Source organism: Neobittarella massiliensis (ex Bilen et al. 2018) (assembly GCF_900289145.1).
Classification (GTDB): domain Bacteria; phylum Bacillota; class Clostridia; order Oscillospirales; family Ruminococcaceae; genus Neobittarella; species Neobittarella massiliensis.
Window position 1 is genome coordinate 227,553 of sequence record NZ_OKQO01000001.1, and the last position, 230,686, is coordinate 458,238.

Genomic DNA, 230,686 nt, shown 5'->3' on the forward strand with positions numbered 1-230,686 from the left:
TCTTCATCCTCGGCGGGACTGTAATTTTCCTGGCTCATGGATGTGCTCCCTTCAATTGCTGCCTTTATTGTACCCCGCTGCTGCCGGTCCAGTCAACAAATTTGACAAACAATTTGAAAAATCAGCGCTATACTGAAAACATGTGGGATATTCTTGTTGGGTATAGATATTGACACCGGGGCAAACACTGGTAAAACAAACAAAATGCATGGTCTGTTCACACAAAATTTGCTTGCATTTTTTATCTAAACGGGCTAGTATAAACTTACGCAGTTTAGGCCTTTTTGGCTGCTGCGGCCCGATTCGGCACCGCCTGTTTTAGGCGCGTATGCCAGGGAGGAACGTATATTGAAAAAGCGCGTACTGGCCCTGCTCCTGGCACTTGTATTGCTGCCGGCACTGGCAGGTTGCGGCAAACGGGGGCAGTCGGCAAACACAGAGAGTAAGGTGGAGAGCAACATGTTACAGTTTAAAACTCCTGAAGACAGCGCCCCGGTGGCAGTTATGCATACCAACAAGGGCGACGTGAGCTTGGTCCTGTTCCCCGAGCAGGCGCCCAAAACGGTCGAGAATTTTTTGACCCACGCCAAAAACGGCTACTATGACGGCATCATTTTTCACCGGGTCATCGAGGACTTTATGATCCAGGGCGGCGACCCCACCGGCACCGGCCGCGGCGGCGAGAGCATTTGGGGCCAGCCTTTTGCCGATGAGTTCAGTGCGGACCTGCGCAACTTCCGCGGGGCACTGTCGATGGCCAACGCCGGCCCCGGCACCAACGGCAGCCAGTTCTTCATCGTCACCTGTGCCGATGTGGGCGAGGATATGCTGGGACAGATGAAGGCAGTGGGCTGGCCGGACGAGGTGATCGACACCTATAAACAGGCTGGCGGCACCCCGTATTTAGACGGCAAGCACACAGTATTTGGCCAGGTGATAGACGGTATGGACGTGGTGGACGACATCTCGAAGACCCAGACCGGCGCCCAGGACAAGCCGGTGCACGACGTGGTGATCGAGTCGATCGATGTGACCACTTACGGCGAGGCAAAATAGCCGCCAGACAAAAAACTGTAGAGCAGGTGGGGAAGGGGTACACCCCGTCTTTCACCTGCTTTTTGTTTGCCTGCCAAGTGGGGCGGGCAGGCTAGTAGAGAGAAAAAGAGGAGGCGAGTCGACTTTGACCCGACACGATGAGCGGCCCAGCGCCGTGACTTACCAGCAGATAAAAGACAATCCTGATATCCGCACCTACATCGAGATGGCCGATAAGACGCTCTCGGCGCTGGGCTTTACCGAGCACTCGTTTGCCCATGTGACGCTCTGTGCCAAAAAGGCCGGCGACCTGTTGGAGCAGTTGGGCTATTCCTCGCGAGAGGTGGAACTGGCGCGTATCGCCGGTTTTATGCACGATATCGGCAACACCGTAAACCGGGTGGCTCATGCCCAGAGCGGGGCGATCATGGCGTTTCGCATTTTAGATAAGCTGGGCATGCCGCCGGCCGAGATCGCCACGGTGGTGGCGGCCATCGGCAACCACGACGAGGGGACGGCCCAGCCGGTGAACCCCGAATCGGCGGCGCTGATCTTGGCCGACAAGTCGGATGTGCGCCGCACCCGGGTACGGGGACAGCAAAAAAAGCGCCACTACGATATCCACGACCGGGTCAACTATGCCGTTACCAGCAGCGAGATGAAATTGAGCGAGGACAAGAAGAACCTGATCCTGAAGATCCAGCTGGACAGCTCGATATCGGATGTGATGGATTACTTCGAGATCTTTTTGGGGCGCATGAGCCTGTGCAAGCAGGCGGCCAAGTACCTGGGTCTGCGCTTCCATCTGGAGATAAACGGCGTGCCGTTCGTGCAGTGAACGGCGAGAACGCAAGAGCAGCGCCCCGCATTTTAAAAGCGGGGCGCTGCTTTTTTATGAGAGCCGGGCTGACATGAGCGGCCCTAAAACTGTGCCAGATCGGCCGGGGTAGGCATGGCCGGTATTGCGCCTTTGCGCTCGACACAGTAGGCTGCGGCCTTGGAGGCGTAAGTGAGCGCCTCGCGCAGCAGCTGGGGATCGATCTTTTGGATGGAGAAGTCGTGCTGCAGCAGAGCTGCTACGGCGTTGCCAAAAAAGCAGTCGCCGGCGCCGGTGCCATCTACCGCCCGGGCGGGGTGTGGGGGCACATCGATGCGACCCTCCTCCCAGTAGCAGCGGCTTCCTTTTTCCCCGTGGGATACCAGCAGCACCCGCGGGCCCATGGTCAGCAGCTTTTTGGCGCCGGGCTCGGTGTGCTCCTCGCCGGTGAGGTAGCAGAGCTCCTCACGCGAGAGCTTGGCGATATCGCAGTGGCGCAGGCCCTCCAGCATCGAGGCCCTGCACTGGGCCTCGCTTTCCCAGAGCAGCGGGCGCCAATTGGCGTCGTAGGTGACCAGCTTACCGCCCAGCTTGGCCCGGTGGGCCGCCGCCAGCGTGGCCTCTTTGCTCCAGGCGTTGGTCATGGTCAGCGAGCTGAAGTGCAGTGCCCGGGCGCGGTCGATGAGCGAGAAGTCCACCTCGTCTTTTTGCAACATCACGTCGGCGCCTTCTTTGCGGTAGAACGAGAAGTCGCGCTCGCCGTTGGGCTGCAGCTTGACGAATGCCAGCGTGGTCTTATGCGATCTCGAGAGGATGAGACCGCTGGTATCTACCGGCACCTGCTGAAGCGTCTCCTTTAAAAAATGGCCGAAAAAATCGTCGCCAACTTTGCCGATAAAAGCGCAGCGCAGGCCGTAGCGGGCCGCGGCTACCGCCATATTGGCGGCGCCGCCGCCGGGATTTTGCTCGTACAGCGGGTTTTGCTGGGGCGAGATCCCCGCCGGGGTAAAGTCGATGAGCAGCTCTCCCAGGCTCACCAGATCGAACATCTGCTCCAAATGGCTACCTCCCCTCAAAAACACGGCGTACATACGCCACCGATTCGGCGGTCTCGCGGTCTATTTGGGCCGGGCTCTTGCCCGCCGAGATGTCGCGCCAGACCTTGATATCCTGTCCGACCTGGCCGCCGGAGAGAATGAACGGTTCCATCACCACATTGCCGTCGTAGCCGATCTGGCGCAGAGCACTGCCGATTTCCTCCCACGGGATGCGGCCCTGGCCGGGCAGCTTGCGGTTACATTCGCCGATGTGGAAGTGGCCCAGCGCATCGCCGGCAGTGAGGATGGCCTCGGTAAAGCTGTCTTCCTCAATATTCATGTGGAAGGTGTCGAGCATCACCTTTACGTTGGGGCGGTCCACTTCTTTCACATAGGCCACCCCTTCGGCGGCACAGGTGAGCAGATAGCCCTCGAAGCGGTTGAGTACCTCCATGCCCAGCGTGATATCGAAGCCGGCGGCCATGTCGGCCAGCTGGCGGACACCATTTACGCTGCGCTGCCAGTCAGCCTGCTTGTCGATGGGCTTGGAAAAATCGACCGGCCAGTGGGAGTAAAGGCCGCCGCCGACGAAGTGGATGTCGGCGAGGGCCATCTTGGCAAATACCTGCCGGTAGAAATGCAGCCCGTTTTGCACCACCGACGGGTCGGGGGAGCTCAGGTCGTAGCATGGGGCCGGGCCGTACCCGGCGGTCAGCGTGATACCGGCCTCTTTGGCCAGCTGGCCCAGTTCGACCATCTCGCTGTCGGGCGTTTGGGGCAGCGTGGCACAGCTGATCTCGAGAATATCAAATCCCAGATCGCGTACTTTTTTTACATAGGGGCGAAATTCACCGCCCCACTGCTTTTCCCAAAATGCGTAGTAGATACCGTATTTCATGTATATCGCTCCTTTGTGGGGACATGCCCCAGTAGCAGATTTGAGTTGGCGTTTATCTTGCCCGGCGAACTGCCGGCCGCTAGCTGCCGGCAAAGGCAGCGGGGTCTTTTAAGATCTGGTCGGTGGCGGTGGCGGCGGCGCCGCTGAGTATCGCGTCGGGCAGTGCGGACAGCTCGACCTTTAAACAGGTATAGACCTGCGGCAGCAGGCGCTGCTGCAAGACGGCGCGCACCCGGCTGAGCAGCCGCTGGCCGCCCAGCGCCATAGTTTGGCCGATGATGATGCGCCCCGGGTCGTAGGCGCTGACCAGGTTTGCCAGCCCGTAGCCCATGTAGTCGGCGGCTGTATCTACCGCCTGTTGGGCCAGTATGTCGCCCTGCGCAGCGGCGCCGAATACAGCTTGTGGAGTGAGTGGCTGAACATCTTTTAGGCAGCTGGCGGCCCCGCGGCACAGCGCTTTTTGCACATCGGCCACCAGTGCCAGCGAGGAGCAGTAGCGCTCCAGACAGCCGCGGCTGCCACAGCTGCAGGGGCGGCCGTCATAATCGATGCTCATGTGGCCGATCTCGCCGGCTATCCCCTGACTGCCGACGAACACACCCTGCTGGGAGATGATGCCGGCGCCTATCCCTTCGCCGGCCAGGAAGTACAGCAGCACTTCGTCGGGTTTATGGCCGCCAAAGTACCACTCGGCCAGTGCCCCGGCTTTGGCATCGTGTTCTAAAAATACCGGCAGCGCAAACATCCGGGCAAAAGCGGCGTGCAGATCTACCTTTTCCCAGCCGGGGAAACCGGTCATCAGGCCGATCTTGCCCGCGCGGCGAAAGTAGGGGCCGGGCAGCGCTACCCCCACCGCCCGCACAGGGTAGAGAGACTTTAGTTTTTGGGCGGCTTTTTGTATGCTATGCAGGGCACGGTCAGGGCCGCGGCCGGGGTTTAGCGGGCCCTGGACCTGCTCGTAGAGCTGGCCGGAGATATCGAACACACCGGCGGCAAAAGAGGTGCGGGCCAGCTTGATGCCCAGCACCAAAAAGCGGTCGCTGCGCACCTGCAGACTGGTGGCCCGCCGCCCCCGCTGCGCAGACTGCCGGCCGCTCTCTTGCAGGATGTCCATCGCCAACAGGTCGGCCACGATCTTGGTGACGGTGGCCTGGGTGAGCCCGCTCATCTTGGCCAGTTGGGCGCGGCTGCAGCCGCTGTACTGGCGCACTAACCGCACCAGCAGTGCCCGGTTCTGCTGCTGGATATCGGTGGCGTTAGAGCCCAGTTTGGGCCTTTTTATGTCGGTACTGTCCAGAAAAGACCACCTCCCGCTCAAAGACGATACCTCTTTTGGAACGTTGCCGATACGGGGAAAAATGATCGAAGAGGCATATACTTAATTTGATTAAGTATATAGTAGCCGCTGAACTTTGCTTTGTCAATAGGTCTGAAAAATCTTTTTACACAGCGCGTATTTTGTGGAGAAAGCAGGTGGATGGGGCCATTCGACAGGACTTTCGTTGACGCTGGGGGGGAACACTGGTACAATAAATAAAAAGAGCGATTATTTTCTGCACGATTTCTACTACGATTCGTAAAAATAGATGCCCGCGCCCAGATCGACGACTTACATACCCCACGCGGCGGCCACACCGATATTGGGCCCGCGTTACAAATGCAGAGGAGCGCAAGACATTGGCGACAAAAAGAGAAAAGAATTATAAGATACTGGATATCGACCCCTACATAAAACCCTATGCGGGCGATATTCGCCTGCGCATGGACCTGTACGACCAAGCCAAAAAGCGGCTGCTGCAAAAGGGGCAGAGCCTGCGAGACTTTGCCAGCGGCAGCTTGTACTATGGCTTTCACCGCGCCAAAGGCGGGTGGACCTACCGGGAGTGGGCCCCCAACGCCACGGCCATGCACCTGATCGGTGACTTTAACGGCTGGGACCGCAGCGCCCACCCCATGACCCAGCTAGAGGACGGCGACTGGGAGCTGTTCGTGCCCGGAGAGATGCCTCACGGGAGCCTGGTGAAGGTACAGGTCACCGCGGACGGCCGGGATTTCGACCGTATCCCGCTGTATGCAAACCGGGTGGTACAGGACCCGACGACCGGCGCCTTTGACGCGGTCATCTGGGCGCCCAAGCGGGCCTACCGCTGGCACGATAAAGAGTTTTTGCGCAAGAAGACCACCCCGCCCCTGGTGTACGAGTGCCACATCGGCATGGCTACCGAGGAGGAAGGCATTGGTTCCTATGCCCAGTTCACCAAAAATATTTTGCCGCGCATACAAAAGGAGGGCTATAATACCATCCAGCTGATGGCCATTATGGAGCACCCCTATTACGGCTCGTTTGGTTACCAGGTGTCGAACTTTTTTGCCGCCTCCTCGAAATATGGGACCCCGGAGGAGCTCAAAAAACTGATCGATACCGCCCACAGCATGGGGATCACGGTGCTTTTAGATCTGATCCACTCCCATGCGGTGCGCAATACCAGTGAGGGGATCAACTGTTTTGACGGCACCGAGTACCAGTTCTTTCACGCCGGAGCCAAAGGCGATCACCCCGCCTGGGGCACCAAGCTGTTTGATTACGGCAAAGACCGGGTGCTGCACTTTTTGCTCTCGAACATCCGTTACTGGATGGAGGAATATCACTTTGACGGGTTCCGCTTTGACGGCGTGACCTCGATGCTGTATCACCACCACGGGCTGGGCGTGGCCTTTGACAGTTACGACAAGTATTTCAGCATGGATACCGATGTGGATGCGGTCACCTATCTGCAGCTGGCCAATCAGCTCATCCACGAGATAGACCCCGCTGCCCTGACGGTGGCCGAGGACATGAGTGGTATGCCCGGGACAGCCCTGCCGGTGCGAGACGGCGGCCTCGGCTTTGATTACCGGCTGTCGATGGGGGTGCCGGATTTTTGGATCAACACCCTGAAGACCCAGCGGGACGAGCAGTGGGATATGGGCAGGATGTGGTACGAGCTGACGACCCGCCGCCCCAAGGAAAAAAATATCGGCTACTGCGAGAGCCACGATCAGGCGCTGGTGGGCGACAAGACTATCATCTTCTGGCTGGCTGACCAGGAGATGTACTGGCACATGGATAAGGCCAGCCAGTCTATCGTCATCGATCGGGCCATAGCGCTGCACAAAATGATCCGGCTGGTGTCGTTTTCGCTGGCGGGCGAGGGATATCTCAACTTTATGGGCAACGAGTTCGGCCACCCCGAGTGGATCGACTTTCCCCGTGAGGGAAATAACTGGAGCTATAAATACGCCCGCCGCCAGTGGAGCTTGGCCGACAACGGTCTGCTGCGCTACGGTGATCTGCTGGCGTTTGACACGGCCATGCTCGGCACCCTGAGCGGGAACCGGATATTTGGCAGACCGGCACAGCTGTGCCTATTAGATCAGGACCGCAAACTGCTGTGCTACCAGAAGGGAAACTACCTGTTTATCTGTAATTTCCACCCCACGCAGGGGCAAAATGCCCAGTTCGACCTACCGGCAGCCGGTACCTATACCCAGGTGCTCTCTACCGACGACGTGAGATTTGGTGGCTTTGATGAGCTCTGCGGCCCAGCGCCACAGACAGCTACGCAGGGTGAAAACAATACTCTGCAATGGGTGCTGCCCCCCCGCACGGCGGTGGTACTGCGCAAAAAAGGTGGCCGCTAGTATCACACTTCGCATGTAGATATTATCATGCCGGCTGGCAGTCACCGGCGACACGTGCTGGCCAGCGGTGGTTTAAATGTTCTGTAATGTAAAAAGAGCTGTCCCCCGAGCGGGGACGGCTCTTTTTATGCTTGTGTGAGGTGGGTGGGGCAGATAAAGAAGATGGGCGCGTACAATCGATAAATGGACAGAGCAGCACACGGCAGCGGTTTACCGGCGGCGGAAAAAACGTTGTAAACTGCTTGACAACAATGGGGGTTGTGTTATACTAACTGTTGTTAGCTAAAACTAATTGCGGCATTTATTTTTTTTGACAGAGAGTTAGCTAAAAGCAACTTTTGTGGAAGAACAGAGGTCACCGGACTGCATCCTCACAGTGCAGAACGGTGCAAAATAAGGGGTGGCAGACCGGATATGATGATCAATAAGCGGCTGATACAGACAGTGGGCGAGAGCAAAAAGTACATAGCGGCAGGGGTTCTGTGGCAGTGGTGCAGCTTGCTGGCCAACGTGGGGATGATCTTTACCATCACCTGGTTTTTGCAGCGCCTATTTTTTGAGCAGGCGGTGCGCGGCGACTTTTTGCTGGTGGCGGTGGTGTGTGCGGCCAGCCTGCTGCTGCGCTATATCTGTACGCGCAAAGCCAGCGATATGAGCTACCTGTCGGCCAAAGCGGTAAAAAAGACGTTGCGCAGCCAAATATTCAAAAAACTGCTCCACCTGGGGCCCGCTTACAGCCAACAGGTGCCCACCTCAGAGGTGGTACAGATCACCGTGGAGGGCGTGGATCAGCTCGAGACCTACTTTGGCGCCTATCTGCCACAATTTTTTTACAGTATGTTGGCGCCGCTGACGCTGTTTGCCGTGCTGGCACCGATCAGTTTGCCGTCGGCTATTGCCCTGCTGGTGTGTGTGCCGCTGATACCGGTATCTATTGCGGCGGTGCAGACCTTTGCAAAAAAGCTGTTATCGCGGTACTGGAGCCAGTACACGACGTTGGGAGACACTTTTTTAGAGAACCTACAGGGGCTTACTACCTTGAAGATCTACCGGGCAGATGCCTATAAGAACCAGCAGATGAACGAGGAGGCAGAGAAGTTTCGCAAGATCACCATGCGCGTGTTGACTATGCAGCTGAACTCGATCACCGTGATGGACCTAGTGGCCTACGGCGGGGCAGCGCTGGGGGTCGTCCTCTCGGTCACTCGCTACCGGGCGGGAGCGGTATCGCTGGCCGGTTGTCTGGCGATCATCCTGCTGTCAGCCGACTTCTTTATCCCCATGCGCCAGTTGGGCAGCTTTTTTCACATCGCCATGAACGGAATGGCTGCCAGTGACAAGATCTTTCATCTGCTCGACCTGCCGCAGCCCCCGCCCAAACACAAGACAGTCGATCCGCGCCGCTGCACAGTTACCTGCCGGAAATTGTGCTATACCTATGCCGGCACCGAGCGGGAGGTGCTGCACCAGGTAGATATGGATATTCCCGCTAAGGGCTTGACGGCTGTCGTGGGTGACAGCGGGTGTGGGAAATCTACCATCGCCTCGATCTTGACCGGGCGCAGCAGCGGCTACAGCGGCAGCGCCTGCATCGACGGCGACGAGATAGCAGACCTCAATGCCGAGAGCCTGCTGCGCTCGGTCGTGTATGTGGGGCACGGAAGCTACCTGTTTGCCGGTACGGTGCGCGAGAACTTGCAGATGGCGGCCCCACAGGCGGAAGATGCACAGCTGTGGGCAGTGCTCGAGCGGGCCCACATCGCCGACTTTTTGCAAGCGGAGCAGGGGCTCGATACCGCGATCGCCGAGGGGGGCAGCAATTTTTCGGGTGGGCAGTGCCAGCGTTTGGCGCTGGCCAGAGCGCTGCTTTATGATGCCGCTGTATATATCTTTGACGAGGCGACCTCCAACGTCGATGTGGAGAGCGAAAACGATATTATGGAGCAGATCGTAAAACTGGCCGAAGAGAAGACGGTTATCCTCATCTCGCACCGATTGGCTGCGGTGGTGCCGGCGCAGAACATCTATGTGCTGCAGGCGGGACGGGTAGTGGAGAGCGGAACGCACCACCAGCTGCTGGAGAGACAGGGGCACTACCACGCCTTGTGGAGCGCACAGCAGGAACTGGAGATGTACGGAGAGGGGGGCATACAGTGAAAAAGAGAAGTTCGATCGCGATCGGGGCCCGGCTGATCGGGCTGGTAAGACCGCTGCTTGGCTACATGATAGCCGCTGTCACTATGGGGCTGGTGGGCCACCTGTGTGCCGCGCTCATCACCGTGTTGGGCGGCTATGCACTATTAGATGTAGCCGGGCTGAGCGTGCCGGTGGGTATGCATGCCGCCTTTTGGTGCTGCTGCATTTTTGCCGTGCTGCGGGGCGTGTTGCGTTATGGTGAGCAGGCCTGCAACCACTTCATCGCCTTTAAGCTGCTGGCGCTCATCCGCGACAAGGTATTTTTGGCGCTGCGGCGGCTGTGCCCCGCCAAGCTGGAGGGGCGGGACAAAGGCGATCTCATCGCGGTCATCACCGCTGATATCGAGCTGCTGGAGGTGTTTTACGCCCATACGATCTCGCCGATAGCCATCGCTCTGCTCATGTCGGTACTGTTTAGCGTGTTTATCGGGCTGTATCACTGGGTGTTGGGTGTGGCAGCGGCGGTGGCCTATCTGCTGGTGGGAGTATTGGTGCCGTTGTATATAGCCCGCCGCGGCGGGCGTGACGGCGCTGCATTTCGCACCCAGTCTGGGGCGCTGAGCAGTTACGTGCTGGGCAGCCTGCGGGGCTTGTCGGAGATCATGCAGTACGCCGCCGGCAGCCGCCGGCTTGAGCAGATGGAGGTCAAGACTGATGATCTGGCTCAGGTAGAGCAGCGCATGCGCCAAAATACCGGGCGCAACACAGCCCTCACCAACACGGTGATCCTGCTGGCTGATATCGGTATGCTGTTTTTGGCGGCTTGGCTGTATCAGACCGGCCGGCTGGGTTTTGACGGGGCGCTTATCGCCACGATCGCCCTGATGAGCTCTTTTGGGCCGGTCATTGCCTTGGCCAATCTGGGCAGCACGCTGCAAAATACCTTTGCCGCCGCCGACCGGGTACTGGATATCTTGGATGAGCAGCCGGTGGCCGAGGAGATAACTGGCCAGCCAAAGACCACGTTTTCTGGTGCGTCGGTACAGGACCTGACCTTTTCTTATGGAGACGAGACCATCTTGCAAAATATGTCACTGGCGCTGAGACCGGGCACGGTAACAGGTATCGTTGGGTGCAGCGGCAGCGGCAAATCTACACTGCTCAAACTGCTGATGCGCTTTTGGCCGGCGGCACCGGGCAGCGTGCAGGTCTCTGGCCGGGACATCGGGGCTGTCAATACCGCCGATCTGCGGCAGATGGAGAGCTATGTGACGCAACAGACCCACCTGTTTAGCGGCAGTATTGGTGACAACCTGCGCATCGCCCGGCTCGATGCCACCCAGCAGGAGATAGAGGAGGCCTGCAAAAGGGCCTCGGTACATGACTTTATTGCCGCTTTACCGCAGGGGTACGACACCCCGGTGGGGGAACTGGGCAGCGCGCTCTCTGGCGGGGAGCGACAGCGCATCGGGTTGGCCCGCGCCTTTTTACACGGCGCCCCACTTTTACTGCTGGATGAACCGACCAGCAATCTGGACAGCCTCAACGAGGCGGTGATCCTCAAGTCGCTGGCGCAGGAGCGCGGGCAGAAGACGGTAGTGCTGGTGTCGCACCGGCAGTCTACCATGCGCATCGCCGATACCGTGTACTCGGTGGAGAACGGGAGGATGAGCTGATGGCCGATACCACTACCAAACGACAGCGCGAAAAGGAGATGGTGGGGCAGATGATCGCGCTGTACTGCAAAAAGAAGCACCGCTGCCGGGAGGGGTTATGCCCTGCATGCACAGCGCTGCGCGACTACGCCTTTAGCCGCAGTGACCGCTGCCCCTTTATGGAGACCAAGACTTTTTGCTCGAACTGCAAGGTGCACTGCTATCAGCCGCAGATGCGCAAACAGATACGTCAGGTCATGCGCTTTTGCGGACCGCGGATGCTCTTTTACCACCCGGTGCTGGCCGTGCGGCACCTGGTGGAGAGCAGGCGGGAGAAAAAGAGAATGGAGGAGAGGTAATGCGCGTGAAGAAATTGCTGTTTTTACTGGTGGGTTTTTTGAGTTTGGCGGCCGGCACGATCGGTGTGGTGCTGCCGATATTGCCTACAGTGCCGTTTTACCTGCTCACGGTGTTCTGCTTTGCTCGCAGCTCTGAACGGCTGCATAGCTGGTTTGTGGCCACCGGCCTATACAAAAAACACCTGGAGCCGTTCGTGCAGAAACGAGGCATGACGCTGCGGACTAAATTTACCATTATGGGCTGCGCTTCACTGATGATGGGGATCGGTTTTTTGCTGATGCACCGCGTGCCGGTGGGTCGTATCGTGCTGGCGGCAGTGTGGATATTTCATATTTTTTATTTTTTGTTTGCCATCAAGACGCTGCCGGCCACGGGAGAGCGACAGGAAGCCTATCCCCACTGCTACCGGCTGAAGGTGCACGGGATGCACTGTGCGGACTGCGCAGACCGGCTGACCTGTGCGCTGGAGGAACATGAGAAGATTCGGGCCAAGGTGGACTACACCACCAAGACGGCTACCGTCTACACCAGGACACCGCTGCCCGACAGCACGCTTTCGCGGCTGGTGAGCAGGGCCGGATACCAGCTGACAGCAGTGGAAAAGACGGTGTAAAGGACGGCAAAACAGGCAGATCACAGAAAAAAAGAGGGACAAATTGCGGGGAAAACGCAGTTTGGCCCTCTTTTAGCAGTGTTTGGCAGGTAGACAGCGGCGTGCAGAGATCGGTATAATAAAGAGAGAGGCGGCAGACAGAGGGCCGTAAAAGAATTTGACCTACCCGGCACCAAGCGCGGTGTGTATTGAGCGGGTATAAGATAGGAGGTAAGCGCATGATCCATGCTGTGGGAGAAAAGATAGACCTGCCCGGCGGCCAGCAGATGCCCGGATTTGGCCTGGGCTGTTACAAGGCGCAGGGGGAGGAACTGGTGCAGGCCATACGCTGGGCGGCGCAGACGGGGTACCGCATGTTTGACACCGCCACCCGCTATTTGAATGAGGACCAGGTGGGGCGCGGCATACGCAGCTGCGGACTGGAGCGGGAACAGGTGTGTGTGGTGAGCAAGCTGTGGCCAACTAGCTTTGAGCGGCCGCAGGAGGGGCTGCGCTACAGCTTGAGACAGCTGGATATCGGCTATATCGACGGCTATCTGCTGCACTGGCCGGGCACTGATCGAGAGGCCCGCTTTCGCGCCTGGGAGACAGTACTGGAGGCGGTGGAGCACGGACAGGTGCGCTTTGCCGGGGTATCGAACTTTTTGCCGGAACAGATCGAGGAGCTCATTGAGAAATTTGGCGTGGTGCCAGCGGTGAACCAGGTGGAACTGCACCCCTGGTACCCCCAGTGGGAGACGCAGGTCTATTGCCGGCAGCGCGGTATAGCGCTGACCGCTTGGGGGCCTATTTTTCGCGGACACATCGATGAGGTACCGCTGATGCAGCAGCTGGCCGAGCGATACCACAAGTCGCCGGTACAGGTGACGCTGCGGTGGCACCTGCAAAAAGGGTTGGTGGTGATCCCCAAATCGACCAATCGGGAGCGCATAGCCGAGAATGCCGCCCTGTTTGACTTTGCACTGAGCGAGACGGATATGGCGGCTATTGACGCTTTGGCCTGTGGCCGCCATTTCGGCGGCGACCCGCGGCAGTACGACGGCAGTGACTTTTTGTTGCCGGTGCAGTGAGGTGAGTACTGGTGTGCTGGGGCGCTGATGTGTTGGGGTGCCGGCGCTCATGACCGGTAGCAGGCGACACAGGGGGCATATGCAGCCGTGTAACTGCGCACATCACTACATATGGATATGGATAAAAAGATGTCAGACCGCTGATGGTCTGGCATCTTTTTATTGGTAGTGCCGTGGGAGGGAAGTAGGGACGCAAAACTTTTGCGCAGCGAGCGGTGACAAAATATATATGGTTGATGGCGGTGCAAATTGTTAATAAACTGTTAAAACAGGCAAAAAATGAAGAAAAATTACAAGATCAAAAAAGATACTGGGAAGCTGGGGGCATTGGTGCTATAATTTGTCTAACATAGGACGATGATAGAGGTGGTATTTTGGAAAAAGTATTGATCCTGGTGATAGATGGCTGTGCGCCCGCTTACCTGACCGAGCAGACGGCCCCCAAACTATTTGCGCTGGCCCGGCAGCGGGGCTTTGTAAAGACGGTGCGGTGTGCGATGCCTTCGGTGACCAACGTGAACCACGCCTGTATTTTGTCGGGGCGGTGGCCGGCGGAGACCGGAGTGGTAGGCAATTACTACTATGACCTCAATACCGGCTGTGAGGGCTTTATCGAGGAGCGGGGCTATATGCGGGCACCGACCATTTTGCAGCGCTGCCAGCAGGCGGGGGGCAAAACAGCGCTGTTTACCGTAAAGGGAAAGGTACTGGGCGTGTACGGCGCGGGCGCCGACATTGGCCTGAGCGCACAGGACCCGGACCCCGTGCTGCTGCGGCGATACGGGCTGGACTGGCCGCCGACTATACAGAGTATAGAGGCGACGGACTGGATCGTACGGGCGGCTTGCCGCTGCATAGAGAGGGAGGACCCCGACCTGGTGTACTGCACCACCAACGACTATATATTTCACCACTTTGCCCCCGGCAGCGAGCCAGCGCGCGCCCAGATCACGGCAGTAGATGACTGCCTGGCCCAACTGGCGGCGAGCCAGCCGCACCGGCAGATATACATTACAGCCGACCACGGTATGAACCAGAAAAAGACGATCTTGAACTTTCAGGCCATGGCTGACCGGGCCGGGCTACGGACATATTGCCTGCCGCCGCTGAAAGACCGCTACATTGAAAACCACATCTACCAGGAGGGGGGCATGCTATACGTATTTTTAAAGGAACCGCTGCAGAGAGAGGTATTTTTGAATTTTGCCCAGAGCTGCCCGCAGGTGGAAGAGGTACTGACTGCCGCTCAGGCGGCGGCCCGCTACCACCTGCCACAGGACCAGATCGGCGACTATGTGCTGCTGGCCGGCAGAGATTGCGCTTTTGGCGAGGTGGAGGGAGAACTGCTGTACACCGAAGCGTCGCGGTCTCACGGTTCGGAATACGAGCGGGAGATACCGCTGCTCGCGCTGGGGGCGCCGCGGCCGGAAAAGGCATACCGCTACCACAAGGATATCGCTGCCTATCTGCAGTTTTAGTGAACAGACGACAGAGCGGTACAGGTGAGAGCAGGAGCGTGTAGCGTGAGAGCGGCCGCCAAACGAGATGGCTTGCTGGGGATGTATCCGCTGTGTGTATATTCTGCGCGGAGCGCCCGTGTACGGGTGCCGGTTTGAGTGCGCGGTGAGCTGAAGAGCTGGGGGCTGCGGGGATGGTCGTCTGGGCATAGGTGCGTTCCAGTGCGGCTTGGCACAGCCCAGACTAGCCCAGCATAACACAGCACACATAGGCGCAGTTCAGTGCGGGGTAACAGCTGGCCGGAGAGCGGATCTGGTGCATGGGCGACAGTAGGAGGGTCCTTTGAAAAAAGCAGGTGTAGGATGGACGGCGGACATACAGATCAGGGCAGTGCCAGCAGAGCCTTTAAGAAGGCGGGTGGCTGTATTGCTGTTGCGGTCCGCTGCTGAGGCGGTTTGCTTTTGCACCTCGGTGTGCTCACTGCCCGTGAATGGGCAGGCAGCGCCTGGGGGAAAATCTGGCCGACAGCCAGACGTCTGTCAGCCGGTCTTGGCACCACTTATTACGGCCTGTACGATACTTTGGATGCAGAAAAGTCTGATCTTTTTTGTTTAGCGCTTTCGTTCTGTACCGGGATGGAGCATAGCAAATTGGGCTCTGCTGAAATACCCGCGCATGAGTGTGTAAAAATGGAGGAACTGACGGGGAGATGGGCCAGTGCGGCAGAGATCGAACTTCTATTTTTGGGGATAGACCTGGAAGTGACCGCTCACATCGTGCGGATGTTCTATTTTGGCCGCGCCGAACAGCTTTCGTGTCCACTATACAGATTTATCTGTTACACCGTATGGCGGACGACTGAACTGCTATACGCTGGCAGGCGGATGGGGCACAGAAAGATTTGCGACTGGCTAGTATGGTGATGGCTTTTTGCTTGAACGACGAGAGAAAGCTGGTAGCAGAGGGCTTACTTACATAGAAAAGCAGGGGAAACGATGTCGGTTTTCCCTGCTTTTTGCCTTATATAGTACTATTGTGTTGATATTATACTAAATGTATAATATAGGGAATGAAACAAAAAGTCGATTGCGGCGACCTTAGAAAAAACTGCAGTGCACGGATAAGTGCGAATGCCGGTATGTGCGGACCAACGGTGGCGCTGTGTACATAGTGGTTGTCCGGAGGATACCTCTATATAATTGGCTGCAAATACATGCATACATAGGGCCCGACACTTATGATGATTTTGTACACAGTAGGCCACCAACAATGATGCGGTCAGGGCTGCATGAAAATGTTTGCGTGTGCCGCTCATTGTCAAGGGCTGTATACATATGGCGGTTTGATATGGGGCGCGCCGGTAGATCTGATCTTGAATATCTGTGCGTGGGGGCGAAGGATTAACGGTACCATACATATACGGTGGGGCGCCGACAGTTACATGGGCCAGGCCAAACGCAAATAGTCGCATAAGGGTGACGGGACTTTTAGCTTATAGCCGTGGGCGCCCAGCGGGGTGATGCTGACCATACCCACATGGTTGCTTTTGAATGCCTGCGCAGAGCTCACTATATAGCTGCACCTGTACAGTGGGGATGAGTGGTAGGTGGCATGTGGTATGTGGTATTTGGAATTTTATAGGTATCATGGAAAGTTCACCGCTTGCGACAGCGTGGGGACGGCAGGGATGTGTGCGCGCCTGTTCGCAAAGAGAGGTATGGGCAGACATGGGGCGCATTATGTACGGCTATGCGCGTGTGGTGGGATGTTGGAGGTCATACCTGTACAGCGGGTTTGGAATAGATGGTTGTGGTCTGTCGCCAATTGCTGTGTACACGGTGTGGGCGGTATTGGAGCTTTATGGGTAGTTGTGTATGTTTGCGAGAGGCTTGTTGCCTGCTGCTCGTAGCTGGGTGGGACGGCGGCTATATGTGCATGACTGTGTACAAAGGGAGGGGGAGGTGCCGGTCGCGCTATGCGTGGCTATGTGCGGATATGCGCGCACAGTGGGGTGCAGGTGGTGACACGTGTGGCCGGTTGAAAACAGGTGGATGGTTATGGATGGTTGCGGTCTGGTATAAATTGTCATGTACATGGTGTACGGGTGGCATTTAGAACTTTACAGGCGGTTGTAAGTAGTCGGGGCGAGGTTTATTGCCTATAGTTATATGTACCTAGGCAGGATACCGATGGCGATGTATGCGTGGCGGGCTGGGATAGGCGTGTGCGTATGGGTGAATACCAATGGGCGGGTATGCGGTGTGCGGCTGATATTGGTATGAGCAGGGGTGATTTGTGCGGCTACGTACGCAGGGATCGTTATAAATGCCTGTATCTGTACACGCACACAGGTGCAGTGGCGTTTTGGGGGTAAGATCTGTGTAACAGGTTGCAAAAGACCGGTGGGTGCGGATGAGTACGGCGTAACGGCGATATCTGGGCGCGGGGTGGGGCTTGGACCTACACAGGTAGTTGTGCATACTTGAGCAGGGCCTACTGTTTGCGGCTGTGTGAGAGCGGCGATTACACACACGTGGCTGTGGCTGTGTATAAAGGAGGACACGGGTAGGTGCAGGGCTTACTGCGTATGGCTGTGTGTACCCAGGCGGGGGACCGGTGGTGATGTATGCGTGGTGGGCTGCGGGTAGGCGTGTGCGGATGGGTGCGTGCCAATGGGTGGGTATGGGGCGTGCGGCTGATATTGGTATGAGCGGGGGTGATTATGCGGCTACATGCGCAGAGGGCCCATTATGAATGCCTGCATATACACAAGAGCGGTGGTGCTTTGTTTTAGGGGTAATATCTGTGCTGCAGGTTGTCAAAAGACCGGTGGGCACGGATGAGTACGGCATAACGGCGATATCTGTGCGCGGAGTGGGAGTTGTGCATACTCGAGCAGGGCCTACGGTTTGCGGCTGTGTATGTTCGGCGGAGGAGCTGGTAATTGTTTGAAATGTTTTGCAATACGGATGACCACCGATCGGGGCACGCGTACACGCGTACGGGAGTTTGTGGTCGATGACCGTGTACACAGTGGATTGCAGGAGAGCGGACGCTTTGTATACGGCGGGTGGCAGATAGAGAGGTCGCGGCCCAGTACCGACCACTGTATACAGCTGGTGTATAGCCTGCATGGAGACTGAGAGACACTTGTGTTGTGTAGAGACCAATTTTTATGGCTGTGTGTGTATGGAGCGGTTTTTCGGTGGCCGTATGATGCGTGCGGCCAGACGTGAATATATGGGGGAGATACATCGGCGATGTCTGTGGGGGCGACGGGCTTTGATATACTTATACGAGTAGTTGAGAGAGCCTGTTCGCGCGCATGCGTGAGGCCTATCGGTCGTGACCGCGCATTAGCGCATTAAAAACAGGCCTACATAGCTGTACGATGTAAGCCTGTGGGGTATATGTGCATGTTCAGCCTGCGAATAGGTGTATGGGCGTGTCCCGACCCGGCGCTGGTAGCTTTTGGCTTTGTGCGGTGGGCGGCTGGTCGCGGCCTTTGCAGCTGGCTATCGGTCATGTTATCTGGAGTTATGGGTTCACAGGGCGCCGTCGAGGAATTTTTGTGCGTTGGCGATGACTTTATCGGTGAGGCGCTGGGTGCACTGGATCGAGGCGCCAGAGCCCTGTGGGGTGTACAGCACGCCCCGTGTGCCCTGCAGCTGATCGGCGGCTGTGCCCATGCCGCAACCGTCGCAGAGATAGTAGTTATCAGGATCGGCGGCCAGCCAATTTTTGAGGGCCTCTATCTCGAAGGTGGGGCCCAGCGAGGTGTTGAGCAGGATCTTGCCCCCGCCAAAGTGGGAAAAAGCCTCGCTGTCGAGCAGGTGCAGGCCCCGGGGCAGATGGGTGGAGACGGCGTCGCAGGTCTTTAGCAGCTGGTGCAGCGGCAGGTAGGTGAGACCGCGCTCCTCCTGGCTGGGTTTGCGGGTGCGGCTGTAGTAGTAGAGCTCGCAGCCGAAATAGCGCAGTGCGTCGGCCAACAGGATACCCACGGTGCCCAGACCGATGATGCCCACCTTGAGACCGCCCAGCTCTCGCGGCCGGCCCTTATATAGCGGGCCGCCAAAACCGTGCAGCAGCTGGATGAGGGCGGAGAGCTCGTACTCGATGACACCGTTGTCGCCGTAGTCGAAGATACCGGTGACCGGGATGCCCAGCTCCTGGGCGGTGCGGATGTCGACGTTGGCGCTGTCGGGGCCGTACAGGCTGCAGCACATGCCGATATACTTGAGGTCTTTGGCTGCGCGGATGGCCCGGCCGCTGATGGGCGTCTTGTATGAGACCAGCAGACAGTCGGCGCCTTGCAGACGGTCGATGACCGTCTGCTCGTCGGGGAGGTCGCAGTAAAAGTCGGCCTGTTGGCTCATGGCCTGCAGGCGCTGGATGCCGTTTTGGTTGATGCCGGTCTGATCGACCGCCACCAGATGCCTGAATTTTTGCATGGACGCACACTCCTTTAAAAGTATACAGTGTACAGTGTACAGGACGGCGGTGGCGCCGCCGGGGGATGCGTACAGTATCATAACGGAAGCCCGCCCTGTACCCGGACAGGGCGGGCTGATCGTCTGGGGGAAATATGGGCTCTAGTAACCGGCGGTACCGGTGAGCGACTCGTCGTTTTCGATCCACTCGCTGGAGACATCGATGGTGCGGTAGACGTCGCGGGTGTCGCGGATGATGACAGTGTCGATGCCGGCGTTGATGATGAGCCGCTTGCACATGGAGCAGGAATTGGCGTTTTGCACGTAGGCGCCGGTGCGCGCGTCTTTGCCCACCAGGTACATGGTGGCGCCGATGGTCTTGGAGCGCTCGGCGGAGATGATGGCGTTGGCCTCGGCGTGGACGCTGCGGCACATCTCGTACCGCTCGCCGCGGGGGATCTGCAGCTTTTCGCGCAGACAGTAGCCCATGTCGCAGCAGTTTTTGCGGCCGCGGGGAGCCCCCACGTAACCGGTGGAGATGATCTCGTCGTTGGAGACGATGATAGCGCCGTAGTGGCGGCGCAGACAGGTGCTGCGGGAGAGTACGCTCTCGGCGATATCTAAATAGTAGTTGATCTTATCTCTTCTGGCAGACATTGCAGTGACACCTCTTTGCGGGAAAATTGGGGAGAGCGGCAAAAGAAAGTTTTCCGCTTTTCTCTTATCATAGTGCATCGACGGTTGTTTTTCAATTCCAAGTGGGTAAAAATTGTGACAAAGCAGCTAAAAAAGTGGTCGATGGGGTGCTTTTAGAGGGGAAAATAGATGATTTGTTTTGCCCCGACCAGCGCTTTTATGGTATACTGACAGCAAAGCGGGCGCTGTGCCCGCCACAAGGAGGGGACGACATTGACAGCTGAGCAGGAAAAGACGCTGGTACAAAAGGCGATCGAGGCCACCGCCGGAGCTTATGTGCCCTACAGCGGGTTTCGCGTGGGGGCCTGTGTGCTGGGCGAGGACGGGGAGTTCTACACCGGTTTTAATGTGGAGAACTCGTCTTACGGGGCCACCATCTGCGGGGAGCGCACCGCTATTTTGCACATGCTGGCCAGCGGGAAATCGCGCAAGATGCGGGCGTTGGCTATTGCCTCGACCATGGGGAAGGACCTGAGCTGCTGCGGCATCTGCCGCCAGTTTATGGTGGAATTCATCGAGTCGGGGGACATGCCCATCTACGCCAGCGACATGCAGGGCAATTTTGAAAAGACCACCTATGACGAGATCATGCCCAAGGCGTTTGCCTCGTTTAAAGCCACAGCCCAGGGGTAGACGCATATAGGGCCTGTATAGGGCCTATTGAGATTAGCAGGCCGGCCGGCAGCGCCGCGTTGCCCCCCAGTGGGGAGCGCCGCTGTGGCCCGGCGAGATAAAAGAGGAGGAGCGAGCGCTATGGCGATCAGCAGAGAACAGGAAGAGATACTGATAAAAAAATCGATCGAGGCGGCACCGGGTGCCTATGTGCCCTACAGCGACTTTCATGTGGGGGCCTGCGTGCTGGGCGAGGACGGCAATTTTTACACCGGCTTCAACATCGAGAACGTCTCGTACGGGGCGACCACCTGCGGCGAGCAGGCGGCGGTCATAAGCATGCTGACCAATTCTAGCTGCCGCAAAATAAAGGCGCTGGCGGTGGCGGCGGGCAACAGCTGCGACTCGATGCCGTGCGGGATCTGCCGCCAGTTTTTGTGTGAGTTCGTCGAGAGCCCGGAGGTGCCCATCTACTCGGTGGCGATGGACGGCCGCTATATGGTAAAGCCCTTTAGCGAGGTGATGCCGTACGCCTTTATGAACTTTGAGAAGGACGGCACCGACAAATAGATGGATGGTTTGTGGAAAATAGGGTCGATCAAGGATATTTTGGGGCGGCACGGTTTTACCTTTTCCAAGTCGCTGGGGCAGAACTTTTTAGTGAACCCCGCGGTGTGCCCGCGCATGGCCGACAGCTGCGGCGTGGATGCGCAGTCGGGCGTGATCGAGGTGGGGCCGGGCCTGGGCGTGCTGACCTGTGAGCTGGCCCGCCGAGCCCGGAAGGTGGTGGCCATTGAGCTGGACGAGCGGCTGCTGCCGGTGCTGGACGAGACGCTGGATGAGTTTGGCAATGTGCGGGTGATAAACGGCGATGTGCTGAAGCTGGACCTGCGCCAGATCATAGCCGACGAGTTTGGCGGTATGGACGTGTGCCTGTGCGCCAACCTGCCCTACTATATCACCTCGCAGGTGATCATGAGGCTGCTGGAGGAGCGGCTGCCGCTGCGCAGCATTACTGTGATGGTGCAAAAGGAGGCCGCCCAGCGGCTGTGCGCCCCCATGGGCAGCCGGGACTGCGGTGCGGTGACGGCGGCGGTACACTATTACAGCGAGCCGGAGATCCTCTTTAAGGTGTCGAAAGGCAGCTTTATGCCCGCCCCCAAGGTGGACTCGGCGGTGATACAGCTGCATGTGCGGCAGCAGACCCCCGACCTGGGCTGCGACGAGCGCCAGTTTTTTAAAGTGGTGCGGGCGGCGTTTGCCGGCCGCCGCAAGACGGCGATCAACAGTGTGAGCATGTCGCTGGGCATAGAGAAAGAGCGGGTGGCGGCTGCCTTTGCCACCGCCGGGATCGCCCCCACCAGCCGCGCCGAGCAGCTGCAGCTGCAGCAGTACGCGGCGCTGACGGCAGCGCTGTACGGCGGAAAATAATAGGAAATGACCGGAATAAAAGCCAGAAACTGACAGATAATCTGTTGGTTTTCTGGCTTTTTAATATCTGAATTGAAAATTGTAGAGAAATGTGGTAAAGTGTACATTGTCATTCTGTGCAGAACGTGTGTCTTTTTTGGCGTATATGCATAAAAAAACAGATCTGGTGCGTGCAGACCTGTAAAACTACGCCAGTGAAGCCGGGGCAGCGGGATGAACGGAAATGTACAGATTATAGGTCATACTGTGAAAAAGGAGAGGACGTAAGATGAAAAAAGTCGTTTCGATGATCCTGTGTGCAGTGCTGATGCTGGGCGTATTTGCCGGCTGCGGCGCGCAGAAACCGGAGGATGTCATCAAATCGGAGTTCAAGGCCATCAGCAGCCTGAAGGATGACGAGTACACCAAAGTGCTGGGCGACTCGCTGGGCCAGTCGGGCCTGGGCACCGACAATGAGGAGAAACTGGTAGAGGCGCTGCTAAAGAACCTGAGCTGCGAGACCGGCAAGTCTACCGTAAACGGCGATACCGCCACCGTCTCTTGCAAGATTACCAACGTGAACTTTGGCGAGGCCATCCAGCAGGGCTACCAGGATGCGCTGGCCAACGCGATCGCCAATATGGGGACCTTGTCGGAGGATGAGCTGACCCAGCAGACCAGTGACATTCTGGTCGACGCGCTGGTCAATGCCGACGCCAGCAACAAGATCACTCTGGATGTAAACATCGAGCTGAAGAAGGTCAGCGGCAAGTGGGAGATCCAGGAGAGCGACGAGCTGACCAACGCGATCGTGGGCGATATGATAAACGCCATGCAGGAGCTGCAGTAAGCGACAGCTGAAACTGTAGAGAAACGCAGCCGGGAGACCGGAACGCGCCCCCAATAGAAAAGACCCCCGGGAACAGGCACAGAGTCTGTTTTCGGGGGCCTTTTTTGCGCTTGGGCCTTTTGAGCGGGTCTGGGGGTACCGGGGGCACATGGGGCGCCAGTACCGAGGGCGCAGGCCACGGAGCTGCCGAGAAGACGGTGCTATTTGAAGGGGGCCGTAGCCGCTGCGGGAAAGACTGGCCGTATACCCGTACGGGTGGTGGGGCTTTGATAGAAACCTGCCGGTGGAAAAACTCTTTGCGCCGGGGCCGCAGGATCGGCCGGAGAGCGGTGATCTTTGGCGCGCAGACATTGGCGGTCGTGCCGGCGGTTCGACACATTGTTATATTGGTGTAGTGCTGTAGTGCTGTAGTAATGTTTTGGGGGCATACGGAGGCTATCTGCTGACAACGGCTGCCGGCGGCAGGCTGGATATACGCTCTATAATGGCGCCTAGTGCCCGGCCTGACGGCGCCCGGTGGGGAGATGCCGGCCGAGGAGACACTGAGGAGCAGCCGCCGGTTTGGCAGGAGCAGGACGAAGCGGCACCGATGGCGGGACAGGCAGAGTTGGGGGGCGGCAAAACACCGGCGGTGCGTTGCCCGGGCCGGGAGCGGCGTACAGCTGCTGTCTGAGAGCAGCGGGTGTTTGACCTCGGGGCGGCGAGTGGGCTCTGCGCTGAACATGCGCTCACGTGTTCATGTTCAGTACCCGGGTGGCACCGGTGGCAGAGCGGGAGCGCTGGTGTACTGGCGTGGTGGAGGTGATCACCTGGGCCATTGGGGCCCGCGCGGAATGGCAGAGACTCGCCGTCGCCGGGTTGGACCTGTCTGCTCGCGTGGGGGCTGTGCGAAGGCGTTTAGGCGCGGAGGAAGGTGGCGGCGTAGGCGGCCAAAAAGGCGGCGGCAGTGGGCAGCGAGCTGTCATCGAGGGCAAAGCGGGGGTTGTGGTGCACCCCGACGGTGCCGGGCTGACCGCTGTGGGCGCCGATGCGCAGGTAAAAGCCGGAAAAGGCAGACAGGAACTCGGCGAAGTCATCGGAGCCGGTATCGGGGTCGCCGGATGGGGCCAGAGGGATACCCAGCTGGGCGCAGAGCGCCTGCCCGGCAGCGGCCGCCTCGGGATCGTTATAGCAGGGGGGGAGCATGCCCTCGAAGTCCAGTGTGGCCCGGCAGCCGTGGGCGGCGGCGATACCGGTGGCGATCTCTTCCATCGAGCGGCGGATGACGTCGATATCGCCGGGCTTAAAGTAGCGCAGATTGCCGCTGACCACCGCCTGTTCGGGCACGATGTTGAAGGCGGTGCCGGCGTGGAAGGTGCAGGGATTTATGACGCACACGTCGAACGGGGCGTGCCGATTGACCGGGATGGCGGAAAACTCGCGCAGGATGTCGCTGGCTGGGCGGATGGGGTCGCGGCAGAGATCGGGCCGGGAGCCGTGGCCGCCGGTGCCCGAGACGGTGAGCGTCCACTGGGCGATGCCGGCCATCATGGGACCGGCGGGCAGCTGGATGTGGCCGCCCGGCAGCGAGCCGGAGACGTGGGCGGCGATGGCCTGATCTACGCCGCCGTTTTCTTTGAGGTAGTCGACGATCTGCCAGGCGCCGCCCTCGCTGACTTCCTCGGCGGTCTGAAAGCAGAGGTACACGCTGCCGCACAGCGACTTTTGGTTTTGCAGCAGCAGTTTGGCCACCCCCAGCAGGCAGGCGGCGTGGTAGTCGTGCCCGCAGGCGTGCATGACGCCCGGCACCTGGCTGGCGTAAGAGAGGCCGGTCTCTTCCTGCAGGGGCAGGGCGTCGATATCGGCGCGGATGGCCAGGCGGCGGCCGGGTAGCGGGCCGTCGAGCCGGGCGATCACGCTGCGGTTTTTGAGTACGACCGGCTCAAGGCCCATGTTTTGCAGCTCCTGCTGGATGTGGCGGCTGGTGGCCGCCTCCTGCAGCGAGAGCTCGGGGAATTGGTGGAACTGGCGGCGCCAGAGCACCATGTAGTCGCCCAGTTGTTGGGCCTGTTTTTGAATCTCGGTCATGGGGCAGTCCTCCTTGTGCCTTTGTGTGGAGCCGGCCGCACCGCAGGGGCCCATAGGGGAGCGGCGCGGTGGCAGGGTGGGGATGCAGCTGCTAAAAAAGCAGCTGATAGATAGCATAAAACCGCCTATCGTACGGGCAATAGGCGGTTTTACAGAAAGAGATCACATGGATTCGGGGGCGGTGATGCCCAACATGCGCAGTACGTTGGCCAGTACCTGCTTGGTGGCCAGGCACAGGTTCAGGCGGGCCTGCAGCAGGTCGTGGGCCTCGCCTTTGACGCGGCAGGCGTTATAGAACTTGTGGAACAGAGTGGCCGTCTCGAGGCAGTACTTGGTCATCTTGGAGGGGTCGAGAGCCTTGGCGCTCTGCTCGATACAGTCGGTGAGACCGGCGAGGTGGCGGATGAGTGCGCGCTCCTGCTCGGTAGAGAGCAGGGCCAGCTGCTCGGGGGTGCAGCTCTCGGCGGTGACGCCTTCGGCGGACAGCGCCTTGAGGATGCTGCAGATGCGGGCGTGGGCGTACTGGACGTAGTAGACCGGGTTCTCGGACGAGTTTTTGATGGCCAGGTCGAGGTCGAACTCGCAGTGGGTGTTGGGCTCGCGCTGGTTGAAGAAGAAGCGGGCGGCGTCGACGGGGATCTCGTCGAGCAGGTCTACCAGCGAGATGGCTTTGCCGGTGCGCTTGCTCATGCGGGCGACTTCGCCGCCGCGCATGAGGCGGACCATCTGCATGAGCACCACGTCGAGTTTGCTGCCGTCGAGGCCGACGGCGTCCATAGCGCCTTTGAGCCGGGCCACGTGGCCGTGGTGGTCTGCGCCCCAGACGTTGACCACCCAGTCGAAGCCGCGCTCGGCGAACTTGTTGTAGTGGTAGGCGATGTCGGCGGTAAAGTAGGTGGGCACCCCGTTGGCGCGCACCAGCACGTCGTCTTTTTCGGCGCCGTACTCGGTGGCTTTATACCAGATGGCGCCTTCTTTTTCGTAGGTGAGACCGCGCTCTTTCATCAGGTCGACGATCTTCTGTACGCTGCCATTTTGGTGCAGGACGCTCTCTTTGAACCACACGTCGTAGTGGATGCGGTATTTGGCCAGATCGTCTTTTAGTTTTTGGATGTTCAGCGGCAGCGCGTAATCGACCAGGGCATGGCTGCGCTCCTCGGGGGTGCAGTCGACCAGCTTGTCGCCGTACAGGTCGGCATACTCCCGGGCGCGCTGCTTGATATCCTCGCCCTGATAGCCGTCCTCGGGGAACTCGACGTTCTCCTCGCCTTTGTAGATCTGCAGGTAGCGGGCGGCCAGCGACTTGCCGAATTTTTCGATCTGGTTGCCGGCGTCGTTGATGTAGAACTCGCGGGTGACCTGGTAGCCGGCCCAGTCGAGCACGCTGGCCAGACAGTCGCCCAGCGCGCCGCCGCGGGCGTTGCCCAGATGCATGGGGCCGGTGGGGTTGGCCGAGACGAACTCGACCATGGCTTTTTGGCCCTGCCCCATGTCGCTGCGGCCATAGTGGTCGCCCTCCTGGCGGACGGCCAGCACCGACTGGGAGAACCAGCTGCCGTTTAAAAAGAAGTTGAGAAAGCCGGGACCGGCCACTTCGCACCGGTCGAAAAAGGTGCCGGACAGGTCGGCAGCCGCCACGATGGCGTCGGCGATCTGGCGGGGGGCGCGCTTAAAGGTGCGGGCGCCGACCATGGCGGCGTTGCAGGCGAAGTCGCCGTGGGCGGTATCGGCCGGGATCTCGACGGCGAAGTCGGGCAGGGGGGCCTCTGGCAGCGCGCCGTCGGCCATGGCTTTGGCCAGCGCGGCCGAGACGATCTGGGCCACTTGCAGTTTGGCCTGTTTAACGAGGTTAGACATGATGTACTTCTTTCCTTTCTGCTGGGGGGCGCGACGCGGCGGCCCGTGTACCTGTGCCGGGGCGCAGAGAGCGGCCCGGGAGCTGTTTGCTGCCGGTGGGCAGCGCAAGAACCGCGGCGCCGCCGACAGGCGGCCGTGGGGCGGCTCTTACACTTTTTGTGCTGCGCGGCGAGGACAGAGACTACCGGTAGGCAGTGGCTGGACCGGCCTGTGGCACAAAAAGAGGGTGGGTGGCGGCCCGCCGGGGCGGGCTAAGAGATACGCACCGAGATATCGATGCTGTTTTCGATCTCGTAGTCGCGATCTACGTCGATGGTGTAGGCAAAGGTGAGCTGGCCGCCCATCTCGGTGAGGCGGTTGCGGATGCGGCCGCCCACGATCTCGATATCCATGATGCCGTAGCCGGTATCGTAGCTGCAGGGGTTGCGGCGGCCGCTCTCGATGAGCAGGTGGGTGCGGCTCTTGCCGAAGCGCAGCATGGTGACTGCCTTTTGCCCGTCGACCTTTAGAGTGGTGGTGTCGCCGTCGAAGCCGGTGGCCTCGGTCTCGGTGTAGGAGAGGAAATACTTGCCGTCTTTTTGGTAGAAGTAGCCCTCGGTCACCAGCTCGGTGGTCTCGCTCTCGCCGTCGGCGGTGGAGGTCGCTTTTAGGGTGATGAGCGCGTCTTTTTTCAATACGCCACTCCTTCTCTTGGTCTGTTTTTCGGCGGGGGCGCCGCCTGGGGGCGGGCGCCGGGCCGGCTTTTTAGCTAACTGCTTTATTTTACCCTACTGCCTACAAAAAAACAAGCCCGAGCGGGCTTGTATCGGCCAAAAGTGGCGGTGTATCGGGGGGCTAGACGGCGCTTTCGGGGCTGTTTGCCGGCAGCATGACGGTGAAGCAGGTGCCCTGTGCGCTGCTGGCGGCATGGATGTTGCCACCGTGGGCGGTGACGATCTCTTTGGCGATGGCCAGGCCCAGCCCGGCGCCGCCGTTTTTGGTGCCGCGGGCGCTGTCGAGCCGGTAGAACTTTTCGAAGATGGAGTCGAGCTGGTCTTGGGGGATGATCTTCCCCTGATTGTAAAAGGAGACGAACACCTCGTCTTCCTGCTGCTTGGCGACGATGCGGATAGGGGTACCGGGGGCGCTGTAGGCAGCGGCGTTTTTGAGGATGTTGTTAAATACCCGGGCCAGCTTGTCGGGGTCGGCCTGGACGGTGAGTTCCGGCGGGGCCTCGACCTCCACCGTGTTGCGGGTGGCCGACAGGATGGGGTAGAACTCGTCGGCCATCTGCCGCAACATGTAACAGAGGTGCAGCGGCTCTCTGTAGAGGACGATGCTCTGGAGGTTAAAGCGGGTGATCTCGAAAAATTCGTCGATGAGCTGCTCGAGGCGGTAGGCCTTTTCGAGGGTGATGCCGATGTAGCGGGTGCGCTGCTCGGTGGGCAGGTCGGGCGCCTCCTGCAGCAAGTTGAGGTAGGCGATGACCGAGGTGAGCGGCGTTTTGATATCGTGGGCCAGGTAGACCACCAGGTCGTTTTTGCGCTGCTCGGCGGCGTGGGCCTCCCAGCTGCGGCGGTCGAGGGTGGTGCGGATATCGGTGATCTTTTTGGCAAAAGGCGCCAGACTGCTGTCGAGGGCTAAAGCGGTGGCTTCGGGCGCCAGCAGCGTATCCATCCCCATATAGATCTGCTGCAGATCGTCTTGCAGCGCAAACAGCTTGCGGCAGGCCCTGGACAGGGTGAAGATGACCAGCACGGCGATGATATAAAAGGGGAGGTTGCGCTCGGTAAATTTGTAAAAGGAGTAGTCGGTGCCCCAGACGCCGATGCGCAGGATGCCCCGGCAGACCATCCGCCAGATCCTGTATGCGGGGGTGTACAGCGGCATGCCCGGAGTCATGAGATAAAAGAGCAGCCCCACCCCGCCGGCGGTGAGCAGCGGCGGCCACAGGATAGAGGTGAGCTGCCGCACCCAGCGGCGCCAGTTGTAGCGTTTTTTTCTGGCCGTTTGCGGCCTGTTTTTACCCCTCAAGTTTATACCCCACTCCCCATACGGTCTTGATGTAGCGGGGGCGGTCTCCCGACTCGCCCATTTTTTCGCGCAGATGGCGGATGTGCACCATGACGGTGTTGTTGTCGCTGGTGTAGTAGCCCTCGCCCCAGACGGACAAGAACAGCTGCTCGGCACTGACCACTTTGCCCCGGTTTTGGCACAGGTGCCAGAGGATGGAGAACTCGGTGGGGGTGAGGGACAGCGGTTTTTCGTTTAGAAAGCACTGGTGGCTGTCGCGGTCGATGATGAGGCCGGAGACGCTGATGACCGAGCCGTCGGCGCCGGCTGTCTCGCCGCCGTAGGTGCGGTACCGGCGCAGCTGTGCCTTGACCCGGGCCACCAGCTCCAGCGGGCGAAAGGGCTTGGTGATGTAGTCGTCGGCCCCCAGCGACAGGCCGCTGATCTTGTCGGTCTCGTCGCCTTTGGCGGTGAGCATGATGACCGGGTAGTTGTGGCCCCCGTCGCGGATGGCCCGGCAGATGGAGAAGCCGTCGGCATCGGGCAGCATGACGTCCAGGATGGCCAGGTCGATGGACTGGCTGCCGATACAGGCGATGGCCTGCGCGGCGGTGTAGCACTTGTGGACTGCAAAACCCTCGTTTTTTAAGTAGAGGGCCACTACGTCGGCGATCTCCTGCTCGTCATCCACTACTAAAATATCAGTCTGCAACAAAAATCCTCCTCTTTTGGTATCCGCTCTCTATCATAGCACAGGCGGCTGCGCATTTGTTTAAGAAAACCTTAAAGTGCGGCGGCGGTGCCGACAGCAGCAAAAAGCGGGCCGGACGGCCATGAGGCGCCCGGCCCGCGGTGGGTGTTTGACTTGCCGGCCCGACCGGCCGCGGCGGTCGGGCCGGAGGTGGCGGTGCTTACAGGTCGTTTACGTCGACGGTCTGCACCTGGCCGCAGAAGGCGTCGCCCATGAAGATCGAGGCCACCGACTGAAAGTCGGACTGGTCGGTGATGTAGTAGGCGTCGGCGGGCTGGCCGTCGCCCCGGTAGGGGGCGGCCAGATGCTGCTCGTTTAGGATCTGGGCCACCTGGCGGGCGGTGTACACCCCGGGGTCGATCAGGGTGACCCCGTCGCCCAGCACCCGACTGATGACCGGAGCCAGGATGGGGAAATGGGTGCAGCCGAGGATGAGCGTGTCGACCCCTTTTTCGCGGATGAAGGAGAGGTAATCCTGCGCCACCAGCGTGGTGACCGGGTCGTTGGGCTGGATGTAACCGTTTTCGACCAGCGGCACGAACAGCGGGCAGGCGCGGGCCACGGCGGTGACCTTGGGGTCGCAGCGGTGGATGGCGCGGGCAAAGCTGCCGCTGTTTACGGTGGCGGTGGTGCCGATGATGCCCACCTTGCCCACCCGGGTGGCGGCGGCCGCAGCGGCGGCGGTGTGCTCGATGACGCCGCAGTAGGGCACCGGCAGCGCGCGGATGAAGCTGTCGTCGACGGTGGAACTGATGGTGCCGCAGGCGGCCACGATGAGCTTGACGCCTTGGCGCAGCAAAAAGCCGCTGTCTTGCCCGGCGTAGGTCATGAGGGTGGAGCGGCTGCGGGTGCCGTAGGGGACCCGGGCAGTGTCGCCGAAGTAGACGATCTGCTCGCTGGGCAGCAGCGCCTTGAGCTGCTTGACCACCGTGAGCCCACCCAGGCCGGAATCGAATACGCCGATGGGTCTGGTATCCATAATCATACGCCCCTTTTTGGTGTTTTGGCGACTAGACGACTTGGCGGCTACTGGGCCGCACGCGCGAGCCCCAGCTGGATGAGCCGATCGCACAGCTCGGGGTAGGGGATGCCGCAGGCGTCCATCATTTTGGGGTACATGCTGATGGAGGTGAAGCCGGGCAGGGTGTTGATCTCGTTTAAGTAGATGAAGTCGTCGCCGACGAAGAAGTCGACCCGCGACAGGCCGGTGCAGCCCAGGGTAGAGAAGGCGCGCCGGGCGATATCCTGTACCTGGCGGAGAGTATCTTCGGGCACCCCGGCGGGGATGAGCAGTTTGCTGGTGCCGGAGATGTATTTGGCCTCGTAATCGTAGAAGTCGGCCTCGGGCACGATCTCGCCGGGCACGCCGGCGATGAGCTCGCGGTTGCCCAAGACGGCGCACTCCACCTCGTGGGCGGTGATGTTCTTTTCGATGAGCACCTTGCTGTCGTGGGTGAAGGCCAGCAGCACCGCGTCTTTGAGGGCGCTCTCGTCTGACACTTTGGTGACCCCCACCGAAGAGCCGGCGTTGACCGGTTTGACAAAGCAGGGGTAGCCCAGCTTTTGGGCCACCTGCCGCTTATACTGCTCGAACTGGTCCATATCGTATTTGGTGAACCACAAAAACGGGGTGGTGGCGATGCCCGCCTGCTCGAGCAGCACCTTGGTGACCACCTTGTCCATGCAGTTGGCCGAGGAGATGACGTCGCAGCCCACATAGGGGATGCCGCAGAGCTCGAGCAGGCCCTGGATGGTGCCGTCCTCGCCGTTTTTGCCGTGCAGTACCGGGAACACCACATCGACGGCCACAAAGGCGGTGGTGCCGTCGGCGAGGAATTTGGTGATACCTTTTTTAGAGCGGTCGGGCAGGATGGCACAGCCCACACAGTCGGGGTGGGTCTTATAGCTGCCGTCGGCGATCATGTCGTAATCGCCGGGGAAGTAGAGCCAGCGGCCGGACTTGGTGATGCCGATGGGCAGCACCTCGTACTTGTCGGCGGGGATATTTTTGATGACGCTGGTGGCCGATTGCAGCGAGACTTCGTACTCGCTGGAGACGCCGCCGAATAAGACGGCTACTTTTATTCTGGACATAGTAAAATGCTCCTATCTGCAGCTTTACTGGCCGCGCAGAGATGGGGGCCGCGGCTGTGCGCCGGGCGGTGTACATACCTTTAAATATATACCTATGCGGCGGCCGCCGCTGTTTTGCCCGCCGCCGGGCACCGGGGCCGGTATAGGCTGGTGTGGGGCTGGTGTGGGGCGGTTGTGGGCGGGGCAAGCGGTCTGCCTCAGGCTATTTTAGCACAATTCGCCGCCGCGTTCAATTTATTTGCGGCACTATATAAACGGCGCTGTTGCAGATGCGAAGAGGGGAGCGCGCCGGTATAGTGGGCGGCGCGGCAGCTGCCGGTGGAGAAAAATGGAACAGCTCACGGCTGGAATTGGGGCAAACAGCTTGACTTCTGCCCGGGGGTGTGCTATATTGAGTGTACCTCTAAAAAAGGGCTTATTTTTTTGTGCAAAAATTTGTGCGGGACGAGCCCTTCTGAGGGAGGCTAAAAAATCTGAGTATATCAGGAGGTGCCGTTAATGAGAGTGAAGGTCACTTTGGCTTGCACCGAGTGCAAGCAGCGCAACTACAACACCATGAAGAACAAGAAGAACAACCCTGACAGACTGGAAATGAACAAGTATTGCCGTTTCTGCAGGAAACACACTCCGCACAAGGAGACAAAATAGGCGAAAGGCAGGAGGGGACACCCTATGGCAAAAACCAGTACGGATAAAGCGGTGAAAAAGCCCAGCCGTTTCAGCCCCAAACGTATCGCCTCAAGAACAGCCAAGTACTTTAGAGACCTGAGAAGTGAGATCAAAAAGATCGTGTGGCCCGGCAAGAAACAGGTCATCAACAACACCATCGTGGTCATCGTGATGGTGCTGATCGCCGCCGTCGTGCTGTGGGGTCTTGACTCGCTGCTGGGTCTGCTGGTCCAGCTGCTCCTTAAAAACGCTTAGTCGGGCGCAGCCCCGGCGCGTGGAGGGATAAGATTATGTCAGAAACCGCCGCCAGATGGTATGTGGTGCACACCTATTCCGGCTATGAGAACAAGGTGGCCCAGAACCTGGAAAAACTTGTTGAGAACAGAAATCTGCAATCCCTGATTTACGAAGTCAAGGTGCCGACTGAACTGGTCGTCGAACAGAAAGAGGACCAGCAAAAAGAGGTCGAGCGCAAACTGTTTCCCGGTTATGTCCTGGTGAAGATGGAGATGACCGACGATTCCTGGTATGTTGTGCGCAACATACGGGGCGTAACGGGTTTTGTAGGCCCCGGCTCTAAGCCGGTGCCCCTGTCACCCCGCGAAGTAGAGAACCTGGGCGTGGAGAAGCGCTCGTTTAAGGTCGACTACAAGGTGGGCGACAGCGTCAGCATCAAAGAGGGGCCCCTCAAAGATTTTGTGGGGACTGTCGAGGAGCTGGACGCAGAGGCCAACCTGGTGAAGGTGAAGGTCTCGATGTTTGGGCGGGAGACCCCCGTCGAACTGGAGCTGTCGCAGGTACAGCTGGTCTGATTTTTTATGTGAAACACGGCCCTGCCAGCCGCAAAACCGGCATGTGGGAGAAAGAGCGCGCCGCTGCGGCGACTCTATCGCAATGACCACAATCTTTTTGGAGGTGCAAATAAAATGGCACAAAAGGTAGTAGGCTTTATCAAGCTGCAGATCCCCGCAGGAAAAGCGACTCCGGCCCCCCCGGTCGGCCCTGCTCTGGGTCAGCACGGCGTCAATATCATGTCGTTCACCAAGGAATTCAACGAGCGCACCAAAAATGACGTCGGCATGATCATCCCTGTCGTCATCACCGTATACGCTGATCGTTCGTTCAGCTTCATCACCAAGACTCCTCCGGCTGCTGTGCTCATCAAAAAGGCCATCGGTCTGGACAAGGCTTCGGGCGAGCCCAACAAGAACAAAGTCGGCTCGATCACCAAAGAGCAGATCCAGAAGATCGCCGAGACCAAAATGCGCGACCTCAATGCTGCGAGCATCGAGTCGGCCATGAGCATGATCGCCGGTACTGCGCGGAGCATGGGCATCACTGTAGAGGAGTAAAACCCTACTCGTGGGAGGAAATTTCCGCTAATTACCACTATTACAGGGAGGAACGAAAGTGAAACACGGTAAGAAATATACAGATAGCAAGAAGGTCGTAGACACCGACAAGTTGTACGACCTGGAAGAGGCCAGCGCGCTGGTATGTGAGACCGCCAAGGCCAAGTTTGACGAGACCGTTGAGATCCATGTGCGTTTGGGCGTCGACTCCCGCCATGCCGACCAGCAGGTCCGCGGCGCGGTAGTGCTGCCCAACGGTACCGGTAAGACGGTGCGCACTCTGGTGTTTTGCAAGGGCGACAACGAGAAACTGGCCCAGGAGGCCGGGGCAGATTACATCGGCGCCGAGGATATGATCCCCAAGATCCAGGGCGGCTGGATGGATTTTGACGTGGTCATCGCCACCCCCGACATGATGGGCGTGGTCGGCCGTTTGGGTAAAGTGCTGGGCCCCCGTGGCCTGATGCCCAACCCCAAAGCCGGCACCGTTACCCCCGATGTGGCCAGAGCCATCACCGAGGCCAAGGCCGGTAAGATCGAGTACCGCCTGGACAAATCGAACATCATCCACTGCCCGGCCGGCAAAGTTTCCTTTGGCCCGGAGAAGCTCGGCGAGAACATCAGCACCCTGATGGACGCCATCGTGAAGGCAAAACCCGCCGCTGCCAAAGGCACCTACATCAAGTCTTGCGTCATCGCCTCTACCATGGGGCCTGGCGTAAAGGTGAACCCCAACAAGTTCATTCAGCAGTAAGCAAAAAAGCGTTTGACTTTTTGGCGCTTACCTGCTAGAATATATTTGCTGTCATTCTAAGACAGCAGGTGCACCCGTGCGTAATAGGGAGAGTATTCCCTGCCTGCCGAGGATGAGGTCTTACAGAATACATCGCTTTGCCATTGTATTTTCGAGCCCTTCTTCGCGCACACGCCGAAGAAGGGCTCTTCCTTTTTCCAAGTGACGGCACTGTGTACACCAAAACGACTTAACCGGAGGTGAATTCATTTGCCAAGCGAGAAGATTTTACTGCAGAAACAGCAGCTGGTCGCCGAGCTCAAAGAGAAGATCGAGGGCTCTATGGCCGGTGTTCTGGTCAGCTACAAAGGCATCAACGTGGAGGACGACACCGCGCTGCGCCGCGAGCTGCGTGAGGCCGGCGTAGATTACGCGGTCGTTAAAAACACCATGCTGCGCCTGGCTGTTGCCGGCACCCCTTACGAGGAGCTGGTAGGCGAAATGAAGGGGAGCACGGCTCTGGCCGTATCGAAAGATGACCCCATCAGCGCTGCGAAGATCCTGAGCAAGTACGCCGACAAGGCCCAGAATGGCTTTGCCGTGAAGGCGGGCTTCTTAGAGGGCAAGACCCTGGATCTGGCCGGCGTGAGCGAGATCGCCAAACTGCCCAGCCGCGAGGAGCTGCTCAGCATGCTGTGCAGCGCTCTGGAGGGCAACATCCGCGGGCTGGCTGTTGCGCTCAACGCGATCGTGGAGAAAGACGGCGAGGGAGAGGCTGCTTAATCGCCTCTGTTTTTGCCCCACAACAACTTAAAAATTAGGAGGTAGCTACAATGGCTTCTGAGAAAATCCTGAAATTCGTAGAAGAGGTAAAAACTCTGTCTGTTATGGAACTGTCTGAGCTGGTAAAGGCCATCGAGGAGGAGTTTGGTGTTTCTGCCGCTGCTCCCGTTATGGTTGCTGGCCCCGCTGCCGGTGCCGCTGCTGCTGAGGAGAAGACCGAGTTTGACGTAGTGCTGGCTGATGTTGGCGGCAGCAAGATGCAGGTCATCAAAGCTGTGAAAGAGATCACCGGTCTGGGCCTGAAAGAGTCTAAAGAGCTGGTCGAGGGTGCTCCCAAGGCTATTAAAGAGGCTGTCGGCAAAGACGAGGCCGAAGAGCTCAAAAAGAAACTGGAAGACGTCGGCGCCAAAGTCGAGCTCAAGTAAGTTTTTTACAATCGAGAGAAAGCCGCTCCGAAAGGGGCGGCTTTTTTGCGTGCAAAAATGGGGGGTGTAGTGCCGCGGTGTTGATGGAGCTGTGGTGTTGTGGTGTTGTAGTGCTGTGGGGCGGATGAGGGGCGAGCCGGGAAAGAAATAGGCCCGGCAGGGGGAACGGGGACTTATGGGGGGCAAATGGGGGAGAGGCAGATCTGCGGACAAGTGGGCGATATCTATAATTTGTGGGGGGAAAGATGGTGGAGAGTGCCGGGGCAAAAGCGGGGCGCGGCCCTTGACTGTATAGGGGCTATATAGTTTATGATAGAGGAAACGACCGCTTTACAGTGGAGGAGGACATGATTATGGCGACAGAAAAAAAGATACCGGTGATACTGGACTGCGATACCGGCGGCGACGATGCGATGGCAATGGCACTGGCGATCGCCAGCGAGAAATTGCAGGTGCTGGGAGTTACGACGGTGGCCGGCAACGTGCCGCTGGACAAGGTGGTGCGCAACACCAGAAACACTTTGTCTTGCACCGACCCGGCTGTCCCCTATGCGGTGGGGGCGGCGAAACCACAGGCCCGAGCGCTCATCGACTCGGGGCGGCCGGGCCACGTATTATTTGAGGCCTATGACCAGGTGGAAAACGCACCGGACGAGCGGGATGCCGTCACTTTTATGGCCGACCTCATCCGCCAGAGCCCCGACCCGGTAACACTGATACCGCTGGCCCCGCTCACCAATATCGCCGCGCTGCTGCGGCAGTACCCGGAGCTAAAGTCAAACATTGCCCAGATGGTGATCATGGGTGGCTCGTTTACCGGCGGCAACGCCACCGGCTATGCTGAATTTAACATCTATGTGGACCCGGAAGCGGCGGCAGAGGTGTTTTCGGCCGGAATACCGCTGGTGATGTGCGGTGAGGAGGTCTGCCTGCAGTCGCGGGTGGGGCGGCCGCAGATCGAGGCGCTGGCAGCGCTGGGCAATGACCAGGCCAAGGCGTTTGCCGAGGAGCTGGAGCTGGGCCTGCGTGAGGGGGAGAGCATTATTTTTGACGCGGTGACGGTGGCGTGGCTGGAGCGGCCGGAGATGTTTGAGAGCCGCCCGGCCGAGGTGTACATTGAGTGTGCCGACCAGAAACGGCTGGGACAGACGGTGGTGGATTTTTACGCCGCCCAGCCCAATGCTGTGGTGCCCCTGAATATGGACAGACAGGGTTTTGGCCAGATGATGGTGGACCTGTTTGCCGGCTATAGCCGCAAATAGACCGCATTGGTGGTGAAACTGCGCAGTATCTAAAAATATAAACAGCGGCGCTGCTTACAATGGAGCGTGCAAAAAGAGACATCCCCCGGGGATGTCTCTTTTTTGTTGTCCTGCGGCCGCTCTTTAAAGGGTGAAGGTGGGAGAAAAGGCCTGCGGCCGACGTGAGAAAAACGGGGGCAGAAGAGGTGGAGACCCGAATGGGGCATACGGTTGGGCCTGGTGTGGGGCGGGGGCGAGAGCGCACAGGCAGCCGGAGATGCGGCAGTGTAAGGATCACAGCATTGGGGGAGAGGGAAAAGTTAAAAATGGGTGCGAGCGCTGCCGGGCGATGAGGATAGGCGCTAAAGCAGCGGTGTGGTGATAGCCGTGCGGCTGGTGCCGAGCGGGGATATGGGGGCCGGCGTGTGGTCTTGGATACACGGCGAAAGCAGGGGCATATGCGGGGTAGGACGGTGGGCCGGCGTTATACGGAGGGTGACACTGGTAGGGTCATGAGACGGCGGGAGCAGGGTGAGCAGAGGGAGCAGGGGGATCAGGTGGGACAGAGCTGCTCTTTGAGCAGGCGAATAAACAGCTCCATAGCCGGGGTGACCCACTTGTTTTTGTGGTAGGTGCAGACAGTGGCGACTTCGGGGCGGGGGACGGCGGCGGGGAGTGCCCGTAGAGTGCCTTGCCGGAGCTCCTCCTCCACGGTGAAGCGGGGCAGATAGGAGACCCCGATGTTGCCGCTGACGCTGCGCTTGATGGCCTCGGTGCTGAGGATCTCGATCTCGCCGTTTAAGGTGATCGCGGCGGTGCGCAGATACGCATCGAACATCTGCTGGTAGAGGCTGTTTTTATCGGCTGTGAGCAGGCAGAGATCCTTTTGCTGGCCGGGCGTGACAAAGTCCTGCTCCTGCTGGTGTAAGGCGGGGCTGCCCACCAGCACCAGCGGGTAGCTGCCGAGTTTTTGGGTGACCAGAGACGGCCCGTAGCCGCCGATATCGTAGTGGATGCCGATATCGACGGCACCGTTTATGAGTTGGCGCCGGATCTCGTAGCAGTTGGGGGTCTGCAGAGAGAGCTTTACCGCGGGCGCAGCACGGCGAAAGGCGGCGAGCACCGGTGACATCTGGTAGGAGAGCAGTGTTTCGGGCAGGGCGATACGCAGGGTACCGGTCAGCTGGCGGCCGTGCTGGCTGTACTGCTGCAAGCGCTCGGCGGCGGCGAGGACCTCCTCGATATAGGGCAGCAGCTCCCGCCCCGACTGGGTGAGGACCATTTTGCGGCCGATCTTCTCAAACAGCGCCGTTGACAGCGACTGTGAAAGCAACTGCATTTGCAGAGTGACGGTAGACTGGGCGTAGTGCAGCCGCTCGGCTGCCTTTTGAAAACTGCCGGCGTCGAGGATGGTTTTGAAAGTGTACAGGTACTTGAGCTCCATGAAAGGTATCTCCTATATAGTTTATATTTAATGAAGTCTAAATTGAAAATATTCTATTAGACTGAATAGTGTTTATAAGCTATTATAGTAGAGCAAAGGAGGGGAGTCAAGGATGAGAGCAAACTGGCGCCAGGAGCCGTGCTGCTGGTGGAAGAGGGCGGCATTTTACCTGTTGGGGCTGATGCTGACCTGCTTGGGGGTGGCGGTGATCTTGCAGACCGACTGGGGGCTGGATGCCTGGAACGGTGTTTTTGCCGGATTGGCAGCGTGTACGCCGCTGTCGCTGGGCGGGTGGTCGATGATCGTGCAGGGAAGTTTTTGGGTAATTGCCGCACTGCTCTGCCGCCGGGCGCAGTGGCTGTGCGTGATACCGATCGCCTTGAAGGGCCTATTTTTAGACCTGTCAAAAGCGGCAGTTGCCCGCTGGGCGATCCCCCCGGGCTTTTGGCCGGGATGCACGTGCTTTTTATTGGGCTATTTGCTGGTGGCGCTGGGCACCGGCATCTACGTGTCGACCGGGTTTGCCAAAATGCCTATCGACGGGTTGATGCTGGCGCTGGCAGAACGGTTTTGCTGGCGGGTACAGCGGGCGCGTTTGGCGATCGAGCTGTGCGGGTTTGCGGTGCTGCTATTCGTGCAGGGACCATTTGGCGGCGGCACGGTGCTTATCACCTTGACCATTGGCCAGGTGGTGGCGGCTGCCAGCACCTTTTCACAAAAATGGCTGTTTGCCGGCGGCTGTACAGACACCGCCGGCAGCGGCACAAGAGCGATCGAGGAGGATATACATGGAGATAGGCGTATATAGAGAGCGGGACCGAGAGGCGGTGATCGAGCTGGTGCTGCACTGCCAGAATGACGGCACCAGGCCCCCGGTCTCGGTGCAGGACCAGCCGGAGCTGCTGTGCATCGAGCGCGCGTACATGGCCGGTGGCGGCAACTTTTGGGTGGCCCGAGATGAGGGGCGGGTGGCCGGCAGTATTGGCCTGATGCGCGCGGAGGAGGAGACGGGCATACTAAAGAAATTTTTTGTGTATGAGCAGTACCGGGGCGCGCCCCACCATCTGGGCAGCCAGCTGTATGCGGTGCTGCTGGCTTTTGCCAGAGAGCAGGGCCTGCGGCGGCTGATCTTGGATACGCCCAAAAATACAGAGCGGGCACACAAGTTTTACGAGCGGGCCGGATTTTACAAGATACCGGAGCAACAGCTGCCGCTGGTCTACGATCACCCCTACCGCGATTGCGACTTTTTTTGCCTGGACCTGTGACCAGATCGAGGGGCTGGGCATTGTATGGCGCTTTATGGTAGTACTGTACAGTGATGAGGAGCACTGAGGAGGGTTGGGCGGGGCTGGGCGGAGTTGGGCAGAGTTGGGGGGCTTGGGCGAGAGAGATGGGCAGCGTGGGATGGAGGCGGCGAGGTAACTTTTTTATTTTGGGCGGGCTGCTTGACCGAGTTTGAGCAGCCCGCTTTTTGCGCTTATGGGGAGTGGGAAAAAGTGCGCAGACTATTACAGACTATTGCGGACTATGTGACAGGGAGATACCCGGCCGGCAGGTGCAGCTGGGACCGAGGAACGGGCTGCCGGCGGAAAACGGCGGTGTGGGGATGCGTTTTGCCGGGCAGCCAGTCCATTTTAGCGGGCGATGTGCTTGGCGGGGCAGACAGCCGGGTAAGCGGTGATAACTGGGGGAGAGCGTACAGCGGTGAGCGAGCGATGGCTTATAATTATAAAGTGCCGGCCGAACGGTGCAGCTATCGGATGAATGGGGGGAAGGTGGTGCGGCAGCGATGCCCGACTGATGGGGACTAGGTATGAGGAGCATTTGTTGGGTCTATTGCAGGGGGCCTGTTTGCAGGGGCAGTGCAAACCGAGCAGGTGGCTGTGCAGTGCCGGGATGAGATGAGGTGGTGGGGCACCTGCCTGTACAAAAGCGGCCCGGTGCATATGCACCGGGCCGCGCTCTTTACAATTTGTATTTTTTGTGGCGCTTGATCTTACCCTTTTTCTTTTGCAGGTTGATGGAGCGTATGACAAAGAGGATATACACCAGGATAAAGAGAATGACCAGCACCAGTATGATCTTGGCGGCGGTGGAGGACAAAGCGCCGTGTATGGCGTCGGCTATTTTTAAGATGGTGGCGCCCTTGACGTCTTTTTCGGCCAGCATGTCCACCTCGCCGATGGTCTCGCCGCCCAGCTTGAGGGTCATCTTGCCGATCTTATCGCCTTTTTTCACCGGGGCGACGATCTCTTCATCATCGAGAGTGGCGACGTACTGCACGGCGGTCTTGTCGGCTCCGCTGGGCAGCAGCAGCGTCACGTCGCTGGCGGCGGTGAGGATGAGCACATCGGTATCGAACGACTGCTTGATCTTTACCTCGTGCAGTACCGAGCCTTTTTCTACCAGTGTCTCGAGGTCGAAGTTGTTGTGCGCCCAGTCGTAGAACTGCTGAGTTTGGGTGAAAGCCTGGTTGTCGTCGTCATCAGTGTTGGGGGCGTTCATGACTACCAGCAGCAGGTTTTCGCCGTCGCGCTGGTAGGTGGAGACGAAACAGCGGCCGGCGTTGTCGGTAGTGCCGGTCTTGATGCCCTTGATATAGGGGTTATACAGGTCGCCGCCGCGGTATTCATCCTGCATGAGGATGGTGGTGACCACCACCTGCTCCTCGCGGATGTTGGTTTGCGGCAAGGTGTAGCGGGTGGAGGTGCAGATATCGCGGAAGCCGTTTACGCCCAGAGCGTATTGGGCGATGGTGGCCATGTCGCGGGGAGAGGTGTAATGGCCGTCGGCGTCCAGCCCGTGGGGGTTGACGAAGTGGGTGTTGGTACAGCCAAGCTCGGCGGCCTTTTTGTTCATCATCTCGGCAAAGCCCTCGATGCTGCCGCCGAAATGGTCGGCGATGATGCTGGCGGCCTCGTTGGCCGACTGCAGCATCATACAGTAGAGCAGGTCTTTGACGCTGAGCTGCTCGCCGGGGGAGATGCCGGCTGTGGAGACGTTGATGCCCACGAACTCGTCGTAGATATAGGACGGGGCGGTGACCATCTCACCCAGATCCTGACAGTTTTCCAGCGCGACGATGGTGCTCATCACCTTGGTCATCGAGGCGGGGGCCATCTGCTTATCGGCGTTTTGCTCGTAGAGCACTTGGCCGGTGTCCAGCGACATGAGGAATACCCCCTCGTCGGCGGGCACCTCGAAATCGGGCTCGTAGGCGCTGGCGGGGAGGATGACGGCGGTGATACATATACATACTGTCAGCAGGACAGCGAGGAATTTTCTGCTCTTTTTCATAGTAGACATCTACCCTTAAAATATTGTATGATGAAAGCACATGCAGCGGGAAAACGAGCCCGCGGCCGCGCGATCTGTTAAAAATGCTTGCAGGCGGGTGGAAGATGGGCTTTTGTGGGCCCAATAAGCCACTCTACGCTCATTAGTATAGCAAATCGCACGGCAAAAAACAATGAAGGAAATCTTAATTAAGGGGGCATATCCATTGAAATACGGCTTTGATACCATGGCTATCCACAGCGGCCAACAGCTGGACAGCCAGACCTATTCGCGGGCGCTGCCCATCTACCAGACCACCGCCTACGGATTTGAAGATCTGCAGCACGCCCAGGACCTGTTTGAGCTCAAGGCGCCGGGCAACATCTACTCCCGCATCTCCAACCCCACCCAGCAGACGCTGGAGGAGCGGGTGGCGGCGCTGGACGGCGGCGTGGGGGCGCTGGCTTTTGCCTCGGGCCATGCGGCCATCTGTGCGGTGATGCTCAACCTGGCGGCGTGTGGTGACAACATCGTGTCTTCCGACAAGATCTATGGCGGGGCCATCAATCTGCTGGGGCCCACCTTTGCCGGGATGGGCATCACCACCACTTTTGTGGACACCAACGATCTTACCGCCTGGGAGGCCGCCACCGACGACCGCACCAAAGCCTATTTTGTGGAGGGTATCGGCAACCCCAACGCCAATGTGGCCGACATCGAAAAGCTGGCTGAATTGGCCCACCGCCACGGGATCCCGCTCATCGTCGACTCGACCTTTACCACCCCGTACCTGCAGCGGCCCATCGAGTTTGGGGCCGATATCGTGGTGCACTCGGCCACCAAGTACCTGGGCGGCCACGGCACCAGTATGGCCGGTGTGGTGGTGGACTCGGGCAATTTTGTCTTTGCCGGCAACGGGCGCTTCCCCCAGTATAACCAGCCGGACGGCAGCTACCACGGCTGCGTGTTCGCCAAGGATTTTGGCAATGCCGGGTTTATCAGCCGGCTGCGGGCGCTGTACCTGCGGGACTTGGGCGCCTGCCTGAGCCCGTTTAACGCCTTTATGATCTGTCAGGGTATCGAGACGCTGTCGCTGCGCATGCAGCGCCACTGTGAAAACGCCCTGAAGGTGGCCGAGTTTTTAGAGGGACACCCGGCGGTGGATAAGGTCAATTATCCGCTGCTGCCCTCCAGCCCCGACTACCAGCTGGCTAAAAAGTACCTGCCCAAGGGGGCGTCCAGCGTGTTTACCTTTGAGCTGCACGGTGGCAAAGAGGCCGGCGCCAAGTTCATCAGTGCGCTGAAGCTGTTCTCGCACGTGGCCAATGTGGGCGACGTGCGCAGTTTGGTGATCCACCCGGGCACCACTACCCACAGCCAGTTGACCCCAGAGCAGCTGAAGGCGGCCGGCATCACCGCCGGCACGGTGCGGCTGTCGGTGGGACTGGAGGAGATCGGCGATATTTTGGCCGATCTCGAGCAGGCGCTGGCGGCCACCTGCTAGGGGGCGATGCTGTGCTGTATATAACCGGTGATACCCACGGCGACTATGACCGCTTTGAGGACAAGGCGGTGCGCCGCCTGAAACAGGGCGATGTGCTGGTGGTCTGCGGCGATTTTGGCTTTGTGTGGGACGGGGGCAAGCGCGAGCAGAAGATCTTAAAAAAGCTGGGCAAAAAGAAGTATACCATCCTGTTCGTGCCCGGCTCGGGCGACAACTACGACCTGCTGCGCGAATACCCGGAGGAGACGGTGTACGGCGCCCCGGCCCGCCGTATCGAGCAGGGGGTGTACCAGCTGCTCACCGGCCAGTTTTACGACATTGACGGCAAGCGGCTGCTGGCTTTTGGCGGCGGCGAGTCGATGGATCAGGATATCGTTGGCCGCGAGCTGTTTTGCGACCAGCTGCCGACCAAGGCCGAGCTGGACGTTTTTTGCCAGCAGCACGCCGGCGAGAAGACCGACCTGGTGGTGTCGTATGAGCCGCCGTATGCGATCGCCTCGTTTTTGGATCTGGAGGCCAAAGCCGACAGCTATTATGGCCTGTACCTGGACACGATCTCGCGGCAGATCGAGTTTAAACAGTGGTTTTTTGGCAAGCACCACGTGGATAAGCGGGTGACGCCGCGCTACATGGGCGTGTTTGAAAAGGTAGTGCCGTACCGCTAGTGGCGAGGACGACGAAAATATTTTGTACATAGGAAAAAGCGGCCTGTATCAGGCCGCTTTTTCAGTTGCAAACGCACGATCATGTTTTTAGTGAAGTTTCGCTACACTTATTTGAGCTGGAAAGATTTGCAGTCGGTGCACTGATCCATGGTGGGGTTGAGCTCATGGGTGCCCACGGTGATGCAGTCCAGGGCGCAGAAGTTCTCGTTCTCGCAGTGGTTTTTGCACTGCTGGACGGTACATTTGATCGACTTGTTGGCTTTGCAGTTGTGCATGATACATACCTCCAAAATTTAAGTGGGGACTTGCCTGCTAGTAGTATGTGCAGATCTGGTGGAGGCTATCCTGGGAATTTTTAAAAAAATAGGTCTTCAGACAGTATCGGCGGCCACAGGGTGGAGGAAATTTATAAAATTGCGGGTATTGGGCTATGTGGAAGCAGAGCTTTGCAGTGACAGGCGGGGGAGATGCAGGTACGGCAGACGGGCAGGAGACTACTCGAGATCCTGTATGTTCATTTTTTCTATTTGAGCGCGCTTTTTTATTCTTCTGCGGCAGAGCCAGTATATGCAGAGGAAGATCAGGGTGGGGATGTTGTGGAAGAAAAGTGAAGATAGGACGCGATGTATGGCATGGGGGAGCGGTATGGAAACTGGTGGAAGCGCCCAGAGAAAGACTTTTAAACCGGCATTGAAAAAAGACAGGATGGGGAGTATGTAGCCCAGCCACTTGTGATCTTTATTTGAGAGGAAGTACTGCAGTAAAGAGAAACCGATCAGCGGAATTAGTTGAAAAATGAATATGGCGAGCCTTGGCATCCATGTGAGCTGGTCATCCATAAGTGTTGCCCCTCCTTTGTCGCATCGCACAGACGATAAAAAGACTTTATTTCAGGTCTTGGATATTCATTTTTTCGATCTGTTTTTTCTTTTTATGCTTTCCGCGGCAGGCCAAATAGATACAGAGAAAAACGGCGGTGGGGATGTTGGCGGAGGCAAAAGAAGAAAACCACTGCGCTACTATGCGTGGCCCCGATATGTTTTGTAAAGGCAAAAGCCAACTTATAAGTGGTAAAGAATGCAGGAAGGTCAAAAGTGGGAGTATGAGCCCCGGCCACCAGCGCTTTATTTTGCAGAGGAAGTACTGGAGTACCGAAAAGAGAAAGAGGAAAGCGGTGCCAAAGATAGCCAGTTTTATGAGATAGGTCCAGACAGACGTTTCGCTCATGTCTACGGCGCCTCCTTTTGCTTTTTGTATGCAGTTATCAGCAGTTTAGCGGTGCTGAAATCCATTTTTTCGTTGACGGCCAGGCGCTTGATGGTGGCTATGTAGGGGTCCTCGATCGCCTCTTCGGCGATCTTTATTTTTTGTATCAGTTTATCGAGCTTTATCCTCACGGTGGGATAGGAGACCCCGTACTGTTTGGCGATCTCTTTTTGAGAGCCGGAAGCCAGCAGAAATTTTTTGATGAAGGTCACGTCCCCGTCGTCGAGATGTACCATCCATTCGGGTAAAATATCCATAACTGCCGTGCGCAACCTCTAATTTTGAAAATGTGCGAAGTTTCTCTTATGGAAGATAGCATTACTAAACAGTGGCTTATGCTAAATAGTATTTAAAAATTTGCAGGTCATACATGTCGTCTTGAAAAGGAAACGGGAATGTGGCAAAATGTGGGTAGTACTGTTGCGAGAGGGGCCGGAAAGCTGGACGGCCTGCAATCGAAGTGCTGCGGCGATGGCAAGACCGGGATAGGAGATGGAGAAAGTGGGAGAACAGAGACAAAATTACTACGGCAGTTTGTGCACGGAGATGTATGAGATCTTACATGCCGAAGCACCGCGGGATGAGCTGGAGTTTTACCTCTCTTTTGCCGGTAAAGGAGAGAAGATATTGGAACCGCTGTGTGGGAGCGGGCGCTTTTTGGTCCCTTTTTTAAAGAGAGGGTTTGATATTAGCGGTGTAGACCTATCGGAGGAGATGCTGGAAAAATTAAAGCAAAAAGCACCTGCGGCAGAGGTCGTTCAAGCAGACATTCTAGAATTTGCGCCCCAAGAAAAATTTCACTATATCTTTATCACCTCTGGCTCGATGTCTCTGTTTACGGATATTGACCTGTGTAAAGAGATCCTGTGCAAATTGAAGGACCTGCTTTTGCCGGGGGGCCGCCTTGTCTTTGCGGTGGATACCATCGCTACACGGTGTACAGACGACAGCACATATAAAAAAGCGATCTCGGTAAAGACAAAAGAGGGGTTTGACCTGATCTTAAAGAGCAAAAATCGCTATGATGAACAGAGTCAGACCCAATTTTCGCCGGGGATATATGAACTGTATAACGGCACCGAGCTGCTGCAGAGTGAAGCGATGGATTTTCAGACGCATCTTTACCGGTTTGGGGAGATGCAGCAGTATTTGCAGGAGGTCGGGTTCAGAGAGATCACCACGTATAAATCTTTCAGCAAAGAGATCGCCTTGGATGACCGGGGTGAGATGTTCTTATTTGTGTGTAGATGCTGACCGGCCAGTGTTTGCCAGCTGTGCGCGCGCAGGCTGTAAAAACATAGAGGGGCGCCTGGTGGCGCCCCTCTAGCGGTCGTTATAGGTGATCGCGTGTGCAGTGCGGCTATCTGTTTTTGACGGGGCTCCAGTTCTCGCCGAAGATGAAGATATAGTTATGACCGGCCAGCCCGTGGAACACCCAATCTGACGGGATGCCCGTCACCGACTGGTGCGCGGAGGTGGGGGACCATCCGGTCCAGAGCAGTTTCTGCATGGCGTGTGCGCTGCCGCCGGGTACTTAAGAGAAGGCAGGTTGCCGACGGTGCTTTGGGTACCGTAAACTTATCGAGTACAGAGAGATTGGAACAGGAGCTGGCAGAGTATATGGGTATGCACCGAGAGGTATCTCTGCTGTGGCCGTAAAGTGCTGAGATGTGGTGATCGCTGCCAAAGCAGCCCAATGGGCCCCCGATCTGAACGGGTACAGGTCATTATCGCACTTACTGAAAAACTGCGGCACCTGCTTTTATGGCGTTTTCTGATCGGCGCTGACGGTGGTGCTGATGGCGATAGGGAGGGCTATTTTGGGGGTAGCCCTTGAGCGAAGCATCTGTATCGCGCGCAGGTATAGACGCGGTGCTGTGTGGTTTTTAAGTGCCCGATTGGACGCCTTCGGCGGCTCGCTGCCGTATTTGGGGGGCATCGATCACCATACATTTGCCAGCCCGCAGCTCAAAGGCGATCAGAGTCGGTCACCGGTGTCGAACGTTTCCCGGCAGCGGTACCCCGGTGCGGTGTGAGAACATCTACTGAAAATGATGGGTAGGGCAGCGGGCGATCTGCGTGGCGCGGGCGGCGCAGCCGTGGGAGATGACCTCTGCCAGATGTGTCTCGATGCAGTTGATGACTACACGCGTATCGTCGAGCCAATCTATTGCTTTCCCACCTCTTTAGAGTAGAACACGCAGAATCTTTTGAGGGTGCGCCCATATGCCACGGGGGATTAGAAAACTGACGCGCTTATTGGTGCATATATGGAAAAGCGGGCGGACCAACAATATGGTCCGCCCGCTTTTCCAGTTATTTTCGGCCCCTGCTGTGCCGGTGGCAGCTGGCTATTGCTATCCCAACAGGGCCCGCAGGCGGTGCAGATCTTTGCCGGTCAGGTCGCGGCATAGAAACAGCAGCACGAAGTAGAGCACGAGAAACAGGACCAGCCGAACGGGAAACGCCGACAGCACCGGCGGCAGCCCGCGGGTGGCGACAAAACCTGCGATGAGACAGCAGAGCAGCGGCTTGGCCACCCAGCCCGGCGCCAGGTAAGAGAAATCGACCCGGCGGCGCAGCAGCCACCAGCCGGCGACGAGGTTGTAGGTGGTGGTGCAGTAGAGGGTGAACAGATACCCGGCCAGCCCCCAGACAGGCAGCAGGAAGTAGAGCAGTACGACGGTGAGCATCATATCGGTCAGGTTTTGGATCATGACGTGAAATTGCAGACCCAGGCCTTTGAGCATACAGTCGGTGACGTGATCCATGTAGATGAGCGGACACAGCGGCGCCAACAGGCGCAGGTAGACCGCGACGCCTTTGGTGCTGAAGATGCCCGAGACCGGATCGGGGAAAAAGAGAAAGACGGCCATGACCCCGCAGCAGAAAACAAAGGTGATACGCAAAATGTGAGACAGGCTGCGGCCCAGTTTTTCGCGCTGGCCGCGGGTGTGCAGCCGCACGATGGCCGGGATGAGCAGCATGGAGAAGCTGACCAGCAGCGCCGCCGGATAGGAGAGCAGGGGCATGGCCATGCCGCTGAGCACGCCGTAGCGCTCCATGGCGTCGGCGATGCCGCTCTTGGCAAAGCCCTGGGGCACCAGCGTGTTTTCGAGGGTGTGAAAGGCGCTCTGCAGGTTTTGGCACACGGCCAGCGGCAGGCAGATCTTTACCAGCGCCAGCGCGATAGAGCCTTTGGCGGCGGTAAGAGCAGAAGGCGGCAACTGGGCAGAGGTGAATTTTTTGCGGCTGATGCGGTAGAGCACCGAGAGATAAAAAGCCGGCACGATCTCGGAGAGAGACGAGGCAAAAAAGATAAGGGCCAGTGCCGCATCCATCTGGCGGGGGGGAGAGGCGGCAAAAGCAGCCATGACGATGCCCATTTTGGTAAAGCGCTTGAGCACCTGCGACAGCTCGCTGCGCACCACTTCGCCGGTGGCGTAGAAATACCCCTGCAGGCAGCCGCTGATAGCGGCGAACGGCAGCGAGACCGAAAACAGCCGCAGCGGAGTGGCCAGGATAGGCTGACCCAGCATTTTGGACACCGGTGCGGCGCCAAAATAGAGCAGCCCGGTGGCAATACAGCCCAGTACGGCGGCAAAAGCCAGCGCTCGCAACACCACCTGCGGCACCCGGTGCCACTGTTTTTTGGCGATAGCGCGGGAGCACAGGGTGGTGACGCCCAGCCCCAGACCGCCGCAGGCCAGTGTACAGCCAAAGCCGTAGATCGAGTAGATCAGCTGGTAAAGGCCCATGCCCGCGGCGCCGATCTGCCCGGAGAGGTAGATCTTGAAAGAGATGCTCAGGGTGCGCAAAAACAGCGCCAGCACCGTGAGCGCACCGGCCCCCCACAGCCGCTGTAGCCAGACGTGGCGGGAGTGATTTTTGGCGATAGCCGTTTGCACGATGGGAGTTCCCCCCTCTTTTGGCCTAGATAGGTCTTTACACTTTACCAGCATATGCACGGGTAAAGCGGGGTAGAAGAGGACAGCAGCGGTTGCACATCGTGTCGTTTTTTCCTATAATGAGATAAATGGAACCGGCATCATAGAGAGATCCGGCAGCGCGTAAAAAAGCGAGGAGCACAGGGGCATGACAGGCGGTGCGGAGACAGACCCCGACTTGTACACCGCCGAGGCGGTGATGGATTGCAGGCCGCTGGCGGGAAAAGCGGCGCACCCGGCCTGACCGATGGCTCAATTATTGCCGCTTTTGGTGCTTTGGCGGGGGGCGTGAACACAGCGGCTGGCGGTACCTGCCCGGTAGAAAACTGTGAAAAGATAAACTGACAAGCAGGGTAAGGCACTGCAGACGATGGCAGTCGGCTGCGTGTGGCCGCTGTGCGATACAAGTATAGCTCATACACTCGGCAAAAGAGCGGGAGCTACATGTTTGCGGGGGAGCGGGGCCGCGGTCAGCAACAGGCAGGTACCGGGCGGCTTGCCGATTTTGCCGCTGCGGCCCGCCGCGGTCCGCTGCGGGGAAGAATTGGCCGCAGATGTGGGCGGCGCCGAGAGAGGACGATCTCAGATGACGGCTGAGAGCTGTTTTATATAGGTGGGTGCCGGCCGGTGGCCGGCGGTGGAGGTGCAGGTTATGTGGTCGATCAAGTGTGAACAGTGTGGGGCCTCGGTGCCCATAGAAGAGGGAAAGAATACGGCGACCTGTCCATTTTGTGATACGGTGATCTGTCTGCCGTCAGGCGGCAGAGCGGGCCGAGAGGGACAAATGATCTCTGCCCGCTCGCTGCTGCAGCGCGCCAAGATGTTTTTGCGCGACGGTGACAGAATACATGCGGCGAGTTATATAGAGTGGGTGCTGAATGCCGACGCCAGCTGCAGCGAGGCCTACTGGTGCCGACTGATGCTGAAGATGGGAGCTGACCGGCCGGAGCAGATGGAGAAACTGGAGCGCTCTATTGCCCAAGAGCCGGACTTTTTACGGGCGGTGGAGTTTGGCAGCCCCGAACAGCGAGAGATGTATTTGGCCTGTGAGGAAAAGATACAGCAGTGGCTACAGGGCCCGGAAATGAAAGCGAAGCGAGAAAATGAGCAGTACAGACAGGAGATGCTGCGCCGGGAGAGCGCGGAGCGGGCCGAGATCGCCCGTGCGCTGGAGAGACATAGCGAGCCTGAAACAGACAACAAGGAGTATGGCTGTGCACTGTGGGTAGTGGCGGGAGCGGTACTGTTTATGCTGCTGGTGGTGCTTTTGACAAAGGCGTGAGGAGCGGGGAGTAAGAGATGGAAACAGGCAGTATTTACCTGTAAAAATTGTGGCGCCCAGCTGGAGATATTGCCGGGTCAGGATTAGGTGACCTGCCGATTTTGTGGCGGCGTGAGCCTGCTTCGAGACCTGAAGGTGCAGGTGACGACAGCCGGTGCGATGACAGCCAGAGGGCGGCTGGCTTTGGAGGACGGAGACTTTGCCGCGGCGGCGGATTATTTTGAGCGGGCGCTGGATATAGAGCCCTTTTTAGCCAGCGCCTATATGGGCAAGCTGTTGGCTGAGCTAAAGCTGTGCTCGGAAGATGCGCTAGAAAACAGTACGGAGGTGTTGGAGCAGTATAGCGCTTATCAAAAAGCAGTTCGTTTTGCCCGGGGAGAGCAGTTGGAGCGCTACGGCGGATATGCGCGTGCCGCGGCTAAAAGCAGGGCGGCTGCCGCTGCCAGCTATGAGCCTGGCAAGTTGACGGAGGCAGAGGTCGAGCGCAGGCAGGCAACATGGTCGCGGTGGGCGATGACTGTGCTGTTGGGGGCAGGGTTGCTGGTACTGCTGTTCGCGGCGGCTGTGGCAGCTAAATAGTGCCCGGTGCGGACCGACCCCGAGAGCGGGGACGGTCTTTATTTTGGGCACAAATTAGCACTCTTTTTGATAGAGTGCTAATATTTAAAAAGTAGATACGTATATTTCATGATTTAGACATAATTTTTGGGTAAATTAGAAGCTGTAAGAAAAGAAAAAGACTCCGCCAAAGGAGCGCTGTCCGCCCCCAAAAATGCGGGCAGAAGAGGAGGTAGGAAGACTATGCAGGCTAATAAATTTACGCAAAAATCGCTGGAGGCCATCCAGTCGGCGCAGGCGCTGACCATCGAGTACCAAAACCAGCAGATCGAGCAGCAGCACCTGCTGCTGGCACTGCTCGACCAGGAGCAGGGGCTCATCAGCCAGCTTTTGCCCAAGATGGGACTCGACGCACAGGTGGCCCAAAAAGAGGCGCAAAAGCTGGTGGCGGCCATCCCCCACGTGACGGGACCGGGCCGCGACCCGGAGAAGGTGTATATCACCCAGGACGTGGACCGGGTGCTGGTGGCGGCAGAGAAGGCGGCTGCTGGCATGAAAGACGAATACGTGTCGGTAGAGCACATCTTTTTGGCGCTCATCGAGGCGGCCAACGCCCCGTTAAAGCGCTATTTTGACCAGTTTGGCATCACCAAGGACAAGTTTTTACAGGCGCTGTCGTCGGTGCGGGGCAACACCCGGGTCACCTCCGACAGCCCGGAGACCACCTATGACGCACTGAAAAAGTACGGTACCGACCTGGTGGAGCGGGCGCGCGGCCAACAGCTCGACCCGGTGATCGGGCGGGACGACGAGATCCGCAACGTCATCCGCATCCTGTCGCGCAAGACCAAAAACAACCCGGTGCTCATCGGTGAGCCCGGCGTGGGTAAGACCGCTATCGCCGAGGGACTGGCTCAGCGCATCGTGCGCGGCGACGTGCCCGGCAGTTTAAAAGACAAGACCATTTTTTCGCTGGACATGGGCGCGCTCATCGCCGGCGCCAAGTACCGCGGCGAGTTCGAGGAGCGGCTGAAAGCGGTGCTCAAAGAGGTAAAGGGCTCGCAGGGGCGCATCATCCTGTTCATCGACGAGCTGCACACCATCGTGGGCGCCGGCAAGACCGAGGGCTCGATGGACGCGGGCAACCTGTTAAAACCCATGCTGGCCCGGGGCGAACTGCACTGTATCGGCGCCACTACTTTAGACGAGTACCGCCAGTACATTGAAAAAGACCCCGCTTTGGAGCGGCGGTTCCAGCCGGGGCTGGTGGGTGAGCCGACGGTGGACGACACCATCGCCATTTTGCGCGGCTTAAAAGAGCGCTACGAGGTGTACCACGGGGTGAAGATACAGGACCAGGCGCTCATCGCCGCAGCCACCCCGTCGGATCGCTACATCTCCGACCGCTTTTTGCCGGACAAGGCCATCGACCTGGTGGATGAGGCCTGCGCTATGATCCGCACCGAGATCGACTCGATGCCCACCGAACTGGACGTGGTGTCGCGCAGGATCATCCAGCTGGAGATCGAGGAGGCGGCGCTGAAAAAAGAGAGCGACACGCTGTCGAAAGAGCACCTGGCCGAGATACAAAAAGAGCTGGCCGAGGCCCGAGACCACTTTGCGGCTATGAAAGCCAAGTGGGACAATGAGAAAGCGGCCATCGGCAAGGTACAGAACCTGCGCAAGGAGCTGGAGCAGCTCTCGGCCCAGATCGAGAAGGCCGAGCAGGACTACGACCTGAACCGCGCTGCCGAGCTGAAATACGGCCGTCTGCCCCAGCTGCAAAAGGAGCTGGAGGAGGAGGAAAAGCTGGCCGAGAGCGGCAGCCGTGAGGATAACCTATTGCGAGACAAGGTGACCGAGGAGGAGATCGCCCGCATCGTACAGCGGTGGACGGGAATACCGGTATCGCGGCTGATGGAGGGCGAAAAAGAGAAGCTCTTGCACCTGGAGGACACTTTGCACGAGCGGGTGGTGGGCCAAGACGAGGCGGTGACCAAGGTCAGCGAGGCGATATTGCGCTCGCGGGCGGGCATTCAGGACGAGAACCGGCCCATCGGCTCGTTTCTCTTTTTGGGCCCCACCGGTGTGGGCAAGACCGAGCTGGCCAAGGCGCTGGCGCAGAACCTGTTTGACGACGAGCACAACATCGTGCGCATCGACATGACCGAGTATATGGAAAAACACTCGGTATCGCGGCTGATCGGCGCTCCTCCGGGCTATGTGGGCTTTGAGGAGGGCGGTCAGCTGACCGAGGCGGTGCGCCGCAAACCCTATTCGGTGATCCTGTTCGACGAGGTGGAAAAAGCCCACCCCGACGTGTTCAACATCCTGTTGCAGGTGCTCGACGATGGTCGCATCACCGACAGCCAGGGCCGCACGGTAGACTTTAAAAATACCATCATCATCCTCACCTCCAACCTGGGCTCGGCCTACCTGCTGGAGGGCATCGACCAGAGCGGCGAGATCACCCAGCAGGCCAGGGAGCAGGTAGAGGCGCTGCTGCGCCAGACCTTCCGCCCCGAGTTTTTGAACCGGCTGGACGAGATCGTGTTCTACAAACCGCTGACCAAGGACAACATCGCCGCGATCGTAGACCTGATGATAGATGAGCTGAGCGACCGGCTGGCGCGGCAGCAGCTGCGCTGTGAACTGACCCCGGCGGCTAAGGCCTATGTGGTAGACGGCGGTTATGACCCGGTATACGGCGCCCGCCCGCTGCGGCGTTTCATCCAGAAAGAGGTGGAGACGCTGCTGGCCAAAAAAATCATTGCCGGCGACTTTGACGCCGGCAGCGACCTGGTGGTGGACGTGCAGGATGGACAACTGACCGTAACTGCCAAGCCCCAACTGGCCAAGGTGCAGCCGTAAGACTTGCGGCAATACTGTGATGGTGTGATACTGTGACAGGCAAAAAAGAAGCACCGTGACAAGCGGAAAAATAGAGAGGTACCGTGCAGACCGGCACGGTACCTCTTTTATGTGCAGGCGGTTGGAGGAGCGGCGCCGGTAAAGGGGGAGCTGTGCGATCGGCGAGATGCCTTGGCACTACCCCCGTGTGGGAGCAGTGGGACGAGGAGACAGCTATGGAGATAAAGAGATCGGCCGGTATACAGAGCGCACCGGTGCGGTGTAATAGGGCAGGGGCGCGCTACCTGTCCGGAGCAAAAAAGCACCGCCGGTCATGAGACGGGCGGTGCTGAGAAACGGGTGCTGTTTAGGGCTGCTCGGCCGGCTCGGCGCGGAAACCGCCGCCGAGTGGATTGACCCCGAGCAGGCGTACCGGCAGCTGCTGCTTTTCGTAGTAGTACGCTTTGGGGTGGGTGAGCAGCGAGCGGGAGATGGTGGCAGTAGCACTGCCGTCGCCGAAAACCCCGCGGATGCCGCCGTTATTGCCCTTTTTGATATCGCGCAGCACGACTATGTCGCCGATGGACGGCGAGCTGGTGGGGCCGGCTGTGGGCGGCGGTGGCGCCGGGATGGGTGCAGGTGCTGCCGCCGGCGCGGTTTCGGCCGGATTGGAGGTGGGGGTTATACTGGCCTGCATACCCTGTACCAGTTGGGAAAACAGGTCTTGCACCGTTATCCCCTGCGGAAGATTTTGCACCAGTTGCTCCAGCGGAGAGGTGGCGGCGGCCGGTACAGCTGCCGGAAGGTCGGGCGCGGCGGTAGCGGGAGCTGTGCTGGTGGTGGTATGGCTGCCCTGATGGGGAGCGGCCTGCGCCTGTGGGGTGTGGGCTGGGGTGCCGGCAGGCTGCTTTACCGCACAGTTGGGGTGCTCGGGGCGCAGGGTGAAGGCATTTGACCCATCGCGCACCGGCGTCGCCTGATAGGTGCCGCCCAGCGGATTGCGGGCCACGATATCTACCAGCATCTGTTGGCCCAGCAGTGGTTCGAGATCGCAGTCACCGGTCTTTTTACGGGAGATGGTCCCCACTTTGTCGCCGTCAAACAGACCGCGCAGGCTGGCGTTGTTGCCGATGGTGAGCTGGCGCAGCCAGACGCGGTGAGGGAAAGCCAGATCCCCCTCTGCCAGAGTAGAGTCCCCGGCTGCCGGGCGGGAAACGACTGATGCGACCGCGGACGGCCCGGCAGTAGCCGGCGACTGGGGCGGTGCGCTGGCGGTACTGACGGCGGGCGCCGGGTGGTGGGTGACAGGGGCGGCGGTGCTCTCGTCGGACGGTGCACCTTCGGGTGCGTCGTCGATGATCTCGCTGGGGTTGAGCCAGCTGTCATCGGGCTTGCAGAGGATGCGGGCATTTTGATAGGCCCAGGCCAGCAGCAAAATGGTCTCGGGCACGTAGTAGCCGTCGTGGTAGCTGAGCACCAGGGCAAAATCGGGTTGCTTGTCGAACATGCGGTCGAGGTAGATGGGCATTAAAAACTGGATGGCTCCTGGGCGCTGGCGGGTGGCGGCCCGGTACTGGGGCACTACATATTTGTAGTTGCGGGTGGCGATGAGGCGGGCATTTTCGATGCCGGCCTTTAGTTTTTGCGACAGGTCCCAAAGGGCGATCTGGCCGTTTTGGTACTGCTGGGTGTAGTGGCGGGGGAAACGGCCCCGCTCGATGCCGTCGACGATGATATGCTGCAGCTTGGCGGCGGTGAAGTCGATGGGGACGCTGGGGTCGTAGATGATGTCCTGTATCCTGGTGAAGAAGGTGGCCACGCCGGGACCGTTTTGCACCGCCTCTTTGGCAAAGCCGTAGCGGGTGACCAGACTGCGCTGACCGTCGGCCATGCGGGGATCGTTGCAGATGAACAGGCCGTTTGGCTTTTTGCCGTACACCTCGCCTATGAGGTAGAGATCCTCGGCAAAATTGGTGAGCAGACCGGTGTTAAAGTAGCAGTACTTGCCGTCTTTTGAGAAGATGATCTTCTGGTAGTTGGGGCTCTGGGGGTCCTGATACTCCAGCACCAGCTTGGAAAAAGTCATCTGCAGGTAGGACTCCAGGATCTCGTACCGGGTCTTGGGGCGCACCAGAGCGGGGTTTTGCTCTCCCTTGGCAAACTGCCACTTTTCGCCGGGCAGCAGGTTTTGGTGGATGGCGCAGATAAAGGCGTCGGCCTCCTCGTAGCTGCGAAAGCTGAGAAAGCCCATGCGGTAGGCGCGCATGGTGTTGAACAAAAAGGTGTGGTCGGTAAAGAACACCTCGCCCCAGCTGCCGCTGGGCCCGCGCCGGGTGCAGGCCAGCAGCTTGTCACCGCTGTGGTCGATATAGCCGGTGGCCACTGCTTTGGCCTGGGCTTTAGCGGGAGAAAAGTCGGGCCCATAGGCCAGGCTGCCGTTTGCCTGATAGCCGTAATACACCACCTCGCCGCGCTCGATCTGCTGCTGGACATACTGGTTGAGCGCCTGTTCGTCGACGGCCTCGGTGGCGTGCTGCTGCAGTTTTTCCAAGTAGGCCCGGCCTTTACCCAGGTAGCCGAACCCGTATAACCCGATCTTTTCCAAGTGATGAAAACTCCTCTCTCGCCGGCCAGTGGACTGGCCGGACGCTCTGATCTGTTTTTATTATACACGCCTGGCCGGTACAGCACAATCGAGAGACGACAAAAAAGCCGCCTGTGGGGCGGCTCGGCAGGAAAAGGCCTATTGGCGGCATCGCCGCGGCGGCGCGGGGATACCCGGCGGATGCGCAGAGGTGCTAGAAATACACCTTGCTCTCGCCGCGGCCGCGGCGGGTGATGGCGGCGGCACAGTCGGCGGCCTGTTTGGTGATGGCGGTGACATCGGTCTGCAGGCGGCCTTCTTTTTTGACAAATCTGCCTGCCACCATGGTGTGGGTGATGTTGGCGGCGCTGGCGCTGTAGAGGATGGCGGCTAAGGGGTCGTACACCGGGGCGGTGGCCGGGGTGTCCAGATCCCACAGAGCCAGATCGGCCGGTGCGCCCACGGCCAACCTACCGGCCCCGAACGGCAGCGCCCGGTGCCCGGCAAACAGCAGCTGCCACATCTGCGGCAGGGTAAACTGCTCGGCCTGATCGGCCCATTTGCCCAGCAGGGCAAACAGGCGCACCTGCTCTAAGGGATCGATGGTGTTGGAGCTGGCGGCGCCGTCGGTACCGATACCCAGCTGCAGCGACTGCCAGTGCTGCCACAGCTGGCCCTCACCCATACCCAGCTTGAGATAGGTCTTGGGGCAGGCGGCAACGAAGGTATCACCAGCCAGCAGCGGCAGGTCTTCTTTTTGGATATACAGCGCGTGGGCCACGATACAGGGGACGGTGAAACCACCTGCCTCGGCCACCACGGCAAAGGGGGACTTGCCGTACTTTTGATAGCTCTCTTTTACCTGCTCGGCGGTCTCGGACACGTGCAGATGGATACCGCAGCCGTGCTGACGGGCCGCTTCTACCAGCCGCCGCAGCACCTGGGGCGAGCAGATATAGGGGGAGTGGGGGCCGATGCGCAGGTGGACCATCTCGTTGCCGGCGTAGGCCGCCAGCAGCTCCTCGGCCTTTTGCAGTTCTGGCTCGGGGTCGCCGCCAAAGCCAAAGATGGTGTAGGCGAGATCGCAGCGCAGGCCCAGTTCGCCGGCGGCACGGGCGATGTGCTGACAGCCAAAGTAGTGGTCGGCAAAGGCGGTGACGCCGTTTTGCGCCATCTCGGCGCAGGCCAGTTTGGCACCCCAGTAGATGTCCTGCTCGGTCATCTTGCTCTCGAACGGCCAGAGCTCCCGGTTGAACCAGTCGTCGATGTTTACATCCTCGGCGATACCGCGGAAGATGTTCATGGGGGTGTGGGTGTGCAGTACGACCAGGCCGGGGGTGAGAAATTTGCCGGTGCAGTCGATACGCTCGACGCCCGGCGGACAGGGGATCGCCGTGCCGATCTGGGCGATCCTGCCGCCCTGTACCAGCAGGTCGGTGCGGGGGGTTACGTTGCCCATCTCGTCGATGAGCGTGACATTTTGAAATAGTGTCATAAGAGATACCTCGCTTTGCCATCGCCGGGCACTGAGCACCGGCAGCGTGGGGCGTTTAGTTGAGGCCCTGCTGCCCCACCTGCGAAAACAGGCGGCCGACCTCGGCGCGCAGCAGGGGATTTTGGCGCAGCTGTGGGTCTGCGTCCAGCAGCTGGCGGCAGACGGTGCCGGTCTGGGCTAAGACCATGCGGTCCTGCAGCAGGTCGGCGATCTTCAGTTTGGGCAATCCGTGCTGGGCGCTGCCGAAAAAGTCGCCGGGGCCGCGCAGTTCCAGGTCGAAATTGGCCAGCGCAAAGCCGTCGCTGGTGCGGCACATGGCGTCGAGCCGCTTTTTGGCCGTCTCGCCCTGGGCGTCGGAAATGAGGATGCAGTAGCTCTGGCGGTCGGACCGGCCTACCCGGCCCCGCAGCTGGTGCAGAGCCGAGAGGCCGAAGCGCTCGGCGTTTTGGACGATGATGAGGTTGGCGTCGGGCACGTCGACCCCCACCTCGATGACGGTGGTGCTGACGAGCAGATCAAGCTGTTTTTGTTTAAAGGCGGCCATCACCGCCTCTTTTTCTTTGGGGCGCATGCGGCCGTGCAGCAGACCCACCCGGCGGTGGGGCAGCAGCTGCTGGATCTGCTGCTGGGCGGTGGCGGCGTCTTTGAGCTCGCTGCCGCTGTCTTCGATAAGGGGGCAGACCACGTAAACTTGGCCGCCGGCGCGTATCTGCTTTTCGGCAAAGGCTACGGCCCGGCGAAATTTACCGAAGTCGACGGCAAAGGTCTCGATCTCGCGGCGGCCGGCCGGCTTTTCATCCAGTACCGAAATGTCGAGATCGCCGTAGATGATGAGGGCCAAGGTGCGGGGGATGGGGGTGGCCGACATGACCAGCATATGTGGATACTGCCCTTTTTCGCCCAGCGCGCCCCGCTGCTTGACGCCGAAACGGTGCTGCTCGTCGGTGACGACCAGCGCCAGTTTGGAGAAGGTGACGTTCTGCGAGATGAGCGCGTGGGTGCCGACCAGCAGATCGATCTTGCCGGCCGCCAGATCGGCCAGCAGCGCCTTTTTGGCCGCGCCTTTGGTGCTGCCGGTGAGCAGCGCCACGGTGATGCCCAGCGGCTGCAGCAGCGTGTTGAGCGTTTGGTAGTGCTGCTCGGCCAGTATCTCGGTGGGGGCCATCAGCGCGCTCTGGGCCCCGTTTTGGGCGGCAGCGTACACCCCGGCGGCGGCCACCACCGTTTTGCCCGAGCCTACGTCTCCCTGTAAGAGACGGCTCATGGGCTGCGGGCGCTGCAGGTCGGTGAGTATCTCGCCGATGCAGCGGCGCTGAGCGCCGGTGAGCTGGTAGGGCAGTGCAGCGGTAAAGGGGGCCAGATCGGGGGGAATGAGCCGGTAGTCGGTGCGGCGGCGGGTGCGCTGCTTGAGCAGGGCCATGCCCAGCTGCAGCACCAGCAGCTCCTCGAAGATGAGGCGCCGGCGGGCCAGCTGGGCGGCCTGCGGCGACTGGGGCAGGTGGATGTTCTGCACGGCAAAGCCGATGTGGCACAGGTCGTACTGGGTGCGCACCCAGCTGGGCAGCGGGTCGGCCAGCTGGGCTAAAAAAGCGTCGATGGCCACGGCCACAGACCGGCTGATCTCTTTGGAGGTGAGCCCCTTGGTGAGCGGATAGACCGGCAGCACGTCGTGGGGCTGACCGGCGGGGATAAACAGGGGAGAACCCACCTGGCGGCCGGTAAAGGTGCCGCCGAACTTGCCGTAGAAGATATAGTCCTCCCCCTCGACGAGCTGGCCGTAGGGGTAGGGGGTGTTAAAAAAGGTGACGGCAAAATCCTGCTCGTAATCGGTGCACAGCACCTTGTACAGGTTGCGCCCGCCGGAGAGCCGCGCTACCGGCAGCTTGCGCACCACCCGCCCCTGTACGGCACAGGGGGAGTCGAACGGGGCAGCGGAGAGGGGCACTGTGTCGTGCAGATCGATGTAGCTGCGGGGGTAATACTGCAAAAGGGAGCCGACCGAGTCGACCCCCAGCTTTTGGTAAAGCTGGGCGCGCTTCGGTCCCACTCCCTTGAGAAATTGGATATCTACAGAAAATAGGTCTTTCACGAAAACACCTTGTGCAGCTGCCGGCCCCAGCAGGCATACCGGCAGAAGATATGGCAGACGGCGCGCATCACTCGGCCGAGATGATGTAGTAGTAGACCGGCTGGCCGCCGTACACCACAGCCATCTCGACACCTTCTGGCAGCTTGGCGCGCACCGCGTCCTCGATGACTTCGCTCTCGGCGGTGGGCACGTCCAGCCCGGTGATCAGCGTGACGAAGGTGGTATCTTTTTTGATGAGCTGGCGCACCAGTTTGACCACTGTTTTTTGCAGGTCGGTATCGGTAAACGAGAGTTTGCCGTTGACCATGGCCAGCATCTGCCCCTCTTTGATCTTGTGACCGTCGTAGTCGGAGTTGCGGGCGGCGTAGGTGATCTGGCCGGTGCCCACGTGGTCAATGGCCTTGGTCATGTTGACCGAGTTGTCTTTGACGCTGGCATCAGGGTCGAAGCTGAGCATGGCCGAGAGGCCCTGGGGGATGGTGCGGGTCTGCAGCACCACTACCCGACGGTCGGCCAGCGAGAGAGTCTGCTCGGCGGACATGATGATATTTTTGTTGTTGGGCAGCACGAACACGGTTTTGGCCGGCACCGAGTGGATGGCCTTGAGAATGTCCTCGGTGGAGGGGTTCATGGTCTGGCCGCCGCTGACCACGGCGTTAACGCCCAAGTCGACAAACAGGCTTTTGACGCCGCTGCCGGCAGCCACTGCCACAAAGCCGTAGGGGATATCGGGATCTACCGGCTTGTAGGAGAAGTCCTCCCCCGACTCGCCGCTCTCGAAACTGGGCGGAGTGTCCTCGCTGGGCTCTTGCCCGGCGGCCAGGCGGGCCTTGTACTGCTCGAGCATGTTCTCGATCTTTAAGTTGGTGAGATAGCCCCACTTGACCGCCTCGGTGAGTGCGCCGCCGGGATTGCCGGTATGCACATGGACCTTGATGATGTCCTCATCGTCGACCACCACTACGCTGTTGCCCATGGCCTCTAAAAAGGCGCGCAGCTTGAGCGAGTCGGCGCCGGGATCTTTTTTGTTGATGATGAACTCGGTGCAGTAGAGCTCGGTCATGCTCATGTCGAATTCGCCGGCCACCTGTTTGGGAGCCGCGGCAGCGGGCGCGGCGGACGGGGCGTTCTCGCCCTCGACCATCACCCCGTCACAGATGACGCTGCGCATGCCCTCGAAGATGACGAGCAGGCCCTGCCCGCCAGCATCGACCACACCGGCTTTTTTGAGTACCGGCAGCTGCTCGGGGGTGTTGGCTACCGCCTCTTTGGCGCATTGGCAGACAAAGTTCCACAGGGCAGTGGTATCGTCGTTTTCGAGTAAAAAGTCATCGGCCTTCTCGGCGCTGACCCGGGCCACAGTGAGGATGGTGCCCTCGGTGGGCTTCATGACCGCCTTGTAGGCAGCGCTGACTCCTTCGTGCAGGGCATTTACGATATCGGCCGCGGTGGCGGTCTCGTGCTCCTTGAGACCCTTGGAAAAGCCGCGGAAAATCAGCGACAAAATCACGCCGGAATTGCCCCGCGCCCCGCGCAACAGCGCCGAGGCCGCCGTTTTTGAGGCCTGGGCCACGGTGCAGGTGTCGGGCAGCATCGACAGCTCCTTGGCGCCGGCCGAGATGGTCATAGACATGTTGGTGCCGGTATCGCCGTCGGGCACCGGGAACACGTTGAGCTCATCGACGGCCAGGCGCTGGTTTTGGATATTGTTGGATGCGGAGATGATGCTATCCCGCAGCATTTTTCCTGTGATCATGAAAACTCTCCTTTATTCGGCAGCCATACCGTCGACATACACGTTGATCTTTGCGACCTGCATCCCCACGGCCTGAGACACGGCGTACCGAACTTTGTTGATGATGCTCTTGACGATAGCCGACACATTGATGCCGTAGAGCACCACGATGTGGATATCGATGACCAGCTTATCGCCGATGGTCTTGATGCGCACGCCCTGATCGGGGGTGGATTTGCCGGACAAAAAGCGCTTGATGCCCTGGACCGGGGTAGAGGCGGCGATGCCGATAACGCCGTAACAGTCGCTCACCACGTTGCCCACCAGGCCGGCAAAATACTCGCCGGTAATGGTGGTGGTGCCCAGATGATTCTCTAATTTTAGCAACCTGATCACTCCTTTTTTCTGTAGATGGCAAAGACCCAGTTTTTTGTATTGTACGCTCCGCTGGGGATATTATATGTAAAAGTTGCGGGTATTCGCGCCCGGCCACCGTTTTTATACGGCGCCGCCGCGCCGCACAAAGACCGGCCGGCCGACCGCCAGCGGGCCTTGTGTATCTTCATATTATACCGATTTGCAGCCCTTTTGTAAATATCTGTACGGCAACTGCCACTGCTTTACAGCGGTGGTATACTGGAGTTAGAAGGAAAAGTACACCGCCGGCAGCGCCACGCGGCGCTGCAGTGGCCAGTAGAGATGGGGGGAGCTCGATGTATATCACGACCGACGCGATACAAAAAGGCCGCTTTTTAGACCGCTTTGGCAGCCGGGGAGAGGACTTTATCGGCGATATGCCGTGCCGCTCCTTTGGCTTTGCCGTGCACGATGTGCCGGAGGGGACCAAGTCGTTTGCGCTGCTGTTTGAGGACAAGGACGCCATCCCGGTCTGCGGGTTTTCGTGGATCCACTGGGTGGCGGCCAACATGCAGCAGGGGAGCCTGCCGGAAAATGCCAGCCAGGAGAGAGATGACTTTTTGCAGGGAGCCAACAGCTGGGCCGGGCCGCTGGGGAGCTTAGACCGCCGACAGGCCAGCTTTTATGGCGGGATGGCCCCACCTGACGGCGACCACCGCTATCAGCTGCACGTATTTGCGCTGGACTGCCTGCTACCGCTGCAGAACGGTTTTACCTATAACGAGATGTATTTTGCCATGGAGGGCCACCTGCTGGCCCAGACGGCGATCACCGGCCTGTACGGCGCATAGGTGCTTTTAGGCAGTAAGTGGGCAGGTGTGCCCAAATGGATATAGAGGGCGGTACAACTGTACCGCCCTCTATGCCTTTTTTAAAGAGATGGAAAAAAGAGTAGTGACTAGTAAGTGGTGAGTGGCGAACTGTTTTAGCGGGGTTCGACAATGAGCTTGATACCCGTTTTTTCCTCGCCGTCGATGGCGATGGTGGTAAAGGCCGGCACACAGATCAGGTTGACGCCCGACGGCGCCATGTAGCCCCGCGCTACCGCCACTGCCTTGAGGGCCTGGTTGATGGCCCCGGCGCCGACTGCCTGGAGCTCTGCTGCACCGTGCTCTTTGACCACTGCTGCGATTGCACCTGCCACCGAATTGGGGGCGGATTTAGATGATACTTTTAACACTTCCATGGTGGTTCCCTCCTGCGCGACGATCTATGGTCTTGCATGAGAAAATTGTAACATAGTGTTTAAAATAATTCAATAATAAATCTAAAGATAGGCTAACTCTCACAAAATGCGTGGATGGTTTTTGCCTTTTTGCCATCTGTGTCAAAAAACACTCCCTGTACAGAGCAGTCGCCGTCGGCAATTTCAAATCGGTTGGGCAGATGGGTCAAGAAGCGCTGTAAAATGACTTCTTTTTTGACCCCCAGCACCGAGTCGATGGGGCCGGTCATACCGGCGTCGGTAATATAGGCGGTGCCGCCGGGCAGCAGTTGGGCGTCGGCAGTTTGGACGTGGGTGTGGGTGCCGAGCACCGCTGCCGCCCGGCCGTCGAGGAAAAAGCCCATGGCCCGCTTTTCGCTGGTGGCCTCGGCGTGGAAGTCGAGCACCAGACAGTCGTACTCCACCGGCGGGTGTGCCAAAAAGGCATCGATGGTGCGAAAAGGACAGGGCAGCGCATCGAGAAATACGGTGCCCATCAGGCTGACGACACACACCCGGCCCTTGATGGAATCGAACAGATAGTAGCCATCGCCGGGGGCACAGTCGTAGTTGAGCGGGCGCACCACGTGGGGGCAGCGCTCCAGCACCTGGCGGGCCTCGGGCTTTTTAAACAGGTGGTTGCCGGTGGTGATGACGTCGGCCCCGCAGCGCAGCAGCCAGTCGGCGCTGTCGAAGGTGAGCCCATTTCCCGCAGCGGAGTTCTCGCCGTTGCAGATGGTCAGGTCGGGGCGGTACTGGGCCTTGAGCTGGGGCAGCTTTTTTTGCAGGAAGCGGCAGCCCTGGGGGCCCACCACGTCGCCGATAAACAGGATCTTCATTGTGGTGCTCCTTTATGTGAGAGAGTAAAAAGTGGGGGGAGGCCGTCTGCCTCCCCCCACGCGGTATGTACCTTATTTGGCAAAGTCGATCGCGCGGCTCTCGCGGATCATGTGGACCTTGATCTGGCCGGGATAATCGAGTTCGGCCTCGATCTTTTTGACGATATCATGGGCCAGGATGACCATTTGATCGTCTTTGACCACCTCGGGCTTGACCATGATGCGAATCTCGCGGCCGGCCTGGATGGCAAAGGATTTCTCTACGCCATCGAAGGAATTGGCCAGCTCTTCCAGCCGCTGCAGGCGCTTGATGTAGTTCTCGACATTCTCGCGGCGGGCGCCGGGGCGCGCGGCGGAGATGGCATCGGCGGCCTTGATGATACAGGCCAGAACAGTCTTGGCCTCTACATCGCCGTGGTGGGCCTCGATGGCGTGGATGATCTGCTGGTTTTCCTTGTAGCGCTTGGCCACGTCTACGCCGATCTTGATGTGCGAGCCCTCGACCTCATGGTCCAGCGCCTTGCCGATATCGTGCAGCAGGCCGGCCCGTTTGGCCATATCGATGTTCACGCCCAGCTCGCCGGCCAGCAGGCCTGCCAGCTGCGCCACCTCGATAGAGTGGTTGAGCACGTTTTGGCCGTAGCTGGTGCGGTAGCGCAGCCGGCCGATGAGTTTGACCAGTTCGGGGTTGATGGCGTGGACGCCCAGCTCCATGACGGCGCGCTGCCCCTCCTGCTTGATGATGTTATCGACATCGGTCTTGGCTTTCTCCACCATCTCCTCGATGCGGGATGGATGGATGCGGCCGTCCTGTATCAGGCGCTCCAGCGCCACCCGGGCCACTTCGCGGCGCACCGGGTCAAAACTGGATAGGGTGATGGCCTCGGGGGTGTCATCGATGATGAGGTCGACCCCGGTGAGCGTTTCGAGCGCGCGGATATTGCGGCCCTCGCGGCCGATGATGCGGCCCTTCATCTCGTCGCTCGGCAGCGGCACTACCGATACCGTGGCCTCAGAGGCGTGATCGGCGGCGCAGCGGGCGATGGTGGTGGCCAGCAGGTTGCGGGTGAGCTCGTCCTTTTCCTCTTTTAAAGAGGTGGCGTAGCTGGAGATGTGCACCGCCTTTTCGTGGGTGAGCTCCTCGTCCAGCGTTTGCAGCAGCTGGTCTTTGGCCTGCTGCGCCGTGAGACCGGAGATCTTCTCGAGCATCTCGAACTGGCTCTTTTTGACCTGCTCGATCTCCTCTAACTTGTCGTCGGCCGCCTTGAGTTTTTGGTTGAGTTTCTCGTCTTTCTGCTCGACCGCGGTGATCTTTTTGTCCAGTGACTCCTCTTTTTGGATCAGCCGTTTTTCCTGCCGAGAGATATCGGAGCGACGCTCCTTGATCTCTTTGTCGGCCTCGGTCTTGAGTTTGTAGATCTCGTCTTTCGCCTCGATCAGGCTCTCTTTTTTCTTTGCTTGGGCTTCTTTTACGGCTTCGTTGACGATGCGGGTCGCCTCGGTCTCGGCGTCGCCCAGCTTGGCCTCGGACACTTTTTTGCGGTATACGGTGCCCAACACGAAAGCCACTGCCATCAGGACCAGCGCGATTAGCACCAGTACCACGATCATAACCGGCGTAAATGGCATAAAAAAACCCCTCCTTTTCCTAAAATTTTGTGCGTTTTATGTATTATTGGTAGAATAAAACAAAACAGACTACATGACTATTTTATAATAGAGCTATACAGACTGTCAAGGAAAATGCAGGCAGCGCACAAAAGAATGAAAAAAGGCGTTGGGAGAGCGGCGAGACCTATTTGACAGCGGACCGGGGCTGTGTTACACTGACAGTGTCAAAGCGGTGATGGGGACATGTGCACCGGCTGTGGCACCGTACAGAGAGCGCTGCCTTTGTGCTGAGAGCGGCGCGGTGACCGGCCCTTTGCGTACCACCCCGGAGCGCAGTCAATACCTGCCGGCCAGGGACCGTTATTCCCCGCAAGTCAAGTGGTATACCGCAGATAGGCGGTGTACAATTTGGGTGGAACCGTGGAGCCAAACGAAACAGTTGCGCTTCATCCCTTAGTTTCTCGTAGAGGAAAGTGAGGGGTGGAGCGCTTTTTTGCAACAAAAAACAGACCGGTATCCATAAAAACTGTGAGACAGGAGGACTTATAAGATGATCGATGTGAGATTAAAAGACGGCTCGGTGCTGCAGGTAGAGGCCGGCAGCACCGTGGCCGATGTGGCCAAACAGATATCGATGGGCCTTTACCGCAATGCGGTGGGGGGGCTGGTCGACGGCGCGGTGGCCGACCTGCGCCAGCCGTTGGAGCACGACTGCGCACTGGAGGTGCTGACCTTTGCCGACGACGCGGGCAAGCGGGTGTTTTGGCACACCGCCTCGCACATTTTGGCCCAGGCGGTGCAGCACCTGTACCCCGATACCAAGTTTGCCATCGGCCCGGCTATCGACGGCGGCTTTTACTACGATTTTGACCTGGAGAAGCCCTTTACCACCGAGGACCTGGAAAAGATCGAGGCCGAGATGAAAAAGATCGTAAAGGCGGCGCTGCCGCTGGAGCGGTTTGAGCTGTCGCCGGACGAGGCCAGAGAGCTGATGAAAGACCAGCCCTACAAGCTGGAGCTCATCGCCGAGCACGCCGGTAAGGGGGAGAAGATCTCCTTCTTTAAACAGGGCGACTTCTGCGACCTGTGCGCCGGCCCCCACCTGATGGACACCTCGAAAGTAAAGGCTATCAAGCTGACCTCTTCTACCGGCGCCTACTGGCGCGGCGATTCGGGTAAAGCCATGCTCTGCCGGGTATACGGCACCGCTTTCCCCAAAGCCAGCGAGCTGGAGGCCCATCTGACCATGCTCGAGGAGGCCAAAAAGCGCGACCACCGCAAGCTGGGAAAAGAGCTGAAACTATTTGCCCTGATGGAGGAGGGACCGGGCTTCCCATTTTTCCTGCCCAAAGGCATGGAACTGAAAAATACCCTGATCGACTACTGGCGCCAGATCCACAAAGAGGCCGGCTATGTAGAGATCAGCACGCCGATGATCCTCAGCCGTACGCTGTGGGAGCGCAGCGGTCACTGGGATCACTATAAAGACAACATGTACACCACCGTCATCGACGAGCAAGACTACTCCATCAAACCGATGAACTGCCCCGGCGGCATGCTGGTGTACAAGACCCAGCCCCGCTCCTATCGCGACCTGCCGCTGCGGGTGGGCGAATTGGGCCTGGTGCACCGGCATGAGCTCTCGGGCGCGCTGCACGGCCTGATGCGGGTGCGCTGCTTTACCCAGGACGACGCCCACATCTTTATGACCCCCGACCAGATCAAAGATGAGATCAAAGGCGTGGTGCAGCTGATCGATAAGGTGTATAACCTGTTTGGCTTTACTTATAATATCGAGCTGTCCACCATGCCCGAGGACCATATCGGCGATGAAAAGGACTGGGAGGTAGCGACCCAGGGTCTGGTGAGCGCCATCGAAGAGATGGGCCGCGACTACAGCATCAACGAGGGAGATGGCGCCTTTTACGGCCCCAAACTGGACTTCCATCTGGTGGACGCTATCGGCCGCACCTGGCAGTGCGGAACCATTCAGCTGGATATGCAGATGCCCGAGCGTTTTGAGCTGGAATACACCGGTGAGGACGGCCAGAAGCACCGGCCGGTGATGATCCACCGGGTGGTGTTCGGCAGCATCGAGCGGTTCATCGGCATTCTCATCGAGCACTTTGCCGGCGCTTTCCCGCTGTGGCTGGCTCCGGTACAGGTGAAGATCATCCCCATCAGCGACAAGTTCCACGAGCAGGCCAAAGCGCTGGAGAGCCAGCTGGCAGCGGCGGGCTTAAAGGTGGAGGGGGACTACCGCTCCGAGAAGATGGGCTACAAGATCCGCGAGGCCCAGATGGAGAAGATCCCCTATATGCTGGTGCTGGGCGAAAAAGAGGTAGAGTCGGGCACAGTATCGGTGCGCAGCCGCAAAGGCGGCGACCTGGGTGCTATGCCGGTAGCCGATTTTATCGCTATGGCCGAGCAGCAGATCGCCGATAAGGCGCTGGACGAGTAGAGAGCGCCCGGCTTACAGTTTGAAAGATAAAAAAGCGGGGGAGGACCAGCTGGTCCTCCCCCGCTTTTTTATCCTTTTAGTATCTAAAGTAAAGTCAGAGGGGCAGAGTCTGCGGCAAGATATGGCTGTTTTCGGCCAGCAGAGCGCTCATCTGCGACCGGTCGGGGCTGTGGCCGGCGCCGGTGAACCGCACTGAATAGCTGCCGGCAGCGCACCCCCACTGCAGGCTGCCGGCCAGGTCGCCATCCTGTACATAGCGGGCCAGAAAGCCACCTACGAACGTGTCGCCGGCCCCCACGGTGTCGGCTACCTGGGCGGGATAGCCAGCGAGGCGATACCCCCCGTTGGGACTGCAGACCAGCGCCCCCTGCGCCCCCAGTTTGCACACCGCCACTTTTGCCCGCGCGGCCAGCTGCCGGGCGGCGGCCAGCGGTGTGGCGGCCCCGGTCAGCGGCATCAGCTCTTCCTCGCCCGAGCCGAACACGATGTCGCACAGGTCGATAGCTCGGCGGTAGCGCTTTTGCAGCGCGTCGTCGAGAGCAAAATTGTCGGGCCGCAGGTTTAAGTCCATAGCGACTGGAATGCCCCGCGACCGGCAGCGCTCCATGAGCTCGATGGCGGTGTCGCAGCCGGGGGAGAAGATGAGCTGGATTCCCGAGACATACAGCGCTGCCGCCCCGGCCAGCGCCGAATCTGGCGCGTGCTGTGGATAAAAGAACACATCGGCGGCCTGTTCCATGGGAAATCCGTAAGAAAAGCTGCGCTCGCCGTCGCCGGCAATGTGACAGAGCACCATCATGGTGCGGCGGTGGGGATCGGTGTGCAGATAGGTGGTGTCGACACCCAGCGGGGCCAGTACCTGCCGCGCATAGCGGCCCAGAAAGTCGTCCCCCACCACCCCCAGCGGGCGCGCCGGTACACCCAGCCGAGCGATGGCGGCACATACGCTGCCGCCCACCCCGCCACTGGCGTAGGTGATGCCGGGGACCGGTCTGCCCTGAGCGATATCGGCCAGCAGTGCGGCGTCTACCGCCGGGGCGGCGGCCGCCTGCAGGATGATATCGGCGTGATAGTCCCCCAGACAGAGGACAGAGCCGGGGGCGCTCACAGCTTCTGCCCGGCAGCTTTGGCGTTTTGGCAGAAGGCGCGCACCAGCTCGATATCTTTGACGAAGCTGCCGTCAGGGAAGATCTTGTTGGTGCCGGTCAGCGAGTCCACCCCCCAGGGATGGGTCTCGGCGATGACCTGCGCCACATTGTCGGGCCCCAGACCGCCGGCCACGATGACCGGGATATCCACCGCCTCGACGATGGCGCGATCGAGCACGCGGTCGTGCCCCACCCCGGCGGCGCCGATCATGCCGTCGTCGGGGTTGGCCGAGTCGAGGATCAGCATATCGACAAAGCCGGCGTAGTGCCTGGCCGTCTCGATATCTTTGGCACTGCCTACAGCGATGGCCTGCAGGATCTTGATAGCGGGGTCCAGCGCGCGGATGTGGGCCACCACCTCTGGGGTGGCGGCAAAATTGGGCGCCGAGATGTGGATGACGTCGGGGTGGTGGCGCTCTACCATATTATAGGTGACCTGCGGGTCGTCGCTGAGGGCGATGAGCACCCGTTTGCACAGCCCTTTAGTGGCCTGCAGGATGGCGGAGGTGGTCTCTTCGCTGACCACCTCGGTGAGGGTATCGTCGTACCCGGCGTATTGGGGTGGGCAGATGCCGATATAGTCGGCCCCCGCCGCGATAACTGCCAGCGCCTCGTCGGGGTCTAAAATGCCGTAAACTTGTGCGATCATGGTGCGTCCTCCTCAAAATTGGTGTTTGCTGCCATTATAGCATGTGCACACAGTGTACTCTAGAGCCAACTGTCACAAGAATAGCGGCTGTTATTTGGCAGCGCGGCGGTGCGAAAAGGAGATGGCCGCGGCGCGCTGAGAGCGGGAAGCGGACCGGTGTATAGGGACCAGCTTTTTGGGTATACTGGATACAGGGCAGCAACGCGGCCGGCACGCCGCCGGAGAAGGTGGGCATTTAGAAATTTTTGCAAAAATGTGTTGACATCACCGGAACAAAATGCTATTATAATGGAGCGCTTTGGCGGGCATACAGCGCATAAAACTGCATATGAATCACTAGCTCAGTTGGCAGAGCATCTGACTTTTAATCAGAGGGTCCGGGGTTCGAGTCCCCGGTGGTTCACCAAACAAAGTCTACGCGAGCAATCGTGTAGACTTTGTTTTTTTATGTATAGATATGCGGCGCGCCGCCGTGTGCCGGCTGTGTTTGCTGCCGATCCCCAGCTAAAAAGCAGGGTAGGCGGGCGCGATCATGACCCGGAGCAGCGGCGATGGGTACACGAGAGTCTGGCGGGAAAGCGCGTATTTTTTGCCGGCAGGGACAGCGGTTATTTGTTGCAGGCGTGTGCGATTTCTGCTATAGTAGTACAGATATGGATTATCAGAGAAGAGGAGGAATACACGTTTTATGAAGCTAAAAGAACTCTTTGCCCCGTCTGACATGACGACGGGATCGCCGTGGAAGAAGATCGCCGTCTTCACCGCGCCCATGTTGCTGGGAAACATCGCCCAGCAGCTGTACAACACTGTCGACAGTATCGTGGTAGGCAAATATGTGGGGGACAATGCGCTGGCCGCCGTGGGCAGCGCTTCACCGATCCTCAACCTGCTGCTGGTGCTGTTTATCGGTATCTCCACCGGCGCCACGGTCATGGTCAGCCAGTATTTTGGCGCCCGCGACCGGGACAAGCTCTCGAAGACGGTGGGCAACTGTATCACCCTGACGGCGCTGGCCTCGCTGATCATCATGGTGGTCGGCCCGCTGGTGGCCCGCCCGCTGCTGGAGCTGCTGGACACGCCGGCCAGCATCATCGACTGGTGCACCTCATACCTCAATATCCTGATGTGGGGTGTGGCTGGAGTGGCTTTTTACAATATCCTCTGCGGTGTGCTGCGGGGGCTGGGCGACTCGATGTCGGCACTTCTCTATCTGCTGGTGGCCACGGTGCTCAACATCGTGCTGGACCTGTGGTTTGTGGCGGGGCTCGATATGGGCGTGGCCGGGGTGGCCCTGGCTACCGCTATCGCGCAGGGCGTATCGGCGCTGATGTGTCTGCTTAAGCTGCTGCGTATGCAGGACGTGTTTGACATGCGGGCGCGCTATTTAAAGCTGCGGGGCGAGTTTGCCGGGACCATCGTCAAGCTGGGGCTGCCTTCGGGCATTACCCAGGCGATCTTCTCGATGGCCATGATCGTGGTGCAGTCGCTCACCAACAGTTTTGGCGAGATGGTCATCGCCGCCAACGTCATCATCATGCGTGTAGATGGTTTTGCCATGATGCCCAACTTCTCGTTTGGCACTGCCATGACCACCTATACCGGCCAGAATGTGGGCGCCGGCAAGATGGACCGGGTACACAGCGGCACCAAGCAGGGAACGCTGATGGCAGTGGGCTTTTCTACGGCTATCACTGTACTGATCTTGCTGTTTGGCAGAAATCTGATGGGGGTGTTTACCAACACTGCCGAGCTGGTGGCGCTGAGCGCCGATATGATGAAGATACTGGCGGTGGGCTACATCGCCATGGCCGTGACCCAGTGCCTGTCTGGTGTGATGCGCGGCGCCGGAGACACCATGACCCCGATGTGGATCTCGATGTTTACTACCGTTATCGTGCGGGTGCCGGTGGCTTATGGGCTGGCTTACATCACCCGCTCGGCTGCCCGGCCCCAGGGCCACTACACCAGCATCTGGATCTCGCTGCTCTTCTCGTGGGTCTTGGGTGCGCTGGTGACCTTTATCATGTACCGCCGCGGCGGCTGGCGCAAAAAGGCCGACCAAACTATCGAGCGGGAACAGTCTGCCCATCAGGAGACGGTGTAGGCGGCTGTGTACGCGCCGCTTTGCAGACACACTGCGGGGCGATCGACCGCATAAAAAAGAGAGATGGACTGCAGTCCATCTCTCTTTTTCTTATGTAGAGTGCGTACGGGATGAGTGCTGCGCGCCTGTACGAGGTACCGGCGCGGTACCCGCAGAGCAGTGCGGCGACCGGTGCTGCGGGCAGTAGCGACACCTGCTAAAAGGGGCCGTTGAGGCTGGCGCGCAGCAGGTCGAGCATTTTGAGGCGGTCGGCCGACAGCGCCACCTTTACATTGGGGGCGCGGCCGGTACGGCCCTCCAGGTCCACCACCGTCTGCCCGCGGTGCTCGCCGGGGGTGAGACAGATATCGACATAGCAGTCTTTGGTGGTGATGATATCGGGGCAGAAGACCGAGGCTACTGCCAGCGAGTCGTGCAGCGCTGAGCCGGGGAATTCCTCCCCCTTTTCGTACACCGAGAGCATATCGTGGGCTAGCTGGGCCAGGTGGGTGTGCTCGCCCTGGATGAGCGCCTCCTCCTCGTCGGGGTAGATGAGGCACTGCAGCGTGGCGTCGAGACCGCACATGACGATGGGCACTCCGCAGGCGAACACGGTAGCCGCCGCCTCGGGATCGGAGTAGATGTTGGCCTCTACATACGGGGTGACGTTGCCGCCTACGGCAGCACCGCCCATCAGGTGGATGGCCCGCACTTTAGACAGCAGCTCGGGGTAGGCGACCACAAAACGGGCGATATTGGTCAGCGGCCCCACCGGGATAAGCGTGATGGGCTCGTCGCTCTGGCGCAGCAGCTCGGCGATAAAGTCGGGTGCGGGCAGCTCGACCTCGTGGTGGGTGGGGGCGGGCAGCACTACCGGGCCCAGCCCCTCCAGACCGTGGATCAGATGGTCGTCGGGACCGTCGTATTCCCGCAGCGGCTTGCACAGCGGCTCGCTGGCGCCTTTGGCGACGGGGATGTCCCGGCCCATCAGTTCAACCAGCTGCAGCGCGTTGCGCAGAGTGCGCCACAGCTGCCGGTTGCCAAAGCAGGCGGTGATGCCGCGCACATCCAGATCTTTACACTGCAGAGCCAGGATGATGGCCAGCGCGTCGTCTACGCCGGGGTCTACATCCAGTATTACGGGGATAGGTTTCCTTACTTCCATTTGTTCCTCCTGTTTGGATATCTGTGTCTTGGTTTCTCACAGCGTCTATGATAAACTATATAGTAACTATACAGTCAAGACCTTTGGCAAAATTTTTTTGGAGGGCCAGAAGATGGATATTCCCAAGGGAGAGATCCTCTACACAGTGGGGGAGTTTGCCGCCCTGCACGGTATCAGCCGCCAAACGCTGATCTACTACGACCGCACCGGGCTGTTTTCGCCGGCGGTAGTGGGACAAAATGGCTACCGATACTACACCAACCGCCAGAGCGATATCCTCAGTGCGATCCGCACGCTCAAAGAGATCGGCAGCTCGCTGCGGGAGATCGGCGATTACCTGCACGGCGATTCGGGCACGCTGCTGGCGCTGCTCCAGAGCAAGCAGCAGTGGCTGGCCGGTGAGATACGGCGCCTGCAGGCGCTGCACGGCGCTATCGACCGCAAGACGGCGCAGACACAGCTCGCCGCCAGCCACCCGGTGGAGGTCCCCTGGTTGGAGGAGCGCCCGCAGGAGTATTTTTTGTGTATGCCCATCCAAAATCCGCTGGGTATCACCTCTCACGACTACACCGAGGCCAGTACCCAGCTGATGCAGTACTGTGCCAAGTACCCCTCCACCGCCGGCAACCTGCCCGGGTCGGGTGTGAGCTGCCGGCAGCTGCAGCGGGGGATCTACCAAAATGGCTCGTATATGGCCATACAGAGCACCGAGCAGACCGGCGACCGGCTGGAGCGGGTGAGGACAGCCGGACTGTGTGGGGTGATACACCACCGGGGCAGTTATGGCAGCACCCAGGAGAGCTATCGCATCTTGCTGGATTTTATTCGCCGGCAGGGGCTGACCATCGTTGAGGGCAGCTACGAGTACGACCTGCTGACCTACCTGTCGGTCAAAGATGAGCAGTCGTACGTGACTCGGGTGGAGATACGGGTAGAGCGATAAAATAAGGTGCTCCACCGCCAGGCAGCGGGCAGAGCACCTCTTTTAAAAATAGATAAATAAAAGATGATAGGTGTTTCACTATGGTAAATATTGAAAACCGCTATTTTACAGAAAAGTGGTGCCGTGTTACCCTAGAACAGGTGGCGCGTGCGGCAAACTTTTTATAAACTGGCGCATGACGGCCGAGAGGTACTTGTCTTTGTGGTATACCAGCTGAAAGCTGCGGCTGAGACCCGCCCGCTGCAGCGGTAAGATCGCCACCTGGCCCTGGGCGGCCGGCTTTTGTACCAGCACCAGCGAGAGCATCGCCAACCCCTGCCCGGCGGCCACTGCGGCCAGCACCGAGTCGGAGCTGTGGCAGCTCCACTTCACGTTGATCTGTACCTGATTTTGGCGCAGGAACTCCTCGAACAGGGCCCGGGTGCCGCTGCCGGTCTCGCGCATGATGAACTGCTGCCCCTGCAGCTGTTGGGGCGTCACTTTGTTTTGCTTGGCCAGCGGGTGATCGGGGGCGCAGATCAGCACCAGCTGGTCGTCGAGCACATCAAAGGTGCGCAGCTGGGGACTGCTGATTTTGCCCTCTACCAGCGCCAGGTCCAGCTCGCTGCGGCAGAGCATCCCCTCGATGGCCTGGGTGTTGTCGACGTAAGCCTGTACCTGGGTGCTGGGACAGGCTGACTCAAATCTGGCCACCAGGCCGGGCAGCAGGCAGCTGCCGATGGTGATGGTCGCCCCCACCCGCAGCAGACGGTGGTGGGCGGTGTGGTCCATCTCCTGGTCCATCTGCGAGAACAGGTCGGTGATCTGCTGGGCGTAGCGCTGCAGCTGTTGCCCGGCAGGGGTGATGTACAGCCGCTTTTGCAGCCGCTCGAACAGGCGGGTGTGATAGTGCTCCTCCAGCTCGGCGATCACCTGGCTGACGGTGGGCTGCGAGATGTACAGCTCTTTGGCGGCGCCGCTCATACTGCCTACGCGGGCCACCGCCAGAAAAACTTCTAAGTGGCGGGTGGTCATGATTTCACTTCCTGCACCGATGATCTGCGGCCAGACTATATAGGGCCTGTTGGCCGCAGTCGTAATACACATATGGTACCGTTTTTTGCCCGCCTTTGCAAGGCGGGGCCGAGAGACGCGATAGAAAGGACGGATAAACTGTGGCGATTTCACCAGCAGATATCAAACGGGTAAAAGGTGAGGGGTTTTTGCTCAACCGCGGCACCGAGGAATTTTCTGCCCGCATCATCACCGAAAACGGCGTGCTCACCGCCGCGCAGATGCAGAACCTCAGCCAGGCAGCACACGAGTTCGGCAACGGCAACATCAGCTTTACCACCCGCCTGACGGTGGAACTGCCCGGTATCCACTACCGCGATATCGAGTCCTTTAAGGCCTTTGTGGCCCGGGAGGGGATGGTCACCGGCGGCACCGGCGCCAAGGTGCGCCCGGTGGTGGCCTGTAAGGGGACTACCTGTGTGTTTGGCCTCTACGACACGCAGCAGATGGCGGCCGATATCCACCATCGTTTTTACGTGGGCTACGGCAGTGTGGCGCTGCCCCACAAGTTTAAGATCGCCGTGGGCGGCTGCCCCAACAACTGTATGAAGCCCGATCTAAACGATATTGGCATCGTCGGGCAAAAGGTACCCCAGTACCTGGGGGAACAGTGCCGTCAGTGCAAGCAGTGCGCCGTTGAGACAAACTGCCCCATGCAGGCCGCCAGTTACCGGGATGAGCTGTTGCAGCTGGACGAGGAGATCTGCAACAACTGCGGCCGCTGCGTTAAGGGGTGCCCCTTTGGCGCCGTGGCCGATAACGAGACCATGTACCGCATCTACATAGGCGGCCGCTGGGGCAAAAAAGTGCGTATCGGCGACCAGCTGCCCCGGCTGTACACCCGTGACGAGGCCATGGATATGGTGGAAAAGGCGATCTTGCTGTTTAAAAAAGAGGGCCAGCCAGGCGAGCGCTTTGGCATGATGATCGACCGCCTGGGCACCGACTGGGTCCAGCAGCAGTTAGAGGGAGATGCGCTGCTGGCGCAAAAAGAAAAGATACTCGCCGCGCAGTAGCGGCGAGAGATAAAAAGACAGCCGCGGCCGAGAACATTTGGCGGCGGCTGTTTTTCTGTGCGGCCGTCTGGGCGTGTGCCGGTACAGGCCGGTGCAGGACGGTGCTGGCTAGTGCGGGCCGGTGCGGGCCGGTGCAGTTTGGTAAAATAAAAAAGCTGTGGTATAATGGCGGCAGGGAGCGGGCCCCGGCTGCCATCTCGGCAGCCTAATAGCGGGCATTCGGGCCGCGGTGGCCCGCCCATTACGACTTAGGAGGAACACGTTTTATGACCTGTAAAAATTGTGGCAACGAGATCGCACCGGGCAGCCTGTTTTGCACCGTTTGCGGTGTGCCGGTAGATACCGCCCAGGCAGAGGTGCAGCAACCGGCCCCCGAGGCTCCGGCCGCCGGCCCGCAGCCAGCTTATCAGCAGGTGCCGCCCCAGGGCCCACAGCCGGGCTATCAGGGCGCTCCGTACGGCACCCCTGCCCCGGGATACCCCATAAAGCCCAAACGCGGTGCATTCGACTTTAAAGGCGGACCTATCTTCGAGTGCCCGGCAGTGCGCTTTGTCTTGCAGGCGCTCAGCTTTGTTGTGCCGCCGGTGCTGCTGGTGGTGGCGCTGATGCTGCGCACCGCCGAGGAGGGCAAACACCGCGACTTGGCCGATAGGATGATCAAGTGGGCGACTATCGGCTCGATGGTGTTGGCGGTCCTCTTTGTGATCAGCGGTATTGGCGGGATCTTTGGCTTTTTGCGCTCGGCCTGGTACTTCTATTAAGATCAGGCGATGCCCGGCGCACAGATTGTAAAAGCGACACTGCCCTATTGCGGGCAGTAAAACTAAAAAGGCCAGCATCGGTGCAGACGACCTGTACCGAGCTGGCTTTTTTTGTGTGGGACGGCGCTGCGGGCTGCCCTGTGGGGGAGGAGAGAACATGCAACACGATATAGAGCCGGTGGACAAGATCGGTTCGATGGCGCTCATTCATCAGGAGGAGAGCGACATCGACTGCAATGTGTTCAGACACATTGGGCGCGAACTGCGCCCGGGCATGATCTGGGCCAACTCTGGGGTGGCCCAGATCGGACGGCTAAATTATATCAAGCGTACCGGTCATGCCCTAGGGGAGCCAAGCAGCGCCGTGATGACCGATTACTCGACCCAGGGACAGGCGATCTTGATGGAGAAGTACTGGTGCTACATCCCGTCAAAATATTCAGTGCGGCAGCTGCTGGTGTCGCACACCCATTTTAACGACGCCGAAAAGCGCGCGTACATCCACACATCCACCAGTTTTTGACGCGCTGTACGGGCAGGGGAGCCGTACCCATCATCAACTGTAACGACACGGCCTGTTTTGGGGAGAACCGCCGCTGGGAGCTAAAGCAGCTGCGCAGAAGCGTCCAACAGCAGGTGGTAGCGTGCATCGACAACGACGAGACCGCCGCTGTCATCGCCGCGCTGGTCCACCCCCGCTATCTGCTGATCTTTACTTCGGTAGAGGGCTAAGACGCCGATGAGATGATGGCAGCTGCCGGCAGGCTGCACGATGCAGGACCACTGTATTGGTGACAGCCACGCCGGCGCCAGCGCCGAACTGGAATTTTTGAAAGAGCCCATCCGTCAGGGGGCGACGGTGCTGACCGCCAACTCTCGGTACCGCATCGCCGATGTGTTGGCCGGGCGCTGGCCGCGCACAGCTTTTGGGTATGGCCCTACATTTTTATGTACAGTGCCTATGTATCCAGCGGTGCGTAGTAGACCGGCAGCCCCAGGCTGGAGAGCATTTGCCGTTGGCTCTCGTCACAGCCGTCGTCGGTCACGATGCAGTCGATCTGGTCGATGCTGCAGACCTTGTAAAAGCAGCTCTTGCCGATCTTGCTGTGGTCGCACAGCAACACCACTTTGTCGGCCGAGTTCACCATGGCCCGCTTGACCATCAGCCGATGGGTGGAGAGCGAGGAGATGTTGACGGTGATATCGCCGCGGTCGTTTATCCCGTTGGCACCTAAAAACAGGTGTTGTACGTGGATATTGCGGTAATACTCCAGCGAAGAAGGCACATCGAAAGAATCGATCTCCCGGTTGTATACCCCGCCGGGCAGGTGCAACCGAATATGACCGGCACGGGCCAGCAGCCCGGCAGTCACCAGCGAGTTGGTCACCACATCCAGCGGCAGTCCGCGCTGTACCAGGTAACTTGCCAATGCGTAGCTGCTGCCGCCCAGATCTAGCAGCAGCATCTGGTCGGGGCGTACAAAGGTGTCAGCGGCAAAACGGGCGATCGCCTCTTTTTCGGCCAGATTCTGTTTCATGTATACCGACGGCATGGCCAGAGTAGCCGGGGTTATGTGGATACAGCAGGCCCCGCCAAAGGTGCGCCGCAGCAGACCATCGTGTTCCATCTGTCGCAGATCGTTGCGCATGGTGGCCTCGCTGCAGCCGCACTGCTGCTGCAGCTCGCGGCAGGACATATGACTGTTTTCCTGCAGCAGGGACAGTATCTTCTGCTGTCGCCGCTGCTTTTTGCCCAGCGGGGCGGCAGACTGCATGTCGTTTTTGTCCATCATGAGAAAATCCTTTTTCCTTGTATTATGATAGAGACAACCGTGTTTGTCAAGCGATCATCTCAATAATTATCAAACTCGATAAATTTGTATGTGCAATCTTGCAAAACAATATAAAATAAAACTATAATTATCGGAGAACAGCAAGATAAATGATTGACTATGCACAATATTTTGTTATGATGGGGACAGAGGAAGAGGAAAGTTATCGAGTGGTGATAATTTTCTCCCACACAGAGTGTACAGAGGAGGTAACATCTGTATGAAAAAGCTGACCGCGCTGCTCCTGGCGTCGTCTATGCTGCTCACCGCTGCCCTGACCGGTTGTGGTGACAGTGACGATGGGGGCGACAGTAAGAAATCCGAGATCAAATCGATCGTTTACGTGACCAGCAACCTGGGTGACAAATCTTTTGCCGACATCTCGTGGAAAGGTGTGCAGGAGGCTGGCGAGGAGCTGGATATCGATGTAAAGGTCATCGAGTACGGCACCGACTCCAAGTCGAAGATGGAGCCCACCCTGATGGATGCGGCCGATACCTATGATCTGGTGCTCTTTTCACAGGGCGAGATGCTGGAGATCCTTGAAAAACACGCCGAGGAGTACCCCACCAAACGCTTTATTGCCTATGATATCGATCCCAACTACGACAACAAGCTCTCGAACTGTTTCTGCATCAACTACGTGCAGAGCGAAGGCGAGTACCTGGCCGGTGCGCTGGCTATGAAAATGTCTCAGTCGAAAGTCATCGGCTTTGTGGGCGGCGCTGACGGCGTGCTCATCGGCGACTTTATGGTCGGCTATATCCAGGGCGCTCAGAGCGTAGAGCCCTCCGGAAAAGTGGCGGTCTCGTTTATCGGCAACTACACCGATGCACCCAAGGCCAAAGAGCTCTCGAACGTACAGATCAACACCAACAAGGCCGATGTGGTCCACCAGGTGGCTGCCGGCGCCGGCTTGGGCGTATTCCAGGCCTGTCAGGATGCCGGCTGCTGGGCACTGGGCGTAGATGCCGACCAGCGCGAGTACTTTATCGACTCGGATCCTGAACTGGCCAAAGTCATCCTCACCTCGATGACCAAGCGCAATGATATCGCCTTAAAAGAGGCGATCACGCTGGCGGTAAAGGGGGAACTGCCTTTTGGTACGCTGGAAAAATGGGGCGTCAAAAAAGGAGTTGTGGCCCTGGCTGAAAACGACTACTACAAAGAGCAGGTCCCGGCGGATGTGCAGACTTATATAGACGAGCAGCGCCAGAAGATCGCCGACGGCGAGATCAAGGTACAGAGCGCCTACGGCATGGAACAGGAAGAGCTCAACTCTATCCGCAACAACGCCAAACCCTAGTGTATGACCCGGCAACCGTGCCGTGAAGTTTTTTGACATCTCTCCTACTCTACAAAAGGCGGGGAGGGCAGCTCTACCTGAGCTGCCCTCCCCGCCTTTTTATGCTGTTTATTTCAGGAGAAGATGTGGCCGTTTTACGGGACCAGCCGGTAAAAACCCATAAAGCCGTGACCGTGCCACACATAGGCCTGCAACAGCAATACGGTCAAAACTGCCACGCCGATACCCAGCACCAGCCCGGCCAACACGTCGCTGGGGTAGTGTACAAACAGATACAGTCGCGAGAAGGCGATGACAGCCGCCACTGCCCCGGCAATGAGACCCAGCCGGTAGTCGGCCATAAACAGTACCGTGGCCGCGGCAAAAGAAGACAGCGTGTGGCAGGAGGGAAAGCTGCTGTCTTGTGGAGGGGCGATGTGCAGTACCTTGCGGGCCAACGCCACGTAGGGCCGGGTGCGCCCCACCGCCAGCTTGATGGCCACATTGCCGATGAGAAGCCCCAGCACCAGTGCCGCCAGGATCGTATAGCCCACTCGCCGCCAGCCGGGGATGGCCAGCAGCGCCGCGCTGACGCCCAGCCACAAGAGCCCGCCGTTGCCCAGCATCGAGGCCCCCACCATCAGCGGCGTCCAGATGGGCCGCCGGCACTTCTCCTGTATGAAGTACAGGATGGCCACGTCGTAGTGATACAGCTTTTTGCGCAGCACCGCCACACCTCCTTATCAGTCGTCTCTTTTCAAATGCCTTTAAACGCGGTCCCAGTATTCAGGGGGCAAAAAAGGCCCGCAGAGAGCCACTGCACACAGTGGTCCCACCGGGCCTTTGCCGCAAGATATTTACAGTACCGATTCCAGATTGCAGGTGTACAGGGCATTTACTTCGTCCAGACACTCGCTCACATCTACATTGTAGTCCTCGCCCACTTTGACCACTTTGAAAGTCAACTTATAGCTGGTCTTTTTGTCGCAGTCCTCGTACACTTTTAAAAAGGCCTCGTTTATCTCCTCCTCCGACAGGTGGGATGTGCTCTCGCCGGCCGCGCCAGCAGAGGAGCTGGCGGCGCTGGAAGTTTCGTCGGTGGGGGCGCTCTGGCCGCTGTCGCTGCTCACACCATCACTGGGCTGCTGGCTCTCTGCATCCAGCTGACGGGCCACCTCTTCCTGATGGGCGTCGAGCAGATCAAAAAAAGTGATGCTGGCCTCGACGGTGTAGGTATCGGTGCCGGTCTCGGTGGAACTCAAGATCTTGATCTTGGCCTTTTTGCGCTTTTTCTCGATAACTTGGCGGGCAAAGCCAAAGTCGATATCGCGGGTGGTGTAGCCATCAGCTACCCGCATCAGCTCGGTATTGCCATCGCGCACTGCCTCTAAATACGTCTTGACAGCGTCTTCCTGCGGGGTGGGGGCCTCGCACCCCACAAATACGGTCAGCGCCATCACGGCAGTCAAAACAAGTGCGGTCCATTTTTTCAGCATAAGGTGTCCATCCTTTTAATGTGTGTAAATAAGTCTATTATCAATAATATTAACATGATGCGGTGGAAAATGCAAACACAAGAGGTTAAATTTTCGCATGTCGGTGCAGTTTTTTGGTAATTTGGCACATTGACCGGCACGGCGGAAAAACGGGTGAAAAACTGCTTGTCAACCGGCGGCAAATCCCGTATCATTAAAGAGAAGAGCGCGCCTGTCATTTGGGCTGCACACACTGTGATTACGCATTTTTTGGAGGAGACGCCCATGTCTGAATTTATGTCTTACGATCCCTGGAAAAATATCACCACCAGAAACGGCCTGCCCGGCGACGAAGTCGTGTCGGGCCTGCAAAAATCCATCCGCCGCGGCAACGCCGAAAAAGCCATTGAGATGGCCTACGAGATGTACATTACCAGCCCGCAGTTTTTAGAGAAGCTCTGGCGGCGGCTGCAGGTCATCGCGGTGGAAGATATCGGCTTTGGCAATGTAAACGCCCCGGTGGTCGTGCGGGCGCTGCGGCAGATCGCATCGGAGTTCCCGTACTCCGACGGCGACCAGCCCATCTTTTTTATGCACGCGATCCGCTTTTTGTGCGGCTGCGCCAAAGAGCGCTCCACCGACTGCCTGAAGAACATCGTCATCAAAAAATTCGAGCACGGCTACCAGCCCGAGGTGCCCGATTATGCCTATGATGTGCACACCGACAAGGGGCGGGCTATGGGCCGCGACGTGCTGCATTTCTTAAACGAGGCCAGCCGGGTGACGCCGGTGATGGAGGGCTATGACGACACCTATCGCCAGCAGCTCATCGAAGTCATCGAAAAAGAGCAGGACGGCCAGCTGCCGGTAGTGGATGGCGCCTTTAGCTATAACGTCTGGCAGTACTGATACGAACACCAAAAAAGAGCGCCTGCCCACTGTGGGCAGGCGCTCTTTTTTGGCAATAAATTTTATCAGACCTGCTCGTTTTGCAGGCGCCGCTGCCGCCGGCGGTAAAGCAGCCCGGTAGAGATGGCCGTGAGCGGGATGGTGAAGAGGATACCGATACTGCCGGCCAGCGCCTGCAGCACCTCGGTGGCGATGAACTCCAGATTAAAGAGCGAGGCGGTGGTGTTTTGGTACGAGAGCATCAGCAGGATAAGACTGAGCGACGAGCCCACATAGGCCAGTATCAGCGTATTGGCCATCGTGCCCATAATGTCGCGGCCGATGCGCAGCCCACTGCGCAACAGCTCTATAAACGACATGTTGGGGACCTTGATGAGCAGTTCCTCCAGCGAGCTGGAGATCGACATTGATACGTCCATCGTGGCCCCCAGCGCGCCGATGACGATGGCCGCAAAGATGATGCCCAACAAGTCGAGATTGCGGCTTGGGTCTTGTGAGGCCAACATAAAGGTGTCCTCATCCACCAGACCCGATATCTTCATGGCGCTGTTCATAAACACCGTCAGCAGACCGGCCACGCACACGCCGCCCAGGCAACCCAGCGCCGCAGCAGCGCTTTTGCGGGTAAAGCCGGTGATGATCGACAGCGTCATCACCACGATGAACAGGCATACCAGCACCGTCCAAAGGTAGATGTTCCTGCCCGAGGCGATGGCCGGTACCAGTACGGTGAACACCGCCGCGCAGGTGAGCACCAGCGAGAGGATAGTGTTTAGCCCCTGCATGCGGCCAAACAGCAGCATCAGCAAAAAGAATACCGCCACCAGCCCCAACAGCCAGTTTTCTCTGACAAAGTTGCCGGCTATATAATCGTCGCTGCCGTCTGCTTTGTGGGCGGCGGTCAGGTACAGTTTGTCGCCTTTTTCCACCGCGTGTACCGCCTGCATCTGCAGCGTATCCATGGTCTGGGTGGCCCGCACTACCTGCCCTTTTTTATCGCCCTCTAAAAATTTGGCTCTAAAGGTGATGGTGCGCTGGGCAAAGCTCACCGTCTCGTAGTCCTGGGTGGTGTCTTCGTCCGACAACACATCCACCACCTGGGCCTTGGTTCCCTGTTCGCCGGTGCGCTGGGTAAACAAAAAATTATCCGGCCCGTCGGCCAGCTTGCCGGCCCCGTACAGCACCAGGCACGACAGTAAAATAGTCAGCAGATAGGGCAGCGGTCTTCTCTTCACGCTCACGGGCAAGTCCTCCGTATCTTCTGGGATAGCGGGCACCACTGTGCCGCATTTTTCGCCAACCACAGTATACTATAAATTGCGGCTCGAGCGCAAACCGGCACTAAAAAGCGGGCGGTGCAACCCTGCTGTTCCAGGCTGCACCACCCGCACTATTGAACTGCTCCGTCAGCGCTCAGCGGCTGATCTGACTGGCATATTTCTCTTTGTAAAAGGCGTAGAGGCGGTTATACTCTTCCTCGTGGCCGTCGTGCAGCGTTTGGCGGTACTCGTGGGCGTCAAAGTCGTCCATCTCCTCCCCCTCATAGCCGATAACATAGGCGGCGATGTTGGAGCAGTGGTCGGCGATGCGCTCTAAATTGGTGAGGATCTCTAAGAAGATGACGCCGGCGTCGATGGCACACTCTCCGTTTTTGAGGCGGTCGATATGCTTGGTCTTGAGCATCTCTTTCATCTTGTCGATGCACTGCTCCAGCGGCTCGATGGTGCGCGCCAGCAGGATATCGTGGTTGTTAAAGCTGGTGACAGCCAGCTCGATGATCTCACCGATGGCGTCGTTGAGCACATACAGCTCCTTGCGGGCGGTCTCGGACAGCGTGATCTTCTTGTCGTATATCTCGCCGCCGCGCTCGAGCACGTTGATGGCGTAGTCGCCGATGCGCTCGAATTCGGTCACCAGGCGAAACATCTCAGATACGCTGCTGCTCTCGCGGTCAGAGAGCTCTTTGTCGGTGAGCTTGAGCAGGTAGCGCGGCAAGATCACCTCCATCTTGTCGATGGCCGCCTCGTATTCGTTTACTTTATCGCCTACTTTGTGGTCGTAGTGAAACAGCTGAGGGATGGCCCGCGAGAAGTTTTTCTGGGCGTAGCTGCCCATCAGCGTCAGCACCTTGCGGCTCTGCTCGATGGCCAGACTGGGGCTCATGAGCAGGCGCTCGTCGAGCATGGGGATCTCGGGGCTCTGCTCGTCCTCGCCCTTTTTAGAACGGATAGAGAGCTCGGCCAGTTTGCACAGCCCCTTGTGGAAAGGAATGAGCAGCAGTGTGGTGACGATGTTAAAGATCGTGTGAAAATTGGCGATGTCGCCGCGGGTGATAGCCTGGTTCCAAAAGTCAAAACCCACTGTGTACTGGAAGGCGTAGACGCCGGTCAAAAACACCGCCGAGCCGATGATGTTAAAGTACAGGTGCACCGCCGCTGCGCGCTTGGCGTTTTTGTTGGCGCCCACGCTGGAGATGATCGCGGTGATACAGGTGCCGATGTTCTGGCCCATGATGACCGGGATCGCGGTGGAAAATTTGAGCTGACCGGTGGAGGATATGGCCTGTAAGATACCTACCGAGGCCGAGGAGGACTGGATCACTGCGGTGACCAGTGCGCCGGCCAACACGCCCAGCACGGGGTTGGAGAGCGTGACCATCAGGTTGGTGAACTGCGGCATGGTGCGCAGCGGCTCCATGGCCGTTTCCATGGCTTTCATGCCGGTAAAGAGGATGCCGAAACCAATGAGGATCTGCCCCAGGTTTTTGGATTTGTTGCTCTTTAAGAACATGAACAGCACGATGCCCAGCGCGGCGAACAGCGGCGAGAGCGCTGTGGGCTTGAGCAGCTGCAGCAAGAAGTTGTCGCTGGAGATATCGCCCAGCGCCAAGATCTGGGCGGTGATGGTGGTGCCGATGTTGGCACCCATGATGATGCCGACCGCCCGGTCGAGCTTTAAGATGCCCGAGTTCACCAGGCCTACCACGATGACGGTGGTGGCCGAGGAGGACTGGATGGCGGCGGTGATCAGCGCGCCCAGCAGTACACTCTTAAAGATGTTGGAAGTCATCTTGGTCAAGATGATCTCGAGCTTAGAGCCGGCCAGTTTTTCCAGCCCAGACCCCATGATGTTCATACCGTACAAAAACAGGGCCAATCCGCCGGCCAGCGACAGGAAGTTGAAAAAATTCATAGTGCTCCCCTCATACTTTTCCCAATTGGGCACATGCTACACTTGCGGTTTTACGGAACGTGTACGCCGCAGCCACACGCCAAAAAAGGCGCACTGCCCCGCGGCGGTACACAGGTGGGTACATTTTGAGTATAGCATCGCTGCTGGCGGGGGGAAAATGGATTTGACAAAATTCCCACATTTTCTTCAGATTTGTATAGGTGGCGTAAGTGAAGTCTATGTATTTTGTCAAGCGAAATCCAAGTGACTTTACAGAGATTTTACTTGACAATCGCCGCGCCATCTGCATAGGCGTCAGCGGCCTGACGGTGCGGTTTTAGGCGATAGCGGCAAAGGTGTAGCCCTGCGCCAGCGCGTAGTCGATAAAGTCGCCCAGGATGGCGGCGTTGGTAGAGCTGACCGAGTGCAGCAGGTAGATGGCGCCGGGGTGCAGGTTCTCCTGCAGCTTTTGCAAGCTCTCGGCCTTATCGGGCTGGGCATCGGTCACCCAATCTTTGTAGGCAAACGACCAGAAGATCGATTTATAACCGTAATCCTGCACGGCGGCCAGCATCCGCTCCGAGTACTCGCCCATGGGGAAGCGGAACACCTTCATGTCGTAGCCGTACACGTTTTTGACATGCTGGTGCATGAAGTCGATATCCTGCTGGGCCTCGCTCACCGAGATGGTGGGGAACGACTTGTGTTTTTGCGAGTGGTTGCCCAGGGTGTGGCCCTCGGCGATCATGCGGCGGATGAGCACCTCTTCGGTCTTGCAGTAGTCGTAGGTCAAAAAGAAGGTGGCCGGCACTTTTTTCTCTTTTAACGTGTCGAGGATGGTGGCGGTAAATCCGTTTTCATACCCCTGGTCAAAAGTCAGATAGATGGTCTTTTCTTTGGCTCCGATAAACATGGCCCCGTATTTCCCCAGTTTGGCCTGCATCTGGGTGCAGGAGGTGGGGATACCGTCGGTATCTTTTTCATAGCCCTGACCCCAGCCGATCTTATCGCCGTTTAGGCTGTCGTAATCCTGTTTGGCGGTGGTCTGCGAGTTGGCGGCGGCCGCTGTCCCCTGCGAGGTGGAGGGATCGGTGTCGCTGTGCTCATTTCCCCGGCTGGGGGTCATGAGGGAAGAGGAGTTCTCCTTGTCCTCGGGCTTGGTGTCGGTGCCACAGCCGACAAAGCACATACAGCACATCGCCAGAGCCAGCACCAGTGTCAACGTCTTTTTCATAGCGCTGTTTCCTTTCTGCACGCGGTATTTTGGGCGCAAAGCGCCGAACACTATTGCGAACAGTAGTAGTGTGGCGCGGCCAAAACCAATTATACCCGGCAAAAAATCGCAGCCCGCACTTGTGCAAAACAGCTCGCTTGCGTATAATAAAAAAGGTGAAAAGAACGATTGTTTTGTTCGGGAGACGGCCCTGCGGCCACGTGTGGAGGAGAGACGATGCTTACCTACCAGGTATGTGATTTTGACGACCTGCAGCTGCTGATCGCCGAGGAGGACGGCCACATCGTATTTGTGGGACGGCATCCAGAATTTGGCGGTGCGGTGACCATGAAAAACCTAAATACGCCCCTTATCGAGGCCTGCCGCCGCCAGGTGGGGGAGTATTTGGCCGGCGAGCGCCAGGTGTTTGACCTGCCGATCGCCTTTACCGGCACCCCGTTTGCGCAGCGGGTGTACCGGGCGCTCATCCAGGTCCCTTACGGTGAGCTGGTGAGCTACCAGTGGCTGGCCGAGCAGGTGGGCAGCCATCCGCGCCCGGTGGGCACTGCGGTGGGGAACAATCCACTGCTGCTCATCGTGCCTTGTCACCGAGTACTGGGCAAGCACTCGCTGGGTGGTTTTAGTGCCGGTATGGAGCTAAAATACCGCCTGCTGGAACTGGAGGGCCACACTCTGCGGGCAGATAAAAAAGATCTGGCCCAGCCGCTGGCGCGGTAGCGGTCCCACCTGGCAGGTAAGCTATAAAAGAGAAAAGAGCGCCGCTACCAATTTTTGGCAGCGGCGCTCTTTTTATAGTGTGATAGATAGGGCAGTGCCCAGTACATTTTATGGGTTTCCCGCCGTGCTCTTGGCCATCGGTGCTCTCGCTGATAGCGTGGGTCGGCGACCACCGGCACAGGCATGTTTTAGCAGGAAAGTCCCCCTGTTTTATAGTCGGCGGTGCCTTGTATGGGATGCTGACTGCCGACGGAGATCTATCGGGCGCACTGTGCGGCGGCAAACAGCCGCAGCAGGTTCTCGGCGGCCTGCGCCAGGTTTTCGGCGCTCTTGTGGCGGGCGGTGGCAAAGTCTTCTGGTCGGGGATTTATGCTAAATGCCGCGGTGAGTCCCTGCCGGTAGAGCGGCTGGTAACCTTTTTCCAGGGCGCCGACCAGCGCCACTACCGGTACACCGAGTTCTTTGGCGCGTTTACACACCCCGCTGACCACCTTGCCGCGGGCGCTCTGCCCGTCCAGCCGGCCCTCACCGGTGATGATGAGATCGGCATCTTGGGCCAGCTGCTGAAAGCCCACTGTGTCCAGTACGACTTCAATGCCCATACGCAGCCGGCCGCCCAACAGGGCCGCTACACCAAAACCCATGCCGCCGGCGGCTCCGGCCCCGGCAGCGGTCTCGCCAGCAGTACCCAGATCGTGCAGCACCTGTTCGGCCAGGTGTTTTAGCCCAGCGTCCAACCGGGCCACCATCTGACGATCGGCCCCTTTTTGCGGGCCAAATATCGCTGCCGCCCCCTGTGGGCCGGTGAGCGGGTTATCGATATCGCAGATGGCGGTGATCTCTACTTGGGACAGCTGTGGCAGCAGGCCGCTGGTATCCACAGCGGCGATGTTTGACAGTGTACCGCCGGTGGGCACAAAGACCCGCCCCTCTCGGTCGGTAAAGCGAACTCCCAGCGCAGCGGCCATACCGCAGCCGCCGTCGTTGGTGGCGCTGCCGCCCAGTCCCAACAAGATCTGGCGGCAACCGCTGTGTGCCACCGCATGGGCAATGAGCTGGCCCACACCGTAGGTGGTGGCCTTTTCGGGGTCTAGCCGCGTCTCGGCAAGCGGCAGCCCGGCGCAGGCTGCCATCTCGATCACCGCAGTGCGGGGGTGGCCGGACCGCTCGCGCAGCACTCCATAAAAGGCGGTCAGTTCATCAAAAAAGGGGCCCGCAACCGGGCAGGTCACCTTTTGGCCGCCCACGGCCTGTAGCAGGCAATCCACACTGCCCTCCCCGCCGTCAGCCACCGGTATCTGGCAGATATCGGTTTCGGGCAGCAGTGCCTGCGCCCGTTCGGCAATGACCGCACATACCTCTCGGGCCGATAGCGTCCCCTTGAACGAGTCGGGTACCAGCAAGATCTTTTTCACCATACACCTCTTCTGTCCCTCTGTATGTATCACAGATCGAATTGGTGGCGCAGCACCCGCATCACCCCGTCCTGGTCATTGGAGGGGGCCCGATGCCGGCAGACCGCTGCCAACTGGGGGTGTGCGTTATGCATGGCCACGCTGTGGGTACAGGCGCCCATCATCTGCAGGTCGTTCAGGTAGTCGCCAAAAGCCATGCAGTTATCTGGGCCTATGCCCAGGTATTGCTGTAGCCGGGTCAACCCGCTGCCCTTATTGGTACCGGGCAGCATCATGTCCACCCAGTCGCTGCCCGCCAAGCTCACCAGAAAGCGGTCCCGGTACTCCTCGAGCAGCGGCAGCACGCGCTGCTCGGCGCGCCGGTCACAGTACACGGCCAGCTTGCACACCGCATCTTCTACCGGCGGGGCCAACAGGTCCTCCCGCAGCTGTCGGCGGGCGTAGTACAGGTCGATCTGGTGCAGATAGGCCGGGTCCTGCTGCTCGATATAAGCCGCTCTGGCACCACAGAGCACGATCTGGCAGTCATCGACCTGGCGGATGTGCTCGACTACCGGTCGGTACAGCCAATAGGGCAGATCTTGGGTGAAGATGTTCTGCCGTCCATCAAAGATGATCGAGCCGTTCTCAGCCAAAAACAGCAGGTCGTCGGCCACCGGCTCCAGATCTCGCAGCAGCGCATAGTACTGCCGTCCACTGGCAATGCAGCAGCGCACCCCTTTTGCGCGCAGTGCATGCACGGCGTCAAAAAAATCGGGCGGCAGCCGCTTTTGGCTGTCGAGCAGAGTCCCGTCCATATCCAGTGCCACCAGTTTGATGTCATCTTGTATCTGCGGGTAAGTCCATTCCATGGCAGTCTCTCTCCTATTTATAATAGAACATGGCCATCCGTTTTTCTCTGGTACAGCTGTATTGTACGGTGCCCGGCAGCGTCAAGTCAAGCCCGGTGACCGGCAAACTTTCCTGCCAGGAACAGTGAAGCTGCGATGACAGGCGCGAAGCTCCATTGTCAGCGGGCGGTCTGTGGGGTATGATAGGGGTAGATAGAGGGGGAAGATACGATGCAGCAGTTGGCAAAAAATATTGCCGCCGCCCGGCACAAATGTGGGCTCACCCAGGGGCAGCTGGCCGATCTGGTTGGGGTCAGTCATTCGGCGGTCTCCAAGTGGGAGATGGGGGCCACCTGCCCCGATATTGCCCTATTGGCGCCGATCGCCCGCGCGCTGCACACCACCCCCGACGCGCTGCTGAATTTTCGCCCCCAGCTCGATAGCGGGCAGGTACAGTCGCTGGTAGCTGCCTGCAGCGCACTGCTGGTGCGTGAGGGGCTGTGCCCGGCCTGGGATCAGGCAAAGGCACTGGTCCATCAGTATCCCGCCGACAGCCTGCTGCTGTTAAAGCTGGGCAGCTTTGCCCAGCAGCTGGTGCTTTGCTGCCAAGATGAAAAGCAGGCCAAGCAGGTGTTGCAGTGGGGGTGCGAACTGCTGGAGCGCTGCCGTGAGATCGCGCAGGGCGAGACGGCCCAGGCAGCCATTGTGGCTCTCACCGCCTATTACAGCATGCTCGAGCGCACCGACGAGGCGGTGTACCTGCTCGAGCAGCAGCCGCCGAACAGCTTCGACCCCCGCCGCCAACTGGCGCCGCTTTATGCCCGGCAGGGAAAAGATGATCGCGCCGCCGAACTGGCCCAGCAGGACCTGTATATGTGCGCCTTTATGGCGGTGACCGACCTGATGTTACTGGCCAACATTGCCCAAAAGGGGCAGGATGCCCGCCGCCAACAGTTCCTGTTACAGCGGGCTATCGACGTGGCGCAGGTCCTCGGCTTGCAGGTGGGGTTGGGGCAGAACCTGTTTTTGGCGCTGGCCGGCTGCCTGGCAACACAGGGTGAGGTAGAGCCCGCCCTCGACGCGCTGGAACGGTATGCCGACCTGGCTGCGCGCTGGCCCGATGTGGGGGAGATAGGCACCTACCCCTGGTTTGACCGCATCAAAATGACGGCGCAACCTATGGGTGAGGCGCTGCTCAAACCGCACCTGTGTCAGATGGTGGAGGAGCAGACCCAGCTAGATCCGCTGCGCCGCCATCCCCGCTATGCAGCCGTGCTCCAGCGGCTGCGGGCGCTGGGGGAACAAAGTGGGGAAAATATACCATAAGAGATAGGCGGCGTCGCAGCGGCACTGCCGAACAGGAGATGATGAGACATGCAGATACAGCTGCAGATAGAAAATAGCCGCCGCATCGCCGTGATCGAGGCGGCCGGCCGTGAAAAGGTGCTGACCGATGTCGACTCGGCGCTGGACCTGATGATGCAGGTGCGCTGTCAGGCCGATGCCGACCGCATCGCCATCGGCAAAAAAGCGGTACACGAAGACTTTTTTATTCTCAGTACCGGCCTGGCGGGCGCAGTGCTAGAAAAGTATATCCAGTACGGGGTAAAACTGGCTATCTACGGCGACTACAGCCGGTACACCAGCAAGCCGCTGCACGACTTTATCAGCGAGAGCAACCGTGGGCGCAACTTTTTCTTTGTCGCTGACTGCGGAGCTGCCGTACAGCAACTGGCGCAGGCAAAATAGCAGTCACGTATCCCCGGATGATCACTGCCGTTTAGATCGATAAAAATACGCAATAAAAAGGATGGGGAGCCTTTTGCTCCCCATCCTTTTTACTATTATATAGAGCATATAGCGCCCGGCTACAGGATACCGTCCAGAGCGGCGATGGTATCGATATAGATAGCCAGCGCCTTTTTCAGCGTCGCCAGCGGCAACATCTCATCGGGCTGGTGAGCGCTGCCGTGCCCGGCCGGCATCTGCTCGATATCGCTGTGGAACATGGGGCCAAAGGTAAGCCCCATGGGAAAATAGCGGGCATAGGTTGCCCCGCTGATGACATAGTGGCCACAGGGCTCGCCGGTGACCTGCTCGTAACAGCGTTTAAGTGCCTGTACAGCCGGTTGCTCGGGGTCTACGTAGTGGGGCTCATCAAACAGGTTCAGCTGCAGCTTGGCGTCGATATCGCCACAGCAGAGCTCGATGGCGCTCTTGAGCACATCGCCCTGTATGGCCATCGGCCAACGGATGTTAAAGCCGATGGCATATTGCCCCTGCTCGTCTTTTTTAATGGTACCGCAAATGCAGGTGAGCTTGCCAAAGGTCTCGTCGGCGCAGGCCACGCCAAACCCCTCGCCGTAGCAGGTGCAGCTCAGGTCGCGGGCGGTCTCCAGCACGTCTTTTTCGTAGCCTTCGACCAGCGCGCAGTCCAGCAGGTAATCGACCAGTTTGCCAATGGCGTTGTCGCCGGCATCGGGGGTAGAGGCGTGCGCCGAGACCCCGGTGGCGGTGATGGTGGTCTGCCCGTCTTTTTCACAGAGGGTGATGTCGCCGCATGCGGGTGTGGGCAAGCCGGTAGCCCGCACCACGGCCACCGCACTGGAGGGCACCATGTTCGAGGCGCTGCCTCCCTTAAGCGAGAGGATAGGGCTGTCATCACTGGTCGGCTGCGAGATGATCTCTCCCTCACACAGGCCTTTTTCACCTACGCAGATGGGGAATTCGCCGTCCGGTACCAGCGTGATCGCAGGCGCCTTTTTCTTGGACAGGTAGTACGGCATGTCGGTCATGCCGGTCTCCTCGTCACAGCCCAAAATGAGCTGGATCTTGTGTTTGAGGGGGATCTGGTTTTCCTGCAAAAACTTCATCAGGTAAAGGCCCATGATGGCAGAGCCCTTGTTGTCGTTGACGCCGCGCCCGTACAGCGTGCCGCCCTCTACCCGCAGGCTGAAGGGGTCACCGGTCCAGCCGTCGCCGGCCGGCACCACGTCCAGGTGGGCGGCGATCGCGATCGACTCGTCGCCGTCGCCGTAGCTCAGCACACCGCAGCGGTAGTCGATGTTTTCGCCGGACAGCCCGATCTCGCTGCCCCGGCGCAGCATGTAGTCCAGGGCCTGGGCACAGGGCTCCAGGTAGGGGTAGGGGCCGGGCTGCGGGCTCACCGGTGCCACCGACGGGATGGCGACCAGGCGGCCCAGGTCGTGCAGCAGCTGCTGGCCGTTATCGTCTATAAATTTTTCGATGATCTCTCTCAAAGGTATCACCACTTTCTTCTGTGATGCCCCATCGCTTTGTACGGGGGCCGGTGGGGAGAAAAAAGCCGCTTTAAAAGCGGCTTTTCGGGGTTCTATCAAGGCATTAGTTATCGCTGTGGAACAGGGTGGTGTCAGCCTTTACTTTTGCAATGAAGTCCTCGTCGTCACTGATGACGGTCATGGGCTCTTTCATGTTGAAAGCGCACAGACCGAAGAAGCCCAGGGGCGAGACAACGGGGGATCTCCACTGGCCCTGCTCTACAGCAACTTCACTTTTGGCGGCCGATGCCAACTCGTATAACCGCACAGCTTTTGCCAGATCGTCGACTTTTACCAGAACTTTAGACATACGCTATACCTCCATTCGCCAATTACGGCGCTCTCTCTGCGTCCGGTGGGACGGCGCACGGCGCAGCAACACGCCGCTGCCGTGTACCTTATTATAGCATAGCCATTTAACAAAGGAAAGTGCCGCCATAAAAAATTCACATAAAATACCAAATCACGTTACAGCAATTATGTATAATAGATGAAACAGGACCGGTGGAAATATCTGCCGCACATATTGGGCATGCTCTGTATAGTACCGCTGGGGCTGTTTGGCAATTAAAAAAATAAATGCGAAAAATATGTTGACAACTGGACTACTTTCGTCTATAATAAACTCAAACAAAAACAATAACAGTTATTCTTTTAATGAAAGTGCAGCTATGAAATATTCCAGACAGCGCGAACTGGTGCTGCAGGCGGTGCGCGAAAATCCCATCCACCCCACAGCCGACCAGGTCTATCACATCCTTAAAAAAGACAATCCGCAGATCAGTCTGGCCACCGTGTACCGCAATCTCAACCTGCTCAGCCAAACGGGGCAGATCGTGAAGATACCGCTACCCAATCAGGGCGACCGGTTCGACGGCCACACCGTGCCCCACTATCACATGCTCTGCCAGCAGTGCGGCCAGGTGTTCGACCTGCAGCTGTCGCTGCTCGACGGATTGGACGAGCAGATACATGCCAGTACCGGCTTTGCCGTTACCGGCCACCAGCTCATCGTCACCGGGTATTGTCCCCACTGCCAGCAGGCGGGCGCGGGCAGCACTGCCCACTAGATCTTATTTTGTACTCTGGCGGGCGCCGTGTCCGCAACTATATACCCACAAAAGTTTTATAGAAAGAGGGAATTTTAAAATGAAGAATTTAAAAGGTACCAAGACCGAAGCCAACCTGATGACTGCTTTTGCCGGCGAGAGCCAGGCCAGAAACAAATACACCTTCTATGCCTCCAAGGCCAAAAAAGAGGGTTATGAGCAGATCGCCGCTCTGTTCCAGGAGACTGCCGATAACGAGAAAGAGCATGCCAAAATGTGGTTTAAACTGCTGCACGACGGCATTGGCGACACTGCCGCCAACCTGAAAGATGCCGCCGAAGGCGAGAACTACGAGTGGACCGACATGTATGCCAATTTTGCCAAAGAGGCCAGAGAAGAGGGTTTTGACCACATTGCCGACCTGATGGAAGGCGTAGCCAAGATCGAGAAAGAGCACGAGGAGCGCTACCTCAAGCTGCTGGCCAACGTCGAGGGCAACGCCGTCTTTATCAAGGGCGAAAAAGTCCTGTGGCAGTGCCGCAACTGCGGCCACATCGTTCTGGGCACCGAGGCCCCCGAGGTCTGCCCGGTCTGCGCACATCCCCGCGCCTACTTCCAGGTCAAGGCCGAGAACTACTAAATCAGCTATTTTACCAGCCCAAAAGGCCCTCTGCCGTGCGGCAGAGGGCCTTTTTTCGCACCGCGGACATAGGCTGGTATACCGGGCCCCACCGCGGTGGCAGAAGGGCTGGTAGAAAACTATAAAGAGGAGGAGAGATCATGGCAGTGCTGCAAAACCCCGTGGCGATGGCCATGCTGGGCACTGGCTTTACCTTTTTGGTCACTGCCCTGGGGGCGGGTATGGTGTTTTTGGTAAAGGACGATATCGACCCGTCGATGCAAAAAGGTTTTTTGGGCTTTGCCTCAGGGGTGATGATGGCCGCCTCAGTTTGGTCGCTGCTCATCCCGGCTATCGACATGGCCGAGGAGCAGGGGAAACTGGGCTGGCCGCCGGCCTTTATCGGCTTTTTGTTGGGGGGCGGATTTCTGTTTTTGCTCGACCGTCTGCTACCCCACCTGCATCCCGGCGCCAAAACGCCCGAGGGGATGCATACCGACAGCTTTCGCCGCAGCACGATGTTGGTGCTGGCGGTGACCATGCACAATATACCCGAAGGTATGGCTGTGGGCTTGGCTTTTGGGCTGGTCGCGCAGGGGGGCAGCACCGCTACACTGTCGGCGGCGATCGCTCTGGCTATCGGCATCGGGCTGCAAAACTTCCCTGAGGGGGCGGCTATCTCGCTGCCGCTTAAAAAAGAGGGGCTATCAAAAAAGAAGTCGTTTTTCTACGGTGCAGCCAGTGGCTTTGTCGAGCCGGTGGCCGGATTGGTGGGTGTGCTGCTAGCGGCTACGGTCCAGGGGATCATGCCCTGGATGTTGGCTTTTGCCGCCGGCGCCATGATCTACGTGGTGGTAGAAGAGCTCATCCCCGAGTCGCAGACCGGTCACAGCCACACCGGTACCTGGGGCGCAATGATCGGCTTTGCACTGATGATGCTGCTCGACGTGGCGCTGGGTTAAACAGCCGGTCGCTGTGAACGGTGTACGGTGCACTGTATACGGACTGTTTACTGTGCGCCGAAAAGAATTGCCCAAAAGGGACTGGACCTGCACACTGTGCAGGTCCAGTCCCTTTTGGGCAATTCTTAGAGGGTATCCCAGCAGGAATGCGCTGCCCACAGCGGCATTTTACCTGCCTGCCAACAACACAGACCGCAGCCATATCTATCGTTTGCCCATCTCTGACACGGCGCACCAGTCACCGCGCACTTTTTATACAATGCTGTCAAAGTGCAGCAGATCATCCAAAAACAGGTCAAAATAAGTATTATCATGTAAAAATATTACGTATCGTATAATATGTTCCGGGTTTACAGTTCAACTTTTCGCCCCTTAGCATAGTAAAGGTCGTCTTCTGGCCCTACCGGACGCAATATACGCGCTGGGTTGCCGGCAGCCACTACCCCGGCGGGGATATCTTTGGTCACCACGCTGCCCATGCCGATGACCGTACCGCTGCCAATGGTGACCCCCGGACCCACCATGCAGCCCGCCCCCAGCCAGCAGTCGCTGCCGATGGTGATGGGCAGCGCGTACTCCAGGCCGGTGGCCCGCAATTTAGCGCTTACTGGGTGGGTGGCAGTCAGCAGTTTTACGCCGGGGGCCAGCAGAACGTTGTCGCCGATCGTAACTGGTGCGCAATCTAGGATCGTAACGCCTACGTTGGCGTAAAAATGATTGCCCACTTTAATAAACCGCCCGTAGTCGCAGGCAAAAGGCGTCTCGATAAACAGGTTCTCCCCGGCCTCTCCCAGCAGCTGGTAGCACAGTTGGGTGCGGCGCTCGATATCTTCTTCGCGGTTTATTTGGGCAGTCAGCTGCCGGGCCTGCTGGTGCAGGGCCACCAGCTCCGGGTCGGCGGCGTTGTACAGTTCACCGGCGAGCATTTTTTCCAGTTCGGTCATCATCGTCCTCCTCATAAAAAGCGTCTCAGCGCCAGAACATCACGTTTTTGGTTGCCCCGTAATTATTTACCGGGCGGGTGGAACAGTACCAGTCTACACGATCACCGCGCCCATTGCCTCCGCTATCTGGATGGCGTGTACCATATCCAGTTTGGTCTTTTTCATGCGGCAGGCACGCAGATCCACGCCATCTAACTGGGCGCCGCGCAGGTCGGCCTCGGTCAGATCGGCGTTTTGCAGGTAGCACTGGGTCATGTCACAGTCGCGAAAGTTGCACTTCTGCAGCTTGCAGTCGCGCAGATCGGCATGGGCCAGCATCAGGCCCGAAAAGTCGGTCCCCTGCAAAAACAGCCCTGAAAAACTGGCGTACGACCAATTGCCGCCGCGTATCGCGAGCCCGGTAGAGGCACAGCCGTGCAGGTTGCTGCCAATGCCTTTACAGCCGGTAAACTCTGCTGAAAACAGGTTGCAATCGCGAAATTTACAGCCGGCGAACACGCTCTTTTCGTGTTTGCTGCCACCCAGCTGGCAAAATTCAAACTTGCAGTTTTCAAACTGGCAGCGCTCGGTCTGCAGGTAGTCCAGTGCGCAAGAGGCAAAGGTGCAGCGCACAAATTGCACCTGCTCCCAGCGGGCATCGGTAAAATCAGCCCGGTCAAATAGCTGTTCGGTATAGGTCTGCCCGAACAATATCTCCATGTAAAAGTCCTCCCTTTTTGGCCATGCCCCCAGTATACTCTGCATGGCTTTTCAGAGCAAGAGACGAGATGCCTTTTTTGCGGCAGCTTTAGCTTTGCAGGCCCAAAAGACAATATGGTAAAAGAGCTGCCGGGCAGGGGGGCCAACGGCTCTTCCTATCTCGTCGATGTACACTATAAACGGCTCACAGCACGTCATGCCGATTTTGCTGCAGTCGAAATTCGGTCAAGGCCCCGCACAGATATAGCTTTTAATACGCACCCAACACATCGCTGTTATAATAGAAGACAGTCGCCCAGTGTCGGTGTCACCGTTACTCCAGCATCCAAAAGTAGCCCGATGGTGTGCGCAGCCACGCAGGATACCCGCTCCAACTCCAGATTGCCGGTGGGAGCGGCACCTGAACAAATACCCTGCTGGCAGAGCAGATCGATCGCTCGGGGAGGATGGGCAGTGGCAATTTGGCACCGTACATCGTCGAGCTCCAGGTAACCCACGGCGGCTATGATGCCCTCGGCTGTATCCCAGTAGCCAACATTGGGCCTTCAGACACAGCCCATGCTTTTTCGCCTGCCGATAAAGAGAACGAGAGCTCTCGACGAGTTGGGCGTATTGGCCGCCGTACAGATCGATCGAGTAAAATTCCGGCTGCCCCCAAAAATGTTCCAGACGGGCCGGCAAGTAGTCCACAGGGGTGCGGCGTGACAGCTCGATCGGCAGCCGCAGCTCTATATTGGGGGCGATGCGCGGCTGAGAACCGGTAAGGCATTTAGCAGACGATCGATATCGCCGCCATAATAGGTGTCCAGTGCCATACATCGGTGGACAGCTCGTGCTCGTCGGGTGAGTCAAAACAGCTTTGTGTGCAGCGCATGTCCCAGGTCTCCATCTCGGCAGAAGAAGAGAGCACGCCCATCACCGGCTCGATGTGGTAGCTGGTACGCCGGCACGAGTAGCTGCAGTTGTCGGCTGCCCCCCAGAGAAAAGTGATTGTGCAGGTCTGCTTTGGAGATGCGGCACACGCGTTCAGGCCGCCGTTCTCTAAAGCGCATATAAGCGACGCGCCATACATGTCCATGGCGGCACTTCTCTTTTGGATAAAAAGAACCCGGTATTCTGGCGGTACAAAAATATTCGGTCCTGGCTATAAAAATGCGGCCCCGGCTAAAAGCCGGGGCCACATTCTGTGCAGAGGTGCACAGTCTTGCAGTATTTAGTGCTTATCGGCGTTGTTGACCGCGTCGACTGTGCGCTGAGCCAGCTCGGTGATCGTCAGCTGGTGGTAGCCGCGCACATAGGTGTACAGGTCGTCGCCGATGGGGTCAGACCAGTGGGCGTCGATACAGCTGTGGCCCTGCATGGCACCGAACAGAGTGGCGATCTGGGCGGCGTTGCAGTCGCTGTCTTGCCCCAGCATGCCAATGATATTCATGCAGGTATCAAAGTCGTTGTCGCAGTAGTACAGCGCTACCACTTCGGCGGCGGCATTGGGGTAGGCGTGGATCCAGTTATAGGCGCTGTATTTCTCCTCACAGGGGCGCCAAGCCGACAGCCAGTCGTCGTGCTGGCGGCAGCTCTCCAGGGCAAAATCGATCACGCTGCGGTACTCGCTGTCGGCGGGGATCGCGCTGAAAGCGGCCAGCATCACATCTTTGACGTTGTCCATGCTATAGGCCAGGCTCACCATCACGGCGTTAAAGATCTCGCCCAGGATGCCGTTGTTGTGGTGTGAAATACAGCCGTCGATCCAGGCCAGCCGGGCAGCTTCCTCGGCGTTTCCGGGGGCCAGCATGCCGCAGATCGCCCCGCGCATCTGGGCGCCGATCCACTCCCGCCACGGGTTGCAGCGGTAGCCGCTCTCAGGCGGAAAGATGCCCAGCTTAAAGTTCTGCAGCGCGATATCCTCTGCCGACCAGGCGCTGGGGATCATGCCCGCCCAGTGCAGGGCCACATCTTCAGAGGTGATCTTGCTGCCGGATTTGATGAATGCCTCTAAAAAGGCCAGCTCAAAGGTGATGTCGTCGTTATAGGTACTGGGCTTGCGCGGGTAATCTCTGATCTCGCCGAAAAATGCTTTCAGCGCGTCGGCGGTATAGCCCTCCAGGCAGGTGCCCAGTGCCGCGCCGATGATCTGGGTCAGCCAGGCGGCGTGGGTGCGGTCTAAAAAGTCTTTACTGGCAGTGTCGATATCCGCCTTGGCGGGGAACGACACCGCTTTGCGGTACTGGTCGTAGTTCTCGTATACCGTGTATGCAAAGTAGGGGTGATCTTTTACCTTGGGGCAGTTATTGAGGATGTGAAAGACCTTGGCGGTGAGCATACCCAAGGTGATGCGGTCGTCTTCCTGCCGGGCTTTCAGCGCCGGCTCGATGAGCTTTTCGGCCTCCGATACGTCGTAGCCCATGGTCTGCATGGCCAGAATACCGCCGACGATGACCTGTTCCGGTGCCCCGGAACCGGGCACGTTAGAGCCCCAGAGCAGCCTGTCTTTAGCCGAGAGCTGGTCATCCAGTGCCAGCGCCTTGGTCCAGGACTGCTCGTCTTCGGAGAGGATGCGTGGTACGGCATTTTCGATCAGCTCGCGGTTGTGTTGATATACAGTTTTCATGGATTTGCCTTCCTTTCCACTTGGGGCCACAGCCGTATTGCTCGCCCATCATCGACCATGATAGCATAGGGGCTTTTAAATTATAAGGTGAGCTATCTATTTTTGGCGACATGCTGCGGTTTTATAGCCAGATTTGACTATATACACCAAAGGCCTTGGTAACAAAACAGACACAAACTGTTTACCCAAACTTGTATATTCAGCGGGCCAACAGGGGTATACTGTGTACATACCAGAAAGAGAGAAACACTTCTTCTAAAGCAGCTGCCGACCGGCAGCTACAGCACCCCAACGCAGCTTACTTCCAAACCTTTTGTTTTTCATATAACTCCTCTTTTAGAGAGAGGGCCCGCTCGGTCAAGGCGGGCCTTTTCTCTTGCCTACATTTACCCGGCCGCGCCAGCTTTAGCGGCCTGTTTTGGCAAGGTGCTGGCCCACCTGTGCTCTCTTTAGCGCCACCCACCCGGCAGGCACCGGCCCCAAAAGCGGAGAAGGGGAGACCGCGCGGGTATTTTCTCCTCCTGTAAAAAAGAACAAGCCCCGGCAGAGCGTTCTGCCGGGGCTTGTTCTTTTTGTAAATTTCTACTCGGCAGTCACCGAGATCTTGCCCGGCATGCACACCGCAGTGTCACCTTTATCTTTTACGTAGCCCTGCTGTTCACACAGGTGGTCGGGGCAGACCGAGTTGATAAACTTTACCCCTTTTTCATCGCGGACCAGTGTGGCCACCAGCCGCTCCTCTATCTTGTTGCCGTCATCATCGGTGATGGGATCGCCGTTTTCATCCTCTTTCCAGACCATGGCGCCTTTTACGGTGAAGGTGCCCGGCTCGCCGTTGAGGGGGATAGAGAGCACCTCTTTGCCGTCATAGGTCACCTGGGCCACCGTGCCGCCTACTACCGGCGCCTTGGCCAAGATGCCCCAGGCTGAAAGCCCCACTACTACCAGCAGGACCAGTACTGCGATCTTAAACTCTTTCTTCTTCAAAGAAGGTACCACCTTACACGAAAAATTGCCCGTCCCAAAAACACCGGGCCATATGCATGCTATTATAGCACAGCCAACAGGGTTTTGAAAAGAAAAAAGGAGGTGAATTCACACCTCCTTTACATTTACATATGCTGTTTTTGGGGTGCTGTCAGGGCTTTTGTTAAAAGATGGTGTCACACACAGAGGTACTGTGGCTGCCACCGGCATAAAAAGTTCCCTGGGGTCTGTCCCCCGCTATGGCGATAAGTGAACCTAAGATCAATACTGCGGCCAGGATACCGATGACTTTTTTCACGTGCGTGACCTCCTTTGATGGGTTTGTTTTCTATGTTTTCATTATACACGGGTCGGGGGTAAATAAAACTAAAAAGCAGTTACAAATAAGTTAAGAAAAGGTTACAATCGCCAAAACACACCGCCGGCCACCAAAATGCCCGCCAAACTGCGGTCAAAACGCGTTTGTGACACAATGACCGGGGTGGGAATAGACTGTACAGAGGATCCTGATACCGGCACATATCTGTCGGGCGCGGCAGCCCGGCGGAGCGGGACGGGGTCGGCAGTTAATCGCGGCCCTTTGCCCGCACTTGGGGCCCGCACAATTTATATGACAAAGGTGAGAGTGTTATGTTTGACTTTTTTGCAAGGCCCGCCCTGGCATTTGCCACCGAGGCGTACAGCCGGCGCAGTCTGCCGACCGGGGAAGGACCGGGCGGCGTCAAAAACCTGCTGCTGAGCGTGTACGACAGCATTAAAAACTACAGCGACAAAGACCGGTTCTACAAGCGCGCCAAAGATAAGAGCTGTGAAGAACTGCTGCGCGAGGAGGACACCGCCGCCCAGGTAGAAGCCTATACCCGCTACTACGAGGAGGAGGAACGCCCCCACGACCCACAGGACTTTGAACCGGTGCAACCGCCGGAATACCCCCGCCCCCGCCGTCAAAAACGCGCTGCTCCGGTGGCGGAGGAACCCGATACTTACCGGCAGCCCATCGCCGTCCCTGAACCCGAGCCCACCTATATAGAGCCGGGGCCAGAGGAGAGCATCATCCCAGACATCGATCGCCCCATCCAAACGGAAGCCGCCGAAAGTGGCAGCTGTAACTGCTGCAGCTGCTGCAATTGCGGCTGCGACACCGGCAGTACCGGTGGGAGCGGACCCTGCGGCCCTGACGGCTGCTGTGACGATCAGGATGGCTGCCTGTTTGGCTGTGGTGCCAGCGGCTGCGACAACAGCTGCGCTGGCGTAGTGCCCCCCAGCGGCGCGCAAAACTGCTGGGATGACACCGGCACGACCGGTCCCACCGGCCCAACTGGTCCTACTGGCTGTACCTGTGGCTGTGAGGGCTGTACCTGCTGGTGTTACACCGATGAAAATGGCAACTGTCAGTGCACCTGCAGCTGTGAGCCCACCGGCGGTACCGGTGGCGGCACCGGCTGTATCGATGCCGACGGCTACTGCCACGGTTACTGGGACGAAAACGGCATCTGCCACTGCTCTGACACCGGTTCTACCGGCGGCACCGGCGGCGAGACGGGCGGAACTGGCGGCGGTACCGGCTGCGTAGACGCCGACGGCTACTGCCACGGCTATCTGGACGAAAACGGCGTGTGCCACTGCTCCGATACCGGCTCTACCGGCGGCACCGGCGGTGAGACGGGCGGAACTGGCGGCGGTACCGGCTGCGTAGACGCCGACGGCTACTGCCATGGCTATCTGGACGAAAACGGCGTGTGCCACTGCTCCGATACCGGCTCTACCGGCGGCACCGGCGGTGAGACGGGCGGAACTGGCGGCGGCACCGGCTGTGTAGACGCCGACGGCTACTGCCACGGCTATCTGGACGAAAACGGCGTGTGTCACTGTTCCGATACCGGCTCTACCGGCGGCACCGGCGGTGAGACGGGCGGAACTGGCGGTTGCTGCTGCCGGTGCTGCTGTGAAGACCCCTGCGACGTGTGTGGCCGCGGCGCCCCGGGCATGAGCTGTGACGGCGAGAGCAGTCAGGGCGCCTGCGGTACCGCCAATACCTGCGGCAATACCGGCTGCGGCTGTGGCTGTGGTTGTGAAGACGATGAGACCTGCGAGTGTGGAGACTGCTGTGACTGCAGCTACGTGTGCTGCACCGGCGGCAACAGCTGCCGCTGCCGAAATACCGGTTGTCGTTACCATGTCAACGGCTACTGCGGCAAATGTGTGGGCTGTGAAGACACCACATTTGAAAATCTGCCCCACCGGCCCCATTGCGGTCACATCGACGAGGTGACTTTTGAAGAGCGGCCCCGCTATGATGAAGATCTGCCAGCCAACCAGCTGTTTACCCGCCTGTCGGGCACCCGCGCTGCGCGCACCGACAGCGGTTACCCCAACCGCCAGGCGGCAGCCTATTACCAGAGCGAGAACAGGCGTATTCTGGGCGAGTAAATACGAGTAGACCAGCTCGCTGACAGACAGAAAGACCGTAAAAAGTGAGACCGATCAGATAAAAAATAGGAGCGGGAGCAGTGGTTTGATCCACGGCTCCCGCTCCTATTTTGGTATCGTGCTGCACGATCTAGTGTGCCGGCCAGTCTGCCAGCGCCCGGCAGACGAATTGCTGCAGAGTCCGCGCGGTGGAGCGGTCGTAGGGGTCCAGCGTGCGCTCGTTGTTCGAGATGATGCGCACCCCGGCAAACGGCACGCCAAAGTGCTGGCAGGCCTGCTGTACGGCATAGGTCTCCATGTCCTCACAGTCCTCGCCAAAAGTGGCGTGCAACCAGTCGATGCGGTCCATCTCCCGCGAGAAAAGATCCCCGCAGCCCAACACCCCCAACTGCTTTTGCCCGCCGGTATAGGGCGTGCTGGCAAACAGGTCGCACAGCGCCCGGTCGCTCAGGTGTGAGATCGTGCGGTGGTTTGGCACCCACTCGAGCGGGGCACAGCCCTGCCCCTCGCTCCGGGCGGGCATCTCTAGCCCGTTTATCGGCACACAGGCCCGCCCGATCACGATATCGCCCACCTTTAAGTCGCGGCGGTGGCCGCCGGCCGTGCCCTGATTGATAACGGCGGACGGCATATATGCCGACAACCCAACAGCGGTGGCGATAGCGGCGGCTACCATCCCCACCCGGGTCTGGCTCACCACCACTGGCAGCCCCTGTAAAGAACCCTGCCAAAAGTCAAAGCCGTGTATCTGCCGATGAGTACTGCCGGCGAGTTCTTCTAAAAAGTAGTCGATCTCACAGTCCATAGCTCCCGATATCAAAATAGGTGCTGCCATCTCGTCCTCCTCTCGGCCGCCTCGGCGGCAAAAGTACTGCCCCGTCCGGGGATCGTCTCCGCGGACGGGGTCAGGTACAGGTAATTTAGATGATCGGTCTTTTAGGCGGCCGGTGTCAGTAGCCCCGGTCAAAATGTACCGGGTGTTCTACCGGTTCTCCCCTTACAAAATGGGCCAGATTGCCATACACCAACTCAAACACCCGGCTGGCGCTCAGGTCTGAAAAGATGGCGTTGTGGGGGGTGATGTAGACGTTCTCCATATCCCACAGCGGGTCGCCTGCATCCAGAGGCTCCTGCTCAAACACATCCAGTGCCACGCCGCGGAACTTGCCGCTGCGCAGCACTTCGATGAGCGCCTGCTGGTCGATGACCGTACCGCGAGAGATATTTACCAGCGCAGCCGTGTCCTTCATCGCCCGCAGCCGGTCGCCGTTTAGCAGGTGAAACGTCTCTTTGGTGGCCGGCAGCGCACTGATGACGATATCGCTGTGGGGCAGCACCTCGTCGATCCTGGCAATATCGATGACCTCATCGATGTTTTCTACCGGGTCCTCATTCAGGTTCAGGGCCTGGGTGTGGCAGTCGAAGGCCTTTAGTTTGCGGGCGGTCTCTACAGCGATGTTGCCGGCCCCCAAAAAGGTGACCGTCTTGCCGGTGAGCTCCAATATATCGGTCTGCACCTGCCACTGGTGGACCTGCTGCTGGCGGCAGAACACCTTGGCCTTTTTGTAGATCTGCAGCAGCTGGCAGAGCACCCATTCGCTGATGGGGAAGCGGGTGGCCCCCACGTTGTGGGCGATATCGATACCCAGCCGCTGGATGTCGCCGGCGGGCACGTGGTTGAAGCCCACGCTCACCAGCTGGATGAATTTGAGAGCGGGCAGCTGGTCCAGGTCAAGCCCGACGAACGGGTTGTATCCCACCAGCAGGTCGATGTCTCGCAGCTGCTCCGGCAATGAAAAACCGGGTTCCGAAAATGCCGATTCCTCGATGTAGGTGGCGTCGATACCCAGCTCGGCTACACGCTGCATCTCAGCTGCACTGTATGGCTGGGTGAAAAGTGCCTTGTAGGCCATAGTCGTCTCCTTTTTTCTATGTGGTCGATGTGGTCGCAGGGCTTGGTCAAGCCGGTATATCCGCATATCTGCAGGCAGATGGACAGGGGGCAAGCTGCCTGCCGGTCAGGCAATAGAGTGGATGTACTGGCTGATGCGGGATACCCCTTCGCGGATGACTTCCTGCGAATTGGCAAAGCACACCCGCAGATATCCCTCGCCCATCCGGCCAAAGGCCTGGCCGCCCACCGTCAGCACCCCGGCTTTGGCGATCAGGTCGATGGCGATCTCCTCCGAACGCTTGCCCAGCTCTTTTACATTGATAAAGGTGCAGAACGACCCCTCGGTGTGGAAGAGCTTTATTTTGGGCAAGCCCGACAGCCCCTGCATGAGGATATCGCGGCGGGCGGCGTACTCTTTGGCCATAGCCTCTACGGCATCCTGCGGGCCGCTGATGGCCTCGGTGCCGGCAGCCAGCACAAAGGTGGGCAGGCAGGCGGCCAGCGACTGCTGCATCTGGCCGATGTGGAAGATGAGTTCGGCGCTGCCCAAACAGTAGCCGATCCGCCATCCGGTCATGGCATAGGTCTTCGAGAGCGAGTTGACCACGATCACCTGGTCTTTGATGCGCTCCACCTGGGCCAGCGAGTAGTGCTTTTTGCCGTCAAAAACGATGGCCTCGTACACCTCGTCAGATATGACGTACAGGCCGTGCCGCTCTATAACGTCGGCCAGCCCCTCGGCGGCCTCTGGGGTCAGCATCGAGCCGATGGGGTTATTGGGGTAATTGACGATGACTGCCTTGGTCTTGGGGGTGATGTACCGCTCCAGCGTCTCTGGTGTCAGTTTAAAGCCGTCTGCTTCGTATACCGGTACCCGCACCACTTTGCCGCCCAGCACCTCCACCTGGCCGGGATAACAGGTGTACGACGGGTCGGGGATGAGCACCTCGTCGCCGGGGTTTATAATGGCCATCAGTGTCAGCATTACGCCCTCCACGCCGCCCAGCGAGGCACACACGTTTTCCGGCCCGTAGGCGCGGCCAAACTGGCGGGTGTACTTGTCGGCCACCGCCTGCCTGAATTCCATGGTGCCGGCCTCCGGCGCATAGCGGGTCTGGCCGTCGCGAATGGCCCGGATAGCCGCCTCCTTGATGTTGTCCGGAGTCTCAAAATTGGGTTCACCGTTACAGAGATTGGCGTAGCCGGGGTATTTAGCCGCCACGTCGAACATGGCGCGAATACCCGAGGCGGGGAAGTTGGCCGCGATATTTGAAAGCCCTAACATAACGTTCTCTCCCTTGTTGCATAGTTTGTAATCCAGCTGTGAGCTGTGCAAAAAGCTAAATTTCTGATGTTTTTATTATACAGATGCACAAAGGTACCGTCAATTATTTTTTGCAGGAAATCTATTTCCCAAAAACGATTTTGTAGGCAGCCCTTTAAAACGATGCAAACTGCGCAGATACAGGGATTTTCATTGTCAGGGGGCCCGGCTAAATAGTTTGTGGTGTGTGATATATACGCCCGAAAATAGTAGGATTTGAAAGTTTAGGGAAAGAAAACTTGCAAATAAGCCCTCTGCATTCTGTAAAAAGCAGAGGGCTTATTCGATTATTACACAAAAATATGCTGGATATTTGTGCACGATAACGGGTCCATGGACATCCAGCCCAGCTGGTGGGGGCGGTATACTGAAGGCACAAAAGCGCTTTTGAACTTGTTATTACCGCCGTAGCCGGTTCACCGGTCCCGGCCGGCACACTGCCGCAATATGTCGGCATCACCGACATATACCCGCCCGCCCTGCCGTATGATGGCCCCTTTTTCCTGTAACTGCTGCAGGTATTTGCGCACTGTGCGGGGGGTGGTGCCCAGTACCTCGGCGGTGTCTTCGGCCCGCTGACACAGGCCATCTGGAGCGGCATTTTTTAACAGGTAGTCGGCCAGTCTGGCCCTGACTGACCGGGGCCGGTGGTACAGCGACCGCATGAACCCATCGGCCATACCGCGGGCGTTGTGGCAGGCCAGATAGTAGCACAGGTCGTTACAGCTGTGGACCATCTGCAAAAAATCAGCTACCGGGGTACCCAGCAGCACCGCGTCGGTACTGGCAAAGGTGTCGGGCTGGTTGGGGTAAGCCACCAGCGCCTCGATCTGGCCCAGCAGCGTACCCGGCCCCCAGCAGAGCCGGCTGCGGTATCCGCCGTCCGGGGTGGGCAGCCGGGTCACCACCTCGCCGTCGAGAATGAGGTATACGGTCTGCACCAGATCGCCCGAGCGGTAGATCAGCTGCCCGGCCGAAAGCTCTACTTTAAAAAAGTGATCCAGCAGCCGGTGCTGCCGCAGGATCTCGTAAACAGTTTGCACGCAAAGATCACCTCACAGAAAAAAGGGAGGACCCATTATGAAAAAGTATTTGGCGGTGCTGCTGGCAGCAGTGCTCTGCCTGGGCAGCCTGTCCGGCTGCGGCGGCAAAAACGGCGCTCAGGAGCAAAAAGAGATCAAGAAGATCGCCTATCTCTGCTCCAACCTGGGCGATAAATCTTTTAACGACGTGGCCTGGGAAGGCGTAAAAAAGGCCGGTGAAGAATTCGGCCTCGAAGTCAAGGCGGTAGAGTACGGGGCCGACAACAAATCCCGTATGGAGCCCACGCTGCAGGATGCGGCCGGCAGCTACGACATGGTCATCTTCAGCGGCAACGAGATGATCGAGTTTCTGGAGAAGTGCTACGAAGACTTCCCCGATACCAAGTTCGTCGCCTTCGATATCGATCCGGTGTACGAGCTGACGATGCCCAACGTGTTTGTGGTGGCCTATCTGCAGCACCAGGGAGAGTTTTTGACCGGTGTGCTGGCCCAGCGGCTGTCTGCCAGCGGGGTCACCGGCCTGGTGGGCGGCACCGAGGCTGTGGGCATCAACGATTTTCTGGTGGGTTACATCCAGGGCGTCCAGTACGCCGACCCCAACGCCAAAGTGGCCATCTCCTATGTGGGCGGCTTCACCGATTCGCCCAAGGCCAAAGAGCTGGCCTACCTGCAGATGGATCAGGGGGCCGATGTGCTGCACCAGGTGGCCGGCGGTGCCGGGCTGGGCGTGTTCGAGGCCTGCGTCGACCGCGGCGGCGCCAGAGCGATCGGGGTCGACGCCGACCAGCGGGCCTACTTCCTCGAGTCAAATCCCAAAGTGGCTGATGTCATCGTCACCTCTATGCTCAAGCGCAACGATGTCTCCCTCTACAATATAATCAAAGATAGCTTGGATGGCAACATCGCCTTCGGCACCATGGAGAAGTGGGGCGTCAAGCAGGGGGCCACCGTACTGGCCGATAACGACTACTACCGGCAAACGGTCCCACAGCCGGTTCGCGATGAGGTGCAGCAGGTCGCCGACCAGATCGCCAGCGGCGCCATCACCGTCAAAACTGCTTACGGCATGGAGCAGGAGACCTTTGCCCAGATGCGCAACGCGGTCAAGCCGTAAAGGGGGAAAAACACCGTGAGATATCCCCCGCTGCTACAGACTTACTTCGACTGCGGCTATGGCCGCGAGCCGGACCGGGACCTGGTCCGCGACCGCTGGCTACAGAGCAGATTACAGCCCCCGACCGGCACGGTCGACGCGGTAGTAGATACCGACGCCTACAACGAGATCGACGATCAGTACGCGCTAGCTTGGCTGTTATGCGCCCCCGACCGGGTACGCATACAGGCTATCACCGCCGCCCCTTTTCATAATATCAAAGCAGAAAGCCCTGCGCAGGGCATGCAGCGCAGCTACCGCGAGATCCTTCACGTACTGGAACTGCTCGGCTGTCCACAGCGAAAAAAAGACGTCTACCTGGGCGCCGAAAGCTTTTTGCCCGACGAGAAGACCCCGGTATTATCGCCGGGCGCGCAGAAGATTATCGATCTGGCAGAGCGCCGCCTACCAGAAGATCCGCTGTACGTGGTGGCGATCGGCGCTATCACCAACGTGGCCTCAGCGCTGCTGTGCCGTCCGGCTATCCGCGACAACATCGTAGTGCTCTGGCTGGGCGGCCATAGCCGCCACTGGCCCAACACCCGTGAGTTTAACTTGGTGCAGGATATCGCCGCCGCCCGGGCCGTGTTTGCCAGCAAAGTGCCGCTGGTGCAGTTTCCCTGTGCCGGTGTGTGCGAACAGCTGGCGGTCACCGGCCCCGAGCTGGAGGCGGCGCTGCGGGGACAAAACGCCTTTTGCAACTACCTGTGCGACCTCACCGCCAAAGAGGCCGCCCTCTACTGCCAGGGGCCCCAGTGGAACCGCATCATCTGGGATATCGCTCCGGTCTCCTGGCTGATGGGCAAAGACATGGTAGATACCCAGATACTGCCGGCCTGGCCGCCCAGCTACAGCGGCTACTATGAAGTGCGCCCCGCCGGCCACAGCATGGCCTGTGCCTATGCGGTGCACCGCGAAAAAATATTCTCCGACCTGTTTGCCCGTCTGTCCGGCAGGCGACTGCCCTAAATGATCTAAGGGCCAAGGCTTATTTTGGCCACAACACTGCAAGTGTTTTTCCTTCTCACAAAAAGGGGACCCCGATCGGGGCCCCCTTTTTCTTTTAGCCCGTTATCACGCGGGCGCCACATCATTATAGATAAAGTCGTGCAGCTTTTGCACAGTGGTCTCCTCGTCAAACATCATGTAGTAGGTACCGGTCGACGTGTCGCCCCAGTAGTCGCCATCGCAGGGGAAACGGCTGGTCTCAAAAGTGGGTTTGCCCAGCATCATGGGGCCGTAGGCCATCACCGTGTCAAAACCGATCGAGGTGGTGGTCAGCGAGAGCAGCTGCTTGACCATGTCGGGGTACTCCAGCGGAGACATGTTCAGCGCCTTGGAGAAGATGGCCGAGAGCACTTCGCGCTGGCGCTCGGTGCGGCCGAAGTCGCCGTTGCCCACATAGCGGATACGGGAGTAGGCAACTGCCTGAATGCCGTTCATCTGGTAGGTGCCCCCGCCCGAGAAATAATAGGCACTGGGGTCTTTGCCGGCGATCTGGCACTGCTCGGCGATGCTGTTATTGGCGTTTTCCGCCTCTTCGTCAGATATCTCCAGCGTCACGCCGCCCACCGCGTCGACGATCTCGGCCATGTCGTTAAAGTTGACGGTGGCGTAGTCGGCGATATCCAGCTGAAAGTTTTCGTTGAGGGTGCGAATGGCCAGCTCCGGCCCGCCAAAGGCATAGGCATGAGTGATCTTGTCGTAACCGCGGTCGGGGATGTTGACATAGGCGTCGCGCATGATGGAGGATACCTTCACCTTGTTGTGCGCCTTGTCCACCGACAAGATCATGATCGAGTCAGAGCGGGAGTTGGTGCTGCTGTCGCGGGAATCCACACCAAACAGGGCGATATTTTTCACCTTGCTGTCCAGACCGGTGGTGATGCCCAGCTTTCCCTTATCCAATTTCTGGGAATCCAGTCCTTTGGTCATATCCCAGATCAGGTAGCCGCCGGCAGCGCCGACCAGCAGCACCAACACCAGCAGCGTAATGCCTATTTTAAAGAGGATACCGTGTTTTTTCTTTGCCTTTTTCTGTTTGGGCTCGCCGTGTTTCACTCGATCACCTTTTTTCTGTCTTTTTTTGCGGCTGCGACCACTCTGGCCGTCGGCCTCCTGTGCGTCTTCACCGCGCTCCTCCCCGCCGGGTATCTCGCGGGTGCGCGCCTCTGTTGGCTGGGCATAGGGGGCGCTGGGGGCCGGCTGATACGTGCGGGTGTTGTCGGCGCCATCGGCCGGGGTCCGGCGGGGGGCGCCGGAGGTAAAGTCGCCAGTCAGGCCGGTGTCGCCACTGCCTGTATCCAAAATGTCAAAGGGGTCAGAACCCCTGTCTGGTCTGGACATTGCGGTCACTCCTTTCTGTACCGGGCGGTGGTAGCCGCCTTTGCCGGGCCCTCACGGCGACAGCTGTCACCGTGAGGGCCCCAGTGCATAAGAACTGCCTTATTATAGTATAATTCGCGCTAAAATGCAACGCAGAGGGGCGATCAGCTGCCACGATCTGACACCGATCGACCCCGGCCATAGAGGTTTACAGCCGCCGTCCGCCCGTGCTATGATAGGGGCAGTTTCACTTTTACCGAGGACGGGGAGGAGATCCAATGTACGAAAAGTTGGGCGATTGGAGCGAGGTGCTGGCCGATGAACTGGCGGCCCCCTATTTTAAACAGCTGGTGCAGCGGGTGCAGCAGGCCTACCGCACCGCTACCGTCTACCCGCCCCGGGGCCAGGTGTTCACCGCTTTTTTAAAGACGCCATATAAACAGGTGCGGGTGGTACTCCTGGGGCAAGACCCCTACCACGGCCCCGGCCAGGCGCAGGGGATGAGCTTTTCGGTGGCGCCGGGCATGCCCATTCCCCCCTCGCTGCAAAACATCTACCAGGAGCTGTATGACGATCTGGGCATCCCCCCGGCCGATACCGGCTATCTGGGCCCCTGGGCAGAGCAGGGGGTGCTGCTGCTCAACAGCTGCCTCACGGTGCAGCGGGGCCGAGCGGGCAGCCACCGCGAATTTGGCTGGCAGCGCTTTACCGATGCGGTCATCGCCAAACTCGGTCAGCGGCCCGAGCCGATAGTGTTTCTGCTGTGGGGCAGCGATGCCGGCCGCAAAGCGCCGCTGATCAAGGGCCGCCAACACCTGATCCTGCGCGCGCCCCACCCCAGCCCGCTGTCGGCGTTTCGCGGCTTTTTCGGCTGTCGCCACTTCTCGCAGACAAACGCCTTTTTACTTCAGCACTACGGGCGGGGCATCGAGTGGGACCTGGGCCGCAATAAAACGGCAGCAGAGGGGGATGGCCCCCGCAATAAAAGCGAGTAAAATGTGTTCCGGCCGCACTGCGGCCGGCTTTTTTTGTGTATCGGTGTAGTGCCGTTACCGGCTAAAACGCGCTGCTGCCGCCGCTGGCGACAGCTTTTGATAAAATCTTTGATAAGCGCTTGACAACCGATCTGCACAGCTGTATTATTGTATTAACGACTTAGTACAGTGGTACATCGGGAGGTGGCCAGATGTGGGAGATAAAAAATGACCGGCCTATCTACATCCAGCTGGCGGACAAGATCCGCCAGCGCATCATCACCGGCGTGTACCGCCCGGGGGACAAATTGCCCTCGGTGCGGGATCTGGCGCAGGAGGCGGGGGTAAACCCCAACACCATGCAAAAGGCGCTGACCGAGCTCGAGCGCAGCGATCTGGTGTACGCCCAGCGCACCAGCGGCCGCTTCATTACCGAAGACGCGGGGAGGATACAAAAAATGCGGGAAGACATCGCGCTGGAGCAGGCGCAGGCTTTTTTAAACAAAATGGCCGACCTGGGTTTTTCACGGGTCGAGATCGTGGCGCTGATGGAACGCGCCGTAGCAGAGAGGGGATAGAGGGATATGGATCTTATCGTGTCGATCAGCGGCCTCACCAAAAATTACGGTATCAAACAGGCGCTGCGGGGGGTCAATCTGGCGCTGCCCAAGGGCCGTATCATCGGCCTTTTGGGGCCCAACGGTTCGGGTAAGAGCACACTGATCAAAATACTCAGTGGGGTGCTCTGCCCCACCGCCGGCCAAATACAGATCGGCGGGTTCGCCCCGGGCATCGAGACCAAGCGCATCGTCTCCTACCTGCCCGAGCGCACCTATCTCAGCGACTGGATGAAGGTCGACGACGCCATCGACATGTTCGTCGACTTTTACCCCGACTTTAGCAAAGAGCGGGCCTATGATATGCTCAGCCGCCTGCAGATCGACCCGCGGGCGCGCTTTAAGACCATGTCTAAAGGCACCAAAGAAAAGGTACAGCTCATCCTGGTCATGAGCCGCCGCGCCCAGCTCTACCTGCTGGATGAGCCCATCGGCGGCGTAGATCCGGCTGCGCGGGACTACATCCTGCAGACCATTATTTCCAATTACGACGAAAATGCCACCGTGCTCATCTCCACCCATCTCATCGCCGACGTAGAGCAGATCCTCGACGATGTGGTGTTCATCAAAGACGGTCAGGTCATGCTGCAGGCGGCGGTGGAAGACATCCGCGAAAAGCAGGGAAAATCGGTCGACGGCCTGTTCCGGGAGGTATTCAAATGCTAGGCAAACTGATAAAACACGAGTTTAAAGCCACCAGCCGCATCTACCTGCCCATGTTCGGCGCAGTGCTGCTGCTCACACTGGTCTCTAAGGGGCTATTGGTGCTGCAGAGCCAGATATCGTTTATGGATACACTGGCCGGCCTGAGCATCATCCTCTATGTCTGCGTACTCATCGCCGTGTTCGTGGTGGGCTTTGTGGTGATGATACAGCGCTTTTACAAAAACCTGCTGGGCGATGAGGGCTACCTCATGAACACGCTGCCGGTCTCGCCGGCCAGCCACATCTGGTCCAAATTCATCACCGCCACCGTCTGGAGCATCGCCACCGTAGCCGTCGTGCTGCTGTCTATCCTGATCTTGGTCTGGAACCGCGAGGTGCTCGCCACCATTGGCCACCTCTTGCACCAGCTGGTGTGGATGTTCGAGCAGGTGTATCAGGCCAAGCTGCTGCCACTGGTCATCGAGACCATCATCGCCATGTTGGTTGGGCTGGTATCGGGCGGTTTCATGGTCTACTGCGCCATCGCCATCGGCCACCAGGTGCGCGGTCACCGGCTGCTGGGCGCCATCGGCGCCTACGTGGTGCTGTACATGACCACGCAGATACTCTCCACCGGCGTCATCATGGTGCTGGGCATCGCCATGGGCGGGCTGGATATGTTAAACGCCGCTATACCGCCCATCAATTTCCTGCATGGGCTCATGCTCTCCACCATAGGTCTCTCGGCAGTTATTGGGGTGGCCTGTTTCATCGCCACCAACTATCTGCTCAAACACAAACTCAATTTAGAGTAGGGGAATAACCGATCATGTCAAACTGCAAATTGCTCCCCCGGCTGTTACTGGGGGCGGTGGCCGGGGCCAACGCGGCGGTGTGCGCCGGGTCTCTGGCTGTCACGCTGGCACTGCGCGCGGTACCGCTGTGGCTGTTTTCGCTGCTGGTGCTGTCGGCCGGTTTGGCCGTAAGTACCGCCGTGGTGTATCGCTTTTTAGGGCGGTTGCCCAGCAGCACCATCCGCTGAGTACTACATGCAAACAAATACATGCGAGAGGAGAAATAGATCCATGCAACGGCAAACACAGGTAGGCAAGCTCACACCCGCCAAGCTGTTTTGGCTATTTATGGCCGGCAGTCTGGGCGGTGTGGTCGTAGAGACACTGTGGTGTGTACTCACCACCGGCACCGTACAGAGCCGGGCCGGCGTGCTGTATGGTCCCTTTAATCCGGTATACGGCATTGGGGCCGTGCTGCTCACGGTGCTGCTTACAGCGGTAGAGCACCGGGGCAACTTGTGGCTGTTTGGTTGCGGGGCGCTGTTGGGCGCCGGGTACGAGTTTGCCTACAGCTATATCGAGGAGCGTCTGCTGGGCACCGTCTCGTGGGAATACAGCCATCTGCCTTTCAGCATCGGCGGCCGGGTCAATCTGTTTTATGCTCTGGGCTGGGGCGCACTGGGCCTGTTCTGGATCCGGGTGCTCTACCCGCGGTTAGATGCTTTCATCAGCCGTATTCTGCAGCAGCAGGCCGGCTGGCTCACAGTGGCCGTGGCCATCTTTATGGCCGTCAATATGGGCCTATCCTTTATGGCGGTGGGCCGTCAGGCCCAGCGGCGCGAAGGTGTTGTCGCCGCCGACCCGCTGGCCGTGTTTTTAGACACCCACTACAGCGATGCCGTGCTGCAGCAGCGCTACCCCAACACCCAGGTGCAAAAGTAGCGCCGGCCGACACATTCACTCATACATAAAAAACAGGCGGTGCACCGCTTCGGCACACCGTCTGTTTTTATACCTGCCAGCATGGGCTGCCCCCGGCAGTCGACTTTTTCACACCACACATACCGGCTGAACAAGGTATACACATAAAAAAGGAGTCTTGCGGGTGTCAGTGGCGCCCGAAAAAGAGGGGAGATGATCTCGTGGCAGTAGACGAGCTGTTTGCCGCCGATGTAGAGGCGATACGCGCCCACCGGCACGACCAGGGGAGAGACTATTGGACCACGCCGGATCACCGGCTGCTCAAGGGCTCGCCCTTTAATATGCTGGAGTGTATGCAGTACCTGCTGGAGCTGGGCGTCGAGCCGCAAGACCCCGACTTGCAGGCCGCCGCCGCGCTGCTGTGGAACTGTCAGCGCCCTGACGGCCGCTTTCGCCTCTACCCCAAAGGCGCTATCTTTCCCTGCCAAACAGCCCATGCCGCCCAGGTCCTGTGCCAGCTGGGGCAGAGCTGTCACCCGCGGCTGCAGGTGACGATGCAGCACCTGCTCGATACCCAGCAGCCCGACGGAGGCTGGCGCTGCGAGAAATACTTTTTTGGCCGCGGGCCCGAGACCGCGTACTCCAACCCCTACCCCACGCTCATAGCGCTGGACGCACTGCGGCGCAGCGGCCGGTGTGACTGTCAGCCGGCGCTGGAGCGGGCGGCGGAGTTTTTGCTGGCTCACTGGGATATCAAAAAGCCCATCGGCCCCTGCCACTACGGGATCGGCAGCCGGTTCATGCAGGTGGAGTACCCCTTCCGGGGCTACAATTTGTTTTTATACGTCTACGTGTTGTCCCACTTGCCTGCCGTGCGGGGGGACCGCCGTTTTTTAGAGGCCTTTCACGCCCTGCAAGAAAAAACGGTCGACGGCCAGATCGTCGTCGAGCGGGTAGTTCCCAAGTTGGCCGGTCTGTCCTTTTGCAAAAAGGGGCAGCCCAGCTCGCTGGCCACCGTCCGCTACCGCGAGATCCTGCAAAATCTCGGATGACCTGCCACGGCAAAAGCGCCGGGCACATCCGCTGGTGGTGCACCTATCCAGGGCGGCACCGGGGCGGCGCCGGCCGCATGATCCGAGTGGCGAGAGCCGGTGTTTACAGGTATGGCCTTTGGGGTATGCCAGTGTCGCCGGTACACCGATCAATGAGAAAAAAGGCTCCATAGCGCCGCACATAGCAGCAGAGCAGAAACGGCGCTGCCTATGGCTAGCAGGATTTTTTGGTAAGGTCGTTTGCCCAATTCCTGCTGTTTCCGCTCGACGTCTAACGGCCGATTCTCCATAAAGGCCACGATCTCCCTATAGGTCTGGATATCGTGGCGCCTTTTTAAGCGTTCGAGACGCAGGGCAAAAATCAGGGTAGCCCCCAGTAACACGGTCCACAGCAGCGCACCACCGAGTCCCCACCATTTGACCAGCGGCACAGCAGCAAGCACAGTAACGGGCAAAAAGACCGCATATACAGCGCTGTATCGATTGAGTTTATCTATCTCTTTTTGCTCGACCTGCTGTCGCATGCGCTCAATATCTCCCTCGAGCAACTGGTCCAGAGAAACTTGAAACAGCGCGCCGAGCTGTAGCAAACGGTGGACGTCCGGATAGCTTTTTTGGGTCTCCCAGTTAGATACGGTCTGTCTTGAAACACACATCTTTTCAGCGAGCATCTCCTGAGAGAGCTGTAAATTGGTCCGAAACTTTTTTATTTGATTGCCGATATCCATGCCGTTACCCTCCTCATATCACCTGCCTGCATGCCAGGCTTTTGACCAGCTTAACATTCATAACACATCAGGTCCAGCAAGAACTGTTGACATGGTCAAAAAACTACTGTCAAAAGAATTTGACAGCCGCCTTTCTGCGGAAAAAAGAGGTGACGATCGGCAGTTAGCTAAACCCGTAAATATTTCAGATGTATCTTAAAAAGGAGAGATCGCCTCAGCAGGCGATCTCTCCTTTTTAAAGATGATATATCAGGGACCTTACACCCCAAAATCCAGCTCTAAGCCGCTCTTCTCGGCGATCTGGTATAAGTGGGCCGTACCGGTGACGTTGCGGTGATCGATGACTCGAAAATCGCCGGCCATGGTCTCGGGCAGCAGGTCGCAAAACAGCACGTTGGCTCCGGCGGCGATAGCATCCAGGTTGCCCTGCTCGTCGGCCAGCCCGTTTTTCAAGTCCTCTCCCGGCTGTTGGGCGGTGATGTTCACCCCCGGTATCATCAGCCGCAAAAGAGCGATCTCCTTCAGGTTGGTCAGCAGGTCGCCCCGCCCGCCTTCAGCGGCCAGCGGGGTGCCCATGGCCGGCATGTAGGGGATGACCGGCGCCCAGCTGATCTGTAACTCTTTCATCAGCATGATGTCGTCAGCCAGCTGCTCTATATCCTGTCCGGGAAAGCCCACGATGTTGCCCGAGGCCAGCTTCATACCGCTGGCCTGCACCGCCTCAATGGCCGCCATGCGCTGGGCAAAGTTGGTAGAGGGGTTGAGCCGGTCAAACGTCTCGGGGTCCGACATCTCAAATTTCATCACGTACTCGTCGGCCCCGGCCGCCCGCAGCTGGGCATACTGCTGGGCGCTGTACTCACCGCAGGCCAAGCTCTGGTAGAGCCCCAGCGCGTGGATCTGCTCCACTATGTGCAGCAGATCCTCAAAGTGGGCGCCCGGGTCCTCTCCCGAAATGAGAAAAATGCGGCCAAACCCGCTCTCTGCAGCCATTTTGGCGGCGGCCACAATCTCGGCCGGGGCAATTCGGTAGCGCTTTACCCCGGTGTTGCCCGCCCGCATGCCGCAGTACAGGCACTTGTTTTTGCAGATGTTCGAGTACCCCAGCATCGAGGTCACCCGCAGCTGTCCGCCTTTCTGGGCATCCAGTGCCGCACCCGCCGCCGGCAAGATCTCGCTTTCAAAGCGGCTTCTGTCCATGCGCAAAACTTCCAGTACCTCCGACCGGGTCGTTATCTCCATCACGGTTCTCCTCTCTGCGCCATAGCCAGCAGCTGTCCGCCCATCTTCCGGGCCTCTTGTTGGTCGTGAGTGATGAGCAGCACGGTGCTACCCTTTGTGTGGCGCTTTACGTAATCCATAGCCTGCTCGCGGGTGGCGGCGTCCAACCCCTTAAAGGGCTCGTCTAAAAACAGCACTTCGCCGCCAAACAGCACCGCCCGCGCGATCGATACCCGCCGTTTCATACCGCCGCTAAAGTCCCGTACCGGCTTGTCGAGCGCCGCTTCCTCCAGTCCCAATTGCCGCAGGTGGTCGCGTATACGCCCGGTATCGGCCGTGCGCCCCAGTACCATCTTTATGTTCGAGACCGCTGTAAACGGCTCACACAGCCGGTCCTCTTGAAACACGGCGCTCTTTTTTTTCGGCACGCCGGTGATCGTCCCCTCGTCGGGCGTCAAAAAACCCATCAGCAGCTGTAGCAGGGTGGTCTTGCCGCAGCCGGAGGGACCCATGATACAGCTGGTCTGCCCCTTTAAAAAGCGGGCGTTTAGATCCTCGAGTACCACCTTGTCGCCAAAGCGCTTGGTGATGCCGCGCAATACGATATCGCTCACAGTCGCTCCAATCCGGCAAAGGCCCGTTTCAGTAAGGTGATAAACAGTTTTTCAAACAGCACGCTCACCAGCACGATGACCACCGTCCACGATAGCAGATCGGCGGTGCTCAAGTACACCTTGGCCTCGTATAGCTGCTCCCCGATCGACCCCGATGGGATGCCGATGACCTCGGCGGCGATGCCCGCCTTCCACGACATGCCCAGTGCCACGCTGCAGGCCGAGAGCAAAAACGGCTGTAATTGCGGCAGGTAGATGTACAGCAGCCGGCGGCGCCAAGGTACTTTAAACAGGTGGGCCATCTCCACCAGCTGCCGGTCGGTGGCCTGCATACCCTGTAAGGTGTTAAAGTACACCACTGGAAACACCATCAAAAACGAGATGAATACCGACAAGCTGCTGGCCTGCAGCCAGATCAGGCTGAGGATGATGAAAGAGGCGACAGGCACCGACTTTACCGCCACGATGAACGGCCACAGCAGCACCTCGATAGCGTGTACCCGGGCCGACAGCGCCCCCAGTACCGCCCCGGCGATCAGGGCCAGCAAAAAGCCGGCCACGATGCGCCAAAAACTAAAGCCCACCGTCTGCCAAAATGCGCTCTCGCGCACCAACTCGGCCAGTCGTCCGGCCACCTTTACCGGGGTCACCAAAAGCAGCTGTTGCCCCAGTGCCATAGCGGCAAATTGCCACAGCACTAAGGCAAACAGCACTGCACCGGCGCGCTGCCAGAACAGTTTATTTTTCATAGTAGAAATCGTCAGCCGGCAGTTTGCCGCCGACCGAGGCGGGGTTCTGGTCATACAGCACCTGTAAATAGCCCTTCAGAGCGGTCTTCATCTCGCTGCCGTCAATATAGGTGATATTGCAGTAGGGGATGGCCTTCTGGGCGATGGGCGCCTTGACGATATCGTACTTCTCCACCAACTGCGCGGCCGCCTCCACGTTCTGGTTCACATAGTCGGTCGAGGCTTTGTACTCCTCTAAAAATTTCTGTAACTGCTGGGGGTACTTCTCGGCAAACTCCCGCCGCACGATCAGCCCGGCGGTGATGAACTGGCTGCCGTTATCCAATTTGTCCCACTCACCGGTCAGGTCCAGCGCCACCCGCAGATCGGCGATCTGGGTGCTGGCCACCGTCACGAACGGCTGGGGCAGCATGGCGATAGCCTGGTCCTGGGTGGCCATCTGGGCCACCACCTCGGTGGGCTCGCTCTTCCACTCCACCGTCACATCAGTGGCCGGGTCAAGACCGTTTTGCTGCAACAGGTAGTTGAGCGCGTACTCCGGCGTGGAGCCCTTACCGGTGGCGTAGATGGTCTTGCCCTTTAAGTCGGCCCAGCTGTTTACCGTGTTGCCGCCTTTTTCGGTGATGTAGATCACACCGAGGGTATTGATGGCCAAAAACTCCACCGCCCCCTCAGAGTTGTTATAGAGGATGGCCCCCAGGTTGGCCGGTACTGCCAAAATATCGAGCTCTCCCTTGAGCAGCTTGGGGGTCAGCTCGTCGGCCGATCCGGCCATCGTGAACTCGATCTGGCTCTCACTCTTTTTCTCCTCGGCGTCAGAAAGCAGTTTGACCATACCCATAGAGGTGGGGCCCTTCAGGCCGCCCAGGCGAATAGTGGTGGTCGCCTCCTGTCCCGAGGAGACATTTCCCTTGTCACCGGTGTCTTTTTCGCCGCAGCCGGCAAACAAAAGGGTCACCAGCGAAAGCGCCAGCAGCGCAGACAGTACTCTCTTCACAAAAATTCCCTCTCTCTCTTTTTAAACGGGCGCCCGTTTTTTGCCACAGGGCCCCAAAACGCAAACATACGCCGCCATCTCTGGCCGCGTATGTATCATACCCCATATTTCTGCTGTATGCCGTTGCATTTGCAACGAAATGGCCGGTCTGTCAAAATATTGTCAGAGGGTGGGTCCCATCGACGAGAGCAGTTCAAACTGATTTTTGTGAAATCGCAGCACGCCTTCGCGCTGCATCTTCGACAGCTCCCGCGACAGCGCGCTGCGGTCGGTGCCCAGGTAGGCGGCCATGTCCTGTCGGCCAAAAGGCACCGTAAAGCGGTTGCTGCCGGCGCGGTGGGCACACTGGGTAAAAAACACCACCAGCTTTCCCCGCAGCGTGTTTTTCGAGAGCACCTGCACCCGGTCATTCATCGACAGCGCCTTGCCGGCCAGCAGCGCAATGAACCGCTCCACCAGCAGGTGGTCCTGGGGGTCGCCGCCGCAGGCGCGGTGTATGGCTGCCGTCTGCATCCAAAGCACCCGGGTATCGCTGGCCGCCACGACAGAGATGGGCTGCTCCTCCACCGCCAAAAAGCACATCGACTCGCCAAAGGTACTGCCCGGCCCCACCCCGGCCATAATGATCTGGTTGCCGTCGATATCGTCCATAAACACCTGTACGCTGCCGGTGAGCACCAGCCCAAACCGCGCCAGCGTACTGCCGCAGCGGTGTAGCAGCGCCCCTTTGGGGTACTGCCCGGGCAGCGCGTCAAAAAAAGCCAGTGCCCGCTGCAGCGCCGGCCCCTGCAGGCCGCAAAACAGTTCGCTCTTCTGCAGGGCCGCCAGGTCCTCGGCCGTCAGTGTCAGCGCCATAACGCCCCTCCTCTTTTCCGGCGCGCAGGCCGGTCACATCAGCGGTGCCACCAGCCGGATCACGTCCTGCGCCAGCCGGGTGAAAAAGCCGCAGCGGCAGTCCTCTTCGGTGATCTCCTGGCACACCTGTAAAGTCTGTAAAAAATCGCTTTTTACTTCGCCCACCGCCCGGCTGCCGCACATCCATACCCCGCACTCAAAGTGCAGGTACAGGCTGCGAAAATCCATGTTGGTGGTGCCCACCGTGGCCACCTCGTCGTCCGATACGAACGTCTTGGCGTGGATGAACCCCTCGGTGTACTCGTAGATGCGCACCCCGCCCTGGATCAGCTCCCGGTAGTACGAGCGGGTGGTCATGTGCACCAGCCACTTGTCCCACTTGTGCGGGGTGATGATGCGCACATCCACCCCGCTCTTGGCCGCCAGGCACAGCGCCGACACCATGCTGTCGTCCACGATCAGGTACGGGGTGGTGATGTACAGGTAATCTTTGGCCCCGGCGATCATCTGCATGTACACGTGTTCCCCCACGTTTTCTTTATCCATGGGGCTGTCGGCATAGGGCTGTACCAGTCCGTCGCTCTGCTGGGGGCAGGGGCCGTCTGCCCAGGGGTAGTAGCCGGCAAAGTCCTCCGGCTGTTTCTGGTAGAGCGACCACATCTGCAAAAACATCAGCGTAAAGCTCCAGGCGGCAGCCCCCTCTACCATAATGCCGGCATCTTTCCAGCGCCCGTGCTTTTCGTACACGTCGATATACTCGTCGGCCAGGTTGATCCCGCCGGTAAAGGCCACCTTGCCGTCTATCGAGATGATCTTGCGGTGGTCGCGGTTATTTTGCCGCGCAGTGAGCATGGGCCTAAAGGGGGAGAACACCGCGCAGCGGATGCCTGCGCGCTCCATCTGTTGGGGAAAGTCGGTGGGCAGCAGCAAAAAACAGCCCAGGTCGTCGTACAGCAGCCGCACATCTACCCCCTGGGCCGCCTTGCACCGCAGCACCTGAAAAATGCTGTCCCACATCACGCCCTGCTGCACGATGAAGTACTCTAAAAAAATATAGCGCTCGGCTCTCTCCAGCTCCAAGAGCAGCCGCTCCAGTTTTGCCTTGCCCGAGGGGAAATAGGTGGTCTGGCTGTGGCCGTACACCGGAAAGCCCACGAACTGCTGCAGGTAGCGCATCTGTGCCACGTGCTGCGGCGCCTGCCGGGCCGCTTGCAAAAAACAGTCTCCGGGCAGGTAAAAAAGCGGTGCCGCCATCTCCTGCGCGGCCTGGATCTGCCGCGAGAATTTTTTGGTCGAGGTCTGAAAGTTGAACACCAGGTAGAGCAGCCCGCCAAACACCGGAAACAGCAGGATCAAAAATACCCAGGTCAGCTTATAGGCGCCCTTATCGCGGGTGGATACGATCTGCAGCGACACCACCAGACTAATGGCCACCAGCACCCAGTTGACCGCCTGCGAGGCCCGGCTGCCGCTGATGATGAGATACAGCATGCACCCCATCTGTAAAAGAATGAGAAACGCCACCAACATACGGCGGCGAAACAGCTCGCGAAACCACTTTTTTTGCACCGGACCGCTCCCCCTCAAAAGATCGCCCGGTCACATATCAGGCGGTCTGCACATCACTTCCACCCCCATTATAACAGATTACCGCCGCGCTGGGTACCTGTCTGCTGTTTGGGAGCTGGCCAGCACCAAAAAAGGTGGCGCCGCACAGGCGCCACCTCCTATAAAATGTTTCTGTCCCGCTCAGCCCTTTACCGCTTTTTCGGCAAAGGTGTTGTTGACCAGTTTCGAGTAGTCGGCGCGCGCATCCAGCTCACCGGCCTCGCTCATGATGTCCTGCAGCTTTTCAAAAGACTGCTCCTCCATCACCGGGTCGGTGCTCCAGGCGTCGATATCCTTGTAGCGCTGTACCACCGTCTCCAAAATATCCATGTCGGTGTCGGCAAACGACGGGGCGATCGCTTTGGCGATCTCGGCGGCCGAGTGCTCCTGCACCCACTGCTGGCCCCGGTACAGAGCGTTTACAAATTTCTGGTACAGCTCCGGCTTTTCAGCCAGCAGGTCTTTGTTGGCAAAGTAGGCGGTGTAGGGGATCTCGCCGCTCTCCTCGCCGATCGAGGCCACGATATAGCCTTTACCCTCTTTTTCCATCATCGAGGCGGTGGGCTCGAACACGGTGACAAAGTCGCCGGTACCGCCGGTAAAGGCGCCGGCCATGGCCGAGAACTGGATGCTGTCGTCAAACACCACATCGGTGCCGGGGGTCAGCCCTTTCTCTTTCACCACGTGCTCCAGCGTCATGTAGGGAACGCCGCCTTTGCGGCCCGGCAGCAGGCTCTTGCCCTTTAAGCTGTTCCAGTCAAACGACTCCACCTTCTCGCGGCCCATCAAAAACGAGCCGTCGCGCTTGGTGACCTGGGCAAAGATCTGGCTGTAGTCCTTCTTGCCCTCGTTATAGATGTAGATGGCCGCCTCGGGGCCGCCAAAGCCGATGTCGATAGAGCCCGACAGCACCGCGGCCATCACCTTGTCGGTACCCTGACCGGCCGACAGCTCGATATCCAGTCCCTCGTCCTCAAAAAAACCCAGATTGATGGCGGCGTACTGGGGGGCGTAGAATACCGAGTGGGTGACCTCGCTCACCTTCACTTTGGTCAGCTCTTTCTTATCCCCCTCTTTTTTGCTGGACGAACAGCCGGTGAAGATGCCGGCAGTCACGGCCAGCGCCATAACGGCGGCCAGCGCTTTGGTGCTTTTTTTCATGGCGTACACTCCTTTATGTAGTTTGGGCCGCAGTGGTGGTGCGGCCTGCAGATATACCGGTTTATGCGCCGGCGGCAAAAAGTGTTCCAAAATCGGTGGGGCGCCGGCCAAAATCTGGCCGGCGCCCCGCAAAAGTTCTATTTTCAGTGCCCGCGCAGACGGTGGCCCAGGTGCCGGGTCACCAGCAGCTCAATGATCACGACCACCTCGTAGAGCAGGGCGGCCAGCACCGCCAAAATGATCACGCTGGCCATCACCAGGTCCATCTGGAACACCTGCCCGCCGTATACGATCAGGTAGCCCAGCCCGGCTTTTGACACCAAAAACTCACCGGCGATCACGCCCACCAGCGACAGGCCGATATTCACCTTGAGGGAGTTAAACAGCGTGTGCAGGTTGGCCGGGAACACGATCTTTGAAAACAGCTGCATGCGGCTGGCGCCAAAGGTGCGGGCCATCTTCATGGTCTCGGGGTCGGTGGCTAAAAAGCCGTTTAGCATCTCCATCACCGTCACGATCAGCGAGATGGCCAGCGCCATCACGATGATGGCCTGCATGCCGGCCCCCACCCAAATAATGATCACCGGCCCCAGCGCGATCTTGGGCAGCGAGTTGAGCACCACCAGGTACGGCTCCGACACCTTCGATAGAAAAGGAGACCACCAAAGCAAAATGGCAATACCTACCCCCAACATCACCCCGGCCAAAAACCCGATCAAGGTCTCCAGACAGGTGACGCCGATATGTAGGGCCAAACCGTTTTGGGCGGCGTTTAAAAATGTTTTGGCGATACGCGACGGCTGGCTCATCACAAAGCTGTCGATGATGCCGACCTGTGCCAGTATCTCCCACAGCGACAAGATCGCCAGCAGAATGGTGATCTGCGTAAAGCGAATGCGGTTTTTGCGGCGGCGCACCTTTTGCAGGTACAGCGCCCGCTCTTTAGAAACGACGGCAGTTGCCTCAGTCATTTTGGTCCAGCTCCTTCCAGATCAGGTTGAAGTAGTGGCTGAATTTGGGATTGTTGCGGCGCTGCAGCGGGGCCATACCGGCGGGTTCGAACTCGATGATATGGGTGTTTTTCACCGTGGCCGGCCGGGCCGACAACACCACGATGCGGTCAGACATGCTGATGGCCTCGGGAATGTCGTGGGTCACCATCAACGTGGTCTTGTGTTCCCGCTTTAAGATCTGGTAGATGTCGTCGGTCACCGTCAGCCGGGTCTGGTAGTCCAGCGCCGAAAACGCCTCGTCCAGCAGCAAGATCTGGGGGCGCACCGCCAATGTCCGTATCAGCGCCGCCCGCTGCCGCATGCCGCCCGAGAGCTGTGAGGGGTACTTGTCGCGAAACTCGTACAGCTCATAGGTCTTCAGCAGCTGCTCGGCGTGCTCGGTGTTCTCCGGGGTCAATAGCCCGCGTATCTCCAGCCCCAGCAACACGTTGCGCCAAATGGTCCGCCACTCCAGCAAGTTGTCTTTTTGCAGCATGTAGCCGATCTGGCTCGAGATACCGCTGACAGGTTGTCCCGCCAGATAGACATGGCCGTAGGTGGGCCTATCCAGCCCCGCCACGATAGACAGCAGGGTGGATTTGCCGCAGCCCGACGGCCCCACGATGCTGATGAACTCCCCCTCGTCTACCGAAAAGGTGATATTTTGAATGGCGGTGACTTCGCCGTTTTGCGCCTGGTACTTCTGCGATACATGGTCTACTTTTAAAATACTGTCCACTGTTAAAACCTCCTAGGCAATTATCAGATCGCCGGGGCGGGCCAAAAAGGGGAGAGAGCCCGGCATCCTGTGCACCGGGCGCTCTTGTGTGGGCAGTCGGTGGCCCACCCGCCGATACTAGTAGTGTATGAGCAGCGGCCGCGATGGGTGCATTGTGCCGCACGCCCCGCTGTGGTATAGTAAAAGGCAAAAAGTACGAGAGGATGAGACCCCATGCAAAAGATCCAGAGCTTCCAGGTAAATCACGACCGCCTCACCGAAGGGATGTATGTGTCCCGGGTCGACGGCGATGTCGTCACCTACGATATCCGCATGTGCCGCCCCAATGGCGGCGCGTACTTGGAAAATGCCGGCCTGCACACCCTCGAGCACCTGTTTGCCACCTATGCGCGCAGCAGCGCCTGGTCTGATAAGATCATCTACGTGGGCCCCATGGGCTGCCGCACCGGTTTTTACCTGCTGGCCCGCGACACCGTCAGCAGGGCAGAGGCCATCGCGCTCACACGGGCCGCCTTTGCCTTTATCGCCGGCTATCAGGGCCCCATCCCCGGGGCCAGCCGCATCGAGTGCGGCAATTACCTGGAGCACGACCTCGAGCAGTGCCGGCAGTATGCCCAGAAGATGTGCCGCGTCCTGCAAAACTGGACCGAGGAACAGATGGTCTATCTGCCCTAGAGCCCCGCAAGCTCTATCTGCACCGGCAAAAAAGAGGAGGAGCAAAAGTGCTCCTCCTCTTTTATTGCTATGCGCGCATGCTCGCCGGTGTGCCGGTATCCTGTTTGGCGGCGCCCGGCCGGGCGCGGGTCAGGCGGGTCTGGTCACGCCGGCTCACAAACAGCGGCAGGTACTCGATAAAGGTGGCCGCATTTTCCAGCCCGTACCAGCGGATAGGGGTGCCCGCTGCCCGCCGTATAGCGTATTTGCAGGCCATCACCGCCTGGCTGACAGCCGGCAGCGCACAGCCCGCCGGCAGCTGTTTGCGCAGAATACAAAAGCGAAAATCCCCCACCTGCCGACGCCCGTACACCGAGTACCGGTGTCCCTGCGGCGGCAGTTCACCGCTCTCTATCAGGTCGGTGACGATCTGCCGCAGGTAGGTATTTACCTGCTGATGCACCTTAAAACCCAGCTGCAGCTGCACCCGAAACAGGTAGTCGGTGCCCAAGCTCTGCACAGTGTACTGCCGGGTGTAGGGCTCATCGGTCACCGCTATGCTCACCAGCCAGTAGGCGGCCGCCCGCTTGGGGCGCCGGTCAAAGATCGAGTAGAGGATATCCCGGTCCACCCCGTCACCGGGCCGGCTACGGGTGATGTACACCAGGTTATCACAAAACAGCGGCAGCGACGTATCGCCGCGCAGGTCTCGCAGGGTCTCCAGGTAGTCTGTCAGCGGGTACTGTACTGCCTGGCTGCGCTCGATCTGGGTCCCTTTATACCACACCGCCATCACCCATAGGATCACCGCCGCCAGCCCCAGCGCCACATAGCCTCCGTGGCTGAATTTTTGCAGGCTCGAGAGGAAAAACGCCCCCTCTATGCAGCCAAAACACAGCGTGAATACCGCGCTGCCCAGCCTGTGTCGCCGCCGGCAGCGCAGGTATACGCCCAGCAGCCAGGTGGTCATCAGCATCGTCAGGGTGATGGCCAAGCCGTAAGCGGCCTCCATCCTGGCCGAGGAGCGAAAGTACAGCACGGTACCCACGCACCCCAGCCACAGCAGCAGGTTCACGGTGCGGATATACATCTGCCCCTTGGTCTGCGCCGGGTAAGAGATCTTCAGGTGGGGCATCAGGTCCAGGTTGATGGCCTCCGACACCAGCGTGAACGAGCCGGTAATCAGCGCCTGCGAGGCAATGATCGCCGCCAGCGTCCCCAGCACCACCGCCACCGGCCGCAGCGCCGCCGGCAGCATCTCAAAAAACGGGTTGATATCCGCCATCTGCCACAGCTGCCGGTCGCCTTTGTGGACCATCAGCCAGCTGCCTTGTCCCAGGTAGCACAAGAGCAGGCACAGCTTTACCAGCGGCCAGCTGGCATAGATGTTGGGCCGCCCCACGTGCCCCATATCCGAGTACAGCGCCTCGGCGCCGGTGGTGGCCAAAAATACGCTGCCCAGTATCAGCAACCCGGCCCGGTTGTGGGGCGAAAACAGCAGCCCCAGGCCCCGCAGCGGGTTAAAAGCCCGCAGCACCGACCAGTCGCCGCCGATACAGTATAACCCCCACCGCCGCCAAAAACAAAAACCAGACCCCCATCACCGGGCCGAAGGCCTTACCTATGCGGCTGGTGCCCGCCCGCTGCACCAAAAACAGCAGGGTGATGACAGCCAGCACGATGAGCAGGATCGCGTGTTCGCCGCCCAAAAAGCGCCGTGCGGCACCCACGGTGCGCAGCCCCTCTATGGCAGTGGTCACCGTCACCGCGGGGGTCAGCATCCCGTCGGCCAGCAGCGCCGCCCCGCCCACCATGGCCGGTATCACCAAATAGCCGCCGTAGCGGCGCACCAGACTGTACAGGGCAAAAATGCCGCCCTCACCGCGGTTGTCCGCCCGCATGGCGATCAGCACGTACTTCACTGTGGTCAGCAGCGTCAGCGTCCATATGACCAGCGACAGAGCCCCCAGTATCAGCTCGTCGCTGACTGCCGCCATACCGCCATTTTGGGCAATGACCGCCTTGAGCACATACATGGGCGAGGTGCCGATATCACCGTACACCACCCCCAGGGCAATGAGCGCTCCTCCGGCCGAGAGAGCGGTGCGCTTGGGCCGTGTCACCAATGGGGCCGAAGCTCCTGTCATCATGTCCTCAACTCCTGTCACCGGCACCGGTCCGCCGCTGGCGCCCGGCCGGTCGTGTTTCTTTACGCGCCCTTAACGAGCGGCCTCTCTCGTTATAATGCTTTCCCATAAAAAAGGCAAAAGCCGGTGTGCGCCGCAAACGGCGGCTCAGGCGCCGTCAAGCCGCGATTTTGTCATTTCGCCGCTCCGGCTTTTGGCTTTTTGCCGTTTTGCGCCCGGCAGCGGGGCAGGGAGGAGCCGGCTCAGCGCCTCACACTAAAAAACACCGGTACAGTACACGCTGTGCCGGTGTCACCTCTATGTCTGCGCTCACTGCGCTGTCTGTGGCCCCTGGGCGGCAAGATCACGCCAAAGTTTCAGGTGTTGGGGGATAGAATACGGCGTCTCCAACTGCGCCGGTACCTCCTGAGCCGCCCCGGCCCCATCGGCCGGCGGGTCGCTCACCGTGGCCGCCATCATCTTGGCCGGTACGATATAGGCAATCTCCTCGTCGTATATAAAAAAGTCCCGGGTACGGGCGCTGCCGCAAAAGCCGCCGGCCACCGGGTGGATAGCCGGCATCAATCAGGAAAGGCAGGTGGATCTCCACCTGCCTTTCCTTTTTTTCCTGTTCTCGGCTATCCGCCAAAGCCCAGCGAGTGAAATGCCTTTACCGCCTGTTCGTCTATGTTATGATTTAAAAACGCCATGACATACGGACCATTTATTGCACCGATCTTTGCATCTTTTCCCTTTACTAAAACTTTGTTTGCTGCGTAAGCATCTGTAAATTCCTTTTTGTCGGTAAACTCATAATCCAAGAACACGACATTTCCATATGCAACACCTTTTACAGCGCCGATGTCTTTGACATCTAATGGCTCTGGTGTACCATCGATACAGCCGGCCTGTTTGACCCGTGTGATCAGATCATCCATACTGTAATAGGCATCTACCTGTTGGTTTTCTCCCGGTTGTCTACTGCCGTTGCCTTGTCCGGGTGAAACGCTGTTTTTAGTGCTATTCGAAGAACTGTTCTGCGCACTTCCACTGTTTCCTAGGCCTTGCGAATCACCTCCTCCATTGCGGCTGGTACAGGCGGTGGTGGTAAAAAGAACAGCAAGAGCTACGAGAAGCATGGCTAATTTTTTCATGAGAGTCCTCCCTTAATTTCGTTCAGATAAGATTTTGTTGGGTTCAAATCGCGTGATATACAAAATGCCGGCTGTACTGGACAAACCTGCCAATAACAGTGCTACCATGCTGATTTGTCCAATGATCGGAGCGGTCATGTGGATATTGACTTGAGCTGCCTGCTGTATTAGTGTATTGGCCACCGGCTGTGCCGCCACCGCTCCAGCCAATAGTCCAAAGAGCAGGCATACAGCTGTAACTGCCAGTGTTTCCGTAAGCATCCCCAGCAGGACTTTCGGCTTTTTCATCCCCATCGCCCGCAGTACCCCAACCTCATATTTTCGTTCCCGCATCGACATTACGGATATGAGGACCAGAACGAACGTGCCCAGCAAAAGGACCACAAGCAGAAAGATGTTGCTGATTTTGGAGAGCTTTTCAATTGGAGCGACCACTTGCCGGTACTCTTCTTTGTTGGCACTGACCGTGTAGGCAGCAGGCAGCCCCTTCTCCAAAAGCTCGTTTTGAAACGCGTCTAGCTGGTCGGAACTCTTGAGAAAGTAGACCGCATTAAACTGCCGGCCTATACTGTCGACCATAAAATCGATGGCAGCGGCCGTTTCTATCGTAGTAATGATCTCGTTGTTTCGATTGTATAGTGGCATCCCGGGTTGTCCTCCGGTACCGTTTACCGAGTTGTCCGAGTAGATACCTGAGACAGTGAATTCAGCAGTTCCTGTTCTCCCGGTATCGGCCGGCAAAAGTTTTATCTGCGAACCGATGCTCAAAGAGTTGAGGGCAGCGAATTCTTCGCTGATCAGACATTCTCCTTTTTTCTCCGGTGCCTTTCCCCGGGTGATACTGCGAAGTCCCTTGCGAAAGTCGTCTCCCAGATCAGTGCGGGAAGTGGCGGCGAGAATGGTGTTGGCCTGCCCATCGGGCGCTTCCTCGTCCAGTGCGCGCAGACTATCTAAGCGCCCGTAGGCTGTCATGCTATACTCCGTTTTGCAAAGCAGGTCAGACGCCCCATATTTCAGGTAAGCTGCGACTTCCAGTCCACCCGTGCTGGCGGTTTCATCTTTCAGCTCGATCGTGGCTTGGTTGCCAAACTGGGTGCGGGTATTGCGGATCATCGATGCTGTGGCGCCGCTGATAAAAAATGAGACCGCTGCCGCAAAAATGATGAGAAAGGTGACCAGCGCCAAAATAATGTTCCGGCCTTTGTTGCGAAAAATATTGCGGATAGCATTTTCAAAAAGATACATACAGGGACTCCTATTCTTACTTCAGAAACACGAGGTTCCCAGCATTGAGTCCCCACAGCTCATCAGCGTATTTAGATACCGCCTTTGAGTGGGTGACGACGATGACGCATTTCCCCTGATCATGGGCCAGAGAACGCAGTATCTCCATGATGTTCTTTTCAGTATCACCGTCCAGGTTGCCGGTGGGCTCGTCGGCAATGATGATGGCCGGCTCATGGGCGATAGCACGGGCGATCCCCACGCGCTGCTGTTCTCCGCCAGAGAGCTTGAGAACTTTGCGCACCGCAGTATCTCGGTCGATACCGACCTTCTCCAACAGCTTCAGGGCATATTCTCTCTTGTCTTTTTCTCGGCTCCCACTTATGTTCATCGAGAGCACGATGTTTTCCAGTGCCGTCGCATTAGTCAGCAAATTGTATCCCTGAAAGATGACGCCGATACCTTTGGCGCGATACGCATCTCGGTCAAGTACCTTCATATCCTGACCCTCATAATACATGCTCCCCTCTGTACAGAGGTCCAACCCGGATAATAGCGCCAGCAAGGTGCTTTTGCCAGCTCCAGATCTGCCTACAACGACATAGAGTTTCCCCGGTTCAAACGCCATATTGATTTTTTTCAGCACCTTCTTTTTACTTCCTGCATACTGGTAAGAGACTTGCTCCATCTGTAATATACTCATCTTTTAATTCCTTTCCGACAGTATCTTGACCGGTTCATACCGCGTGATGAAGATTACACCTGCCGCACTGGATACCAGTGCCAGAAGCAGAGAGATCATGGCGATCTGACCGATTGCCGCCCCGCTTAGCCGCGTATCCAGCTCAGTGACGGTGCTTTGGCCGGACTGGATACCGCTGCTGACCTCGTCGCTGTGCGAAGTGGGATCAGATTGAGATACCTGTACTTGATTTTGCAGTAAAGAATCGGTGATGGGCTGCGAAGCGGCAGCGCCTGCTCCAAGACCGATCACCAGACAGGCCGCAGTGATGATCACCATCTCTGTGACCATCCCCAGGGCGATCTTGGCTTTCTTCATCCCCATAGCTCGCAATACACCAACTTCATATTTCCTTTCACGGATCGCCAATGTCGAGAGAAGGATCAATATTAGAGAGCCGAGCACCAGCACCACCGCCATAAAGGTGGTCGCAATGCGAGAGAGCCCCTCTACCGGCCCCACGGCTTTGTTGTATTTAGCCGCGTCCGCCGACACTGTGTAATAGGTGGGCAATCCTTTTTCATACAGCTCATTCTGAAAGGCATCTGCAAGATCGGGATTCTTTAATATAAAGGAGACCTGGATATCCAACATGCCGTTTGACTTTGCATTTTCATACAGTGGCAAGCTGGTAAAGGTGCTGAGACTGGTCAGTATCTCATTGCCTCGATTGGTGGAGGATGTGACCACGCCACTGCTCCCTGCTGGGACGTTATCCTCATAAATGCCACTGATGGTCAGCGTCTGAGAGACCACCTCTTCACCGGTGTAAGAATAATTGGAAAAGGTTACAGAGGAGCCGACAGTCAGGCCGTTGAGCTCAGCGAACTTTTGACTTACAACACATGTGTTTTTACTATCCGAGAATTTGCCCTCCCTTATTTTTCGCAGGCCATTTTCGAACTCTGCACTGCCCTGTGGATCAGAAGACCCAATCAGCGTGGCGACCGGCCGTGTAAAGAAATTGCCGCCGGTTTGGCCCGGGGTGCTGCCGCTCTCTCCTACGATACCGGCTCCTTCACTCTTCCCCTGGTCAAGAGTATCCAGCCCTTCCATGAGTACAAAAGCAGTTGCTGCGTACGTCTTGCTTTTGAGCAGCGCCGATGCCCCGTATTTCTGATAGTCTTCTAGAGATGGCACCTGCAGACTGCTGAGGGGGATATTTTGCTCCTCGATCTTATGATTGCTGCGGATCAAGGTGACCTCTGACCCGAACTTAGCTTTGTAGGCATTGATGGTGTTGCCGGTTGCCGTATTTATGACAACAGACACTACGGTCGATAAGATCATCAGAAGTATGACGCAGAACAGGAGCACATTCCGCCCCTTATTGCGCCAGATGTTTTTCAGCGCATTGGTGAAGATATACATGTGGTTTTGACCCTCCGTTCCCTTGCGATGTGGACGATTGTCCGATTTACAAGGGGCAGTATAACATGCAGTATGTTTCTCCAGTGCTTCCATCCTCCCGATAGGAGGCGCTTTTTTCTGAGGAAATGACAGATAAAAGGTAGACCCGCTCCCCAATACGCTATCCACCGTTACCGATGCGCCGCACAGGTCGCATACGTGAGCTACAAGGCTCAAGCCGATTCCATACCCATCCCGGTTCAGAGGGTTTACCCGGTAGCAGTAATCAAAAACATTTTTTTGATCTTCTTCCGAGATCCCAGGACCTTGGTCCTCGACCGTTACTACGACGCTGCCATGCAAGCTTTTTACCCCGACCTTGACAGGCTTGCCGCCACCATATTTGACTGCATTGTCCACCAAATTGCTAACGGCACGAGCCACCCAGCGTTCTTTGCCCTCAATGGTGGTCTCATCCCGGTCATCAAAGTCAAATGATATCATGCCGGTCACCTTTTGATAGTCATCGCAAACAGAGGCGCAGACCGCTGTCACGTCCACTGGACCGGTGGGGACACCACTGCTGTCGCTCAGCGTGAGAATGTCGTCGAGTCCGGCAGTCAGGTCATCCAATTCGGTAAGGTAGGTGCTGTTTTCTTCCAACTCCATGCGCGTGCGCATTCTGGCGATCGCGTTCTTCTGCTCATGGGAGAGATAGGCGCTCAGCCGTCTATAATCTTCAAAATGGGTCTCCATCTGCCGGCTCAGAGATGCATATGCTGGCGCCAGATCTACCTCTGTATTCCAAGGGACATCTCCGTCAATAATAGTGTGAAGATGTCCAGCTATCTCCTGGGTGCTTTTTTCTTGCACTCGTTTTAAAATGGACCAGAAGAGCACCGAGGTCACCAACAAAAATAGACAGAAAAAAATGGTCAGAGGGACCAGCGACCATAAAAGTTGTGCGTAATATGCTTTGCTCAATCGTTCTGGCTCGGTGATTTGGTTGGGGCTGATGAGCCCAAATCCATCCTGTTGTATCTGATCTTGCGTAACCTGCTCCAGCGCGTAGTAAGATCTGTCACCGGCTTCAGCGAACGGGTCTGCCTGTTGAAGTTGGCGCTGAAAAAGAAATACACTCCCCAAGAACGCGGCAGACACCAGTAAAGTATAGATGAAAAACACTAGGCCAGTTTTAACACTGCTCTTCAGTTTTCCTGTTCGCATAGCCAGTACCCCTTTCCGCGAATGTTTTGCAGCACCTCTCTGCCGCATGCATCTGCCAGTTTTCGTTTTAAGCGGCTGAAATGCACCCGCAGGATGGACGAGGAGGGGTCAAAAGTCTCATCATAGATGTGTTCTGCCACCTGTTCCGCTGTGGTGACTGCAGGGTGCCTCTGGGCGAGATATTCCAAAATATCGAACTCTTTAGGTGTCAGCTCTACCGGTGTAGCGTTTACCGTCACAGTCCGTGTCGACGGATTGATAGAGAGCTCACCAATCGATATGACCGGACTCGTTCGGCCATGGAACCGGCGAATTACCGCTTGAATCCTCGCTCTCAGTTCCAAGAGCTGGAACGGTTTGGTGATGTAATCATCGGCGCCCAAGTCGAGCCCTAATGCACGCTCCTCTATTTCATCCCGAGCCGTAATGATCAGGACCGGGGTCTGTATGCCAGATTCCCGTAAAAATTGTAAAATCTCTGTGCCGTCTTTATCTGGCAGGTTGAGGTCTAGTAAAATCGCATCATATTCGTTGCTGTAAGCCTTTTCCTCACCGTCCATCCCGACATTCGATATATCTACATAAAACCCATATTTTTCAAGCCCCTTTTTCATGGATAGAGCAAGGAGTTTGTCGTCCTCAATAATTAAAAGTCGCATGATGTGCCACCCTCCTAAAAGTCCATTCTTCCTGATTATATCATTTCAATTGTTACACGAATGTTTCTTCACAATCGCAAGACGTGTAATAAAAAAGGCAGGTGGATATCCACCTGCCTTTGGCTTTGGCACTATAGACCGCCGAAATCTGATAAGCTTTTTCTGTTTCTTTTTCCTTTATCGTGTATAGTCTTACGTCAGGTCTCCACAATCTCAAACTGCAAAAACTCAAAAACCAATAGTTGGGAAACACTCGGCCCCCCGTCCGTTCCTGTTCGCAATTGGATGCATACTCAAAATTGGCATGCCGGTATGTGGCAGCTGTCAGTGGTTTTTACTACCGCTTTCGTTTACTTCGGCTATAAAGTTCTTAATCTGGGCGGCGAACTCTCCAGCCGATGCCCTCACCTCCAGTTCCCCAGTGATATGATCATGCCGCTTGAACGCTCCTGGGATTGGGCGGTTCTCTATCTTGCCCAAGTTGTAGGCAAAAAGTGTTCGAAAGTTGCCCAAGAACTTATCGATGTCCGATATAGACCGAATTTTGCAATTTGCAGTCCAGTGATCCAATATAGAATATAGCCTGGTAGTCGTCCGATCTCGATTCCATAGAATCACTTCCTGAATGATGATTGTACCACATTCCCCAATATATAATTCTAAAAATAATGCTCCTAAAGGAATAAATAGCTATTTAATAGATTTAGGAGTAAAATTGCAGGTCCATATTTAACAGTAGCTGGAGGGGCTGTTATAATGGGACCCAACATAAGAATTTCGCATATACATGCGATTTTCAGATGTTTACTTTATTGTATTTTTGTGGAAAGCGAGACTCCAAACTCTTCTTCTTACAAAAAGACAGGTGATGCCATGAAACTGTCTCAGGATTTCTTAACTTTACATTTGTCATTATTAGATGCGACTGAGCAATCCATATAGGAGGCTAGGTACGCATGGACAGCTTAAACGGCAAGAGGCGAAAACATGTCGACGTTCCGAAAATTGATTCCCCTACATTGGACGATATTTCTTCCATTACTATAGACACACCTGCCAGCGGAGCAACGGATGAAACAATACGTGGAACATAAATAATCCATATTGTTTCATCTGAGGCCATAGAACGACGAATAGTTTCGTACTTCCAGAATCAATTAGCGGATGGCCTTTAGGCTATCCGCTAGTTTACTCTGATTGAGTGAGGTGTAGTCGGTTTGAGATGAAGACTGCACCTCTATAAATTTGTGTGAACTTGTAACCGGGTAATGTCTTCCGCTGGTATCGACACCAATGTTTTTATGATATTTCCCTCTAGATCAACTTGATAGTTATTCTGTAGACTACAGATATAGGTAGAAGTTCTGTTTGTGTAAATGCGGTTGTTGGTGTACTTGTTATCCCGATAAGAAAGATGCTTCTATATACATTTATTAAAAAATGAAATAGGAGTTAATTGGGAAAAACTTCGACATTATTTGGTTCATCAGCCTGGAAGCGGTAGCTAGTAAGCTTTGTGAGATCAAAACAATATACCCATCCATCTGCTGTGTCTATTACTGACAACTCATCATTAGACATAGAAAATGGCAATTCTTGAAATTCGTGAGTTTCTAGGTTCATTCTAATGCAATTGCTTTTTTCACAGGTGATGTACAACCAGTTCTCATCATAACTTTTAATCGTATAGATATCACTATTTGCTGGTCTGCCGAGTTCTATCGGTTTATCTGAATTGTAGGCATTAAAAAAGAAAATGCCGTTTCTGTGAAAGTAAATTCCTTTATCTGTTGCCAACCAGTCGTTTTCTACAGTGGATTTTTGGGGGATTGAAACAGTTATATCACGGTGACCGTCGCCTTCAATGAAACCAACTCCAATATTTAACGGGCTTTCATAATCACTATCTTCACTTTGATATTCGCTCACTACAATGCCTTCATCATAGTTGATGACCCGAGAGCCGTATAAATAGTTTTCATAGAAAGGCCATTCATTTTCATTTTTTACTGCCATAGAGGGTAAAGAAAAAATCTGATCAATACTGCTCATATCTTCTAACATTTGATTTGTATAAAGATTGTCATTAACGGTCTGAAATGAGACTATATAGGGGAGATCTATTTTTTCTAATTGCTGTGTGCTTATGTTGTAATGCCAAAAATGTCTCTGGGTAGTCTCTGCAGTGGGATTAGGGTTATGAATCAAATTAGAAGAATTAAAGAAAAGATGATTGTCATAACCCTGTAAACTCCGAAGAAAGGTCGATTCATCTATACTTACTATTTTTTCAATTGTGCCCTCTGGATCTACTTGGTATATGTTGTTCAGAGAGCAAACATATAAGTAACCGTCTTTTGAATAGACTCTCCTGTTCGTATATTTGGCGTTAGAATACTGGATATCAGACAATTTGGTGAGGATCTTTTGAGATGAGGTGGATGAAGGTGAAGAAGGAGGTGTGACTTTATCTCCTGATCTTGTGTGTCCACAGCTTATTAGAAGAGTAAAAGAAAACAAACATATCAATACTATATGTCCTAATTTGTTCATATTAAAACCTCCTGTTTTTATCATACAACAATTAAGAAACTCTTTCTATACAAAAAAGAAAACAGGACGGTTTTCCGTCCTGTTTTCTTTTTTGTATAATTACCAGATTGCTCTATCTGCCCCTGATGTTGCTGAATACAGATCGACATCTACAAAGAAGTAGGAGTCGGAACTGGTGATGGGCTCCCATCCATTGCCTTCCCCATAGTTAACATAATTGCAAATCAGATACTCTGGATGAGAGTATCCGGTTTCGGATACGTCCGCAGCGATTTTTGCTCCTGCAGGAATAGTCTTAATAAATGTACCAGAAGAGTTCATTGCGGCGACGGGTTTATGAACGGTGTGAGCGATATAACCGGGAAGCCCAGAGATATGATCTTCATCAGGGTTGAGGACCTCTAAATCCGAGCCGTTGAAAATGACCGAATGGAAGTCTACTACGCCAGTTTGTATAAAACTACCCCCCATAATCGTATTGGAAACGATTATAAGCCCTGTAGCTAGTGCTCCATCGCCTTTTTTATAGATTACTTTGCGATAACTAGGAGCCCAGCTGGCACCATCCTTGCTTGCCCGAGCGATGTAGAATTGCCCTTTTTTGATGGAACCAATTTGATTTTTTACGAAAGGATAGTTGGTATCCATATTTGCGTAAACGGGAATTTCATCATTGCCAATGTTGACTTTGATGAGAGATTCCCCACCGGCATAATCGGTATCAGGAATTGGGAAAGCAACAGATGCACCGCTGTCTCTGCCCGAAACGACATCTTTATCGATTTCTACAAAATCGGGTGCCTGGACCGGATAGGAGACTGTATCGATCTGGTCGAAAGCCCAGTTGACAGGGAGGGGATAGCCGAGGTTGCCGCTGAAACCGCTGGACATATCGGAAACAAAGCTCAGTTCGGCATAACCAGCATCACTGACTCTGGAACAAACATTTCGAGGACCGTAGATGCCAATACGATAAGGATAGCAACTCATCTTTTGAAGTCGCTCATATATACCTTGGAAGTACGGGATGACACTGTTAGTCACCTGGTAATCCATGGCATCGAAATCTACGGCAAAGTAGATGACGGTGTTATTGGGAAAGCCGAAAGCACGTGCATTCATTACAGCTTCTTTGCCATCTTCCCAACCTTGATTGTATGAAAAGTAGCTCTCCTCCATACCATTGGTCTGATAGATGGGGAAAACGCTCATGCCTTTGGCTAAAATGCGGGCAAACTCGTCTACCTTGAGCCGTTTCCAGTCACCACCGACAATGTAGCGGCCGCAGATCTTGTAGCCGTAGCTATCCAAAGCAGCCAGATAGGAGTCAGTCAGAGTGTTGGCACAGTCTAAACCGGTAACAGCACGGTCCTGATCGCCATAGCTGACGAGCATCGAGAGCATGGTGGAGATATCTACAGTGCCGGTAGCTGGCAGACCAGAGAAAGACTGGAACTGCGAAACACGAGTAGTCACAGTGCTGTCGTAAACGCCGTCAAAGGTGCCGGTATCATAGGAGGCACCATTGCAGTACAGCGCGTACTGGATGATCTTGACCATGGCGGTGGCGCTGCTCCCGGCGCTCACGCCGTTGGGATAGGCCGATTTCCACATCGAGGTGGTGGTGGGACCGAAAGCACCGTTGGCAGTACCGGCATCCATACCGATATCTTTCTGGATGGCGTAGATGATCGCCTCGTTGAGAGAGCGGGAATAGAGACCGTCGCAGGGGAAGATGATGCCGGCGTAGCTCGAGATAGAAGCATTGAGTGCTCTCTGCATCTCGCAAATACGGTCAGAGCCGCCCGACCATGTATTTGTAAAAGCGTCCATGCTGAGGATCGCTTTCATAAGCATCGGGGTCACGATACCGGTCTGGGGCAGTCCTGCATCGGCCTGGAGTTGTTTGACGGCGTCTTCAGTGCCACCGGCAAAGTTGGCAGTCAGGTCAGCGGCACCAGTGCCATAGCCTTTACACCAAAGACCACCCTGCAGGATAGTGACAACTCGACCGGTGCTGCCCAGTTTCAGGGTGGGGCAGAGAGCCATGGTGGTTTCACCGAAGTTGTCGACAAGATAGGTGATGCCTTCCTCGTGTTGAAGGGCTCGGATCAACCCATAAATAGTGTCCCACCCGGTGGAGCCAGTCTCTTCGACTGATCCGAAAGTAGGAACGCTGCCATAGGTCCTGTTAAGCCACCGCTGTGTCTGTAACACCATTACGTCCATATGATTTCTCCTTTATATTTCGTTTCGCTCTTGATCGAGGTGACGAGCATGTTCACCTCCTCTCTCCTGAAAAAGAACTACATAGATAGAAAGCTGTTTTACGCCAATTTGTAAACCGCCTAAAATATAAAAAGCAGGAGTCATATTGATATATTAGACGCAAACTATGATACGGTGGGATCACCAGTAAGAAGACAGACTGGGTGCCTAATTACCCGCATTCTTCCGCAAGTTATAAGGGTCGGGATGACCAAGATCAGTCCGACCATTTACCTAACAAGCAAGATCCATTTTTTTCAGACGCTGTATTGCACGGGCATGTACCTGATTTACACTTTGCCTGGATGTACCAGTCATTTGTGCGATATCTTGAATGGAGTAACCATACCAATATCTGGCGTATAAGACAGTCTGCTGTTTGGGAGAGAGCTCTTTAATAGACTGTTTTAGCTCTGAATTTGCTGTTGGACATTCTTGGTTTGGCAAATCGACTAGGCTGTCTAGATCGTAGCAGATGGGCTGCTGTTTCCGATAAAGGGAATAGGCCTTGTTCACAATAGCCGTGTGTATGTATTTTGTGGCTTGGGCATTTGGATTTGGCCCGTTAAAATTATCAACTGGCATTTTTAATACCAGTTCAATTAAAAAAAGAGTCAGTTCACTTCGAGTATCTTCACCTTCCAATCTATATGCGTATTTACATATAAGTGGTGTGAAGTCCTTTACAATTTCCAATATAGATGTTTTGTTTCTGCTCTGTGCCTCTAAAATTTTAGTTGTTAAAACGTCCGTGTACTTACCCATCGTTTCACCCCTATACCAATGCAAAAATTGAGTAATATATGAATGGCGTTTCTACAATTTTATGGTAGCAAAATAAAAACGTATTAAACGTAAAATGTTTTATAAAAGTAAAATTTGGTTGCAAAATAAAAACAAATGTAATATAATGAAACTATAAGATATAGAGACATAAGAGGGGGACATTGATGGGACAACAACGAGAAGTAGAGCCAATTCTTAAGAAGTTGGGCCAATTAAGAGATGAGATGCGAGAAGTACATGAATTGCAAGCTAGGCTAGCGGCGCTGAGACGGGGTCATGAAGGTATTGAGCTGACTCATCTGGCATCTTTAGAGACCCATTTGACTACCGAGCTTGATACACGTACCAAAGAGGTAGAGGACATGCTCCGACAAATAGGCAATATATCAGATAGCAGATTGCGGCAGGTACTGCGATACCGCTTTATAGACGGTAGAACATGGCGGGATGTGGCATATAAAATTGGCGAGTACGACGAACAGATACCGAGGAAGATGGTCTCGAGATATATAGCAAGACTGTCCTCTTCTGGTGCTAAGCAATGATTAAGAGGGTATCGCACAGAAGCCTTTTTGTGAAGCTCAGCCCCTAAACGATGATAAGCTATTGAGGAGCGCTAGATTGATATAGTGCTCCTTTTCTCTCTTTATATAATTAAGCCAGCCCTCCACGATTTCGGGGCTTTCCAGTTTGTTTTCCGACTCTACTGTTCCGCCGTCGGGGTTGTAATCGATCGCAGACGGCACGTCGCTGCCGATCAGGTCACAGACAAGATAGTGTTGCTCTGACTGTCGGTCACCGTCTGGCTGATGACATCGCTGCCGGGCACAGTGGTGTCAAACCCGGCAGAGCCGACTCCTTTCTCCTCGACAGTCATGGCGATGGTCCATCGGCCAAAATACTGTCCCCCTGGGCGATGATATCTTTGCTGTTTTGAGAGCTACTGTAAGGGTAGATCAGCCTATCGTCCTAGGCCGCATTGGAGGAGAAGCCGTAGCGGAAATGTCAAATAGGTCTTTGGCGTCCTCCGATGTGAAGCGGCCGCCGTAAGATGGGCCAAGCTGTCGAGATGATCCTGCATGGTATCTGTGATCACTGCGTGGGCGAGGTCGTTGTTGTCGCGTTCTGCTCGGGTGTCGGCAGGGGGAAAGTAGGGTCTGTGGGGGTGACAGCGAGCGGGTCGTTGACCGTAACTGCCTGTGTGGCAGAGGTGTTCCCCGCCGCATCCACCGCCCGATATTTCCCAATTTGGCCGGTAATATAGCTCTTGGCGGCCGCGTCGTAGCCCCCCAACTTCCATATGCCGGAGAAATTGTCTGTCAGGGTCAACTGGCCATCCGCCGCGGCGGTAAAAGCAGGTGCGGTCTTATCGATCTTCATCGTGTCGTCTTTCAGGGCAGATATCTCCTCGGTGTTGGGGTTGTGGGTCTGCAGCTCCAGCTGCTCCCCAGGCAGATCTTCGATGAAAGTCTGGATGGTATTGCCTGGGGTCGGGTAGTGCACTTCGGTGGTGTTTTGTTGTTCATGATGTGGAACTCGCTGCAGTCGCTGGGGAAGAACACGATGGACACATCAGTGTCGTTCCGACCACTTTCGCTGTCTGGGGTGCGGGTGTAGTGGTAATCCTTGCCCGTCTTGCCCCGTTCCTCCACTGGTTTTTTGGAGGCGAGGGGTATCAGATTGATCGGGAAGATCGGGGTGTCGCTCGAGTGGCTCTTGAAACGGAAGAAGTCATCCAGCATCATCTGGCCTACGGTGACTGCCGTCCCTTGGGGGTTGTCCACTACCGCCTTGTAGATGATGATGGTCTCGTCGAGGGAGCAGCTGAAAGGGATGCCCTCGCTGGCGGTGTTCATATTAGGAACCGCCACCCCAGCTTTTACCTGTCGTCCGCGGTACCGTTAGCAGGGCAGAGTTCATCAGCTTGCTATGAGAGGCTTTCACCTTTATCGCCGACTATCAGAACCCCATCTCCGGCGCCAGCCGCATCGAGTGCGGCAACTACCGCGGGCACGACCTCGGGCAGTGCCGCCAGTACGCCCAAAAGATGTGCGGTATGCTGCAAAACTGGAGCGAGGAGCAGCTGACCTGCCTGTCTTAGCACCCATTTTGCCGCAGCGGGTGTGGCGCTCTGCCCAGGCAGCGAAAAAAAAAGCAGTAAAAAAGAGCACCGGCACAGCGAAAGCTGTGCCGGTGCTCTTTTTCAATGACGATACGGCGCGGTACGCCGACCTGGGCCACCGGCAAAAAATCTCGTTAAGCCGGGGTCCTGCCCACCAGAGGAGATTTATTTTGAGTCGCGGTGCGGACTACTCCGTACTGCGCCCCAGAAGCTACCCCTGGCTCACTCAGCCCTCACAAAGTCGCGCCAAAACGCCAGGTAGCTCTCCTTGGTGTAGGTGGGCGCGTAAGCTGCTTTTACCTGTTTGGCACCTTCGGCCCCGTCGGCCAGCAGGTCGATCACGGTGGCCGCCATCATCTTGGCCGGGGCGATGTAGGCCATTTCCTCGTCGTCCACCATAAAGTCGTAGGCGTGGGCGGTGCCGCAAAAGCCCGAGCACACCGGCTGGATGGTGGGGATGAGCAGGCTCAGATCGCCCGCGTCGGTCGAGCCGCCGCCTGCCGGCATCTTCGAGGCGTCGATCACGCTCTTTTCACCGATGAGACCGGCCGCATTTTTCATAAAGTAGCCGTCCATCACCGGGTCGTTCTCCATGGGCAGGTAGCCGGGCAGCTCCACGATCTCCACCTGGGCGCCCACGGCCATGGCTCCGCCTTTCAGGGCATTGTTCACCTTGGCGCTGGCGTCCACGATACCGGCGATGTTGCGCCCCCGCACATAGGTCTCGATGCGCACGTCGGCCGGCACGATATTTACCAGATCGCCGCCTTTGGTGATAATGGGGTGCACGCGAATGCCATCCTCATCTTTAAAGGTCTCGCGCTGGGCATTGATGCCCATCAGCCCCAGCATGGCCGCGTTGAGGGCGTTGATGCCGTCGTGGGGCGCGGCGCCGGCGTGGGCCTCTTTGCCGCGGTACTTCACCAGCTTGCCCACAAAACCCGAGGTGGCCGAGCCCACCGCCGCCAGTTTGCCCGGTGCCCCGGGGAAGGAGTGGACCATCATGGCCATGTCCACGTCGTCGTAGGCCCCCAGCTTGATGAATTCCTGCTTGCCCGACAAAAACTCCACCTGGCCGTCCTGGATCAGCTTCTCCCGGTACTCCAGCTCCACGAACTCCTCGGCCGGCACCGCCATAAATACCGCGTCGCCGTCCAGCTCTTCCATGGCCCCCGACTGGCACAGCCCCATCGCCGCGCCCAGCATGGTGGCGATCTGGGCGTTGTGGCCGCAGGCGTGGGCGGCGCCGGTCTGCTTGTCGCAGCAGGGGTGCATGGGGCTCACCACCGCGTCCAGCTCGCCCATCACCGCCACGGTAGGGCCGTCGGCACGGCCTTTGGCCCGCGCCTTCACGCCGGTAATGGCAATATCTTTCTGGTAGGCAAGACCCAACTCGTCAAAGGTCTTCTGCACCAGCGCGCTGGTCTTAAACTCTTTAAAGCCCAGCTCGGGGTGGTTAAAGATCTCCTTGCCGATGGCGATGATCTTCTCCCGATTCTTATCGATCTGCGCGTAAACGCGCTGTTTCAGTGCCTCTCTGTCCATAGCGGTCTCCTCTTTTCTGCGGCCCGCGCGGCGCTGGCGCCGGCCGGCCCGGTATCTGCTATGCGCCGGTCAGGTCCCGGCGCACGGCGCTTTCTATCACTATACCCCGGCGCCGCCCCACGGCACAAGCGGCCATTTTCATAAACTTTCCCTGCGATTTCTGGCTATTTGCCATACATCGCCCAGCATTGGCGCCGGCCAAATTTTTCTGGCGGCGGGGGCCGGCAGGGGTTTTAAATGCGGCCTGTTTATAGTATACTAAACTTGATTTGGTACGCGTATCGGAGGGGTAGATATGTTCAGAGCGCGCAGAGCGAAATACGAGACCTGGGCCATCCTGGTGGCGGCCGGCAGCGCCAGCCGTATGCAGGGCATCGACAAGCAGCTGTGCGACATCGGCGGCCTGCCCTGTATCGGCCGCAGCATGCTGGCCTTCCAGCAGTGCCGCGATATAACCGGCATCGTGGTGGTCACCCGGCAGGACCTATTTTCCCCGGTACAGGCCATCGCCGCCGACCTGGGGGTCGACAAGCTGCGCCACATCGTCGCCGGGGGGAAGAGCCGCCAGCAGTCGGTGGCCGCCGGCGTCGCCTGCCTGCCGGAGAGCTGCCAGTACATCGCCGTACACGACGGCGCCCGCCCGCTGGTGCGGCCCGATTGTATCACCGAGGTGCTGGCCGACGCCGTCACCTACGGGGCGGCCACTGCCGCCGTGTCGGTCAAAGACACCATCAAGGTGTCCGATGACAGCGGCTTCATCGCCGCCACCCCTGACCGGTCCACCCTCTACAGCTGCCAGACCCCGCAGATCTTCGCCGCCGGTCCCTACCGCCAGGCGCTCGCCGGCGCCGCCGGTCAGGGTCTCGACTTCACCGACGACTGCCAGCTGCTGGAGCACGCCGGCCAAAAGGTCTATCTCTCCCGCGGCGACTACCAGAACATCAAGATCACCACGCCCGAAGACATTGCCCTGGCCGAGAGCTTTCTCGACTAGCGGCCTCTTGGCGGCGTTCACGATATACTGCCGGCGTGGCACCGCCGGCAGCCCTTTGCAGAGAGGAGCGGCTATGCGCATAGGACACGGATACGACGTACACGCCTTGGCGCCCGAACGGGCGCTCATTTTGGGCGGTGTGCAGATAGAATACGAGCGGGGGCTCGCCGGCCATTCCGACGCCGACGTGCTCACCCACGCCGTGATGGACAGCCTGCTGGGCGCCGCCGCCCTGGGCGACATCGGCACCCACTTTCCCGACACCGACGACCGCTACCGCGGGGCCAGCAGCCTGGCGCTGTTGCGCCAGGTGGCTAAACTGCTGACCGAGGCGGGCTACGAGGTGCAGAATATCGACTGTACGCTCATTGCCCAAGCGCCCAAGGTGGCCCCTTACATACCGGCCATGCGCCAAAATATCGCCCGGTGTCTGGGCATCGCCGTCGACCGGGTCGGCGTCAAGGCCACCACTGAGGAGCGCCTGGGCTTTACCGGCCGCGGGGAGGGGATGTCCGCCCACAGCGTCTGCCTGCTAAATGAGCGGTCGTCCGGCCAGAGAGGGGAGGTCACACCGTGCAGCAGATCCTGATGTTTTTCGACTCCATCGTCAGCGTCATCAAAACCATCACTTTTGTCGACGTGCTCGATGTGGCCATCGTCTCCTACATCATCTACATCGCTTTCGTTCTGGTGCGCGAGACCCGCGCCGCCCAGCTCATCAAAGGCGTGGCCATCTTTGTGGTGGCCTATGTGCTGGCCGCTCAGTTCGGCCTGTCCACTTTAAAGTTCCTGCTCAACGCAGTGCTGCAGTTCGGCGTTATCGCCATGGTAGTCATCTTTCAGCCCGAGCTGCGCCGCGCGCTGGAAAAGGTGGGCCGCACCAAGATCGGCAACCTGCAGCTGTTTCGCCAGTCGGCCCCCGACGAGGAGCAGCAGCGCAAGATACGCCGCATGATCATGACGGTGTGCGACGCCGCCGACATGCTCTCCAACAAAAAGACCGGCGCGCTCATCGTGGTGGAGTGCACCACCAAGCTGGGCGAGATCGCCGCCACCGGCACCACGCTCGACGCGGTGCCCAGCGTCGAGCTGTTCGGCAACCTGTTTTTCGTCAACACCCCGCTGCACGACGGCGCCATCATCATGCGCGACGGGCTCATTCACGCCGCCGGCTGTTTTTTGCCGCTGAGCGACAATTTCGAGATCTCTAAAGAGCTGGGTACCCGCCACCGGGCCGCTCTGGGCGTGTCCGAAAATTCCGACGCTATGGTGGTGGTGGTGTCCGAGGAGACCGGCCTCATCTCGGTGGCGCAAAACGGCCACCTGCACCGCGGCATCGAGCGCGACTACCTGCAAAAGCTGCTCTCCAACGAGCTGTTGCCCCAAAGACCTGACGACACCCAGCAGAAAAAGCGGCCGTTTTGGAAGAGGGGGTCGAAATGAAAAAAACGAAAAAACTGGATTTCCAGAAGATGATCGAAAACGGTCTCACCCTCAAGCTGGTGTCGGTGCTGGTGGCCATCCTGCTCTGGTTCGGCGTGGCCATGATCTTTTCACCCACCGTCGACAATGCCCGCATCCGGGGCGTGCCCATCACCATCTCCCCCAACAACGAGACGCTGGCCGGCCTGGGGCTCGAGGCCGTCGGCGGCCAGACTGAAACGGTCACCGTGCGGGTCAAGGGCAGCCGCGAAGTGGTCGGCGCCCTGAAACCGTCCGATATCGTCGTCTCGCCGGTCCTCACCGATGTCACCGGCCCCGGCACCTATACCCTGCAGCTGCGCTGGTCCAAACAAAACGTGATGGACGATTTCGAGATCCTGGGTGTCTCGCCCGAGAAGATGGAGTTCACCTTTGCCCGGGTGGTCAGCAAAAAGCTCACCGTCGAGGCCAAAGCCGTCGGCCTCACCGCCAAAGACGGCTACGTGCTGGGCAAGCCCACCACCGACCCGGTCGAGATCACCGTCAAGGGCCCCGAGGGGACAGTCGATAAGATCGAGCGCTGCGTGGCCACCGTCACCAGCGACACCGTCCTCTCCCGCACCTACAAGGTCCCCGCCGAGCTCACCCTGTACGATGCCGACGGCAACGAGGTGGAAAAGACCGATGCCATGACCTTCGACGTCTCCGATGTCGAGATGACCATCCCGGTGCTCAAAAAGGCCACTCTGCCGCTCAAGGTCAAGTTCCTAAACGCCCCGGCCAGCATCCAGACCGACAAGCTCACCTACGAGCTGTCGGCCAAAGAGATCGATGTGGCCGGTCCCGAAGAGACCATCAGCAAGCTCGAGGCCATCAATGTGGGCTATATCAACCTGCTCGACTTCAAATACGGCGAGGGCTACACCTTCCAGATCGAGCTGCCCAACGGCTTTGTCAATCTCGACAGCTTCGATACCGTGTCGGTCACCTTCGGCGGTGCCTATGCGGGCAAGTCGATCACCGTCAGCAATTTCAGTGTCATCAACCCGCCCTCCAACTGGAACGTCACCGTCACCACCAAGCGCATCTACGGGGTGCAAATGGCGGGCCTGGCCGCCGATATCGCCGCCCTGCAAGAGACCAACGTGGTCGCCGAGATCGACGCCTCCACCATCGATATGAAAGAGGGGCAGTATAACGTCCCGGTCAAGCTCTACGCCACCGACGGCAGCACCGTGTGGGCCGCTGGCAGCTACGAGGCAGTGGTGGAGATCAGCGCCAAAAAGTAGCGGATAAAAAGCTGCTGCGCGGTGAAGACCAGGCTTTTTCAGGCGTATCTGCGCCCACCAGCTCACCGGGTTTACAGAGCCCACAGCGTGTCGCGCGCCGTACACCACCCCCAAAAGCAGTGCTGTCCTGCCGGGCGAGTCCCGGCGGGGCAGTTTTTGAGTAAAAAGGAGTCCCGATTTGTTACTGATATCAGGTATCAAGCTGCCCGTCGGCCGCGACAAGAGCGAGGCGATCACCCGGGCGCTGCACGCGCTGGCCGTGCGCCCCGAACAGGTCCAGGCCGCCCACTTGGCCAAGGTCTCACTGGATGCCCGGCGCCAAAACGCCATGCAGCTGGTTTGCTCGGTCAAGGTGCAGCTGCACACCCCCGCGCAGGAGCAGGCGGCCGCCGCCCGCTGCCCCGCCGCCCGCTTTTATACCGAGGAAGACCCCGTGTTCGCCCCCGCCGGCCCGCCGCTCGGCGATCCGCCAGTGGTGGTGGGGCTGGGTCCGGCCGGCCTGTTTTGCGCGCTGGCGCTGGCCCGGCAGGGCTACCGCCCCATCGTGCTCGAGCGGGGCGGTCCGGTCGAGGACCGCTGCCGCACGGTCGAGCAGTTCTGGCACACCGGCCGGCTCGATGCAAATACCAACGTGCAGTTCGGTGAAGGGGGGGCCGGCACCTTTTCCGACGGCAAGCTCACCACCCGTATCTCCGACAGCCGCTGCCACTACGTGCTGCGCCAGCTGGTGCACTTTGGCGCGCCCGAGCAGATCCTGCACCGGGCCAAACCCCACATCGGCACCGACCTGCTGCGCGATGTGGTGGCCGCCATCCGCCGCGAGATCGTGGCCCTGGGCGGGCAGGTGCACTTCTACTGCCAGCTCGAAAAGCTCTGTACCGACAGCGCCGGCCGCATCTGCGGTGCCGTCGCCGGCGGCCAAAAATTCAGCTGCCAGCAGCTGGTGCTGGCGGTGGGCCACAGCGCCCGCGACACCTTTTTTACCATCTTCGAGCAGGGGGTAAAGGCGGCGCCCAAAGCCTTTTCGGTGGGCCTGCGCGTCGAGCACCTGCAGGCGGATATCGACCGCGGCCTCTACGGGCCGCTGGCCGCCGGTGGACACCGCCACCGCGATCTGCCGGTGGGCGAGTACCAGCTCTCCTGGCGTCAGGGCGACCGGGGGGTGTACACCTTCTGCATGTGCCCCGGCGGTCTGGTGGTTCCCGCCGCCTCCCAGACAGAGATGGTGGTGGTAAACGGCATGAGCGAGTTTGCCCGCGACCGCCAAAACGCCAACAGCGCGGTGGTGGTGTCGGTAGACAGCCGCGATTTTGGCCCCGGGGTAGACGGCGGCATCCGCTTTCAGCAGCAGCTCGAGCGCCGGGCCTACCAGCTGGGGGGCGGCAACTACCGCGCCCCCATCCAAACGGTGGGCCGCTTTTTGCAGGGCGAGCCCGGCGCGCAGCTGGGCCGGGTGGCCCCCAGCTACTGTCTGGGCACCACGCCGGCCGATTTCGGGCAGCTGTTTTCCCCGGATATTTTGCAGATGCTGCGTCAGGGCCTCACCCGCTTTGGTCGCCGCCTGCCCGGGTTCGACGCCCCCGACGCGGTGCTCACCGGGGTCGAGAGCCGCACCTCCTCCCCGGTGCGGCTGCTCCGGGGCGAAGATTGCCAGTCGCTGTCCTGTCCCGGCCTCTATCCCTGCGGCGAAGGGGCCGGCTATGCCGGCGGCATCATGAGCGCCGCTGTCGACGGCATCCGCGTGGCCCAGCAGATCATGCAGCAGGGCCGCCCGCCCCGCCGGTGACCGCACGCGATCGCCGTTACAAGTTGAATACCGGCGCAAAAAATGCTATAATCAGTAGATATCTTTTTGACCAAAAACAGGGCAGACCCGCTGCCCGCCTGCGGGTGTGGCCGGCAGACCGCCGCGGCGCATACAGCGCCGGCAGCTTTGCCGCCGATACCCGAGAGAGTGTGAGAATGTGCGTATACTAAAGTGGGAGTACCCATCCAAAAAACCAAATACCGCCAGCAGCGATCTGGCCGCGTCTACCGGCCTGCCGCCGCTGGTCTGCCGGGTGCTGTGCGCCCGCGGTGTAGACGATGCCGACAAGGTCGAGGCGTACATGGCCGACACCGGCCCGATCGAGAGCCCCTGGGCCCTGGCCGGTATGAAAGAAGCCGTCGCCCGCATCCAGCAGGCTCTCGACCGCGGCGAGCGCATCGCCGTGTTCGGCGATTACGATGCCGACGGCGTCACCTCCACCGTGCTGCTCTACTCCTACCTCGAGATGCTGGGCGCCGATGTCTGCTACTACATCCCCACCCGTGAGGACGACGGCTACGGTCTGTCCTGCGGGGCCATCGACCAGCTGCAGCAAAAAGGGGTGCAGCTCATCATCACGGTAGATAACGGTATCGCCTGCCTGCAGGAAGTCGACTACGCCGCCTCGCTGGGGATCGACGTGGTGGTCACCGACCACCATCAGCCCGGTCAAGAGCTGCCGGCGGCCGCCGCGGTCATCGACCCCTATCGCCGCGACTGCCCCAGCACCTACAAGACTATGGCCGGGGTGGGGGTGGCCTTTAAGCTGGTCTGCGCACTGGAGGATGCAGACCCCCGCGACATGCTCGACGAGCTGGCCCCGCTGGTGGCCATCGGCACCGTGGCCGACGTCATGCCCCTCTGGGGCGAAAACCGCATCATCGTCAAGCAGGGCCTGGCCCAGCTGCCCTACTGCGACAACCCCGGCCTGCTGGCGCTCATCGCCCAGTGCCTCAAAGAACCCGGCGAGATCTCGGCCCAAACGCTGGCTTTCACCATCGTCCCGCGGATCAATGCCGCCGGCCGCATGGGCAGCGCCGAGGTGGCCGTCAAGCTGCTCACCTGTCTCGACGAGGAGGAGGCCGCCGGCTACGTCGAGCAGCTCTGCGGTCAAAACACCCGCCGGCAAGAGGTAGAGGCCCAGATCATCGCCGACGTCGCCCGCCTCGAAAAAGAGCACCCCGAATACTTCTCCCAGCGGGTCATCGTACTCGACGGCGAGGGCTGGCACAAAGGGATCGTGGGCATCGTCTCCTCCCGCATCGTCGACCGCTACGCCAAGCCCTGCATCCTGCTGGTCAAAGACGGCGAGCAGGCCAAGGGTTCCGGCCGCAGCTTCGGCGACTTCTCGCTCTACCAGGCGCTGCAGTACGCCAGCGGGCACCTCGAGCGCTTTGGCGGCCACAAGCTGGCCGCCGGCCTCACCATGAAGAGCCAAAATATCCCCGCCTTCCGCCGCGCCATCAACGAGTACGCGCAAAAAGAGCACCCCTATATGCCGCTGCCCAAGCTGCAGATCGACACCGAGCTGGCCCCGGCCGAGGTGACGCTGGAAAACGTCTATGCGCTCGAGCGGCTGGGCCCCTACGGCCATCAAAACCCCAAGCCCAATTTCGTGCTCGCCGGCTGTTCTATCGAGGGCATCTTTCCCATCAGTCACGACAAGCACCTGCGTCTCAAGCTCAAAAAAGACGGCCAAACTCTGTTTGCAGTCTACTTTCGCATGTCCACCAAAGACTTCGGCTACAAGGTGGGCGACGTGGTAGACATTGCCGTCACCCTCGACAGCTACCAGTACCTGGGGGAGGAGAGCGTCTCTATCAAGGTAAAAGACATCCACCCCCGCCCGCTGCCGCCCGATATCTACCGCCACATCGGCATCTATCAAAAAATGCAGCTGTGCGAGCCGCTCTCCGACGAGGAGATGGCTCTCACCGGCGCCACCCGGCAGGATATTGGCCTGGTCTATAAGGCGGTGCTGTACTATGGCGGTCAGGTGGGCGACCCCATCGTTTTTTACGCCAAGATCTGCCACAAGGGCATCTCCTACAGCAAGATGATGCTGGCGCTGTCGGGGCTCTGCGATCTGGGCATCTTAAAGCCGGCGACCAGCGGCGCCGCGCGCTGCCTGCGGGTAGACCGCGGCGTGCGCGCCGACCTGGGCCGCTCGGCGGTATATCGATCTTTTTGTGAAAAAAGGACTGCACAGTTATGGATATAATGCGTTTTGAAGACCTCGAAAAGACGCTGCAGGAGAGCGAGAAGAGCTACGACCTGCCCCTCATCGAAAAGGCCTATCACCTGGCCGATAACGCCCATGCCGGGCAGATGCGGCTGTCGGGCGAGCCGTATATCACCCACCCGCTGCACGTGGCGGCGCTGCTCGTCGAGCTGGGCATGGATACCGACTGTATCGTGGCCGCCCTGCTGCACGACGTCATCGAGGATACCGATACCCCGCTGGAGGCGGTGAAAAAGACCTTTGGCGAAGACGTGGCGCTGCTGGTCGATGGGGTTACCAAGCTGGGCAAGATCCAGTTCACCACCCGTGAGGACGAGCAGGCCGAGAACGTGCGCAAAATGCTCCTGGCCATGAGTCAGGATATCCGGGTCATCCTCATCAAGCTGTGCGACCGGCTGCACAACATGCGCACCCTCGATGCCAAGCCCCCGCAAAAACAGCGCGACACCTCGCTCGAGACCATGGAGGTCTATGCCCCCATCGCCCACCGGCTGGGCATCACCACCGTCAAAGAGGAGCTGGAGGACACTGCCTTAAAGTACCTCGACCCCTTTGGCTACCAGCAGATCCAGAAATACCTGGCCGAGAACAAGATGGACCAGGAGGGCTTTTTGCAGACCATCACCGGCCGCATCCGCGAGCGCCTGGCCGACTACACCGACGTCATCGAGATATCCGGCCGCATGAAGTCGGTCTACGGCATCTACCGCAAGGTGTTCATCGCCGGCAAAAATTTCGACGAGATCTACGACATCGTGGCGGTGCGCATCCTCTGCAACACCGTCAACGAGTGCTATAACATCCTGGGCCTCATGCACGACCTGTTCAGGCCCATCCCCAACCGCTTTAAAGACTATATCTCCACCCCCAAGCCCAACATGTACCAGTCGCTGCACACCACCGTCATCTCCAAAGAGCGCATGCCGTTCGAGATCCAGATACGCACCTACGAGATGCACCACACCGCCGAGTACGGCATCGCCGCTCACTGGAAGTACAAGGCCGGCATCCGCGGCGGCGGCAGCGACAAGATGGACGAGCGCCTGGCCTGGATCCGCCAGCTGCTCGAGGCGCAAAAAGAGTCCGAGGACGCCCGCGACCTCATCCGCAGCATCAAGAGCGACCTGGCCATCGAGGAGGTCTACGCCTTCACCCCGAAAGGAGATGTCAAGAGCCTGCCCAAAGGCTCCACGGTCATCGACTTCGCCTACGCCATCCACTCCGGGGTGGGCAACGCCATGGTCGGGGCCAAGGTGGACGGCCGCATCGTCTCGCTGGACTACCAGATCCAAAACGGCGAGATCATCGAGATCATCACCTCCAAATCCCCCGGCCGCGGTCCCAGCCGCGACTGGCTCAAGATCGTGCGCACCAGCGAGGCCCGCAACAAGATCCGCAACTGGTTCAAAAAGACCCAGCGGGAGGAGAACATCCTCGAGGGCAAGATCGAGGTGGAGCGCGAATTCAAGCGCAACCAGATAAGTGCCGACGACAAGATGCTCGAGGAGCTGCTGGCCGGCACCTACAAAAAGTACCAGCTCTCCAGCCTGGACGACTTCTATGCCGCCCTGGGCTACGGCGGCATCAGTCTCACCCGGCTCATGCCCCGCATCAAAGAGGCCTACAACAAAATGGTCAAGCCGGCCGAGCCGGTCATGCAAAAGCAGGATGTGCCCATCACCAGACCGCGGCGCTCCTCCTCGGGCGGTGTCGAGGTCGAGGGGATCGACAACTGTCTGATCAAGTTCGCCAAGTGCTGTAACCCCCTGCCCGGCGACAACATCGTCGGCTTCATCACCCGCGGCTTCGGCGTCTCGGTCCACAAGAGCGACTGCCCCAACGTGCTGGCCGCCCAAAACCTGGAGGAGAACAGCCAGCGCTGGGTCAACGTCCGCTGGAGCGCCTCCAACCAGGATTCGTTCAAATCCACCCTCGAGGTGGTGGGTCTCGATCGGCAGGGCCTGTTCGCCGATATCTCGGTGGCGCTGTCGGCCATGCGGGTGCCCATCTACGCCATCAACGCCCGCAGCCTGGGCAACGGCTACGCGGTGGTGGTGATCACCGTGGGCATCACCAATCTGGAGCACCTGAACAGCATTACCGCCCGCCTGAAAAAGATCCAGGGGGTCGAGAGCGTGGAGCGCGCCAAGCAGTAGCGCCCCACACGCAAGAGAGGTACGATCTATATGAGAGCAGTTTTGCAGCGGGTTTCCCGCGCGTCTATCGATATCGACCACAGCGAACACTACGACCTGCCAAATGGCGGCCTGGTGGTGCTGTTTGGCGTCGAGGAGGGGGATCGGGCCGACTATGTGCCCGCCTTCTGCCAAAAGATCGCCAACCTGCGCATCTTTGAAGATCAGGCCGGCAAGCTCAACCTGTCGCTCCTAGATAGGGACCTGGGGGTACTGGCAGTGCCCAACTTTACCCTGGCCGCCGACTGCGCCAAGGGCCGCCGCCCCTCGTTTGGCCGCAGCGCCGCCCCCGACTTTGCCCGCCAGTGTTTTTTAGATCTGGTGCAGGGCTTTACCCAGCTGGGGGTGTCTCCCACAGTGAGCGGAAGGTTCGGCTCCGACATGCAGATAGAGCTGGTCAACGACGGCCCGGTGACCATCGTGCTCGACTCAAAAGATATCATCCGCGGCGCTTGAGGGCACGCAGCGCCCCGGCCGCACACAGTCAAATTCAGAGAGGAGAGCCCCGCCGCCGGCGCGCGGGGCAAAAAGCAGCTATGGAGATCGGTATGATGCCTTTGGGCGTTATGGGGACCAACTGTTACCTGGTATTCGACGACCAAAAACAGGGGGTGCTCATCGACCCCGGTGCCAACGCCACTTTTATCTTAAACGCCATCCAGGAGCAGGGGGTCACCCTGCACTACATTCTGCTCACCCACGGCCACTTCGACCATGTGGGCGCCCTGGAAGAGGTGCGCCGGGCTACCGGGGCCCCGGTGGCCATCCACCAAGACGACGCCTACCGCCTGCCCCAGGTAGATAAAGAGGGGGCCCGCTTTGGCGTCTACACCGCGCCTCAGCAGCCGGCCGACCTGCTGCTAAAAGACGAGCAGACCCTCGAGGCAGGGGACCTGCAGCTGCGCATCCTGCACACCCCCGGCCACACCGAGGGCGGCATCACCATCCTCTGCGGCCAGGCGATGTTCACCGGCGATACCCTGTTTTGCGACGGGGTGGGCCGCACCGACCTGCCCGGCGGCGACGAGCTCGAGCTGCACAACTCGCTGGTGCGCATCGCCAGCTTTTGCGACAACTATGCGGTCTATCCTGGCCACGGCGACGTGACCAACCTCGACCGCGAAAAAGAGGCGAACCCCTATCTGGGCGGCGCGCTGTAGTGGGTGCATCTATGAAGATACTGATCCTGGGCCACAAGCTCCAGTACGAGATACAAAACGTCACCGCCGCCTTTCACCCCGGTCAAAAACTCGAGACGGTGTATGAAAAACAGCCCGATTGGGATGTGCTCACCTACCTGCGCGCCGGCCGGCAAAACAGCTACCTGCTATTGCTGGTCAAGACAGAGAGCGGCATTTTGCGCTACCACCGCCGGGTGCCAAACAGCGGCGAGCGCTACAAGCAGCGGTGCGAGACCGCCTTTGGCCAAATGCTCTACACCGCCTACTCCAGTCTCACCGGGGTGGTGCCCAAGTGGGGCATCCTCACCGGGGTGCGGCCGGTCAAAAATCTGCAGCAGCACATGGCTGCCGGCTGCGACGAGCCCGCCCTGCGCCAGCTCTTCTACGGCGACTACAGGGTCTCCCCCGAAAAGTTCGACCTGGCCTACCAGACGGCTATGGTGCAAAAACAAGTGCTGTCCCCGGTAGACCTGCGCGATGTGAGTCTCTATGTCTCCATCCCCTTTTGCCCCAGCCGCTGTCTCTACTGCTCTTTTGTGTCCCACTCCATCGAAAAGAGCCATAAACTGGTAGAGCCCTATCTGCAACTGCTGCTGCAGGAGATCGCGCTCACCTTCGATCTCATCGACAAGCTGGGCCTGCACCTCAAAACGGTGTATATCGGCGGCGGCACCCCTACCACCTTGTCGGCTCAGCAGATGGACCGCCTGCTGGCGGCTATCTTCGCCCGTATCCACCACCCGCTCGAGGAGTGCACCGTCGAGGCCGGCCGCCCCGACACCATCGACCTCGAAAAGCTGCAGGTCATGCGCCGCTGGCCGGTCACCCGGGTCAACATAAACCCCCAGACCCTCAGCGACCAGGTGCTGCAAAACATCGGCCGCCGGCACTCGGCTGCCCAGACCATCGAGAGCTTTCACCAGGCCCGGCAGGCGGGTTTTGACAACATCAATATGGATCTCATCGCCGGCCTGCCCGGCGACAGCTATCAGGGCTTTTGTGCCACCCTCGACCGAGTGCTCGACCTGGACCCCGAAAACATCACCGTACACACGCTCTCGGTCAAGCGCTCGGCCGACTTAAAGTACTCGCAGATGGTCCGCTACAGCGCCCAGGACCTGCCGGTCGAGGCCATGCTCACCTACACCGTCGAGCGGCTGGTGGGGGAGAGCGGCTACCGCCCCTACTACATGTACCGGCAAAAAAATACGCTCTCCAACCTCGAGAACGTCGGCTATGCCAAGCCCGGCACCGAGGGGCTCTACAACATCTACATGATGGAGGAGCTGCACACCACCATCGGCTGCGGCGCCGGCTCGGTGACCAAGATGGTCGACCCCCGCAAAAACCTCATCCAGCGCAGCTTCAACTTCAAGTACCCGCTGGAATACACCAAGAACTTCAGCGAGATCTGCAGCAGAAAACACAGCCTGGAGGTATTTTATGGAGACCTTTTCCAAGTATAACATCCTGGCCGACGACATCGACCGCCTGGCCCGCCAGGACCCGGCGGCGCTGGTGTCCCAGTGCGACAGCCGCTACACCGCCGCGCTCGACGGTGTGGCCGCCCGCGTAAAGGCCCAGCGCGCAGAAAAGCACATCGTCATGCTCGCCGGCCCCTCGGCCTCGGGCAAAACGACCACCGCCCACCAGCTGGCCGCGCGGCTGCAAAAGATCGGCGTCGGCTCCGAGGTCATCAGTCTCGATGATTTCTACCTTCCCCGCTCCCAGTGCCCGGTGCGCGACGACGGCACCGTAGACGTTGAGACGGTACACGCCCTCGACCTGCCGGTGGTCAACCGCTGCTTAAAAGAGGTGACCGAGACCGGCCGCGCGCTGTTCCCGGTGTTCGATTTTCAAAAAGGCGGCCGGCTGGACGACTGGCGCGAGGTGGATCTCGACCGCAGCGAGGTGCTCATCGTCGAGGGCATCCACGCTCTCAATCCGCTGCTCACCGAGCTGGTACAGGGCCGCTACAGCACCCTGTACGCCACCGCGCAGGACCGCTATATGCTGGGAGATGTGACGCTGAGCACCAACGACCTGCGCTTCGTGCGCCGCATCGTCCGCGACAGCTGGAGCCGCGGCACCGACGGCGCCACCACCGTCGACTTCTGGCCCTACGTCTGTGAGGGGGAGTTTTTGTACATCAAGCCGTTTCGCTCCACCTGCGACTACTATGTAAACACCGCTTTCGGCTACGAGCCGGGGCTCTACCAGTCCTACCTGCAAGCGATCCTGCAGACGATGGACCAGCAGAGCGCCCAGGCGGCCAAGGTGCGGGGCATCCTGCAAAAACTGCGGGCTTTCACCCCCATCGGCGCTGCGCTCATCGCCCCTGCGGCGATGGTCCGCGAATTTATCGGCCCCGCCGCTAAAACACAAGTATAGGCGCCGCCCGGCCGCTGGCGGCTGGGCAGCACGGCAGAAAAAGGAGGTCACGCTCATGGGATTTTGGGATGAACTGGTCGACAAGACCAAACAGGTCGGCGAGGTAGCCGGCAACAAGGCCGACGAACTGGTGCAAAAGGGCAAGATCAAGTACCAGCTCGAAAAACTCACCTACACGCTCAAGGGCCAGCAGCGCAAGCTGGGCTCGCTGGTATACGGCATGCACCGGGCCGGCACCCAAAACGACAAACTGCTGGAACAGTGCTACCGCGAGATCGATGCCACCTTGGCTGAGATGCGCCGCGCCCGCAGCGAGCTCAACGAGATAAACGTCAAGGTCAACTGCCCCAAATGCGGTTTTTTAAACGAGCCCGATGCCAGCTACTGTATCAGCTGCGGCTACCAGCTCATCAGCGAGCCCGACGACCCCGCCCAGCCCCAGAGCGCTGGCGGCCCGTCGGCCTGAGCGCCCCGCCCGTCATCTTTACCCGAGACCCAAGCGGCAAGGAGAGTATCTATGAGAAATGATCAGCCCAGCGCCTATCCCATCGACTTTTTCGGCGAGAATGTCTTTGACGACGAGACCATGCAGCGCTACATCCCCTTCGAGAGTTACCGCCAGCTCAAAGAGGTCATCGAGCAGGGCGGCCAGCTGCACTCGTCGCTGGCCGATGTGGTGGCTGAAGGCATGAAGGAGTGGGCCATCGCCAAAGGGGCCACCCACTACACCCACTGGTTCCAGCCCCTCAACGGCTTCACCGCCGAAAAGCACGAGTCGTTCATCTCCCCCACCGAGGGGGGCGGCGTCATCACCGCCTTCTCGGGCAAAATGCTCATCAAGGGCGAGTCCGACGCCTCCAGCTTTCCCTCCGGCGGCCTGCGCGCCACCTTCGAGGCCCGCGGCTACACCATGTGGGACTGTACCTCGCCGGTCTTTTTAAAGGAAGATAAGTCCGGGGTCACCCTGTGCATCCCCACTGCCTTCTGCTCCTACACCGGCGAGGCGCTGGACGAAAAGACCCCGCTGCTGCGCTCGCTGGTGGCCGTCGACGAGCAGGCCCGCAAAGTGCTGACGCTGTTTGGCCACCTCGATACCCGCCGGGTCAGCCCCTCGGTGGGGGCCGAGCAGGAGTACTTCCTCATCGACCGCAGCCACCTAAAAAAGCGGCTCGACTTAAAGTTCACCGGCCGCACCCTGTTTGGCGCCCGGCCGCCCAAGTGCCAGGAGCTGGAGGACCACTACTACGGCAACTTAAACGAGAAGATCTCTTCCTTTATGAAAGAGCTCGACTACGAGCTGTGGAAGGTGGGGGTCACCGCCAAGACCAAGCACAACGAGGCGGCCCCCTCCCAGCACGAGCTGGCGCCGGTATTCTCCGCCGTCAACATCGCCGCCGACCAGAACCAGATCATCATGGAGACGCTGCACAAGGTGGCCGCCCGCCACGATCTGTGCTGCCTGCTGCACGAAAAGCCCTTCGACTACATAAACGGCTCCGGCAAGCACAACAACTGGTCGCTGAGCACCGACGACGGCCAAAACCTGTTCGAGCCCGGCAACACCCCCTACGAGAACATGCAGTTTCTGCTCATGCTCTCGGCGGTCATCAAAGCTGTCGACGAGTACAGCGGCCTGCTGCGGCTGGCCACCGCCAGCTACACCAACGACTGCCGCCTGGGCGGGTACGAGGCCCCGCCGGCCATCATCTCCATGTTTTTAGGAAGCGATATCCAGCGCATTCTCGAGACCATCGCCAGCGGCGATCAAAAGCCCGAGGGCTACCAGCGCAAGGTGATGGATATGGGGGTCGGCACCCTGCCCAAGCTGCACGTCGACTCCTCCGACCGCAACCGCACCTCGCCGTTTGCCTTTACCGGCAACAAGTTCGAGTTCCGCATGCTGGGTTCCTCCATGTCCATCTCCTGGGTCAACACGGTGCTCAATACCATCACCGCCGACGTGCTCTCCGAGATCTACGACCGTCTGCGCGCCTGCAAGGATTTCGACCTGGAGGTAAACGCCATCATCCGCGAGATCTATCAGGATCACGGCCGCATCATCTTTAACGGCAACGGCTACGCCGGCGATTGGGAGTCCGAGGCCCGCCGCCGCGGTCTGCCGGTAGTGCCGGATACCGTCAGCGCCGCCGAGGTGCTCAAGTCCTCCGCCGTCATCGACATGTTCGCCAAATTCTCGGTGCACTCCAAAGAGGAGCTCATGGCCCGCTACGAGATCATCCTCGAGACCTACAGCAAAAAGGCGGCGATCGAGGCCAAGACCATGCTCACCATGTGTCGCCGCCAGATCCTGCCGGCGGTCAGGGCCTATCTGGCCCAGCAGTCCCGCCAGCTGGCCGATACCCAGTCCGCCGGTCTGGACGTAGATTACCTGCGGGTACACGTCGACGAGATCGCGGCGCTGGTGCGCTCGCTCATCGCCCAGACCGATGCGCTGGCCGCCGTCACCGCCGGTATCGGCGACTACTGCGATCCGGCCACCGCCACCTACTGCCGCGACGCGCTGCTGCCGGCTATGCGCCAGCTGCGCCACACCGCCGACTGCCTGGAGGAGAAAGTCGACGCCCGCTTCTGGCCCATCCCCACCTACGACGAGATCCTCTTCGACGAGCAGGGTTAGCCCCGCCGCCCCGCTCCCCCTTGACAGCTGTCGGCAAACGCCGTATAGTTTACCCATACAACACACAACGCAACGCACAACGCACAACACGCGAGCACAGCAAAGGCGCTTTGACCCTCTCCCGGGCCGGAGCGCTTTTTTGCAAACACGCCGCCAGTCGGCCCGTAAAAAAGGAGGTACCCCGTGGAAAACACTGCCGTACAGCGCGATATCGTCAACCTGGCCGCCGTCAACCTGCGCGCCGTCTGGGGCGACAAGGCGCAAAACCTGCGCCGCATCCTCGACTACACCGTCGCCGCCGCCCGGCGCGGCGCCGACATCATCACCTTCCCCGAGCTGGCGCTCACCGGCTACGAAGACCAGCCCGACACCCCGCTGAGCGAGAAGATGCACCACCGGCTGGCCGAGAGCGCCGGCGGCCCCAGCATCGCCGCCGTGGCCGACTGCTGCCGCCAGCTGGGCGTGTATGTGGTGTTCGGCCTGCCCGAGCGCGACCCCGCCACCGGCGCGGTGTATAATGCCGCCGCCGTCTGCGGGCCCGACGGGCCGCTGGGGGTATACCGCAAAATGCACCCCGCCGGCGACGAGAGTCTCTGGTGTCAAAAAGGGGAGCAGCCGCTGCTCTTTTCCACCCCCTGGGGCCCGGTCGGAGTGGGCATCTGCTACGACAGCTACTCCTTCCCCGAGCTGCTGCGCTACTACGCCGCCAGCGGCGCCCGCCTGTACCTGAATCCCACCGCCATGCCCGAAAATCACCGCCGCAAGAGCCGCAGTTTCTACCGCGACACCCTCTATGCCGCCGTGCACCAAAACGATATCTTTCTGGTCAGCGCCAACCTGGTGTCCGAGGATGTCATCGATCCCGGCTATCGCTGGCGCCTGCCAGCCGGCCCCGGTATCCCCCAGCCGGCCACCTTTCTGGGCGGCAGCCTCGTCATCGGTCCCGGCTTTGGCCGGCGGGTGCACCTCTACGCCGGCAGCCCCCGGCACTGTGAGGCCGAGCTGGTGCTCACCACCGTCGATCTGTCGCTGGCAAACCGCACCATCTACAGCCAAAACCCCTATACCGGCACGCCCGATTTTCGCCCCGAGCGCTACCAGCAGCTCTACGGCGAGCTGGCCCGGCGGCAGGGGCGGTAAGCGCCTTCTGCCAGCCGGGCCCCACAGGTCTATTGCCGCCCCCCAGGCACATACACTAGAGGGAAGAATGTGTGGGACGGGGGCCTGATTTCGTGGAGAGAGCGGCAAAACAGTCATTTATACAAGGGGCGGTGATCCTCACCGGCAGCACGCTGCTGGTCAAGGCCATCGGGGCGCTGTTCAAGGTGCCGCTGATGAATATCCTGGGCGGCACCGGCATGGCCTATTTCATGACCGCCTACGAGGTGTTCAACCCCATCTATGCGCTGTCGGTGGCCGGTTTTCCCGCCGCCGTCAGCCGCCTGGTCAGCGAGTACACCGCCCGCGGCCGTCAGCGCGATGCCCGCCGCACCCTCAAAATAGCCAGCGCACTGTTTCTGGCGGTGGGGGCGGTGGGCTTTGCCCTGCTCTATTTCGGCGGCAAGGTGTTCTGCCGCGCGGTGGGCAATCCCGACGCCGCGCTGGCGGTGCAGATGCTCTCGCCGGCGCTGGTGTTCGGCTGTCTGTCGGCGGCGGTGCGCGGCTACTACCAGGGCTGTCAAAACATGGTGCCCACCGCCATCAGCCAGGTGGTCGAGGCGGTGGCCAAGCTGGTGCTGGGCATCGCGCTCTCCTACGGCACCTTCGTCTGGGCCATGGAGGGGTACGCCCGCACCGGGCTGGTGTTCGGCCGCGCCGCCGCCAGCGCCGCCCAGGCCAAGCAGCTGGCGCTGCCCTACGCCGCGGCCGGGGCGGTGCTGGGGGTGGCCCTCTCCACCGGCGTGTCCATGCTCTACCTGTTTTGCCAGCACAAGTTCGGCCGTCACGCCCTGCCGGTCAAAAGCGCTCAGGGCAGCGCCCGGCCCGCCTCCGCCCGCCACATCGCCCGCCGCCTGGTGCAGATCGCCCTGCCCATCTGTCTGGGCAGCTTTGCCACCAGTCTCACCTCGGTCATCGACCTGTTTTCGGTAATGAACGCGCTCGAGCGCGCCGCCGGCCGCGGCGCCGATATCATCTGTGCCATGTACGGCCTGCAGATGTCCGCCGTCGACCTGCCCACCTTCCTCTACGGCTGCTACACCGGCATGGCCACCACCCTCTACAATCTGGTGCCGGCCCTCACCACCACCTTCGGCGTCAGCGCGCTGCCGGCCGTCACCGCCGCCTATGTGGGGGGCGACCGCCGCCAGCTGGCCCAAAACGCCCAGTCGGTATTTCGCGTCAGCGCCATGATGGCCGTGCCCGCGGGCCTTGGCATCGCCGCCATGGCCCGGCCCATCCTGCACCTACTCTACGGCGGCCGCCAGCAGGAGATCGCCGCCGTGGCCCCCACGCTCACCGTGTTGGGGGCGGCCGCGGTGCTGCTGGCCTTTACCACCCCGGTGTACAGTATGCTGCAGGCCATCGGCCGGGCCGATCTGCCGCTCAAGCTCATGGTGGTGGGCGGGGCCATCAAGCTGGCCTGCAACCTGGTTCTGGTGCGCGACCCCCGCTATAATCTGCTGGGGGCCAGCTTCGGCACCCTGTGCTGCTATCTGTTCATCGTCATCGGCGCGGTGGCGCTGTTTTTGCGCCAGGTGGGGGCGCCGGTGCACTTCTGGCGCGCGGTGCTGGGCCCCGCTTTCTCGGGGCTCATCTGCGCTGTCTCCGCCCGCACCGCCTACTCGCTGCTCTGCCATGTCTTCGTGTCCAATATCAGCTGTGTGCTGAGCATCGCCGTGGGCTGCGGCTGCTATCTGCTGGCGCTGCTGGGCACCGGCTCGGTGCAGGAGGAAGACCTGCTGGCACTGCCGGGCGGGCAAAAGCTGGCCGCCAAGCTGCACCGCTGGGGTCTGCTGGGCAGCGCCTCAAAGCGCGCCGCCCACCGCCCAAAAGCCGTCTGATCCGGCCCGCGCGCCGCCATTTTTCCCTCCCCGGGCGTACAAACTGTCACCCGTTTGTGCTGTGTTTGTGTTATGATAGAGAAAACGCGCCAAAAAGGGAGGGCTATCTACATGGATTTCACCGTCAAAGACCACTACGACCTGCAGGACCTGCTGGCCATCGTGCGGCTGCTGCGCGATCCCGCCGAGGGCTGCCCCTGGGACAAGGTGCAGACCCACCAGTCCATACGCCGCAACTTTATCGAGGAGACCTATGAGGTCTGCGACGCCATCGATCAAAACGATGTCGCCGGCCTGCGCGAGGAGCTGGGCGACGTGCTGCTGCAGGTGGCGCTGCACACCCAGATGGAGCAGGAGCAGGGCCATTTCGACTTCGGCGACGTGGCCGACGACATCTGTCAAAAACTGGTACTTCGCCACCCCCATATCTTCGGCTCGGCAAAGGCCGGTGACGGCAGCCAGGCCCTCGATAACTGGGAGGCGATCAAAAAGCAGTCCAAAGGCGTCACCAGCGCCGCCCAGCACGCTGCGGCCGTCCCGCACTGCCTGCCGGCGCTCATGCGCGCCAAGAAGGTGCAAAAGCGTCTGGCCGAGGAGGACAGTGCCCTTAAAGACCGTGGGCAAGCCATTTCTTCGCTGAAAAATGCGGTGGACTGTCTTGACAAAGACCTGCAAAACTGTGATAATAGGGAAGAACTCATTGGTGATGCCCTGTACGCTCTGGTAAGTGTAGCCAGGCTGGCCGGGGCAGACGCCGAGGAAGTGCTGGGCTTCACCTGCGACAGGGCTATTTCCCGGCACGCGCAGCGTCAGCAGAAATGAGGACCGCGTGCATAAACGCCAGCGGTGCAGTATATCCTTTGTGAGTAAGGAAGTCAACAATACTGGAGGAAAAAAACATGACGAAAACTGATTTGATCGCCAAGGTCGCAGAGCAGACCGGCCTGTCCAAGAAAGACGCCGAGAAAGCCGTTAGCGCAGTCATCGACACCGTTTCCGATGCACTGGTCGCCGGTGACAAGGTGCAGATCGTCGGCTTCGGCACTTTCGAGGTCCGCGAGAGAAGCGAGAGAAAAGGCCGCAACCCCCGCACCAAAGAGGAGATCACCATCCCCGCTTCCAAGCTGCCCGCTTTCAAAGCCGGTAAGGCCCTGAAAGACGCCGTCGCGAAATAAAGGCTCCTTTAAAAATAAGAAACTGGTGACAGGCACTGCCAACCAGTTTCTTTTTTTATACGGGCCGGGTCCCGCCCGGCCACAGACGACCCAATACCACACCGGCTGGCGGTCGCGCCGCCCCCCGGCAGGAGGAACTATGAGACTCGACAAGTATTTAAAAGTAGTGCGTATCATCAAGCGCCGCACCGTGGCCAACGAGGCCTGTGACGCCGGCAAGGTGTCGGTCAACGGCAAGTTGGCCCGGGCTTCGCACAGCGTCAAAGAGGGCGACATCATCGAGATCGACTTTGCCCAAAAGCCGGTCAAGCTCGAGGTGCTCACCGTGGCCGAGCACGCCCTCAAAGAAGACGCCAAGACCATGTACCGCATCATCGACTGATTTTCACCGTCCCCCGCCCGCTTTTAGTACTGCCGGGCGGTCTGTCCTCATATACATGAACATGCGGCTTATAAAAAAAGCGGCAATACCAGTATGGAGGACAGGAACATGCAAGAAGAGAGGACAAAGCTCCAGGGGTCCGGCGGCCCCCACAACGTCATTATGGAAAATCGCAACCACCTCACCGTCTCCGGGGTGGTGGATATCGACTCGTTCAGCGAGGACAGCATCGTCCTCTACACCGATCTGGGCGAGCTGGTCATCGCCGGGCGCGACCTGCACATCAACAAGCTCTCGGTCGAGACCGGCGAGCTCACCCTCGACGGCGAGGTGGACTCGCTCACCTACTACGACGGCGGCCCCAAAGAAAAAGGCCTGTTCGCCCGTATCTTCAAATAGGGGCGCCCGGGCATGGAACTGCTGGTGCCGGTAGGCTTTGAATTCGAGACGTTTCTCTACGCGCTGCTGCTGGGTTTTGCGCTGGGCCTCGTGTACGAGGTCTTTCGCATCCTGCGCATGGTGCTGCCCTGGGGCAGCGTGCTGGTAGCCATCCAGGATATTCTGTACTGGATCGGCGCCGGCGCCGTCACCTTTTTGTTTTTTATGCGCTTTACCAGCGGTATGATCCGGGGGTACGTGCTGCTGGGGGAGGGGCTCGGCCTGCTTTTGTATTTCCTCACGCTGGGCCGCCTCATCCACGCGCTCACCGCCGCCATCATCGACCTGGTAGCCCGCTTTTTGCGGCTGCTGTACCGCCTGTTTATCGTGCCGGTACGCAAGTTTTTTGGCTTTTTGGGTCGAAAGAGTGGCAAAATTTATAAAAAGGCGGTGTCCGGGGCCAAAAGAGCTGCAAATAAGCACAACTTTCACTTGAAAGACAAGCGGATAGTATTGTATAATCTATTAAAGCGACCCAAAAAACCAGAAGACAGCAGCCCATCGGCGGGCCGGTCACATCCGTCCCGCCGCCGGCAGCGAGCGGCGGCCGCCAAACCGGCCCCGGCCAAAAAAGCGAGAAAGAGCCATGAAAAAAGGCAAGAGCGATAAAAAGAAAAAAAAGATCTCGATGGGGTTTTTATCGAAGTTGGCCATCGCCGCGGTGATGGTCTATGCCGCTGTGTCTCTCATCACCACCCAGGTCGAGATCGTATCTAAAAAAAATCAGCTCGAAGAAGTCAATCACTCGATCAGCGAGACCACCCAAAAAAATCAGGAGCTCGAGCGCATACTGAACTCCGGCGAAGACAGCGAGTTCATCGAGCGTGTCGCCCGTGAAAAGCTGGGCTATGCGGCCCCCGGTGAGCGGGTGTTTGCCGACGCGTCGGGAAGCTGAGGGGCGGCGCTGGTCTTGCGTGCGCAGGGCAGCGGGCGGGCAGCCGGCTGCCCGCGCTTTTAAAAAAAGGAGCTGTGTGGGGCGCTGGCCCCATTACAGGTTGCGGCGGCCGCCGCCAGATCCGTGGGGCGGTCACTTTTTAAGGAGGACTTATTTTTATATGCAGCTCGAAGTTGGAAAGATCGTTGAGGGGAAAGTTTCAGGCATCACCAAGTTTGGTGCCTTTGTCGACCTGGGTGAAAACAAAACAGGCATGGTGCACATCTCCGAAGTCGCCGCCACTTTTGTGCAGGAGATCTCAGACTTTGTAAAAGAGGGACAGACTGTCACCGTCAAAATATTGTCCATCGGCGACGACGGCAAGATCGCCCTGTCCATCAAGCAGGCGCTGCCGGCCGATCAGCAGCGCCCGCCCCGCCGCGACGGCCCCCGGCGCGATTTTCCCCGGCGCGACTTTCAAAAGCAGGGCCACGCCCCCCGCAGCTCCGGCGCGAGCCGCGGCGTCGCCAGCCGCTCCTACAACGGTCCCCGCAGCGCCGGCTACAAGCCCCGCGCCAACGACCGCCCCGCCACCTTCGAGGACATGATGAGCAAATTCAAGCAGTCCAGCGAAGAGCGCATGTCCGACCTCAAGCGGTCGCAGGATTCCAAGCGCCGCGGCGGCTACTCCCGCAAGGGTTCCAAGTAGGGGCTGCCGGCAAACAGAAGACATACAGATCTTTCAGGGGCGCAGGCTGCGCCCCTGTTTTGCGCCCGGATCTATTTTCAGGGCGCTGTGAAAAAAGGAGAGACTATGCTCTTTATAAGCGCCCACCTCCACACCATGGAAGCACGCGACTACCCCTGTGGCTACCTGCGCACCCGGGGCACAAAAATACACAGCCTGGGGGATATGGGGGAGCTGGAGGGCCCTCTCCCCGGCGAACAGGTCATCGACCTGCAGGGGGCACATATGTACCCCGGCTTTGTCGACGCCCACAGCCACCTGGGCATGTGGGGCAACGGGCTGGGTTTCGAGGGGGCCGACGGCAACGAGGAATCCGACCCCGCCACCCCCCACCTGCGGGCCATCGATGCGGTCAACCACGCCGACTACTGCTTTGCCGAGGCGCTGGCCGGCGGGGTCACCACCGCCGTTACCGGTCCGGGCAGCGCCAACGCCATCGGCGGCCAGCTCTGCGCCGTCAAGACCCGCCTGTCCCGCATCGATACCGGCGTGCTCTCGCCCTGTGTGGCCATTAAATTCGCCCTGGGCGAAAACCCCAAAACGGTGTATAATGACAAAGATATGGCCCCCATCACCCGCATGGCCACCGCCGCCATCATCCGCGAGCAGCTCTTCAGGGCCAAGCGGTATATGGAGGATGTCGACCGCGCCGGCCGGGAGGGGGAGGAGCTGCCCGAATACGATATCAAGTGCGAGGCGCTGCTGCCGCTCTTGCGGCGGCAGGTGCCGGCCCACTTTCACGCCCACCGGGCCGACGATATCTTCACCGCCCTGCGCCTGTGCCGCGAGTTCGGCCTGCGCTGTGTCATCGTCCACGGCACCGAGGGCCATCTCATCGCCGACATTCTGGCCGCCGAGCAGGTGCCGGTCATCACCGGTCCCATCCTCTGCGACCGCTCCAAGCCCGAGCTCGTAAACCTCACCCCCAAAAACCCCGGTATCCTGGCCGCTGCCGGGGTGCCCTGCGCCCTGTGTACCGACCACCCGGTCACCCCCATCCAATACCTGCCCCTCACCGCCGGCCTGGCCGTGCGCGAAGGGATGGACCGCCAGCAGGCGCTCAGGGCCATCACCATCGGCGCCGCCAGCATCTGTGGCATCGCCGATCGGGTCGGCTCGCTGGCGCCGGGCAAAGACGCCGACCTCGCCGTTTTCGACGGCGATCCGCTGTCCAACCTGTGCCGGCCACGTCTGGTGGCAGTAGATGGACAAATTGTAAACGAGATATAAAATAAGTATTTACCCAATTGATTTTTTGTGTATTTGTGATATACTATACTCATAAAGCAGCTACCGTCAGGCAGCTGTAGATCAAAAGGGGTTGATGTTGTGAAAATTGAGATCGTCGGTCGTAAAGTGACAGTCAAAGACAGCTTTAAAGAGAGAGTCGAGAAAAAACTCAAAAAATTCTCCAAGCTGTTCGACGACTCGGCTACCGCCACGGTGATCGTGACCGTAGAAAAGGGCCGTCAAACTGTAGAGATCACCATACGTCAGGCCTCCGCGATTTTCAGAGCCGAGCGCACCGCCGAGCAGATGGAGACCGCTCTCGATCTGGTGACGGATGTGCTCTTCAAACAGATCGTCCGCAACAAAGACCGGCTGCAGGACCGCATGAAGATGAGCTTTGCCACCTTCCAGGAGAGCGAGGCAGCCGAGCCCCAGGACGAGTTCGATATCGTCAGGCGCAAACAGTTCTCGCTCAAACCCATGAGCGTAGAAGAGGCCATCCTGCAGATGAATCTCATCGGCCACCAGTTCTTTTTGTTCCGCAATGCAGTTGACAACGAGGTCAATCTCGTATATGTTAGACGTGACGGAAAGTACGGCGTGATCGAGCCCGAATGATCGCGCACAGGTAAGTTAGCAGAGACCGCGACCTTGTCGTCGCGGTCTTTTTCTGGGCGGCACCGGCCGCCACTCTCGAGATAGGACGTGCAAAAACATGTATACACTGGTCTGCCCCTGTATTTTTGGCCTGGAAAAGATCGTCAGCTTCGAGCTGCGCCGCGTCGGCGCCACCGACATCGTGGCCGACAACGGCAAAGTCACCGCCCGCGGCGACGCGCTCACCGTGGCCAAAGCCAACCTGGGCCTGCGCTGTGCCGAGCGGGTGCTCATCCAGCTGGCCCAGTTTCCCGCCACCAGCTTCGAAGATCTGTTCCAGGGCACCTACGCCATCGATTGGGCCAGCATCATTCCCCAAACAGGTGCTTTCCCGGTCAAGGGTTGGTCGCTGGGTTCCCAGCTGGCCAGCATCCCCGACTGTCAGTCCATCATCAAAAAAGCGGCGGTCGAAAAGCTCAAGGCCGCCTATGGCATCAGCTGGTTTAGCGAGACCGGCGAAAAATATCAGATCCAGTTCTCCATCTTCAAAGATCAGGTCTCCATCCTGCTCGATACCTCCGGCGACGGGCTGCACAAGCGGGGCTACCGCCGCCGTCAAGGCGCCGCCCCCATCAAAGAAACGCTGGCCGCCGGCATCATCGATCTGGCTCGGGTGCGCCCCGGCGACACCGTGTACGACCCGCTGTGCGGCAGTGGTACCATCCTCATCGAGGCCGCCATGCGGGCCATGAACATCGCCCCCGGCCTGCAGCGCAGCTTTGCCGCCGAGCAGTGGACCACCTTCCCCAAAAAGGCCTTTGCCGATGCCCGCCGTCAGGCCCTCGACGAGATCGACCGCAGTGCCGCCTTCGAGGGGATCGGCTTCGATATCGATCCCCAGGCGGCACAGCTCACCGCAGAAAACGCCAAGCTGGCCGGGGTCGACAGCCGCATCACGGTGCAGGTGCAGGATATCACCCGCCATAAGCTCAAAGATGCCCACGGCATCCTCATCACCAATCCCCCCTACGGCGAGCGGCTGCTCACTCCGGCCCAGTGCAGCCGCATCCACCAGGCGCTGGGGGCCATGTGCCACCACAACGACCTCAAGAGCTATATCATCACCAGCAGCGACCGGTTCGAGGAGGAGTTCGGCAAAAAGGCCGACCGCCGCCGCAAGCTCTATAACGGCGAGCTCAAGTGCCAGCTGTACATGTATTTTAAATAGCCCCCTCCCTGACTGCCGGCCCCACCGGCTGCCGTCGGCTGGACACAATGGGCGATGGGTGCTGCGGCGGGGGACAAGTTGCCTGTTTTAGCGTCAAAAACCCCCGTATTTACAATTTGTTTACATTTGCAGCAGCCCTCCACCGGGGGCTGCACCTGGCCCCCACACCGCCTAAAAACAGTTTTCAGACCATTAAAACAGTATAAAGATGGGCCAGAGTTCACAGTTTATTTACTTTTCCTTTGGCGGGGATAGTATACTGTTTGTTAGGCCCGGGGCACAGCGGCCCCGGGCCCTTATTTTGTATATGAAAAGTGAGAGGAGATTTCCATGCGCAAAAAGCATAAAGTATGGGTGTATACCGGCATCACGGCGCTCATGCTGCTGTATATCTTTTTCAACAACGTAAACCTCAATCCCTTCTACCAGGACAGCGCCGCCTTCTACGCGATGGCCGTCACCGTGTACGTGGTGGCCTGGGCCATCATGAAGCTGGGCGGCCTGCGCCTGGTGCGCGACGGCGACAACCCCCACGTCAAGGTCGTCAACGTCGAGTTCGGCGGCGGCAAGAAAAAGTTTCCCAAGACCGCCATCGTCATCCTGGCGGCAGTCTGGATCTTTTTTGGCGGTGTCAGCCTGTTTTCCAGTGTGCTCTTTAACGTCAACGCCTACAAAAATCAGCTCACCGAGCCCATCGTGGGCGAATTTACCGAGGATATCCAGCCGGTCGATCTCGAAAACGTGCCGGTAGTCGACCAGGAGCTGGCCTACAAGCTGGCAGTCAAAAAGCTGGGCGAGAATTCGTCGGTGGGCTCGCAGGCCCACATCGATATCAACACCGTCACCATCCAGCAGGTAGACGGCAAGCTCATGTGGGTGGCGCCGCTGCACCACTCCGGCCTGTTCAAGTGGTTTGCCAACCTGGATGGCTCGCCCGGCTACATCACCGTCTCCGCCTCCGACCCGCAGGATGTCGAGTACCGCGAAGACTACAAGATCAAGATCCAGCCCGGCTCAGCTTATCTGATGGACGATCTGGAGCGCCACACCCGCTTTAACGCGGCGCTGTTCACCGGCATCACCGACTACTCGTTCGAGATCGATGACGACGGCAACCCCTACTGGATCGTCACCACCTATAAAAACCGGCGCGGTTTCTCGCTGCCCGAGGCCAGCGGTATCGTACTGGTCAACGCCCAGACCGGCGACTGCCAGAAGTACGCCCTCAAAGACGTGCCCGAGTGGGTCGACCGCGTCCAGCCCGAAGATTTCGTCATCAACCAGATCAACAACCGCGGCGAATATGTACACGGCTTTTTAAACTTCTCCAACAAAGACAAGTTCACCACCTCCGAGGGGCACATCATCGTCTACAACGACGGCCGCTGCTACCTGTTTACCGGCCTCACCAGCGTGGGCGCCGACGACAGCACCATCGGTTTTATCATGGTCGATATGGTCACCAAAGAGACCTACCAGTACAAACTGGGCGGCGGCGCCACCGAGGAGGCGGCCCAAAAGTCGGCCAACGGCAAGGTGCAGCAGTACGGCTACCAGGCCTCTTTCCCGCTCATCATCAACCTCAATAACGCCCCCACCTATTTCATGCCCCTCAAAGACAACGAGGGTCTCATCAAGCAGTACGCCTTCGTATCGGTGAAAAACTACCAGCTCGTCGGCGTGGGCGAGACCATCGGCGACGCTGAGCGCGACTACATGCGGGCACTGCAGAGTTCCGGTGACAACACCATCCAGCCCGGCGACACCACCACCGAGGAGCAGACGCTCGAGGGCACGGTGCTGCGCATCGCCCAGGAGCAGTCCGACGGCGATACCCGTTACAAGTTCCTGCTCGATACCGGCGACGGGGTCATCTTCGTCAGCGCCGCCAAGGTCAGCGATGAGCTGGCACTCACCCAGGCGGGCGACCGGGTAAAGGTCACTTTCTCCGGTCCGGCCGATGCCGTCACCACCGTCACCGCTTTCGACAACCTGGCTATCGGTACTGCCGAGAGCTGAAAATAGTTGCACTGCGGTGCACCGCAGCCGATACTGCCCCCACTGGGGGCAGCGGGCGCTGTTCAGAATATCTTTTGATGGGCGTGCGTACCGGCTGCTGTCGGTTTCGGTTCTACCGGCAACACCACCGGTGCTACCCGCGCTGTAAAAACGGCAAAAGGTGCCGGGCACTTCTGTGCCCGGCACCTTTTTGTAACATTTTTCCAGCGGCGGCGCTATAGCGCCGCCAGGCGCTAAAAAGGCGGGCCTCCACCAAACCGGGGAGAGGCCCGCCTCTGCGTTTTAAAAGCCGCTATTTTTCCACGTCCGGCACCTTTAAAAATAAAAAGAAACCGGCGATAAAGAGCAGCGCCACGCTCAGCACGCCGTAGCGCGAGCTGCCCGTCAGGGTGGTAAACAGCGCCATTAGCGCCGTACCGAAGATCGAGGCGTACTTGCCAAAAATGTTGTAAAAGCCAAAGTATTCGTTGGCGTTTTCCTTATTGGGTATGAGCTTGCCAAAATACGAGCGGGAGAGCGCCTGTATGGTGCCCTGCACCACCGCCACGAACACTGCCAGCACCCAAAACTGCCAGGCGTGCTGCATCACAAAGCCGAACACGGTGATGCCGATGTACACCAAAATGGCAGTGAGAATGATCTTTTTCGAGGAGAAGCGCCGCACCAGTTTGGCGCAGATGAGTACTGCCGGAAAGGCGATGATCTGGGTCATCAGCAGCGCCAACAGCAGCGAGTTGTCGCCGATGCCCACGTCTTTACCAAAAGAGGTAGACATCTTGATGATGGTGTCCACACCGTCGATGTAAAAAAAGTACGAGAGCAAAAACAGGCCGATGGTCTTGTCCTGAAAGATCACCTTCAAGGTGCTCCAGGTCTTTTTAAACGAGGACAAAAACAGGTTCTCGCCCCGCTGGCTCTCGGTCCGCAGCTGGTACTTCTGCCGCACATTTTTGATCAGCGGGATCGAGAACACCAGCCACCAGGCCACGTTTATGAGCAGCGCCGCCTTCACCGCCCCGGTGGCCGACAGCCCAAACGGGGTAAAATTTATCAGCAGGATGCCGGCGATGAAGGGGATACAGCTGCCGATATAGCCGATGGCATACCCAAAGGAGGAGATAAAGTCCATCCGCTCGTCGCTGGTCACGTCGACAATAAATGCGTCATAGAATATGTTGGTGCCGGCGTAGCCGATCGAGGCCACCAGCGAGAACACCAGCAGCAGGTAATAGGAGTTGGTGCCGGCCAGCGCACACGAAAACAGCAGCGCCAGCGCCAAAAAGCCGCAGAAAAAGAGCTTCTTTTTACCCCGGCGGTCGGCCATGGCCCCCAGTACCGGGGCCATAATGGCCACCAGCAGCGTGGCGATCGACTGGGTCACAGCCCAGTGGCTGGTGGTCTGGGCCGAGCGCAGCCCGGCGGCGTCGCCCATGTTTTTTAAGTAGATGGGGATGACGGTGGAGAGCATCAGCGTAAAGGCGCTGGAGGCCCAGTCGTAAAGCGACCAGCTGAGCTCTTCCCGAGTCAGATCGAGTTTTTTCATACTAGCGAACCTCTTCCAAAGCGGCACGGCCGCCGTGATGGGCACTTTACACGGCCCTCACATCATTTATACCGTATCCAGTTGTGAAAAAGCAAGAGAAACGGTATAATATGTCTGTATATATGAGGTAAAAATAGAGGTGTGCGCGGCAGCGCGGCACAGCATGTCCGCGCGCTCGGCCGGGCATACTGGTATCCGGGCCCTGCGCCCGCACCTGCCCGCCCTGCCTCAGGCCCACAGGGCCCCGCCGCGATTGGAGGATCACGATGCCCGCATTCGTCACCCATCACCTGTTTGCCGACAGTGTATATAAGGCGCTGCCCGAAGGGGCAGCCAAGCGCGCCATCGCCCAGAACTACGACGCCTTTCTGTGGGGCTGTCAGGGCCCTGATGTGCTGTTTTTCAACAAGATATCCACGGTGTTGCCGCTGTGGGGCTTCATCATGCACGTGGACAAGGTACAACAGAATATGGTGGCCATGCAGCGCTACCTGCTGCGCACCCGTCAAGGGCTGTTTTTTGGCCAACAGCTGGCCTATTGCCTGGGCTTTTTGTGCCACTATGCGCTCGATAAAAACGCCCACCCCTACGTCTACTACCTGCAGCACGCCTTCATGAAAAAAGGGGAGGCCGGCGTCGGCGTCCACAACCGCATCGAGTCGGATATCGACACCGTGCTCTACCGGCAGCTCACCGGCCGCAGCGTGAACCGCTATGTCATCCCCAAAAGTATGTTCCACCCGGCCACCACCCGCGGCGTGGCGCTGCTCCTGACCTACCTGCTCAAAAAGATGTACTTCGCCAAGACCAATGTGAACAAGGTGGAAAACAGCTTTGTCTGGGACAATTTTTTTATGACCCTGTTTGTGGAAAACGGCGCTGTCATCCACCGGGGCGGGGTATTTCTAGACAGCTTCTGCAAAAAGAAATACGGTTTTTCCGGCTATATGCGCCGCGAGCCGGTGGGGTGGGATTGCCTGAATCTGCGCCACCATCCATGGTGCAACCTCAACAGCCCCGGCAGTACCTGCACGCTCGATTTCTACCAGATCATGGGCTGCGCCCGGCAAGAGGCCTGTACCATGATCGATGCATTTTTGCACAACCTGCGCCATATGTCCCCGCGCGCGGTGTGCGGGACCGAGACGTTCGATAACGGTAAACCCAAAAAATAAGCGGGCCCTGCCGCCCTTTATTTTCACCCATCTAAAAAACAGCCTGCTGCTCCTGACCGGGGGCTGCAGGCTGTTTTTCGTTTTTAGCAGATGATCGGTGCCGTCCTTCGCCCCGCGCATAAGATCGGCACTGCTCTTTATCCACACTACTACAAAAAATCCGGCTAAATTCACCACTGTTTTACTTGATAATCGCCAAAAAACTGATACAATAGAGGTATATACACGCGGCAATTGGCGCCTTGGGCGCCCGCCGCTGTCATGGTATCCATGGTATGTGGGCCCGCTTGGCCATAGAGCCGGCCCCACAGCGCGCCCTGCCCGGGCAGGGCAAATTTCATGTTAAAAGGAGAATGGCCATGAAAATACTGGATTTTGGCTCTATCAACATCGATGAGGTCTTTGATGTAGACCATTTTGTCCGGTCCGGCGAGACCATGTCTTCCCTGGGCTACAACAAGTTCTGCGGCGGTAAGGGCCTCAACCAGTCCATCGCTCTGGCGAGAGCAGGGGCCGACGTGTACCACGCCTGCATCGTGGGCGAAGGCGCCGACTTTCTGGTAGAGACCATGCAAAACAGCGGGGTCAACACCTCCCTGATGCAGAAAAAAGACGTGGCTGCTGGCCGCGCCATCATCCAGGTCAACAAGAGCGGCCAAAACTGCATCCTGCTGTTCGGCGGTTCCAACCACGCCAATACCGAGGAATACATAAGATCGGTCATCGACCAGTTCGAGGCCGGCGACATGATCCTGGTTCAAAACGAGCTGAACATGACCGATTTCATTATCGATTACGCCAGCGAAAAAGGCCTGCGCATCGTGCTCAATCCCTCGCCCATGAACGAAGAGCTGCTCAAGGCCCCGCTGCACAAGGTCGAGTACTTTATCCTAAACGAGGTCGAGGGTGAGGATATTGCCGGCGGCGAAAAAGATCCCGAGAAGATCTGCGACACGCTGCTGAAAAAATATCCCGGCTGCAAAGTCGTGCTCACGCTGGGCAAACACGGCGTCATGTATAAAGACGACCACCAGAAAGCCACCCACGGCATCTACGATGTGGCCCGGGTCGACTCCACTGCGGCCGGCGACACCTTCACCGGTTACTTCCTGGCCTGCTTAGCCGAGGGCCTGCCCATCGAGACCGTGCTCGAAAAGGCCTCCAAGGCCTCCAGCATCGCCGTGGGCAGAAAAGGTGCATCCCCCTCTATTCCCACCCGGGAAGAGGTCGACACCACTACCATCAAACCCCTGAACCTGTAAATACTGGCGCCTGTACAACACGGCGCACGGCAAAGGCGGCCGCGCCCCTGAAAGCAGGGCGGGCCGTCTTTTTTGCCGCCGGGTATTTCCCCGAGATCTGCAGAGAGGAAGATGATATGCAAGCAAATCCCCAATCTCAGCGCGTGTGGCTCTGTGACTCCAGTCTGCGCGATGGCTCACAGGGCAAACAGATCGCCTTTTCGGTGGCCGATAAGATCGATATCATCCGCGCGCTGGACGAGCAGGGCATCCCCTTTATCGAGGCCGGCAATCCTTCCGCGGGCCCCAAAGACGTACAGCTGTTCGAGCGCATGCGCAGTATACCGCTGCAAAACAGCCGGCTGGTCGCCTTTGGCGCCACCCGCCGCAAAAACTGTCGCCCGCAGGACGATGTGGGCCTGCAGGCGCTGCTGGCCGCCGGCACCGAGTACGTGACCGTGTTTGGCAAGAGCTGGGATATGCAGGTGGATCAGGTGCTGCGCACCACGCTGGAAGAAAACCTGGCCATGATCAGCGATACGGTGGCCTACCTGGTGGCGCAGGGCCGCCAGGTGCTCTACGATGCCGAGCACTTTTTCGACGGCTACCGCCACAACCCGACCTACGCCATGCAGACGGTGCGCGCAGCCAGACAGGCCGGCGCCACCTGTGTGATCCTGTGCGACACCAATGGCGCCGCCCTGCCTGCCGAGGTAGGGGCCGTCACCGCCCAGGTGGTGCGGCAGCTGGGCGGTGATGTGGGCATCCACTGCCACGACGATATCGGCTGCGCGGTAGCGGCCAGCCTGGCCGCTGTCGAGGCGGGGGCCCGCCACGTGCAGGGCACCTTTGTGGGCTACGGAGAGCGCTGCGGCAACGCCAATCTCTCCACCATCCTGCCGGTACTGCAGCTGAAGATGGGCTACAGCTGTGTCGCTCCCCAGCAGCTGCCGCTGCTCACCGGTACTGCCCGGCACATCGCCGATATCTCCAACGTCATCCTGCGCAGCAGCTTGCCGTTCGTGGGCAGCGGCGCCTTTTCCCACAAGGCAGGCATGCATGTAGATGCGGTGCACAAAAACAGCCAGACCTTTGAACACATCGATCCCGGTCAGGTAGGTAATGAGCGGCATATCCTCATTTCTGAGGTGGGGGGGAAAGCAGCTCTGCTGCACAGTGTAAAAAAAATACAGCCCGACATAAAAAAAGACGACCCGGTGATCGAGCAGATCCGTGAGACCATAAAGAAAAAAGAGATGGAGGGCTACCAGTACGAGTCGGCCGAAGCCAGCCTCAAACTGCTCATTCTGGGGCACCTCAAACGGTTAAAACCCCACTTCAAACTCGATATGTACCGCATCATGGGCGAGCAGAACTCCAACATCTTTAGTCTGTCTACGGCTATCGTCAAGGTCACGGTGGGCGACGGGTGGGAAATGACTGCCGACGAGGGAAAAGGTCCGGTCAATGCGTTGGATAAGGCCACTCGTAAGGCGGTGACCAAATTCTATCCAGCTATACAAAAGGTGCGCCTGATCGACTACAAGGTGCGAGTGGTGGATCAGAACACCGCCTCCGCCGCCCGGGTGCGGGTGCTTATCGAGACCAGCGACGGCGAGGAGACCTGGACCACCGTGGGCACTTCCCGCGACATCATCAAGGCCAGTTTACGCGCTATCGTCGACTCGCTGGAGTATAAACTCAGCCGCGACGACGGTTCTCTTTAAAGAAGTCTTTTTACAAAAATCAATACAGGCATAATGAAAAAGAGCGAGAGTTAGCGTCCCAGCTATCTCTCGCTCTTTTTTTGTGCAATACAGCTACACGATCTAAACGCCTATTTCATATTTTGTTCATAAAAGGAGATATCGATTTTTCTGTTGACTTTAATGTGCTAACATGCTACTATGATAAAGCAATCCGATCCACGGATAAATATGATAGGGGGAAACTACCATGAAAAACAAAATGCTTGCAAAGATCATCGCGATGGGCCTGGCAGCCGTCAGTGCGCTGTCACTGCTGGCCGGATGCACCAATGCCGATGCGGCGGACGCCGCCTCCGGCAAGTCGAAGGACAAACTGGCCCAGATCAAAGAGAGAGGAAAGATCGTCGTCGGTATGAACGCCGAATTCGCCCCCTACGAATTTCATGCGTCCGTGGATGGAAAAGATGTAGTCGCCGGTTTCGATGTATCGCTGGCCAAAGAGATCGCCAAAGATCTGGGTGTAGATCTGGAGATCAAAGAGATGGAATTCGAGTCGCTGCTGGGGGCGCTGTCGGCCGACCAGTGCGATATCCTCATCTCCGGTCTGGCCATCACCGACAAGCGCAAACAGCAGGCCGATTTTTCCAAAGGTTACTACAAAGGCAAAAACGTACTGCTGGTCAATAAAGAGAATATGTCCGGCACCGATACGGTAGAGGCACTGACCGGCAAAAATATCGGCATCCAAATGTCCTCTACTCAACAGGAATTTGCCAAGAAGTACTTAGAGCCCCAAGGCACCCAGATCACCTATATCGGCAGCATGAACACGCTGCTGCTCTCACTTACAGCCAAACAGATCGACGGCATCGTCACCGATGACCTGGTCAGCCGCACCATCGCTCTGTCCAACCCGCAGCTCACCGTCAACCAAAAATGTGTGCTGCCAGAAGATTCAGAGGCCACCGCCGAAAATCCCGATGCCGACTCGGTGGGGGTGGCTATGCCCAAGGGGCAGGATGGCCTGCGCGAGGAGATCAATAAGACTATCGATCGCCTGCAACAGTCGGGAGATATGGAACGCTTTATCGATGAGGCCTGCCAGCTCTCGGCCCAGAATATGGACCAGTAAAATAGTATCGCTCCCAGCACATCAGGCGGGTTTTCTGCCTGATGTGCTGCGTATAAGGGGCATGAGCCCCCTCAAATCTGCCGGCCAGAGCCGGTAAAAGGAGAACGATTTTCGTGTGGGATTTTAGTTTTTGGAACGCCTATAAGGGCAGTTATTACAGCAGCTTAGTGGTGACCCTGCAGCTGTCGATACTGGCTATTCTCTTTGCCACTCTGCTGGGGGTCATCATCTACTGGATGAAGACATCCCGGTTCGGCATCGGCCCGTTCCGGCCGCTGCGGTGGATCGCTGTGGTCTTTATCGAGGTCATTCGCTGTGTGCCCATGTTACTGCTCCTGCTGCTGGTCTACTCGGGCAGCAAGCTGCTGCTGGGTATCGACTTCACCACCTTTCAGGCGGCGGTGGTGGCCATCGTCATGAACTCCAGTGTGTACATCGCCGAGATCGTCCGCGCCGGCATCGAGGGGGTCGACAAAGCCCAGATCGAAGCCGCCCGCAGTCTGGGGCTGAACAAGGTTCAAACCATGCGCTTTATCACGATGCCCCAGGCGATCAAAAATATCTTGCCGGCTATCGGCAACGAGTTCGTCAGCGTGATCAAGGGCTCCTCCATGGCCTCTGTGCTGGGGGTGGCAGAGGTGCTGTTCACCGCGAAAATGGTCACCGGCGCCACTTTCCTGCCGTTTACACCGCTGGCAGTGGCAGCGATCTTCTATTTCGTGCTCACCTTCCCACTGGGACGGCTGATGCTGTTTATCGAGAGGAGGTGTAAGCAAAGTGATCTGCGTGAGAGAACTCTGTAAATCCTTTGGCGACAATCAGGTGTTGCGCGGCATCACCGAAACGGTGGAAAAAGGAGAAGTGGTGGTGGTCATCGGCCCTTCGGGCTCGGGAAAGTCTACATTTTTGCGCTGTCTCAATCTGCTCGAGCAGCCCACCAGCGGTCAGATCTTTTTTGACGGAGAGGAGATCACCGCCAAAAAGATAAAGATCGATCAGGTGCGCGAAAAGATGGGCATGGTTTTTCAGCAGTTTGGCCTCTTTTCCGGCCGTAAGGTACTCGAAAATATTACGCTGGCCCCCATCCAGGTGAAAAAACAAAAGCCTGCTGAAGCCAAAAAACGGGCGCTGGAGCTGCTGGAACGGGTGGGTCTGGCCGATAAGGCTCAGGCATACCCGGCATCGCTCTCGGGTGGGCAAAAGCAGCGGGTGGCCATCGCCCGGGCACTGGCTATGGACCCGGAAGTGATGCTGTTTGACGAGCCCACCTCCGCGCTTGACCCCGAGATGGTCGGCGAGGTGCTCGATGTCATGAAAGAGCTGGCCCGGGGCGGTATGACCATGGTGGTGGTCACCCACGAGATGCGTTTTGCCCGCGAAGTGGGGGACCGCATCCTGTTTATGGACGAGGGAAAGATCGTCGAGCAGGGCACGCCGTCGCAGCTGTTCGATCACCCGCAAAATCCCCGCACCGTCGACTTCCTCTCTAAAGTGCTCTGATATCTGGCATAGAATATCCGGCGGCAGCGGCTACTGTTTGTGTGGCCGCTGCTTTTTTCGTGCGCGGAGACAGCGGTAGAGGTAAGCGGTGGCCTTACGTTTAACCGCACCGTCCAAAACGGATGGTAACACTTTTCCCTCCCATCCGTTTTGTGGTATAATACTGGTAACGATAGGTGGCCGCAGAGATAAGGCGGGAGGCACTGCTCCCCTTTAAAAAGTGGTTTGCGGCCCGCTATAGGGGGAAAGTATATGATGCATCTGGTCGTGATCATCCTAAACAAGTTCGAGTGTCTGGAGGAACTGCTGGTCCGTTTTGCCGAGGGGGGCATCAGCGGCGCCACAGTGATCGAGTCTACCGGTATGGCCCGGGTATTGGGGGGCAAAGACAATCTGCGCATCTTCGGCTCACTGCGCATGATGTTCAGTCCCGTACGGGAGGAGAACCGCACCATTTTTACTGTGCTGCCCGAGGAGAAGATACCGGCAGTCAAACAGATCGTGACCGACGTGGTGGGCGATCTCTCCAAACCCGATACCGGTATCATGTTTGCCGTGCCGGTGAGCTTTACTGCGGGTATCGGGGGCGCAGAGTAGGGTGGAGAGGAGCATCCTGTTCTATCTGGGTGTCATTTTACTGATAGGGCTGCTGTTCGGCCGTTTGGCCAAGCGCTTTTACCTGCCCAACGTCACCGGCTACCTGGTGGCAGGGCTGCTGTTCGGCCCCAGCGTGTTGGGGCTGATCCCCGCCACTGCGCTGACGGGGATGGAGGCATTCGGTGAAGTGGCACTGGGATTCATCGCTTTTTTGGTGGGGAGCGACTGCAAGCTCTCCTATTTAAAAAAGCTGGGCAAAACGCCCCTCATCATTACCTTATGCGAGTCGCTGGGGGCGGTGGCTTTGGTGCTGGCAGCACTGCTGATAGCTGGCTATCCGGCCGACTGCGCAGTTATGCTGGCTGCTATTGCCGCCGCCACCGCGCCGATCTCCATCATCATGGTGGCGCGCCAATACCGGGCCAGCGGCCCCTTTACCGACACATTGCTGGCGGTAGTGGCACTGGACGATGCGGTGGCGCTGGTGGCTTTTGGCATCGCCTCGGCCGCTACCACCCTACTGCACGATGGGATCGGCAGTTCCCCCCGCGAGGTTGGAATGGCTATGGTCGGCCCGGTCATCGAGTTGGCCGGGGCGCTGTTTATCGGCATTGGCTTGGGCATGGCTTTTTCGGTACCGCTTCGCTTTTTTAAGGGCCGCGAGAGCCGGCTCATCCTCACCTGCAGCTTTATCTTGCTGGGGGTAGCGCTGGCCGATCTTCTGGGCCTTTCGGCGCTTTTGATGCTGCTCTGTATGGGGGCGGCGCTGGCCAACCTGCAACAGGATGCCGCGGCCATCCCCAGAATTGCCGACTCGATAGCCCCGCCGGTATTTTTGCTGTTCTTTGTTATCTCCGGGGCCAAAATGCAGCTCTCGCTGCTGCCGTCGGTGGGCCTGATCGGCATTCTCTACCTGGTGATGCGGGCACTGGGTAAAACACTGGGCTCGGCGCTGGGTGCCAAGCTGACGCACAGTCCGGCCTCGGTACAGAAATATCTGGGCCCGGCGCTGCTGCCCCAGGCCGGGGTGGCAGTGGGGCTCTCGCTGCTGGCCGCTCAGCAGCTGCCCCAACACGGTGCCGCTATCCACACAGTGGTGCTCTGCTCCACACTGCTGTGCGATATCGTCGGCCCGGCAGTGGCCAAATACGCTCTGCGCAAGGCGGGGGAGCTACCCACCGGCAGCGATCGCCTATAGGGTATAGCTACTTATACTATACGCAAAAAAATGTGCAGACAGTTTGCTGCTGTCTGCACATTTTTTATCGCCCAGGGGCCTGCCCCATATCTTTAAGCCCCTTATACAGCTTTCCCAAAGCCTTCTTCTCGATCCGGCTCACATACGAGCGGGAGATGCCCAGCAGACCAGCCACCTCTTTTTGGGTTTGTGGACGCTGGTTATTGAGGCCAAAGCGCAACTTGATAATGATGCGCTCGCGGGGGGTGAGCACTGTGTTGATCAGGTGGATCATCTTCTCCGAGCGTATCCCCAGATCGATGGTCTCGACGATATCGGTGTCGTCGGCCACCACATCTAAGTAGGTCAGGCTGCCGCCTTCGCCGTCCTGCTCAATAGAGTCATTGATGTACAACAGCCCGGCATTTTTCTTCTGAGATCGAAACTGCATCAGTATCTCATTCTCTATACATTTGGCGGCGTAGGTGGCAAAGCGTATCCCCTTTTGATGGTTGAAGGTAGATACAGCCTTGATCAGCCCAATCGTGCCGATAGACACCAGATCATCCTGGTCGGCCTGCCCGGCGGCGTAGTATTTTTTGCAGATGTGGGCCACCAGGCGCAGGTTGTGCTCAATCAGCTTGCCGCGGGCCTCCATGTCTCCTTCCTCTTTGTATTTCCTAAAGAGGTCAGCTTCCTCCTCTTTATCCAGTGGTTTGGGAAAGCTGCTCTGGCTGGAGATGTGCAGCGCAAAGTACAGCAGGTTTGCCAGTATTAGGCAGATAAACGCGGTATACATCAAAAATCACCGTTTTCCTGGTTATTACAGGCATTTTCACTGCCCGCTTTCTATGCATATGCCGAGCGGTGCGCTTTTTTGTCTGTCCACCGAGTTTTGACATGATTGATTGCCCTATAAAAACATGCTATACTACTTGCACGAAGAGGACCGCGCACAGTAGCGTGCAGAGGATAAGGAGGTGCCCGGTGAGCGAGACCAAATACACTGTATTGCAGCGGCTCAGACAGCAGATCGGGCAGGTTGTATCCAGTGCCCAGCTGGTGCAAGAGACCGGTGTGTCGCGCACCGCAGTGTGGAAGGCGATAGGCGCCCTGAAAAAAGAGGGCTACCCCATTACCGCTATCCAGAGCGGCGGCTACCGGCTGGAGGCGGATGGCGATGTGCTCTCGTCCCACGAGATACAGCGCCGCCGCAGGGGCCATTATCTGGGTGCTACTGCTTTTTATAGAGATGAGGTGCCCTCTACCAATTCGGCACTGCGCGCGCTGGCCGGTACCGGTGATCTTTCCGACGGCTGTCTGCTGGTGGCGGGCCATCAAACTGCTGGCCGGGGACGGCAGGGCCGCAGCTTTTACTCGCCGGCCAGCAGCGGGCTCTACTTTTCTTTTGCCATCTGCCGCCCGCTGTCACTGCAGGCACTGCGTTTTTTAACGATGGCGGTGGCCCTGGGTACCAGTGCCGGTATTGGAGCTCTGTGCGGCGTATCGCCGTCCATCAAGTGGCCCAACGATCTGCTGCTGGCGGGTAAAAAGTGCTGTGGTATCCTCACTGAGTGCAGCTTGGTAGCCGAGACCGGCTCGCTGGACTACGCGGTGGTAGGGGTGGGTATCAATGTAAAAGAGACTGCTTTTCCCCCCGAATTGGTGTCGGTAGCCACTGCGCTGGTCGGCTCTGCGGGGCGCGATATATCCCGGTCAGATCTGCTCGATGCGGTGCTCACCGGGATCGAGCAGCAGTTGGAACAGCTATTTCAAGAGAATTGGGCGCAGATCATACAGGATTACCGCCAGCAGATGCTGTATCGCGGGCAGCAGGTCTTGCTGCACCTGCCGCAGGGGCAACGGGTGCAAGCCCAGCTGCTGGATATCGCCGAAGACGGCGGGCTGCTCATTGCCAGAGAGGGGCGGCAGGAGGTGCTGTATTCCGGCGACATTTTTCCCGTGGGCCAGCAGTAATATCGCTTTAGCCGGAAGGGAAGAGTGACCGGCTATTTTACGTAGATCGGCGGCGGACCGCTGCCATTAGAGAGGTTGATTTGATGAACAAGACCGGCTTTTTCCCCGGCGACCTGTACATCCCCAAAAAAGAAGTGGATCTGCAAAAGTGGTGTGTCGTGGCCTGTGACCAGTACACCTCTCAGCCCGAATACTGGGAGCAGGTGCGGCAGCAGGTGGGGGAAGCCCCGTCAACACTGCATATGATCATCCCCGAATGTGATCTGGAAAAAGACGATATCGACAAGCAGATAAAGAGCGCCGGCGCCGCCATGGAGGACTACCTGCAGCGCGATCTGCTGGAGCCGTTTTCCGATTTTTTATATCTGCGGCGCACACTGCGCGACGGCGGTATCCGCCGCGGCCTGCTGGGCATCATTGATCTGGAGTGCTATGACTTCGCCCCTGGCTCCCAGTCGTTGGTGCGGGCCACCGAGGGAACTGTGCTCGAACGCATACCGCCCCGAGTACGGGTGCGGCAGCAGGCTGCACTGGAGTGCCCCCACGTGATGCTGCTCATCGACGACCGGGCGCACACCGTTATCGAGCCCATTGAGCAGCGGGTGGAGCAGCTGGAACAGGTGTACGATACTCCGCTCATGCAAGACAGTGGCCGCGCCGTGGGGTATCTGTGCGATGGGGCCGAGAACTGGCGTATCATGCAGGCGCTGTCAGAGCTGGCCGATACCGACGGCTTTAATCGCCGCTGCGGCACGCAGAGCCAAGCCCCGCTGCTTTTTGCGGTGGGCGACGGCAACCACTCGTTGGCCACCGCCAAGACCTGTTATGAGCAGATCAAAAAGCAGCTCTCCCCCCAGCAAGCCCTTATGTACCCGGCCCGCTATGCGCTGGTGGAGGTGGTCAACCTGCACGACGAGTCGCTGGTGTTCGAGCCTATTCACCGGGTGGCCTTTGGCGTGCAGCCCCAACAGCTGCTGGAGGCCTTATCGGCGCAGTGTGGTGCAGTACCGGCGAGCTCTGAATCAGCTGGTCAGCAGATAAAAGTTCAAATAGGCGACTGTGTGCAGGACTACTGCTTAAAAACGCCCACCTCCAATCTGCCGGTGGGGACCCTGCAAAACTTTTTAGACAGCTATCTGGCGCAGTGTGGCGGCCGGGTCGACTATATCCACGGCGAGCAGGCAGTGGCTGCACTTACGGCGCAGCCCAATACGGTGGGCTTTTTGCTGCCGGCTATGCAAAAAGAAGATCTGTTTCGCACAGTGGTGCTCGACGGCGCCTTGCCGCGCAAGACCTTTTCGATGGGCCATGCCTGGGATAAGCGCTTTTACCTGGAGTGCCGGCGCATTCGCTGACTAGAATAAGATCATAAAAAAGCGTCAGCGGCAGAGCTCTGCCGCTGGCGCTTTTTTTGCTGCTGAGAAATGCTTGCATGACCGGTCCTACATCCATCTGCTATTTTGTGCTGCCTTGGGCGGGATCGGAAAAAGGGTGGCACTGTCATCTTATGGGGCAGCCGGTGGCGCTTCTACAGCCATCCGTTCCACCAGGCCAGTCCCACTACAGCTGCCCACATCAGGCACAAGAGCGGCACGCCCACATAAAATTTGGGGTGGCGGGTCTTGTGGTGGCAGGCTTTCATTCCCAGGTACAGGCCAAAGCAGCCACCCAGAGCCGCGACCGACATCAGGGTGTGTTCCGGTATGCGCCAGCGCCCCTTTTTGGCCCGGTATTTGTCAGTGGCGCACAGCAGTAGACCGGTCAGATTTACCGCGACCAGATATGCAGTCAAAACAGTTTGCATCGGCGTGCCTCCTCAAATTCTATTCTATAGCGCGGCTTTTCAGGCCGAAAAGAACGGATATAAAAAAGGCCGCGCATCAAACGCGGCCTTTTTAAAGCAGGCATACCTTACTTGTTCAGGTTGGCCTCCAGTTTATTCAGCTCATCCATCATCTCGGTGGGCAGTCTGTCGCCAAATTTGCCGTAGAACTCGCGGATGCCTTTGGCCTCTTCTTTCCACAGATCTTTGTCGACATTCAGCAGGCCTTTGAGGGTGTCCAGAGACAGGTCCAGCCCCTCCAGGTTGATGTCCTCGGCTTTGGGCTCGTAGCCGATCGGGGTCTCAACGGCGTCAGCTTTGCCCTCGCAGCGGTTGATGATCCACTCCAGAACACGCATGTTATCGCCGAAACCGGGCCAGATGAAGTGGCCTTCGTCGTCGGTTCTAAACCAGTTGACGTTGAAGATCTTCGGCGCTTTGTCGCCCAGCTTCTTGCCCATCTCCAGCCAGTGTTTCCAGTAGTCGCCCATGTGGTAGCCGCAGAAAGGCAGCATAGCCATGGGGTCACGGCGGACCACACCAACAGCGCCGGTAGCGGCAGCGGTGGTCTCAGAAGCCATGATCGAACCTACGAACACGCCGTTCTGCCAATCTCTTGCCTGGTAGACCAGCGGAGCGGTCTTGGCACGGCGGCCACCAAACACGATAGCCGAGATCGGCACGCCTTTCGGGTTGTCAAACTCGGGGCTGACGCAGGGGCAATTCTTGGCGGGGGCGGTGAAACGGCTGTTGGGGTGTGCGCCTTTTACGCCGCTCTCGGGATCCCACTTGTTGCCTTTCCAGTCAACAGCATTCTTCGGCGGGTTCTTATCCAGGCCCTCCCACCAAACAGTGTTGTCGTCCAGATTGTGGACCACGTTGGTAAAGATGGTGCCCTGCATGGTGGATTTCAGTGCGTTGGGGTTAGACTTCATGTTGGTGCCGGGGGCAACGCCGAAGAAACCGGCCTCGGGGTTGATGGCCCACAGTCTGCCGTCGTCGCCGATGCGCAGCCAGGCGATATCGTCGCCCACGGTCCATACTTTGTAGCCTTTCTCGGTGTATACCTCAGGCGGAATGAGCATGGCCAGGTTGGTCTTGCCGCAGGCCGAGGGGAAAGCAGCGGTGACATATTTGACCTCGCCCTGGGGATTCTCGATACCCAGAATGAGCATATGCTCGGCCATCCAGCCCTCGTTTTTGCCCTGGAAAGAGGCGATGCGCAGCGCAAAGCACTTCTTGCCCAGCAGAACGTTGCCGCCGTAACCGGAGTTGATCGACCAAATCGTGTTGTCCTCGGGGAAGTGGCAGATGTAGCGGTTCTCCTCGTCGATGTCGGCTTTGGAGTGCAGGCCGCGCACAAAGTCGTTAGAGGTCTCGCCCAGCTGCTCAAAAGCGGCCTGACCCATTCTGGTCATGATGGCCATGTTCAGCACAACATAAGTAGAGTCGGTCAGCTCAACGCCGACTTTCGACAGCTTGGAGCCGATGGGGCCCATGCAGTAAGGGATCACGTACATGGTGCGGCCCTTCATCACGCCGTCAAACATCTTGCCCAGTTTCTCGTACATGACTTTCGGGTCTTCCCAGTTGTTGGTGGGGCCGGCGTCTTTTTCATCTCTGGTGCAGATGAATGTTCTATGCTCGACACGGGCCACGTCGTTCTCTGCGGTTCTGTGCAGATAGCAGCCCGGCAGTTTCTCCTCGTTGAGTTTTTCCATCTCGCCGGTGGAGATAGACAGGTTCCGGATCTCGTCCAGCTGCTTCTCGCTGCCGTCGATCCAGACGACCTTGTCGGGTTTGCAGAGTGCTACCATCTCTTCGACCCAGTTCAAGACATTTTTATTGTTGGTCATTGGTCTTAACCCCTTTCAAAATAGTGGCGTTGTAAAAAACTACAACGTTCCCTAATTAGCATTATACGCAAAAAGTTGGTTGATTTCAACGGGTAAATACCGAAAAATTGAGCGTTTTTGCATAAACATCCCCAAATGAAATTATGTGTTTTGCTGAAAATGACAGGCATTGTCTAGTTTTTAACAAGTTCAAAATTTGTTTATTTCCTTTTCTGTCGCATTGTGCTAAGATAAAAGATATTTGATGCTTTTATAAAGGAGAAACTGCTGTGTTTGCCATACTGTTGGGCGTTTCCATGCTGGCTTTGGGCTACTGCACCCAAAAGAAGATCCTGACCCTGTTTATCACCTATTACGACCCCAAGCTCACCAACGAGCAGATGGAAGAGATCGAGGTCCAGCGCCAGTCTTTTTCACAGAAGAGCCTGTATATCATGGGCGCGGTGTCGGCTGTCTCCGGTATCTGCCAGCTCATGGGCTACCTCATCTTTAAAGATCTGCTCATGGCGGTGTACCTGTTTTTGCTCATCCGCTTTATCGGCAAGACCTTTTTGCAAAAAGACGCCAAAAAAGGGCCGGGTAAAGTCTGCACCATCGCCGCAGTGCTGGTGAGCCTGCTCTACTTCGCCACCACCTTTACCTATTCGTTTGGTCCCAATAGCTTTAAAGTGACCGATGAGGCGCTCGCTATCTCCGGGCCCAGCCAGACCGAGATCGCCCTGACGGATATCCAGCTGCTCGAAGAGGTCGAGCGCATCCCCGAGCGCAAAGAAGCCGCCGGTCAGGTGGCCGAGTTTAACGGCACCTACCGGGGCAAGTACCACCTCAAAGGCGGCGAGACTGCCGTGCTCTACGACAACGGCGGCGCCAAGTCGCTGCGTATCACCACCAAAGACGGCACGCTCTATTACATAAATGGCGGCAACGACGACACTACTGATCAGCTCTACGACCAGCTCACCGAGCAGCTGTCAGAAAAATAGTACAAAATAAACTGTCAAAAGCGGCGTGAACCAGCATAGCTGTGTAGCACGCCGCTTTTTGGCGCACAACTGTGTTTCTGCCTAAAATATATCAGGCTTTTTCTCTGCAGACCTTTATTGTGTGAAAATGCAGAGAGCTGTATAATATTTACTATGGCTGCTGTGCAGTCGATACTTGCCAAAAACAGGCGAACACAGGGGAGGAACGGCCGTGAAACAGAGCGTGAAAGACAGGCTGACCGAGGCGGGAAAGAAACTGCCGATCTTTATTTTTGCACCGCTGCTCTCAGCACTGGGCATCAGCCTCTGTCTAAAAGCTGCACTGGGCCTCGACCCGATCTCGCTGTTTATCGAGGGGCTCTCCAAGGTGCTGGGAATGGCCTACTCCAACGCCTCGCTCCTGTATAACGGCAGTTTTATTTTGCTGGCCTGTATCCTGGCCTGGAAGAACATCTACATCGGCACCGTGCTCTCGGGCATGCTCATGGGGCCCTTTTTAAAGGTGTACGAACATGTGTTGGCCTTCATCGACCCGGCCTCGCTGGTCCTGTGGCAGCGCTTCCTCTTCTTTGCTGTCGGTCAGGTCATCATGTGCCTGGGCATCTCGGTCAACGTGTCGCTGCGGTTTGGTCTCGGCTCCTCCGACGCGATCATTTTCAAGATCTGTTCGGTCACCGGCTGGCACTATAAATACCTGAAAATGACGTTTGACGCCACCTACCTGACTGTCGGTTTCCTCATGGGTGGTGTGTTGGGCGTGGGCACGGTGCTCAGCATGCTCACCACCGGCCCCATCGTCGAGGTGGGGGTAAAGTTTCTCAACCGCACACTGCTCAAAAAATTGGGGCTGCAAAATCCCCTCAACGAAATGAAGGCCAAAAAGAAGTCCCGTCCCGCGGCGGTACGCAAGCGCTGATATTGCCCGGGCGCTGGCGTCCGGGTCCCCAAAGATAGATCAAAACACCAAAAGAGAGAGGAAGAAACTGTATGAACGCCACTGTGAAAAGCAAACTGCTGGAGGCCTGTCACAAGCTGCCGGTCTTTATCTTCGGGCCTATGTTCTCGGCTCTGGGGGTGAGCCTGTGTCTTAAGGCGCGGCTGGGTATCGACCCCACCTCGCTGTTTATCGAGGGCATCTCCAAAGTACTGGGTATGGCCTACTCCAACGCCTCGCTCCTGTATAACGGCACCTTTATCGTGCTGGCCTGCATCATCGCCTGGCGCAACGTATATATCGGTACCGTGCTGGGCGGCATGTTGATGGGGCCGTTCTTAAAGCTGTACGAATTTTTGTTTGCCGGTATAGACCCTATGGTCCTCACCATGTGGCAGCGGGCGCTGTTTTTCATCCTGGGGCAGACCATCATGTGTGTGGGCATCTCGGTCACGGTGTCGCTGCGCTTTGGCCTGGGTTCTACCGATGCCATCATCTTTCGCATCATCGACTGGACCGGTTGGCACTACAAGTACCTCAAAATGGCTTTTGACGCCACCTACCTCATTCTGGGGTTCGTCATGGGCGGCGTGCTGGGTGTGGGCACCGTGCTCAGTGTGCTGTGCACCGGGCCGATGGTGGAGTTTGGGGTCAAGACCATGAACCGCACCGTGCTCAAAGCGCTGCACCTGCAAAATCCGCTCAACGAGATGCGATCTAAAAAAGAATAGCGGCTATCTTCTATATAAAAGAGGTGCCCGGCAGTACCAATGTACCGCCGGGCACCTCTTTTGGCGCAGCAGTCTGTGCTGCTCTCCCGCTAGCTGGTGTAGTCCTCCAACAGGCTCTTGAGCTCCCGCTGCGTGTATACCTCCACGCCTTCGCGCAGCCGCTGCTGCTCGGTTTGGGGCAGCGTGTCGATGTACACGTCATATAGTTGGGGCTCCTTTTCACCGGGGCTGTATACCGCCAGTTGCCCCTCCACCTGGGTTATGGTGTAGTGGGGGGAGGCGCCCACCTGCATATCTCCCTTGGCTTGCAGCCATCCTACTGTCATAGAGAATAAAAGGCAGAAGAGCAAAAATGCCGCGGCGGTCACGCCGGTGAGGACCATAGTTTTTTTGCGCATAACGATCACCTCGCACTGGTAGTATTCTCTTAAATTTCCATGAATATGCTTCGGGGGCATTTAACAAACCCCGGCAGATATGCTATAATGTAACCTGTTCTTGTATACCCAGGCCGCTCTGCGCCCTTTGTCGCGGTCAACCAGTCCAGTGCCCAGATACTGGTCCGGCGGCGGCCGGGTATCCGGCGCTCGGTTTTTTGCGGTTTTTCCGCCGGGGACTGAGCGGCTGTAAAACAGCGAATTTGCGCTGCATATGTTGCGCCTTAACACAAGCAAGGAGGTCGGTTCTATGCCAGACAACAAGCACCTTTCTGGCCCGGACCCCAAAGACCGGGACGAGAAAAAAGCGCTTGCCGCGAATGGGAAGACCGATAAACAGTCGAAGAAAACCAAAAAACCCAAAAAAGAGGTAAAGCTCAACAAAAAGGGGAAGAAACGGCTGCGCGACCGCACCTGGTTTCGGGTCGTGCTCTCGATCTTTATGGTCTGCGTGATCGTCGGCTCGGTGGCTGCCACATCTTTTGTGATGTACGTGTTCTCCACCATGAAAGACGACGACCAGCTGCTGGACCTCGACAAGGTCAAGCTGCCCTATACCACCATCATTTACGGCCAGGATGCCGCCGGCAACGAGGTGGAGCTCACCCGTCTCGAGAGCGAGTCCAATCGCATCTACGTGTCCATCGATCAGATCCCCAAGCACATGCAAAACGCGGTCATCGCCATCGAGGACGAGCGTTTCCGCAGCCATAAAGGCGTGGACTGGAAACGCACTATCGCCGCTACCGTCAACGAGATCGTGCCGATCTTCTCCAACCGGCAGGGCGGCAGTACCATCACCCAGCAGCTCATCAAAAATATCACCAACGACCGTTCCACCAATGCGCTGGAGGGATATGCCCGAAAAGCGCGCGAGATCTTCCGCGCGCTCAATCTGGAGAAGACCTATTCCAAAGACCGCATTTTAGAGGCCTATCTCAACACCTTCCACCTGGGCAACGGTACCGACGGCGTGCAGGCGGCGGCCAACCTGTACTTTAATAAAGATATCTCGCAGGTATCCATTGCCGAGGCGGCCTGTCTGGCCGGTATCACCCAGGCGCCGTCGGCCTACGATCCGTTTACAAATCCTGAGGCCAATAAAAAGCGCCAGTTACAGGTGCTGGCTAAAATGTACGAGCTCGAGTTCATCACCAAAGAGGAGTACGAGGCAGCCAAGAACGAGGAACTGGTGTTCAATACTGCCGCTGCCAATCAGGGCACCAAGATCGAGAGCTACTATGTAGACTATGTGATCGAGCAGGTCTCCGACGATCTGGAAAAACTGGGCTATTCCGAAGAAGACGCCATCAGCCTCATCTACACCGGCGGCCTGCGCATCCACACGCCCATGGATACCTCGGTACAGAGTTATCTGGAGTCCTACTACCAGGACGATTCCAACTTCCCCTCCGACCCGGGCCGTAACTTGGGTGAAGAGCCCCAGTCGGCGGCGGTGGTCATGGATGTCAACGGCAACATCGTCGGTATGGTCGGCGGACGCGGAGTCAAAGAGACCAACCGCGGCTTTAACCGGGCAGTCAGTCCGCGCCCACCGGGATCTTCCATCAAGCCCATCGCCTCTTATGGGCCGGCTATCGACAGAGATCTTGTCAACTGGTCCACTATCTTAGAAGATCAGCCGGTGCGCGGAAACTGGCCCAAAAACTACTACAACGCCTACCGGGGCAAAATGACAGTAGAAGAAGGGCTGAAGAAGTCTGTCAATACCTTGGCTGTCCGTGTGCTGCAAAAGGTGGGTATCACCGAGTCATTTCAGCACCTGCGCGATAACCTGGGGGTCACCACGTTGGCGGAGGAAGATGACCCGTCTGGTGTGAGCGACTATACCGAGAGTTCGCTGGGCTTGGGTGGCATGGCCTACGGTATCTCGCCGCTGGAGATGGCTGCCGCCTATGTGCCGTTTACCACTGGCGGCGTGTACTATCAGCCCCGCTGCTACACCAAAGTGGAAGACCAGTTTGGCAACTCGCTGCTGGATAAGTCTAACCCGACCACTAAACAGGCCCTGTCGCCGGCCGGCGCCAAGGTCATGAACCAGATGTTGCAGCAGGTGCTGCGCGCTGGCGGCACCGCCTCGGGCTACGGTTTCGGCTATCAGCCCCAGGGCGGCAAGACCGGTACCAGTACCGATGAAGACGGCTATGCGCACGATATCTGGTTCGTCGGTTTCTCGCCATACTATGTCACCAGCGTGTGGTGGGGTTACGATTTCGACACCAATTTGAACGAGGATGGCTATGTGCCCGCCGGCGTCTGGCAGGATGTCATGGGCCACATCCACGAGGGGCTGGCCTATAAAGACTTCCCCTCAGCCAGCGGTGTCACCACCCGCACCTACTGCGTCAAGAGCGGCAAGCTCGCCAGCGACACCTGTAAGGAAAAGGCGACCGGTTGGTACAAGACATCCAATGTGCCCACCGAGACCTGTGACGGCACCGAGTGCCTGACCGATGAGGAGAAAAAGCAGAAAGAGGAAGAGGAGAAGAAGAAAAAGCAGGAGGAGGAAGAGGCCTCCCGCTCGGCCAGTATCTCCGCCTCCAAATCTGCCTCCATCTCCCGCGAGGAAGAGGAGAATAAGAATTCGTCCTCGGCCTCCTCATCCAATTCCTCCTCGGGCAGCACGCCGTCAAACGGATCTTCCAGCAGCTCTTCGTCAGGTACGACTACCAAAAATAAAACTGCCTCCTGACAGGGGTCAATCCGTCCAATATAAAAGTCCCGGGCCGCAGATAGTGCGGCCCGGGACTTTTCCTATTTGATATAAGTATGCACCGCACTAGTTGCACAAAAAATATCCCCGGAGAATAACGTTTTTTGCCAATAGAGAGAAGGTGACAGAATCGCTCTGATTTTGTCGCTGGTCAGTTGCAAAGGAATGGTAGAAGTGGTACTATTGTTTCTGTCAGAAAAACAATAGTATATGGGGGACGGACGAATGCGCGATTTGCCAAAGTTTTTGCTGGTAGAGACTACCGCCCTGCCGGGGGTATACCCCAAGGTGGTGGAGGCCAAAGAGCTGATCGCCCAAGGCGCGGTCAAGAGTTCTTCCGAGGCGGTCAAGCGGGTGGGCATCTCCCGCAGCGCCTTTTACAAGTACAAAGACCGGGTCTTTCGCCCGGCCAAAGACGCGCGGCAGCTGTGCACCTACTCTTTCTCGCTCAAAGACGAGCCGGGGGTGCTCTCTCAGCTCATCAACACAGTGACCGGCTGCGGGGTGAATATTCTCACCATCAACCAGTCCATCCCCATTGATTCAGTGGCGCCGGTGACCATTTCTTTTCGCATGGACGGCGAATCGGTCAGCTTAGAACAGCTGGAGCGGGAGATCGGCAAGCTCGGCGGCATCGTCGAGATCAAACGACTGTTAGGAGAGTGAACGCATTGGTACAGGTAGCGATCATCGGGTACGGCACGGTGGGCTCCGGCGTGGCAGAGGTCATAGAGCGCAACGCTGAGAGCATCGCCAAAAAGGCCGGCCAAAAAATAGAGGTCAAATACATCTGTGATATCCGCGACTTCACAGACGACCCCAATCAGGATAAGCTCATTAAAGACTTTTCTATCATCTTAAACGACCCCGATATCTCGGTGGTGGTGGAGTCTATCGGCGGCCTCAAGCCCGCCTATCAGTTTGTAAAAGACAGCCTGCTGGCACACAAGAGTGTCGTCACCTCCAACAAAGAGCTGGTGGCCACCAAGGGCTGGGAGCTTTTAAAGATCGCCAGAGAGCAGGGGGTCAACTTTCTGTTCGAGGCCAGCGTGGGCGGCGGTACCCCCATCATCCGCCCCATGCACCAGTGCCTGGCCGCCAACCAGTTCGACGAGATCGCCGGCATCTTAAACGGCACTACCAACTTCATGCTCACCAAAATGGCCAGAGAGGGCCTCTCCTTCGACGAGGCGCTGGCGCGGGCCCAGCAGCTGGGCTATGCCGAGACCATCGACCCCTCCGCCGACGTCGACGGTCACGACTGCTGCCGCAAGATCTGCATCTTGGCTTCGCTGGCCTTTGGGCGGCACATCTTCCCCGACCAGGTGCCCACCAGCGGCATCCGCACCGTCACCACCGAAGATATCGCCCTGGCTGGCCAGTTGGGCTATGCGATCAAACTTATCGGGCGGGCCAAAAAGCAGGAGGATGGCCGCGTGTTTATCGAGGTGTGCCCCGCTCTGGTCGACCGCGCCAGCCAGCTCTCCACGGTAGACGATGTGTTTAACGGTATACTGGTGCGCTCCGATATGCTGGGCGACGTGCTGTTTTACGGCCGCGGCGCCGGTAAACTGCCCACCGCCAGCGCGGTGGTGGCCGATATCATCGACACAGTGCGCAGCGAGAACATCCACCAGTCGCTGTACTGGGAAAAGGTGGACGAGGACTTCTTGCAGGACGCCGCGCAGGATGTGTGCGGCCACTATCTGCGGGTGGCCTGCACCGACACCGCCAAGGTGCTGGAGGTAGCCGAGCTGGTGTTTGGACAACTGGGTCGCTGCGAGAGCTGTGGGGCGTACACCGCCTTTGTCACCGCCGAGCAGTCGCAGCGCGATTTCGAGAACGCCCGCGACAAGCTGGCCGCGCTGCTTCCGGTAGAAAACTGTATGAAAGTCATGCCCTATTAGTCGGCAGTGTCGGCTGGGGCCACAAAACGCAAAAGGATATGATTTGATATGATAAAAGTCACCGTCCCCGCCACCAGTGCCAACATCGGCGCCGGGTTCGATTCGCTGGGTCTGGCGCTGGGCATGCACAACACCATCTATTTAAAAGAGGCGCAGGGCCCGGACATCGCCTCGCTGGATGGGGTGCGGGTGCCCACCGGCGAAAAAAATCTCATCTATCAAACGGTGAAAGATCTGTATAACAGGTGTGGTCGGTCCTTTCCCGGCCTGTACATCCGGCAGCAAAACACCATCCCCATGACCCGGGGCCTGGGCAGCTCCTCGGCCTGTATCGTCGGGGGCCTTCTGGGGGGCAATGCACTGCTGGGGCAGCCCTTTACCACCGATGAACTGGTGGATATGGCCGCGCACATGGAGGGCCACCCCGACAACTCCACCCCGGCCATACTGGGGGGGTTCGTGGCGGCGGTACTGGAAGACGAGCACGTGTTCTATGTCAAAAAAGATCTGGACAGCAGCCTGCACTTCGTGGCCTTTATTCCCGACTTCGCCCTCAAAACAGAAGAGGCACGGGCAGCGCTGCCGGCCACAGTCAGCCACAAAGATGCGGTGTACAATCTGTCGCGGGCAGCGCTGATGGCCACGTCCATCTGCACCGGCAAGCTCGATAACATCCGGGTCGCCGCTGGCGACCGGCTGCACCAGCCCTACCGGCTGGGCCTCATTCCCGGCGGGGATGGCATCTTCGATGCCGCATACAGTGAAGGGGCTCTGGCGGTATTCGTCAGTGGCGCCGGCCCCACCATTTTGGCGCTGGTAGATGGCGGCGATACCGGCTTTTGTCAGCGGGTACAGGCGCGTATCAGCCAAAATGAACAGACGGCGCGCTTTGCCCTGACTCGGCTCACACCAGATAATCGGGGCGCCTATGTCCAGCAGCTGGATGATACCTTTTTACCGGCAGCGGAATAGAATGGATTGCAGTGTCTGCACGTTTGCCGCTCAGAAAAGCAGAAAATAGGGGGTTCTTTTATGGGTTTAGTAGTACAGAAGTTCGGCGGCAGCTCGGTCCGAGACGCCGAGCGGCTCAGAAATGTCGCCAACCTGGTGACCGATACATATAAGCAGGGCAACGATGTGGTGGTGGTGGTCTCTGCTCAGGGCGATACCACCGACGACCTCATCGCAAAGGCCGCCGAGATCAATCCCGACGCCTCCAAGCGCGAGATGGATATGCTGCTGGCTACCGGCGAGCAGATCAGCTGTTCGCTGCTGGCTATGGCCATCGAAAAGCTGGGCTTCCCGGTGGTGTCGCTCACCGGCTGGCAGGCCGGCTTCCTCACCACCAGCGCCTACTCCAACGCCCGCATCCGCCGCATCAACACCGAGCGGCTGCAGACTGAGCTGGATAAGCGCAACATCGTTATCGTGGCGGGGTTCCAGGGCCTCAACCGGTACGACAACATCACCACCCTGGGCCGCGGCGGCTCCGACACTTCCGCCGTGGCACTGGCGGCGTCCCTCTCGGCCGATACCTGCCAGATCTACACCGATGTGGACGGCGTGTATACCGCCGATCCGCGCAAGGTGAAAAACGCCAAAAAATTAGACGAGATCTCCTTTGACGAGATGTTGGAGCTGGCCACCCTGGGTGCCCAGGTCCTGCACAACCGCTCGGTGGAGATGGCGAAAAAATACGGGGTACAGATCGAGGTGCTCTCCAGTTTAGAGCGGGTACCGGGCACCATCGTTAAGGAGGATGTTGAAGTGGAAAAAATGCTCATCAAAGGCGTGGCCAAAGACGAAAATGTGGTGCGTGTCAGCGTAGTGGGGGTCAAAGACGAGCCGGGTATCGCCCACAAGATCTTCTCGCTGCTGGCCAAGCATAAAGTCAACGTCGACATCATCCTGCAGACCCCGCCGGTCGACGGCCTGCAGGCCATCAGCTTTACCGTCAGCGAAGATCAGAAAGAGGAGACGCTGGCCGTTTTACAGCGGCACAGCCACCGCTTCCCCGGCGCCGAGATCCGCTGCGAAGACGGCATCGCCAAGGTCTCTATCGTGGGGGCGGGCATGCAGTCGAACCCCGGCGTGGCCGCCACCATGTTTGAGGCGCTGGCCGAGGCCAATATCAACATCAAAATGATCTCCACCAGCGAGATCAAGATCTCGGTCATCATCGACGAGGACGACGCCGACCGGGCCGTCAGCGCCATCCACGGGGCTTTTTTCGACGAATAAATAACACCTTTTCAAAAAGACAGCGGCAGAAAAACTGCCGCTGTCTTTTGCCGCTCTTTTAACTGTGCCGCTTTTTTGCTATAATAACAGATAGCTGCCGCACAGCGCCGGTATAGGTCCGGTGCCGCCGCGGGCAGAATACAGCAGATGTACGCTGTCGTGTGCCTGTCCGCAGATGCTCTGCAATGTGTAATGTGTACCGTGTGCCCAGCGTCCAGTGAAAAGGCCGGCAGCGCATACGGCACACGGTAGTCGGCCACGAAAATATATGCGGCGCCTACACCTGGGCCCGCCGAAAAGGAAGATCTATGGAACTGAAAACTGTCCCTCTGTATGCGGGCATCGACCTGCATACCCTGCACGACAGCCGCCACGTATCGAACCGGCTGTCTATAAATCTCTGTGTGCCGCTGCAGGCCGACACCGTCACCCCCTATGCCCTGCTGGGGGAGATACTGGGCCGCAGCAGCCAAAAATACCCCACCTTTGCCGCTCTCAACCGCCGCCTGTACGATCTGTACGGCTCTTTTTACGACTGCCGGGTCTCCTCGCTGGGCGATTGCCAGGTGCTCACGCTCATGGTCCAGGGCATCGACGATCGCTTCTGTCTCGAAAAAGAGCCGCTGCTGACCCAGTTGGCCGACTTTCTGTGCGATATGTTGCTGTGCCCCTGCGCCGACCAAAACGGTTTTGACGCCCAGCTGGTAGAGGTCGAAAAGAAAAATCAGCGCGACGAGATCGCCGCTCAGCTCAACAACAAGCGCGCCTGGGCGCTGCAGCGCGCCCGCGAGCAGGTGTTTTGCGGTCAGCCGGCGGCTATTCCCCGCCTGGGCTGGGCCGAAACACTGGATGCCATCACGCCGGCTTCGCTGTATAGCAGCTACCGTCGCCTGCTGCGCGAGGCGAGCATCCATATCATCGTCTCGGGCAGCGGTGCGCTGTCGCAGGTAGAAGAGCCGCTGCGCCGTCGCCTGAGCGCTATCACCGCCGACCGCCGGCCGCTCTCTATTTGCCACCACAGCGTCCCCACCGCGCCAGAAAAGACCGAGCAGCTGGAAGAGATGCAGATGAATCAGACCAAACTGGTGTTCTGCCTGGCCCCTTGTCCGCCTTTTACCGCCCAGCAGTACGGCGCAGTGCGGGTGGCGATGGCCCTGCTCGGCAGCACGCCGTTTTCGCGCCTGTTTGTCAATGTGCGCGAAAAAGAGAGCTTGTGTTACTACTGCGACGGCCGCTATAACCGCCTCAACGGTCTCACCACCATCGATCTGGGCCTCGATTATAAAGACTGTGCTCGCGCCGAAAAAGCGGTGATGGAGCAGATACAGGCGCTGCAGGCCGGCGACTTTTCCGACAGCGAGATCGAGGATACCAAAAAATACCTGCTGGGCGGTTTTGCCAGTATGGGCGACTCGCTGGGCGAGCTCGATCCCTGGTATCTGGCCCAGATCATCGAGGGCCGCTGCCAGAGCCCCGAACAGGCGGCCGACCAGGTGCGCCGGGCCACTCGAGAAGAGATGGTGACCGTCTACCGCTCTTTAAAACCCATTTTGCGCTATACGCTGGCCGAAGAGCAGCACCCGGAAAAGGAGTAGACGAGCATGCGATACGACAGACAGATCATCACCCACCCCGCGCTGGGCAGCTATACCAAGGCGGTGCTGCCTTCGGGGCTAACGGTGCTTTTATATCCCACCAGCGGTCTCTCCACCACCCACTGTATCTTAGGCTGCAAGATCGGCTCGCTGGACAGCGGCTACTACAGCGGCGGCAAGCTGGTCAAGGTACCTGCCGGCACCGCCCATTTTCTCGAGCACAAGCTGTTCGAGAGCGAGGAGGGCGACCTGTTTTTGCAATTTGCCAAGACCGGCGCCAACGCCAACGCCTATACCAGCTTCGACCGCACCTGTTACCTGTTTTCCACCACCCAGCAGGTGCCGCAGTCGCTGCACATCCTGCTGCGGCAGATCCAAAATCCCTACCTCACCGATCAGAACGTCGAAAAGGAAAAAGGGATCATCGCCCAGGAGATCCGCATGTACGATGACGACCCCGACTGGCGCTCCACCACCGAGATCCTGGGCTGCCTGTACCAGCATCACCCGGTGCGGGTGGACATCGCCGGAACGGTAGAGTCCATTCAGGAGATCGACCGCGACACACTGCTGGCGGTACACGGCGCCTATTACGACCACCACAACATGGTGCTGTCTATCGCCGGCCCCATCGACCCGCAAGAGATGTTGGCGGTGTGCGAGGTCTACTGCGCCCAGCAGAGAGACTTTTCCCTCGAGCGGGTGCCCATCGACGAGCCGCGGCAGATCGATCACCCCCGCGCCGAATGCGCCCTGCAGGTCTCGGCACCGCTGGTCACACTGGGCTTTAAAGAGCAGCCGGTGGCCGATAGGTACTGGCGGCTGGTCGACAATGTACTGCTGGAGCTGCTGGTGGGCGAGACGACCGATTTCTACCGCCAACAGTACGACAGCGGGGTCATCGGCCCCACTTTCGGTTACGATGTGTTCAGCGGCGACAGCTACCACAGCCTGCTGTTCAGCTGCGAGACCCGCCAGACCGACGCCTTTGTCGACAGTATGTACGCCCGCATCGAGCAGGCGCGGCGGCAAGGTCTGCGAGAGGACGATTTCCACCGGGTCAAAAAGGGCCTTTATGGCCGCTATGTCCGCAGCTTCGGCCGTCCCGAGGCCATCGCCACCGCCATGCTGGGGGCGCAGATGCTCGGTGGGGGCCTGTTCGATACCTACGACCAGGTGCAGCAGCTCACCTTTGCCGACGTGTGCCGGCGGTTGGAGCAGGTGCTCGACCGCCGCTACAGCGCCGTGTCGGTGGTGTGGCCCAAGCAGTGAGCAGTGGCCGGCGCCCGCTCGGCCTACATCCAAACAATCGCTAATGCATGCCGCCCCGGTCTGCGGGCGGTCTACAGGGGGTATATCTATGCGCGTTTCCTTTCCCGGCCTGGGTCTCGATCTGCAGATCGGTCAGGTCGCTTTCAAGATCGGCAGTTTCGAGATCTACTGGTACGCTGTGGTCATCACGCTGGGCCTGGTGCTGGCGGTGCTCTACACCTACCGCCGCGCCAAGCTGTTTGGCGTCAACAGCGACAAACTGCTCGACGTGATCTTCTGGGGCTTTTTCGGCGGCGTCATCGGCGCCCGGCTCTACTATGTGGCCTATTCCTGGGATATGTTCAAAGACGATCCGCTGCGTATCCTGAATTTCCGCACCGGCGGCATGGCCATCTACGGCGGTATCATCGGGGCGCTGTTGGTGGGCGTCACCGCCTGCAAACTCAAAAAAATGCGGGTGCTGCCGGTGCTCGACTTAGCCGGTATGGGCTTTTTGATCGGCCAGTCGCTGGGGCGCTGGGGCAACTTTTTTAACCAGGAGGCCTTTGGTGCCAACACCTCGCTTCCCTGGGGCATGTACAGCCAAAATACCCATGACTACCTGCAGCTGCACGCGGCCAATTTGGCCGATCTGGGGGTCACTGTCGACCCCACCATGCCGGTACATCCCTGCTTTTTGTACGAGTCGCTGTGGTGTGCGCTGGGTCTGCTGCTCTTGCATCTCTACACCAAACACCGCAAATTCGACGGCGAGATGTTCCTCTTTTACATTGGCTGGTACGGTGCCGGCCGTTTCGTCATCGAGGGGCTGCGCACTGACAGTCTCATGATCGGCCGCATCCGCATCTCCCAACTGCTGGCCGCCCTGTGTGTCATCGCCACGGCAGTCATCTGGCTGGTGGTGCGCTCTAAAATAAAAAGCAGCCACCAGGAGGGCTATCTAACTCCTGTCGGCATGACCGAGGTCGGCCGGTTAGAGGCGCAGACGGCCCAGAACAAAAAGCAGCAGGAAAAAGAAAAAGCCGCCTCTCAAGACAGCGGAGAGACAGATATCTCCCCAACAGGCGAGACCGCCGAGCAGGCCGAGGCCGAAGCGGCAAAAGACGCCCAGCCGGTCGAGGCCGAGGAGCTGGGGATCATCGAGGAGGAGTAATGATGGCAGCACAGATCATCGACGGCAGAGCCGTCTCGAAAAAGGTGCGTCAGCGGGTGGCCCAGCAGGCTGCTCAACTGGCTGAGCGGGGCATCGTGCCCGGTCTGGCGGTGGTCATCGTGGGCGAAGACCCGGCCTCGCTGGTATACGTGCGCAACAAAAAGCGCGCCTGTGCCGAGGTGGGCTTTTACTCGGCAGAGTACGCGCTGCCCCAGCAAACCACCCAGGCCGAGCTCATCGAACTGGTGCGGAAGCTCAACAGAGACGAGCGGATCCACGGCATTCTGGTCCAGCTGCCGCTGCCGCCGCACATCGACCAAAAGGCGGTCATCGCCGCCATCGATCCGCACAAAGATGTCGACGCTTTCCACCCGGTCAACGTGGGCCGCATCATGATCGGCGACTACGCCTTTTTGCCCTGTACCCCCGCTGGGGTGATGGAGCTCATCGCCTCCACCGGCGTCGAGGTGGCAGGCAAGGAATGTGTGGTCATCGGCCGCTCCAACATCGTCGGCAAGCCCATGGCCATGCTTTTACTGCACCAAAATGCCACCGTCACTATCTGCCACTCCCGCACCAGAGAGCTGGCGCAGGTGGTGCGCCGGGCCGATATCGTGGTCTCGGCCGTCGGCCGGGCGGGCTTTGTCACCGCCGATATGGTAAAACCGGGGGCAGTGGTCATCGATGTGGGCATGAACCGCGACCAAAATGGCAAGCTCTGCGGCGACGTGGATTTTGCCGCCGTCTCACAGGTGGCCTCCCACATCACCCCGGTGCCCGGTGGGGTGGGCCCCATGACCATCAGCATGCTGCTGCAAAATACCCTAACGGCTGCAGGGCAGGCGAAAGACCCGCAAAAATAGCGGGTTTTGGGTGGGAATTTATTGACAGTGGCCGCCTTTTTATGCTAAACTGGGTAAGCCGCATGTTGCAGGCGGTACGGCTTTGTCGTGCCACAAGTGGAAAACGCCCGCCTGCTGTACAGCGAGATTAATAGAGAAGGAGTACAAGGTATGTACGCTATTATTCAAACCGGCGGAAAACAGTACAAAGTTTCTCAGGGCGACGAGATCTACATCGAGAAACTGGACGCAGAAGACGGCTCGGAGGTCACCTTCGAGGAGGTCCTGGCGGTATCGGGCGACAACGGTCTCACCGTGGGCGATCCCGTTGTCAAAGGCGCTACCGTGAGCGGTAAGGTCATCAAGTCCGGTAAGGGCAAGAAGATCACTGTTTTCACCTATAAACCAAAAAAAGATTCCAAGCGCAAAATGGGCCACAGACAGCTGTACACCAAGGTAGCTATCGAGGCTATCAACGCCTAAGTACCGGCAGTGATTAAGGCCAGATTTTGCCGCCAAAACGGTCAGGTAGTGCAGTTTCGCTGCAGTGGCCACGCCGGCTATGCCGACCGCGGTCAGGATATCGTCTGTGCGGCGGTCACCTCTGCCGTGCAGATGACCGCCAACGCCCTGACCGAGTGTGCACACCTGCCGGCAGTCGTCACCGCTACCGAGGGCGAGATCGCCATAGAGTACACCGGCGGCGGCAAAACAGCGCAGATACTGTTTGACTCCCTGCACCTGCAGCTCACGCTGCTCATGCAGGACCATCCAAAACACATACAAGTCACCGATACGGAGGTGTAGAAACATGCTGAAAGTAAGTATCCAGTTTTTTGCTCATAAAAAAGGTGTTGGTTCTACCAGAAACGGCCGCGATTCCGAGGCCAAACGGCTGGGCGTAAAGCGCGGCGACGGTCAGTTCGTACTGGCCGGCAACATTCTGGTCCGCCAGAGAGGCACCCACATCCATCCGGGCGAGAACGTCGGCCGTGGTTCCGACGACACCCTGTTTGCAATGGTTGATGGCAAAGTGAAATTCGAGCGCGTCGGCAGAGACCGCAAAAGAGTGAGCGTTTACAAGGCTGACTAGTAAACACACAGGCGATCCCGAGCGAAAGCTCGGGATTTGTTTTTGATGTTGTCGGGGTGCAGCTGCTGCCGCAAGAGCAGATTTTTGCCCTGGCCCTGTGCCCATACTAACTGTGCACAGGACACGCGCGGCGCACTTGGCGCCGCAGGGACAAAGCTGTGCCATATCTCTGGCGCAGCGGACAGGAGCACACCAATGTTTGTAGATATCGTAAAGATCAAAGTAAAAGCCGGCGACGGCGGCGACGGGGCGGTGGCTTTCCACCGCGAGAAGTACGTGGCGGCCGGCGGGCCCGACGGCGGTGACGGCGGCCGGGGCGGCAACGTGATATTCGTGGCCGACACCAACCTCTCCACCCTGGTCGATTTTAAGTACAAGCGCAAATTTGCCGCCGAGCGCGGGCAAAACGGTCAGGGCAAAAAGTGTAAGGGCCGCGACGGCAAAGACATCGTCATCAAGGTGCCGCTGGGCACCCTCATCAAAGAGGCCACTACCGGTCAGGTCATGGCCGACATGTCCGATAAGCAGCCGGTGGTGCTGGCCAAAGGCGGCAACGGCGGTTGGGGCAACACCCATTTTGCCACTGCCACCCGCCAGGTGCCGCGCTTTGCCAAACCGGGTCTGCCCGGCGAGGAGTTCGAGCTGGTGCTGGAACTCAAACTGCTGGCCGACGTGGGGCTGGTGGGCTTTCCCAACGTGGGCAAGTCCACCCTCATCTCCGCTGTCAGCGATGCCAAACCCAAGATCGCCAACTACCACTTCACCACCCTCAGCCCGGTGCTGGGCGTGGTCAAGGTGCCGGGCGGCGGCTCGTTCGTCATGGCCGATATCCCCGGCCTCATCGAGGGTGCCAGCGAAGGTGTGGGCCTGGGTCACCAGTTTTTGCGCCACGTCGACCGCTGTCGGCTCATCGTGCACATCGTCGACGTCTCAGGGCTGGAGGGCCGTGACCCCATCGAGGACTTTCAGGCCATCAACCGCGAGCTTTCAAATTTCAGTGCGCTGCTGGCAGACCGGCCTCAGCTGGTCTGCGGCAACAAGAGCGAGCTGGCCGACGAAGCTGCGGTCGAGCGCTTTCGCCAGTTTGTAGAGGGGCAGGGTTACCGCTACTTCACCATCTCCGCCGCCACCCGGCAGGGGCTGGAAGAGTTGGTGTACGCTATCGCCCAGGAGCTGGAAAAGCTGCCCCCCATCTCCCGCTACGAGGCTGATTTCGTCAAGCCCGAGCGCCCCGAGACCGATTTCACCAGGTTCACCATCCACCGCGCCGACGATGCCGCCTACGTGGTCGAGACCGACTGGGCCGACCAGGTGCTGGCCTCGGTCAACATGGACGACTACGAGTCGCTGCAGTACTTCCAGCGCATCCTGCGCCAGAGCGGCGTCATCGACCGGTTAGAAGAGATGGGCATCCAGGAAGGCGACACGGTGCGCGTGGGCGACTTCGAGTTTGAATTCGTATTCTGATCTCTTTCCAGTATCCTGTTCTGGATCGCGTATATACTGTCGCTTGGGGTGCACACAGCTGGCAATGACCAGCGGCCGATCTGTAGCCGATCTTTTAACAGGGCAGGTCGGTCAGGTTTAAAGTGTATCGTCGGGTGCAGACAGCTGCACGCGCAACTATATTTTTAGAGAGGAGGGCTGTGTAATGCCCCAAAACCCCAAACAGATCAGCCCCCTCACGCTGGCCTTTCTCGGCGACGGGGTGTACGAGCTGATGGTCCGCGATCATCTGGTGCGCCAGCACGGCAGCATGCCGCCGGGCAAGCTGCACCAACTCTGTGTGCGCTATGTGCGGGCCGGCGCCCAGTACCGGGCCATGCAGCTTTTGTACGACAGCCTCACCGAGGAGGAGCAGACGATTTTTCGCCGCGGCCGCAACGCCAGCGGTATGTCGGTACCCAAAAATGCCTGCCCCACCGAGTACCGCTATGCCACCGGGTTCGAGGCGCTGTGGGGCTATCTTTTCCTCAAGGGAGAACACCAGCGGCTGCAGCAGCTGTTTGCCCAACTGCTCACGCTGGATCTGGAGGGACAGCCGCCGCCCACCGCCGAGTAGGGCAGGGGTCTTCGGCCCTCTGCTACATATAGGTACAGCCAGCAAGCGCGTTTCCCACAGCGGCCACACAGTTTGGCCGCTGCTCTGGGGGCCTGCGTATCTGCGCCCAGCGGCGCCCAACCATACACATACTTATGTTTGGAGGAGTTCACCATGTCGGGACATTCTAAGTGGAGCACCATCAAGAGGAAAAAAGAGAAGATCGACGGCAAACGCGCCAAGATCTTTACCAAGATCGGCCGCGAGATGGCGGTGGCGGTCAAAGAGGGGGGGGCCGACCCCACCACCAACGCCAAGCTGCGCGACTGCATCGCCAAAGCCAAAGCCAACAACGTCCCCAACGACAACATCGACCGCATCATCAAAAAGGCACAGGGTGAGGATCGCGACACCTACGAGGAGATCGTCTACGAGGGTTATGGCGTGGGCGGGGTAGCCGTCATGGTCGAGGCCCTCACCGACAACCGCAACCGCACCGCCGCCGATCTGCGCCACTATTTCGATAAGTTTGGCGCCGGGTTGGGCCAGTCCGGCTGTGTGTCCTATATGTTCACCCAAAAAGGTGTTATCGTACTGGATGCCGAAGGCGTAGACGAAGAGGCCTTTATGGAGCATGCGCTCGAGGCCGGGGTAGAGGACTACAGCTTTGAGGACGGCGCCATCGAGTGCTACACCCAAGTGCCCGATTTCAGCGATGCCCGCCAGTACCTCGAGGACCAGGGATTTACCTTCCTCTCGGCCGAGGTGGAATATGTCCCCTCCACCTATGTTGCCCTCACCGACGATGAGCAGATCAAAAAAATGACTCTGCTCATCGACCAACTGGAGGATAACGACGACGTACAGGCTATCTGGCACAACTGGGAAGAGACCGAATAAGCCCTATATAAAGGAGAGTCACATGGAGAAGTTGCGGCCAAATAAAAAAAGACGCGCAAGTTATGCACTTTCAAATGAGTGGTCTCGTTTCTGCGCCTTTCTGCGCGATAGCAAACTAGTCTTGTTTATCAGCAGCCTCTTTCTTTTGTTCGCATACGGAATAAAGCTAATTTATCCCAGTGTATCGATTGATACCGAAGTGCTGATTAGTCAGCCGGATAGACTTCTGAATTCCTGGTTGAGTTCTGGGAGATTTGGCCTAGTCTATTTAAAAAAAATATTGGCTCTTGTTCCCTTTAATCCATATGTCACGGCATTTTTGATGTTGCTAGCACTTCTCTTGACAGGGCTGCTTTTAGGCTATTTACTTTATAGCTTGACGTCGGATAGGAGGAAGGGGAAGATAGCAGCGCTGGTTTCATCTGCTGTACTTTTGACTTATCCATCTCTCTCTGAACAGTTCAATTTTATGCTTCAGAGTTTTGAGGTAGCTTTAGCGCTGGCCCTTTGTGTGATTTCAGTGATTTTGGTATATCGTTGGATCACAGAAGATGCCGGAATGCTTTTTCTTATTCTATCAGTACTGACGGCTGCTATAGGGTTTAGCTGTTATCAGTCGGTAAATACTTTTTATATTGGCGTAGTGGGTGGAAGTTTTCTCTTTTACTGCCGACAGGAGATAGAGAAGGAGCCAGGTAAGCCAGCGCGGAATTATTTGCGGACAGCGGTAACACTGGTACTGACATTTTTGATCTCTTTTGCCATATACGCAATTATCAATAAGATCGTTATAGCACATTATTTTGGTCCAGATTTTTCTTCTGCCTATATTCGGGATCAGATATTGTGGGGCAAGGAATCCGTGCTAGATTGTATATATCATATTGGTAGGTATGGCTTAACGATCTTGTTGGGCGAAGGCGTACTTTACAACAGGCTGTTTTTAGTTGTATCTATCGGTATAATCACCTATGTGTTTGCCCAGCTTTTTAAAAAGAATACGGGCAAGTGGTGGCTTTTTATTGCTGCAGCTGTTTTTCTTTATACACCATTTCTTATGCCGACGCTCCTGGGGTCGGCAATAGATGCCCGCGTACAGCTCGCACTGCCGGCTGTTGTAGCCATAGGTCTCTCCTTTCTGGTATCCCGGATTGAGCCTTTCAAGGTGCGTGTACTGACTACCCTAGTTGGTTTGACGTTTTGTTTCTATCAGGCGACGGTACTCTCGCGTATGCTTTACAGCGACTACCTTCGCTACCAGAGTGATGTTTCTTTGGCCAATAAAATCTCATACGAAGTTGGCAAACTAGGACGTGGAGAGTTTCCCGATTTGCCAGTAGTCTATGTGGGGATACACAACACACCAAATGTGCCTGGGTTGTACCGGGAAAGCGTGATTGGACATTCATTTTTTGAGTGGGATGCCACGACTGAACAGGGTGCACAGATCCGCATCTCTGGACTGATGGATACATTGGGCTATATATATCAGAGACCGAGTATCGAGCAGATCAGAAAAGGTGAACAATATGCCCAAAATATGCCAGTTTGGCCCAGCGATGGTTCAGTTGCTCTGTATGAAGATATGGTCGTGGTAAAATTGTCTGATAAATGACCATCACAAGAAAGCAGAGGCAGGCAATATACGGCCTGCCTCTGCTTTCTACACTTGAATTTCTTGTAAAAAGAAGGTATCCTAAAAAACAAGCTTAGTACTCAAAATGATAGCGTTTTTGGCAATATGTGCCGTGTATACAGCGCTTTTCGATAGATGACTGGGAGTGTAATCAGATGACCGAACAGAACATGCCCGCCCACCTGCCCGACAGCGACACCCGATACATAAGGGGCAGCGGCCGCTGCAGCCGCTGCATGCACATACTCAACGAAAAGGGGCAGTGCTCCAACTGCCACTTCGACCAGTCCATCCAAAACCCGGCCAATGCTCTGCCGGTAGGTACGGTAGTGGCCGAGCGTTTTTGGCTGGGCCAGGTACTGCACCAAAACGGGGAGGGGATCACCTATATCGCCTACGACGGCGAAAAAGAGCAGCGGGTGGTACTGCGCGAGTTCTTCCCCCAAAATCTATCGTACCGCGATCAAAACGGCCATATCCTGGTGGAGCAGGAGCACTTTATGCAGTTCAAAACGGTGCTCACCAGCTTTGTAGATCTGTTTCACAACATCAGCAAACTGCAGGACGAATGTGAGGCGCTCTACCAGATCCACGGCGTCTTTAAAGACAACAGCACCGTCTATATCTGCCGCGAGTACTTCGAGGGCAAAAGTCTCAGCGCAGTGCTTTCGGGCACCATGGGCGAGATCGGCGGTGAGGACCTGCTCACCATTCTCAAGCCGTTTTTCAAGACTCTCTCCAAAATGCACCGTGAGGGAATGATCCACGGCGGCATCTGCCCCGACAACATCTTAGTCAGTACCGACGGGCAGGTGCGTCTGTGCGGCTTTGCCACTGCCGGCCTGCGCACTGCCGATGCCGAGCTCGACTGTGAGCTGTTCGAGGGGTACTCCGCCCCCGAGCAGTACAGCGTCACCGGTTGGCAGGGCAGCTGGACCGACCTATACGCCATGGGTGCCACCATGTACCGGTGCGTCACCGGCACTCGGCCGCCACTGTCAGTCGATCGTCTGCAGCGCGATACGCTGGTGCCTGCCGCCGAGCTCAGCCCCAGTATCGATCGCCGTATCTCCAACGCGATCGCCGCCGCACTGGTGCTCAACAGCAAGCACCGGGTGCACACCGTCGAGCAGTTTGCCTCGATCCTGGCCAAGCCGGTGCCGCAGCCAGCCACAAAGAGCGAGCCGGTCGTGGACGATGAACCCACGGTGGCTATCCCGCTGGAGGCCACCAATCGCTTTGCTCCCCCCCAACCTGATAAGCAGCAAAAAAGGGGAGATAACGGTGCAAAAAAGGGCGGAAAGCGGCAGGTCAAAACCACCCGGCAGCTGGTGATGATGGTGGCGGCTATTGCCGCCGGTCTGGTCATATTGGGCTCGGTGATCGCCTTTTTTATGCTGCACGACAGCACGCCTGACGGCGGCAGTTCCTCGGCAAAGTCCTCCTCCAGTTCTTCCAGCAGCAGGTCCTCCTCCGGCAGTTCCTCGTCGTCTTCCAGCTCTGGCAGCTCTAAGGGCGAACCGCTCAAGGTCCCCGATCTGGAGGGGATGAATCTCTCGGATATCGAGGCTGATAGCGAGCTGCAGGCTACCTATACCTTTAAAGTAGTTGAGTCCTACAGCAGCGAATATGAAGCCGGTAAGGTCATCTCGGTCTCCCCGTCGGTGGGTGCCAGCATCGAGGAGGGAGATATCATCACCCTTACCGTGAGCAAAGGAAAAGAAAAGGTACCGGTGCCCGACCTCATTGGTGCGAGTCAGGCCGCCGCCGAGGCCAAGCTCAAAGAACTGGGCATCCAGTATACCATCATTCCCCGTCAGGCCGTAAGCGGCGAGGCCTCTGGGGTGGTGGTCGAGACCGACCTGTCTGCCGGCACCGAGGTCACACCGGGCGAAGAGACGTTGCTGGTATACGTGAGCCAGTGATCAGCTTACATGATTTTTATTTAATAAGTAGCCGTGCTTAAAAAAGAGACGCCCCCAGCGACATCTGCCGCTCGAGGGCGTCTCTTTTAACTGCTGTGCCCGTTGGTTGTTAGGTAGATATGACAACCAAAAAACGGCACGCGCTGTCAGCGCATGCCGTTTTATCGCTCGGTCACCAAAAACTCAGTCGTTGGTGTAGGGCAGCAGTGCCAGATGCCGGGCGCGCTTGATCGCAGTGGTCAGGGCGCGCTGATGGAAAGCACAGGTGCCGGTCACTCTTCTGGGAACGATCTTTGCCCGGTCAGACATAAATCTTCTCAGTTTAGCGATATCCTTGTAATCGATGGTCTCGGCCTTGTCTACGCAGAAAGCGCAAACCTTCCGGCGAGAGCGCTTGCCGCCACGAGGGCCGCCCTGTCTGCGCTCGCGGTTCTCGCGGGGGGCAGTATTGTTGCTGGCGCCAGCAGTGGTGCTGGCAGCCGTGTTGTTGGTCTCTTTCTCCACGGTAGTGTTCCTCCTTTACGTCTAGAATGGCAGATCGTCGTCCGACGCGATCTCTTCAAAATCACCTACACTGCCCGACTCAAACGACATCACATCGCTGTTTTGCTGGGCGGCAGGGGGCTGCGGCACTGCAAAGGTAGTGCTCTGCTGCGCCGAGGCCTTGCTCTCGCAGAAGTGCACATTGTCCGCCACGATCTCAAAAGCGGTGCGATTATTGCCGTTTTTGTCGACGTAATTGCGGGTCTGGATCGACCCGTTCACGGCAATCATCTGTCCCTTTTTAAAGTAGCGGCACACAAATTCAGCAGTGCTTCTCCAGGCAACTACATTGATAAAGTCAGTCTCGCGCTCGCCACCCTGGCGGACGTAAGAACGCCCAACAGCCACCGAAAACGAGGTGACCGATATGCCATTAGGTGTTTGGCGGAGCTCAGGATCGGCTGTGAGTCTTCCCATGATCGCTGCAATATTCAGCATGGTAACCCTTCCTCCCTTACTGCTCTTTCTTGATGATCAGTGTGCGCAGGATGCCGCTGGTGATCTTGTACACGCGGTCGAGTTCAGCGGGGAACTCGGGCTCGCTGGTGAAGTCGATCTGGACATAGTAGCCTTCGGTCTCGTCATCGATCTCGTAGGCCAGACGTCTTTTGCCCCACTCGTCGACGTTGTCGACAGTACCGTTCTGGGCGATCAGGTTCGAAAACTTCTCGATCAGAGCCTTGATACCCTCTTCGCCTTCCTTGGTGTTCAAAACCAAGACAGTCTCGTATTTCACATTAGCCATTTTTGTTGCACCTCCTTTTGGACTTTCGGCCCTCTCTCACTGAAAGAGAGCAAGGATGTTGCATAAAGCAACACTTTAATTATAACAAAAAAGCTGTGGGCTGTCAATCAAAACCAACAGCCAAACAGCTTTTTTTACCAAAAATTCTCTCTTCAGATCGGCATAAATACCAAAGCTACAGCGTCTCGACAAAGGCTTTCAAGTAGCGGGTAAAGTCCTCGCCCACCTCGGCGTGTTTTACCCCCACCTCTACGATGGCCTGTAAAATACCCAGCTTGTTACCCATGTCATAGCGCTTGCCAACATAGTCGACGCCCACCATGCCCCGGTTCAGGGCCAGCTCTCTCATAGCGTCGGTCAGCTGGATCTCGCCGCCGGCGCCGGGGGCGGTGTGCTCCAGGATCTCAAAGATGTCCGGCGTCAGCACACAGCGGCCCAGGATCGAAAACAGCGACAACACCTCTTCAGGAGTCTGGGGCTTTTCCACCATATTGTCGATGGCGTAGATATTCTCTTCCAGCGGCTGTACGGCCAGCGAGGAGTAGCGGCTGATGTCGCTGGCTGGTACCTCTTTAATGCCCACACAGGCCTTGCCGTATTTCTCGTAGGCGGCGATCAGCTGACCGCAGACCGGCTCCTCCGAAATGATCACGTCGTCACCGTACAAAACAGCGAACGGCTCATCGCCCACAAAATTTTTGGCACAGAGGATGGCGTGCCCCAACCCCTTTTGCTCCTTTTGGCGCACATAGGTGATGTTGGCCAGGTCGGCGCTCTCGATCACCGCCCGGTACAGCTCCACCTTGCCGCTCTCCTGTAGCTTCTGTTCCAGCACCGGGGCGCGGTCAAAGTGGTCTTCCATAATGCTCTTGCCGCGGGAGGTGATGATGAGCACTTCCTCAATGCCGCTCTTAGCGGCCTCCTCTACAATGTACTGGATGGCCGGCTTGTCCACGATGGGCAGCATCTCTTTGGGCATGGCCTTCGAGGCCGGCAGCACCCGGGTGCCCATTCCCGCCGCGGGGATGACCGCTTTTCTCACACGTCTTTGCATCATGAATGTCGATCCTCTCTTTTTTCTATCAGTCAGGGGCCTGCGGCCCTCTGGTTTTCGGTCAGATATCCAGGGCAAGCACCATCAAAAAGCTGGCTGCCAGGTATATGCCCAGCAAGATCAGGATCGCCGCCCGGCTCACGCCGCCTTTTTTGCGGTACAGCGCCAAGGTCTCCTCTCGCGGCAGCCCTTTCTCCTGTATCTTGCGCATCTTGCTCACCACCGACCTGCGGTAGAAGTAGTTGGAAAACAGTCCAAACACCACTCGGTACACCATCATCAGCAGGGTAGAGATGTACGAGAAGGTCAAAAAGCGGTCGCTGTTGAGCATGTTCATCATGGTGTCCAAATTGCCGCCGCTCTCAAACAGCGAGATCAGGGTGGGCAGGTTCATCACCGTGGTAAACAGCAGACAGAGCACTGCCAACGGCCATATCTTGCGAAACAGCGTGTAGAGCGGACTGATAAAAAAGCCCGACCACGAAAACGACAGCTTTTTGCCGCTGATGTCCATGCGCTTAAAGGCCTGCAGGTAATAGCCCGAGCTGGGCCCGATGAACTCGGCCATATCCGCCACCGGTATGCCGTCGATGGTGTCGGTAGGGCTCACCCCGCCGTAGCGGATGGCCTGCTGGTCAAATTGGAACCCGCCAAAGCCCACCCCTTGAAAGGCCGACTCCTGCTGGCTGCTCATGGGTTTGCCGCAGGAGATACAAAAGCTGGCCCCCTGGGGGTTTGCCGCCCCGCAGTGGGGGCAAGGAATCTGATAATTCTGGCTGGGGTCGCCGCCGGTCGCCGGCGAGTCCTGGGGCGCCTGCGCCCCAGGCTGCTCCTGTCCGGGCAGCTTCTCCGGTTCCCACACGTAGCCGTCGGCGTGCCGCGCCTCGTTGGCGCATCTGCCCTCTTTAAAATAGCAGGCCCGGTGGTGGGGTGTGCCGCACTCCGGGCACACGACGATCTGCTCGCTGTCACCAAATTTTTGGTGGCAGACCGGACATTCCTGTCCAACAAAGGATGCCAAAAGAACACCTCCTGATTATTTCACAATAGAGCGGCCCGGCAGGTGTAGAGCGCGCAGACCCGGTCTACCCGGGCCCGCGCAGCCGGCCGACAGGATACCATCTGCTGCCCGCGGTACCAGCCGCCTATAGCCGCCGCTATAAAAGGCGCCGGTCGTACCCGGCGCCGAAAACGGGGCGCGATACCGGCCCCAGCCCCTGTGCCGCCGCCCGCCGTGCAGCGGGCAGAAAAGCAGGGGGGATACTATAAGAGCATTATACCGTACAAATGCTAAAAATCAAATAAAATCTGTGAATGAATTGAAAAGGTTGTGACAAGATGATAGAATATTTTCATCCGTGTACCGGCACAAAACACCACCGCGATAAGGAGCATACCCCATGATTTTAATAGAAGAGCAAAAGCAGCGGGCCGAGGCGCTGCGCAGCGAGATAGAGGATCTGGGCCAGGCGCTGGCGCTGGAGGAGAAAAAGGAGCGGGCGGGCTTTTTAGAACTCAAATCCGGCGAGCCGGGCTTCTGGGACGACATGCAGAGCTCTCAGAAGATCCTCAAAGAGCTGCGGCAGCTGCAAAACACCATCCAGGACTATCAAAAATTGCAGACCGACTACGAGGACACGCTCACGCTCATCGATCTGGCCGCCGAAGAGAGCGACGAGAGCCTGGCCGAGGAGATCGCCGGCGCCATCGACGACATCGAGCAGGCGCTGCAAAATCAGCGGCTCTCCACGCTGCTCTCGGGCGAGTACGATGGCAGCAACGCCATCCTCACCTTCCACGCCGGTGCCGGCGGGACCGAGGCGCAAGATTGGGCGCAGATGCTCTACCGCATGTACACCCGATACGCCCAGCGCCACGGCTTTTCGGTCAAGGTGCTCGACTATCTCGACGGCGAAGAGGCCGGCCTCAAGAGCGCCTCGGTGCTCATCGAGGGCGAAAATGCCTACGGCTACTTGAAAGGTGAAAACGGGGTGCACCGCCTGGTGCGCATCTCGCCGTTCGACTCCTCCGGCCGCCGGCACACCTCTTTTGCCTCGCTGGAGGTGGTGCCCGAGATCGACGAGGACACCCAGGTCGAGATCCGGCCCGAAGACGTGAAGATGGACGTGTATCGGGCCAGCGGTGCCGGCGGCCAGCACGTCAACAAAACCTCCTCGGCGGTGCGTCTCACCCATCTGCCCACCGGCATCGTGGTGGCCTGCCAAAACGAGCGCAGCCAGCACCAGAACCGCGAGGTGGCCATGAAGATGCTCGTCAGCAAGCTGGTCAAGATCAAAGAGCAGGAGCACTACGACCGCATCGAGGACATCAAGGGGGACCAGCGCGAGATCGCCTGGGGCTCGCAGATCCGCTCCTACGTATTTATGCCCTATACGCTGGTCAAAGACCACCGCACCGGGTACGAGAGCGGCAACGTCAATGCGGTGATGGACGGCGATCTCGACGGTTTCGTCAACGCCTATCTGGGGGCTCTCAGCCGCGGCGAGATCGGCGCCCAGTAAAAATTTTAAATACAGCTGTATATGCGGCAGGCACAGGTTACCAACATTTACCTGTGCCTGTTTTCTACATTTTTTTACATTTGTACACAACCGTATGTTCATTTTCCTCTACAATTTTTCTTTATGGGCCGTTGGCCTGTAAAATACTGTAGTTGGAGGAATATGATGGAAAACAGGATTTTTGGCTATGTGCGCGTATCCACCAGAGAGCAAAACGAGGACCGTCAGCTCATTGCCCTGCGGGAGTTCGAACAGCCCATCCAGCGCATCTATATGGATAAGCTCAGCGGCAAAGATTTCAACCGCCCCGCCTACCGCCGCATGATGCGGGCCCTGCATCAGGGCGATCTGCTGGTGGTCAAATCCATCGACCGGCTGGGCCGCAATTACGACGAGATCCTCGATCAGTGGCGCATCATCACCAAAGAAAAACGGGCCGAGATCGTGGTGCTGGATATGCCGCTGCTCGACACCCGCGGCGGCCGCGACTTGACCGGCACGCTCATCGCCGATATCGTGCTGCAGCTGCTCTCCTACGTGGCCCAGACCGAGCGCGAGAACATCCGTCAGCGGCAGGCGGAGGGCATCGCCGCCGCCCGGGCCCGGGGCGTGCGGCTTGGTCGGCCGCCCAAACCGGTGCCGCCGCATTTTTTCAGCGTGCGCGACCTGTGGCTCACCCACCAGATCTCCTCGCGGGAGGCGGCGCGGCAGGTCGGGGTGGCACAAGACACTTTTTTGCGCTGGGCGCGCGAAAAAAAAGAGCCCGGTGCCCCCATCTGTAAAAAGCAGTAAAAAATTACCACCTAAGATTGTGGTAATCGGGTATAGACAAGCGGCGATAAATTGGTTATGCTTATTTCTGTACAAAAATTCGACAATATTCGACACAAATATACAAAAAAGTATAGATGTGTCCCGGCGTGCACCCCAGTGCTCTGCCGGGCCCACAATACAGCCAAGCGCATTGGCAAAGGGGCGACTTGTGAGGAGGAATCGGGATGAGCGATAAGCTGTACCAAAAGATTTTCGATATCGTGCAGGACCAGCAGAAGGCCGAGGCCATCTTGCAGCTGTTACAGCAGGAGCAGGCCGACCAAAAACAGCAAAAGGCCAAGCTGCAGGCCGAGGGGATCGCCGCCGCCAAAGAGCGCGGGGTCAAGTTCGGCCGCCCGCAAAAGCCGGTGCCCAAAAATTTCGAGAAGGTGTATCGTCTCTACCGCAGCGGTGCGCTCACCGTGGGCGAGGCGATCGCCACCATGGGCATCAGTCGGGCGTCTTTTCACCGGCTGGTCAAGCGCTACGAGCAGCAAGAAGGCATTCAGCGGGATTAGTGTCCAAACACACAGCAGCAGCGCAAAACACAGCCCGGCATATCCTGCCGGGCTGTGTTTTTTATAATGGGCCGGCAGCCCCCGCGCCGGTACCGGAAAAACTGCTCACCGCTGCCTTCCCTTAGCCAGCCGCACGTCGGTACCGGTAAAGCGCAGATCGATATACGCCCCGCCCAGGCGGGAGGTGATGCGGTCGCTGTAGGTCTCACCCAGCTGGGAAAAGGTCAGGTTGGTACTGATGATGGTGGGGCGGCCGGTGTTCAGCCTGGTATTTACGATGTTATACAGCAGCGCGGTCACAAACGGGGTCACGAACTCGCTGCCCACATCATCCAGGATCAGCAGATCACAGTCCAGCAGGGTAGACAGGGTGTCGCCGCCGACCGTCGCCGCCTGGCCAAATTTCTCCCGCTCAATGGTGCCGGCAAAGTTGGCAAAACTGCCGTACAGCACCGCATATCCCTGGGCCACCACCGCATCGGCGATGGCCAGCGACAGGTGGGTCTTGCCCAGACCGGTGGGCCCCATCAGCAGCAGATTGTGCGAGGAGCGGGAGAACGTCTCGGCGTAGTCCCTGCAGTAGTAGAGCACCCCCTCCATCTGCTGCCGCTGCGGTCCGGGCGGGTAGTAGTCCAGCGAAAAGCTGTCAAAGGTAGAGAGCTTCATCGACGAGATGGCGTTGATGCGCTGGGCCTCCACCTCCCGCAGCAGCTCGGTCAGGCAGTGGCAGCGCCGCCCGCTGGGCAGGTAGCCGGTATCCCGGCAGTCCCGGCAGGTGTACTGGGGCCGCAGGTGATCCTCGGGCAGGCCGTTCTGGCGCAGCAGCTGGGCCCGCTCCTCCGAGAGCGATACCCCCCGCAGCCGCAGCCCCTCCAGCAGCTGCTGCGAGTCGCCCCCCTGGGTCAGCACCGCCTTGGCGATGCGGCTGCCCATGGTGCGCAGCTCGGCGTCTATCTGGCGCAGACGGGGTATCGCGGCAAAGGCCTGCTGTCTGTTTTTAGCCTGTATATCCACCGCCGCCCGCCGCCGGGCCGATAGTATCTGGTGGGCGCGGTCAAAGACCGATTTGTCGTAGGGCAATCGGGTCCACCTCCTAGTTGGTGTCGGTTCTGTGTCTCTTGGCGGCGCCGGTGCCGCGCCGCCATCGGCCGGCCGGTGCCGGCACTAACGCTACTTGCGCGCCGCGCCGGCCACCGGGGGCAGCGGGCGTATATCGGCATCCAAGTCCCGGGCCGAAAACGAAGATTGCTGGCGCTCTTTTTCACGCCGCTTCTCCACCTTCTCGCCGGCCCGTACTTCCTCCAAGGTGCGGTAGCCCTTTAGGTACCAGGCCCGCAATATCCCGCCGATATAGGGAAAATTCACCGTCCCTTTGGCATTCACCCCGATCTCGTAGGCCTCGGCGATGATATCGCTGGTAAAGCCGTACTCCTCCACCCAGGTGTAGCAGAGAGACTGCTCCTTGCGGGTGAGCGCGCGGTCGTAAATGCCAAACAGCTGCTTGATCTCCCCCTCCAGTTCCCGGGTGCGCAGCAGCTTTTGAATGTGCAGGTCGGCCTTTTCCACCGTGTCGATACCGGCGTTCAGCCAGCCCACGCCGGTCTTTTGAATGTAGGCCATGCCCGGTTTGCCGATGCACACACAGTACCGCACCAGCATTAAGATCACCGGCACCGGCAGGCAAAACAGCCGGTTCAGGCTCACCAGCGTGCTCACCTCGGTGGGGGAGATGGGGCGCCCAAAGGCATTTTGGCATTCGGCCAGCAAAAACTGTATCTCCTCCGAGGTGGCGGCGATCTCGTTTACCTCCTGGCGCGACAGCTTTTGCGGGGTGGCCACCACCGCCTGCTTTTCCGGCTGTGCCGGCAGCGGCTCCTCTTTTTTGAGCAGCCCCTTTTCGCACCAAAAGCGCAGCGCCTTATCCACCTTTAAAATGGGCAGGTCCAGCGCTTCAGCCAGGCTGGCCGGGTGGATCGAGCCGGGTTTTTGCAGCAGGATATGTAAAAATATGCGGATGACCGCCTCGTCGTGGCAGGCCATCATCTGGCGCGCCGCCTCGGCCGGCAGCACCACCGTCTCGGCGTATTGGCTGTAGTCTATGGTGTACAAATAAGCGCCTCCCCAACTGGCCCCGGGGGCCGGTCTCTACCCTTATTATAAAGGCCCGGCCCCGGTTTGTACAGCCCGGTTTGCAGCACTGGCACAAGCTGGTCATGCAGGGCCTTTTTGGTCTGGATTTTAAAACAGGGCCGTGGTATAATGCATTATTAGAAACTGTCAGGAGGTGTTTACTACGACTGGAGACCTGCACTGCCACAGCCACTATTCCGACGGCGCCGCCACCATCAGCCAGCTCATCGGCCTGGCCAAACAGGCGGGGCTGGATGTGCTGGCCATCACCGACCACGAGACCTTTCGCGGCAACGACTGCGCGCAGATCCTGGCCGAAGGCACCGGCCTGCGTATCCTGAAAGGCATCGAGATGTCGGCCATGGACCCGGCCAACGGCCGCAGTGTACACCTGCTGTGCTACAATCCCCAGCGGGTCGACGGCATCCGCGCCCTGTGCGCCGAGACTGCCGACGCCCGCTTTGCCGCCGGTGTCAAAATGGCCCGCCGCATCTGTCAAAAATACCCGGTGCACATGGAGCAGATCTTAAACTACGCCGCTGTCAGCGAAGGGCTGTACAAGACCCATATCATGCGGCCGCTGGTCGATCTGGGCCATACCGATACCTATTACGGCGGCCCGCTCTTTGGGCAGCTGCTGGGTCCTGGCGGCAGCTGTTTCGAGCCCATCGCCTACCCCAGTATCTACCGCGCGATCGAAGTCGCCCGCGCCTCTGGCGGCTGGGTGGTCATCGCCCACCCGTCGGTGTACCGCAGTATGGATTTGGTCGGTCAGCTGGCCGCACAGGGTCTCATCGACGGGGTCGAGGTCGACCATCCCCGCAACACCGAGGAGGACAAGCGCGCACTGCGGCAGCTGGCCGATCAGTACGGCCTGCTCGTCACCGGCGGCACCGACTATCACGGCCACAATCCCCAAAAGGATCATCCGCTGGGCACCGGTACCACCGGCGACGCAGTGCTGCAAAAACTGCTGTACAGCCACCCCCAAAAATGACCGCCGCACCCACTATAGGCGGTAAGATACAAGAGAAAGGAAGTACCCAATGAAACACACTTACAAACCCCACGGCGTATGTTCCCGCCAGATCACCGTCGACGTCGAGGACGGCGTCATCCGCAAAGTCGAGTTCGTGGGCGGCTGCATGGGCAACACCACCGGCGTGGCCAAGCTGTGTGAGGGCCGCAAGGTAGAAGAGGTCATCGAGCTGCTGCGCGGCACTCAGTGCGGCATCCGCGGCACCTCCTGCCCCGACCAGCTCTCCAAGGCGCTGGAGGAGACGCTGCAGACCGCCGGCGTCTAATGCCACCGTATCGTCAAGGCCCCATGCCATGGCTGCTTTTTCGGCCACTGTCAAAATGAGATCAAGAGAGAGCAGGCCCCTAAAAAGGGGTATCCGGCTCTCTCTTTTCATATGGTAAAAACAGGCTGTGCGCCCCGCCGCGGCAAAACTGTAGGAAACAGGATGCCCCCACCGTAAGCCGGCGAGCAATGAGCAATAAGCAGTGAGCTGCGAGCGGTGTGTACGATAGGCAGCCCCCCGCCCACAGAGCTGCCCGGCACGCCTGGCCCCCCAAAAAAACAGTGCCGCATCGCGCCGCTTGCCCCCGTAGCCGCCGTGGCCGCTAAAGACAAAAAGGTCAAAAAACACGCGAAAAAAGTTTGACTTTTTCTGACTTTTGGGTATACTATAATACATAGGTCAGTAAAAGTCAGAGGAGTGATGGACTTGAAAATCAGCGACCTGATCACCCAGCGCATCCTACAGCTGATGGAGCAGACCGACGGCACCGCCGAGATCCAGCGCAACGATTTTGCCCAGCAGATCGGCTGTGTGCCCAGCCAGATCAACTACGTGCTCACCTCCCGCTTCACGCCGGAGCAGGGCTACGCCATCGAGAGCCGCCGCGGTGGCGGCGGGTACATCAAGATCACCCGCATCACCACCACCGGCCAAAATCTGCTCATGCACGTCATCAACACCATCGGCGACACGCTCGATGAAAACACCGCCCGCATTTTGCTGGAAAATCTCACCTACCAGCAGGTGCTCACCGCCAAAGCAGCGCAGCTCATCTTTGCCGCTGTGTCCGACAAATCGCTGCGTCAGGCCAAAGCCGATCTGCGCGACAGCCTGCGGGCCACCATCTTTAAAAATATGCTGCTTTGCGCCCAATAACGACATCAGAGGAGGAAAGCGCCGTGCTCTGTGCACTCTGTGGTAAAAATCCGGCTCAGATCACCTACACACAATTAAAAGGCGGTCAGCCCCAAACACTGCATATCTGTGCGGCCTGTATGGCCAAAATAGAGGGGTACCTCTACACCGGCGCACTGCCCGGGGCCCTGTTTGATAAAGAGGAGACCCAGCGCCGCTGCCCCGGCTGCGGCAGTACCTACCGCGACATCGCCAAAGAGGGCAAACTGGGCTGTGCCCAGTGCTATCGCTTCTTCAAGCGCGAAAACCGCGCTATGCTGCAAAAGATCCACGGCAACGCCACCCATCAGGGCAAACGCCCGGTGCGCCTGGCCGGGGTGCGGGCGGTGCGGGTCAAAGACCGCCAGCTCACTCAGCTGCGGCAAAAGCTCGCCGGCCTCATCGAGGAGCAGGCCTTTGAGGAGGCCGCCCAGGTGCGCGACGAGATCAAAAAACTGGAGGCCGCCAATGACTGACAACGATCGCACACTGCCGGCCGGCGCCGCCGATCCGGCTGCCTCCCGCCCCTGGTACGCCCAGAGCGGCCCACAGGGCGACGTGGTGCTCTCCAGCCGGGTGCGGCTGGCCCGCAATCTGCAGGGCCTGCCTTTTCCCGGCCACATGAGCGCAGAACAGACGGTGCAGCTCTACCAGCGGGCCCAGCAGGCAGCCGACGGCGCCGCCTTTGGCCCGGGCCGGTCACTCACCTTCTACAATGTGGCCGACCTGGCCGACTGGCGCCGCATGGAGCTGGTCCAGCACCGGCTCATGAGCGTGCAGCTGGCCCAAAAAGGCGGCGGGCTGCTGCTCTCGGGCGACGAGCAGGTCAGCATCATGCTCTGCGAAGAAGACCACCTGCGCATCCAGGTGATGAACGCCGGTCTCTCTTTAAAAAAGTGTTGGCAGCAGGCCAACCTGCTCGACGACTACTTCGATTCCCGGCTCGAATTCTCTTTCGACGAAAAGCTGGGCTACCTCACCCACTGCCCCACCAACCTGGGCACCGGCATGCGGGCCTCGGTGCTCATGCACCTGCCGGCGCTGGAGCACACCGGCTACCTGCAGGAGCTGGTGGGGGTGGCGCATAAGCTGGGGCTCACCATCCGCGGTGCCTACGGCGAAGGTACCGGCGGCGAGCGCAGCATGTACCAGATCTCCAACCAGCACAGCTTGGGCCTCTCCGAGGGGCAGATACTCGAGAACCTGCAGGCGGTGGTAGAGCAGATCGCCGAGAGAGAGCGGGCCGAGCGCCAGCTCTACTGCAAAGACCAGCTGGCCTTCTGCGACCGGGTATACCGCAGTCTGGGCGTGCTGCAGTACGCCCGCCTGCTCACCCACCAGGAGGTGATGGAGCACTGCGGGGTACTGCGCCTGGGCTGCAGCTTGGGCCTTTGTCCCGAGCTCACCCTCGAAACGCTATCCCACATCGAGGCGGCCACCGGCACCGGGGCCATCCTGCAAACGGCGCCCCAGGCCACCACCTACCGCCAGCAAGATAAACTGCGCGCCGACCTGGTGCGCCAGATCATCAGCGGGTCTGCCGCCCGCCCCGCCGCACCCGGCGGCCGGGCCTGATCACAGACCCCACTCAGCCGCCCGCCTTGGCGGCGGCATATAGAACAGGAGGCGGAAATCATGTACGCATTCAGAGGATTTACCGAAAAAGCGAATCAGGCCCTCAACATGGCCATCGAGATCGCCCAGGTCCTGGGCCACACCTATATCGGCAGCGAGCACATCCTCGCCGGCCTGCTCAAAGAGGGTTCCGGCGTGGCCGGGCAGGTGCTCTCCCAGTCCGATATCACCTACTCCGACCTGGAGCAGAAGATCGTCGAGACCGTGGGCCGCGGCATCCACAGCAGCGTGGGCCCGGCCGACTTTACCCCCCGCGTCAAGCGCATCCTGGAGCTGTCCATCCTGCAGGCGCGCAAGCTGGGCCACAACTATGTGGGCACCGAGCACATCCTGCTGGCACTTCTGTCCGAGCGCGACTCGGTGGCCGTCAGGCTGCTGGAGCAGTTTGGCGTCGACACCGAGCGGGTGTACGACGACTGTGTCGAGGCCGTCTCCTCCGACACTGCCCCGGCTGCCGGCGAGCAGTCCGGCGCCGCCAGCGGCAAAGGCGGCACCGCCACACTCGACAAATACGGCAAAGATCTCACCCGCCAGGCCAAGGAGGGGCTCTTAGACCCGGTCATCGGCCGCAGTCAGGAGATCGAGCGGGTCTGCCAGATCCTCTCCCGCCGCACCAAAAACAACCCGGTGCTCATCGGCGAGCCCGGGGTGGGCAAAACGGCGGTGGTCGAGGGTCTGGCCCAAAAGATCACCGCCGGCGAGGTGCCCGAAACGCTCAAGGGCAAAAAGCTCATCACCTTAGATCTCACCGGTATGCTGGCCGGCACCAAGTACCGGGGCGACTTCGAGGAGCGGCTCAAAAACGCCATCACCGAGCTCACCGCCTCTAAAAACACCATCCTCTTTATCGACGAGCTGCACACCATCATGGGTGCCGGCGCCGCCGAGGGGGCGGTCGATGCCGCCAACATCTTAAAGCCGTCGCTGGCCCGCGGCGAGATACAGGTCATCGGCGCCACCACCTTAAACGAGTACCGCAAATACATCGAAAAAGACGCCGCTCTCGAGCGCCGCTTTCAGCCGGTCATGGTGGATGAGCCCAGCAAAGAGGACTCGATCGAGATCTTAAAGGGTCTGCGCGACAAGTACGAGGCCCACCATAAAATAAAGATCACCGACGAGGCCATCCGCGCCGCCGTCGACCTGTCCGCCCGCTACATCACCGACCGCTTTCTCCCCGATAAGGCCATCGACCTGGTCGACGAGGCCTGTTCCAAGGTGCGGCTGCACACCTACACCGCCCCCAAAGACCTGCACGATCTCGAGGAGCAGTTGGGCGCTCTGGCCGCCGAGAAAGAGGCCGCCGTCAACGCCCAGGATTTCGAGCGTGCGGCCACCATCCGCGACCGTGAGCGGGAACTGCGGGAGAAACTGGATCAGGAAAAAAACCAGTGGAAGAGCCAGAACACCCAAAAAGCCGACCAGATCGGAGCCGAAGATATCGCCCAGGTGGTTTCGCTGTGGACCAAGGTCCCCGTCAGCCAGCTGACTAAGGCCGAGAGCCAGCGCCTTCTGGACATGGAGCGCATCTTAAAAGAGCGGGTAGTGGGCCAAGACGAGGCAGTGGCGGTCATCTCCAAGGCCATCCGCCGCGGCCGCGCCGGCCTAAAAGACCCCCGCCGCCCCATCGGATCGTTCATCTTCTTAGGGCCCACCGGCGTAGGCAAGACCGAGCTCACCAAAGCGGTGGCCCAGGCGCTGTTCGGCGACGAGAACGCCATGATCCGTCTCGACATGTCCGAGTACATGGAAAAGCACACCGTCTCCAAGCTCATCGGCTCGCCTCCGGGCTATGTCGGCTTTGAGGAGGGGGGACAGCTCACCGAAAAGATCCGCCGCAACCCCTACAGCGTAGTGCTGTTCGACGAGATCGAAAAGGCCCACCCCGACGTGTTCAACATGCTGCTGCAGATCATGGAGGACGGCCAGCTGACCGACTCCCAGGGCCGTCGGGTCGACTTTAAAAACTGCGTCATCATCATGACCTCCAACGTGGGTGCCCGGCAGATCACCCAGCACAAAAAGAGCCTGGGCTTTGCCCCCGACGCCGGCGATGTCGATGGGCTCGAGAGCGGCGTCAAAGAGCGGGTGATGGAGGAGCTCAAACAGGCTTTCCGCCCTGAATTTTTAAACCGCGTCGACGACATCGTCGTCTTTAACAAGCTCTCCCGGCAGGATATCGAAAAAATAGCCGACGGCATGCTGCGCGACCTGGCCGCCCGTCTGCAGACCATGGAGATCACCATGTCCTGGCAGCCGGAAGTCACCGCCCAGCTGGCCTCGGTGGGCTTTGACCCGGTGTACGGCGCCCGCCCACTGCGCCGGGCCATCATCGCCCATATCGAAGATATGCTCTCCGAGGCGCTGCTGGCCGGCGAGCTTGACAGGGGTGATATGATCGTACTGGAATACACCGACAAATTCTCGTATCACAAGGTGCACGAGCAGGAGCAAGAGCACACCCCAGCACAGGAGGATTAGCATGTCAAACACCACCCACACAGTCAGCTGTACCGTCACCGCCGCCAAAACGGCCCTGTCTATGGGCAGCGGCAGCCTGGAGGTATTTGCCACCCCGGCCATGAGCGCCCTGATGGAAAAAGCCGCCGCCGAGCTGCTCCAGCAGCAGCTGCCCGACGGCGACACCTCGGTAGGCACCCAGATAGAGGTCTGGCACAATGCCGCCAGCCCGGTTGGCGCCACCGTTACCGCCACCGCCGAGCTGCTCTCATTCGACGGCAAAAAGGCCACCTTCGCCCTGCGCGCGCAGGATGAATTCGGCCCCATCGGCGAGGGAAGCCACACCCGCGCCGTCATCACCGCCAGCCGCTTTATGGACCGCCTGGCCCAGAAAAAACCGGTGCAAAAATAGCGTTGTCGTCTGTCTTTTTGATAGAAAGAAACTGCCAAGCGAGCCGCCGCCCCATCCGGACGGCGGCTCGCTCTCGTTTTGTCTGCAGCTGTTCCAAGCCGCCGCGGCCGGCACTTCCCGGCAAAATACACGGGATCGGCCGCTCCGGTTGCACTGGTTCGTACAATATGGTACAATGCGTTACAGTTGTATAAAGATTGGCGGCGTCGCGCCGCTATAAGGATCTGGAGGTGCTTTTTTGAAACAGAAAGACTTGACCAGGGGCCCTATCCTCAAACAGTTTGTCAGCTACCTGATACCCACCATGCTGGGGACTCTGTCGGTCTCGACCTTTGCCTTTGTCGATATGCTGTTTGTCGGCAAAGGGGTGGGCAGCGACGGGCTGGCGGTGCTCAGTCTGGCGCTGCCGTTCGTCATCGTGGGCGGTGCCGTGTCGCTGCTGCTGGGCATCGGCGGCTGCACCATCCTCGGCATCGAGATGGGCCGCAAAAACACCCGCGCCCAGACCGAGATATTCTCGGTCTGCATGACGGTGGGCCTCATCATCGGCGGCCTCATCACCGTGTTCGGCCTGCTGTTTTTAGATCCCATCACCCACTTTCTCGGCGCGTCCGAGGAACTGTTCGACGGCGTCAAGCAGTACCTCATCCCGCTCACCGCCACCCAGATGCTGTATATTGCCAACCAGATCATCGGCTTTTTCATCCGGGTCGACGGCGATCCCCGCACCGTCATGTATGCCACCATCGCCTCCAACGGCTTTAATATCCTGTTCGACTATATCCTGGTCATGGTGGTGCACTGGGGCGTGTTCGGCGCCTCGCTGGCCACCGGCCTGGCGCCGGGGGTGGGGCTGCTGGTAAACTGCAGTCATTTCTGGCGCAAAAAGAACAAGATCCACCTGCGGCCCTCCCGCAGCATGTTCCGCTGGCTGCCCCGGGTGTGTAAAAACGGCTTCGGCTCCTGCGTGTCCGAGGTGGCGTCCTCTTTCTCCATCTTCTGCTACAATTCTATCCTGCTAAAGATACCCGGCGGCGGGGCGCTGGCGGTGGCCGCCTACTCGGTCATCTCCAACATCGATTTTATCTCCTTCTCGCTGGCCAACTCCATCGGCCAGTCGGCCCAGCCCATGGTGGGGGTCAACTGCGGTGCCGGCAACACCGCCCGGGTCAAAAAGGCCATCAAGATCACCTACCTCTTTGCCGGTGCTTTTGGCCTGCTGCTGTTCGGTGTGTTCGAGCTCATCCCCAGCCAGGTCATCGGCGCCTTTGCCAAAGCCGGCGAGACCGGGCTCATCGCCATCGGCACCCACGGGCTGCGGCTCTACAGCTTTGCCTTCATCACCATGGCGGTCAACCTGGCCACCATCGCCCTGCTGCAGGCTATGGAGTGCTCGGGCAGCGCCAACCTGCTGTCGGTCTGTAAAGGGGTCATCTTCATGCTGGCCAGCCTGTTCACTCTGCCGTTTGCCCTGGGTCTCGACGGCGTGTGGCTGGCTAAGCCGGTGTCCGAACTGGCCACGCTGGTGCTCTGCGCGGTGCTGCTGGTACGGGTGCTGCCCGGTCGGCTGCTGCAAGTCGAGCAGGCCGGCCTGCAGCCGCCCAGTGAAAAACAGCAGCGGGATACGGGTAAAGCCTGATGTGCCTGTGCCCGCTCGGCGCCGGCACGCAAAGTCTCTGTTCGGCTGGGCCCGGCCCATGTCAGCCACCACACCGTATAGCGATAGGGATAAGAGAGATCTTATCCCTATTTTTTTGCAGAGAAAGCTTGGCAGAAATTCTTGACAAGTAAACTTGGCACAGCTACAATGGTTTTGACAAGAAAACTTGGTATAATAGGAGGACCTATCGATGGACAGAGAAGAGATCTTGCAAAAGAGCCGCCAGGAAAATGCCGACGAGGGTTTTAAGCACGCCGAGGACACAGGCCGCAAAATAGGTTTTCTCGCCTTTGCGGTGGTATTTATCCTGATCGTTCTTTTTAATCTGTTTCACGGAAAAGACAACTACGCCCCGTTTGCCATGTTCTGGGCGTTCACGGCGGCCGAGGCCTACCCCAAATACAAATTCACCCAGAATAAAGCCTATCTCATCACCGCGGTCTGCGGCGCCATCGCGTCGCTGGCATCGCTGCTCAGCTTTGTCCTCTCCTTTTTGAGGTAGCCGCATGAAGAGCGAACTGGTCTTAAAAAACAGGCTGAGAGCGGCGCGTACGGCGCTCGGTATCAGCCAGTCGCAGCTGGCCGACATGGTGGGCGTGTCGCGCAACACCATCAGTTCCATCGAGACCGGGCAGTTTAACCCCACCGCCAAATTGGCGCTGATCCTCTGTATCGCCCTAAATAAAAAGTTCGAGGAGCTCTTTTACTTCGACTAGATATCGGAGGCATAACACCGGGCGTGTCACGAACCTAAACCGGGCGGCAGAGCAGGGTCGCGCTGTAAAAGCCGCCATACGCCAGCGCCGGCAAGCGGCGTATACACAGCCGTCGGGCCCTGCCGCTCTGCGCGCGCCCTGCAAAAACATCCGCTGACGGCACCACCAAAAAAGGAGGGATCTCCATGCGCACACCCGAACAGATGTATCACACCATCTTACAGTTCGCCCGCGACCGGGCCGATATCCGCGCCGTCTATCTCAACGGCTCCAGAGCCAATCCCAACGCCCCGCAGGACGATTTTATGGATTACGACGTGGTCTACGTCACCGATAAGATCGCCGCCTACCGGGGAGACACCAGCTGGATCGCCGACCTCGGCCAGATCGCTGTCATGCAGCAGCCCGACGACCCCGCCATCTTCCCCGACGGGCACGATCCCGATCGCCGCTACGCCTTTTTGATGCAGTTTCGCGACGGGGTGCGCATCGATCTCACACTGCTGGCGCCCAGCCTGGTAAAGAGCCACTACACCGCCGACAAGATCGTGCGGCCGCTTTTAGATAAAGACGGCATCCTCCCGCCGCCTGCTCCCGCCACCGACCGCGACTACTGGGTAAAGCCCCCTACCGCCGCCGGCTACTGCGGCTGCTGCAACGAGTTCTGGTGGGTCAGCACCTACGTCGCCAAAGGCCTGTGGCGGGGCGAGCTGCTCTACGCCATCGACCAGCTGAATCTCGGCGTGCGCCCCATGCTGCTGCGCATGCTCTGCTGGTGGGTCGGCCAGCGCACCGGTTTTAAAGCCAGCATGGGCAAGTGCTGTAAGTACCTGCCCGCAAACCTGCCGTCGGCGTGGCAAAAGCTGCTGGCGGGCACCTACCCGCCGCTGGACGAAGAGGCCATCTGGCAGGCGCTCTTTAACGCCGCTGAGCTGTTTTCCCAGGCGGCCGCCGCCGTGGCCGCCGCCCAGGGCTTTTCTTACGACAATTGCCAGCAGCAGGGGGCGCTTGGCTACCTGCACGGCGTGCAAAACGGCGCTTTCGGCACCCGCCGCCAGTAACTTGTTGACGGCCCCTATCGCCCATGGTACAATGGCCTCTCGGTGCCCGGCCGGTATGAGACCCATGCCGACCGGGCAACCTATACGGTGAAAACGTGTAAAAAGGAGCGATCTCGATGAAAAGAGCACTACCCCTTTTGCTGGCGGCCCTGTGCTGCCTGTACCTGTTTGCCGGCTGCGGCCAAAGCGGTGCTGAAAGCCCTGCCGGTAGTTCCTCCGCGCCGTCTGCCGGCAGCTATGCCGGCGCCGACAGCCGGCTCAAAAAGGCCAGGGAGGCCGCGCGCCAGCTGCTGGGCGAAAACTATATCCCCAGCGCCGAGATACCGGCCGACCTGCTCGAAGAGCAGTACGGTCTGTCGCCGGCTCTGTACGACCATGTCTTGGCCGAGGGCCCGCTGATGAGCGCCCATGTCGATCTCTTTATCGGCGTACACGCCAGCGCCGGCCACACCCAACAGGTGTTGCAGGCGCTGCAGGCCTACCGGCAAAAAATGCTCGACAACACCATGAACTACCCCCAAAACGCGCTCAAGATCCCCGCCACCCAGGTATTCGCCCAGGGCGATTACGTCTTTTTGGTGCTGTTGGGGGCCTACCCGCCCGTCGAGCAGGAGATGGACGACGAGCAGACCACCGCCTATTTTGCCGCTCAAAATCAGCAGGTTGTCGACGCCATCAAGGCCAGCTTTCAGTAGAGTAGACAGCCGCCGCCCGCCATACCGCCTGTGAGGGGAGGAGATCACCGTGGTATTCAGCAGCTTGGTATTTTTATACCGGTTCTTGCCGGCGGTGCTGCTCCTCTCTTTTTTGTGCCCTAAAAAACACCAAAATGCCCTGCTGCTGGCTGCCAGCCTGTTTTTTTACGCCTGGGGCGAGCCGGTCTACCTGCCGCTCATGGCCGCCACCATCGGCCTGTGCTACCTGCAGGGGCGCTGGGTGGCGGCGCTGCTGCACCGCGGCCGGGCGCGGGCGGCCAAATGGGTGCTGGGGGCCTCGGTGGGGTGCGAGCTGGCGCTGCTGCTTGTCTTTAAATACGCCGCCTGGGCGGCCTCGCTGCTGCGCGGTGCCGGTCTGCCGGTGGCCGTGCCCCACCTCGCGCTGCCCATCGGCATCTCCTTTTACACCTTTCAGGCCTTGAGCTACGTGGTCGACGTGTACCGCCGCCAGGTACCGGCCCAGCAAAATATCGTTGATCTGGGCGCCTATATCGCCCTGTTTCCCCAGCTCATCGCCGGCCCCATCGTGCGCTACCGCGACATAGCGCCCCAGCTCAAACACCGTACCGTCACCGCGGCCGGTCTCTCTGGCGGCTGTTGGCGCTTTTGTGTGGGCCTTGGCAAAAAGGTGCTGCTTGCCAACAGTCTGGGCCCGCTGTTTGGGCGCCTGTCGGCAGCAGGCGCCCCCACCGTGCTGGGCGGCTGGCTGGGGGCCGTCGCCTTTGGTCTGCAGCTGTATTTCGATTTTTCCGGTTACTCCGATATGGCCATCGGCCTGGGCGCCATGTTCGGCTTTACCTTTGCCGAAAATTTTAGGCACCCCTATCTGGCCACCAGCATCACCCAGTTCTGGCGCCGCTGGCACATCTCGCTGGGCAGTTGGTTTCGCGACTATCTCTATATCCCGCTGGGCGGTTCCCGCTGCCGCCGGGCCTGCTGGCTGTTAAACATCGCCGCCGTGTGGCTGCTCACCGGCCTGTGGCACGGCGCCAGTCTCAATTTTCTGGTGTGGGGCGGCTATTTTGGCCTGCTGCTCATACTCGAAAAGCTGCTGCTCTTACCGCTTTTGCAGCGCCGCCCGGCACTGGGGCACATCTATACGCTGGCGGCAGTGGCGGTCAGCTGGGCGCTGTTTGCCTTTGATGATATCGGCCGCGGGCTGCACTGGGTGGCGGCTATGTTCGGTCTTTCCGGCTCGGCGCTGGCCGTCTCTGCCGACTGGTACTACCTCACCCAGTACGGCGCCGTGCTGCTGCTCGCGCTACTCTGCTGCGCCCCGCCGCCGCGCCCGCTGGCCTGCTGGTGGGCGCGCCTGCGCCGGTGCCGCCCGGTCGGTGCCGGGGCACTACAGGGCGTCGGCTGTGTGGCGCTGCTGCTGCTCGGTACCGCCTACCTGGTCGGCGCCGGCTACAACCCGTTTTTGTACTTTCGCTTTTGACGGCGCAGA

At 58.5% G+C, this 230,686-nt stretch carries 220 protein-coding genes, 1 tRNA gene and 1 other annotated feature (1 of these 222 running past the window's edge); of the genes, 131 read left to right on the plus strand and 90 right to left on the minus strand.

All coding sequences use genetic code 11. From position 1 onward, the window contains the following. A protein-coding gene (locus C6Y32_RS01125; protein WP_105203322.1) for a DUF1292 domain-containing protein crosses the window boundary here: on the minus strand, nt 1-38 show its 5' portion. It extends 289 nt beyond the left edge of the window; only the first 38 of its 327 coding nucleotides appear in the window; its start codon is at nt 36-38; its stop codon lies beyond the left edge, outside the window. A 421-nt stretch (nt 39-459) separates the two neighbouring features. On the opposite strand from C6Y32_RS01125, the gene C6Y32_RS01130 reads away from it, so the two are divergent. Continuing rightward, nucleotides 460-1,056: a peptidylprolyl isomerase gene (locus tag C6Y32_RS01130; RefSeq protein WP_105203647.1), complete on the plus strand. Its 597-nt coding sequence runs from the start codon at nt 460-462 to the stop codon at nt 1,054-1,056. Nucleotides 1,057-1,261: 205 nt separating this feature from the next. Continuing rightward, nucleotides 1,262-1,873, plus strand: a complete 612-nt coding sequence (locus tag C6Y32_RS01135; RefSeq protein WP_105203648.1) for an HD domain-containing protein — start codon at nt 1,262-1,264, stop codon at nt 1,871-1,873. Between the two features lie 83 nt (nt 1,874-1,956). On the opposite strand, the gene C6Y32_RS01140 is transcribed toward C6Y32_RS01135, so the two are convergent. From C6Y32_RS01140 to C6Y32_RS01150, 3 genes are all read right to left on the minus strand, one after another. Beyond that, the gene (locus C6Y32_RS01140) at nt 1,957-2,901 is read right to left on the minus strand and encodes a carbohydrate kinase family protein (RefSeq protein WP_243562453.1); all 945 of its coding nucleotides are present in this window, start codon (nt 2,899-2,901) and stop codon (nt 1,957-1,959) included. A gap of 13 nt (nt 2,902-2,914) precedes the next feature. Next, nucleotides 2,915-3,787, minus strand: a complete 873-nt coding sequence (locus tag C6Y32_RS01145; protein ID WP_105203324.1) for a D-psicose 3-epimerase — start codon at nt 3,785-3,787, stop codon at nt 2,915-2,917. A 79-nt stretch (nt 3,788-3,866) separates the two neighbouring features. Further along, entirely contained in the window at nt 3,867-5,105 is a 1,239-nt protein-coding gene (locus C6Y32_RS01150; RefSeq protein WP_105203325.1) for an ROK family protein, read from the minus strand. Between the two features lie 359 nt (nt 5,106-5,464). Here C6Y32_RS01150 and C6Y32_RS01155 point away from each other — a divergent pair, with 359 nt between their 5' ends. From C6Y32_RS01155 to C6Y32_RS01190, 8 genes are all read left to right on the plus strand, one after another. Then, on the plus strand, nt 5,465-7,468 hold the full coding sequence (locus C6Y32_RS01155; RefSeq protein ID WP_243562429.1) for an alpha amylase C-terminal domain-containing protein: 2,004 nt from the start codon (nt 5,465-5,467) through the stop codon (nt 7,466-7,468). A 414-nt stretch (nt 7,469-7,882) separates the two neighbouring features. After that, complete coding sequence (locus C6Y32_RS01160) at nt 7,883-9,625, plus strand: ABC transporter ATP-binding protein/permease (RefSeq protein ID WP_105203326.1); 1,743 nt, start codon at nt 7,883-7,885, stop codon at nt 9,623-9,625. After that, nucleotides 9,622-11,280, plus strand: coding sequence for a thiol reductant ABC exporter subunit CydC (gene cydC, locus C6Y32_RS01165; RefSeq protein ID WP_207204795.1), 1,659 nt, complete (start codon nt 9,622-9,624; stop codon nt 11,278-11,280). Before C6Y32_RS01160 ends, cydC begins: the two co-directional genes overlap by 4 nt. Next, a complete protein-coding gene (locus tag C6Y32_RS01170; protein WP_105203327.1) occupies nt 11,280-11,618 on the plus strand; it encodes a nitrous oxide-stimulated promoter family protein in 339 nt (112 codons plus the stop codon). Before cydC ends, C6Y32_RS01170 begins: the two co-directional genes overlap by 1 nt. Next, on the plus strand, nt 11,618-12,232 hold the full coding sequence (locus tag C6Y32_RS15795) for a DUF454 family protein (protein WP_164998063.1): 615 nt from the start codon (nt 11,618-11,620) through the stop codon (nt 12,230-12,232). Before C6Y32_RS01170 ends, C6Y32_RS15795 begins: the two co-directional genes overlap by 1 nt. A 218-nt stretch (nt 12,233-12,450) precedes the next feature. After that, nucleotides 12,451-13,302, plus strand: coding sequence for an aldo/keto reductase (locus C6Y32_RS01180; protein WP_105203328.1), 852 nt, complete (start codon nt 12,451-12,453; stop codon nt 13,300-13,302). Nucleotides 13,303-13,676: 374 nt separating this feature from the next. Further along, a complete protein-coding gene (locus C6Y32_RS01185; RefSeq protein WP_105203329.1) occupies nt 13,677-14,780 on the plus strand; it encodes an alkaline phosphatase family protein in 1,104 nt (367 codons plus the stop codon). Nucleotides 14,781-15,221: 441 nt separating this feature from the next. Continuing rightward, nucleotides 15,222-15,683, plus strand: a complete 462-nt coding sequence (locus C6Y32_RS01190) for a hypothetical protein (RefSeq protein ID WP_105203330.1) — start codon at nt 15,222-15,224, stop codon at nt 15,681-15,683. A gap of 2,622 nt (nt 15,684-18,305) precedes the next feature. On the opposite strand, the gene C6Y32_RS01195 is transcribed toward C6Y32_RS01190, so the two are convergent. Then, entirely contained in the window at nt 18,306-19,211 is a 906-nt protein-coding gene (locus tag C6Y32_RS01195; RefSeq protein ID WP_105203331.1) for an NAD(P)-dependent oxidoreductase, read from the minus strand. 141 nt (nt 19,212-19,352) lie between these two features. Continuing rightward, on the minus strand, nt 19,353-19,847 hold the full coding sequence (locus C6Y32_RS01200) for a deoxycytidylate deaminase (protein ID WP_105203332.1): 495 nt from the start codon (nt 19,845-19,847) through the stop codon (nt 19,353-19,355). Nucleotides 19,848-20,099: 252 nt separating this feature from the next. Here C6Y32_RS01200 and cdd point away from each other — a divergent pair, with 252 nt between their 5' ends. From cdd to C6Y32_RS01220, 4 genes are all read left to right on the plus strand, one after another. Beyond that, nucleotides 20,100-20,519: a cytidine deaminase gene (gene cdd, locus C6Y32_RS01205; protein ID WP_105203333.1), complete on the plus strand. Its 420-nt coding sequence runs from the start codon at nt 20,100-20,102 to the stop codon at nt 20,517-20,519. A gap of 120 nt (nt 20,520-20,639) precedes the next feature. Next, entirely contained in the window at nt 20,640-21,068 is a 429-nt protein-coding gene (locus C6Y32_RS01210; RefSeq protein WP_105203334.1) for a cytidine deaminase, read from the plus strand. After that, nucleotides 21,069-21,929, plus strand: a complete 861-nt coding sequence (gene rsmA / locus C6Y32_RS01215; protein ID WP_105203335.1) for a 16S rRNA (adenine(1518)-N(6)/adenine(1519)-N(6))-dimethyltransferase RsmA — start codon at nt 21,069-21,071, stop codon at nt 21,927-21,929. It begins immediately after the preceding gene. Between the two features lie 268 nt (nt 21,930-22,197). Next, a complete protein-coding gene (locus tag C6Y32_RS01220) occupies nt 22,198-22,758 on the plus strand; it encodes a DUF5105 domain-containing protein (RefSeq protein WP_105203336.1) in 561 nt (186 codons plus the stop codon). 897 nt (nt 22,759-23,655) lie between these two features. On the opposite strand, the gene C6Y32_RS01225 is transcribed toward C6Y32_RS01220, so the two are convergent. The 7 genes from C6Y32_RS01225 to C6Y32_RS01255 all read right to left on the minus strand — a co-directional run bounded on the left by C6Y32_RS01225 (nt 23,656) and on the right by C6Y32_RS01255 (nt 31,519). Beyond that, on the minus strand, nt 23,656-24,825 hold the full coding sequence (locus tag C6Y32_RS01225) for a M20 metallopeptidase family protein (protein WP_164998064.1): 1,170 nt from the start codon (nt 24,823-24,825) through the stop codon (nt 23,656-23,658). A 162-nt stretch (nt 24,826-24,987) separates the two neighbouring features. Further along, nucleotides 24,988-26,682, minus strand: a complete 1,695-nt coding sequence (gene argS, locus C6Y32_RS01230; RefSeq protein WP_105203338.1) for an arginine--tRNA ligase — start codon at nt 26,680-26,682, stop codon at nt 24,988-24,990. A 251-nt stretch (nt 26,683-26,933) separates the two neighbouring features. After that, nucleotides 26,934-27,356: a YwiB family protein gene (locus C6Y32_RS01235; RefSeq protein ID WP_164998065.1), complete on the minus strand. Its 423-nt coding sequence runs from the start codon at nt 27,354-27,356 to the stop codon at nt 26,934-26,936. Nucleotides 27,357-27,516: 160 nt separating this feature from the next. Continuing rightward, nucleotides 27,517-28,695 (minus strand): sensor histidine kinase, encoded by a 1,179-nt coding sequence (locus tag C6Y32_RS01240; protein ID WP_243562431.1) that lies wholly within the window; start codon nt 28,693-28,695, stop codon nt 27,517-27,519. After that, nucleotides 28,685-29,386, minus strand: coding sequence for a VanR-ABDEGLN family response regulator transcription factor (gene vanR, locus C6Y32_RS01245; RefSeq protein ID WP_105203340.1), 702 nt, complete (start codon nt 29,384-29,386; stop codon nt 28,685-28,687). Before vanR ends, C6Y32_RS01240 begins: the two co-directional genes overlap by 11 nt. 199 nt (nt 29,387-29,585) lie before the next feature. After that, nucleotides 29,586-30,404, minus strand: coding sequence for a glutamate racemase (gene murI, locus C6Y32_RS01250; RefSeq protein WP_105203341.1), 819 nt, complete (start codon nt 30,402-30,404; stop codon nt 29,586-29,588). Nucleotides 30,405-30,451: 47 nt separating this feature from the next. Continuing rightward, the gene (locus C6Y32_RS01255) at nt 30,452-31,519 is read right to left on the minus strand and encodes a D-alanine--D-alanine ligase family protein (RefSeq protein WP_105203342.1); all 1,068 of its coding nucleotides are present in this window, start codon (nt 31,517-31,519) and stop codon (nt 30,452-30,454) included. A 498-nt stretch (nt 31,520-32,017) separates the two neighbouring features. Between C6Y32_RS01255 and rpmG the strand changes: the two genes are divergently transcribed. The 8 genes from rpmG (at nt 32,018) to C6Y32_RS01295 (ending at nt 36,743) form a co-directional block, all read left to right on the plus strand. Next, complete coding sequence (gene rpmG, locus C6Y32_RS01260; RefSeq protein ID WP_105203343.1) at nt 32,018-32,167, plus strand: 50S ribosomal protein L33; 150 nt, start codon at nt 32,018-32,020, stop codon at nt 32,165-32,167. A 24-nt stretch (nt 32,168-32,191) separates the two neighbouring features. Next, the gene (gene secE, locus C6Y32_RS01265) at nt 32,192-32,443 is read left to right on the plus strand and encodes a preprotein translocase subunit SecE (protein ID WP_105203344.1); all 252 of its coding nucleotides are present in this window, start codon (nt 32,192-32,194) and stop codon (nt 32,441-32,443) included. Nucleotides 32,444-32,478: 35 nt separating this feature from the next. Next, nucleotides 32,479-33,000, plus strand: a complete 522-nt coding sequence (gene nusG, locus C6Y32_RS01270) for a transcription termination/antitermination protein NusG (RefSeq protein ID WP_105203345.1) — start codon at nt 32,479-32,481, stop codon at nt 32,998-33,000. Nucleotides 33,001-33,114: 114 nt separating this feature from the next. After that, the gene (gene rplK, locus C6Y32_RS01275; protein WP_105203346.1) at nt 33,115-33,540 is read left to right on the plus strand and encodes a 50S ribosomal protein L11; all 426 of its coding nucleotides are present in this window, start codon (nt 33,115-33,117) and stop codon (nt 33,538-33,540) included. Between the two features lie 58 nt (nt 33,541-33,598). Continuing rightward, nucleotides 33,599-34,294, plus strand: a complete 696-nt coding sequence (rplA, locus tag C6Y32_RS01280) for a 50S ribosomal protein L1 (protein WP_105203347.1) — start codon at nt 33,599-33,601, stop codon at nt 34,292-34,294. Nucleotides 34,295-34,331: 37 nt separating this feature from the next. Continuing rightward, nucleotides 34,332-34,495, plus strand: a sequence feature (ribosomal protein L10 leader region). Between the two features lie 48 nt (nt 34,496-34,543). Further along, a complete protein-coding gene (rplJ, locus tag C6Y32_RS01285) occupies nt 34,544-35,056 on the plus strand; it encodes a 50S ribosomal protein L10 (protein WP_105203348.1) in 513 nt (170 codons plus the stop codon). A 50-nt stretch (nt 35,057-35,106) separates the two neighbouring features. Next, complete coding sequence (gene rplL / locus C6Y32_RS01290) at nt 35,107-35,481, plus strand: 50S ribosomal protein L7/L12 (RefSeq protein ID WP_105203349.1); 375 nt, start codon at nt 35,107-35,109, stop codon at nt 35,479-35,481. A 353-nt stretch (nt 35,482-35,834) separates the two neighbouring features. Further along, entirely contained in the window at nt 35,835-36,743 is a 909-nt protein-coding gene (locus C6Y32_RS01295) for a nucleoside hydrolase (protein ID WP_164998066.1), read from the plus strand. A gap of 532 nt (nt 36,744-37,275) precedes the next feature. Here the strand turns inward: C6Y32_RS01295 and C6Y32_RS01300 are convergent. Further along, on the minus strand, nt 37,276-38,166 hold the full coding sequence (locus tag C6Y32_RS01300) for a LysR family transcriptional regulator (RefSeq protein ID WP_105203351.1): 891 nt from the start codon (nt 38,164-38,166) through the stop codon (nt 37,276-37,278). A 112-nt stretch (nt 38,167-38,278) separates the two neighbouring features. On the opposite strand from C6Y32_RS01300, the gene C6Y32_RS15045 reads away from it, so the two are divergent. Beyond that, nucleotides 38,279-38,974, plus strand: coding sequence for a YczE/YyaS/YitT family protein (locus C6Y32_RS15045; protein WP_129589361.1), 696 nt, complete (start codon nt 38,279-38,281; stop codon nt 38,972-38,974). After that, nucleotides 38,955-39,434, plus strand: a complete 480-nt coding sequence (locus C6Y32_RS01305) for a GNAT family N-acetyltransferase (protein ID WP_105203352.1) — start codon at nt 38,955-38,957, stop codon at nt 39,432-39,434. The genes C6Y32_RS15045 and C6Y32_RS01305 overlap by 20 nt, the downstream gene beginning before the upstream one ends. 700 nt (nt 39,435-40,134) lie before the next feature. Here C6Y32_RS01305 and C6Y32_RS01310 read toward each other — a convergent pair. Beyond that, on the minus strand, nt 40,135-41,466 hold the full coding sequence (locus tag C6Y32_RS01310) for a D-alanyl-D-alanine carboxypeptidase family protein (RefSeq protein WP_164998067.1): 1,332 nt from the start codon (nt 41,464-41,466) through the stop codon (nt 40,135-40,137). Nucleotides 41,467-41,692: 226 nt separating this feature from the next. On the opposite strand from C6Y32_RS01310, the gene C6Y32_RS01315 reads away from it, so the two are divergent. After that, entirely contained in the window at nt 41,693-42,949 is a 1,257-nt protein-coding gene (locus C6Y32_RS01315) for an O-acetylhomoserine aminocarboxypropyltransferase/cysteine synthase family protein (protein ID WP_243206221.1), read from the plus strand. An 11-nt stretch (nt 42,950-42,960) separates the two neighbouring features. Beyond that, nucleotides 42,961-43,614: a metallophosphoesterase family protein gene (locus tag C6Y32_RS01320; protein ID WP_164998068.1), complete on the plus strand. Its 654-nt coding sequence runs from the start codon at nt 42,961-42,963 to the stop codon at nt 43,612-43,614. A gap of 107 nt (nt 43,615-43,721) precedes the next feature. Here the strand turns inward: C6Y32_RS01320 and C6Y32_RS01325 are convergent, their stop codons facing one another. From C6Y32_RS01325 to C6Y32_RS01340, 4 genes are all read right to left on the minus strand, one after another. Continuing rightward, nucleotides 43,722-43,889, minus strand: coding sequence for a DUF1540 domain-containing protein (locus tag C6Y32_RS01325; RefSeq protein WP_105203356.1), 168 nt, complete (start codon nt 43,887-43,889; stop codon nt 43,722-43,724). Between the two features lie 219 nt (nt 43,890-44,108). Beyond that, nucleotides 44,109-44,453 carry a hypothetical protein gene (locus tag C6Y32_RS01330; protein WP_105203357.1) on the minus strand — a complete coding sequence of 115 codons (345 nt, stop codon included), beginning with the start codon at nt 44,451-44,453 and terminating at the stop codon, nt 44,109-44,111. Nucleotides 44,454-44,499: 46 nt separating this feature from the next. Continuing rightward, entirely contained in the window at nt 44,500-44,841 is a 342-nt protein-coding gene (locus C6Y32_RS01335; protein ID WP_105203358.1) for a hypothetical protein, read from the minus strand. A 2-nt stretch (nt 44,842-44,843) separates the two neighbouring features. Next, nucleotides 44,844-45,137 (minus strand): DUF2089 family protein, encoded by a 294-nt coding sequence (locus C6Y32_RS01340; protein ID WP_105203359.1) that lies wholly within the window; start codon nt 45,135-45,137, stop codon nt 44,844-44,846. A gap of 244 nt (nt 45,138-45,381) precedes the next feature. Here C6Y32_RS01340 and C6Y32_RS01345 point away from each other — a divergent pair, with 244 nt between their 5' ends. Continuing rightward, complete coding sequence (locus C6Y32_RS01345) at nt 45,382-46,134, plus strand: class I SAM-dependent methyltransferase (protein WP_370738794.1); 753 nt, start codon at nt 45,382-45,384, stop codon at nt 46,132-46,134. Between the two features lie 106 nt (nt 46,135-46,240). Here C6Y32_RS01345 and C6Y32_RS15220 read toward each other — a convergent pair whose 3' ends face one another. Continuing rightward, on the minus strand, nt 46,241-46,390 hold the full coding sequence (locus C6Y32_RS15220) for a hypothetical protein (protein WP_164998069.1): 150 nt from the start codon (nt 46,388-46,390) through the stop codon (nt 46,241-46,243). 847 nt (nt 46,391-47,237) lie between these two features. Further along, a complete protein-coding gene (locus C6Y32_RS01350; RefSeq protein ID WP_164998070.1) occupies nt 47,238-48,788 on the minus strand; it encodes an MATE family efflux transporter in 1,551 nt (516 codons plus the stop codon). 691 nt (nt 48,789-49,479) lie between these two features. On the opposite strand from C6Y32_RS01350, the gene C6Y32_RS01355 reads away from it, so the two are divergent. The 3 genes from C6Y32_RS01355 (at nt 49,480) to clpB (ending at nt 53,538) form a co-directional block, all read left to right on the plus strand. Next, nucleotides 49,480-50,109, plus strand: a complete 630-nt coding sequence (locus tag C6Y32_RS01355; protein WP_129589362.1) for a TFIIB-type zinc ribbon-containing protein — start codon at nt 49,480-49,482, stop codon at nt 50,107-50,109. A gap of 111 nt (nt 50,110-50,220) precedes the next feature. Next, nucleotides 50,221-50,688 (plus strand): hypothetical protein, encoded by a 468-nt coding sequence (locus C6Y32_RS01360; protein WP_105203363.1) that lies wholly within the window; start codon nt 50,221-50,223, stop codon nt 50,686-50,688. Nucleotides 50,689-50,910: 222 nt separating this feature from the next. Beyond that, a complete protein-coding gene (gene clpB / locus C6Y32_RS01365; protein WP_105203364.1) occupies nt 50,911-53,538 on the plus strand; it encodes an ATP-dependent chaperone ClpB in 2,628 nt (875 codons plus the stop codon). Nucleotides 53,539-53,884: 346 nt separating this feature from the next. Here clpB and C6Y32_RS01370 read toward each other — a convergent pair whose 3' ends face one another. The 5 genes from C6Y32_RS01370 to C6Y32_RS01390 form a co-directional block, all read right to left on the minus strand. After that, on the minus strand, nt 53,885-56,122 hold the full coding sequence (locus tag C6Y32_RS01370; RefSeq protein WP_105203365.1) for a DUF3825 domain-containing protein: 2,238 nt from the start codon (nt 56,120-56,122) through the stop codon (nt 53,885-53,887). A gap of 193 nt (nt 56,123-56,315) precedes the next feature. Continuing rightward, nucleotides 56,316-57,596, minus strand: coding sequence for an amidohydrolase family protein (locus C6Y32_RS01375; protein ID WP_105203366.1), 1,281 nt, complete (start codon nt 57,594-57,596; stop codon nt 56,316-56,318). Nucleotides 57,597-57,651: 55 nt separating this feature from the next. After that, complete coding sequence (gene recG, locus C6Y32_RS01380) at nt 57,652-59,685, minus strand: ATP-dependent DNA helicase RecG (protein WP_105203367.1); 2,034 nt, start codon at nt 59,683-59,685, stop codon at nt 57,652-57,654. A 67-nt stretch (nt 59,686-59,752) separates the two neighbouring features. After that, on the minus strand, nt 59,753-61,441 hold the full coding sequence (locus C6Y32_RS01385; protein WP_105203368.1) for a DAK2 domain-containing protein: 1,689 nt from the start codon (nt 61,439-61,441) through the stop codon (nt 59,753-59,755). A 12-nt stretch (nt 61,442-61,453) separates the two neighbouring features. Beyond that, nucleotides 61,454-61,816 carry an Asp23/Gls24 family envelope stress response protein gene (locus C6Y32_RS01390; RefSeq protein WP_370738795.1) on the minus strand — a complete coding sequence of 121 codons (363 nt, stop codon included), beginning with the start codon at nt 61,814-61,816 and terminating at the stop codon, nt 61,454-61,456. A 317-nt stretch (nt 61,817-62,133) separates the two neighbouring features. Here C6Y32_RS01390 and C6Y32_RS01395 point away from each other — a divergent pair, with 317 nt between their 5' ends. Then, nucleotides 62,134-62,628, plus strand: a complete 495-nt coding sequence (locus C6Y32_RS01395) for a YbhB/YbcL family Raf kinase inhibitor-like protein (protein ID WP_105203370.1) — start codon at nt 62,134-62,136, stop codon at nt 62,626-62,628. A 134-nt stretch (nt 62,629-62,762) separates the two neighbouring features. Here the strand turns inward: C6Y32_RS01395 and C6Y32_RS01400 are convergent, their stop codons facing one another. The 3 genes from C6Y32_RS01400 to rny form a co-directional block, all read right to left on the minus strand. Beyond that, nucleotides 62,763-63,023, minus strand: a complete 261-nt coding sequence (locus tag C6Y32_RS01400; RefSeq protein ID WP_105203371.1) for a stage V sporulation protein S — start codon at nt 63,021-63,023, stop codon at nt 62,763-62,765. 92 nt (nt 63,024-63,115) lie between these two features. Next, nucleotides 63,116-63,880, minus strand: a complete 765-nt coding sequence (locus C6Y32_RS01405) for a TIGR00282 family metallophosphoesterase (protein ID WP_105203372.1) — start codon at nt 63,878-63,880, stop codon at nt 63,116-63,118. A gap of 72 nt (nt 63,881-63,952) precedes the next feature. Beyond that, a complete protein-coding gene (gene rny / locus C6Y32_RS01410; RefSeq protein WP_105203373.1) occupies nt 63,953-65,509 on the minus strand; it encodes a ribonuclease Y in 1,557 nt (518 codons plus the stop codon). A 532-nt stretch (nt 65,510-66,041) separates the two neighbouring features. Between rny and thrS the strand changes: the two genes are divergently transcribed. Continuing rightward, complete coding sequence (gene thrS, locus C6Y32_RS01415) at nt 66,042-67,952, plus strand: threonine--tRNA ligase (RefSeq protein WP_105203374.1); 1,911 nt, start codon at nt 66,042-66,044, stop codon at nt 67,950-67,952. A gap of 94 nt (nt 67,953-68,046) precedes the next feature. Here thrS and C6Y32_RS01420 read toward each other — a convergent pair whose 3' ends face one another. Next, nucleotides 68,047-69,060: a carbohydrate kinase family protein gene (locus C6Y32_RS01420; protein ID WP_164998071.1), complete on the minus strand. Its 1,014-nt coding sequence runs from the start codon at nt 69,058-69,060 to the stop codon at nt 68,047-68,049. Next, complete coding sequence (locus tag C6Y32_RS01425; RefSeq protein WP_105203376.1) at nt 69,057-69,749, minus strand: phosphoribosylanthranilate isomerase; 693 nt, start codon at nt 69,747-69,749, stop codon at nt 69,057-69,059. The genes C6Y32_RS01420 and C6Y32_RS01425 overlap by 4 nt, the downstream gene beginning before the upstream one ends. A gap of 330 nt (nt 69,750-70,079) precedes the next feature. Between C6Y32_RS01425 and C6Y32_RS01430 the strand changes: the two genes are divergently transcribed. Beyond that, nucleotides 70,080-70,155: transfer RNA gene (locus C6Y32_RS01430), tRNA-Lys, on the plus strand. 282 nt (nt 70,156-70,437) lie between these two features. Next, the gene (locus C6Y32_RS01435; RefSeq protein WP_105203377.1) at nt 70,438-71,853 is read left to right on the plus strand and encodes an MATE family efflux transporter; all 1,416 of its coding nucleotides are present in this window, start codon (nt 70,438-70,440) and stop codon (nt 71,851-71,853) included. Between the two features lie 196 nt (nt 71,854-72,049). Here the strand turns inward: C6Y32_RS01435 and C6Y32_RS01440 are convergent, their stop codons facing one another. Continuing rightward, nucleotides 72,050-72,997, minus strand: coding sequence for a nucleoside hydrolase (locus C6Y32_RS01440; protein ID WP_105203378.1), 948 nt, complete (start codon nt 72,995-72,997; stop codon nt 72,050-72,052). A 112-nt stretch (nt 72,998-73,109) separates the two neighbouring features. On the opposite strand from C6Y32_RS01440, the gene C6Y32_RS01445 reads away from it, so the two are divergent. Beyond that, nucleotides 73,110-73,940 (plus strand): MerR family transcriptional regulator, encoded by an 831-nt coding sequence (locus C6Y32_RS01445; RefSeq protein ID WP_164998072.1) that lies wholly within the window; start codon nt 73,110-73,112, stop codon nt 73,938-73,940. A 126-nt stretch (nt 73,941-74,066) separates the two neighbouring features. Here C6Y32_RS01445 and C6Y32_RS01450 read toward each other — a convergent pair whose 3' ends face one another. Next, entirely contained in the window at nt 74,067-74,954 is an 888-nt protein-coding gene (locus tag C6Y32_RS01450) for a LysR family transcriptional regulator (RefSeq protein ID WP_164998073.1), read from the minus strand. Between the two features lie 140 nt (nt 74,955-75,094). Between C6Y32_RS01450 and C6Y32_RS01455 the strand changes: the two genes are divergently transcribed. The 4 genes from C6Y32_RS01455 (at nt 75,095) to C6Y32_RS15490 (ending at nt 77,502) form a co-directional block, all read left to right on the plus strand. Continuing rightward, on the plus strand, nt 75,095-76,009 hold the full coding sequence (locus C6Y32_RS01455) for a 4Fe-4S binding protein (RefSeq protein WP_105203380.1): 915 nt from the start codon (nt 75,095-75,097) through the stop codon (nt 76,007-76,009). A 266-nt stretch (nt 76,010-76,275) separates the two neighbouring features. Further along, a complete protein-coding gene (locus C6Y32_RS01460; RefSeq protein ID WP_105203381.1) occupies nt 76,276-76,770 on the plus strand; it encodes a zinc ribbon domain-containing protein in 495 nt (164 codons plus the stop codon). Nucleotides 76,771-76,927: 157 nt separating this feature from the next. Next, entirely contained in the window at nt 76,928-77,293 is a 366-nt protein-coding gene (locus tag C6Y32_RS15485; RefSeq protein ID WP_105203382.1) for a hypothetical protein, read from the plus strand. After that, nucleotides 77,290-77,502, plus strand: a complete 213-nt coding sequence (locus C6Y32_RS15490) for a hypothetical protein (RefSeq protein WP_105203383.1) — start codon at nt 77,290-77,292, stop codon at nt 77,500-77,502. Before C6Y32_RS15485 ends, C6Y32_RS15490 begins: the two co-directional genes overlap by 4 nt. Before the next feature lie 227 nt (nt 77,503-77,729). On the opposite strand, the gene C6Y32_RS01475 is transcribed toward C6Y32_RS15490, so the two are convergent. Continuing rightward, nucleotides 77,730-78,563 carry a DeoR/GlpR family DNA-binding transcription regulator gene (locus C6Y32_RS01475; protein ID WP_105203384.1) on the minus strand — a complete coding sequence of 278 codons (834 nt, stop codon included), beginning with the start codon at nt 78,561-78,563 and terminating at the stop codon, nt 77,730-77,732. A gap of 259 nt (nt 78,564-78,822) precedes the next feature. Between C6Y32_RS01475 and C6Y32_RS01480 the strand changes: the two genes are divergently transcribed. Next, nucleotides 78,823-79,908 (plus strand): BMP family ABC transporter substrate-binding protein, encoded by a 1,086-nt coding sequence (locus tag C6Y32_RS01480; protein WP_105203385.1) that lies wholly within the window; start codon nt 78,823-78,825, stop codon nt 79,906-79,908. Between the two features lie 134 nt (nt 79,909-80,042). On the opposite strand, the gene C6Y32_RS01485 is transcribed toward C6Y32_RS01480, so the two are convergent. Beyond that, on the minus strand, nt 80,043-80,615 hold the full coding sequence (locus C6Y32_RS01485) for a phosphatase PAP2 family protein (protein ID WP_105203386.1): 573 nt from the start codon (nt 80,613-80,615) through the stop codon (nt 80,043-80,045). Between the two features lie 129 nt (nt 80,616-80,744). Further along, nucleotides 80,745-81,383, minus strand: a complete 639-nt coding sequence (locus tag C6Y32_RS01490) for a hypothetical protein (protein ID WP_105203387.1) — start codon at nt 81,381-81,383, stop codon at nt 80,745-80,747. Between the two features lie 264 nt (nt 81,384-81,647). Here C6Y32_RS01490 and C6Y32_RS01495 point away from each other — a divergent pair, with 264 nt between their 5' ends. Then, on the plus strand, nt 81,648-82,271 hold the full coding sequence (locus C6Y32_RS01495) for an AAA family ATPase (RefSeq protein ID WP_105203388.1): 624 nt from the start codon (nt 81,648-81,650) through the stop codon (nt 82,269-82,271). Between the two features lie 65 nt (nt 82,272-82,336). Here C6Y32_RS01495 and C6Y32_RS01500 read toward each other — a convergent pair whose 3' ends face one another. The 3 genes from C6Y32_RS01500 to C6Y32_RS01510 form a co-directional block, all read right to left on the minus strand. Further along, nucleotides 82,337-83,512: a YibE/F family protein gene (locus C6Y32_RS01500; RefSeq protein ID WP_105203389.1), complete on the minus strand. Its 1,176-nt coding sequence runs from the start codon at nt 83,510-83,512 to the stop codon at nt 82,337-82,339. Nucleotides 83,513-83,684: 172 nt separating this feature from the next. Continuing rightward, on the minus strand, nt 83,685-85,463 hold the full coding sequence (locus C6Y32_RS01505) for a Na/Pi cotransporter family protein (protein ID WP_105203390.1): 1,779 nt from the start codon (nt 85,461-85,463) through the stop codon (nt 83,685-83,687). Between the two features lie 316 nt (nt 85,464-85,779). Further along, nucleotides 85,780-86,676, minus strand: coding sequence for a polysaccharide deacetylase family protein (locus tag C6Y32_RS01510; RefSeq protein ID WP_164998074.1), 897 nt, complete (start codon nt 86,674-86,676; stop codon nt 85,780-85,782). Nucleotides 86,677-86,892: 216 nt separating this feature from the next. On the opposite strand from C6Y32_RS01510, the gene C6Y32_RS01515 reads away from it, so the two are divergent. Further along, on the plus strand, nt 86,893-87,393 hold the full coding sequence (locus C6Y32_RS01515) for a methylated-DNA--[protein]-cysteine S-methyltransferase (RefSeq protein WP_105203653.1): 501 nt from the start codon (nt 86,893-86,895) through the stop codon (nt 87,391-87,393). A gap of 257 nt (nt 87,394-87,650) precedes the next feature. On the opposite strand, the gene C6Y32_RS01520 is transcribed toward C6Y32_RS01515, so the two are convergent. Together C6Y32_RS01520 and C6Y32_RS01525 are read right to left on the minus strand one after the other, a co-directional pair. Then, entirely contained in the window at nt 87,651-88,808 is a 1,158-nt protein-coding gene (locus tag C6Y32_RS01520; protein ID WP_105203392.1) for a glycerate kinase family protein, read from the minus strand. A 29-nt stretch (nt 88,809-88,837) separates the two neighbouring features. Further along, a complete protein-coding gene (locus C6Y32_RS01525) occupies nt 88,838-89,659 on the minus strand; it encodes an HAD family hydrolase (protein WP_105203393.1) in 822 nt (273 codons plus the stop codon). A 210-nt stretch (nt 89,660-89,869) separates the two neighbouring features. On the opposite strand from C6Y32_RS01525, the gene C6Y32_RS01530 reads away from it, so the two are divergent. Beyond that, entirely contained in the window at nt 89,870-90,964 is a 1,095-nt protein-coding gene (locus C6Y32_RS01530) for a helix-turn-helix domain-containing protein (RefSeq protein ID WP_105203394.1), read from the plus strand. Between the two features lie 48 nt (nt 90,965-91,012). After that, nucleotides 91,013-91,387: a DUF4180 domain-containing protein gene (locus tag C6Y32_RS01535; protein WP_105203395.1), complete on the plus strand. Its 375-nt coding sequence runs from the start codon at nt 91,013-91,015 to the stop codon at nt 91,385-91,387. Nucleotides 91,388-91,506: 119 nt separating this feature from the next. Here C6Y32_RS01535 and C6Y32_RS01540 read toward each other — a convergent pair whose 3' ends face one another. Both C6Y32_RS01540 and C6Y32_RS01545 read right to left on the minus strand, forming a co-directional pair. Next, entirely contained in the window at nt 91,507-92,898 is a 1,392-nt protein-coding gene (locus C6Y32_RS01540; protein WP_164998075.1) for a Sapep family Mn(2+)-dependent dipeptidase, read from the minus strand. A 103-nt stretch (nt 92,899-93,001) separates the two neighbouring features. Continuing rightward, a complete protein-coding gene (locus C6Y32_RS01545) occupies nt 93,002-93,247 on the minus strand; it encodes a hypothetical protein (RefSeq protein WP_105203397.1) in 246 nt (81 codons plus the stop codon). Between the two features lie 361 nt (nt 93,248-93,608). Between C6Y32_RS01545 and C6Y32_RS01550 the strand changes: the two genes are divergently transcribed. The 3 genes from C6Y32_RS01550 to C6Y32_RS01560 all read left to right on the plus strand — a co-directional run bounded on the left by C6Y32_RS01550 (nt 93,609) and on the right by C6Y32_RS01560 (nt 95,567). Beyond that, entirely contained in the window at nt 93,609-94,007 is a 399-nt protein-coding gene (locus tag C6Y32_RS01550; RefSeq protein ID WP_105203398.1) for a Fur family transcriptional regulator, read from the plus strand. 79 nt (nt 94,008-94,086) lie between these two features. Beyond that, nucleotides 94,087-94,626 carry a rubrerythrin gene (gene rbr / locus C6Y32_RS01555; RefSeq protein ID WP_105203399.1) on the plus strand — a complete coding sequence of 180 codons (540 nt, stop codon included), beginning with the start codon at nt 94,087-94,089 and terminating at the stop codon, nt 94,624-94,626. A 140-nt stretch (nt 94,627-94,766) separates the two neighbouring features. Then, nucleotides 94,767-95,567: a ZIP family metal transporter gene (locus C6Y32_RS01560; RefSeq protein WP_105203400.1), complete on the plus strand. Its 801-nt coding sequence runs from the start codon at nt 94,767-94,769 to the stop codon at nt 95,565-95,567. A gap of 350 nt (nt 95,568-95,917) precedes the next feature. Here C6Y32_RS01560 and C6Y32_RS01565 read toward each other — a convergent pair whose 3' ends face one another. From C6Y32_RS01565 to C6Y32_RS15710, 6 genes are all read right to left on the minus strand, one after another. Beyond that, nucleotides 95,918-96,511, minus strand: coding sequence for a sugar O-acetyltransferase (locus C6Y32_RS01565; RefSeq protein WP_186487271.1), 594 nt, complete (start codon nt 96,509-96,511; stop codon nt 95,918-95,920). Between the two features lie 93 nt (nt 96,512-96,604). Next, entirely contained in the window at nt 96,605-97,210 is a 606-nt protein-coding gene (locus C6Y32_RS01570) for a pentapeptide repeat-containing protein (protein ID WP_164998076.1), read from the minus strand. 769 nt (nt 97,211-97,979) lie between these two features. Continuing rightward, nucleotides 97,980-98,288 (minus strand): hypothetical protein, encoded by a 309-nt coding sequence (locus tag C6Y32_RS01575; protein WP_105203403.1) that lies wholly within the window; start codon nt 98,286-98,288, stop codon nt 97,980-97,982. A 135-nt stretch (nt 98,289-98,423) separates the two neighbouring features. Further along, nucleotides 98,424-99,818: an ADP-ribosylglycohydrolase family protein gene (locus C6Y32_RS01580; RefSeq protein WP_105203404.1), complete on the minus strand. Its 1,395-nt coding sequence runs from the start codon at nt 99,816-99,818 to the stop codon at nt 98,424-98,426. Between the two features lie 582 nt (nt 99,819-100,400). Further along, nucleotides 100,401-100,805: a NusG domain II-containing protein gene (locus C6Y32_RS01585; protein WP_164998077.1), complete on the minus strand. Its 405-nt coding sequence runs from the start codon at nt 100,803-100,805 to the stop codon at nt 100,401-100,403. Between the two features lie 163 nt (nt 100,806-100,968). Further along, a complete protein-coding gene (locus C6Y32_RS15710) occupies nt 100,969-101,103 on the minus strand; it encodes a hypothetical protein (protein ID WP_279386198.1) in 135 nt (44 codons plus the stop codon). Between the two features lie 332 nt (nt 101,104-101,435). Between C6Y32_RS15710 and C6Y32_RS01590 the strand changes: the two genes are divergently transcribed. Beyond that, nucleotides 101,436-103,235 carry a hypothetical protein gene (locus C6Y32_RS01590; protein WP_105203406.1) on the plus strand — a complete coding sequence of 600 codons (1,800 nt, stop codon included), beginning with the start codon at nt 101,436-101,438 and terminating at the stop codon, nt 103,233-103,235. 130 nt (nt 103,236-103,365) lie between these two features. Here C6Y32_RS01590 and C6Y32_RS01595 read toward each other — a convergent pair whose 3' ends face one another. The 4 genes from C6Y32_RS01595 to C6Y32_RS01610 form a co-directional block, all read right to left on the minus strand. Next, nucleotides 103,366-104,070: a 5'-methylthioadenosine/S-adenosylhomocysteine nucleosidase gene (locus C6Y32_RS01595; RefSeq protein ID WP_105203407.1), complete on the minus strand. Its 705-nt coding sequence runs from the start codon at nt 104,068-104,070 to the stop codon at nt 103,366-103,368. Between the two features lie 115 nt (nt 104,071-104,185). Further along, nucleotides 104,186-105,148, minus strand: coding sequence for an NAD(P)-dependent oxidoreductase (locus tag C6Y32_RS01600; RefSeq protein ID WP_164998078.1), 963 nt, complete (start codon nt 105,146-105,148; stop codon nt 104,186-104,188). Nucleotides 105,149-105,253: 105 nt separating this feature from the next. Beyond that, a complete protein-coding gene (locus tag C6Y32_RS01605) occupies nt 105,254-106,414 on the minus strand; it encodes a pyridoxal phosphate-dependent aminotransferase (protein ID WP_105203409.1) in 1,161 nt (386 codons plus the stop codon). 455 nt (nt 106,415-106,869) lie between these two features. Next, nucleotides 106,870-107,496: a Crp/Fnr family transcriptional regulator gene (locus C6Y32_RS01610; RefSeq protein WP_105203410.1), complete on the minus strand. Its 627-nt coding sequence runs from the start codon at nt 107,494-107,496 to the stop codon at nt 106,870-106,872. 37 nt (nt 107,497-107,533) lie between these two features. Between C6Y32_RS01610 and C6Y32_RS01615 the strand changes: the two genes are divergently transcribed. Both C6Y32_RS01615 and C6Y32_RS01620 read left to right on the plus strand, forming a co-directional pair. Next, a complete protein-coding gene (locus C6Y32_RS01615) occupies nt 107,534-108,610 on the plus strand; it encodes a BMP family ABC transporter substrate-binding protein (protein WP_105203411.1) in 1,077 nt (358 codons plus the stop codon). A 15-nt stretch (nt 108,611-108,625) separates the two neighbouring features. Beyond that, nucleotides 108,626-109,618, plus strand: a complete 993-nt coding sequence (locus C6Y32_RS01620; RefSeq protein ID WP_105203412.1) for a nucleoside hydrolase — start codon at nt 108,626-108,628, stop codon at nt 109,616-109,618. A 105-nt stretch (nt 109,619-109,723) separates the two neighbouring features. Here the strand turns inward: C6Y32_RS01620 and C6Y32_RS01625 are convergent, their stop codons facing one another. Continuing rightward, the gene (locus tag C6Y32_RS01625) at nt 109,724-110,995 is read right to left on the minus strand and encodes an LCP family protein (protein ID WP_105203413.1); all 1,272 of its coding nucleotides are present in this window, start codon (nt 110,993-110,995) and stop codon (nt 109,724-109,726) included. A 257-nt stretch (nt 110,996-111,252) separates the two neighbouring features. Here C6Y32_RS01625 and ung point away from each other — a divergent pair, with 257 nt between their 5' ends. The 7 genes from ung to C6Y32_RS01660 all read left to right on the plus strand — a co-directional run bounded on the left by ung (nt 111,253) and on the right by C6Y32_RS01660 (nt 115,977). After that, entirely contained in the window at nt 111,253-111,969 is a 717-nt protein-coding gene (gene ung / locus C6Y32_RS01630; RefSeq protein WP_105203414.1) for a uracil-DNA glycosylase, read from the plus strand. Nucleotides 111,970-112,160: 191 nt separating this feature from the next. Continuing rightward, nucleotides 112,161-112,526: a GntR family transcriptional regulator gene (locus C6Y32_RS01635; RefSeq protein WP_105203415.1), complete on the plus strand. Its 366-nt coding sequence runs from the start codon at nt 112,161-112,163 to the stop codon at nt 112,524-112,526. Between the two features lie 6 nt (nt 112,527-112,532). Continuing rightward, nucleotides 112,533-113,231, plus strand: a complete 699-nt coding sequence (locus tag C6Y32_RS01640; protein ID WP_105203416.1) for an ABC transporter ATP-binding protein — start codon at nt 112,533-112,535, stop codon at nt 113,229-113,231. After that, nucleotides 113,225-114,025, plus strand: coding sequence for a hypothetical protein (locus C6Y32_RS01645; protein WP_105203417.1), 801 nt, complete (start codon nt 113,225-113,227; stop codon nt 114,023-114,025). The genes C6Y32_RS01640 and C6Y32_RS01645 overlap by 7 nt, the downstream gene beginning before the upstream one ends. A 14-nt stretch (nt 114,026-114,039) precedes the next feature. Beyond that, nucleotides 114,040-114,252, plus strand: a complete 213-nt coding sequence (locus C6Y32_RS01650; protein ID WP_105203418.1) for a hypothetical protein — start codon at nt 114,040-114,042, stop codon at nt 114,250-114,252. Nucleotides 114,253-114,295: 43 nt separating this feature from the next. Then, complete coding sequence (locus tag C6Y32_RS01655) at nt 114,296-114,946, plus strand: putative ABC transporter permease (RefSeq protein WP_164998079.1); 651 nt, start codon at nt 114,296-114,298, stop codon at nt 114,944-114,946. A 200-nt stretch (nt 114,947-115,146) separates the two neighbouring features. Then, entirely contained in the window at nt 115,147-115,977 is an 831-nt protein-coding gene (locus C6Y32_RS01660; protein ID WP_105203420.1) for a terpene cyclase/mutase family protein, read from the plus strand. 149 nt (nt 115,978-116,126) lie between these two features. Here C6Y32_RS01660 and C6Y32_RS01665 read toward each other — a convergent pair whose 3' ends face one another. The 10 genes from C6Y32_RS01665 to C6Y32_RS01710 all read right to left on the minus strand — a co-directional run bounded on the left by C6Y32_RS01665 (nt 116,127) and on the right by C6Y32_RS01710 (nt 125,641). Beyond that, complete coding sequence (locus tag C6Y32_RS01665; RefSeq protein ID WP_105203421.1) at nt 116,127-116,705, minus strand: helix-turn-helix domain-containing protein; 579 nt, start codon at nt 116,703-116,705, stop codon at nt 116,127-116,129. Nucleotides 116,706-116,963: 258 nt separating this feature from the next. After that, a complete protein-coding gene (locus C6Y32_RS01670) occupies nt 116,964-117,947 on the minus strand; it encodes a biotin synthase BioB (protein ID WP_105203422.1) in 984 nt (327 codons plus the stop codon). Then, nucleotides 117,947-118,540 (minus strand): ATP-binding cassette domain-containing protein, encoded by a 594-nt coding sequence (locus C6Y32_RS01675; RefSeq protein WP_243562435.1) that lies wholly within the window; start codon nt 118,538-118,540, stop codon nt 117,947-117,949. The genes C6Y32_RS01670 and C6Y32_RS01675 overlap by 1 nt, the downstream gene beginning before the upstream one ends. Further along, complete coding sequence (locus tag C6Y32_RS01680) at nt 118,537-119,289, minus strand: ABC transporter permease (RefSeq protein ID WP_105203423.1); 753 nt, start codon at nt 119,287-119,289, stop codon at nt 118,537-118,539. Before C6Y32_RS01680 ends, C6Y32_RS01675 begins: the two co-directional genes overlap by 4 nt. Further along, nucleotides 119,279-120,286: an ABC transporter substrate-binding protein gene (locus C6Y32_RS01685; RefSeq protein WP_105203424.1), complete on the minus strand. Its 1,008-nt coding sequence runs from the start codon at nt 120,284-120,286 to the stop codon at nt 119,279-119,281. Before C6Y32_RS01685 ends, C6Y32_RS01680 begins: the two co-directional genes overlap by 11 nt. 162 nt (nt 120,287-120,448) lie before the next feature. Then, nucleotides 120,449-121,141: a Crp/Fnr family transcriptional regulator gene (locus C6Y32_RS01690; protein WP_105203425.1), complete on the minus strand. Its 693-nt coding sequence runs from the start codon at nt 121,139-121,141 to the stop codon at nt 120,449-120,451. A 33-nt stretch (nt 121,142-121,174) separates the two neighbouring features. Then, on the minus strand, nt 121,175-122,710 hold the full coding sequence (cls, locus tag C6Y32_RS01695; protein WP_105203426.1) for a cardiolipin synthase: 1,536 nt from the start codon (nt 122,708-122,710) through the stop codon (nt 121,175-121,177). A 180-nt stretch (nt 122,711-122,890) separates the two neighbouring features. Next, a complete protein-coding gene (locus tag C6Y32_RS01700; protein ID WP_105203427.1) occupies nt 122,891-123,910 on the minus strand; it encodes an ABC transporter substrate-binding protein in 1,020 nt (339 codons plus the stop codon). 143 nt (nt 123,911-124,053) lie between these two features. Beyond that, nucleotides 124,054-124,881 (minus strand): ABC transporter permease, encoded by an 828-nt coding sequence (locus C6Y32_RS01705; protein ID WP_105203428.1) that lies wholly within the window; start codon nt 124,879-124,881, stop codon nt 124,054-124,056. Further along, nucleotides 124,874-125,641, minus strand: a complete 768-nt coding sequence (locus tag C6Y32_RS01710) for an ABC transporter ATP-binding protein (RefSeq protein ID WP_105203429.1) — start codon at nt 125,639-125,641, stop codon at nt 124,874-124,876. The genes C6Y32_RS01705 and C6Y32_RS01710 overlap by 8 nt, the downstream gene beginning before the upstream one ends. A 213-nt stretch (nt 125,642-125,854) precedes the next feature. On the opposite strand from C6Y32_RS01710, the gene C6Y32_RS01715 reads away from it, so the two are divergent. Then, nucleotides 125,855-126,316 carry an S-ribosylhomocysteine lyase gene (locus tag C6Y32_RS01715; protein WP_105203430.1) on the plus strand — a complete coding sequence of 154 codons (462 nt, stop codon included), beginning with the start codon at nt 125,855-125,857 and terminating at the stop codon, nt 126,314-126,316. Nucleotides 126,317-126,383: 67 nt separating this feature from the next. Here the strand turns inward: C6Y32_RS01715 and C6Y32_RS01720 are convergent, their stop codons facing one another. The 8 genes from C6Y32_RS01720 to C6Y32_RS01750 all read right to left on the minus strand — a co-directional run bounded on the left by C6Y32_RS01720 (nt 126,384) and on the right by C6Y32_RS01750 (nt 134,777). Then, nucleotides 126,384-127,832 (minus strand): KUP/HAK/KT family potassium transporter, encoded by a 1,449-nt coding sequence (locus tag C6Y32_RS01720; protein ID WP_407937393.1) that lies wholly within the window; start codon nt 127,830-127,832, stop codon nt 126,384-126,386. Beyond that, entirely contained in the window at nt 127,816-128,445 is a 630-nt protein-coding gene (locus C6Y32_RS15885) for a KUP/HAK/KT family potassium transporter (RefSeq protein WP_407937394.1), read from the minus strand. Before C6Y32_RS15885 ends, C6Y32_RS01720 begins: the two co-directional genes overlap by 17 nt. A 306-nt stretch (nt 128,446-128,751) precedes the next feature. Further along, nucleotides 128,752-129,006, minus strand: a complete 255-nt coding sequence (locus C6Y32_RS01725) for a hypothetical protein (RefSeq protein ID WP_129589363.1) — start codon at nt 129,004-129,006, stop codon at nt 128,752-128,754. Between the two features lie 53 nt (nt 129,007-129,059). Continuing rightward, a complete protein-coding gene (locus tag C6Y32_RS15055) occupies nt 129,060-129,575 on the minus strand; it encodes a hypothetical protein (RefSeq protein WP_129589364.1) in 516 nt (171 codons plus the stop codon). A 12-nt stretch (nt 129,576-129,587) separates the two neighbouring features. Beyond that, nucleotides 129,588-130,820, minus strand: a complete 1,233-nt coding sequence (locus C6Y32_RS01735; RefSeq protein WP_105203433.1) for an ABC transporter permease — start codon at nt 130,818-130,820, stop codon at nt 129,588-129,590. Nucleotides 130,821-130,836: 16 nt separating this feature from the next. Continuing rightward, nucleotides 130,837-131,502, minus strand: coding sequence for an ABC transporter ATP-binding protein (locus C6Y32_RS01740; protein WP_105203434.1), 666 nt, complete (start codon nt 131,500-131,502; stop codon nt 130,837-130,839). Between the two features lie 3 nt (nt 131,503-131,505). After that, nucleotides 131,506-134,118, minus strand: a complete 2,613-nt coding sequence (locus tag C6Y32_RS01745) for an ATP-binding protein (RefSeq protein ID WP_164998080.1) — start codon at nt 134,116-134,118, stop codon at nt 131,506-131,508. Next, complete coding sequence (locus tag C6Y32_RS01750) at nt 134,100-134,777, minus strand: response regulator transcription factor (RefSeq protein WP_105203436.1); 678 nt, start codon at nt 134,775-134,777, stop codon at nt 134,100-134,102. Before C6Y32_RS01750 ends, C6Y32_RS01745 begins: the two co-directional genes overlap by 19 nt. Nucleotides 134,778-135,733: 956 nt before the next feature. Between C6Y32_RS01750 and C6Y32_RS15225 the strand changes: the two genes are divergently transcribed. Further along, a complete protein-coding gene (locus tag C6Y32_RS15225; RefSeq protein WP_164998081.1) occupies nt 135,734-135,871 on the plus strand; it encodes a hypothetical protein in 138 nt (45 codons plus the stop codon). A 358-nt stretch (nt 135,872-136,229) separates the two neighbouring features. On the opposite strand, the gene C6Y32_RS15060 is transcribed toward C6Y32_RS15225, so the two are convergent. From C6Y32_RS15060 to C6Y32_RS01780, 6 genes are all read right to left on the minus strand, one after another. Beyond that, nucleotides 136,230-137,330 (minus strand): hypothetical protein, encoded by a 1,101-nt coding sequence (locus tag C6Y32_RS15060; protein WP_129589365.1) that lies wholly within the window; start codon nt 137,328-137,330, stop codon nt 136,230-136,232. A 99-nt stretch (nt 137,331-137,429) separates the two neighbouring features. Continuing rightward, nucleotides 137,430-139,559, minus strand: coding sequence for a glycoside hydrolase domain-containing protein (locus C6Y32_RS01755; protein ID WP_105203437.1), 2,130 nt, complete (start codon nt 139,557-139,559; stop codon nt 137,430-137,432). 273 nt (nt 139,560-139,832) lie between these two features. After that, nucleotides 139,833-140,363 (minus strand): sigma-70 family RNA polymerase sigma factor, encoded by a 531-nt coding sequence (locus C6Y32_RS01760; protein ID WP_105203438.1) that lies wholly within the window; start codon nt 140,361-140,363, stop codon nt 139,833-139,835. Between the two features lie 1,113 nt (nt 140,364-141,476). Beyond that, nucleotides 141,477-141,764, minus strand: a complete 288-nt coding sequence (locus C6Y32_RS01770; RefSeq protein ID WP_105203440.1) for a hypothetical protein — start codon at nt 141,762-141,764, stop codon at nt 141,477-141,479. Nucleotides 141,765-141,775: 11 nt separating this feature from the next. Beyond that, nucleotides 141,776-142,240 (minus strand): hypothetical protein, encoded by a 465-nt coding sequence (locus tag C6Y32_RS01775; RefSeq protein ID WP_105203441.1) that lies wholly within the window; start codon nt 142,238-142,240, stop codon nt 141,776-141,778. 488 nt (nt 142,241-142,728) lie between these two features. Beyond that, complete coding sequence (locus C6Y32_RS01780; protein ID WP_105203442.1) at nt 142,729-144,051, minus strand: amidohydrolase; 1,323 nt, start codon at nt 144,049-144,051, stop codon at nt 142,729-142,731. A 295-nt stretch (nt 144,052-144,346) separates the two neighbouring features. Here C6Y32_RS01780 and ispD point away from each other — a divergent pair, with 295 nt between their 5' ends. The 26 genes from ispD to C6Y32_RS01910 all read left to right on the plus strand — a co-directional run bounded on the left by ispD (nt 144,347) and on the right by C6Y32_RS01910 (nt 171,903). Next, entirely contained in the window at nt 144,347-145,045 is a 699-nt protein-coding gene (ispD, locus tag C6Y32_RS01785) for a 2-C-methyl-D-erythritol 4-phosphate cytidylyltransferase (protein WP_105203443.1), read from the plus strand. A gap of 73 nt (nt 145,046-145,118) precedes the next feature. Then, complete coding sequence (ispF, locus tag C6Y32_RS01790; RefSeq protein ID WP_105203444.1) at nt 145,119-145,634, plus strand: 2-C-methyl-D-erythritol 2,4-cyclodiphosphate synthase; 516 nt, start codon at nt 145,119-145,121, stop codon at nt 145,632-145,634. Continuing rightward, a complete protein-coding gene (gene cdaA / locus C6Y32_RS01795; protein ID WP_243562437.1) occupies nt 145,619-146,488 on the plus strand; it encodes a diadenylate cyclase CdaA in 870 nt (289 codons plus the stop codon). Before ispF ends, cdaA begins: the two co-directional genes overlap by 16 nt. Further along, nucleotides 146,485-147,756 (plus strand): CdaR family protein, encoded by a 1,272-nt coding sequence (locus C6Y32_RS01800; RefSeq protein ID WP_105203445.1) that lies wholly within the window; start codon nt 146,485-146,487, stop codon nt 147,754-147,756. The genes cdaA and C6Y32_RS01800 overlap by 4 nt, the downstream gene beginning before the upstream one ends. A 178-nt stretch (nt 147,757-147,934) precedes the next feature. After that, the gene (locus tag C6Y32_RS01805; RefSeq protein ID WP_105203446.1) at nt 147,935-149,542 is read left to right on the plus strand and encodes an NAD(P)/FAD-dependent oxidoreductase; all 1,608 of its coding nucleotides are present in this window, start codon (nt 147,935-147,937) and stop codon (nt 149,540-149,542) included. Nucleotides 149,543-149,720: 178 nt separating this feature from the next. Next, nucleotides 149,721-151,784, plus strand: coding sequence for a single-stranded-DNA-specific exonuclease RecJ (recJ, locus tag C6Y32_RS01810; RefSeq protein WP_164998082.1), 2,064 nt, complete (start codon nt 149,721-149,723; stop codon nt 151,782-151,784). Further along, nucleotides 151,775-153,961 (plus strand): RelA/SpoT family protein, encoded by a 2,187-nt coding sequence (locus tag C6Y32_RS01815; RefSeq protein ID WP_105203448.1) that lies wholly within the window; start codon nt 151,775-151,777, stop codon nt 153,959-153,961. The genes recJ and C6Y32_RS01815 overlap by 10 nt, the downstream gene beginning before the upstream one ends. A 30-nt stretch (nt 153,962-153,991) precedes the next feature. Further along, nucleotides 153,992-154,456 (plus strand): D-aminoacyl-tRNA deacylase, encoded by a 465-nt coding sequence (gene dtd, locus C6Y32_RS01820; protein ID WP_105203449.1) that lies wholly within the window; start codon nt 153,992-153,994, stop codon nt 154,454-154,456. An 80-nt stretch (nt 154,457-154,536) separates the two neighbouring features. Then, nucleotides 154,537-155,160 (plus strand): MBL fold metallo-hydrolase, encoded by a 624-nt coding sequence (locus C6Y32_RS01825; RefSeq protein WP_105203450.1) that lies wholly within the window; start codon nt 154,537-154,539, stop codon nt 155,158-155,160. Nucleotides 155,161-155,171: 11 nt separating this feature from the next. Further along, nucleotides 155,172-156,647, plus strand: a complete 1,476-nt coding sequence (hemZ, locus tag C6Y32_RS01830; protein ID WP_105203451.1) for a coproporphyrinogen dehydrogenase HemZ — start codon at nt 155,172-155,174, stop codon at nt 156,645-156,647. Then, nucleotides 156,625-157,572, plus strand: a complete 948-nt coding sequence (locus tag C6Y32_RS01835) for a nucleoside kinase (RefSeq protein WP_105203452.1) — start codon at nt 156,625-156,627, stop codon at nt 157,570-157,572. The genes hemZ and C6Y32_RS01835 overlap by 23 nt, the downstream gene beginning before the upstream one ends. Before the next feature lie 55 nt (nt 157,573-157,627). Then, nucleotides 157,628-158,038 carry a zinc finger Ran-binding domain-containing protein gene (locus tag C6Y32_RS01840; RefSeq protein ID WP_105203453.1) on the plus strand — a complete coding sequence of 137 codons (411 nt, stop codon included), beginning with the start codon at nt 157,628-157,630 and terminating at the stop codon, nt 158,036-158,038. Between the two features lie 51 nt (nt 158,039-158,089). Further along, the gene (locus tag C6Y32_RS01845) at nt 158,090-160,210 is read left to right on the plus strand and encodes a glutamine synthetase III family protein (protein ID WP_105203454.1); all 2,121 of its coding nucleotides are present in this window, start codon (nt 158,090-158,092) and stop codon (nt 160,208-160,210) included. Nucleotides 160,211-160,393: 183 nt separating this feature from the next. Continuing rightward, nucleotides 160,394-161,350 (plus strand): carbon-nitrogen hydrolase family protein, encoded by a 957-nt coding sequence (locus tag C6Y32_RS01850; protein ID WP_105203455.1) that lies wholly within the window; start codon nt 160,394-160,396, stop codon nt 161,348-161,350. 92 nt (nt 161,351-161,442) lie between these two features. Further along, on the plus strand, nt 161,443-163,212 hold the full coding sequence (locus C6Y32_RS01855) for a putative polysaccharide biosynthesis protein (protein ID WP_164998083.1): 1,770 nt from the start codon (nt 161,443-161,445) through the stop codon (nt 163,210-163,212). 111 nt (nt 163,213-163,323) lie between these two features. Next, complete coding sequence (gene mazG / locus C6Y32_RS01860) at nt 163,324-164,034, plus strand: nucleoside triphosphate pyrophosphohydrolase (RefSeq protein ID WP_164998084.1); 711 nt, start codon at nt 163,324-163,326, stop codon at nt 164,032-164,034. 62 nt (nt 164,035-164,096) lie between these two features. Then, entirely contained in the window at nt 164,097-164,387 is a 291-nt protein-coding gene (locus tag C6Y32_RS01865) for an HU family DNA-binding protein (protein ID WP_279287455.1), read from the plus strand. 139 nt (nt 164,388-164,526) lie between these two features. Next, nucleotides 164,527-164,769 (plus strand): RNA-binding S4 domain-containing protein, encoded by a 243-nt coding sequence (locus C6Y32_RS01870; protein ID WP_105203459.1) that lies wholly within the window; start codon nt 164,527-164,529, stop codon nt 164,767-164,769. Between the two features lie 108 nt (nt 164,770-164,877). Continuing rightward, entirely contained in the window at nt 164,878-165,168 is a 291-nt protein-coding gene (gene yabP, locus C6Y32_RS01875; protein ID WP_105203460.1) for a sporulation protein YabP, read from the plus strand. A 12-nt stretch (nt 165,169-165,180) separates the two neighbouring features. Further along, nucleotides 165,181-165,816: a spore cortex biosynthesis protein YabQ gene (gene yabQ, locus C6Y32_RS01880; protein WP_105203461.1), complete on the plus strand. Its 636-nt coding sequence runs from the start codon at nt 165,181-165,183 to the stop codon at nt 165,814-165,816. Then, the gene (locus C6Y32_RS01885) at nt 165,794-166,102 is read left to right on the plus strand and encodes an FtsB family cell division protein (RefSeq protein WP_105203462.1); all 309 of its coding nucleotides are present in this window, start codon (nt 165,794-165,796) and stop codon (nt 166,100-166,102) included. The genes yabQ and C6Y32_RS01885 overlap by 23 nt, the downstream gene beginning before the upstream one ends. Before the next feature lie 160 nt (nt 166,103-166,262). After that, entirely contained in the window at nt 166,263-166,790 is a 528-nt protein-coding gene (locus C6Y32_RS01890) for a S1 RNA-binding domain-containing protein (protein ID WP_105203463.1), read from the plus strand. 105 nt (nt 166,791-166,895) lie between these two features. Then, nucleotides 166,896-168,059: an amidohydrolase gene (locus C6Y32_RS01895; protein WP_105203464.1), complete on the plus strand. Its 1,164-nt coding sequence runs from the start codon at nt 166,896-166,898 to the stop codon at nt 168,057-168,059. Nucleotides 168,060-168,158: 99 nt separating this feature from the next. Further along, a complete protein-coding gene (gene hpf, locus C6Y32_RS01900; RefSeq protein WP_105203465.1) occupies nt 168,159-168,677 on the plus strand; it encodes a ribosome hibernation-promoting factor, HPF/YfiA family in 519 nt (172 codons plus the stop codon). A gap of 97 nt (nt 168,678-168,774) precedes the next feature. Further along, nucleotides 168,775-169,884, plus strand: coding sequence for a THUMP domain-containing class I SAM-dependent RNA methyltransferase (locus C6Y32_RS01905; protein WP_105203466.1), 1,110 nt, complete (start codon nt 168,775-168,777; stop codon nt 169,882-169,884). A 330-nt stretch (nt 169,885-170,214) separates the two neighbouring features. Beyond that, nucleotides 170,215-171,903 carry a hypothetical protein gene (locus C6Y32_RS01910; RefSeq protein ID WP_105203467.1) on the plus strand — a complete coding sequence of 563 codons (1,689 nt, stop codon included), beginning with the start codon at nt 170,215-170,217 and terminating at the stop codon, nt 171,901-171,903. Nucleotides 171,904-172,195: 292 nt separating this feature from the next. Here C6Y32_RS01910 and C6Y32_RS01915 read toward each other — a convergent pair whose 3' ends face one another. Then, nucleotides 172,196-173,446 (minus strand): MFS transporter, encoded by a 1,251-nt coding sequence (locus C6Y32_RS01915; protein ID WP_105203468.1) that lies wholly within the window; start codon nt 173,444-173,446, stop codon nt 172,196-172,198. Nucleotides 173,447-173,712: 266 nt separating this feature from the next. Between C6Y32_RS01915 and C6Y32_RS01920 the strand changes: the two genes are divergently transcribed. The 8 genes from C6Y32_RS01920 (at nt 173,713) to C6Y32_RS01955 (ending at nt 181,998) form a co-directional block, all read left to right on the plus strand. Beyond that, nucleotides 173,713-174,621, plus strand: a complete 909-nt coding sequence (locus C6Y32_RS01920) for a zinc dependent phospholipase C family protein (RefSeq protein ID WP_105203469.1) — start codon at nt 173,713-173,715, stop codon at nt 174,619-174,621. A gap of 359 nt (nt 174,622-174,980) precedes the next feature. Continuing rightward, entirely contained in the window at nt 174,981-175,883 is a 903-nt protein-coding gene (locus C6Y32_RS01925) for a ribokinase (protein ID WP_105203470.1), read from the plus strand. Nucleotides 175,884-175,999: 116 nt separating this feature from the next. Then, nucleotides 176,000-177,589: a citramalate synthase gene (cimA, locus tag C6Y32_RS01930; protein ID WP_105203471.1), complete on the plus strand. Its 1,590-nt coding sequence runs from the start codon at nt 176,000-176,002 to the stop codon at nt 177,587-177,589. A 229-nt stretch (nt 177,590-177,818) separates the two neighbouring features. Next, nucleotides 177,819-178,703, plus strand: coding sequence for a transporter substrate-binding domain-containing protein (locus C6Y32_RS01935; protein ID WP_105203472.1), 885 nt, complete (start codon nt 177,819-177,821; stop codon nt 178,701-178,703). A 113-nt stretch (nt 178,704-178,816) separates the two neighbouring features. Then, entirely contained in the window at nt 178,817-179,506 is a 690-nt protein-coding gene (locus tag C6Y32_RS01940) for an amino acid ABC transporter permease (RefSeq protein WP_164998085.1), read from the plus strand. Beyond that, nucleotides 179,481-180,203, plus strand: a complete 723-nt coding sequence (locus tag C6Y32_RS01945) for an amino acid ABC transporter ATP-binding protein (protein ID WP_105203474.1) — start codon at nt 179,481-179,483, stop codon at nt 180,201-180,203. The genes C6Y32_RS01940 and C6Y32_RS01945 overlap by 26 nt, the downstream gene beginning before the upstream one ends. Nucleotides 180,204-180,455: 252 nt before the next feature. Further along, entirely contained in the window at nt 180,456-180,800 is a 345-nt protein-coding gene (locus C6Y32_RS01950) for a hypothetical protein (protein WP_105203475.1), read from the plus strand. A gap of 1 nt (nt 180,801) precedes the next feature. Beyond that, the gene (locus C6Y32_RS01955; RefSeq protein ID WP_164998086.1) at nt 180,802-181,998 is read left to right on the plus strand and encodes a cation:proton antiporter; all 1,197 of its coding nucleotides are present in this window, start codon (nt 180,802-180,804) and stop codon (nt 181,996-181,998) included. 64 nt (nt 181,999-182,062) lie between these two features. Here the strand turns inward: C6Y32_RS01955 and sigK are convergent, their stop codons facing one another. After that, the gene (gene sigK, locus C6Y32_RS01960) at nt 182,063-182,776 is read right to left on the minus strand and encodes an RNA polymerase sporulation sigma factor SigK (RefSeq protein WP_105203477.1); all 714 of its coding nucleotides are present in this window, start codon (nt 182,774-182,776) and stop codon (nt 182,063-182,065) included. A gap of 188 nt (nt 182,777-182,964) precedes the next feature. On the opposite strand from sigK, the gene C6Y32_RS01965 reads away from it, so the two are divergent. Further along, entirely contained in the window at nt 182,965-183,954 is a 990-nt protein-coding gene (locus C6Y32_RS01965) for a biotin--[acetyl-CoA-carboxylase] ligase (RefSeq protein WP_164998087.1), read from the plus strand. Between the two features lie 83 nt (nt 183,955-184,037). After that, on the plus strand, nt 184,038-185,309 hold the full coding sequence (locus C6Y32_RS01970) for a DUF1015 domain-containing protein (protein WP_105203479.1): 1,272 nt from the start codon (nt 184,038-184,040) through the stop codon (nt 185,307-185,309). Between the two features lie 173 nt (nt 185,310-185,482). Here C6Y32_RS01970 and C6Y32_RS01975 read toward each other — a convergent pair whose 3' ends face one another. Both C6Y32_RS01975 and C6Y32_RS01980 read right to left on the minus strand, forming a co-directional pair. Continuing rightward, nucleotides 185,483-185,758: a DUF1294 domain-containing protein gene (locus C6Y32_RS01975; protein WP_105203480.1), complete on the minus strand. Its 276-nt coding sequence runs from the start codon at nt 185,756-185,758 to the stop codon at nt 185,483-185,485. A 107-nt stretch (nt 185,759-185,865) separates the two neighbouring features. Continuing rightward, nucleotides 185,866-187,632, minus strand: a complete 1,767-nt coding sequence (locus tag C6Y32_RS01980) for a phosphoenolpyruvate carboxykinase (GTP) (protein ID WP_105203481.1) — start codon at nt 187,630-187,632, stop codon at nt 185,866-185,868. Between the two features lie 269 nt (nt 187,633-187,901). Here C6Y32_RS01980 and C6Y32_RS01985 point away from each other — a divergent pair, with 269 nt between their 5' ends. The 3 genes from C6Y32_RS01985 (at nt 187,902) to C6Y32_RS01995 (ending at nt 190,280) form a co-directional block, all read left to right on the plus strand. Continuing rightward, on the plus strand, nt 187,902-188,615 hold the full coding sequence (locus tag C6Y32_RS01985) for a hypothetical protein (RefSeq protein ID WP_105203482.1): 714 nt from the start codon (nt 187,902-187,904) through the stop codon (nt 188,613-188,615). A gap of 211 nt (nt 188,616-188,826) precedes the next feature. Next, the gene (locus tag C6Y32_RS01990) at nt 188,827-189,531 is read left to right on the plus strand and encodes a YczE/YyaS/YitT family protein (protein ID WP_105203483.1); all 705 of its coding nucleotides are present in this window, start codon (nt 188,827-188,829) and stop codon (nt 189,529-189,531) included. Nucleotides 189,532-189,602: 71 nt separating this feature from the next. Then, nucleotides 189,603-190,280 (plus strand): YczE/YyaS/YitT family protein, encoded by a 678-nt coding sequence (locus tag C6Y32_RS01995; protein ID WP_105203484.1) that lies wholly within the window; start codon nt 189,603-189,605, stop codon nt 190,278-190,280. Nucleotides 190,281-190,369: 89 nt separating this feature from the next. On the opposite strand, the gene C6Y32_RS02000 is transcribed toward C6Y32_RS01995, so the two are convergent. After that, nucleotides 190,370-190,678 (minus strand): BofC C-terminal domain-containing protein, encoded by a 309-nt coding sequence (locus C6Y32_RS02000; protein WP_105203485.1) that lies wholly within the window; start codon nt 190,676-190,678, stop codon nt 190,370-190,372. 289 nt (nt 190,679-190,967) lie between these two features. On the opposite strand from C6Y32_RS02000, the gene C6Y32_RS02005 reads away from it, so the two are divergent. From C6Y32_RS02005 to C6Y32_RS02085, 17 genes are all read left to right on the plus strand, one after another. Next, nucleotides 190,968-193,430, plus strand: a complete 2,463-nt coding sequence (locus C6Y32_RS02005; RefSeq protein ID WP_164998088.1) for a transglycosylase domain-containing protein — start codon at nt 190,968-190,970, stop codon at nt 193,428-193,430. 246 nt (nt 193,431-193,676) lie between these two features. Then, on the plus strand, nt 193,677-194,117 hold the full coding sequence (locus C6Y32_RS02010) for an ACT domain-containing protein (RefSeq protein WP_164998089.1): 441 nt from the start codon (nt 193,677-193,679) through the stop codon (nt 194,115-194,117). Between the two features lie 5 nt (nt 194,118-194,122). Further along, a complete protein-coding gene (locus tag C6Y32_RS02015) occupies nt 194,123-195,358 on the plus strand; it encodes a homoserine dehydrogenase (RefSeq protein WP_105203488.1) in 1,236 nt (411 codons plus the stop codon). Nucleotides 195,359-195,406: 48 nt separating this feature from the next. Continuing rightward, the gene (gene thrB, locus C6Y32_RS02020; RefSeq protein ID WP_105203489.1) at nt 195,407-196,330 is read left to right on the plus strand and encodes a homoserine kinase; all 924 of its coding nucleotides are present in this window, start codon (nt 195,407-195,409) and stop codon (nt 196,328-196,330) included. Nucleotides 196,331-196,390: 60 nt separating this feature from the next. Continuing rightward, entirely contained in the window at nt 196,391-197,599 is a 1,209-nt protein-coding gene (locus tag C6Y32_RS02025) for an aspartate kinase (RefSeq protein ID WP_105203490.1), read from the plus strand. Between the two features lie 308 nt (nt 197,600-197,907). Then, nucleotides 197,908-199,194: a M16 family metallopeptidase gene (locus tag C6Y32_RS02030; protein ID WP_105203491.1), complete on the plus strand. Its 1,287-nt coding sequence runs from the start codon at nt 197,908-197,910 to the stop codon at nt 199,192-199,194. A 6-nt stretch (nt 199,195-199,200) separates the two neighbouring features. Beyond that, on the plus strand, nt 199,201-200,466 hold the full coding sequence (gene yfmH / locus C6Y32_RS02035) for an EF-P 5-aminopentanol modification-associated protein YfmH (protein WP_105203492.1): 1,266 nt from the start codon (nt 199,201-199,203) through the stop codon (nt 200,464-200,466). A gap of 88 nt (nt 200,467-200,554) precedes the next feature. After that, entirely contained in the window at nt 200,555-201,619 is a 1,065-nt protein-coding gene (gene lgt, locus C6Y32_RS02040; protein ID WP_164998090.1) for a prolipoprotein diacylglyceryl transferase, read from the plus strand. A gap of 2 nt (nt 201,620-201,621) precedes the next feature. Next, nucleotides 201,622-202,482, plus strand: a complete 861-nt coding sequence (gene folD, locus C6Y32_RS02045) for a bifunctional methylenetetrahydrofolate dehydrogenase/methenyltetrahydrofolate cyclohydrolase FolD (protein ID WP_105203494.1) — start codon at nt 201,622-201,624, stop codon at nt 202,480-202,482. A 150-nt stretch (nt 202,483-202,632) separates the two neighbouring features. Beyond that, nucleotides 202,633-202,944 (plus strand): 50S ribosomal protein L21, encoded by a 312-nt coding sequence (gene rplU / locus C6Y32_RS02050; protein WP_105203495.1) that lies wholly within the window; start codon nt 202,633-202,635, stop codon nt 202,942-202,944. Between the two features lie 9 nt (nt 202,945-202,953). After that, nucleotides 202,954-203,268 (plus strand): ribosomal-processing cysteine protease Prp, encoded by a 315-nt coding sequence (locus C6Y32_RS02055; protein ID WP_105203496.1) that lies wholly within the window; start codon nt 202,954-202,956, stop codon nt 203,266-203,268. A 4-nt stretch (nt 203,269-203,272) separates the two neighbouring features. Continuing rightward, nucleotides 203,273-203,554, plus strand: a complete 282-nt coding sequence (gene rpmA, locus C6Y32_RS02060) for a 50S ribosomal protein L27 (RefSeq protein ID WP_105203497.1) — start codon at nt 203,273-203,275, stop codon at nt 203,552-203,554. Nucleotides 203,555-203,749: 195 nt separating this feature from the next. Then, nucleotides 203,750-205,021, plus strand: coding sequence for a GTPase ObgE (obgE, locus tag C6Y32_RS02065; RefSeq protein ID WP_105203498.1), 1,272 nt, complete (start codon nt 203,750-203,752; stop codon nt 205,019-205,021). A gap of 184 nt (nt 205,022-205,205) precedes the next feature. Then, entirely contained in the window at nt 205,206-205,616 is a 411-nt protein-coding gene (locus C6Y32_RS02070) for a Mini-ribonuclease 3 (protein WP_105203499.1), read from the plus strand. Nucleotides 205,617-205,769: 153 nt separating this feature from the next. Next, on the plus strand, nt 205,770-206,495 hold the full coding sequence (locus C6Y32_RS02075) for a YebC/PmpR family DNA-binding transcriptional regulator (protein ID WP_105203500.1): 726 nt from the start codon (nt 205,770-205,772) through the stop codon (nt 206,493-206,495). Between the two features lie 22 nt (nt 206,496-206,517). Beyond that, nucleotides 206,518-208,110, plus strand: a complete 1,593-nt coding sequence (locus C6Y32_RS02080) for a glucosyltransferase domain-containing protein (protein WP_105203501.1) — start codon at nt 206,518-206,520, stop codon at nt 208,108-208,110. Between the two features lie 176 nt (nt 208,111-208,286). Then, complete coding sequence (locus C6Y32_RS02085; protein WP_105203502.1) at nt 208,287-210,056, plus strand: PASTA domain-containing protein; 1,770 nt, start codon at nt 208,287-208,289, stop codon at nt 210,054-210,056. 183 nt (nt 210,057-210,239) lie between these two features. Here C6Y32_RS02085 and rpsR read toward each other — a convergent pair whose 3' ends face one another. From rpsR to C6Y32_RS02110, 5 genes are all read right to left on the minus strand, one after another. Continuing rightward, the gene (gene rpsR, locus C6Y32_RS02090) at nt 210,240-210,560 is read right to left on the minus strand and encodes a 30S ribosomal protein S18 (protein ID WP_105203503.1); all 321 of its coding nucleotides are present in this window, start codon (nt 210,558-210,560) and stop codon (nt 210,240-210,242) included. Nucleotides 210,561-210,581: 21 nt separating this feature from the next. Beyond that, the gene (locus C6Y32_RS02095) at nt 210,582-211,037 is read right to left on the minus strand and encodes a single-stranded DNA-binding protein (RefSeq protein WP_105203504.1); all 456 of its coding nucleotides are present in this window, start codon (nt 211,035-211,037) and stop codon (nt 210,582-210,584) included. A 16-nt stretch (nt 211,038-211,053) separates the two neighbouring features. Beyond that, nucleotides 211,054-211,344, minus strand: coding sequence for a 30S ribosomal protein S6 (rpsF, locus tag C6Y32_RS02100; RefSeq protein WP_105203505.1), 291 nt, complete (start codon nt 211,342-211,344; stop codon nt 211,054-211,056). Between the two features lie 175 nt (nt 211,345-211,519). Further along, entirely contained in the window at nt 211,520-212,398 is an 879-nt protein-coding gene (galU, locus tag C6Y32_RS02105) for a UTP--glucose-1-phosphate uridylyltransferase GalU (RefSeq protein WP_105203656.1), read from the minus strand. 61 nt (nt 212,399-212,459) lie between these two features. Continuing rightward, nucleotides 212,460-213,419, minus strand: coding sequence for an RING finger protein (locus C6Y32_RS02110; RefSeq protein ID WP_105203506.1), 960 nt, complete (start codon nt 213,417-213,419; stop codon nt 212,460-212,462). A gap of 379 nt (nt 213,420-213,798) precedes the next feature. Here C6Y32_RS02110 and prfB point away from each other — a divergent pair, with 379 nt between their 5' ends. From prfB to C6Y32_RS02125, 3 genes are all read left to right on the plus strand, one after another. After that, the gene (gene prfB, locus C6Y32_RS02115) at nt 213,799-214,920 is read left to right on the plus strand and encodes a peptide chain release factor 2 (protein WP_105203507.1); all 1,122 of its coding nucleotides are present in this window, start codon (nt 213,799-213,801) and stop codon (nt 214,918-214,920) included. 165 nt (nt 214,921-215,085) lie between these two features. After that, nucleotides 215,086-215,712, plus strand: a complete 627-nt coding sequence (locus tag C6Y32_RS02120) for a recombinase family protein (protein WP_105203508.1) — start codon at nt 215,086-215,088, stop codon at nt 215,710-215,712. Between the two features lie 206 nt (nt 215,713-215,918). Next, nucleotides 215,919-216,251, plus strand: coding sequence for a MarR family transcriptional regulator (locus C6Y32_RS02125; protein WP_105203509.1), 333 nt, complete (start codon nt 215,919-215,921; stop codon nt 216,249-216,251). Between the two features lie 105 nt (nt 216,252-216,356). Here the strand turns inward: C6Y32_RS02125 and C6Y32_RS02130 are convergent, their stop codons facing one another. Both C6Y32_RS02130 and C6Y32_RS02135 read right to left on the minus strand, forming a co-directional pair. After that, complete coding sequence (locus C6Y32_RS02130) at nt 216,357-217,331, minus strand: ATP-binding protein (protein WP_105203510.1); 975 nt, start codon at nt 217,329-217,331, stop codon at nt 216,357-216,359. Between the two features lie 90 nt (nt 217,332-217,421). Further along, nucleotides 217,422-218,360, minus strand: a complete 939-nt coding sequence (locus tag C6Y32_RS02135) for a DnaD domain protein (protein ID WP_105203511.1) — start codon at nt 218,358-218,360, stop codon at nt 217,422-217,424. 175 nt (nt 218,361-218,535) lie between these two features. Between C6Y32_RS02135 and C6Y32_RS02140 the strand changes: the two genes are divergently transcribed. The 13 genes from C6Y32_RS02140 to C6Y32_RS02200 all read left to right on the plus strand — a co-directional run bounded on the left by C6Y32_RS02140 (nt 218,536) and on the right by C6Y32_RS02200 (nt 230,677). Beyond that, nucleotides 218,536-219,378 carry a PHP domain-containing protein gene (locus C6Y32_RS02140; RefSeq protein ID WP_164998091.1) on the plus strand — a complete coding sequence of 281 codons (843 nt, stop codon included), beginning with the start codon at nt 218,536-218,538 and terminating at the stop codon, nt 219,376-219,378. A gap of 49 nt (nt 219,379-219,427) precedes the next feature. Beyond that, nucleotides 219,428-219,685, plus strand: a complete 258-nt coding sequence (locus tag C6Y32_RS02145) for a TIGR03905 family TSCPD domain-containing protein (protein ID WP_105203513.1) — start codon at nt 219,428-219,430, stop codon at nt 219,683-219,685. 426 nt (nt 219,686-220,111) lie between these two features. Further along, on the plus strand, nt 220,112-220,561 hold the full coding sequence (locus C6Y32_RS02150) for a CtsR family transcriptional regulator (RefSeq protein WP_105203514.1): 450 nt from the start codon (nt 220,112-220,114) through the stop codon (nt 220,559-220,561). A 23-nt stretch (nt 220,562-220,584) separates the two neighbouring features. After that, a complete protein-coding gene (locus C6Y32_RS02155) occupies nt 220,585-221,055 on the plus strand; it encodes a UvrB/UvrC motif-containing protein (RefSeq protein ID WP_105203515.1) in 471 nt (156 codons plus the stop codon). Continuing rightward, on the plus strand, nt 221,048-222,154 hold the full coding sequence (locus C6Y32_RS02160) for an ATP--guanido phosphotransferase (protein WP_105203516.1): 1,107 nt from the start codon (nt 221,048-221,050) through the stop codon (nt 222,152-222,154). Before C6Y32_RS02155 ends, C6Y32_RS02160 begins: the two co-directional genes overlap by 8 nt. A 60-nt stretch (nt 222,155-222,214) precedes the next feature. After that, complete coding sequence (locus tag C6Y32_RS02165; protein WP_105203517.1) at nt 222,215-224,695, plus strand: ATP-dependent Clp protease ATP-binding subunit; 2,481 nt, start codon at nt 222,215-222,217, stop codon at nt 224,693-224,695. A gap of 1 nt (nt 224,696) precedes the next feature. Beyond that, nucleotides 224,697-225,086 (plus strand): thioesterase family protein, encoded by a 390-nt coding sequence (locus tag C6Y32_RS02170; protein WP_105203518.1) that lies wholly within the window; start codon nt 224,697-224,699, stop codon nt 225,084-225,086. A 238-nt stretch (nt 225,087-225,324) separates the two neighbouring features. Next, entirely contained in the window at nt 225,325-226,725 is a 1,401-nt protein-coding gene (locus C6Y32_RS02175) for an MATE family efflux transporter (RefSeq protein WP_105203519.1), read from the plus strand. Between the two features lie 211 nt (nt 226,726-226,936). Beyond that, complete coding sequence (locus C6Y32_RS02180) at nt 226,937-227,248, plus strand: DUF6442 family protein (protein WP_105203520.1); 312 nt, start codon at nt 226,937-226,939, stop codon at nt 227,246-227,248. Between the two features lie 4 nt (nt 227,249-227,252). Continuing rightward, entirely contained in the window at nt 227,253-227,462 is a 210-nt protein-coding gene (locus C6Y32_RS02185) for a helix-turn-helix transcriptional regulator (RefSeq protein ID WP_105203521.1), read from the plus strand. 185 nt (nt 227,463-227,647) lie between these two features. Beyond that, nucleotides 227,648-228,523, plus strand: coding sequence for an aminoglycoside 6-adenylyltransferase (locus C6Y32_RS02190; protein ID WP_105203522.1), 876 nt, complete (start codon nt 227,648-227,650; stop codon nt 228,521-228,523). A 116-nt stretch (nt 228,524-228,639) separates the two neighbouring features. Next, nucleotides 228,640-229,218, plus strand: a complete 579-nt coding sequence (locus tag C6Y32_RS02195) for a DUF4358 domain-containing protein (protein ID WP_105203523.1) — start codon at nt 228,640-228,642, stop codon at nt 229,216-229,218. Between the two features lie 49 nt (nt 229,219-229,267). After that, nucleotides 229,268-230,677, plus strand: a complete 1,410-nt coding sequence (locus C6Y32_RS02200) for an MBOAT family O-acyltransferase (RefSeq protein ID WP_105203524.1) — start codon at nt 229,268-229,270, stop codon at nt 230,675-230,677. The last annotated feature ends 9 nt before the right edge of the window (nt 230,678-230,686 follow it).

Excerpts from the sequence above, each read along its gene's own strand:
- C6Y32_RS01160 (WP_105203326.1), top strand. The coding sequence starts at position 7,883 with ATGATGATCAATAAGCGGCTGATACAGACAGTGGGCGAGAGCAAAAAG.
- C6Y32_RS02160 (WP_105203516.1), top strand. The coding sequence starts at position 221,048 with ATGACTGACAACGATCGCACACTGCCGGCCGGCGCCGCCGATCCGGCT.
- C6Y32_RS01560 (WP_105203400.1), top strand. The coding sequence starts at position 94,767 with ATGGCAGTGCTGCAAAACCCCGTGGCGATGGCCATGCTGGGCACTGGC.
- C6Y32_RS01925 (WP_105203470.1), top strand. The coding sequence starts at position 174,981 with ATGAAAATACTGGATTTTGGCTCTATCAACATCGATGAGGTCTTTGAT.
- yabP (WP_105203460.1), top strand. The coding sequence starts at position 164,878 with ATGCAAGAAGAGAGGACAAAGCTCCAGGGGTCCGGCGGCCCCCACAAC.
- C6Y32_RS02030 (WP_105203491.1), top strand. The coding sequence starts at position 197,908 with ATGGAACTGAAAACTGTCCCTCTGTATGCGGGCATCGACCTGCATACC.
- C6Y32_RS01575 (WP_105203403.1), bottom strand. The coding sequence starts at position 98,288 with ATGGACATGTATGGCGCGTCGCTTATATGCGCTTTAGAGAACGGCGGC.
- C6Y32_RS01335 (WP_105203358.1), bottom strand. The coding sequence starts at position 44,841 with ATGAGCGAAACGTCTGTCTGGACCTATCTCATAAAACTGGCTATCTTT.
- C6Y32_RS01525 (WP_105203393.1), bottom strand. The coding sequence starts at position 89,659 with ATGGAATGGACTTACCCGCAGATACAAGATGACATCAAACTGGTGGCA.
- C6Y32_RS01815 (WP_105203448.1), top strand. The coding sequence starts at position 151,775 with ATGGATATAATGCGTTTTGAAGACCTCGAAAAGACGCTGCAGGAGAGC.
- C6Y32_RS01780 (WP_105203442.1), bottom strand. The coding sequence starts at position 144,051 with ATGGACAGAGAGGCACTGAAACAGCGCGTTTACGCGCAGATCGATAAG.
- C6Y32_RS01195 (WP_105203331.1), bottom strand. The coding sequence starts at position 19,211 with ATGCAAAAATTCAGGCATCTGGTGGCGGTCGATCAGACCGGCATCAAC.
- C6Y32_RS01130 (WP_105203647.1), top strand. The coding sequence starts at position 460 with ATGTTACAGTTTAAAACTCCTGAAGACAGCGCCCCGGTGGCAGTTATG.
- C6Y32_RS01845 (WP_105203454.1), top strand. The coding sequence starts at position 158,090 with ATGAGAAATGATCAGCCCAGCGCCTATCCCATCGACTTTTTCGGCGAG.
- C6Y32_RS01170 (WP_105203327.1), top strand. The coding sequence starts at position 11,280 with ATGGCCGATACCACTACCAAACGACAGCGCGAAAAGGAGATGGTGGGG.
- rpsF (WP_105203505.1), bottom strand. The coding sequence starts at position 211,344 with ATGGCTAATGTGAAATACGAGACTGTCTTGGTTTTGAACACCAAGGAA.
- C6Y32_RS01770 (WP_105203440.1), bottom strand. The coding sequence starts at position 141,764 with ATGAAGATCGATAAGACCGCACCTGCTTTTACCGCCGCGGCGGATGGC.
- C6Y32_RS01200 (WP_105203332.1), bottom strand. The coding sequence starts at position 19,847 with ATGTCTGCCAGAAGAGATAAGATCAACTACTATTTAGATATCGCCGAG.
- C6Y32_RS01690 (WP_105203425.1), bottom strand. The coding sequence starts at position 121,141 with ATGGCGCTGACACTGACGGCCGAGGACCTGGCGGCCCTGCAGAAGAGC.
- C6Y32_RS01665 (WP_105203421.1), bottom strand. The coding sequence starts at position 116,705 with ATGGATATCGGCAATCAAATAAAAAAGTTTCGGACCAATTTACAGCTC.
- C6Y32_RS02165 (WP_105203517.1), top strand. The coding sequence starts at position 222,215 with ATGTACGCATTCAGAGGATTTACCGAAAAAGCGAATCAGGCCCTCAAC.
- C6Y32_RS02000 (WP_105203485.1), bottom strand. The coding sequence starts at position 190,678 with ATGCGCAAAAAAACTATGGTCCTCACCGGCGTGACCGCCGCGGCATTT.
- C6Y32_RS01905 (WP_105203466.1), top strand. The coding sequence starts at position 168,775 with ATGTATACACTGGTCTGCCCCTGTATTTTTGGCCTGGAAAAGATCGTC.
- C6Y32_RS01750 (WP_105203436.1), bottom strand. The coding sequence starts at position 134,777 with ATGCGACTTTTAATTATTGAGGACGACAAACTCCTTGCTCTATCCATG.
- C6Y32_RS01800 (WP_105203445.1), top strand. The coding sequence starts at position 146,485 with ATGAAAAAAACGAAAAAACTGGATTTCCAGAAGATGATCGAAAACGGT.
- C6Y32_RS01315 (WP_243206221.1), top strand. The coding sequence starts at position 41,693 with ATGGCTATCCACAGCGGCCAACAGCTGGACAGCCAGACCTATTCGCGG.
- mazG (WP_164998084.1), top strand. The coding sequence starts at position 163,324 with ATGGATTTCACCGTCAAAGACCACTACGACCTGCAGGACCTGCTGGCC.
- thrB (WP_105203489.1), top strand. The coding sequence starts at position 195,407 with ATGATAAAAGTCACCGTCCCCGCCACCAGTGCCAACATCGGCGCCGGG.
- C6Y32_RS01435 (WP_105203377.1), top strand. The coding sequence starts at position 70,438 with ATGAAGCTAAAAGAACTCTTTGCCCCGTCTGACATGACGACGGGATCG.
- C6Y32_RS01915 (WP_105203468.1), bottom strand. The coding sequence starts at position 173,446 with ATGAAAAAACTCGATCTGACTCGGGAAGAGCTCAGCTGGTCGCTTTAC.
- C6Y32_RS01995 (WP_105203484.1), top strand. The coding sequence starts at position 189,603 with ATGAACGCCACTGTGAAAAGCAAACTGCTGGAGGCCTGTCACAAGCTG.
- C6Y32_RS01580 (WP_105203404.1), bottom strand. The coding sequence starts at position 99,818 with ATGAAAACTGTATATCAACACAACCGCGAGCTGATCGAAAATGCCGTA.
- C6Y32_RS01495 (WP_105203388.1), top strand. The coding sequence starts at position 81,648 with ATGTCTGAATTTATGTCTTACGATCCCTGGAAAAATATCACCACCAGA.
- rpmG (WP_105203343.1), top strand. The coding sequence starts at position 32,018 with ATGAGAGTGAAGGTCACTTTGGCTTGCACCGAGTGCAAGCAGCGCAAC.
- C6Y32_RS01475 (WP_105203384.1), bottom strand. The coding sequence starts at position 78,563 with ATGATGGACAAAAACGACATGCAGTCTGCCGCCCCGCTGGGCAAAAAG.
- C6Y32_RS01140 (WP_243562453.1), bottom strand. The coding sequence starts at position 2,901 with ATGTTCGATCTGGTGAGCCTGGGAGAGCTGCTCATCGACTTTACCCCG.
- C6Y32_RS02195 (WP_105203523.1), top strand. The coding sequence starts at position 228,640 with ATGAAAAGAGCACTACCCCTTTTGCTGGCGGCCCTGTGCTGCCTGTAC.
- C6Y32_RS01505 (WP_105203390.1), bottom strand. The coding sequence starts at position 85,463 with ATGAATTTTTTCAACTTCCTGTCGCTGGCCGGCGGATTGGCCCTGTTT.
- C6Y32_RS01210 (WP_105203334.1), top strand. The coding sequence starts at position 20,640 with ATGGCGATCAGCAGAGAACAGGAAGAGATACTGATAAAAAAATCGATC.
- C6Y32_RS01950 (WP_105203475.1), top strand. The coding sequence starts at position 180,456 with ATGATGCATCTGGTCGTGATCATCCTAAACAAGTTCGAGTGTCTGGAG.
- C6Y32_RS01920 (WP_105203469.1), top strand. The coding sequence starts at position 173,713 with ATGCCCGCATTCGTCACCCATCACCTGTTTGCCGACAGTGTATATAAG.
- C6Y32_RS01510 (WP_164998074.1), bottom strand. The coding sequence starts at position 86,676 with ATGAAAAAGACGTTGACACTGGTGCTGGCTCTGGCGATGTGCTGTATG.
- C6Y32_RS15045 (WP_129589361.1), top strand. The coding sequence starts at position 38,279 with ATGAGAGCAAACTGGCGCCAGGAGCCGTGCTGCTGGTGGAAGAGGGCG.
- C6Y32_RS01480 (WP_105203385.1), top strand. The coding sequence starts at position 78,823 with ATGAAAAAGCTGACCGCGCTGCTCCTGGCGTCGTCTATGCTGCTCACC.
- C6Y32_RS02185 (WP_105203521.1), top strand. The coding sequence starts at position 227,253 with ATGAAGAGCGAACTGGTCTTAAAAAACAGGCTGAGAGCGGCGCGTACG.
- C6Y32_RS01515 (WP_105203653.1), top strand. The coding sequence starts at position 86,893 with ATGCTTACCTACCAGGTATGTGATTTTGACGACCTGCAGCTGCTGATC.
- C6Y32_RS02075 (WP_105203500.1), top strand. The coding sequence starts at position 205,770 with ATGTCGGGACATTCTAAGTGGAGCACCATCAAGAGGAAAAAAGAGAAG.
- C6Y32_RS01935 (WP_105203472.1), top strand. The coding sequence starts at position 177,819 with ATGAAAAACAAAATGCTTGCAAAGATCATCGCGATGGGCCTGGCAGCC.
- C6Y32_RS01490 (WP_105203387.1), bottom strand. The coding sequence starts at position 81,383 with ATGCTGAAAAAATGGACCGCACTTGTTTTGACTGCCGTGATGGCGCTG.
- C6Y32_RS01755 (WP_105203437.1), bottom strand. The coding sequence starts at position 139,559 with ATGGACGTAATGGTGTTACAGACACAGCGGTGGCTTAACAGGACCTAT.
- galU (WP_105203656.1), bottom strand. The coding sequence starts at position 212,398 with ATGCAAAGACGTGTGAGAAAAGCGGTCATCCCCGCGGCGGGAATGGGC.
- C6Y32_RS01775 (WP_105203441.1), bottom strand. The coding sequence starts at position 142,240 with ATGAACACCGCCAGCGAGGGCATCCCTTTCAGCTGCTCCCTCGACGAG.
- sigK (WP_105203477.1), bottom strand. The coding sequence starts at position 182,776 with ATGTATACCGCGTTTATCTGCCTAATACTGGCAAACCTGCTGTACTTT.
- C6Y32_RS01740 (WP_105203434.1), bottom strand. The coding sequence starts at position 131,502 with ATGAGTATATTACAGATGGAGCAAGTCTCTTACCAGTATGCAGGAAGT.
- C6Y32_RS01870 (WP_105203459.1), top strand. The coding sequence starts at position 164,527 with ATGAGACTCGACAAGTATTTAAAAGTAGTGCGTATCATCAAGCGCCGC.
- C6Y32_RS01225 (WP_164998064.1), bottom strand. The coding sequence starts at position 24,825 with ATGACCGAGATTCAAAAACAGGCCCAACAACTGGGCGACTACATGGTG.
- C6Y32_RS01625 (WP_105203413.1), bottom strand. The coding sequence starts at position 110,995 with ATGTCCAGACCAGACAGGGGTTCTGACCCCTTTGACATTTTGGATACA.
- yfmH (WP_105203492.1), top strand. The coding sequence starts at position 199,201 with ATGCGATACGACAGACAGATCATCACCCACCCCGCGCTGGGCAGCTAT.
- C6Y32_RS01300 (WP_105203351.1), bottom strand. The coding sequence starts at position 38,166 with ATGGAGCTCAAGTACCTGTACACTTTCAAAACCATCCTCGACGCCGGC.
- C6Y32_RS01645 (WP_105203417.1), top strand. The coding sequence starts at position 113,225 with ATGCTAGGCAAACTGATAAAACACGAGTTTAAAGCCACCAGCCGCATC.
- C6Y32_RS01330 (WP_105203357.1), bottom strand. The coding sequence starts at position 44,453 with ATGGATGACCAGCTCACATGGATGCCAAGGCTCGCCATATTCATTTTT.
- obgE (WP_105203498.1), top strand. The coding sequence starts at position 203,750 with ATGTTTGTAGATATCGTAAAGATCAAAGTAAAAGCCGGCGACGGCGGC.
- C6Y32_RS01255 (WP_105203342.1), bottom strand. The coding sequence starts at position 31,519 with ATGTCCAGAATAAAAGTAGCCGTCTTATTCGGCGGCGTCTCCAGCGAG.
- C6Y32_RS01680 (WP_105203423.1), bottom strand. The coding sequence starts at position 119,289 with ATGAAAAATAAACTGTTCTGGCAGCGCGCCGGTGCAGTGCTGTTTGCC.
- C6Y32_RS01590 (WP_105203406.1), top strand. The coding sequence starts at position 101,436 with ATGTTTGACTTTTTTGCAAGGCCCGCCCTGGCATTTGCCACCGAGGCG.
- yabQ (WP_105203461.1), top strand. The coding sequence starts at position 165,181 with ATGGAACTGCTGGTGCCGGTAGGCTTTGAATTCGAGACGTTTCTCTAC.
- ispF (WP_105203444.1), top strand. The coding sequence starts at position 145,119 with ATGCGCATAGGACACGGATACGACGTACACGCCTTGGCGCCCGAACGG.
- C6Y32_RS02125 (WP_105203509.1), top strand. The coding sequence starts at position 215,919 with ATGAGCGATAAGCTGTACCAAAAGATTTTCGATATCGTGCAGGACCAG.
- C6Y32_RS01910 (WP_105203467.1), top strand. The coding sequence starts at position 170,215 with ATGCGCAAAAAGCATAAAGTATGGGTGTATACCGGCATCACGGCGCTC.
- C6Y32_RS02145 (WP_105203513.1), top strand. The coding sequence starts at position 219,428 with ATGAAACACACTTACAAACCCCACGGCGTATGTTCCCGCCAGATCACC.
- C6Y32_RS02005 (WP_164998088.1), top strand. The coding sequence starts at position 190,968 with ATGCCAGACAACAAGCACCTTTCTGGCCCGGACCCCAAAGACCGGGAC.
- argS (WP_105203338.1), bottom strand. The coding sequence starts at position 26,682 with ATGTCTAACCTCGTTAAACAGGCCAAACTGCAAGTGGCCCAGATCGTC.
- C6Y32_RS01440 (WP_105203378.1), bottom strand. The coding sequence starts at position 72,997 with ATGGAAGTAAGGAAACCTATCCCCGTAATACTGGATGTAGACCCCGGC.
- C6Y32_RS01705 (WP_105203428.1), bottom strand. The coding sequence starts at position 124,881 with ATGACTGAGGCAACTGCCGTCGTTTCTAAAGAGCGGGCGCTGTACCTG.
- dtd (WP_105203449.1), top strand. The coding sequence starts at position 153,992 with ATGAGAGCAGTTTTGCAGCGGGTTTCCCGCGCGTCTATCGATATCGAC.
- C6Y32_RS01460 (WP_105203381.1), top strand. The coding sequence starts at position 76,276 with ATGACCTGTAAAAATTGTGGCAACGAGATCGCACCGGGCAGCCTGTTT.
- C6Y32_RS01310 (WP_164998067.1), bottom strand. The coding sequence starts at position 41,466 with ATGAAAAAGAGCAGAAAATTCCTCGCTGTCCTGCTGACAGTATGTATA.
- ung (WP_105203414.1), top strand. The coding sequence starts at position 111,253 with ATGTACGAAAAGTTGGGCGATTGGAGCGAGGTGCTGGCCGATGAACTG.
- C6Y32_RS01355 (WP_129589362.1), top strand. The coding sequence starts at position 49,480 with ATGTGGTCGATCAAGTGTGAACAGTGTGGGGCCTCGGTGCCCATAGAA.
- C6Y32_RS01530 (WP_105203394.1), top strand. The coding sequence starts at position 89,870 with ATGCAGCAGTTGGCAAAAAATATTGCCGCCGCCCGGCACAAATGTGGG.
- C6Y32_RS02010 (WP_164998089.1), top strand. The coding sequence starts at position 193,677 with ATGCGCGATTTGCCAAAGTTTTTGCTGGTAGAGACTACCGCCCTGCCG.
- C6Y32_RS01565 (WP_186487271.1), bottom strand. The coding sequence starts at position 96,511 with ATGACCGAACTGGAAAAAATGCTCGCCGGTGAACTGTACAACGCCGCC.
- nusG (WP_105203345.1), top strand. The coding sequence starts at position 32,479 with ATGTCAGAAACCGCCGCCAGATGGTATGTGGTGCACACCTATTCCGGC.
- rsmA (WP_105203335.1), top strand. The coding sequence starts at position 21,069 with ATGGATGGTTTGTGGAAAATAGGGTCGATCAAGGATATTTTGGGGCGG.
- C6Y32_RS01635 (WP_105203415.1), top strand. The coding sequence starts at position 112,161 with ATGTGGGAGATAAAAAATGACCGGCCTATCTACATCCAGCTGGCGGAC.
- rpmA (WP_105203497.1), top strand. The coding sequence starts at position 203,273 with ATGCTGAAAGTAAGTATCCAGTTTTTTGCTCATAAAAAAGGTGTTGGT.
- cimA (WP_105203471.1), top strand. The coding sequence starts at position 176,000 with ATGCAAGCAAATCCCCAATCTCAGCGCGTGTGGCTCTGTGACTCCAGT.
- C6Y32_RS01650 (WP_105203418.1), top strand. The coding sequence starts at position 114,040 with ATGTCAAACTGCAAATTGCTCCCCCGGCTGTTACTGGGGGCGGTGGCC.
- C6Y32_RS02080 (WP_105203501.1), top strand. The coding sequence starts at position 206,518 with ATGGAGAAGTTGCGGCCAAATAAAAAAAGACGCGCAAGTTATGCACTT.
- thrS (WP_105203374.1), top strand. The coding sequence starts at position 66,042 with ATGATCGATGTGAGATTAAAAGACGGCTCGGTGCTGCAGGTAGAGGCC.
- C6Y32_RS01340 (WP_105203359.1), bottom strand. The coding sequence starts at position 45,137 with ATGGATATTTTACCCGAATGGATGGTACATCTCGACGACGGGGACGTG.
- prfB (WP_105203507.1), top strand. The coding sequence starts at position 213,799 with ATGATTTTAATAGAAGAGCAAAAGCAGCGGGCCGAGGCGCTGCGCAGC.
- C6Y32_RS01975 (WP_105203480.1), bottom strand. The coding sequence starts at position 185,758 with ATGCAAACTGTTTTGACTGCATATCTGGTCGCGGTAAATCTGACCGGT.
- C6Y32_RS01615 (WP_105203411.1), top strand. The coding sequence starts at position 107,534 with ATGAAAAAGTATTTGGCGGTGCTGCTGGCAGCAGTGCTCTGCCTGGGC.
- C6Y32_RS01640 (WP_105203416.1), top strand. The coding sequence starts at position 112,533 with ATGGATCTTATCGTGTCGATCAGCGGCCTCACCAAAAATTACGGTATC.
- hemZ (WP_105203451.1), top strand. The coding sequence starts at position 155,172 with ATGAAGATACTGATCCTGGGCCACAAGCTCCAGTACGAGATACAAAAC.
- C6Y32_RS01375 (WP_105203366.1), bottom strand. The coding sequence starts at position 57,596 with ATGACACTATTTCAAAATGTCACGCTCATCGACGAGATGGGCAACGTA.
- C6Y32_RS01180 (WP_105203328.1), top strand. The coding sequence starts at position 12,451 with ATGATCCATGCTGTGGGAGAAAAGATAGACCTGCCCGGCGGCCAGCAG.
- C6Y32_RS01835 (WP_105203452.1), top strand. The coding sequence starts at position 156,625 with ATGGAGACCTTTTCCAAGTATAACATCCTGGCCGACGACATCGACCGC.
- murI (WP_105203341.1), bottom strand. The coding sequence starts at position 30,404 with ATGGATACCAGACCCATCGGCGTATTCGATTCCGGCCTGGGTGGGCTC.
- rplU (WP_105203495.1), top strand. The coding sequence starts at position 202,633 with ATGTACGCTATTATTCAAACCGGCGGAAAACAGTACAAAGTTTCTCAG.
- C6Y32_RS15795 (WP_164998063.1), top strand. The coding sequence starts at position 11,618 with ATGCGCGTGAAGAAATTGCTGTTTTTACTGGTGGGTTTTTTGAGTTTG.
- C6Y32_RS01450 (WP_164998073.1), bottom strand. The coding sequence starts at position 74,954 with ATGACCACCCGCCACTTAGAAGTTTTTCTGGCGGTGGCCCGCGTAGGC.
- C6Y32_RS01970 (WP_105203479.1), top strand. The coding sequence starts at position 184,038 with ATGAACAAGACCGGCTTTTTCCCCGGCGACCTGTACATCCCCAAAAAA.
- C6Y32_RS01605 (WP_105203409.1), bottom strand. The coding sequence starts at position 106,414 with ATGTTAGGGCTTTCAAATATCGCGGCCAACTTCCCCGCCTCGGGTATT.
- C6Y32_RS01400 (WP_105203371.1), bottom strand. The coding sequence starts at position 63,023 with ATGGAAGTGTTAAAAGTATCATCTAAATCCGCCCCCAATTCGGTGGCA.
- C6Y32_RS01885 (WP_105203462.1), top strand. The coding sequence starts at position 165,794 with ATGAAAAAAGGCAAGAGCGATAAAAAGAAAAAAAAGATCTCGATGGGG.
- C6Y32_RS15225 (WP_164998081.1), top strand. The coding sequence starts at position 135,734 with ATGGACAGCTTAAACGGCAAGAGGCGAAAACATGTCGACGTTCCGAAA.
- rplL (WP_105203349.1), top strand. The coding sequence starts at position 35,107 with ATGGCTTCTGAGAAAATCCTGAAATTCGTAGAAGAGGTAAAAACTCTG.
- rplK (WP_105203346.1), top strand. The coding sequence starts at position 33,115 with ATGGCACAAAAGGTAGTAGGCTTTATCAAGCTGCAGATCCCCGCAGGA.
- C6Y32_RS01135 (WP_105203648.1), top strand. The coding sequence starts at position 1,262 with ATGGCCGATAAGACGCTCTCGGCGCTGGGCTTTACCGAGCACTCGTTT.
- C6Y32_RS01655 (WP_164998079.1), top strand. The coding sequence starts at position 114,296 with ATGCAACGGCAAACACAGGTAGGCAAGCTCACACCCGCCAAGCTGTTT.
- C6Y32_RS01545 (WP_105203397.1), bottom strand. The coding sequence starts at position 93,247 with ATGTCTAAAGTTCTGGTAAAAGTCGACGATCTGGCAAAAGCTGTGCGG.
- C6Y32_RS02180 (WP_105203520.1), top strand. The coding sequence starts at position 226,937 with ATGGACAGAGAAGAGATCTTGCAAAAGAGCCGCCAGGAAAATGCCGAC.
- C6Y32_RS01715 (WP_105203430.1), top strand. The coding sequence starts at position 125,855 with ATGCAAAAGATCCAGAGCTTCCAGGTAAATCACGACCGCCTCACCGAA.
- C6Y32_RS02085 (WP_105203502.1), top strand. The coding sequence starts at position 208,287 with ATGACCGAACAGAACATGCCCGCCCACCTGCCCGACAGCGACACCCGA.
- C6Y32_RS15055 (WP_129589364.1), bottom strand. The coding sequence starts at position 129,575 with ATGAAAAAATTAGCCATGCTTCTCGTAGCTCTTGCTGTTCTTTTTACC.
- ispD (WP_105203443.1), top strand. The coding sequence starts at position 144,347 with ATGTTCAGAGCGCGCAGAGCGAAATACGAGACCTGGGCCATCCTGGTG.
- C6Y32_RS01570 (WP_164998076.1), bottom strand. The coding sequence starts at position 97,210 with ATGGAGATATTGTTCGGGCAGACCTATACCGAACAGCTATTTGACCGG.
- C6Y32_RS01145 (WP_105203324.1), bottom strand. The coding sequence starts at position 3,787 with ATGAAATACGGTATCTACTACGCATTTTGGGAAAAGCAGTGGGGCGGT.
- folD (WP_105203494.1), top strand. The coding sequence starts at position 201,622 with ATGGCAGCACAGATCATCGACGGCAGAGCCGTCTCGAAAAAGGTGCGT.
- C6Y32_RS15060 (WP_129589365.1), bottom strand. The coding sequence starts at position 137,330 with ATGAACAAATTAGGACATATAGTATTGATATGTTTGTTTTCTTTTACT.
- C6Y32_RS01445 (WP_164998072.1), top strand. The coding sequence starts at position 73,110 with ATGGATATTCCCAAGGGAGAGATCCTCTACACAGTGGGGGAGTTTGCC.
- C6Y32_RS02190 (WP_105203522.1), top strand. The coding sequence starts at position 227,648 with ATGCGCACACCCGAACAGATGTATCACACCATCTTACAGTTCGCCCGC.
- C6Y32_RS01385 (WP_105203368.1), bottom strand. The coding sequence starts at position 61,441 with ATGATCACAGGAAAAATGCTGCGGGATAGCATCATCTCCGCATCCAAC.
- C6Y32_RS01550 (WP_105203398.1), top strand. The coding sequence starts at position 93,609 with ATGAAATATTCCAGACAGCGCGAACTGGTGCTGCAGGCGGTGCGCGAA.
- rny (WP_105203373.1), bottom strand. The coding sequence starts at position 65,509 with ATGCCATTTACGCCGGTTATGATCGTGGTACTGGTGCTAATCGCGCTG.
- C6Y32_RS01395 (WP_105203370.1), top strand. The coding sequence starts at position 62,134 with ATGTATATCACGACCGACGCGATACAAAAAGGCCGCTTTTTAGACCGC.
- C6Y32_RS01295 (WP_164998066.1), top strand. The coding sequence starts at position 35,835 with ATGGCGACAGAAAAAAAGATACCGGTGATACTGGACTGCGATACCGGC.
- C6Y32_RS01425 (WP_105203376.1), bottom strand. The coding sequence starts at position 69,749 with ATGATCGCACAAGTTTACGGCATTTTAGACCCCGACGAGGCGCTGGCA.
- C6Y32_RS15485 (WP_105203382.1), top strand. The coding sequence starts at position 76,928 with ATGCAACACGATATAGAGCCGGTGGACAAGATCGGTTCGATGGCGCTC.
- C6Y32_RS01760 (WP_105203438.1), bottom strand. The coding sequence starts at position 140,363 with ATGGGTAAGTACACGGACGTTTTAACAACTAAAATTTTAGAGGCACAG.
- C6Y32_RS01895 (WP_105203464.1), top strand. The coding sequence starts at position 166,896 with ATGCTCTTTATAAGCGCCCACCTCCACACCATGGAAGCACGCGACTAC.
- C6Y32_RS15885 (WP_407937394.1), bottom strand. The coding sequence starts at position 128,445 with ATGATGACAGGAGCTTCGGCCCCATTGGTGACACGGCCCAAGCGCACC.
- C6Y32_RS01595 (WP_105203407.1), bottom strand. The coding sequence starts at position 104,070 with ATGGCAGCACCTATTTTGATATCGGGAGCTATGGACTGTGAGATCGAC.
- C6Y32_RS01220 (WP_105203336.1), top strand. The coding sequence starts at position 22,198 with ATGAAAAAAGTCGTTTCGATGATCCTGTGTGCAGTGCTGATGCTGGGC.
- C6Y32_RS01980 (WP_105203481.1), bottom strand. The coding sequence starts at position 187,632 with ATGACCAACAATAAAAATGTCTTGAACTGGGTCGAAGAGATGGTAGCA.
- C6Y32_RS01405 (WP_105203372.1), bottom strand. The coding sequence starts at position 63,880 with ATGAAGATCCTGTTTATCGGCGACGTGGTGGGCCCCCAGGGCTGCCGC.
- C6Y32_RS01535 (WP_105203395.1), top strand. The coding sequence starts at position 91,013 with ATGCAGATACAGCTGCAGATAGAAAATAGCCGCCGCATCGCCGTGATC.
- C6Y32_RS15220 (WP_164998069.1), bottom strand. The coding sequence starts at position 46,390 with ATGCAGAAACTGCTCTGGACCGGATGGTCCCCCACCTCCGCGCACCAG.
- C6Y32_RS02120 (WP_105203508.1), top strand. The coding sequence starts at position 215,086 with ATGGAAAACAGGATTTTTGGCTATGTGCGCGTATCCACCAGAGAGCAA.
- C6Y32_RS02025 (WP_105203490.1), top strand. The coding sequence starts at position 196,391 with ATGGGTTTAGTAGTACAGAAGTTCGGCGGCAGCTCGGTCCGAGACGCC.
- rbr (WP_105203399.1), top strand. The coding sequence starts at position 94,087 with ATGAAGAATTTAAAAGGTACCAAGACCGAAGCCAACCTGATGACTGCT.
- C6Y32_RS01745 (WP_164998080.1), bottom strand. The coding sequence starts at position 134,118 with ATGCGAACAGGAAAACTGAAGAGCAGTGTTAAAACTGGCCTAGTGTTT.
- C6Y32_RS01700 (WP_105203427.1), bottom strand. The coding sequence starts at position 123,910 with ATGAAAAAAAGCACCAAAGCGCTGGCCGCCGTTATGGCGCTGGCCGTG.
- C6Y32_RS01600 (WP_164998078.1), bottom strand. The coding sequence starts at position 105,148 with ATGGCCTACAAGGCACTTTTCACCCAGCCATACAGTGCAGCTGAGATG.
- secE (WP_105203344.1), top strand. The coding sequence starts at position 32,192 with ATGGCAAAAACCAGTACGGATAAAGCGGTGAAAAAGCCCAGCCGTTTC.
- C6Y32_RS02170 (WP_105203518.1), top strand. The coding sequence starts at position 224,697 with ATGTCAAACACCACCCACACAGTCAGCTGTACCGTCACCGCCGCCAAA.
- C6Y32_RS02095 (WP_105203504.1), bottom strand. The coding sequence starts at position 211,037 with ATGCTGAATATTGCAGCGATCATGGGAAGACTCACAGCCGATCCTGAG.
- C6Y32_RS01325 (WP_105203356.1), bottom strand. The coding sequence starts at position 43,889 with ATGCACAACTGCAAAGCCAACAAGTCGATCAAATGTACCGTCCAGCAG.
- C6Y32_RS01840 (WP_105203453.1), top strand. The coding sequence starts at position 157,628 with ATGGGATTTTGGGATGAACTGGTCGACAAGACCAAACAGGTCGGCGAG.
- C6Y32_RS01890 (WP_105203463.1), top strand. The coding sequence starts at position 166,263 with ATGCAGCTCGAAGTTGGAAAGATCGTTGAGGGGAAAGTTTCAGGCATC.
- C6Y32_RS01825 (WP_105203450.1), top strand. The coding sequence starts at position 154,537 with ATGGAGATCGGTATGATGCCTTTGGGCGTTATGGGGACCAACTGTTAC.
- lgt (WP_164998090.1), top strand. The coding sequence starts at position 200,555 with ATGCGCGTTTCCTTTCCCGGCCTGGGTCTCGATCTGCAGATCGGTCAG.
- C6Y32_RS01735 (WP_105203433.1), bottom strand. The coding sequence starts at position 130,820 with ATGTATCTTTTTGAAAATGCTATCCGCAATATTTTTCGCAACAAAGGC.
- C6Y32_RS01670 (WP_105203422.1), bottom strand. The coding sequence starts at position 117,947 with ATGGAGATAACGACCCGGTCGGAGGTACTGGAAGTTTTGCGCATGGAC.
- clpB (WP_105203364.1), top strand. The coding sequence starts at position 50,911 with ATGCAGGCTAATAAATTTACGCAAAAATCGCTGGAGGCCATCCAGTCG.
- C6Y32_RS02070 (WP_105203499.1), top strand. The coding sequence starts at position 205,206 with ATGCCCCAAAACCCCAAACAGATCAGCCCCCTCACGCTGGCCTTTCTC.
- C6Y32_RS01305 (WP_105203352.1), top strand. The coding sequence starts at position 38,955 with ATGGAGATAGGCGTATATAGAGAGCGGGACCGAGAGGCGGTGATCGAG.